The organism is Sulfitobacter dubius (assembly GCF_900113435.1).
Lineage (GTDB): Bacteria > Pseudomonadota > Alphaproteobacteria > Rhodobacterales > Rhodobacteraceae > Sulfitobacter > Sulfitobacter dubius.
In genome coordinates this window covers 287,320-512,100 of the sequence record NZ_FOPG01000003.1, presented here as the reverse complement: position 1 = coordinate 512,100, position 224,781 = coordinate 287,320, and the positions used below count along the sequence as shown (strand labels likewise).

Here is a 224,781-nt window from a genome sequence, read left to right as displayed (position 1 = left end):
ACCATAGCATGTGCGGGATTTCGCACCATCCGCGCTTTTCGTCCCCCCATAAATAGCGGGGCAGGCTGCACTAAGTCTCTGTTCCGGTTACAGCCAAACGAAAACCCCCGCAGCCGAGGCCATGGGGGTTCTGGTTTTAATCTATCAGTCAGGTTCAGTCGCGCGCCATAACCGTATCTTCCAGCGTGCGCAGTCCGGTGCGCGGTGCCTGCACCAGCACCGACATATTGCCCGGCTTATGCTCGTTGCGCATCATCTTCATATGCGCCTCTGGCAGATCGGCCCAGCTAAAGACCTCGGACATGCAGGGATCAAGACGGCGTTCCATCATCAGCTTGTTGGCGGCACTCGCCTGTTTCAGATGGGCAAAGTGGCTGCCCTGCAAACGCTTCTGGTGCATCCACATATAGCGCACATCGAAGGTCAGGTTGAAGCCGCTCGTCCCGGCACAGATCACCACCATGCCGCCCTTTTTGACAACGAAGGTAGAGACCGGGAAGGTCGCCTCACCGGGGTGTTCGAACACCATATCGACGTTCACGCCCTTGCCGGTGATGTCCCAGATTGCCTTGCCGAACTTGCGGGCCTCTTTGAACCACTCGTTATATTCCGGTGTGTTCACCGTGGGCAGTTGGCCCCAGCAGTTGAAGTCCTTGCGGTTCAACACGCCCTTGGCACCCAGATCCATCACGAACTGGCGTTTGCTCTCGTCCGAGATCACGCCGATCGCATTGGCGCCTGCGGTGTTGATAAGCTGGATCGCATAGGAGCCCAGACCGCCGCTCGCGCCCCAGACCAGCACGTTCTGGCCGGGCTTCAGGTCATGCGGCTCATGACCGAAGAGCATACGGTAGGCGGTGGCCAGCGTCAGCGTGTAGCAGGCACTCTCTTCCCATGTCAGGTGTTTGGGACGCGGCATAAGCTGCTGGCTCTGCACGCGGGTGAACTGCGCAAAGGAGCCGTCCGGCGTCTCATAGCCCCAGATCCGCTGGCTGGGCGAATACATTGGGTCGCCGCCGTTGCATTCCTCATCGTCGCCATCGTCCTGGTTGCAGTGGATCACCACCTCATCGCCGACCTTCCAGCGCGTGACCTTATCCCCCACCGCCCAGACGATGCCCGACGCATCAGAACCTGCGATGTGATAAGGCTCGCCGTGGCCGTCAAAGGGGCTGATCGGCACGCCGCGCGCGGCCCAGACACCGTTGTAGTTGATGCCCGCCGCCATGACCAAGACCAGCACGTCTTGACTGTCGAGCTCTGGCACATCGACCACTTCTTGCAGCATCGCGCTGTCCGGATCGCCATGCCGTTCGCGACGGATGGCCCAAGCATACATCTGTTTCGGAACGTGACCCATCGGGGGCATTTCGCCCACTTCATAAAGGTCTTTTTGCGGGGCGTCATAGTCGGCGTGTTTCGTATCCAGTGCCATGTGGGCCTCCTGCCGGTGATCGGTGTCTACAAGGTCTGTGCCGCACTGCAGAATCGCGGCGGCTCCCCTTTGGGATATGATCCACCGCGCAACATTGCAACCCCTGCAGCTCTACTTTTGTAATTTTATGACCCAGCGGTTGCAGCAATTTCCGCCGCAGGTGCAGCATCTTCGCTCGGAAAATGCGCAATAGAATTAGCGTAAAAGGCCAAAACAGGCTCCTGCCCCGGCACGATTTCCAACCCCTGTGCACCTTCAGAAATGATGCCACGTTTCATCAGCCGAGCCGTAGCGCGTGCCACGCGCTCGGCCAGAACCTCGGGCTTTGGCACGCGGTTGCGCTGCGGCATCTGCCCCAGCGTAGCGCCGACCTTCGACAGCAATTCCGCCTCGCTCATCGGGGCTTGCGCCTGCAACATGACCCGCGCGATCAGCGGCACCGTCAGCACGGGCATCGCCTGCGCGATCCGGTCCATCAACATCTCCGACAGTTCCGAGACCGGCACCTCCGCACCCGTACGCCGTAACGACAACGGATCACCAAAAGTCACCGCAGCGGTCCCGAACCGCGTGTCATGCCCCCGCATTCGCCGCCACATCTTGCGCAGGACAAAGCCCACAACCACCGTGATCCGCGCACCAAAGCGACGGTCTCCGCGCTGCCCGGCGGCGATCAGAACCCGGTCTTCCAGCACGCGGTCATAGTTAATCGCCACCGGCACAAAGATGATGTCGCGTTCGCCCTCTGGGTCAAAGCCTTCAACCACATAGGACAGCAACCCCACCTTCGGCGGCTGGAGCGCGCCGGTCAGGCTCAGCCCCCCTTCGGGATAAAACGCCTGCGTTACGCCGCCCGCCGTGGCCATCTGCACATAACGCGCCAACACCTTGCGATAGAGCGCCCCGCGCGAACGGCGTCGGATAAAGTAGGCCCCCATGGAGCGAATAAGCGTGCTAAGCGGCCAGACCCGCGCCCACTCCCCCACTGCATAGCTCAGCGCCGAGGACCGCGCGGCGAGGTAGGTCACCAGCATGTAATCCATGTTCGAGCGGTGGTTCATAACGAAAACCACCGTGGCGTCGCGCGGCAGAGAGGCAAAAGTCGTCTCGTTGCTCGCCGCTGTCTCGATCCGGTAGACTGCATTGGCCAAAAGCCGCGCCAGCCGGATGCCAAAGCTAAAGTACGCAAAGGTGGAAAAACGCGGCACGATCTCACGCGCATAATCGCGGGCTTTTTGAAAGCCGACGTTCTCGGGCACGCCATTGCTGCGAGCGTAATTAACGATCTCTTGGCTGACTTCAGGGTCATAGATCAGCCGCTGAATCATGTCATGCCGCCGCGCCAGTTTGAACGGCTCGATCGGTCGCGTTAGCCGTTTGTTGAGACGCGCCACCGCCCGTTCAAGCCGTCGGCGAAAGAACCAGCGCACCGAGGGCAGCAGAAAATGGCTCAGCGCCGTGACGGCTGCGAAAACCACAATAAGGATGAACAGCCAAAGGGGCAATTGCACGGTCTGCGTCATGGGTTAACCCTTACAGCGCGGGGCTGAGAGGACAATATTTATCTGTTTCCACCCGCACCGCAGCGGCACAGGTGATGCCGCAACGCAGCGAATTGACAGAGGCATATTATTTCGCCTATCAACACCCTAACGCAACTTTATTGCCATTAAGATTCAAGAGGCCACGATGACCCAATCGCAGAAAGACCGCCCCTGGCTCATTCGCACCTATGCGGGCCATTCCACCGCCGCCGCCTCCAACGCGCTTTATCGCTCCAACCTTGAGCGCGGGCAGACTGGCCTCTCGGTCGCTTTCGATCTGCCGACCCAGACCGGCTATGACAGCGACCATGTGCTCAGCCGCGGTGAGGTCGGCAAGGTAGGCGTGCCGGTGAACCACCTCGGCGACATGCGCGCGCTGTTCGACGGCATTCCGCTTGAGCAGATGAACACCTCCATGACGATTAACGCAACGGCCCCTTGGCTGCTGGCGCTTTATATCGCCGTGACCGAGGAACAGGGCGCGGATGTGACCGCGCTGCAGGGCACGGTGCAGAATGATCTGATCAAGGAATACCTCAGCCGCGGCACCTATATCTGCCCGCCTGCGCCATCGCTCAAGATGATCGCGGATGTGGCCGAATTCTGCTATACGAATGTGCCGAAATGGAACCCGATGAACGTCTGTTCCTACCACCTCCAAGAGGCCGGGGCGACGCCTGAACAGGAATTGGCCTTTGCGCTGGCCACTGCGACAGCCGTGTTGGATGCCCTAAAGCCCCGTGTCCCCGCGGAAGATTTCCCGCAATTGGTGGGCCGTATTTCCTTTTTCGTGAACGCAGGCATCCGCTTTGTCACCGAAATGTGCAAAATGCGTGCCTTCGTAGACCTTTGGGATGAAATCTGCCGTGAGCGTTATGGCGTGGATGACCCGAAATTCCGACGTTTCCGCTATGGGGTGCAGGTCAATTCACTGGGGCTGACCGAACAACAACCCGAGAATAACGTCTACCGTATTCTCATTGAAATGCTGGCTGTGACCCTGTCGAAAAAAGCCCGCGCCCGCGCTGTGCAATTGCCCGCATGGAACGAAGCGCTCGGTCTGCCCCGCCCATGGGACCAACAATGGTCAATGCGGATGCAGCAAATCATGGCCCATGAAACCGATCTTTTGGAATTCGACGATCTTTTCGACGGCAACCCGGCGGTCGACGCGAAGGTTGAATTGCTCAAACAAGGCGCGCGCGCGGAATTGGCGAACTTGGACGGAATGGGCGGTGCTATTTCCGCAATTGATTACATGAAGGGTCGTTTGGTCGAAAGTAACGCCGACCGTCTGCGCCGAATTGAAAGCGGCGAAACCGTGGTTGTCGGGGTCAACAAATGGCAACAAGGTGCGCCCTCTCCGCTGATGACGGGCGCGGGCGATATCATGCAATCCGATCCGGGGGCAGAAGCCGATCAGCTTTCTCGGCTAGAAGCATGGCGCGCGGCCCGCAATGACGATGCAGTGAAAAAGGCGCTGGCCGATCTGCGCCTCGCGGCCGAGAAGGGTGAAAACATCATGCCCGCCTCAATCGCTGCCGCAAAAGCTGGCGTAACCACCGGTGAATGGGCCGCTCAGATGCGCGCGATACATGGGGAATACCGTGGCCCCACAGGGGTTTCCGCAGGCCAATCGAACAAGACCGAAGGGTTGGATGATCTGCGTGACGCAGTAGATGCGGTAAGTGACCGTCTGGGCCGCAGGCTCAAGTTCCTCGTCGGCAAACCGGGGCTTGATGGCCACTCTAACGGGGCCGAACAGATCGCCGTTCGCGCCCGCGATTGCGGCATGGACATCAGCTATGAAGGCATCCGCCTGACCCCTGCCGAGATCGTCGAGGCCGCAAAAGCGGAAGACGCCCATGTTGTCGGCCTGTCGATCCTTTCGGGATCTCATGTGCCACTTGTCGAAGAACTTATGAAACGTATGGCAGAGGCCGGGTTGAACCATGTCCCGGTAATTGTCGGCGGTATTATTCCCGAAGCCGACGCAACCCGTCTGCGGGCCGCCGGGGTAGCGCAGGTATATACGCCTAAAGACTTCGAATTGAACGTGATTATGCATGATATCATTACGCTCGCCGACCCCGCTGCGGTAGCCGCCGAGTAGTTTGACACAAAATATATCGTGCAATTGGCGAATTAGCTCTATAATTGCCCTGACCAGCACAATCTGGAAAGGAAAAATCAGATATGGAAAAAGACCTGAAATCCATGAGCCGCAAGGATCTGGAGAAACTTCTGTCGGATGTCAAAAAGGCATTGCAGGCGGCGCAGTCGCGCGAACGCCGCGCCGCGCGCAAAGCGGCCCAAAAGGCTGCGGCGGAATATGGCTTTTCCCTCAATGACTTGGCCGAAGAAACACCCGCACCCAAGAAGGCTAAGAAACCACGCAAAGCGGCCACCGGCCCGAAATCAAAGCCCCAATTTGCCAATCCGGAAAATCCATCCCAAACCTGGACCGGCAAAGGCCGTCAGCCAAATTGGTTTCGCGCACAGGTAGAAAAAGGCAGCGATCCCGAAACAATGCGGCTTTAATCGACGTCCCGACGAATTTTAGGGCACCGCGCGAATTGGGTTTCGCCGGTGCCTTTTTTCGAGAATAACGCATTCGTGAATTATCTCGCCGGTGCCCCTGTCCCTCCAGTTACCGCCTTTACGTCATCCATCACTCCCCTTGTGAACCGCGCCGCCCACAGGCAAAATGCGCGAAACATCAGGAGATAGAAATGACCGTCCATATTGGCGCCAAAGTCGGCGATATTGCTGAAACCGTATTGATGCCCGGCGATCCTTACCGCGCGAAATGGGCGGCTGAGACTTTTCTCGAAGGGGCCGAATTGGTCAACGAAGTCCGCGGGATGCTGGGTTTCACCGGCACATGGCGCGGCAATCGCGTAACCATCCAAGGCTCCGGCATGGGCATGCCATCCCTGTCGATCTATGCCAATGAACTGATGACGGAATATGGCGCGCAGACTTTGATCCGCATCGGGTCTTGCGGCGGGATGCAAAGCCATGTTGGCATTCGTGACGTGATCATCGCCATGACCGCCAGCACCATCACCTCCCCTTCTTCCGGCATATTCCGTGAATTGAACTATGCGCCCTGCGCAGACTGGGGGCTCCTGCGCGCGGCCGTCACAGCTGCCGAGAAATTGGATACCAAGACCCATGTCGGTGGCATCTATTCTTCGGATATCTTTTATGCCGAACGCCCTGATCTGGACAAACAAATGGTCCGCCATGGTATTCTGGGCGTCGAGATGGAAGCGGCTGAACTTTACACGCTAGCCGCGCGGCACAAGCGCCGGGCGCTGGCCGTATTGACCGTAAGCGATCATTTGCAGACTGGTGAGGCTTTGCCTTCAGAGGACCGCGAAAAGAGCTTTGGCGATATGGTTGAGATTGCACTGGAAGCGGCATTTTCCTGAGGTGCGCGCCCGTTGAGAGTGCGGACGGTATTTGAAAAAGGATGAAGAGGCGCGGCAGGGGTCGCGCCTTTTGCTGTTGTTGTGGTGGGTATCAGGCGCGTGCGGAAATATGTAGAGCATGGCTTACAGGCGCGGTGTATCGAGCCCTTTGAGGCAGCGGTCCGGTGGGCCTTCGCTGCGGTAGGCTTCGGCCCCGCAGGCGACGCAGTGGTATTTGCGCAGGGCGCCCTTGTCCCCTGCCCGGTCTTCGCGCCAGCGGCAGTCGCGCGTGGGCGCGTTGCGACGGGCAAAGATCAGCACGATCACAAAGACGATAACGATGACGAAGGGTAGGATCATAAGATAACCAAAGGCCCGGCGCTTGGCCGGGCCCTGTTGTCTTTAGACAGTCCGTTCGACCATCAGTTTTTTGATATTGGCAATCGCCGCTGCCGGGTTCAGCCCCTTGGGGCAGGTCTTGGCGCAGTTCATGATCGTGTGGCAGCGGTAGAGCTTGAAGGGGTCTTCGAGGTCATCCAAGCGCTCGCCTGTCGCCTCGTCCCGGCTGTCGATGATCCAGCGGTAGGCATGCAGCAGCGCTGCCGGCCCGAGGTAGCGGTCGCCGTTCCACCAGTAGCTGGGGCAGGAAGTCGAGCAGCAGGCGCACATGATGCACTCATAAAGACCGTCGAGCTTGGCGCGGTCGTCGATCGATTGTTTCCACTCTTTACGCGGCTCAGGCGTCTCGGTTTCCAGCCAGGGTTGGATCGAAGCGTGCTGGGCGTAGAAGTGCGTCAGATCGGGGATCAGGTCTTTGACCACCGGCATATGCGGCAGCGGGTAGATTTTGACCACGCCGTTGATCTCTTCCATGCCGTAGGTGCAGGCCAGTGTGTTGATCCCGTCGATATTCATCGCGCAGGAGCCGCAGATGCCTTCGCGGCAGGAGCGGCGGAAGGTCAGCGTGGGGTCAATCTCGTTCTTGATCTTGATCAGCGCGTCGAGAATCATCGGCCCGCAATCGTCCATGTCGACGAAATAGGTGTCGAGCGCCGGGTTTTTGCCGTCGTCGGGGTTCCAGCGATAGATGTGGAACTCGCGCATGTTGGTCGCGCCCGAGGGCTTGGGCCATGTCTTGCCGCTGGTCATGCGGGAGTTTTTGGGAAGCGTCAGTTGAACCATTGTGCGTCTCCTAAAGCGTCATGCCAGCTGCAGGCGCGGCGGCCAGCAGGCAGGTGCGGGTCTCGGGGCGCGACAGGATCGTGCGCACGGTGCCCGTTGTTGTGTCGTCCACGCCGACCACGGTGGCGCGGGCCAATTCGCGCAGCTCCAGCGCGTCGGCATTGTCGATGATGCAATCGGTGAAGGGGGTGATTAGCTCTTTCGGCACCTGCGGGAAACGGGTGGCCAGAACTTCGGTCACCACACCTTTTGAGGTCTGGCGGGCGGTGTCATCCACCGCCTGCTGAACTTCAACACAGCCCGAAAGAGCTGCCAACGTGGCCGCGATGAGTGCTGTGCGAACCATCAATACACCCGTGCCTTGGGGGCGATCTTCTTCATGTCGATCCCGCCTTCGTCTTCTTTCGTCAGCGGGTCGAGGTGCACGGCGCGATAGGTGAGTTTCGCGTTATTGCCATCGAACCACGCCAGCGAGTGCTTGCGCCATTCGTCGTCGTTCCGATCCGGGTAGTCCTCATGCGCGTGTGCGCCCCGGCTCTCTTTGCGGGCAGCGGCGGCGGTGATCGTGGCGGTGGCGTTGGGCATCAGGTTGGTCAGCTCCAGCGTCTCCATCAGGTCAGAGTTCCACACGAGGCTGCGGTCGGTGACATGCAGGTCGTTCAGCTTGTCGGCGACTTCGATCATCTTCTCGCGGCCCTCTTCCAGCGTCTTATCGGTGCGGAAAACGGCGGCGTCGGCCTGCATGGTCTTCTGCATCTCGAGGCGCAGTTCGGCTGTCGGCGTGCCGCCCTTGGCATTGCGCAGACCGTCGAAGCGATCGAATGCCTTTTCCACCGATTTGAGGTTCGGCGCGGGCACCGGGCTGTCGGCGTCGACGATCTTGGCCGCGCGGATCGCGGCGGCGCGGCCAAAGACCACGAGGTCAATGAGCGAGTTGGAGCCGAGACGGTTCGCACCATGCACGGAGGCACAGCCCGCTTCGCCCACGGCCATCAGGCCGGGTGCGATGGCGTCGGGGTTGTCGGCGGTCGGGTTCAGCACTTCGCCCCAGTAGTTCGTGGGGATGCCGCCCATGTTGTAGTGCACCGTCGGCAGCACTGGGATCGGCTCTTTCGTAAGGTCCACACCGGCAAAGATACGCGCGGATTCCGAGATGCCCGGCAGGCGCAGATCCAGCGTTTCCGGTGGCAGGTGGTTCAGGTGCAGGTGGATGTGGTCTTTGTTTTCGCCCACACCGCGGCCTTCGCGGATTTCCATCGTCATGCAGCGCGAAACCACGTCACGCGAGGCAAGGTCTTTATAGGTCGGCGCATAGCGCTCCATGAAGCGCTCGCCCTCGGAGTTGGTCAGATAACCGCCTTCGCCGCGTGCGCCTTCGGTGATCAGGCAGCCCGCACCGTAGATGCCGGTGGGGTGGAACTGAACGAATTCCATGTCTTGCAGCGGCAGACCCGCGCGGGCCGCCATGCCGCCACCGTCGCCGGTGCAGGTATGCGCCGAGGTGGCCGAGAAATAGGCCCGACCATAGCCGCCCGTCGCCAGCACGACCATCTTGGCGCTGAACAGGTGCATAGTGCCGTCGTCGAGTTTCCAGCAGAGCACACCTTGGCAGACACCGTCGTCCGACATGATCAGGTCGATGGCAAAATACTCGATGAAGAATTCTGCGTTTTGCTTCAGCGACTGGCCGTAAAGCGTGTGCAGGATCGCGTGACCAGTCCGGTCGGCGGCGGCACAGGTGCGCTGCACGGGGGGGCCTTCGCCAAATTCGGTGGTGTGACCGCCAAAGGGACGCTGATAGATCTTGCCTTCTTCGGTGCGCGAGAAGGGCACGCCGTAATGCTCAAGCTCGTAAACCGCCTTGGGCGCTTCGCGGGCGAGGTATTCCATCGCATCAGTGTCGCCCAGCCAGTCCGAGCCTTTGACCGTGTCATACATATGCCACTGCCAGTTGTCCGGGCCCATGTTGGACAGTGACGCCGCAATGCCGCCCTGCGCCGCTACGGTGTGCGAACGGGTTGGAAAAACCTTGGAAATACAGGCCGTGCGCAGCCCCTGCTCCGCCATGCCCAAAGTCGCGCGCAGACCAGCACCGCCTGCCCCCACCACGACAACGTCATATTCGTGGGTTTCATATTCATATGCTGCCATTTAATCGGTCTCCCGTTTGGGCGTATTGTTTACAGGGCGAGCTTGGCGATGGCGAAAACGCCGACCGCTGCTGCGCCGTAGCTGATGATGGTCATCACGATGAGGGCGATCTTGTTGGCCAGCCCGTGGACATAGTCCTCGATCAGAACCTGCACGCCGTCATTGAAGTGTTTGAAGCCCACGATCAGCGTCAGGGCCGCCACGATGGCCGGGAAAGGCCGCGCGTAATAGGCAAGGATCTCTTCGTATGTCCCGCCAAGCGCGCTGCCGAAGGTAAAGACGAACAGCGGGATCAACACCAAAAGCGCCAGCGACGACACTTTCATCGCCCAGAAATGCGCGGTGCCGGTTTTCGCCGAGCCAAGGCCACGGGCGCGTTTGCGATCTGTCATGTATGCCATGGTGTCGCTCCTCAAACGATGATGATGGTCAGGATGGTCAGCACGACCGACCCGATCAGTGCCGCGATGCCTAGCTTTTCAGCGGTCGGCACGTCGAGCATGCGGCCCGTGTCCCAGATCAGGTGACGCACGCCAGCCAGCGTGTGATACCACAGACCCAAGAGCGACAGGGTGAACACCAGATCACCGAACCAGCTGGTCATGATCCCGTTCACGGTGTCGAAATACTCAACCGACGTCGCGGCGGCGAGGAACCACCACACGATCAACAGCGCGGTGATCAACATCGCGTTGCCGGTGATCCGGGTGAGAATCGACGTCATAGAGGTCAACTGTGGGCGGTAGATCGTCAAATGCGGGGAAAGCGGGCGGTTACCCCGGTTCACATCGGCCATGGCGCGGTCCTTTGTCCTGTGCTTTGTCCTGTGCTTTGCATCTTGATAGCGGTTTTTACAGGACTGTCACGGGGAACTGCGGGGAATCTGCGGGGTTTGGCCGGTGTTTCAGTGGAAAAATGACAGAGTGATGTGGTCATGCCCACTTTTGTGATCACAGCATATTATCGTGTGATCACAAATCCTGCACCCCCCGAACGAAAAAGCGCGCCCCGTGAGGGACGCGCTTTCCAATTGGTATGCTCTGGCGCTTACGCGAGGCTCTCGTCGATGCCTTTGCAGGCTTCAACCAAACCTTTGACCGCATTGACGGAGTTGTCGAACATCGCCTGCTCGTCTTTGTTCATCGAAATCTCGACGACGCGCTCGACACCGCCAGCACCGATCACGGTAGGCACGCCGACGTAGAAGCCATTCAAGCCGTAAGCACCATCGACATGCGCCGCTGCGGGCAGCACGCGCTTTTGGTCTTTCAGATAAGCTTCGGCCATCTCAATGGCGGAAGTGGCAGGCGCGTAGAAGGCCGAACCGGTCTTCAGCAGGCCAACGATCTCGGCACCGCCGTCACGGGTGCGCTGCACGATCGCGTCAAGTTTGTCCTGCGTGGTCCAGCCCATCTTGACCAGATCGGGCAGCGGGATGCCTGCAACGGTGGAGTAGCGCACCAGCGGCACCATTGTGTCGCCGTGGCCGCCCAGAACGAAGGCGGTTACGTCTTTCATCGACACGTTGAACTCGGTCGCGAGGAAGTGACGGAAACGCGCGCTATCAAGCACGCCTGCCATGCCGCAAACCTTGTTGTGTGGCAGACCGGAGAATTCACGCAGCGCCCAGACCATCGCGTCGAGCGGGTTGGTGATGCAGATCACGAAAGCGTCGGGCGCGTGTTTGGCAATGCCCTCGCCCACGGATTTCATAACCTTGAGGTTGATGCCCAGCAGGTCATCGCGGCTCATGCCCGGCTTGCGTGCAACACCGGCGGTGACGATGCAAACATCCGCGCCTGCGATGTCGGCGTAATCTTGGGTGCCCGACATAGTGGCGTCGAACTTGCCCGAAGGGCCCGACGACGCGATATCGAGAGCTTTGCCCTCGGGTGTGCCCTCGGCAATGTCAAAAAGGACGACATCGCCCAATTCCTTCAACGCTGCGAGATGGGCGAGAGTGCCGCCGATTTGCCCCGCGCCAATAAGCGCGATCTTGGGTCTGGCCATGGTCATGTCTCCGACAGAGGTTTCATTTGCGCCGGAGATACCGAAATGCACCGTCCCGTGCAAGTTGCAGCATTACGCAGCGGCTAAACACTGCCCTCACCACGAAAAAGGCCGCCCCGAAGGGCGGCCAATTGCTGAAACTTAGAGCGAAATATTATTCAGCTTCGTATTCGGGCTGCGATTCCAGACGCTCTTCGGTGCTGTCGATGTAGATACGCACATCGTCACCTTCGACGTTTTTCAGAACCTGCAGCTCATCAAATGTCACGGCCACTGGCTTTTCGCCCAGACCAAGGAAACCGCCTACGTTGATGACAACACGGTCAATCTGGCCGTCGTCGCCAAGCAGCAACGAGTCGATTTCGCCTACGGTTTCGTCATTGGCCCCATATACATAGGAGCCTTCAAGATCTTCAGCAGTCAACTGCTCGATCATGCCCGCTTCGGCGGCTTCATAACCTTCGCGCTCAACTTCTGGGCGCGGCAGCATGTCACGCTCAACGGTCTCGTCACCGGTGATTACGGTGGTATTGGCGTCAGCTTCGTTGACAGCTTCTTCTGTCTCGGCTTCGGCGTTTTCCATCATGGTGTCGGCTTCTTCCGCCATTTCCTCAGATTCGGCCTCTACTTCATTGGCCATTTCTTCGGTTTCGGCTTCAACGTTCTCGGCCGCGTTCTCAGCGTCCTGCGCCATTTCGTCGGTCTCGGCGTCTACTTCGTTGGCCATTTCCTCAGTTTCGGTTTCGGCACCGTCGACGACTGTGGCATTGTCGCCAGTTTCGGTCATCGCCTCGCCTTCCATGGCTTCACCTTCCATCGCTTCGCCTTCCATCATGGGGCGTTCGAATTCAGGGGCCTGCTCCAGCATCTCTTTCGAGGTGTTCACAACGAGGAAACGATCACCGTCTTCGTCGTTCAGGATGGTGATCTTATCCATGGAGATGGACACGTCGCGTTCACCCATACCAAGGAAGCCACCGATACCAAGAATAACGGCAGTCACGTCACCGTCTTTGGTCACGATGATGTCGTTGATCTCGCCAATGTCATCCCACTCTTGCTCTGCGTCGGCTGCGACAGGTGTCGCGGCATCGACTTCGGCTTCAGAGTTGTAAATCCGCATACCGATCAGGTCGGATGCAAGGAAGTCTGTCTGCTCAACGGCGACGTTGCCAAAGCCTTCGGAATGCGCGTCAGCAAAGGCTGCGCCGGACATGGTCAGTACGATGGCTGTGGTGCTCAAAAAACGTTTCATTGTAGTACTCCTTCCAATGAGCGAGTGTTGTTCGCTCTTCTGGAACCACAACCCGAATGGCCTCATCCAGTTCCACCGCTGCTTAAATAAATAGCGCCATCCGCCATGCCCGAAACACAAAAAAAGGCGGCCACTGGCCGCCCGCGTCTCACTTAACCGTCAGACGTATATTACGCATCCTCACCCTTGGCTGGTAACGCTTCGGCCAATTCCTCAAACCCCTGCCCCGATGCGACCAGACAAGTGATCCCGTTGGTGCCCGTTACCGTGATCGTCCAACTTCCCGTCTGACGAGAGGCAAAGACTTCGACCACTGCATTATCGCCGCCCAGCCCCATAGACTGCCGCGTTTCACCGAATCCATCGGCCAGCCGCAGCACAACGTGGTCGCGTGGGGCGCAATTGCCGCGCGTCTGCGCTTCTGTCGTGGTGGCAAGCACCAAGGCCGACGCGGCGGTCAGCGCAGCAAGGTGAAAGACTTTCATTAAACGTGTCATAGCATCTGCCTCTGCATCAAAAGGCGTGGCCCTTGGGACTGGCGATGCGCTGTATTTCACATCGGACCATGGGCGGCCTAGGTTGAAATGACTGCACCTGCTGTGGTGTGATGTTTCGACAGATGCGATGCAGACCAAATTGCGCCCTAGGCCTGAAGGAGTGGTTAACCCGCCGTCCGGAACAGCCGCGCAACAGTGTTCGCTGCGCCGCGGCATGTTTTGCCTTGAAGTTTTCGCACAAAAATGCCCCTCTGCACGCAACAATGTTAGGTGGCCGATGCGCCGCCCTGCCTAAGGAGCCATACATGACCGCCACAACCCGCCCGCTGCGTTCCGTCCTCTATATCCCCGGTTCCAAGCCTCGCGCGCTCGACAAAGCACGCGGTCTGGCCTGTGATGCGGTGATCTTCGACCTCGAAGATGCCGTTTCCCCTGATGAGAAAGTCGCCGCACGTGAAACATTGACTGAGGCGCTCGCTACAGGCGGATACGGCGCACGGATGCGGGTGGTGCGGATCAACGGGCTGGACACCGAATGGGGGGCGGACGACGCCCGTGCCGCCGCGGCGATGAAGCCCGATGCGATTCTGCTGCCTAAAGTCGGCTCCCCTGCCGATCTCGAAGCGCTGACCGAGATCGTCGGCGATGTGCCACTCTGGGCAATGATGGAAACCCCCGGCGCGATGCTCAACGCCGCCGCCATCGCCGGACACCGCCAGTTGCAGGCCATGGTCATGGGCACCAATGATCTGGCGAAAGACCTGCAAACCCGCTTCCGCCCCGACCGCCTGCCGCTGATCACCGGCCTCGGCCTCTGTCTGCTCGCAGCCAAGACGCATGGCGTGGCGATCATCGACGGGGTGTATAATGCGTTTAAGGATGACGACGGGCTGCGCGCCGAATGCGAACAGGGTCGCGACATGGGCTTTGACGGCAAAACGCTGATCCACCCCGCGCAGCTCGACATCGCCAATGCGGCCTTTACCCCTTCGGAGGAAGAAGCCGCCCTCGCCCGCCGCCAGATCGACGCCTATGAAGAGGCGCAGGCCGCCGGTCAGGGCGTGGCGGTCGTCGACGGAAAGATCGTGGAAAATCTCCATGTTGCCACCGCCCGCGAAACACTGGCAAAACTGGCGGCAATTGCAGCCATGAGCCCGGAGCCCTCGCCATGACAATTCTCATCCTCGGTCTGATCCTCTGGGTCGGTGCCCATCTCTTTAAACGTCTGATGCCTGCCAAACGGGCAGAACTCGACACCGCAGGCCGGGGCGCAGTCGCACTGGCGCTGGTCGTGGCACTTGCTCTAATCATCTGGGGCTATCGCGCGGCGGACTTCATCCCTGTCTGGAACCCGCCTGCGTTCCTTACCCATCTCAACAACCTCCTGATGGTGCTGGCCTTCTGGGTCTTCGGCTCAAGTGCAGCCAAAGGTGCCAAAGCCTGGCCCGCCTATAAAACCCGCCACCCGCAACTGCTCGCGGTGAAAATCTGGGCCACGGCACACCTACTGGTGAACGGTGATCTCGCCTCCATTCTGCTCTTTGGCACCATGCTGGGCTGGGCGGTCAGCGAAGTGATCCTCATCAACCGGGCCGAGCCGGGCTGGACACCCCCGCCCCACGCAGGCCGGGCCACCTATATCCGCCTGATCGTCATCTCTACGATCCTCTTCGTCCTTGTCGCCGGCATTCACACATGGCTCGGCGTTATCCCCTTCCCCAATTGATCCGGAGCCTCCCATGAAAGTTTACCGCTTCCTTTCCGAAGAAGACACGTCCGCCTTTTGCCATAAGGTCACCGATGCATTGAACAAAGGCTGGGAGCTTTACGGCTCCCCGACCCAGACATGGGACCACAAAGCCGGGGTCATGCGCTGCGGCCAAGCCGTGGTAAAGGACGCGCCCGGCACCTATTCGCCCGACACCAAACTAGGCGAACAGTGATGAGTAAAACCAATCGCGGCCGCTTTTTCGAAGATTATCAACTGGGCGAGGTGCTGCACCACGCAGTGCCCCGCACGGTTGGAGAGGGCGAACGCGCACTCTATCATGCGCTATATCCCGCGCGTCACGCGCTATATTCCGCGGACAGTTTTGCACAATCTTGCGGGCTTAAATCCAGCCCGCTTGACGATATGATCGCCTTTCACATCGTCTTCGGCAAAACAGTGCCGGATGTTTCGCTCAACGCGGTGGCCAACCTTGGCTATGCGCAAGGCCGCTGGCTAACGCCCGTCTGGCCTGGCGACACGCTGCGCGCCGAAAGCGAAGTCATCGGTCTCAAGCAAAACTCCAACGGGAAGACTGGTGTGGTCTGGGTCCGCACCACCGGGCTGAACCAACACAACGAGAAGGTCTTGGAATACGTCCGCTGGGTGATGGTGCGCAAAGGCGATCTGGACGCCGCCGCGCCCCAGACAACCGTGCCTGACCTGCCCGACGCCCTGACCGTCAACCAACTCAAGGTGCCGGAGGGGCTGATTTTCTCCGACTACGACTTCGCCCAAGCCGGAGAGCCGCACCGCTGGGGTGACTATGAACTGGGTGAAAAGATCGACCACGTGGACGGTGTGACGGTCGAAGAAGCCGAACACATGATCGCCACGCGCCTATGGCAGAACACCGCGAAAGTGCATTTCGAAACGTCCGCTCGGCCCGATGGGTCGCGGTTGATCTATGGCGGCCATGTTATCTCAATGGCGCGGGCGCTGTCGTTCAACGGGTTGGCCAATGCGCAGATGATCGTGGGGCTGAACGGTGGGGCCCATGCGAACCCCTGCCTATCGGGCGACACGATCCGCGCGTGGACCGAAGTCCTCGACAAAGCCGAGACAGCAGCCCCCGGCGTCGGCGCAATCCGACTGCGGCTGGTGGCCACCAAAGGGGGTGCCCCCTTTGAGTTACGCGATGAAGAGGGCAAATACCGCCCAGAGGTTCTTCTTGACCTCGATTATTGGGCGCTCATGCCGCGCTGAAATAGCGGCCCGACCAGACGGTCGGGCCACCTATCCCCCCTAATACAAGCAAAAATCAGCCGATTCGGACGGGCTGAGCAATTTTGTGATCACACGCATTTGACGTGTGATCACAAATGACATTTTTAGCTGGTCAAACCCGACTTTCTCCGAAAAAACCCTTACAGGAACGAGAGTCACCCCCATACTACGGGGCAACTGGAACAGAAACGGGACCGTTTTTCATGAACATCCACGAATATCAGGCGAAAGCCCTCCTGCGCAGCTATGGCGCCCCTGTCTCCGACGGCCGCGTCGTGCTCAAGGCCGAAGACGCCAAGACCGCCGCTGGTGAGATGGACGGCCCGCTTTGGGTGGTCAAAGCGCAGATCCACGCAGGTGGCCGCGGCAAAGGCAGCTTCAAAGAAGCCGGTGCTGGCGAAAAGGGCGGCGTGCGCCTGACCAAATCCGTGGAAGAAGCGGCAGAAGAAGCCAAAAAGATGCTGGGCAAGACGCTGGTCACGCACCAGACCGGCCCCGCAGGCAAGCAGGTCAACCGCATCTACATCGAAGACGGCTCCGACATTGAGCGCGAATTGTACCTCGCCCTGCTGGTGGATCGCCAGACCAGCCGCATCTCCTTTGTCTGCTCCACCGAAGGCGGCATGGACATCGAAGAAGTCGCCGACGCGACCCCTGAGAAAATCCTCAGCTTCTCCGTCGATCCGGCCACCGGCTACCAGCCCTACCACGGCCGCCGCGTTGCGTTTTCGCTGGGCCTCGAAGGCACGGCTGTCAAGCAGTGCGTCAAGCTGATGGGTCAGCTTTACCAAGCCTTCCTCGACAAAGACATGGAGATGCTGGAGATCAACCCACTGATCGTCATGCCCGGCAACGATCTGAAAGTGCTCGACGCGAAAGTCAGCTTTGACGGCAACGCCATGTACCGCCAGCCCGACGTCGCCAACCTGCGCGACGAGACCGAGGAAGACTCCAAGGAACTCGAAGCCTCCAAGTATGACCTGAACTACATCGCGCTCGACGGTGAGATCGGCTGCATGGTCAACGGCGCAGGCCTTGCGATGGCGACCATGGATATCATCAAGCTCTACGGTGCCGAGCCTGCCAACTTCCTCGACGTGGGCGGCGGTGCGACCAAGGAGAAGGTGACCGAAGCCTTCAAGATCATCACCTCCGATGAGAACGTCAAAGGCATCCTCGTGAACATCTTCGGTGGCATCATGCGCTGTGACGTCATCGCCGAAGGCGTTGTCGCCGCGGTGAAAGAAGTCGGTCTGAAAGTGCCGTTGGTTGTCCGCCTTGAGGGCACCAATGTCGAAGAAGGCAAAGCGATCATCAACAACTCCGGTCTTGATGTCATCGCCGCCGACGACCTGAAGGATGGCGCGCAGAAGATCGTGAAAGCGGTCAAAGGCTAAGCCCTTACTCGGCCATTCCCGCAAGCCCCCGCGCCTGCGGGAGTGGCCGATATCACCGTCCTTGCCGCCTCGCTGCGGCAGGGGCCGATGCGACGAAACAGCGCCGCGCCCACCCGATGATGCCCCGATGGAGCAATGAGGTCAGTATGGATCACTCTCCCAAATCCTCCCCCGTTCTGACGGGTATTGCGCTATTGGGGGCGGGCATTCTGATCCGGCAGTGGCAACCCGGCGCCCTGCGTCTGCCCGAACCGGTCAACCACCGGCGCCACGACCGCGGAATGCGCCGCGCCGCGCGGAAATCCCGCGACGGGTTGGCAATGATCCTGCCGTCGAACCTCACCGGCTCCATTGGCCGCAGCCTGATGATCATGGGCGCGGGTCTGCTGACCCTGCGGGTGCTGGACCTGCTGGTCGATCAAGATGAGCAGCTTTACTGATGCCCGCGCTTTCGCCCGCCCCCCTTATCCAACACGCGGCCAAGCGCGACCGTGCCCCGCAAAAGGTAGGCCTATGACACAGGCGCTTTCCTCCTCTCGTACCGGCTGGTGGATGATCCTCGCCCTGATCGTGGCCTTTGCCGCGCAGATGTTCGTCGTGAACGGCCTGCCTGCCGCCACCCAAACCACCCTGCTGGCCGAAGGCGGCTTTTACGAAAGCCTCTCCGTCGTGGGCTATATCCTCTGCATTCTCGCATTGGTCTGGACGCTGCGCGGCGCGGTGCTGCGGGTCTGGTATCTGCCGCTGGTGCTGGCGGTCATGGCCGCGCGCGAATTGGACCTCGACAAAAGCCTCTTCTCTCGCGGGCTCTTCAAAGCCCGGCAATATACCGGTGAGGGCGTTCCGCTGGCCGAACGGCTGATCGCCGCGCTGATCCTTGCGCTGATCGTCACCGCGATCCTGCTGATGCTTTGGCGTCACGCCCGTCCCTATCTCACGGCCCTGTTTCGCGGCCGCGCTTGGGCTGGGGCCGTCCTGCTCGGGATCGGCTTCACCGTCGCTTACAAACTGCTCGACGGCATCGCCCGCAAACTCGCCCCCTTGGGGATCGAAGTCAGCGCCGATGCCGAACGCACCGCCTTCGTCGTCGAGGAGATCGGGGAGCTTGGCATCCCGGTCATGTTCCTCGCCGCCATCCTGCTGTGGCCCGGCCCTTCGCTGACCACGGCGCATCCCACCAACCGGGCGCACCGCGTCTGACGCCCCCGGGGCCCGCCCCCGGGATTAAATATCACCGACCAAGGAAGAAATCATGGCCGTACTAGTCAACGAAAACACCAAAGTCATCTGTCAGGGTCTGACCGGCTCGCAGGGGACGTTCCACACCGAACAGGCCATCGCCTATGGCACCAAGATGGTTGGCGGCGTCACGCCCGGCAAAGGCGGTCAGACGCATCTCGACCTGCCCGTGTTCAACTCCGTGCACGAAGCCAAGCACGTGACCGAGGCGAACGCCTCCGTAATCTACGTGCCGCCCCCCTTCGCCGCAGACTCGATCCTTGAGGCGATCGACGCCGAGATGGAGCTGATCGTCTGCATCACCGAAGGCATCCCGGTTCTGGACATGGCCCGCGTCGCCCGCGCGCTCGAAGGGTCCAAGTCGCGCCTCATCGGCCCGAACTGCCCCGGCGTTATCACGCCTGACGCCTGCAAAATCGGCATCATGCCGGGCCACATCCACCGTCGCGGCTCGGTTGGCGTTGTATCGCGCTCGGGCACGCTTACCTATGAGGCGGTCAAGCAGACCACCGACATGGGCCTCGGCCAGTCCTCTGCCGTCGGCATCGGCGGCGACCCCATCAAAGGGACCGAGCATATCGACGTGCTGGAAATGTTCCTTGCCGACCCCGAAACACAGTCGATCATCATGATCGGCGAAATCGGCGGCTCCGCCGAAGAGGAAGCGGCACAGTTCCTCGCCGATGAGAAGAAGAAAGGCCGTTGGAAGCCCACCGCTGGCTTCATCGCAGGCCGCACGGCCCCTCCCGGCCGCCGCATGGGCCACGCAGGCGCGATTGTCGCTGGTGGCAAAGGCGACGCGGAGAGCAAGATCGAAGCGATGAAAGAAGCCGGTATCGTCGTGGCCGATAGCCCCGCGACACTGGGCGAAGCGGTCAAAGAAGCGATCGACAAGGGCTGATGCCCCTCCGGTCTTGCGGTGCCTTTTGGGGTGCCGCAAGACCCCACGACCCCTATGCCTACGGTCCCAACCCACACGAGGTACTCTCATGACCGACCAACCCGCCAACGAACAGTTCCACGCCTCTTCCTTTATGGAAGGCGAAAACGCAGAGTATCTTGAGGCGATGTACGCCCGCTATGCCAACGACCCCAACGCGGTCGACGACGCTTGGCAGGAATTTTTCGCGGCGATGGGCGATGACGCCGGGACTGCACAGGCAGAGGCCGCCGGCCCCTCTTGGGCGCGGCCCGATTGGCCCCCCGCCCCCGCAGGCGAAGTCATGGGCGCTCTGACCGGTGTTTGGCCCGAACCCGAAGAGGCGAAATCCGCTGGCGACAAGATCAAAGCCAAGGCCGCCGAGAAGGGTGTCGAAGTTTCCAACAATCAAATCCGCGGCGCGGTACTGGACAGTATCCGCGCGTTGATGCTGATCCGCGCCTACCGCATCCGGGGCCATCTGGCCGCCTCGCTTGACCCGCTTGGCATGCGCGACACGGGCAACCAACCCGAGCTTGACCCTAAATCCTACGGCTTCACCGATGCCGACATGGATCGTCCGATCTTTATCGACAATGTGCTGGGCCTCGAAGTGGCCACGATGAAGCAGATCGTCGACATCGTGCGCTCGACCTACTGTGGCACCTTCGCGCTGCAATACATGCATATCTCGGACCCAGAGCAGGCCGGTTGGCTGAAAGAGCGGATCGAGGGCTACGGCAAGGAAATCCAATTTACCAAGGAAGGCCGCAAGGCGATCCTGAGCAAGCTGGTCGAAGCCGAAGGTTTTGAGAAGTTCCTGCACGTCAAATACATGGGCACCAAGCGTTTCGGTCTTGATGGCGGCGAAAGCCTTGTCCCGGCGATGGAGCAGATCATCAAACGCGGCGGCCAGTTGGGCGTCAAAGATATAGTCATCGGCATGCCCCACCGGGGCCGCTTGTCGGTGCTCGCCAATGTGATGCAAAAACCCTACCGGGCGATCTTCAACGAGTTTCAGGGCGGCAGCTTCAAACCCGAAGATGTCGACGGCTCTGGCGATGTCAAATACCACCTCGGCGCGTCGTCGGACCGTGAGTTTGACGGCAATTCCGTCCACCTGTCACTCACCGCCAACCCCTCGCACCTCGAAGCAGTGAACCCCGTCGTACTGGGCAAGGTCCGCGCTAAGCAGGACCAACTGAACGACGAAGACCGGACCGCCGTGATGCCGATCCTGTTGCACGGCGACGCGGCCTTTGCGGGTCAAGGTGTTGTGGCCGAATGTTTCGCACTTTCGGGCCTCAAGGGTCACAAGACCGGCGGCACGATGCATATCGTGGTGAACAACCAGATCGGTTTCACCACCGCGCCGCATTTCTCGCGCTCCTCGCCCTACCCCACCGACAACGCGCTGGTGGTTGAGGCACCGATCTTCCACGTTAACGGCGATGATCCTGAAGCGGTCGTTCACGCTGCCCGCGTGGCCACCGAGTTCCGCCAGAAATTCCACAAAGACGTGGTCATCGACATCTTCTGCTACCGCCGCTTTGGTCACAACGAAGGCGACGAGCCGATGTTCACCAACCCGGTGATGTACAAGAGCATCAAGAAGCAAAAGACCACGCTCAGCCTCTATACCGAACGTTTGGTCAAAGACGGTCTGATCCCCGAGGGCGAGATCGAGGACATGAAATCTGCGTTCCAGAAACAGCTGGGCGAAGAGTTTGAGGCGGGCAAAGAATACCGCCCCAACAAGGCCGACTGGCTGGACGGCAAATGGTCCGGCATGGACAAAAAGAAAAAGTCCTACCAGCGCGGCAAGACGGCCATTGCACCCGAAACGATGGAACAGGTCGGCAAGGCGCTGACCACTGCACCCGATGGGTTCCCGCTGCACAAGACGATCGGTCGTCTGATGGAAGCCAAAAAGCAGATGTTCGACAGCGGCGAAGGTTTTGACTGGGCCACGGCCGAAGCTTTGGCCTTCGGCTCGCTTCAAACCGAGGGCTACAAAGTGCGCCTGTCAGGCCAAGACAGTACGCGCGGCACCTTCAGCCAGCGGCACTCGGCCTTTATCAATCAAGACAACGAAGACCGCTACTACCCGCTGAACCACATCCGCGAGGGTCAGGCCGAGTATGAAGTCATCGACTCCATGCTCAGCGAATATGCGGTGCTGGGGTTTGAGTATGGCTACAGCCTCGCCGAACCCAACGCGCTGACGCTCTGGGAAGCGCAGTTCGGTGACTTCGCCAACGGCGCGCAGATCATGTTCGACCAGTTCATCTCGTCAGGTGAAAGCAAATGGCTGCGCATGTCGGGCCTCGTCTGCCTGATGCCGCATGGCTATGAGGGTCAGGGGCCAGAGCACTCCTCTGCACGTCTGGAGCGTTTCCTGACCATGTGCGGCGGCGATAACTGGATCGTGGCGAACTGCACCACGCCCGCCAACTACTTCCACATCCTGCGCCGTCAGCTGCACCGCAGCTACCGCAAGCCGCTGATGTTGATGACCCCCAAGTCGCTGCTGCGCCACAAGTTGGCCGTCAGCAAGGCCGAGGATTTCACCACCGGCTCCAGCTTCCACCGGGTGCTCTGGGATGACGCCGAAAAGGGCAACTCAGACACCAAACTGGTGGCAGATGACAAGATCAAGCGCGTGGTGATGTGTTCGGGCAAGGTCTATTACGACCTGCTGGAAGAGCGCGACGCGCGTGGCATCGACGATGTCTACATCCTGCGGTTCGAGCAGTTCTACCCCTTCCCCGCGCAATCCGCGGTCCGAGAGTTGGAGCGCTTCAAACAGGCCGAGATGATCTGGTGCCAAGAAGAGCCTAAAAACCAAGGTGCCTGGTCCTTCATCGAGCCCAATATCGAATGGGTTCTGGGCCGCATCGACGCCAAACATGGCCGCGCCTCCTATGTGGGCCGCGCCACCGCCGCCTCGCCCGCCACGGGTCTGGCCAGCCAGCACAAAGCACAACAAGCCGCCCTCGTCGACGAGGCGCTGACCATCAAAGGAAACTAAGACCATGACAAGCGAAGTACGCGTACCCACGCTGGGCGAATCCGTCACCGAAGCCACCGTTGCCACATGGTTCAAGAAACCCGGCGATACCGTCGCGGTGGATGAAATGCTCTGCGAGCTGGAGACCGACAAGGTCACCGTCGAAGTGCCCAGCCCCGTAGCTGGCACCCTGAGCGAGATTGTTGCTCAAGAGGGTGACACCGTCGGCGTCGACGCCCTGCTGGCCAATGTCAGCGAAGGTGACAGCGGCAGCGATGCGGCCCCCAAAGCCAAAGAAGCCGCCAAAGATGACGAGGCTGCCTCTCAATCCGACCGTGGCGGCGATGCGCCCAAGTCGATCGACGCAGGCTCTGCCGATGTAGCCGCCCGCGAAGGCGAAACCACCGAGGTCAAAGTGCCAACACTGGGCGAGTCGGTTACCGAAGCGACCGTCAGCACTTGGTTCAAGAAAGTCGGCGACAAGGTCGAAGCCGACGAGATGCTCTGCGAGTTGGAAACCGACAAAGTCAGCGTCGAAGTGCCCTCGCCCGCCGCTGGCGTATTGGCCGAGATCCTCGCCGAAGAAGGTAGCACAGTTGAAGCCTCTGCCACGCTGGCCGTTCTGACCTCCGGTTCCGGTGCTGCCGCCCCGAAAGGCGAAGACGCCAAATCCGGCGCCGGTGCCGCGCCTGAGACCAAAACCGCAGATGGCAAAGACGTCGAAGACGCGCCTTCCGCCAAAAAGGCGATGGCCGAAGCGGGCATCAGCCGCGATCAGGTGACAGGCTCGGGCCGCGATGGCCGCGTGATGAAGGAAGACGTGGCCAAGGCCGTCGCCGCCGGCACCTCCGCCGCGCCGAAGGCCGAGGCGAAACCCGCAGCACCCCGCGCCGCTTCCGCCCCCGATGACGCCGCCCGCGAAGAGCGGGTCAAGATGACCCGTCTCAAGCAGACCATGGCGCGCCGCCTCAAGGAAGCGCAGAACACTGCCGCGATCCTGACCACCTTCAACGAGGTCGACATGACCGAGGTCATGGCGCTGCGAAACACCTACAAGGCTGATTTCGAAAAGAAACACGGCGTCCGCATGGGCTTCATGTCGTTCTTCACCAAGGCCTGCTGCCACGCGCTGAAGGAAATCCCCGAGGTCAACGCCGAGATCGACGGCACCGACATCATTTACAAGAACTACGTCCACATGGGTGTCGCCGCAGGCACGCCCACGGGTCTTGTGGTGCCGGTAATCAAAGACGCCGACGCGATGTCCTTTGCCGAGATCGAAAAGGCCGTGAACGCCATGGGCAAAAAGGCCCGTGACGGCAAGCTGACCATGGGCGACATGACCGGCGGCACTTTCACCATCTCCAACGGTGGCGTCTACGGCTCGCTGATGACCGCGCCGATCCTGAACCCGCCACAGTCCGGCATCCTCGGCATGGCGAAGATCCAGGACCGCCCGATGGCGATCAACGGCGAAGTCGTCATCCGTCCGATGATGTATATCTCGCTCAGCTACGACCACCGGATCATCGACGGCAAGGGCGCTGTCACCTTCCTCGTCCGCGTCAAAGAGATGCTCGAAGATCCCCGCCGCCTGTTGATGGATCTGTGATATGGTGGGCGGGGGGCAACCCCCGCCCTATCTACCTGTTGAACGATGGGGCGTTTCCCCGAAGTGAAAGGGCCAGATCATGACCGAAACCACCCTCCTCGCCGCCTATGGCCTTCTGGTCATGCTGACGATCCTGCTGCAAGTGCTGGGCGCAACCCGGCAGTTGTCGATGGGCTACCTGATGTCCTCCCGCGATGAGACGCGCACCACCACCGGCATGACCGCCCGTCTGGGCCGCGCGGTCGATAACTCCGTTGTGGCCATTGCGCTTTTTGCGCCCGCCGTGCTGCTGATCGAGATGCTGGGCCGCAATAACAGCGCCACCCTGCTGGCCGCGCAGGTCTTCCTGCTCGCACGCATCATCTACGTCATCGTCTACGCCCTTGGCGTGCCGACGATCCGCACACTGGCATGGCTCGCAGGCTACGCCGCCACCGCCGTTCTCTATTTCCACGCGCTTTGAAAGGCATTCCCATGCAGATGATCTGCCACTTCGACGTCACCGATTTCGCCGCTTGGAAAGACGCCTTTGACGCCGATGCCGAAGCACGGCGCAACGCGGGGCTGTCGGTCCTGCAAATCTGGAAACACGCCGACAGCAGCACCAAGGCTTCCGTTCTGCTTGATGCGAACGACCGCAAGAAGGCCGACGACTGGCTCGTCCGCTCCGACGCGCTCGGCAGCGACGACAAGGGCACCGTGACCGGCTCCACCGCCTATTTCGTGAAATCCGCATGAGCGCCGAGCTGACCGTTCTGGCCTTGGCGGCCCTGCTACAAGGGCTGCAATTCGTGCTCTACGCCGTGCCCGCCAACCGCGAGATCGGCCCCGGCTACACCATGTCGGCCCGCGACCGCGAGCCGAGCCGCGCACTGTCGGAACGTACCGCCCGTCTGGGCCGCGCATTGGACAACCACTTCGAAGGGCTGATCCTGTTCGGCATCGCCGTGGGCGTGGTTCAGATGTCGGCCCAGAACACCGCTTTCACCGCCGCCTGCGCTTGGGTCTATCTCATCGCCCGCGTGCTCTATGTTCCCGCCTACGCGCTCGGCCTGCGCCCGCACCGCTCACTCATCTGGGTCGTGGGCTTTGCCGCGACCATGCTGATGCTGCTGGCGGCCCTTATTTAACCCTTCCCCCCAACACCCGCAGGCAGCGGCGCTTGCACCTGAAACCCGCGCGCCCTACCTTGCCTGTAACACCCGACTGCTAAGGAGACCCCCCATGTCGAGCTATGATGTCATCGTGATCGGCTCCGGCCCCGGCGGCTATGTCGCCGCCATCCGTTGCGCGCAACTGGGCCTGAAAACCGCCTGTGTGGAGGGCCGCGAGACCCTCGGCGGCACCTGCCTCAACGTGGGCTGCATTCCCTCCAAGGCGCTGCTGCACGCCACGCATATGCTGCATGAGGCCGAGCATAATTTTGACGAGATGGGCCTCAAAGGCAAAGCACCTTCCGTTGATTGGAAGCAGATGCTGACCTACAAAGACAAGACCATCGAGACCAACACCAAGGGGATCGAATTCCTGTTCAAAAAGAACAAGATCGACTGGCTCAAAGGTTGGGGTTCGATCCCCGAGGCGGGCAAGGTCAAGGTCGGTGATGAGGTCCATGAGGCCAAAAACATCATCATCGCTTCCGGCTCCGAAGCGGCCTCCCTGCCGGGCGTCGAAGTCGACGAGAAAACCGTCGTCACCTCCACCGGCGCGCTGGAGCTGGGCAAGATCCCTAAAAAGATGGTCGTGATCGGCGCGGGCGTCATCGGGCTGGAACTGGGCAGCGTCTACGCGCGTCTGGGGACCGAGATCACCGTCGTTGAATTCCTTGATGCGATCACTCCGGGCATGGACCCCGAGGTGCAAAAGACCTTCCAGCGCATGCTGAAAAAACAAGGCATCAACTTCGTCATGGGCGCCGCCGTGCAGAAGACCGAAGTCGCCAAGGGCAAAGCCAAGGTCAGCTACAAGCTGCGCAAAGACGACAGTGAACATGAGATCGAAGCCGACACCGTCCTCGTCGCCACAGGCCGTAAGCCCGTTGTCAAAGGCATGGGTCTGGACGATCTTGGCATCAAGTTGACCGAGCGTGGTCAGATCGCCGTGAACGAACATTGGGAAACCTCCGTCAAAGGCGTCTACGCCATCGGCGACGTGATCGAAGGCCCAATGCTGGCGCACAAAGCCGAGGACGAGGGCATGGCCGCCGCCGAGGTGATCGCGGGCAAACATGGCCATGTGAATTACGGCGTGATCCCGGGCGTGATCTACACCCATCCCGAGGTCGCCTCCGTCGGCGAGACCGAAGCGACGCTTAAGGAAGCGGGCCGCGAGTACAAAGTCGGAAAGTTCTCCTTCATAGGCAACGCGCGGGCCAAGGCGGTCTTTGCCGGTGACGGTTTCGTCAAGCTGATCGCGGACAAGGAAACCGACCGCATCCTCGGCTGCCACATCATCGGCCCCGGCGCGGGCGATCTGATCCACGAGGTCTGCGTGGCGATGGAGTTCGGCGCCTCGGCACAGGATCTGGCGATGACCTGCCACGCACACCCGACCTACTCCGAAGCCGTGCGCGAAGCCGCACTGGCCTGCGGCGACGGACCGATCCACATGTAGGACAAGGGGGCGGACCAAAGGTCCGCCCTTTTTCGTTGCGCAGGGTGCGCGCGGCGAGCGCATCAGGCGTTAACACCCCTGCTCTACAACTTCCCCCGTCGCGACACACACGGAAGACGAGGCCCTTTGCGGGTCATGTCGATACGTAGAGACATGCAGGGTGACGCCTGCTCTTTCCACCTCCCCAAGGCGGCGCCGCCACTTTAACGGCTTCCCGATATAAAATAACGATAACCCGCGAAGCATTGGCTTCGGCGGTGGTTCTACCTGTGCTGGTAGATAACAAAGGGCAGCGGCTTAGAAGGCACAGATCATGCCGAAAGCACTAAGCCGTGACCGCAGGCCGCCATCCAGCTTCATGCAGCAAGGCGTTAGAACGGCTTTCAACTTCTTCTTCCAAACGCGCCATAAAGCTTCGCTTATCCAGCCCCGGCTCAATCGGCTCAAGAAACTCGACCACCGCCAAACCCGGTTTGCGGTACAGCCCCCGGCGTGGCCAGAAGTGGCCCGCGTTTGTCGCCACCGGCACACAGACTTGCCCCATCTGGTCATAAAGCACCGCCGTACCAACCTTGTAAGGTGCGCTGAGGCCCGGTGCCACGCGGGTGCCTTGGGAATAGATCACCAACTGCCCCGGCTCGACCCGACCGGCGTTCACGTCGGCCATCATCTTGGTGATCGCCTGCCCGCGTTTGCCACGGTTGACGGCAATCATACCCATCCGTTTGGCGTATTGGCCAATCACCGGAGTCCAAAGCACCTCACGTTTCATAATGAATTTCGCACGCGGCAATGCGTGAAAGATCATCAGGATGTCCAGAAACGATTGGTGTTTCGCAGCCACCAGAACCTCACCATCCGGCACCGTGCCACGCACCTCGCAGCGCAGGCCGATCAGCCAGCGGGCCGACCACATGGCCCAAGCAGCATAGGTCTTGCAGGCCCGATAGGCTCCGCGTTTCGAAAACATCGCCCAAGGCGCAAAGGCCAGCCCGAGCACCGGCATCGCCACGGTCACCTGCACGATATAGAGGATCGACCGGACCCATTGCAGCAGCTTCATGTCAGTTCCCTCAATGTACGCCGCGCGGCTGCCCCGGTTGCGGCAAAGGCCACCGCCCCGACCAAGATCGGCACCATAAGCGGCACCACCCAGTGCCAGCCGCGAAAGCCCAAGCCGGTCAAAAAGCCGCCCGCCTCGCCGGCATCGGGCAACAGAACGACCGCCACCATGCCCAGCACCGTGCCCGCCGCCGCGCCCAAAAGCGCGCGCAGGGTGAAACGGCGGATGAAGGCCCGCGCGATATAGTCATCCGTCGCCCCCACCAGCCGCAGCACCGCGATCACCTGCGCATTGGCGGCCAGCGCGGCCTGCGCGGCCAGCGTCACCATGGCCGCCACCGCCGCCCCGATCAGCAGGGTCGAAATCCAACCCAGCAGCCGCAACCGGCTTGCCGCCGCAACCAACGGCGCGCGCCAGCGGCTGTGGTCATCCAGCACCGCGCCCGGCACCTCGGCCGACAGGCGCAGACGCAGGCCCACCGGGTCCAGCCCCTCGCCTTCCTCGACCACTTCGATCAAGCGCGGCACCGGCAGGCTCTCCATCGCCAGTTCCGGGCCGAACCATGGCGCAAGCAGCTCTTCCTGCTCCGCATCCGTCAGCGCGCGGGCCGAGGCGACGCCCTTGGTCGTCTGCAACACCTTCAAGGCCGCCTCCGTTTGGGCGGCGCGTTGATCCAGCGGTGCCACGATGCGCACCGTGGCTGATTGCGCCAACTCTTGCCCCCAGACCTGCGCCAAGCGGCCCGAGGCGAGCGATAGCGCCAAAGCAAAGACCGCCAGAAAGGCCATTGCGCCCGCTGCGAAAAGCGTCAGTTGCGCGGTAAACCCCGAGGGCGGCACCACGCGGTCCGCTTGCCTGTCGCCTTTGAAAATCGCGCGCAGGGCGCCGATGTCGAACCGCTTCACAAATCCGCCCCCGCCAATTGAATGCGCCGGTTGGCGATGCGCAGCACGCGGGCCTGCACATGCGCCTTGGTGGCGCGGATCAGGCCCAGATCATGGGTGGCGATTAACACGGTCTTGCCCATGCGGTTCAACTCGATCAACAGCCGAAGCAACCGCTGAGACATCTCCCAGTCGATGTTCCCCGTCGGCTCATCCGCGAGGATCACATCCGGCGACATAATCACCGCGCGCGCCAGTGCTGCCCGCTGCCGCTCCCCGCCCGACAGCTCAGGCGGCAGGGCGTCGGCGCGGTTGGTGAGCCCGACCCATGACATCAACTCTTCCAGATCGGTGCCCTCTGTCTCGGCATGGCGGCCAGAGACATTTAGCGGCAGGGCGATATTCTCGGTCAACGGCAGATGATCGAGGAATTTCACGTCCTGATGCACAACGCCAACCCGGCGACGCATCAGCGCGATGTCGTCGCGGCCCAGTCCGCGCACATCGGTCCCGAAAATCCGCAGATGCCCCGCCGTGGGCAGCAAGGCCCCGTAGCAGAGCTTCATCAAGGTGGTCTTGCCCGCGCCTGAGGGGCCGGTGAGGAAATGAAACGATCCGGGGGCGAGTTTCAGCGTGATGTCGGACAGCAATTCGCCCCCGCCATAGCTGTAGGCCACATTTTCGAGCTCTATCACGCAACCACCTTAAAACACTTCGACCTGTTGTGCCTCAGCACCGAAAAGGATTCAATCCACCAGAACCCCAGCACCCTGTCCAGATATCACTTTTCCTACGTTATTCTAGGACATATGCTGTCCGTTACGATCCGAGAGCACCGAACGAACCCAGGAATGACCATGCGGCTGATCTGCCCCAACTGCGACGCGCAATACGAAGTCCCCGATGAGGTGATGCCGTTGGCAGGGCGTGACGTGCAATGTTCCAACTGCGGGCAGACGTGGTTTCAGCATCACCCCGACAATGCGCCGGAAGAAAATGACGCCGATTTTGGTGATCCAGATCTTGATGACGTGATGCATATGAAGCAAAGCGCGGCAGACGTAGATGACACGGACCGAAACACAGAGACGGCTGAGACCGCGCCGGATCTCCAGCCTTTTGGCGCTGAAGATTACCAGAACGACGGTTTCGATGAAGATGACTTCGAAGACGACAGTTTTGAAGAAGACAATTTTGAAGACCGCGGAGTTTTTAAACCGGTAACGCCAGAGGAGCGTCCCGCGTCCGTTGCCGCTGCCACCGCCGCACCCGTCCGACGCCCGCTTGATCCCGCCATCGCCGAAATCCTCAGGCAGGAAGCCGCGGCAGAGCAGGAAGCCCGCCGCAAGCGTCAGTCAGACCCGCTGGAAAGCCAACCAGACCTTGGCTTGGATGATGCGCCCCGCGCAGAACCCAAGAAAGTGTCCCATCCCGACACCGGCGAAGACGATCATATGCCCGAGGATAAGGACGCCCTCCGCGCCCATGAAGCCCGTCTGCGCATGGCCAAAATGCGTGGAGAGCCTGTTCCCGAAAGCGAGAATGACGCCTACGGCAGCGCCTCGCGCCGGGATCTGCTGCCCGATATCGAAGAGATCAACTCAACCCTGCGCCACGACCGCACGCAGGGCCAGCAGGCGGGGCCAACGCCCACCGCCGCGCTCGACCGCCCTGAAAGACCGCGCAAATCCGGGGGGTTCATGCGGGGCTTTACCATAATGATCGTCTTGGCGGCCATTTTGGCGGCAGTCTATGTCTATGCGCCGCAGATTGCGCAATCCTTGCCGCAGGCCGACCCTTACCTGTCGTCCTATGTGGCATGGATGGACGACGCACGCATTTGGCTGGACAGGCAGTTGCAGGTTCTGCTGGTCTGGCTCGACACCGTTGCGACCCAGTCGCAGGGCTGACCACCGACTAAAACCGATCCAACAGTCTGTTGAGGTAATCCCGTTCAACCTCGGGCCGCTCCGCCTCGCCCGAGCGGCGGCGGATTTCGTCCAGCAAACGCCGCGCGCGGCCCTGATCGTCGGGCCCCTGCGCCAACGGCGCGTCCGAGCTATTGGCCCCATTGCCGCCCTGCTCGCGCCCCAGCGGATCGCGCGCCTCGGCCCGGCGGTCGCCTTGACCGGGCTGGCCCTCGCCCTGTTCTCGTTCCATCGCCTCGCCAAGCGATCGCATCCCTTCGCGCAGCGCCTCCATGGCCTGTGCTTGATTGTCGATCGCCTCGGCAAACTCATCGCGGCGCAGGGCTTCTCCGGCGCGGTCCATCGCCTCTCCGGCGCGGTCTAGTGCATCACGCGCGGCATCCCCTTCGGCCGTGCCTTGCCCCGGCAGACGGCCTTCTTGACGGCGCAGCTCATCGCGCAGCGCTTGCTGTCGCCCGGCCAGCCCTTCCTCGGCTCCGTCTTCGCCGGATTGGCCGTCCTGCCCTTGCTGGCCCTCATGGCTCTGACCGCGGCCCTGACCGCCGTTGCGGCCCTCGTTGCCTTCATTCTCACCCGCGCCGGTGCCGGGGTTGAACTGCTCTTGCAGGTCGCGGAAGGCCTGATCGCTCAGCCCCTGTTGCTCGCGCAGCGTGTCCGAGAGCCCCTCCATCGCCTGCTCACCCGGTGAGTTGCCCCCCTCGCCGGGCTGGCCTTGGGTGACGCGCATGTTCTCCATCATCTCTTGCAACTGGCGCAGCGCCTCTGCGGCCTCGGCCATGCGGCCCTGCTCCATCAACTCTTGAATACGGTCCATCATCCGCTGCAGATCATCTTGCGTCATCTGCATGGACTCGCCTTGGGGCTGCTGGCCTTCGCCATCGCCCTCCTGCGCCTGTTGGCGCTGCAGTTGCTCCAGATACTCTTCGGTGGCGCGGCGGAGCTCTTCCATCAGCTCGGCAATCTCTGCCGACGAAGCACCATTCTTCATCGCCTCATTCAGCCGATCCTGCGCCCGGCGCATCCGCGCCAGCGCATCGGCCAACACGCCTTCTTCCAATTCAATCGCCAACGCCCATAGGTCTTCGGCCATCTCGGTCTGGACCTCTTCGTCCAGCCCATAACGCGCCCGGATTTCCAGACGGCGGATCATTTGCTTGAGCCGCAGAACCGTCACATCCGAACGCAGATCCTCCCCCGGCGCATAGGTCACAGCGCGAAGCACCTGCGCGATGCGTGGCGCATTGGCCCGCGACCACAAAAGATCGCGGCGCATCTCGATGACTGCTGCCGCCGCGGGATCGAAAAAGCGCCGCCCCGGCAGGGTCAACTGGCTCACCTCCGTCGCGGCTTGCTGTTCGGCGGCGTCGAGCACGGAAAGCTCTAAAGATACCGGCAGATTGGCCCAAGGGTGTTTCGAGAAATTCTCGATCAAGCTCTCTTCAAAATCGCGCCGGTCACCGGTGATCGGCATCGGCAGCGGCACGACGATCTCGGGCCGTGTGTCAGGGTCGATGGTCAACCCATAGCGGCGGTCGACGGAGGCCAGATCAAGGCTGATCCGCGCCTCGCCCGCTTCGACGCCGTAGTCATCCCGCGCGGCAAACGGCAGGCTCATTTCGCCCAAAGCAGTCACCTCGGGCGGGCCTTGTCGCTCGATCTGCGGGGCGGCGTCGGGGAGCATTGTAATCTGCCATGCCCGCGCGCCCGGACCCTCGATGCTGATCTCGCCGCTTTGGCGGAGGGTGAAATCCTGCGCGGGCTCAGAGGTCGCGCCCCCCTCGCGGCCCGATACGGTTTCTTGCACCGTCAACGCGCCCAACTCTCCGTAAAGGCGCAGGGTGATCAACGTGCCTGCAGGCAGCGACAGCGCCCCGGCCTCTAGATCATTCAAATAAAGCGTTGGCTTCCCAGTATGGCGCGGCGGTTCGGCCCAGCCTTCCCAAACGTGACCAGAGGCCAACGCACCGCCCGCCCCGCCGGGAGTAAGTTGCGTCACCTCACCCAGCCGCCAGACTGAACCAAAGACCAGCGCAACGACGAAAGCCAGCAGCGCCACATAGCGCAGCGCATAGGGATCGGCCTGCGCGACCCGCAGGTCACCCTTGACCGGCTGCGCCTGCGCGGCCCGCGCGGCCATACGTTTCTGATGGGCCTGCCAAACCGCCGCCGAGGCTGTATCGCCCGCGCCAATCGCCTGATCGTCCAATAGCGCTCGAATGGGCCGCCCCGGCAGGCTGGCATCCAGCCGCGCCAAGGCCTCGGCCTGTGAGGGAATACGAAAGCGCCGCAGCGCGAAAACCAATGTGCCGAGAAACCCAAGGCCCACAGCGGCCAGCACACCCCAAAGCAGATCACCGACCAGACTGTCCTGCGCCCCCATCATCAGCAGCGCCAGCACCGCCAGTACCAGCGTCAGCATCGGCCAAAGCGCCTGCACCAGCGCCTCGGCCCACATCCCCGCCCAAGTCAGCCGCAAGGGCCGCCGCAATGCGCGCAGCCCGTCTGTCTTGTCAGTGGATGTTTCCATGGGTCACGCTCCGGTGGCCCGGCGGCGGGATGCCGTCAGAGCCATTCAGGGATGGTATCGCGGTTTATCATTTCGTCAAAGCTTGGCCGTGGGCGGATAACCGCGAATTGATCGCCATTGACCAGCACCTCGGGGATCAGGGGCCGCGAATTATATTCGCTGCTCATCACCGCGCCGTAGGCTCCGGCAGAGCGGAAGGCCACCAGATCACCGGACCCGAGCACCGGCATCATTCGCTGCTTGGCGAAAGTATCACCGGATTCGCAGACCGGGCCGACGATATCCACCGGGCGCGGCTCTGCCCCAGGCGCGGGTTCGTTCAGCGGCACGATGTCATGCCACGCATCATACATCGCGGGACGTATCAGATCGTTCATCGCGGCATCAAGGATCAGGAAATCGCGGCCGTCGCCGGATTTGAAGTAGATCACTTCGCTCACCAGCACACCTGCGTTGCCCGCGATCAGGCGGCCCGGCTCGATCTCGACCTCGCAGCCCAGATGCCCCAGCGTGCGCTGCACCATCGCGCCGTAATCCGTTGGCAGTGGCGGGGCGGTGTTGGAGCGCTCATAGGGAATGCCCAGACCGCCGCCAAGGTCCAGCCGCCGGATGTTATGACCATCGGCGCGCAGCACTTCGGTCAGTTCCGCAACCTTGCCGTAAGCCTGCTCAAAGGGGGCGAGATCGGTGAGCTGGCTGCCGATATGCACGTCGATGCCGATGATCTCCAAGCCCGGCAACTTGGCCGCCATGGCATAAACATCGCGGGCGCGGGCGATGGGGATGCCGAACTTATTCTCGCTCTTGCCGGTGGCGATCTTGGCATGGGTTTTGGCGTCAACGTCCGGGTTCACGCGAATGGTGATCGGGGCCACTTTGCCCAATTCGCGCGCCACGACATCCAGCAGGATCATTTCCGGCTCGCTCTCGACGTTGAACTGACGGATACCGCCGGTTAGCGCCAATTCGATCTCTTCGCGGGTTTTGCCGACGCCGGAAAAGACGATCCTGTCGCCCGGCACGCCTGCCGCCTTGGCGCGGCGGTATTCCCCGCCCGAGACCACATCCATCCCCGCGCCTGCCTGCGCCAGTGTGCGCAGAACGGCTTGGTTGGAATTGGCCTTCATCGCGTAGCAGACCAGATGATCCATGCCCGAGAGCGCGTCGTCAAAGAGGTGGAAATGGCGTAGCAGCGTGGCGGTGGAATAGACATAGACCGGCGTACCGACCGCGGCAGCGATCTCGGCCAAGCTTACGTCTTCGGCATGCAACACACCGTCTTTATAGAGAAAATGATCCATCTGCGCTTGGCCCCATGTCGTCGCCGCTTATCTGATGGGCGCTGTCCGCAGGAAAAGATAGAGCGGCAGGCCACAGCTCACCCCAATACAGAACGTGGCGGGAATGGCAATCAAGCTGAGGAAATTCCGGCGCACGGCGACCTCGGCGATGATCCAGATGGTCAAAGTCACGGCAGCGATGGTCAGATCCCAGACCAGCCCGCTGGCGGCGGCATTGGCGTGCCATGCGTCCACCATGGCGCTCAGGCTCCAGCCTTCGGCGTTGAACCATGTGACGAAGTAATACATCGGATGAATCGTGCCCCAAACCGCGAGGGCAAGGTAGAGCATACGCAGCGGCGACATCTTAGAAACTCTTGACCACGCCGACGGTGGCGTAGCCCGACAGGCTGATTCCCGTTCCGGCAGGTGGCGGCGGCGTGTCTTGTCGTGCAGAAGAAGATGTACGCGGCGGAGTGCAACCGGCCAAGGCAAGCGCCCCAGCCAGCAATGCGACAGCGAAAAGCGGCCTCATGACCCCATACCAAGAGCCAGCGAGAACGGCCCGCGCCGCAGACCGACAGCGGTGCCGACCGAGACGCCCGAAGACGACATGGTAACGCTGCTGCTGGCCGTGGGCCGCACCGGTTCACCATCCGCGCCGCAGGCGGCAAGGATCAGCAGAGACAGGATCGCAAGGCTGCGTTTCACTTCAGGATTTCCTTCCAACGCTCGACTTGGGCACGCACCTGCGCAGGCGCGGTGCCGCCATAGGACATGCGCGAGTTTACCGAGTTATCGACGCCAAGCACATCAAAAATATCCTGCGTGATCTCGGCATGGACCGACTGCATCTGCTCTAGCGTGAGGTCGGGCAGATCGCAGCCCTGCGCCTCGGCCATAGCGACCAGCGTGCCGGTCACATGGTGCGCGTCGCGGAACGGTAGGTTCGGCACGCGCACCAGCCAATCAGCCAGATCGGTCGCGGTGGAGAAGCCCGAGCCTGCGGCAGCGGCGAGGTTCTCGCGCTCCGCAGTCATATCGCCCACCATCCCGGTCATCGCGGCGAGCGCCAACATCAGGTTGTCGGCAGCGTCAAAGACCTGTTCCTTGTCTTCCTGCATGTCCTTGGAATAGGCCAGCGGCAGCCCCTTCATCACGATCATCAGCGCGGTGTTGGCACCAAAGATGCGGCCCACCTTGGCGCGGATCAACTCGGCGGCATCCGGGTTCTTCTTCTGCGGCATGATGCTGGAGCCGGTCGAGAAGCGATCCGACAGCGCCACGAAGCGGAACTGCGCCGAGGACCATATCACCAGCTCCTCGGCAAAGCGCGACAGGTGCATGGCGCAGATGCTCGCGGCGCCCATGAACTCCAACGCGAAGTCGCGGTCGCTGACGGCGTCGAGGCTGTTGGCGGCGGGGCAGTCAAAACCGAGTGCCTCTGCCGTCATGTCCCGGTCAATCGGGAAGGAGGTGCCAGCCAGTGCGGCAGCGCCCAGCGGGCATTCGTTCATCCGTTTGCGCGCATCGCGAAAGCGCGACAGGTCACGGCCAAACATCTCGACATAGGCCATCATGTGATGGCCCCATGTGACGGGTTGTGCGGTTTGCAGATGGGTAAAACCGGGCATAACCCAATCCGCGCCCGCCTCGGCCTGAGACAAAAGCGCGCGGATCAGCGCTTGCAGACCCTCATCGGCGGCGTCCAACTGGTCGCGCACCCAGAGTTTGAAATCGGTGGCGACTTGATCATTCCTGCTGCGGCCCGTGTGCAAGCGACCTGCGGGCTCACCGATCAGGTCTTTCAACCGCGCCTCGACGTTCATGTGGATGTCTTCGAGCGCGGCGGAGAATTCAAACCGGCCTTCTTCGATCTCTGACAAGATCGTGAGAAGCCCTTCCCGTATCGCGTCAGCGTCGTTATCAGTCAGGATGCCCGTGGCTGCCAGCATGGCGGCATGGGCACGCGACCCGGCGATGTCTTGTGCGGCCATCCGTTTGTCGAACCCGATCGAGGCGTTGATCGCCTCCATGATCGCGTCCGGTCCGGCGGCGAAACGGCCACCCCACATTTTGTTCGAGGTCGTGTCGGTCATGTTGAATACCCTTGGAGGGACGTATGAAAAATCTCGTGCTCGGCTTCGTTTATACGCTGCTTGTCGCAGGTGCAAACCCCGCCCTTGCCGGAACGGCTGACATCGCGGGGCTGCGCGACGGGGACATGAAGAAACTTGTGATCCACGACGCGCCGCAAGCGGCCTCTGACGTGACTTTTGAGCGTGAGGACGATGGCGAGGCGATGTCGCTGGCAGATTATGAAGGCAAGATCGTGCTGGTGAACTTCTGGGCCACATGGTGCGCACCCTGCCGCAAGGAGATGCCGCAGTTGAACGCGCTGCAAAAGGAATTTGGCGGCGATGATTTTCAGGTGCTGACCATCGCCACGGGGCGCAACTCTGAAGAAGGGATCAAGCGTTTCTTTGAAGAGGCCGGCGTCGACAACCTGCCCCGTCACCAAGACCCCAAACAAAAGCTCGCCAGCCAGATGGGCGTTTTCGGCCTGCCGATCAGCGTGATCCTTGACCGTGAGGGACGCGAGATTGCCCGATTGCAGGGCGACGCGGAGTGGGACTCTGAGAGCGCGCGGGCGATCATCGCGGCGCTGATCAAAGAAGACGCAGAGAGCTAAAGTTCAGCCGCAAGGTCGGGCGTACGCGCCCGGCCCTCACGCCACATGCCGCAGGATCGCCGCCTCTGACGTGCTGAGATTGCGACGTGCGAAGCCACCGTAGCTGTGCGGATCAGCCTCCAACTGCGGATGCGCCGCAAGCAGACGCGCCCGGTCCTGCGCGCCAAGACTGGTGAGCGGGGCGGAGGCGGGATGAAAGCTCTCGGTTTCGACCCCATTGGCCCACATGACCTGATGTTCGGCCAGCAGCACATGGATATAGGTCACTTCGCGCAGGGAGATATCGCTGGCCACGCTGCGCCCGTTAATCAGGTCTTTGGCCGCGACCAGCACCTCGTCACAGTTGAATAGATCGCGGGCCTGCGGGCCTTGCAGCACGATCCGGTGGTCGGGCGAGACCAACAGCGGAGCGTCGGGCTGCGCGATCCCCAAGGCACCCGGGCGGAACCGCACGGGGCGCAGATGCGGCATGGCATGCAGACGCGCGCCGCTCATCCGGCGGCTGCCGATCCACTCCAGCGGCTGCGCGCCGTTGTCTTTGGTCTGGATCAGATCGCCCTCGCGCAGATCTTCGATCAGGGCGCTGCCCATGGGCGTGCGAATGCGGGTGCCGGGGGTAAAGCAGATGACACCGCCACTCTCGGCCTCCAAGAGCCTATCACGCTGCGGTTTTATGGTACTGTGCATCACCCAGAGCTCACAATCACGCGGCGGCAATTCATCGACAAACATCAACAGCGGCGTGCGACCTTGGCCTGCGTCAATCAACGTGACTGTGTAGGTCCGCGCGCCGTTGGTGACCATAAAGCTGTTGTCGAGCGGCGGCGCAGTATGGTCGTCACGCAAAGCTTTGGGCGGCGTCACGCCCCCCTCCTCCAGCGCCGCGCCGATCAGGCGCTGCACCTTGCGGGCCGCGCGTTTGCGCAGCTGCTCTGCCCCGTCCGCCATATCCAGCCGCAATACATCATTCGGCCCATCCACACGGAGAGTGTCCCCGCGCCACGCCCAGGCAGAGCCCAGTTCGAGCGACTGCACCGGTGCGGCCTCCAGACCGTCGATCTCTGTTTGCGACCAGCTGATGACAAACGTGCCTCGAAAGCCCGTTTTCATTGCTGCTCTGCCTGCCTCGTGTTTTTATTGACGCCAGCCTAACAAAGCCGCTGCCCTCGCGGAAGATGGCAAGAATGTGGCAGTGCAACCTGTTGCAATTTGATCTTCATGCGCCCAGACGGACGGCGGCGCCCAGAACGCTTGTAAATCGCCAGCGTCTTGGTAACGTTATTCAGCTCAAACAGCCGGAGGCACCGCATGTCGGAAGAAGTACCCCCCACCCCGTCGCGCCGGATCGTCTCTTCGCGGCATTTGGCCGAGGGCGACGGCTGGGAGGCCTCGGAACTCGAATACGGGATGATCATCGCCTATAACGCCTTCACGCGCTGGATGTCGCGCTGCATGGCGGCGGCGGGCAATGGGGATTTGACGCCTTTGGAAATCCTCGTGCTGCATAACGCCAACCACCGGGGCCGGGAAAAGCGGCTGACGGATATCTGTTTTCTGCTGAACATCGAAGACACGCATACGGTGAACTATGCGCTGCGCAAACTGGTGAAAGCGGAACTGCTGAGTGCCGAAAAACGCGGTAAGGAGGTGTTCTATCGCACCTCCCCCGCCGGGGCCGAGCTGTGTGAGGCCTATCGCGCAATCCGTCAGGCGTGCTTTCTCGACGGGTTGCCGCGCACCGATATCTCGGGCGAGGAGCTGCGCAAGATCGCGGCGCAGCTTCGGGCGATGTCAGGGCAATATGACCAAGCGAGCCGGGCTGCGGCATCGCTGTAGAGCATGGGCGCGAGGACTGCCCCCCGCGCCAGCTAAAGCTTAGATCAATGCGGCAATGGCACGCGCGGTGTCGTTCATGCGGTTCGAAAAACCCCATTCATTGTCATACCAGCTGACCACACGGATCATGCCGCCATCGGTCACCCGCGTCTGATCAGGCGCGAGGGTCGAGGAATGCGGATCGTGGTTGAAATCGGCCGACACCAGCGGCGCGGGCTCATAGGCCAGCACGCCCTTAAGCGCACCGTTGGCAGCCTCTTGCATCGCCGCGTTCACTGCCTCTGCCGTGGCGGGTTTCTTGGGCATGACGCACAGATCAACGAGCGAGACATTCGCCGTCGGCACCCGCACGGCAGAGCCTTCAAGAACCCCTTTAAGATGCGGGATTACCTCGGAAATCGCGGCAGCGGCACCGGTGGACGTTGGCACCATCGACAGGGCGGCGGCGCGGCCCCGATAGGGGTCGCGGTGCGGGCTGTCGTGGGTCGGCTGGTCGCCGGTATAGGCGTGGATCGTGGTCATATAGCCAGTCTCGATCCCGAAGGTGTCATCGAGGACTTTGGCCACCGGGGCGAGGCAGTTGGTGGTGCAAGAGGCGTTGGACACGATCACGTCTTCGGCGGTCAGCTCTTGGTGGTTCACGCCGTAAACCACGGTGCGGTCCACGCCCTTGCCGGGGGCCGAGATCAACACCCGCTTGCTGCCGTTTTCCAAGTGCTTCGCCGCCGCATCGCGCGTGGTGAAGAACCCGGTGCACTCATAGGCGACATCGACATCGCCCCACGGCAGTTTCGCCGGATCACGCTCTGCCGTCATGCGAATGGTCTGACCCGCCACATGCAGATTGCCGTCTTTCAACTCGGCATCCACGGTCAGGCGGCCATGGACGGAGTCGTATTTCAGCAAGTGCAGCAGGTTTTCGGCATCGGTCAGATCGTTGATGGCAACGACTTCGATCCCGTCAAAGCCGTTCTCGATCAGCGCGCGCAGCACGCAGCGTCCGATGCGGCCAAAGCCGTTGATGGCGATTTTTGTGGTCATGGTGAATCCTCCGGTGGCCCAATTTCGGGCAGATTGGCTCGGTTAGCGCTAACATAACAGCAGGTGCAGAGGAGTTCAATCGGCCATAGAAACGAAAACGGCGCCCGCTGGGGGCGCCGTCCTAGGTGTCAGTAAACGCTGGGTTTATGAATGTGCGCTATGGCGGCGGCGCACGCTGTCTGGCCGCCCGGGCAGGCTGAGCCGCGCGTCATTGCGGGACTGGCGTGAGATCACCCGCCCCTTGGCCACCACGCAAAGCCGGTCAGGCCGCAGGCGCAGCGCCTCAATCGGGTTGCCCGCGTCCAGCACCACCAGCGAGGCGGTCGCGCCCACCTTGAGGCCGTAATCCTGCAAGCCGAGGATCCGCGCGTTCACATTCGTCACCATGTCAAAGCAGCGGTGCATCTCCTCGGGCGAGGTCATTTGCGCCACATGCAGCCCCATGAAGGCCACGTCGAGCATGTCACCCGTGCCCATGGAATACCACGGGTCCATCACGCAGTCCTGCCCCCAGCCGACGTCGATGCCCATGGCTTGCATCTCTTTCACCCGGGTCAGGCCGCGGCGTTTCGGGTAGGTGTCGTGGCGGCCTTGGAGGGTGATGTTGATGAGAGGGTTTGGGATCGCGGCGACCTCTGCTTCGGCCATCAGCGGCAGCAGTTTCGAGACGTAGTAATTGTCCATCGAATGCATCGAGGTCAGATGCGAGCCGGCCACCCTGCCCTGCAGCCCGAGGCGTTGGGTCTCGTAGGCCAGCGTCTCGATGTGGCGCGAATGGGGGTCGTCGGTCTCATCACAATGCAGGTCAACCATCAGGCCGCGCTCGGCGGCGAGTTCGCAGAGTGCGGTGACGGAGCGGGCGCCATCGGCCATGGTGCGTTCGAAATGCGGGATGCCGCCCACGACATCGACACCCATGTCGAGGGCGCGGATGGTGTTTTCGTGCGCCGTGGGGTCGCGGTAGAGACCGTCTTGCGGGAAGGCGACGAATTGCAGGTCGATGTAATCCTTCACCGTTTCGCGCACGTCGAGCAGGGCTTCGACGCCCAAGAGGCGGTCATCGCAGGTGTCGACATGGCTACGGATGGCCAAGAGGCCGAGCGAGGCGGCCCAGTCGCAGTATTCCAGCGCTCGGGCTTTGACCTCGTCTTGGGTCATGACCTCTTTGAGTTCGCCCCAGAGGCCGATGCCTTCGAGCAGGGTTCCCGAAGCGTTGATCCGCGGGGTGCCGTAGCTGAGGGTGGCATCCATGTGGAAATGCGGATCGACGAAGGGCGGGCTGACGAGGTCGCCGCCGGCGTCGATGGTCTCGCGGGCTTCAGCGGTAGAGAGGTCTTCGATGGCGGTGATTTTGTCGGCCTTGATGCCGATGTCGGTGCTGCGGCCATCGGGGAGCGTGCCGCCTTTGATGATGAGGTCGAACATGGTTTGGTCCTTTTCAGTTGTGTCCCGCCCGGATGCAGGCCGGGCAGCCCCCGGCCGCCCCCATTTTGCCGGAGGCAAACCTGCGGTTTGACGGCGGGCGCTTCTCCCCCACTCGCGGCCGGGAGCAGCCCTTAGCGATCTGTAGCGAGCCTTTCAGCGCTCCCCCTTGTTGAACGGCACCATCAGCGCCGCTGGCACCTGTGCCCGGCGGGACATCACGACCAGCGCGAGGATCGACAGGATATAAGGCGCCATCAGGAAGATTTGGTAGGGGATGTCAGCGCCGAGCGGCGTTTGCTGCACGCGGATTTGCAGGGCGTCAAAGGCCGCGAACAGCACCGCGCCCAAGAGCGTCTTGCCCGGTTTCCATGAGCCAAAGACCACTAGCGCAATGCAGATCCAGCCGCGTCCGTTGACCATCTCAAAGAAGAAGGAGTTGAACGCGCTCATCGTCAGGAACGCCCCGCCCACGGCCATGAACCCGCTGCCGACCATCACTGCGCAGATGCGGATGGCGGAAACGCTGAGGCCCTGCGCCTCGACCGCTGCCGGGTCTTCGCCCGCCGCGCGCAGGGCAAGGCCCATGGGCGTGCGGTAAAGGACCAGCGTCACAGCGACGACCAGCACAAAGGCGAGATAGGTCAGCGGCGTTTGGTTAAACAGCGCGGGGCCGATCACGGGGATGTCGGAGAGGATCGTGATTTCAAGCGGTTGAAAGGCTTCGATCTTGGGGGGCGAAGTCACTTCAGGCAGCGCCAGACGGTAGCAGTAGTAGGTGAGCGAGGTCGCCAGAAGCGTGATGCCAAGACCGACGACATGCTGGCTGAGGCCAAAGGGCACCGTCAGCACCCCATGCACCAAGCCAAAGGCCATGCCCGAGAGCATCGCCACCGCCACGCCGAACCACAGCCCGCCGCCGAGGTAGACGGTCAGCCAGCCTGCGAAAGCGCCGACGACCATGATGCCTTCGATGCCGAGGTTCAGAACCCCTGCCCGCTCGCAAATGAGCTCGCCCAGAGCGGCAAAGATCAGCGGCGAGGCGATGCGAATGGCGGCGGTCCAAAAGCTCGCCTGAAGGAGAATGTCGAGAATATCCATCAATCGCGCCTCACCCGGAATTTGGTCAGCATAATCGCCAACACCATCGCCAGAAGCGCCAGCGCCAGCATGATGTCGGCAAGGTAGGTCGGCACGCCCGCCGCGCGGCTCATGCTGTCGGCCCCGACGAAAATACCCGCGACGAATAGCGCGGCGACTACCACGCCAAGCGGGTTCAGCAGCGCCAGCATGGCGACGATGATACCCGTGTAGCCAAAGCCCGGCGAGATATCCAAGGTGAGGTTACCCTTCAGCCCCGCCACCTCGGAAAAGCCCGCCAGCGCAGCGAGGCCACCCGACAGCAGCGCCGTCTTGATGAGCGTGGCGTTGACCGGGATGCCCGCGAACCGCGCTGCCGCGGGGTTCAGCCCCACCGCGCGCATCTCGTAACCCAGCGTGCTGCGGCGTTGGATCACCCAAACGACGAGGGCGGAGATCAGCGCGAGGCCAAAGCCCCAATGCAGGCGCAGCCCCTCGGCGATGCGGGGCAGACGCGCTTCCGCGATCAGTCGGGCGGACTTGGGCCAGCCGAGGCCCATCGGGTCTTTCAATGACCCTTCGAGCAGCATGGACACCCAGAGCAGGACGACAAAATTCAGAAGCAGCGTGGTCACCACCTCATCGACGCTAAAGCGGGTCTTGAGGAAGGTCGGCACCAGCAGCACCACGGCCCCGGCGAGCATGGCGGCGACGGCGATCGTCGGCAGCAGCGCGAAGGCGGGCCATGCCAGCGCGCCGGTGCCCAAGACCACGGTGAACACCGCGCCCATGTAAAGCTGCGCCTCGGCCCCGATGTTCCACAGCTTCGCGCGGAAGGCGACGGCGACAGCAAGGCCGGTGAAAATGAGCGGCGTGGCGCGGTTGAGCGTCTCCAGCGTGGCGAATTTTGAGCCGAAGGCACCTTTGACGATCAGGCCCAGCACCGAGAAAGGCTGCGCGCCTGCGATCATGGCCAGCAAAGACGCCACGACGACCGTGGCGAAAAGTGCCACCGCAGGCAGGCCCAGTGAGCGGGTCCATGTGGGGTTGGCAATGGGTTCAAGCCGCATGGGGGGCCTCCTCAAAACCGTCACCGGCCATCCAGACGCCAAGCTCGGCGGGGGTCATTGCGCCGCGCGCGAAGCCGGGCGAGAGGCGCCCTTCGGAGATCACGTGGATCACGTCCGACAGCGCTGTCACCTCGTCGAGGTCTTCGGAGATCAGCAGCACCGCCGCCCCCCGATCCCGGGCGGCGAGCAGTTGTTCGTGAACATAGGTCAGCGCCCCGATGTCGAGGCCGCGCACCGGCTGATTGGCCAGCACGACCGAAGGCGCGGTCTCAAGCACGCGCCCCAAGATCAGCTTTTGCATGTTGCCGCCCGAGAGCAGCCGGATGCGGGTTTCCGGACCGGGGCAGCGTACATCGTATCCCCTGATGATCTTGGCCGCGAAGTCGCGCGCGGCGCGCCAGTTCATCCAGCCATGGCGGGAGAAACCGGGGCGGGAGTAGAGTTCAAGCACCGCGTTTTCAGTGAGATCGAAGTCGGCGATAGTGCCGGTCTTGTGGCGGTCCTCGGGGATGCGGGCGATGCCCGCGCTGATGGCGGCATGGGGCGACCAGCCGCGCGGGGCGTCGCCTTTCACGTGAAACGTGCCCGACGCGGGGCGGATCAGCCCGCCGATCAGGTCGGCAAGCGCGGTTTGGCCGTTGCCGGAGACCCCGGCAAGGCCGGTGATCTGGCCCGCACGCAACTCAAGATCGACATTCTTTAGCCCGGGTGCTGAGCCGATGTCAGGGGAGGAGACGCCTGCCAGCGTGACCAGCGCGGCACCGGGATCGGCGCGGCGCACGACGGGGGCGGCGACCTCGGAGCCGACCATCATCTGCGCCATGGCGGCGCGGTCGGTCTCGGAGGTCTTGGCTTCGGCCACCAGCTTGCCATGGCGCAGCACCACGACGCGCGAGGAAATCGCCATAACCTCATGCAGTTTATGCGAGATAAAGATCACCGAGAGGCCAAGCGCCACGGCTTTGCGCATAGTGGCAAAAAGATCGTCGGTCTCTTGCGGGGTGAGAACGGCGGTGGGTTCGTCCAAAATCAGGATCCGCGCTTCGCGGAAAAGGGCTTTGAGGATCTCGACCCGCTGCCGCTCGCCCACGCTGAGGCTGCCGACCTGGGCGTCGGGGTCCACCCGCAGCCCGTAGTCCTCCATCAGCGTGACAATCCGCTGGCGCGCCTGCGCGCGGCCAAAACCGAGGCGCCAGATCGAGCGGGTGCCGAGCACGATATTCTCAAGCACGGTCATATTGTCGGCCAGCGTGAAATGCTGGTGCACCATGCCGACGCCCGCGGCCAGCGCGGCGCGCGGATTGCCAGCGGGCAAGCGCATGCCGAAGACTTCGACATGGCCTTCGTCAGGCGTGTAGTGGCCAAACAGGATATTCATCAGCGTGGTCTTGCCCGCGCCGTTTTCGCCCAGCAGGGCAATGACTTCGCCCTGCCGCAGATCAAAGCTGATCGCGCCATTGGCGGTGAGTTTGCCAAATCGTTTGGTAATGTTCTCGAGGCGCAGGACAACCTGCGCCTCGGGTCTTGGATCGGTCATTAAGAGGACTTCGGTTCTTCGTCGTTGATGTCGACGGTAAAGGAGCCATCCTTGATCGCCTGTTCGCGTTCCTTGACCAGATCAAGCGCCTCTTGCGGGACTTTGCCCTCGAAGGTGCCAAGCGGAGCCAGCGAAGACCCGCCCTCGGACATGAAGGAGTAGCGGCCATAGTCGTCGGCCATGAACTCGCCTGCTTTGACGGCGGCGATGGCGGCATCAAGGGTCGGCTCGAAGTGCCACAGAGCCGAGGCGACGACGGTTTCGGGGTACTCGGCTTGCGTGTCGATCACATTGCCGATGGCCAGAATGCCCTTTTCCTGCGCCGCGTCCGACACGCCGAACCGCTCGGCATAGAGCACGTCGGCCCCCTGTTCGACCATGGCGAAGGCGGTTTCCTTGGCCTTGGGCGGATCGAACCAAGAGCCGATGAAGCTGACTTGGAACTTGATATCGGGGTTCATTTCCGCGGCACCCGCCATGAAGGCATGCATCAGGCGGTTGACCTCAGGGATGGGGAAACCACCGACCATGCCGATGTTGCCGCTCTCGGTCATGGCACCGGCGATGATGCCCGACAGATACGCCGCATCTTGGATGTAGTTGTCGAAGACCGCAAAATTGGGCAGCGCATCATCTTGCTTGAAGCTGGAGCCCATGAGGAAAGCGACATCGGGGTAATCGGCAGCGACTTCGCGTGCTTCGGCTTCGGCACCAAAGACTTCGCCGACGATCAACTGGTTCCCGGCCTCGGCATATTCGCGCAACACCCGGGCGTAGTCGGTGTTGGAGACATTTTCGGTGAAGGTATATTCGATATCGCCGCGCGACTGTGCGGCTTCGGCCGCTTTGTGGATGCGGCTGACCCACTGCTGTTCGACCGGCACGGTATAGACGCCAGCGACTTTAAGCGGCTCGGCAGCCAGCGCGCCCTGTGGTAAAAGGCTGGCCCCGGCCAGCATGGCCGCCGTGCCCAATAGGAAGCGGCGTGTGAGATTGCGTTGTGTCATATTATATCCCCCGTTGGTTAGGTATTTTACCGTTTGATAAAATAATTTACCTGTCAAGCTTCTCCTGACCCTAGGTCAGCCCAAGCTTTTCCGAATACGCGCGGTGTGCTGATTATTGTGGCAGTCAGCAAGCGAAGCGGTAAATAGGGTCGACCCCAAGGATCGGATTCTACGATGAGCCATGTATTGCACCGTAACCTGCGCGCCACGCAACCTGTGATCGTACGCGGAGAGGGAAATTTCCTTATTGATGACAAGGGGAAGCGCTATCTGGATGCCTGCGGCGGCGCTGCGGTGTCGAGCCTTGGACATGACAATGCCGCCGTGCGCGCAGCTGTCGCCGCGCAGATGGACAAGCTCGCCTTTGCGCACACCGGCCTCTTCACCAACACCCCGGCAGAGGCTTTGGCCGACCATTTGATCGCCCGCGCACCTGAGGGCACCGGCGAAGGGCGGGTGATGTATCTGGGCAGCGGGTCCGAGGCGATGGAAGCGGCGCTGAAGCTCGCGCGGCAGTATCATCTGGAGCGGGGCGACAAAGCGCGGGCGAAGATCATCGCGCGCAAGCCCAGCTATCATGGCAACACACTGGGCGCGCTGGCGGTGGGCGGCCATGCCGGACGCCGCGCGCCCTTTGCGCCGATGCTGATGGATGTGGAGCATATCGACGCGGCCTATGCCTACCGCCTGCAACGCGAGGGCGAGAGCGAGACGGATTTCGCGCATCGTTTGGCGGATCAGTTGGAGACACGGATCGTTGAGTTGGGGCCGGAGACAGTCGCCGCCTTCGTGGCGGAGCCTGTGGTCGGTGCATCACTCGGCTCACAACCCGCGCCTGCGAGGTACTTCAAGCGGGTGCGTGAGATTTGTGACCGCCACGGCGTGCTGCTCATCGCCGACGAAGTGATGTGCGGCATGGGGCGGACGGGCAGCCTTTTTGCGTTGGAGCAGGAAGGTATCTGTGCCGATATCACCACCATGGCCAAGGGTCTCGGCGCAGGCTATCAGCCCATCGCGGCGGTGATGGCACGGGAAAGCGTGATTGACGCGATCATGGCGGGCAGCAGCAACCTGTGGAACGGGCATACTTACATGTCCCATGCCGTCGCCACGGCTGGCGCGTTGGCGGTGCTGCAAGAGGTCGAGAGCCGTGATCTGCTGGGGGCCGTGCGGGCGCGTGGGACGCAGTTGGAAACGGCGTTGCACCAGCGATTTGGCCAACACGCCCATGTCGGGGACATCCGCGGGCGCGGGCTGTTCTGGTCTATCGAACTGGTGGCCGATCGCGCCAGCAAGGCGCCCTTTGACGTCAGTCGCAACCTTGCGGGCAAAATCCAACGCGCGGCGATGGAGGCCGGGATGATCTGCTATCCGTCGCAGGGCTGTGCTGATGGTACTGCGGGAGATCATGTGTTGCTGGCCCCGGCCTTCACCTCCCCGCCCGAGGAAATCGATCTGATTGTCGATATGCTCGGCGCGGCGGTGGATCAGGCAATCGCGGAGGGCTGAGCCCTCCGCCCAGTTACCGGCCTTTGATCTGGATCGAGAAATTGCGCTGCGCCCCGGCGGGCGGGCGCGGGAAAGGGGCGGCCTGTCGAATGATGCTAAGCGCCGCTTGATCCAGAGCCGCCGACCCCGAACTGCGCGCCACCCGTGCGCCCGCCAATTGCCCGCCATTGCCCACCGAGAAGGCGATCACAGCGGTCCCGCGTGAGCGGACGCGCGGCTTGCCGACACGGGCGATGCGGCTCATGACTTTGCCGGGGTAATTGCTGACCGCTGCGTTGCCCGAAGGCGCTGCCGCCTGTTTGCGCGTACCTGCCTGAGAGGCATTGCCCGTGCGGCTGGTGGTCTGCGCGCCTTTGGTGTTGTCGCGCTTGGCATTTCCACGAGCGGTCTGCTTTGGTTTGGGTTTCGGCTGGGGCTTGGGTTTTGCCTTTTTGGCGGCTTCGGCGGCGCGCTCTGGGTCGCGGCGTTGCGGGCGCTGCGACAGGCGCGGCGCTTCTTCGTCAGGGGCTTCGGCGGTGACGGTTTCCGTCGGTGGCACCGGCGCCGTAGGTGTGAGGGTCGGTACCGCCTCTGTGGTTTCGGGCGGCGTTTCAACCGGGGTCAACGATGGCAAGACAGGCGTCTCGGCCGCGAGCGCTGCGGGCGGGGCAACGGGCATCGGCTCTGCGATTTGTGCCGTTTCCACAGGCTCGGCCCGGGGGCGCGCGGCTGCGGCTGTCGGGGCGGGCGGCGTCGGCGTGGGAGTGAGCGCCTCCGCGGTTTCGGGCGGCTCTGGCGTTGGGGTTGGAGTGATCTCTTCGGCAGGCTCCGCGTCGAGCGTGCCAACGGCCATGTCCTCAAACCGGGTGCCAAGTTGCGCCGACGCGGGCGCGCCGCCACCTGCGATCTTGGCGCTGTTGTCAGGCTGGGTGAGTTGCGACACGCCAACCACAAGTCCAGCGGCGACGCCGATGGACAACCCTTTGATAAGACCGGAACGGGGGATCATTACAGTGCCCTTTCGGTGACAAGCAGCACACGCTCTGCCCCGGCGGCGCGGAGCTCGCGGGTCAGTTCAACAAGACGGCGGGCAGGCAGAGCGCGGTCGGGCAAAAGGCGCACGGTATCGCGTTCTTCTTCGGGCAGCGCATCAATGAATTCCGTCACGCTGGCGCGGTCTTGACCTGCGAAGGTCATGCGGCCATCGGCATGGACCACCAGCGCATTGGGCGGGGCGCGGCCCTCAAGCTCGCGGGTTTCCACGAGGTTGAGGTCCGAATCCAGCGGCTGCGACAGGGTGCCTGCGACCATGAAGAAGACCAGCATCAGAAAGACGATGTTGATCAGCGCGATGGTCGGTTCGCGTTGCGGTTTGGCTTTGGCGATGGGACGCATGTTTACCCCTCCAGAACCGACACGCTGAGACCCGGCAGGGCACGCAACGCAATAAGTAGATCGGCCAGCGCCTGCGCCTCTACCGCCTCCCCAAGAGAGACGAGAAGCGGCGTGCCCTTCTCAGCCTCGGCCAAGGGGCTGGCGGTTAGCGCATCAAGGGCCAGCATGTCGCCATTCAAGCGCAGCCCTTCGGTGGTGAGCTGCAAAAAGAAGGGCTTCGCCCCCGTCTCGGCCCCGGCGCCGGATGTCGCTGCGGCCAATTCGATCTCGGCAAATTTTGAGAAGGTCGAGGTCAGCATAAAAAACAACAACAACAAAAAGATCACGTCGATCAGGGAGGTCATGGAAAGGCGGTTGCGCCTCCGGCGTGGCCTAGCCATGGGCTGGCCGGGGGGCGGCAACCCCAAAGGCTGCGGCGGCCTGCGTTGCGGCGGGTGCAGCATTTTGGCCGGGGTGCAGCACGGTCAGGATCGCCTTGTCAGCGATGACACGCTCGGTTTCCATCCGCTGTTCCAGCCAGCTAAGCACCAGCGCGGTCGGCATTGCGACGACGAGGCCCACGGCAGTGGTCAGAAGCGCAACCCAGATACCACCCGCGAGGATTGAGGGATCAACCTGCGACCCTGCGTCTTGCAAGGCGCGGAAGGCTTCGATCATGCCCAGAACCGTGCCGAAAAGACCCAAGAGCGGAGCAAGCTGCGCCACGGAATCCAGCAGGCGAAAGCCGCGCTCCAACTTGGCAAAGCGCAACTCGGCCTCGGCCTGAAGCCGCGACGCGCCCGCATCTGGAGAGGTCATGGCCAGCTCGATCACCGGGGCAAGGTAGCTTTTCGAGCGGCCAAGCGCGCTGCGCGCCGCCGTGGCATCGCCGCGTTCCCAGGCTTCCACCGCTTCAGAAAGTGCGCGGTGACGCCCGACAGCGGCTGCGCGAAATTGCCATGTTTTATAAAGGGCGACGGCAAGGGTCAGCACCGCGACGCCCATCAAGATCACCACCACCGGGCCACCGGTTTCGGCAATGCCCCGCAGCGGGGTCAGCAGATCGTTTAGTTGCTCCATCAGCCCAGCACCTCGATGTCGGTGCGGGTTGCCGGGGCCAATGCGCGTTCACAGGTGCCTGCCTCAATCCCCTCGCCCGCGCAGCTTTGTGCACCGTTGAACAGAATGCGGCCCAAGTTTTCGCAAGTCGTCTGTGGCACGACGAATTGGCGCACGCGGGGGCGGCCTACGGGCAGTGCGCCAAAATCGAATAGCGTCAGGCGATCCACGGTGCCTTCGCGGTCAAAAAGCACAGTCTCATAGACGGCTTTGTCAAGCGGTGTGGCAAGACCGTTGGTGATGAGGAACGTCAGCTTGCAGTTTGCATCCGTCGTATCGGCGGCGTTCAGCTCGACCTTCAGGTACGGTTCGGCGCTGGCCGGGATCACGTCAGGGGTTTCAGCAATGGCGCTGTGAGCAAAAGAGAGGGTCAGGGCCGCGAGGAACGCGGAACGAAAATGCGGCATGGGGTGGCTCCCAAAGGGGTTGTCGTTAATCACGGCGCGTTCGGAGGGCCTCTGCCGAGGGGCAGAATCGTCATGCCACCTGTCGCGCCAAGCGGAATTTCTGGTTGCTGCCTAACAAAACCGCGCGGCGGTGACAATCCTGACTTTATTACTCGGATAAGTATGTCACTACCCGCCGCCCCTCCGGAGCAGAGGAACAGTTGCGCCAGATTGGTGTTGGGCCGTTGAAATAACCGCGCATGCTACGCAGGCATTCGCGCAGAGAAGGAGGCCAGAATGACCGACGATACCCAAAAGATCGCAACCATCGACCCCAGCCATAATGTGGCGCTGTTCCTGCCGGACGCCAAGGCGCTGGAACAGGCAGCCTCGGCAGGTATGAAAACAGTGGTGAACTTTCGCGCCGCGCACGAGAAAGGCGGGCTGGACCCCGATGCAGAGGGTTTGGTCGCGGAAAAACTGGGCTTGAATTACCTGCACCACCCGGTCGCGCCGGAAGACCTGAGCCCTGAAACGGTGGATGAATTCCGCCGCGCCTTGGATGACCTGCCGCAACCTGTGTTTTTGCATTGCGCCTCGGGCAAGCGTGCGGGGGCGATGACATTAATGGCGCTTGCCGCGGATAAGGGCTGGGACGGTGATACGGCGCTTCAAGAAGGCAAGGCGCGCGGCATTGATTTAGCCGAAGATGGAATTGGCCAGTTCATCAAATCCTACGCGGATAGCAAAGCCTGAATGATGCGCCCGGTCCTACCGAGAAATTCTAATCCCTAGCGCAGTAGAGGCCGTGCAGCGTTTCTAAAACCGCCACGGCCTCCTGCCCCTTCACCCTGTAAAAGATCGTTTGCCCAGCGCGACGGCTGTCGACCAGACCGGCGTCTTTCAACTTTTTAAGTTGTTGTGACATGGTGGATTGCGACAGCCCGCAGGCGTCGGCCAGATCACCGACGGACCGCTCCCCTTCCAGCAGACGGCATAGGATTTGCAGCCGCGCCTCAGACGCAAGCATCGTCATAAGAGCCGCGGCGCTGGCAATATCGCCATCCAAAAAGTCGTCTGCGTTTTTCATATTAGCATCATTGAATATTACGAAGTGGTAATATATACTGAATCGCAGTTTGATACAAGCCAGCCGCCAGTTGTCGGCGCTCAAGGAGTTAAGACATGGAAACTGAATTTACGCCTTGGCTGTCGCTGGGCGGCGGCGCGCTGATCGGGGCCTCGGCGGTGCTGCTGATGGCAACGAATGGCCGTATCGCGGGCATCAGCGGGCTGACCTCACGGCTATTAGCGCGCAGCAGTGACGGCGAAGCGCGGGTCGTTTCATTCTTTTTCGTGCTGGGGCTTTTGCTCGCCGCACCGCTTTGGCTGATCGTCTCCGGCGGTTGGCCGCAACAATGGGTGCCGTCGAACCCGCTCTTGATGGCTCTGGCCGGGCTGTTGGTCGGATTTGGCGCGACCTATGGCAATGGCTGCACCTCGGGCCATGGGGTCTGCGGCATAAGCCGAGGGTCGGCGCGGTCGACCGTGGCGACGGTGACCTTTATGGCGACAGCTTTTATGACTGTGTTTGTCATGCGGCATGTGTTGGGAGCGTGAGATGAAACAGGTATTCGCCCTACTCTCCGGCCTCGTCTTTGGTATCGGCCTTATCGTCTCTGGCATGGCGGACCCCGCCAAGGTGCTGAACTTTCTTGATGTCTTTGGCACATGGGATCCCAGCCTCGCCTTTGTCATGGGCGGCGCCATCGCCGTGACCGCACCGGGCTTTGCATTGCTGTTCCGCAGCCGTCAGACCCCCTATTTCGACAGCACATTCCGCGTCCCCACCCGCAATGATCTTGAGCCGAAACTGCTGACCGGTGCTGCGATCTTTGGCGTGGGCTGGGGCTTGGGTGGCTTTTGCCCCGGCCCTGCGCTGACCGCCCTGCCCCTAGCGGCCAGCGGCACGTTGATCTTTGTGCCCTTCATGCTGGGTGGCATGTGGATCGCCCGCCACACCCCTGATTTGATGTCTAAAACTAAGGAAGGAACTGCCTGATGAGCGACCCTCTGAATTCCCCCGTTGTGCGCCATTCCCCCTCAACAGGTGCGGGCAGCCCCGATGTCTGGGGTATTTACGAGCCCGACACCGGCTCGATCCAATACATCTGCGCCGATCCGACGACCAAGAAGGCCGCGTTGATTGATGTGGTCTGGAACTTTGACCCGAAGAACTACAAGTTCACGTCCGAGAGCATGGATCAGGTCTTGGACCTTGTGAAAGAGCATGGCCTGCGCGTGGAATGGGTGCTTGATACGCATCCCCATGCGGACCACGTCATGGCCTCCGCCCATCTGAAAGAACGGACCGGCGCGCCCAATGCCATCGGTGCGCTGGTGCCTGAGATCGCCAAGATTTGGGCCGACCTTTACAACCTGCCGAACGCCTTTGACCCCGACCGCGACTTCGACCATCTGTTCGTAGAAGGCGAGACGTTTAAGATCGGTGAACTAGAGGCGAAAGTGATGTTGTCGCCCGGCCATACGCTGGGGTCGATTACTTACGTCTGTGGCGATGCGGCCTTTGTGCATGATACATTGATGCAGCCTGATGCGGGCACTTCCCGGTCGGACTTCCCCGGCGGCAAAACGGCGGAGCTTTGGGACTCGATCCAAGACATCCTCGCCCTGCCCGGCGACACGCGGCTTTATATCGGACATGACTACGGCACCGATGACCGCAAGGAACCGATGTGGGAAGCCACGGTTGATGAGCACAAGGCCAAGAACATTCACGTCAAAGATGGCACCAAGCGCGAGGACTATATCGAGCGCCGCCAGAAGCGGGACGCGACGCTTTCGCTGCCCAATCGGATCCTTGCGGCCTTGCAGATCAACCTGCGCGGCGGGCGTCTGCCCGATGCCGAGGAGGACGGCAACCACTACCTGAAACTGCCGGTGAACCGTTTCGACTAAACCAAACCGGGCGGCCCTTTCGGGGCGGCCCCTTCCCCTTAACGGATTGCCTGACATGACCCTGCGGCCCCTTGCGCACTATCTGCCGATCCTCGACTGGGGGCGGCGCTTTGACCGTGGCCAGTTCACCGGGGATATGGTGGCCGCGGTGATCGTCACCATCATGTTGATCCCGCAATCGCTGGCCTATGCTCTGCTGGCGGGGATGCCGCCTGAGGCGGGTATCTACGCCTCCATCGCGCCGATTGTGCTTTATGCGATTTTTGGCACCAGCCGCGCACTGGCGGTGGGGCCGGTGGCCGTGGTGTCACTGATGACTGCGGCAGCGGTGGGCAATATCGCCGAGGCTGGCACGGCGGGCTATGTCACGGCGGCGCTGACGCTGGCGTTTCTATCGGGGGCGATGCTGCTGGCGCTTGGGCTGTTCCGGCTGGGCTTTCTGGCGAATTTCCTGTCTCACCCGGTGATTGCAGGCTTCATTACCGCTTCGGGCATCCTGATTGCCGCTAGCCAATTGCGCCATATTCTGGGGATCGAAAGCGAAGGCCATACGCTGGTCGAGATCCTTGCCAGCCTTTGGGCGCATTTGGGGGAGGTTAACCCGATCACCCTGCTGCTGGGTGTGACCGCGACGGCATTTCTGTTCTGGGTCCGGGGCGGGTTGAAACCCTTGCTTTTGCGTATCGGGCTGGGGCCGCGCATGGCCGATATCGGTGCCAAGACGGGGCCGGTGCTGGCGATCGTCGGGACCACGCTGGCGGTCTGGGCCTTTGATCTGGGCAGTCGCGGCGTGGCCATCGTGGGCCAGGTGCCGCAAAGCCTGCCGCCGCTCACCTTGCCCTCCTTCTCGCCTGACTTGCTGTCACAGCTGTTCGTCCCCGCGCTGCTGATTTCGATCATCGGTTTCGTCGAAAGCATCAGCGTCGCCCAGACCCTAGCTGCCAAAAAGCGCCAGCGCATTGACCCGGATCAGGAGCTGATCGGGCTGGGCAGTGCGAACCTTGGGGCCGCCTTCACCGGGGGTTTTCCGGTCACCGGGGGCTTCTCCCGCTCTGTGGTGAATTTCGACGCGGGGGCCGAGACGCCCGCCGCGGGGGCCTTCACCGCCGTAGGGCTCGCGCTCGCGGCGCTGTTTCTGACGCCGCTGATCTATTTGCTGCCCAAGGCCACGCTCGCCGCCACCATCATCGTTGCGGTGCTGAGCCTCGTTGATTTCTCAATCCTCAAACGCGCTTGGGCCTTTAGCCACGCCGATTTCGCCGCCGTGAGCGTGACGATCCTGCTCACGCTGATTTTCGGCGTCGAAGCGGGCGTGAGCGCGGGGGTCATCACCTCAATCCTCGTGCATCTTTACAAGACCTCGCGCCCGCATATGGCCGTGGTGGGCCGGGTGCCGGGGACTGAGCATTTCCGCAATGTCTTGCGCCATGAGGTTGAGACCCAGCCGCATGTGCTGTCGCTGCGGGTGGATGAGAGCCTCTACTTCCCTAACGCACGCTACTTAGAGGACCAGCTTGCACGCCATGCCGCCGAAAAGCCCGAACTGACCGATGTGGTGCTGATGTTCCCGGCGGTGAATGAGATCGACCTGTCGGCACTGGAATCGCTTGAGGCGATCAACACACGGCTGCGGGATGCCGATATCCGGCTGCATCTGAGCGAGGTGAAAGGCCCGGTCATGGACAGGCTGAAGCGCAGCCACTTCTTGGACGACCTCACCGGCGAGGTCTTTCTAAGCCAGCACGAAGCCGTTTGCGCCTTGGCAGAGCAGCGGTAGAGGCCGTCGAAAATTCGGCGGAGCCTAGGGAACCGGCCTGCCCGTCGCGCGTTTGCCTGCCATGAACAAGATATTCGCGCGCGTCGCCGCCCTTTCCGCCTGCCTTTTTGCCACTGCTGCTTCCGCCGAACAGGTGGGGAATGTCGATGTGGACTGGCTGGGCAATGACATCATCGTCGAAGCCGTGGCCGACCCCAAGGTCAAGGGCGTGACCTGTCATCTGGCCTATTTCGAGCGCGGCTTGATTGACCGACTGCAAAAGGGCAACTGGTTCGAAGACCCATCGAACTCCTCAATCTCTTGCCGTCAGACCGGCCCGATTGAGATCGGCGATATCGAGCGGGACGATGAAGGCGAGAATGTATTCAGCGAGCGGCGTTCGATTATCTTTAAGACGCTGCGGGTAAAGCGGATTTTCGACGAAGAGAACAACACGCTGATCTACATCAGCCACAGCCAGCAGGTGCAGGACGGATCGGCCAAGATGTCAATGTCGACCGTGCCCCTGTTCCAGCCCGGACAATAAGCCCAAAGGGCCAAGTTTTCCTCGGCGAAGCCTTGCCATCAGGGCAATCCCGCCTTGTCGGGCGACCTGCCTGCGATATGCTGCGCAAAACGCAACAATGCAGCGACAGGCAGGATTTATGAGACATTCACGCAGAACATTCGCATTCGGCCTCGCCGCTCTGGGGCTGACCTCGGCCTGCTCCACGGGGGGCGGCGCGCTTGGCCCCGCAGCAGCGGCAGGGGTGCCGGACGATCTGCGCCCGGTGCCCAATGCAGGCTATGATGCTTGGGTCGCGGCGTTTAAGGGCCGTGCCTCGGCGCAAGGGATTTCCGCTAGCACCTTAGCCCAAGGGTTCCGCGGTACGGGCTACCTGCCCGGCGTCGTGAAACGGGACCGCAACCAAACAGAATTCAGCCGCAGCTTGGAAGATTACCTCGCCATCGCCGCCTCGGATGAGCGGGTCTCGAAAGGGCGCGCGGCCTTTGCGCGGCACCGCAGCACGCTGAGCGCGATCGAGAACCGCTACGGCGTGGCGGCAGAGATCGTCGCGGCGGTTTGGGGACTGGAGAGCTATTTCGGAGAGCGGCGCGGGAATGTGCCCGTCGTCTCGGCCACCTCGACATTGGCTTATGACGGGCGGCGTGGGGCGTTCTTTGAAAAGCAGCTGATCGCGGCGCTGAAGATCCTGCAAAACGGCGATATCACTGCCGACCGGCTGACCGGATCTTGGGCCGGGGCCATGGGGCATACGCAGTTCATCCCCACCTCTTACCAAGCCTTCGCGGTGGATTTCACCGGCGACGGGCGGCGCGACATCTGGTCGGAAGACCCCAGCGATGCACTGGCCTCGACCGCCGCCTATCTGTCGCGTAATGGCTGGACACGCGGCGTGAAATGGGGCGGCGAAGTGGGCAGCATCTCCGCCAGCGCGGGCTCGGTGATCCAACCGCAGGCAGGTGGGCCGCAGTTTGTCGTGACCAGCAATTTCCGGGCGCTGAAGCGCTACAACAACTCCGACAGCTACGCCATCGGCGTGGGCCATCTGGCCGACCGCATCGCCGGGGGCGGGCCGCTGCGCGGCAGTTTCCCACCCGATGCCAATGGGCTGACCAAGGACGACCGGATGGCGCTGCAACAGCGGCTGACGGCGCGGGGGTTTGACACCGATGGCACCGACGGGGTGATCGGGCCGAACAGCCGCAAGGCGATCAGCGCATATCAGGCCAGCGTGGGCCTGCCTGCGACGGGCGAGCCTTCGGTCGATCTGCTACGACGCCTGCAATAGGCGGTATCAGCCGGGGCTGATTCCAGCCCGGTCGAGCATCCCTGCCACCTCAGTAAATGAGGACTGCGGCGGGGTATGCTCGGCCTTGCGCTGGCTGAGGAACGTCTCGCACGGCCCGGCAAAGGCAATGGCGCGGTCCAATTCGGGATTGCTGCCGCTGCGGTAGGCCCCGATGCGGATCAATTCCTCCATATCCGCATGGGCTGCAAGCGCCTTATGAGCGGCAGTGAGCAGCGTATACTCCACATCACTGTGGCAATCCGGCAACGTTCGCGAGACGCTCGCCAGCAGGTCAATCGCTGGATAACGCCCCTTTTCGGCAATCTTTCGATCCAACACGATATGCCCGTCCGTGATCCCGCGCACAGCGTCGGCGATGGGGTCATTCATGTCATCACCATCCACCAAAACGGTGAAGATCGCGGTGATGTCGCCCTTGCCTACCGGCCCCGGCCCGGCACGCTCCAGCATCTGCGGAAGCTCGGAGAACACCGTCGGCGGGTAGCCCTTGGCAGTGGGCGGTTCGCGCGAGGCGAGGCCGATTTCGCGCTGTGCCATGGCAAAACGGGTGACGCTGTCCATCAAGAGCAGCACGTGCTGGCCCTGATCGCGAAAATGCTCGGCCACGGCCATAGCGGTCCAAGCGGCTTGGCGGCGGGTGAGCGGCGGCTCGTCCCCGGTGGCGACGACGAGAACCGCCTTCTCCATCCCCTCGGGGCCGAGGTCGGTTGAGATAAAATCCTGCACCTCGCGCCCGCGTTCGCCGACCAGCGCCATAACCACCACATCACACTCCGTATAGCGTGCCAGCATGGCCATCAGCGTCGATTTACCCACACCAGAGCCCGCAAAAATACCCAAGCGCTGACCTTGGCAAAGCGGGGTGAAGACATCGAGCGCGCGCACATGGGTCGCCAGTTTCGGGCCGATGCGTTTGCGGTCAAACGCACCCGGCGGGGCGGCGCGCAGCGGGCGGGGCTGGTTGCCTTCGGGCAGATGCCCCTTCCCGTCGAGCGGCGTGGCCGACGCGCTGATGACCCGCCCCTTCCAGCTCTCATCCGGGCGGATCACATCGCGGCCAATCGCGACCTCCACCCGGTCGCCCGCCGCCACCCCGCGCCACGAGCCGAAGGGGAGCAACTCGGTGCCATGGGTGCCCAGCCCCACGACCTCGGCATGGACCGGCCCGTCAGAGCCATGCACGATGCAGCGCTCACCGATGCCCAGCACCCGCTCCAGCCCCACGGCGGTCAGGGTAATGCCGGTGATCGCGCGCACTTCGCCGGTGATCTCGGCCTCGCCCGCCTCGCGGGCAAAGCTGGTCAGCTCGGAAAAGAGTGTCTGCATGGATAAATTTCCTCTAGGAGAGCAAGCTAATATTTACTATACAAGGATTAAACAGGCTATAGGCAAAAAAATGAACTTGTCTAATCTTTCTATTCTTGGACTCGCTTCGGACCGGATGCAGTGGCTTTCGGCCCGGCAAAAGGTCGTGTCTGAAAACGTCGCCAATGCGTCGACACCGAACTTCAAAGCACGTGATGTGTCGTCCTTTGAATCGATGCTGAGCGGAGAGCTGTCGCGCGATAATGGGCTGGTGACAACCCATGACAAACACTTCACTGGCGTGGCCCAAGGTACGCCCGGCGTGCGTGAGGTGACGGATCGCAGCGCCATTGGCACCACGCTGGACGGCAATACCGTGAACCTCGAAGAACAGGCCGTGAAGGCCGCCGAGATCGGCGATCACTACAGGTTGGCCGCACAGCTTTACCGCAAGAGCTATGACATGCTGACCATGGCCGTCACCGGGAACAGGTAAGGAAAACGCATGGATCCGCTTCAGTCTATCGCCAAAATCGCCGCCAGCGGGATGACCGCGCAGACCGCGCGTTTGCGGGTGATCTCGGAAAACGTGGCCAACGCCGATTCCACGGGCACCACGCCCGGCGCCGATCCGTTTCGGCGCAAGACCATCAGCTTTTCCGAGTTGATTGACCGCAATGGCGGCGGGTCATTGGTTGAGGTTGACCGCATTGGGCGCGACCAATCCCCGTTTCGGCGCGACTATGACCCGTCGCATCCGGCGGCGGATGACACCGGCTATGTCAATCGGCCCAATGTCGATCCCATCATTGAGATGGCCAACATGCGCGAAGCCTCGCGGAACTACGAGGCCAACATGAACATGTTCGAGTCCGGTCGCCGGATGCGCGGCCAGATGCTCGACCTGTTGAAGTGAGGTAACCTGAGATGAGCGATCCCGCCTCCCTGATCTCGACCGCCGCGGTTCGCGGTGCCTATCGCACCTCGCAATCGCTGACCGGCCAAAAGGGCGAAGCCATCGCCGAAGAGGCGGGCGCCAGCGCCAATAGTTTTACCAATATGGTGCAGCAAGCCTCTGAAAGCGCGCTGGAAACGGTGCGTGAGGGCGAAGCCGTGGCCCAAGCCGGGCTGCGCGGTGAGGCGGATACACAGCAGGTGGTCGAAGCCATGTTGGCGATGGAAAGCACCGTCAAAGTGGCCGTCTCCGTGCGCGACCGCTTTGTCGAAGCCTATCAGGAAATCTTGCGGATGCCGATCTAGGCCATGACCGAAACCCAGACCTATGACATCATCTCTGCTACCGTCTGGGCCGTGCTTTTGGCCTCGGGTCCGGTGTTGGGGGTGGCGCTGGCGATCGGTCTGGTAATCGCGTTCTTCCAAGCGCTCACGCAGATTCAGGAAATGACGCTGACCTTCGTGCCCAAGATCGTGATGATCTTTGTCACCCTGCTGGTCGCGACGCCGTTTATGTATGCCACGCTGAAGAACCTGTCGGACACCATCTTTGACCTCGTGCAGAACGGTGGGCTGTGAGGGTGTTTTGGCATATGGCCCGCGCGGCGCTGCTGGGGGCGGTGCTTGCGACCCCTGCCCTCGCCCAAGGCTGGGGGTCGTTCTATGAGCCATCGCAGAAAAACGCGGTGACCAAGACAGCCCGGACGCTGGCCGCCAAAGGCGGGCCCGAAGGGGTCTGCATCCGCGAAATTCTGGCGGCACAAACGCGGCATGGCATACCCGACAACCTGCTGCTGGCCATCGGCCTGCAAGAGGCGGGCACAAGGCGCAATGGGCATTTCACGGTCTGGCCCTATGCGGTCAACGCCGCGGGCGAAGGGCGGCTGTTTGACAGCCGCAATGCCGCGCTGGATTGGATCGCCGAGCGGCAGGCGAGTGGCATCCGCTCCATTGACGTGGGCTGTATGCAGATCAACATGCGCTGGCATCCGGATGCTTTTGACAGCGTGACCGAAGGTTTTGATCCGCGCGTGAACGTCGATTACGCCGCGCGGTTCCTCAAGCGGTTGCACCGGCGTACGGGCAGTTGGATGCAGGCCGCGGGGTCGTACCATTCGTTCGAGCCTGAGTACCGCGACACCTACCTTGACCGTCTGCAAAAGAACATCTCTGCCGCCAATGCGCGGCTGCCGGAGTTTCAGGCGCTGGCCAGTGCCAGCCCCGTTCCCGCGCGTCCGCGCAAGACGCCCCGCAGCACGTCGGGCAGTTATGATAGGTTGGCGGCCAAGGCCACTTGGGGCGCGCAGATTGGCGGCGCTGAAAACGCCCGCCGCTCGCTTTATTCCGCCCATGAGATGCAGCCCGTCCTGCCACAGTTCACCACCGTCCACGCGGAGGATGCGGGATGAGCACGAAACCCAACACCATCCTGCCGCAGCTGAGCATGTTCGGCGCAAACAAAGACGTCAGCTTTGCCGTTGGCATGTCGCTGGTGCTGGCGGTTCTGTTCCTGCCGCTGCCGCCGATCTTGCTGGACTTCGGGTTGGCGCTGTCACTGTCGCTGAGTGTGCTGATCTTTATGGTGGCGCTCTGGATCCCTTCGCCCTTGCAGTTCAACTCCTTCCCGACGCTGCTGCTGGTCACCACCATGTTGCGCCTGTCGCTCAACGTGGCCTCAACCCGGCTGATCCTTAGCGAAGGGCACGCGGGTCTGCACGCCGCGGGCGATGTGATCCAGGGCTTCTCCAAGTTCATCGTGGCGGGCAATTTCGTCATCGGTGTGGTGATCTTTGCCATCCTCGTGATCATCAACTTCGTCGTGATTACAAAGGGTTCGACCCGTATCGCCGAGGTTGCCGCGCGGTTCTCGCTGGATGCGATGCCGGGCAAGCAGATGGCGATTGATGCCGATATGGGTGCCGGACTGATTGACGAGGATGAGGCGCGGCGCCGCCGTAAGGAGCTTGAGGACGAAAGCGCGTTCTTCGGGGCCATGGACGGTGCGTCGAAATTCGTGCGCGGCGATGCGGTGGCGGGGCTGATCATCACGCTGATTAACGTGATCGGCGGCATCCTAATCGGCGTCGTGCAGCGCGGCATGGGTGTGGGCGATGCCTTTAACGTCTTTACCTCGCTGACCATCGGCGACGGGCTGGTGAGCCAAATTCCGGCGCTGGTGGTGTCGTTGGCGGCCGGTCTGATCGTGACCAAGGGCGGCACGCGCGGCGCGGCAAACGAGGCAGTCTTTGACCAGCTGTCGAACTTCCCTAAAGCGCTCTATATGGCGGCGATCCTGTTGTTCGGTATCGGCCTTCTGCCGGGCTTTCCGCTGCTGGTCTTTGCTCTTCTGGCTGCGGCCATGGTGGGCTTGGGCGTGGTGATCCAGCGCGGCGCGGCAGAGGCCGCGGTGGCCAAGGCGCAGGCTGATGCAGAGGCGCAGAAAAAGCAGGACATGCCGGAGGTTGATGCCAACCCCATGCACCTCGACGAGTTGCGGCTGGTGCTGGGCGAAGGGTTGGTGGCGCTGGCCAACCGTCCCGACGCGGTGCTGCCGAGCAAGATCAAATCACTGCGCAAGCATTTCGCCGAAGAGTTCGGTTTCCCCATGCCCTCGGTGCGGATCAAGGATGACGTGAGCCTGCCGATCAACAGCTACTCGTTCCAAATCCACGGCGTTGATGTGGCCAAGGGCGACATCCGCGCCAACCAGATGATGGTGATCAATCCCGAAGGCGCGCCGCTGCAACTGCCGGGTGAGGCCACGCGCGAACCGACGTTCGGGCTCGATGCGCTTTGGGTCGATAGCAAGGTCGCCGATCAGGCCGAGGCGCAGGGCTATACGGTGGTGGACCCTGAAAGTGTCATCACCACGCATCTGACTGAAGTGGTGAAAGAAAACATGTCCGAACTGCTCACCTACGGCTCGGCGAAAGAGGCGATTGAGGGGCTGGACCGGAACTATCAAAAGCTGGTTAACGACCTGCCCGTCCCCTCCCCCGCCATTCTGGTGCAGCAGGTCTTGCAGGAACTGCTGCTGGAGCGTGTGTCGATCCGCAACCTGCCGCTGATCGTCGAGGCGATGGCCGAAGCCACGCGCCAGACCAGCAAGCCCGCGCTGGTGCTAGAAAATGTGCGCCGCCGCCTGTCGAGCCAGATTTGCCAAGGGCTGGCCGATGGGCAGGGATTTGTGCCAGTTATCACCCTGTCGCCTTCATGGGAGGCCGAGTTCATCGAGGCGGTCAAAATGGTCGGTGATGACCGGACATTCGTCATGTCGCCCAAACGGGTGCAGGAATTTGTGCTGCAAGCCCGCCAACAGATCCAACGCTTCGCCTCTGAGGACAGTTGGCCCGCGCTGATGGTCAACCCCGAGGCGCGGTCCTATGTGCGCTCCATGTTAGAGCGGGTCAGCCCGATGACGCCGGTGATCTCCAACGCCGAAATCCACCGCAAGGTGTCACTGCGGACCGTCGCCACCATCGGGGGCTAGGGATGGACCTCTCCGCCCTTTTGACCGACGCGCTGATGGGTTATTTCGTCGTCTTCGCCCGCATCGGCAGCGCGCTTTTGTTCATGCCGGGTTTTGCGGAGACCTCGGTCCCGACGCGGCATCGGCTGTTCTTTGGTCTAATCCTGAGTGCTGCGCTTTATCCGGTGACAGGCCTTGGCCCGGTGGCCGAGGATCGCCCCGGTGCCCTGTTGTTGATCTTTGGCTCGGAAATCACCGTGGGGCTGTGGATCGGGCTGGTGGCGCGCACGCTGCTCTCGGCGCTGCAATTCGCGGGCTATCAGATGGCCTTGATGTCGGGGCTGGCCAACGCTTTGGCACCCAACATTGGGGCCTTTGAAGGGGCGACGAGCATGGCCGCGATGCTGCTGATCGGGGCGACGGCGCTGATCTTTGTCACCGACCTGCACCACCTGATCATCGAGTCGCTGCTTATGTCCTATCAGGTTTTTACCCCCGGCACCTTTATGCTCGCCGATCTGACCGATCAGTTTGCCCGCGCCACGCAGGTCAGCCTCTACCTTGGCCTGTCGATCGCCGCGCCCTTCTATGTGGCGGGGCTGGTGCTCAACGTCGGGATGGGGCTCGCCAACCGCATGATGGCGAGCCTCCAGGTGTTCTTTATCGCCCAGCCCTTGCTGATCGCCGCCGGGTTGGCCTTGATGGTGCTGGCGGTTCCGACCATGATGCGCGGGTTTCTTGAGCCATTCGCGGAATGGCTCACCACCTACGGGTTCTAGGCCATGTCGGAAGAGGACAAGAGCAGTAAGACCGAAGAGCCGACGGAGAAAAAGCTCCGCGACGCGCGCAAGAAAGGCGACGTGCCCCAATCGCGTGAGACCGGCACGGCGATGCTGGTTTTTGCCTTGCTGCTTATCCTGATTTTTGTGCTGCCCAGCTCGATCGGCGGCATTGTCGACGCACTGCAACGCCCGCTTTTGGGCGCAGGTGTGACCGCGATCGGCACCGGCGGCACCGGATTGGTTGAAGCCGGCGGTGTCCTTAAATCGCTGGGCTTTACGGTGGGGCTGGCAATGATGCCCGTAGTCGGAATTATGGTTTTGGCAGCGCTTTTCGGAGTGCTGATCCAAGGCGAGACGGTGGTTTCAGCCGAGCGGATCAAACCGAAGATATCGAAACTAAACCCCCTCTCGGGCTTCAAGCGCCTGTTCTCCGCCGATGCCCTTGTCGAATTCGCCAAGAACACCGCCAAGGTGCTGGTGATCGGCTTTATCACCGTCTGGGCCGTGCGGGATATTGCGCAGTCTCTGGGTCAGACGCAGGCCTTTGTGCCTGAGACTTTACTTGATGCCACTTTGCAGAAGGTGCGCTGGATTTTCCTTGTAACGACCACCTTCCTTGTCCCAATTGCCATTGCCGACATCATTTGGAAACGCGCGCAGTGGAAGAAGAAGCAGATGATGAGCCTCAAGGAAATCCGCGACGAGCATAAGGACAGCGAGGGCGATCCGCAGATCAAAGGCCGCCGGGCCGAATTGCGCCGCGCCCGCGCGCGCCAGCGCATCGCGCAGGCGATCCCGGGCGCCAGCGTGGTCCTGACCAACCCGACCCATTACGCCGTAGCGCTGAAATATGAACAGGGTGTCGATGACGTGCCCGTCTGCGTGGCCAAGGGTGCCGATGTGATGGCGCATCGCATCCGCGAACTGGCCAAGGACCACGACATCCCGATCATCGAAAACCGCCCGTTGGCCCGTGCGCTACATGCAGCGGTGGAAGTAGATGACCGTATCCCGATGGAGCATTGGCAAGCGGTGGCCGAGATCATCGGCTTTGTCATGGACATGCGCCGCAACGTCCGTCGCAAACCGCCTGCAGGGTCGTCGATCCGCGAGGATTAACCCCTGCCCGCTTAACGCAGGCGCAGCCCTTCGAGATTGCGGTCGGCGGGGAGTTTGGAGCGTTCCAGCAGGATTTTGGTGATCAAACGTGCGCGGACAAGGCTGAACGAGCCCATGATCTGCGCGGCGTCTCGTTCGGGCATAGCACCGATCACCTGCACGGCGGTCTCCACGTCGATTTCGTCCATGATGCCAGCCGCCACCTGTGGCTTCATGTTGCGGTAAAGCTCGACCAGTTTGGTCATGTCCTGATTGTTGGCCTCTTCGATCACCTTCAACTGCGCGCCGATCTCATCGCGCAGGCTGGCCAGCCGGGTCTGCTCGGCTTTGAGGCTTTGCTCGGCCAGCGCCAGCTTGGCTTCACGGTCGGCAATCGTATCGCGTTGGTCTTTCAACAGCGCACGCTCTTCGGCGATGGCCTCGGCGATCAGATGGCTCGGCTCGCACATGCCGCTTTCGCCCGGGGCGCTGGCGTCATAGCTGGGCGGCGCGGGTGCGGCGGCCAGCTCAATCGGAACCGGAGGGGTGTCGCCGGGCGTCTCGGCGATAGCCATCATCGGCATGAACTCAACCGTGAGCTTGAGCACGCCAGCGACGCCAAGGGCAAACAGCGCGATCTTTGGCAGGGAGATACGGCTCATTCCTTACGCTCCTTGGTGATGTCGAAAAAGGTGCGGACCAGTTCGGATTTGCCCTGCACCGCCGCCTGCCCGCGCACTTGGGAACGCCCCTTCAGGCGTGCGGCGCGCATCTCTGCCGGGCTTTGGCCTGCTGGAATAGGTTCAGCCGCAGCTTTGCGGTGCTGTGGGGCGTCACGCTGCACAGGCGGCTCGGCGCGTTGAACCTTGGTACTGAGGTCGCGCAGGTCTTCGACTGACCGGGCCGATTGATCGACGGCGCTAGAAAAAGCCCCGACCATTGGCTCCATCTCTTTCAGGGTCGCCATCAGGGCGCGAACCCGGCGGTCAAGGATAAAGGCATAGACCAGCGTGCCGACCAGCAGCACGATGATGAGGATATCAATCAAGGCCGGCATCATCGTCGCTGTCCTCCTGATTTTCCTTAGGGAGCAAAGATTGGATCACCCGCAGGGCCAGCGCGCCATTGCTGCGCTGGCCAAAGGCGGCCTGAAACATCGGTTGCGCGTTCACCATGCCAACCACGGGAGTATCGACCGTCATGCCCAGATCAATCACTTGACCGGGCTTCCATTCCAGCACCTCATGCAGCGGGATCGTCACCTCTTGGAGCACGCCGGTGATGGTGACCGTGGTGCTGGAAATCTGGCTGTTCATATCCTTGCGCGCGTTGCTGTCGGTGGGCGAACGCCCGCCAAGGAACGGCTGCGCCAGCTGCGCACTGACCTCATCAAGCGTGCCATAGGGCAGCACCAGCGCCATATGACCGCTGCGGTCTTCGAATTGCAGATGCATCCGGACCAGCACCGTCGCGGTGCGCGGGGCAGCCAGCATGACCGACCGGGGATTGGACTCCAACGATTGGATGTCGAATTGCACCGGGCTGACATCATGCAAGCAATGCGCCAGCCCTTTAAGCGACAGTTCCGCCAGCCTGCGGCCCAGTTTCTGCTCAATCGCGGTCAATCCACGCGGCTTCCATTCTTGGCTCGTGGCCCGACGCCCGCCCAGCATAATCTCTAGCACCGAAAACAGCAGATCCGGCTCAACCACGCAGGCAATCTGACTGCCCCAGCTTTCCGCATTGGCGATGGCGATGAGAGAGGGCGATTGGATGCTCTCCATCGCGTCCTCATAGGGCATATATTCTAGCGAGGTCAGTTCGATCTCGGGTGCGACGGTACAGTAGGATTTGAGGTCAGGCACCAGTGCCAGCAGCAGCCGGTCGATGATGATCTCAAGCGTGGGCAGGCGCTGGAAGCTCTCCCGCGCCTGACGGATCATCGTCTCTTCAAGGCTCAGCGCATCGGGGGAGGCCGCTGTCGTCATTGCACCACCATATCGGCAATCAGTATTTCATGCGGCGCGTCGGTGTGCCCCACTGCCCGCGCCCGGCGCAGCAGTTCGGTTTTCAGCATCGCCAGCCCATAGCTGCCAGTCAGATCGCTGACATGCAACTGGCGCAGGAAATCTTGGAAACTGTCGCGCAGGTAAATTTCGCGCGCAATCAAACGGTCCGCGCCTTCAACATTCTCATCATAGACCATCAGCATGTTGAGCTTGAGAAACCGGCTCGTCTGCCCGCCCTGCGGGCCGGTGTCGGTGACGTTCACGATGATCTCGGGGAACGGCATGACCGGCATCTTCACTTCGGTCTTGGGCTTGCCGCCGTGACCATCGTCAGCCGCCTCTTCGGCATGGCCGTTGTCAGCGAGCTCTTCTACGGTCTCATCCCCTCCCAGTCCGGCCATTTTCAACAGGCCCGAAGGGCCAATGGCCAGCGTCACCCCACCCACACCAGCAAGAAGGCAGAGCAAAACAACGGCAAGGATAGCAAAAGGCTTTTTCATTCTTCCACTCTTAATCGGATCCCGTGCGACGCGCCATATGCAAGAACAAATACATCCCCAATCAAGCTTTATTGCAACAGAAACCTGTTTATTTTTCGAATCGAGCAAGTATAAATCGATATACGCTTGCATAGTGACGACCGAGCGGGGAATGCTCGACCTATCCAACCGAGTGAGGGCCCGTGAATCAGATCGTTGAAAACCTTAAGGATTTAGGTCCAAAGCGGCTGGCACTTCTGGGCGGCATCGGCTTGGCGATCACCGCGGCTATTTTCATCGGCGCGCGGACCATCCTCGCCCCTACCTATGTCCCGGTTTACAGCCAACTTAGCCCCGGCACCGCGTCGCAGATGATGCAGACGCTGGAGCAAGCGGGGCTGACGGTCGACCTGTCGCGCAATGGCGATACGATTTCGGTTGCAGAGAATGACATCGCCCGCGCCCGTATGGCGCTGGCCGATGCGGGGCTGCCGGGCGAAGGCGTGCCGGGTTGGGAGATTTTCGACAACATGTCCGGCATGGGGATGAACTCCTTCATGCAAAAGGTGAACCGGCTACGTGCGCTGGAAGGCGAGCTGGCCCGGTCGATCCAAACCATCAGCGGCATCAAAGCCGCGCGGGTGCATCTGGTGCTGCCCGAACGCGCCGCTTTTTCGCGCAGCCGCGCCGAGGCCAGCGGCTCGGTCATCGTACGCTCGCAAGCCAACGCCAGCATGACCCGCAGCCAAGCGCAGGCGATCCAAGCACTGGTAGCCTCTGCCGTGGCGGATTTGGAAGCGCAGAACGTGACCGTCCTGTCGGCCTCGGGTGAGACGATCTTGGCCAAGGACGAAGGCGGCAGCTCTGACTTCTCACTCCAAGGTCAGCGCAGCATGATCGAAGAGCAACTGGCGCAGAAAGTTGAATCCATTCTCAACGCCCGCGTCGGGCCGGGCAATGCCCGCGTGCGCGTCAGCGTTGATCTGACGACCGAGCGTGAAGTGCGCGTTTCGCGTACCTTTGACCCTGCCCAGCAGGTCGCCCGATCCATCGAAACCCGCGTGCGCAACTCCAATGAAACCGATCCGGCGGCGGCCACGGTGGATGTGGCCAACAACATCCCCGATGAATTGCGCGACGATGCAGGCGGCGGCGCGGGGCAGTCCACCCGTTCCGAGAATGACGAAATCATCAACTATGAGATCGGCTCGGTTCAAAGCGAGATGGTGCGCGAGCCGGGCGATATCGAGCGTATCTCGGTCGCCGTTCTGGTGAACGGCAGCTATGGCACCCTGCCCGACGGCTCCGAAGGCTATATCGAGCGCAGCGAAGAAGAAATGCAGCGCCTGAGCCAATTGGTCAGCACCGCTATCGGCTTTGACCAGAACCGCGGCGATCAGGTGCAGGTCGAGAGCCTGCAATTCCTTGATTTCGATTCCGAGTTCAGCAGCCCCGCAGGCCGTGGCTTGGGCGCGGTGCTGGCCGATAACGCCATGACCATCCTGCGCTCGCTCTTTGCCTTGGCGCTGGTGGCGATCATCATGGTGCTGGGCGCGCGACCGCTGCGCATGGTGCTGGATGCCACCCTTCCTCAGCCCGCGCTGGCTGGCGCTGGCGCCGACGCGGGCCTGTTGGACGGTCCTGAGCGGGATAACGCGCCAAAAGCGTTGACCGGCGGCACCCAGAACGAGACCCCGCCAAACCGCCTGCCCACCCCGGCGGGCGTCCAGACCGGTGCGGTGCTTGGCCCAATGGACGAGATGCCCCGCGACATGGTGCATCTCGCCTCGGTCGAGGGCGCAGTCCAGCACAGCCAACTGCGCGCCGTAGCTGAATTGGCCGAAGACAACACCGATGACGCCCTGCGGGTTCTCGGACAATGGCTGTCAGAAGGGGATGATCTGTGATCACGACCCTCAAGCTGCAAAACTTCGACGAGGACGGCAAGAGCAAGCCGCAGGATCCGGCGCTGCCCACGCCCGAAGAGATCGAAGCGAAGATCAAGAAGGCCCACAAACAAGGCCATATCGAAGGCTATCTGGCCGGAGCCGACGCGGGCCGGGCTGAGATGCACCAGACAATGCAGGCCGAACACGCCGTCATGGCCGAGAAACTGGCGCAGGAACTGGCGCGGCTCTCGCAGGCCATGCAGGCCCATCAGGAAGCGCTGGTGGCGCAGATTGTGGGATTTACCCTGCAAACCTGCGAGATCGTCCTCCCCGAAGCAATCGAACGCCTGTCGACCGCGCGGGTGAAAAAGACCGTAATCCAATCGCTCAAGATGGCCATCGGATCGAGCCACATCAAAGTGCGCCTATCGCCCGCTACGCTGGAGCAGATCGGCCCCGAACTGCGCCAACGCGCGATCTATTACAAATGCGACAGCGTGCTGGACGTGCGCGCCGATCCCGACCTGCCCGATGGTGATGCCCGGATGGAATGGGACCACGGGAGTCTCGACTACGGCTTCAAAAAGATTTGCGACCGCCTGCTCGCCGAGCTGCGCGACACCCATGAGCGGGCGCTGAAAGCACAAAAGGAGAAGGACGAAAATGGATAAGCCTGACCTGCAATCGCCCAAAAACACCGCAGCCGACAAAGGGGCCAACGCGACACCCGAGGCCAGCCAGACGGATCAGCCGCTTGCCGATGCCTTTGGCAACACCGCCAGTGCGGGCAGCGATGACGCGGGGGTCTTCCCGCAACTCGACACAGAGGATTCGCGCAACGCCCTTGCCCCCCGCCCCGAGGCTGGTGGCGCTGGTATCAACGCCATGCTGAACGTCGGTCTTGATGTGCAGATTGTGCTGGGTCAAGCCCGCATGCCGATCTCGCGCCTGCTGGAATTGACCCGCGGCTCTATCGTGGAACTGAACCGCAAAATCGGTGCGCCGGTCGATCTGATGGTTTCTGACCGTCTGGTCGCACGCGGTGACCTTGTGAAAGTCGGCGAAGACCGGCTGGGCGTTTCGCTCACCCAGATCGTCAAGGATTATGTGCCTGACTGACCGCCCCTCTCTGCGCAGCTATGCGTTGGGCCGGATGGGCCTTGCCCTGCTGGTGCTTCTCGCCAGCAGCGGCATGGCTATGGCCCAAGACGGGGGCTTTTTGGGTACGCTGTCAGATGTGATCGGGGATTCCGCGCCGGGAAGTGATGAGAACGCCAATCTCTCGGGCCGGATCGTTCAGTTTATCGCGCTGATGACCGTGCTCAGCATTGCGCCGGGGCTTTTGGTCGTCATGACCAGCTTCACGCGCTTTGTAATCGTCCTGTCGATGCTGCGCTCGGCCCTCGGCCTGAACCAGACCCCGCCCAATATTGTGCTGACCTCGCTGGCTCTGTTCATGACCTTCTTTGTCATGCAGCCCGTTTTCGAGGACGCCTATGAGGCCGGGGTGCAACCGCTTTTAGAGAACGCCATCGCCGAAGAGCAGGCGTTGGAGCGGATCGCGGCCCCGTTCAAGAGTTTCATGTACGTCAACACCCGCCCCGAGGACTACGCGCTGTTTTTGCGCATCGCCCCGGCCAACGAAGAGGCCGAAGAGACCCCCATGCCCGAGACGGCTGAGGAAGCCACGTTCCGCCATCTTGTCCCTGCCTTCATGATCTCAGAACTACGCCGCGCCTTTACCATCGGCTTTCTCATCTACCTGCCCTTTGTCGCCATTGACCTTATCATCGCATCGGTCTTGATGAGTGCGGGCATGATGATGCTGCCGCCGGTGCTGATCTCTTTGCCGTTCAAGGTTATCTTCTTTGTGCTGATCGACGGTTGGTACATGCTGGCCGGATCGCTGATCGAAAGCTATGTGCCGCTTGCCGGTGGCTGACCTGCACTGAAAGGATTTATCCATGTCGACCAATGCCCTTTCCAAAACCCGCAGAAAGCCCATTACGGTGGAGGATCTGAACGGCCCCACCAAGGCCGCTATCACCTTTTTGTGCCTCGGAGAACAGACCGGTTCAGAACTCATGCAAAAACTCGGCACCGCCGAGATTGAGCGCATCACCAGCGCCATGAGCCGTCTTGGCCCAATCCCGGCAGAGGTGGTAGAACATGTGCTTAGAGAGTTCACCCAAAAAGTCGTCAGCGGTACCGGGTCGGTCGTGGGGTCACTGTCGACGGCAGAATCCATGCTGCGCAAATTCATGCCCGAAGAGCAGGTCACCAGCATCATGGCCGGGCTCAAGAACAGCGAGCGCGAAAGCGCCATGTGGCGCGGCTTTGGCGCGCTGGATGAGACGGTGATCGCCAATTATCTCAAGGGCGAGCATGACCAGACGGCGGCGGCGATCCTCAATAACGTCGAAACCTCTGTCGCGGCCAAAGTGCTGCCCCTGCTCGGCCCTGAGCGGATGCAGGACATCGCCGAGCGCATGATCGCGATGGAGGCCGTGCCGCTGCATATGATGCAGCAGATCGAAGAAACCTTGAAGCAAGACATCCTGTCGAATGCGATGCACACTAATTCGGTCGAGACGCATCAGCGCATGGCGGATCTGTTCAACCAATTGGATGTGCAGGCCTTCGAAGAGCTTTCCGGTGCATTGGACGCGCGTATTCCCGACGCTTTCCAAGCCATCAAACAGCGCATGTTCGTCTTTGACGATCTGTTCAAACTGCCGATGCAAGACTTGGCGCAGGTCATGCGCGGACTGGATGGGGCCACCCTACCGATGGCGATGCGCGGGGCCAAGAAAGAGCAGCGCGATCACCTGATGGAATGCCTGCCGCAACGCTCGCGTCAGATGCTGATGGACGAAATGGCCGCCACCGGCCCTGTCCGGGGCCGCGATGTGCGCGCCGCTCAAGCCGCCATGGTGGAATACGCCAAGAGCCTTGCCGACGAAGGCTTGATCGAACTGCCCTCGGCAGCCGATGACGACGAATTCATCGAATAAAGAGGATCAGCGGTAGGCGCTCGACGCGCTGTAGCCGCCGGTGATCGTTGGGATGTCGATGGTGATGGCCGTGAAGGTGCTGCCCTGACCGATAGAGACGGCCCCCTGCATCAACGAAAGCACCGTGCTGGACGCGGTTGAGACTCCCTCAACAGCGTCGTAAATCGCCGAGAAACGCGAGACGAGCTTGTCGACCTCTGCCGGGTCTTTCAGCTTTTCGATGTCGAATTTCTGCTCGAAGAGCGCGATCTGGCGGTCGAGATCAACTTGGATCGCTTCATCTGGAACACCAAGCGCACGGCGCATGAATGTGCCGAGGTCTTCGTCCTTCAGCACGTCGAGCCAAGTATTGATTTCAGAGGCTTTGGATTTGAACTCCAACGCGATCCGCGCGCCTTCGTTGTCCTCTCCGGCGGCATTCAGCACGAAGCGCTCTTTGAAACGGTCGATCATCTCTGCTTGCCAGTCGAGCTTATCAAGGTTCGCGCTGCTCCCCCCTCCGGGGGTGAAACCCAGAGTCAGATACATCTCGCGAATTTTGGGGTCGCTAAGGCGGTTCACCAGCGCGGAACTGTCGGTGATATCGCTTTCCAGCGTCTTGCGGATCATCGCCTTGCCAAAGATCTGATCTTCGAGGTCGAAGGCCCGCATGACGAAAGTATAGACTTCCGTATCGGCAATCAGTTCCTGCGGGGAAGAGATACTGCCGATACGTTCTTCAAAAGCGGCGATTTGCCGGGCGTTCAGGGCATTGCTGGCGGCAAGGTCGAGCTGTTTGTCGCGCGTTGCGTCAAACAGTTTGACCGCCACCTGCGTGCCCATGCCGCCCAGCGAAATCATGCGTGCGCGGCCTCCTGGCTAGAGGCGGGCGGCACCGGGCGAAGCTGCATGAGTTCCGTCTCGTATTTCAGGACCGCGCGCAATTCGCTCATGGCTTTGTAGAAATCGGCCATGGAGACGAAGTTCGCCGCTTCCATGATCCGGCTGCGCATCTCGGCGCCAAAGCAGCAGGCCAGATCGGCCAAACCCTGTTGGATCATCGGCATGATTTGATCGCGTGTATCGGGACGGATCAGCGCCGTTTGCACAAGGAAATAGACCTTAGAAACGGGCGTGGATTCCGCATCCGGCTTCAACAGATCGGACTCTCGCACGATGTCGGCGCGGTTTTCGACGGTCAGCGCTTGGCGACGGTCACCGTTGCGGATGACACAGCCATTCACGACAACGCGCTCACGGGGGCGGAGGGTCAATTTCAGCATCTCACACCTCCTGCATCTGCGGTGCGGCCTGCCCGGCCAAACCTGCGGCAATGTTGCCGTTGATCTCGACAAGACCGGCCAAACGGCCTTCGCCAGCCATCAGCGCGGTGCTGTGACGGTCCACCCAAAGCGCGATGGAAATGAGCGAGGCTTTCAGCCCGTCGGGCATCTTGTTTTCCGGCTCGGAAAGGTCAAAGCGCAGGGCCGACCAGAACCGTTGATTTTCGTAGATCGCGTCGCGCAGACCGGAGGCGAGGATGTTCAACCGCTCGCTTTTGTCTTCGGTCGCATCAAAGCCTTGGCCCTTGTCGGCAAGGTCATGTGTGACGCGGCTCAGGATGCGGCGCTCGATCTGCCGCGGGGTTTCGCTTTCGCGAATTGTTCGTTTGTATGCTGCCAGCCCCATAGGAATTCTTCCTTGTTTTTATAGTTTGCTGCCTGCCAACCGCAAATTCTGAGGCGGTTGGACCGGGGCCAAAGCGCTAGGCTTTGGCCCCGAGAACCCTATTCCTTAACGGAACAGGCTCAGGATGTTCTGCGGTGCCTGGTTGGCGATCGACAGGGACTGCGATGCCAGCTGCTGCTGAACCTGAAGTGCCTGAAGACGGGCGGCTTCTTCTTCCATGTTGGCGTCAACCATCGCGCCAACGCCGGAGTCGAGGTTGTCGGCCAGCTTGGTCAGGAACTCTTGCTGGCTTTCGATAGATTTCTCGCCAACACCTAAGGTCGTGGCGGCGGTGACCGAATCACTAAGCAGATCCTCCGCCGCTTTCAAAGTATTGCTAAGGTAAGTTTGCCTTTTTGTTTCATCATCCAATACGGCATCGTCTTTGTAGTTAGTAGCGAGATTGTCTGCAATTGCCTTAAAACTATCATGAATAGCCTTAAGACTAACGCCTTCAACGCTCATAGTCGTGGGCTCGAAGCCGTTGTCTACACGAGTAACGCCGGTTACAACTGTAAGCGACCGCGCAGGGGCCGCGGCTTTGGTGATTGTACCGTCTGCGGCGGTGACTGCTCCAACTGCTGTGGCTTCACCGCCACTGACCAAGTCGTCCCCGTTGAAGATTGCCTGCTTGATGGACGAGTCCATCCTTTTAACTATTTCATCTAGCTCCGTCTTTACTTGATCGATAACGTCATTGCCGCCGGTCTGTGCGAAGCCCACTCGTTCCACGAACTCTTGGGCCAAGTCTTTGACGCTATCTGCGCCCACTCTTGCTGTGGCGAGGGAGTTCTTTGTGAGCGTCAGGCTCTCATTGATCGCCTTAGTCATGCCGCTGTCGCCCTTCATAGTTTCGGAGATCGCGAAATAAGCCGCGTTATCTTTACCGGAGGAGACTTTGAGGCCAGTTGAAATACGGTCTTGGGTTTGGTTCAGGCTCGAGTTGACATTCCGCAGAGTTGCGAGAGCGTTCATTGCGGAGGTGTTTGTGTTGATCGAAGACATATTCTTATTCCAGACTATTCTAGTTCGTTATGTCGTCTTTCTGACAACTGCGGGGCGAACCCGCTTGATTACGTTTTTACGCGAAAAACTGGCAACATTGAGGCAATTCAGAAACTTTTGTCCACGCTTGCCATCAGTGTTGCGCGGTTGTCACGTTTAGCACCGCTTCGGCCGTAAATGCCTGCAATGCTGTGCTTTTCCCGAACTTGGGAAACCTGTGCGATCATGTCTGACGTGGCTTGGCGGGCCAATTTTAGGTGGTGATGATCGCGCGCAATCAGATCTTTCAGATCGCGCAATTTATCTTTGCTGACCGCCTCGGGATCGTGGCTGAGTTGATCTTCCAGCACGGCGGTGAGTCGGGCCTTTTCGCTGGCGAATTCGACCAGTTGATTGAACGCTCCACCCTCGACAGCGGCGATTTCGCGGCGCAGCAGATTGCCCAAGGCGTCAACGGCGGCGAGTGCTTTGCGCGGATCGCTCATCGGTTGGCCCCCGTTTGATAGCGCTGCATGGCGGTCTCAATTGTGCGGGCGATTCCGGTGCTGTTCTGCTCGGCGATGCTTTCGCCAATCGCGTTGGACAGAAAGCTGCGCCATGTCTCTTCGGCGTGGCCGCCGCCAAAGCTGCCGATGTCCACGGTCGAGAGCATCTCATCGACCATCTGGCCGAGGAACATCGCCTCGAACTCCTGCGCCTTTTTGGCGGTGACGGCATCGGCCTGCGGCGCTGCCGGTTTGGCCGCAGGGGTCGGCGCGGGGATTGGGAGAGATGCGAATTCCATGACCTGCCCCTAGATGATCTCAAGGTCGGCATGCAGAGCGCCCGCCGCCTTGATGGCTTGAAGGATTGAAATCGTCTCGGTCGCGCCGACGCCGATGGCGTTCAGCCCATCGACCAGCCGTTGCAAGCTGACCGACCCGTCGATGACGGCGAATTTCGCGTCTTTCTCTTCGACGCCGACCGAAGAATTCGGCACCACCACGGTGGTCCCGCCAATCGACAGCGATTCAGGTTGGCTGACGTTGAAATCATCGCGGACGGTGACGGTCAGCCCGCCTTGGCTGACCGCGACGCGGTCGATACGGACATTGGCGCCGATGACGATGGTGCCGGAGCGCGCGTCGATCACCACTTTGGCGACCTGATCCGGCTGAACCTGCAGCGGCTCGATCAGGGCCATGGTCTCCATCAACGATCCCTTGCCATAGGCGGATACGGTGATGGTGCGCGAATCGATGGCGGTGGCGACCGGCCCCATGGCTTGGTTAATCGCGGCTTCTACCCGCTGCGCGGTCACGAAATCTGCGTTGCGCAGCGCGAGTTTGATGCTGGTCATCTCGCTGAAATCAAAGTCGACCTCACGCTCGACGATGGCGCCGTTGTCGATCCGTGCGCCCGTGGGCACGCCTTCGACGATCGAGGCATTCAGCCCTTGGGCCGCGAAACCCGCCACGGCGATCGGGCCTTGGGCCACGGCGTAAATCTCACCATCGGCGGCGGTCAGCGGGGTTACGATCAGCGTGCCGCCGCGCAGGGAGGAGGCATCGCCCAAGGAGGAGACGACCACGTCGATGGTGCTACCGGCCCGCGCGAAGGGCGGCAGGGAGGCGGTTACCATGACGGCGGCGGTATTGGCCGTGCGCATCTGGTCCTCGGTCAAGTTGCCGATGCCGAGCCGCTCTAGCATGCCTTCGATGGCGCGTTCGGTGAAAGGCGCATTGCGCAGGCTGTCGCCCGTGCCGTTCAGCCCCACGACCAGACCGTAGCCGACCAATTGGTTCGACCGCACGCCTTCGACGGTAACGATATCCTTGATCCGCACCTGTGCAGCCGCCGGCGCGGCAAGCGCGAAGGTGAGGCCGATCAGCAGGAGTTTAAACAGGGCGTTCATGAGCTGCGGTTCCGGTTATAGGTAGTTCAAGAAAGACAGGCGGGAGAGCCGCGCGGTGACGGCAAAGCTGGAGTCGAGTTGGTTCTGCAATTGGGTCAGACGGGTGGCCGCATCATATTGATCGACGCCTTCGAGGTTCATCACCTCCCCATCCAGAAACAGCGCCCGGCTTTCTTGGGCCGAGATCGTATCGGCAAGTTGCGCGCGTTTCAGGCCAGTCTGGGTTTCCAGATCGGTCAGCCCTTCGAGCCCCGCGCCGATGGCGCTGCGGGCCTCGGTTAGCCACGCATCGCGGGCGGCCTCATCGGGAATATCGCTGGGGTTAAACGCGCTCAGCATGGCCAGACCGCGGATCAGATCGCGGATCGCCGGATCATTGGCCTGCGCACTTTGGGTCAGGGTCTGGGTCTCAGAGGTGCGTGAAGTCAGGGGCGGGTTGCCTGTGGGCGCACCGTTATAGAAGGTGTTCTCGAAATTATTGGCCGGATCGGCGGCGGTATCGCTAAAGGCCGCTTTGAGCCCGTCGATCGCCGTTTGCACATCTGCCAGCGTTGTGGGCACGCCGCCGATCACATTTGTCACTGCGTCAGCCGGGGAAACGCCGCTGTTGGGGTTCTGAACGTCCCATGCTTGCAGCGGGTTTGTGTCACTGCGGGTGCCGGACATCAGGAAACCGGAACTGTCGCTGACCGCCGCACGTTCCAACACCCGGTCAAGCGCCGTGCGCGCCGCCTGCGACAGATAGGTCGTCGAAAGCCCGCCCGCGCTGTCGGTGGTGAAGGCCTGCTCAAGCACATCCTGCCCCACGTCGCGCATCGCCCCGAGCGATGTTTCCACAGCGAGAAAACGGCGGTCCAAAAGCGCATTGGAGGTCAGGAAACCATCGTTGCGGGTGATCTGCATCCGAATGGCGATGGCATCGGCAGAGCGGTGGCCCAGATCGTCATAGGGGTTGGCCTTTAGCCCGGTCGTCACCTCTTTGGACACGTCCGAGATTTCAGCGGCGAGGCGGCTGGTCTGTTCGCGCTGGCGCAGGCTTTGCAGAGCGGTGGAAACGGTGCGGGAAATCTCGGTCATCTTATCCTCACACGCTGGCCAAAAGGGTATCGAGCATGTCACTCAGGCTGCTCAGCACTTGCGAATTGGCGCCGTATGCCTGCTCGATTTCCAAAAGCTTTTGCAGTTCGGTATCGACGTTGACGCCCTCAATACTGCTGCGATTGTCCTCAAAGGTGACAAGCCGCACACGCGCGGTTTCGGCTTGCGCGTCAGCCCCGACGCGCAGCACGTTCTGGTGGCTCACCATATCTGCGGCGAAATCGCCCAGACGCGCGGTGGTGCTGAGCCCTGTCGCGGCGTCAAAGGTCAAACCGGTCTCAAGAACATCCACAAAAGCGTTCAGTTGGGTCGTGTCGCCCGGCTCTCCTTGGGTGGCGGCCCCGGCGCCGTCGCGCAGACGCCAAAGCGCGCCGCCTTTATCGGGCTGCACGCTGCTGTTGATCGAAAGCCGCCCTGCAAGCCCGTCCAACTGTGCCGCATCAAATGCGCCGCCCGCATCCGTGAAAAGCCCCGGCTGCCCTGCCCCGAGAGAGGCATCGGCGGCCTCAAAGCTCTGCACCAGTCCGCGGGCGAATTCATCCAGTTGCAGCTTCATCTTGGGCAGATCATCCGCGATCAAACCGCTAAGACCCGCAAGACGGCCGCTATCGGACCCCCGCGCCGTGGCGCTTCGCGGAGTGATGTCGATTGTCCCGGCCATCAGCGCGCCGGTTTCGCGATTGGCAGATAGCTTAACGGCAGTGTCGCCATGCACCAGTTCTGTGCCACCCGTGGTGTGTAACGTCAGCGATCCGTCTGATTCCCAGCGGCTTTGAAAATCCATCTGGCTGCCCAAGGCATCTAGGCGGCGGTTCATCTCGTCCATCAACCCGGCTGTGCCAGTTCCATCGGTCCCGGCCAGACGCAGGCGTTCGTTCAACTGGGCGATATCGGCCAGCGCCCCATTCACTTCGGAGACACCCAGCACGAAATTGTCCCCGGCCTGTATGCGGCTGGCTTCAAGCGCAACGGCGGCCTGATTGATGCTGCTCACCAATGTTTCACTGCGCGACAGAAGGTCATTTTGCGCGGCGGGATCCGATGGGTTGTTCGCCAACAGGTCTAGCCCCGCCTGAAACTCAGCTAGCCGCGCGGCGGGAGAGACCTCATCGCCAGGCTCACCCAAGGTCAGCAGGTAACTGCCAAGCACCTCTGAGGTAACGGAGGCCGCACCTAACTGCGCCGAAGCGCCGCGTGACATCCCCGCCAAATTCTCATCCACCTGCCGTGCCACGCGCAGATCAACCGAATTATTCTCGGTCACCTGCACGGCTTCGCGCCGCGCATACCCTTCGGTCTGAGCGTTCGCGATATTGCCCGCAACAAGGTTGGCTCGACCTTCTGTCGTGCTTAGACCGCTGCGGGCGATGTTAAAGGCAGATGAGATGCTCATTCATGTACCGGATTAGCGCTTGATATTCAGCGTTTCACTCAGCATTTCGTCGCTGGTGGTGATGATCTTGGCGCTTGAGGAATAGGCCCGCTGGGTCTGGATTAGATCGGTCAGTTCCTGCGCGATATCCACGTTGGAGCCTTCCAATGCATTGCTGTTGATGCTGCCCAACCCGTTCAGCATCGGATTACCGAGGCTCACCGCACCGGAATCGCGGGTGGCGACATAGGCGTTACCATCGACCGACCGCATTTGATCAGGGTTGGCGACATTGGCGAGCGGCACTTGGAACAGCGCCCGACGCTGACCATTGTCAAAAACCCCAAAAAGGATACCGGAATCGCTCATCTCTGCCCGCTCTAGGCTGCCGGTTTCAGTCCCGTCATCGGTAAAGGCCGGGGGCGTATAGTCGCCCGAAAACTGGGTCATCCCGCCGATAGTTCCGGGCGCGCCAAAGTCGATTTCCAAATCCTGCGGCGTGCCGCCATTGGTGATCGACAGTGTAACAACGCCCGTCGCAGGGTCGATTGGCAGGCTGCCGGGGGTATAGCTTGCGGGGCTGCCCGCACCCGCGCCGCTATCGGTGAAGTTTACCGTCGCATCGCCATAGTTTGTGCCCGCTTCGTCGGTGATGCTGACCGTCCATTCGTTATCAACCGCACCCGGTGTCCACGACAGGGTCAACGCATCGCTACCGCCCAATTGGTTGACGTAGCGCAGCGTGGATTCAAAGGCCGTGCCAGTGGTGCCGGGACCGGTTTCCTGGGCGGGCAAATTCGCTGACACGCCCACGCGCGAACTGGGCGTACCCTGCACCTGATAGCTCGCGATATTAACGGTGCTCAGATCGTTGTAGCTGGTGCTGCTAACACTACCAGTGGCCCCTGCCGCATCGGTAGGAAAACCCGAAAGGAAATAGCCGGCAGAGTTGCGTAGGTTGCCGTTCTGATCCGGGGTGAAAGAGCCAGCGCGGGTCAAATAATAATTGGATTCAACAGGATCATTGGCATTACGCGACACGACAAAGAAGCCATCACCTTGCACCGCCAAATCAGTGGTGCTGCTGGTGCCCACGATATTGCCGTTGGTGGAGATGTTGGCCCGTACATCCGTCAACACACCCGCTTGGGTCGACCCGGTATTCTGGGTCACAAACTCCGAGAAGGTCCGTCGGTAGCCGACCGTATTGGCGTTGGCGATGTTGCTCGAGATGTTCTGGACGCGGGAGGAGTTGGCCTGCAACCCGCTGACCCCGATTTGAAGGGCGCTTGTAATGCTCATGACTTGATCCTGCTCGTTCTTGTTATTCTTGGCTTATACATGAGAAAGCCGATTCTTCATGGCCAACGCAAGAATAAAATTTGCATTTGATATTTATGTCACTGACTTTTCTTGACATCCGTCACTTTGGTCACGGCATCAAGGATACGGTCCGCGCTTTCCATGCTCAGCCGCATCACGTCTGATCCCAGCGGCCCCTTTTCCGTGGGGCGCGCGCCAAGCCCGGTGGCGATCTCAGCCCAACCGGGCAATTCGGCGAGCGATGGGAATGCGGTGGCGGCCCGTGCGACGGTCTCACTATCCCCCGCCTGATAGGCGGCGAGGGTCAGGCGCGTGGCGTCGGCAAAGGCGAACTGTTGGGGGTGCGTCTCCCACATCTCAAGGAACGCCAACCGGGCCGAGCCCCATTTCCCGGTCTCATAAAGGGCCACGGCCCGGCTGCGGCGCAAGTCCATGTCCTGCGCGCGCAGGCGCAGGGCGGCCAATTCATCCGAGCGCCCGGACTGCGCCAAAGCTTCCACCAGAAGCGCTTCGGCCTCGGCCCCCTGATCGTCGGCATAGCCGCTTAGTAAATCTACGGCCGCATCCGCCTGCCCGCCCGCCAAGAGCGCGCGCGCCTCGCCGCGTCGCAGGTCAGCCAGAAGGGCCGCGTTCGGAGCGTTCGTTCCAACCCCTTCCAAAGTCTCAGCCAACTCACGCAGGCTCCGGAATTCACGTGCGGCGAGGGCCGTCATGCCCGTGTCCAACAAGCGCTGTGGCACGGCTGCGGCATGACCCACAAAGCCAGAATCGAAACGCCAGCGCGCACTGATGCGAGCGTGCCCCTCTAGGAACGCGCCCAAGTCGATCTCACCCGCTGCCCCCGCTGCATAGAACGCGCCATAGATTTCGCGGGCGCGTAGCAGCAGCGGCTCGACCTCCGCCTCAGAGGCATCGCGCTGCAAATTATGCAACGCCCACAAGGCGGTATCCGTATCACCTTGCTCTGCGGCGATGTCCGCCAAAAGCGTCACACCTTCACGCGCTAGGGCATCACCGCTCCACATCCACCGCGCAGTCTTGAGCAGTGACAGCGCATCCTCCAGCGACAGGGCATCAGTTTCGCGCCCCATTCGAACCAAGGCCAGCCGCGCACGCTGCGCATAGGCGTCTCGGCCCTGTGCAGCTTGGACATAGCCTTCAAAGGCCATCAGGAAATCACCAGAAACCTCTGACGCACGGGCGAGCAGGAAGCGATAGGCGGGACCATCGCGCAACTCACCGTGTTTGGGAAACTGCGCGGCCAAAGCCTGCGCCACGTCCCACTCCTCCGCTGCTAAGGCTGCCTCTAGCAGGTCCGGCAAAACGGCAGCTTGGATGGCGGGCGATAGCGCGCCAAGGCTCTCGACCGTGCGTGGCATCAACCGCGCCGCCTCATCTATAGCCCCCAAGCGGGCGAAAGCCGCTGCCCGAAGCGCCTGCCCTTCGGCCCAACCCACGGACCACGACACCGCCTGCCCCAGATCGCCGCCCTCGCCCGCGTCATCCTCCAGCAAGGCCAGCGCGAGGGTCAATGTTCGGTGCCGCCGCGCGGTGTCATCGGTAAGGGTTTCGTGATCGAGCGCCGTCAGAAAGCCTGCCGCCTCGGGGCGCATCATCCATGCAAGGTGCAGTTCCGCAAGGTCCAGCAACACCGCTGCCCGCTTGGGGTCCTCCGGATCGGTTGCTGCCAGAAGTTGCATCATCAGCGCTTCACGGGCGGCAAGGAAATCCTCTTGTCCATGCTCCACCAAGGACAGAGGTGCAAAGATAGCACCTTCCTCCCCCGCCACAGGCGCGGCCAAGATCAAAGAGAGACCAAGGACAATGTTGTGCAGATGCTTCATTCTATGAATAGATGCACTTTATTCTTGTAAAGATCCATTCTTTATTTCACACTGACCTTCAATAAAGTCACGCCATCCTTGCCCAAACTGAGGCCCGCCATGACGGAAACCAGCCATATCAGCATGTCGCTGGCGACTTCTTTGCAGCGCCAACTCGATATCACCGCCAACAATATCGCCAACGCCAGCACCGCAGGCTACAAGGGCGAGCATGTGGTGTTCGAGGCGCTGCTGCAGGACAACACCGCGCTTGGCGACGATCAGGCGGCTTTCGTCAGCGATACGGGCTCTTACATCGACACCCGCCCCGGCGCGTTGTCACAGACCGGCAACCCGCTGGACGTGGCCCTGCATGGCGAGGGGTGGTTCAGCTATCAAACCGCCGACGGGCAACAAGCCTTTGGCCGCGATGGCAGCTTTGTCCTCGACCCGGAAGGCAATCTGACCCTGTTGTCGGGGGCCAAAGTGCTCGACGCGGGCGGTGCACCGATCCAACTGCCACCCGCAGGACTGGGCGACATCAACATTTCCGAAGATGGCACAATTTCGGGCAGCGAGACCGGCCCACTGGGCCGTATTGGCGTTTTTAATATCCCCGAAATCCAAAGCTACAAGCGCCTTGGCGGCGGCATGTTGGTCGCCCCCGAGGGCGCTGCCAATCCCGCCGTGGCTGAGACTGTGCAGGTGCGCCAAGGCACGCTGGAGCTGAGCAACGTCAACCCGGTGCGCGAGATGACGCGGCTGATCGACGTGCAGCGCGCCTATGAGCGCACCAATACCATGATGGGCAATGCGGACGACCTGCGCCGCGACTCGCTGAAACGGATCGCGCAGGCGGTCTGACCCCGACATCCGTGAAACGGAAGGAACGAGACAATGAAGGCACTTAGCATCGCCGCAACCGGCATGATGGCGCAGCAGACCAATGTCGATGTGATCTCGAACAACATCGCCAACGCGAACACCACCGGGTTCAAGGCCAGCCGCGCGGCCTTTCAGGATCTGATCTATCAATCCATGCAGCGCGAGGGCGCTGTCACCTCTGAGGCCGGATCGACCCGCCCCGTGGGCATCGACATCGGCATGGGCGTGCAGACCGCAGGCACCGTGCGGTTGAATACCCAAGGCGGCATGGTCGCCACCGAGAACCAGCTCAACGTCGCCATTGACGGGCGTGGCTATTTCTCGGTCACACTGCCCGATGGCGGCACCGCCTATACCCGCGACGGGTCGTTCCAGCTTTCCCCCGAGGGGGAGATCGTCACCATGCAGGGCTACCGCGTAGAGCCGGGCATGGTCGTGCCCGAAAACACCACAGCGGTTGAGATCAACGAACAGGGCGTCGTCATGGCCTATGTCGAAAACGATCCCGTGCCGGTGGAACTGGGCCAGTTCAGCCTGACCACTTTCGTCAACGAGCCGGGGATGCGCCCGGTCGGCAACAACTTCCTGCTGGCGACCGAAGCCTCGGGCGAAGCACAGGTGGTGAACCCCGGCGATCCGGGCGCGGGCATGATCCGTCAAGGCTATCTTGAGGCGTCCAACGTGAACGTCATCCAGCAGATCACCGATCTGATCTCGGCGCAGCGGGCCTATGAGATGAACTCTAAATCCATTGAGACCGCAGACCAGATGCTCTCGGCTGCGAACCAAATCCGCTAATGAAACGGCTCGCCGCCCTCTTCCTTGGCCTGTTGGTTCTGACGGGCCCTGCCCTGTCGGCCCCCATCGGCGTGTTGGTCGAGGAACGCGCGCGCACGGATTACGCCGACAGCCTGCCGCAAGACGGCGAGTTCGAGATCACCGTTAAGGACGCCCCCGCTGACGCCGTGTTGACGCTGGCAGAGTTCTGGATGGACCCGCGCAGCGGCAAGTTTCTGGCCAATGCGGTGCTTGAGACGGGCGAGGTGCAGCGCATCGGCGGCTATGCCCTTGTCACCATGCCGGTCCCCGTACCCCTCACGCGCCTGCTGCCCGATGACATCATCATGGAAGACGACCTGACCGTCATGCGCCTTCCCGTGGGCCGCATCGGCACCTATGTGATGACGGATATGGAAGAGGTCGTCGGCAAACAGGTGCGCCGCGTGCTGACGCCGGGCCGCCCGATCCAGATCCAGTCCATCATCCAGCCCTTGGTCATCAACCGGGGTGAGCGGGTGGATATCTATTTCAGCGACGGGCTTCTGGCCCTCTCCTCTCCGGGGCGCGCGCTTGATGACGCGCATGAGGGGCAGGAAATCCGTATCGTGAACCTTGTCAGCAACAAAACGGTCACCGGCATCGCCACCGGCGAAGGGACCGTGGAGATCATTCGATGACCACCGCTTTCGCGCGCCCCTCTGTCTTGATGTTAGGCGCGGCCCTTGCCCTGACCGCCTGCGATACCGCAGATCACTTCGACCGCGATCCGCAGCCTTCGCCGATCGTGGTGGATGGGCAAACCATCCCCGAGGTGGCCCGCGTGCAGGTGCCGATGCCCGCCGTCGCGATGGAGCCGCCACGCCGCGGCAGCGCAAAGGCCTCACTCTTTTCAGCCCGCAGCGAAGCGTTGTTTGCGGACCAGCGTGCCGATGATATCGGCGATATCGTCACGGTCGTGATCTCAATCGACGACCGCGCGCAATTGCGCAACTCCACCGACCGAGAGCGCGAGGGCGCAAGCTCCATCGGTTTCCCAACATTCTTTGGCTATGGCGCGAAAATTGCCGCAATTCTGCCCGGAATCAGCGCAGCCGACCTACCGAGTGGCGATGTCGTCGAGATCGGCTCGGCCTCCGAAGCGAGCGGCTCTGGCGCCATTTCGCGCAACGAACAGATCGAGCTTAAAGTGGCCGCCTTGGTCATCGATAAGCTGCCCAACGGCGCACTCGTGGTCGCGGGACGCCAAGAAATCATGGTGAATCAAGAGCTGCGTGAGCTGCGCATGGCCGGGATCGTGCGCCCTGCCGACATCCGTGACGACAACACCATTTCTTATGACAAGATCGCCGAGGCCCGCATCGCCTATGGCGGTCGCGGCACGCTTTCGCGCGCCCAAGAGCGGAGTTACGGCGAAGATGCGATGGATGTGATCCTGCCCTATTAATTCCTGACTTGGTCACAATCTGAGACCATTGCCGTCGCAATCGACCTTTAAACCTGAGGGCAACTCAGGAAAGGTCGAACATGAAAAAGGCAGCAATCGCATTCGTAGCGCTCCCCCTGCTTTGCTTGGGCGCAGGCTATGGCGCCGGTCTGGCCCTTGCCCCAGCCCCAGCCGAGGCGGCGGGAACGGAAGTTGATGACAAAGCCCCCCACGGCGCGGAAGAGGCGGTAAAGGACGCGGCCCAAGCATCTGAAACTGACGCCCATGGCGAAGAGGGTGAGAAATCCGCCAAGGGCGAAAACCAAGAACCGATGGACAGCTATGAACTGGCCAAGGACCGCACAGTGGTGCGCCTTGGGCAGATGACGATCCCGGTCGAGAAGACCAACAGCGTATCTTACGTCGTCGCGGATTTCGCGCTCAAGATGGGGTCGCTGGAACTGGCCGAACGTTACCGCCGCGTCGAAGATGCGACACGGATGCGCGATTCACTGCTTCAGGCGATGAACCTTGCCGCCGAAAGCGCGGTGCTGCGCGGTGTGGCAATCGACAGCGAAGCGCTGTCGCAGTTGCTGCGCGACCTGATCAGCAAAGAGCATCAGGGCGTTGATGATGTCATGTTCGTATCGCTTTATAAACAGGATGTGGCGCGGCTTTAACCTGCGCCGCGAGGCCGTTCAGAGAACCGAACGCACCACATAAGAAAGCACCTGTTCCCCGTTATCCAATTCCAGCTCCGGCCCCTGCCCGGTGAAGTTCACGCGCGTCACCTCGGCGCGGGTCAATGTCGTTGCCCCGACATCATTGCCACTTGCATCACTTGCCGTAATTTCAACCCGGAACGTATCGGGCGGCACCGGCAGGCCGACGGAATCAAGACGATCCCATTCAACGTCGATCACCTCGCCTTCGGCAGTTGAGGCGCCGGGCATCTCGCGGACAAGGGTGCCGTCTTCAGAATAGATGCGGATGGTCACATCCTCTGCGCCTGCATCCAACTGATAGCTCAGCGGAAAATCATCCTCGGTCATGCGCACTTGGGACGACGGCACCAGCACATCGCGCCCAATCAATTGCAGGTCAGACATTGCCCCGACGGTGGATAGCATGGTGCTGATCTGCTCAAGGCTCGCATTGGTGGCAATGCTTTGTTCAACCTGCGTCAACTGCGCCAACTGCGAGACGAACTGAGTTGAATCCACCGGGTTCAGGGGGTCTTGGTTCGAGATTTGCGCCGTCAGCAGGGTCAGAAAGCTGTTGTAGCTTTCTTGAAGCTCGGTGGCCGAGGTTGCCGCAGCGGAGGTGCCGCTGCTGGTCATGGTGCTTGCAATACTCGCGTCGATCATAGTCTCGCCTTTCAGGTGAGGATATCCAACTGCCCAGCTATCATGGACGGGGTCGGTGTCTGGGCCGACGGCTGGGCGTCGCTGCCCTGCGCGTCATCGGCTTCTGGCATATGCAGGGCAAGGTCCGGACCCGCGTTCTGGTCGCCATTGCGGCCCCGTTCGCCGAAGGTCTGGAAATCAAGATCGGCGCTCTCTGCGCTGATGCCGCGCGATTGCAGCGCATCAAGCAGTTGCTCGCGGTCTTGGCGTAACAGGTTCAGAACCGATGCAGTTTCGGTCGTCATGGCGATTTGCATACGACCGGTTTCGGTCCGAACGACCTCAATCTCGATCTCGCCCATCCCATAGGGTGACAGCGAGAAGCGCAGCTTGTTGTCGCCTGTATCTAGACTGCGGATCTGTTGGCTGACGTGCTGGCGCAACTGCTCTTCCGGCGCGGCGGCGGGGTTTGGTGCGGGCGCCGGCGTGGGTTGCGGCGGACTAAGGCGAAGCGCCTCTGGTTGAGGTGCCTGCGGCGCGGTCAAAGCGGCAACTTCACGCAAGGCGGCCTCGGCCGCGGGTGTATTCACGCCAGATTGGGCCGGTTTCGCTGTATCGACAGCGGCACTGAATTGATCGGCGGCAGCGATACGCGGATCTGCGATTTCTGCGGCCGCGTCGACGTTAGCTGCAACAGTCGCGTCAAGCCGCGTCATTTGCGGGCCGCTCATCCTTGACAGGTCGGCTGTTACCTGTTTCGTCGCTTCCCCGGCCATAAGAATGGACGGCGCCTGCTGTTCACGGGTCGCCCCCATCATCAAGCGGCCAACTGCCGGAACCACCGCAGACGCGACGCTAAGCTGGCTATTCGCCGTGGGAAGGCGCAATGCGCCAGCGATTTTTTCCTCAAGCGCAGCCTCTAGGGTGGGGTCGTCCAGTTTGGCAACCGCTTCCAACGCGCCAACCTCGTCTGTCGGGGCCTCTCCCAAAGCTTCGGCAAAAGCGGCGCGGGCGGCTTTGGGGGTGACGTGACTGTTGCCCTCTTGAAGTGCAGCAATCGTGTGATCCATCAGGGCGATCAACCCCTCAGCCGTCTCAAGGTCGGCCTCTTCAGGCAGCGCGTCGGTTGCGCCATCCACTTCGGGTGCGGTGGTCTTCGCATCTTTAGGCTGCGGCTGCGATGCCACCTCCTGCCCGGCCATACCCTGCATCAACGCCGCAAAGCCTTCGACAGCCTCCTTTTTTAAGGGCTGCCCGGAAACTACGGCACCGGAGGCCGCGGGTGCTGCCTGAAGCTGAGCTATCATCTGACGTCCTCCACCTTGGGATTCCGAAGACTCTCGAATTAAGATCAGGAGATCCGCACGTTCCCGCGCCGATCAGCAAACGAGCGACGCGCACTGCGGGTCTCGACAAGGGATTTCAGCCTAAGCGTCCACTGGTTTAGGGTCACGGGTCTCTCTGTCCCGGTCAGTTCCAACAGCGAAAGCTCTGCCCCATCGGCCTGATCGGCAGCAAAGAATGTGTGGCTGTCCACCGGACGGCCCCAGTACTGGCCCAAAACCGTGCTCAGCCCCATGCGGAAAGCCGCAGGTTCAAGCCCCAGCTTGAGCAGCTCATCTGCCTCTGCCGCGTGATAGTAAGACTGACCCAAAGCATGCAGAACGCTGTCTTCGTCCATCATGGGGAACAGTCCGCGCCCGATGATACCGATCAAGACTTCGCCCACCAGCGCACCGGCGGCTTGGGAGATATTGGTGAAATTATCGCTTTTGCGTATAACGACGAGCGAGCCGTAAGGCACATCAGCGTCAAGCTCTTCTGCCAGAATATCGCCAAGGCAAATACCTGGAATCGGTTCGATGCAATCTGGCATTGCCACCGGATGACCGGCCCAATCCTGCATTTCGAAAACCGAAGCCTGAACCGGGATCAACGCCCGGATCAGCATGTTAAAATGGCGGCCATCGGCCGATGAATCCATGTGGCAGGCACCCTTCCAGATGCCACCGATAAGTGAGTTTACCTGCATTTCCGCCTCGTTCAGGACATTCTGTCCATGGTTTTTCCAGGCTATTTTTAAAAGTTTTTTAGGTGCCTGATGCTCGTTTATTGCCTTAGGTCTAGATCGCAAGACCTTGACCGTCAACAATTTTACATGCCAGCGCCACATTTTCGGGAATCAGCGGCAGGGATGTCGCACTTTTTCAGGCAGTCGATTTCGGCACAAAACCGCCTAATTTTTAATAAAATAAGGGCCTATTCGGCTTGGTACACCAGACGAATTGAGATGCGACGATTTTCTGGCGCCAGCGGGTCGATTGTGTTGATTGGCTGCGTGTCTGCCACGCCAGAGACCCGCATGAACCGCGCCCCGTTGATGCCCGCGGCCATCAAGGTGCGGCGCGTGGCGTTTGCACGATCTGCGGACAGCTCCCAGTTCGTGTAGCCATTGTTCGCACCAAATGCGGCGGCGTCAGTATGGCCGATGATCTCAACAGGCTGGTTCTGCTCTGCGATCACATCGCCAATCGCCAATAGCAGCTCGCGGGTCTTTGGGGTGACATCCGCACTGCCCCGGGTAAAGAGCGACCGCTCGTCTTGATCCAGCACCTGCACCGTCAACGCACCGTTCGATTTCTCCAGCCGAACATTGCGCGCCAAGTCGCTGAGCGCACCGTCTGAGGTGATCCGTTCGGCGATATCCTCGGCCATTCGGTCAATCTCAGACTTACGGCGCTCGGCCTCTTCGACAGCGGCGAGCGTGGCAGGATCAGCGGCTGCCGCAGGCTCTGGCGCATCTGCATATTCCACGACTACCTCTGCCGGCTTGTCGCGCAGGCGGCTGTCAAAGACCATCATCGGGTTGTCACGGCCAAAGGTAGGTTTTTGCACGTTGCCAGTATTGTCGACCGCGCCCGTCATCACGCCTGCGGCCATCAGCGGGCGCAAATCAGCCGCCGCATCCGAGGATGATCCGCCGTCAGAGACCGTTGGCGTAAAGTAATTTGCCAGACCGCGCAGTTTCTCCTCGTCCGAAGCAGCGAGGATCCACAAAAGCAAAAAGAACGCCATCATCGCGGTCATAAAATCCGCGTAGGCCACCTTCCAACCGCCACCGTGGTGGGCGTGACCGCCCTCCGCTTCGTAGCGCTTGATGATGATCAATTCGTTCTTTTTGTCAGCCATTACAGGGCCTCCCGACTACACAAGATCGGGCCGATAGCCAGATCAGGAAAGCTCTGCGTTGTTGTCCGACTTGTCGCGGCTGTATTTGCCCAGGCCGGCGCGTTTGGCGTATTCGGCTTTGCGTTTGGAATAGCTCGGCGCGACCAGCGGTGTGTCCGCCGCCAGATTGAACATCACGCGGTATTCCGCTTCGGTAAGGCCGTGTTCGGCACCGAGGTGACGCTTAAGCATTTTGAAACCTTTGCCGCAGCACAGACAAAAGATTGTGTCGTCGGTCATCGGCTGCTCGCCGGGTGCGGCGGCCATGCCCTGCGCTTTGGGCGCGACGGGGGCAACGGCGGCGGGGATATTGGCCAAAGCGGTCGCAGCACTGTCGGCAGGGGTGGCGCGCAAACGTTCGACCAATGTTAGAATGTCGTCAATCGTCACATCGCTGCGCGTGGCGAAACCGGAAACGATCGTCGCAATGGCGGTATCGCTTAGGTTCTGCTTGGGGGGCACATTAGGCATGGAGCAACTTCCTTGTTAAGTTAATCTTGCCTTCTGCAAGGTTCGCGAAACACCTAGCAAGGGCTTCGCAAGTGGTGCAGCAAAGATAAATTACTCTCCGCCGTTTATTCTTATCACGATTCGAATTGTATTTGGAACCCGCCCAAGCATTGACAAGCATTTTTTCGCCATATTGTGAAAAATGCATCACGGTTCCATCTGCGCGACTGTTCTGAAAATCGCGCTCTTCGGGGCCGGATCAGAGGCAACATCATTGCCTGTGGTCTGGGCGATGATCGTACTGAACAGCCCGGTAAAACCCAGACCCGCCACCGCGATCAGCGGGATATGGATGGACTTCCACAGGCTCTTGCGCGGCGCGGGCGGTTGCGGGGTAAGTGTCGCCGGGTCCAGCAGTTCGGGCTCGGGCACTTCGGGCACGTCAATCGGGGCACCAAACTCAACAAAAATGCCACGCGGCATTACCGCGACCTTCACTTCGCGCCGCTCACAGCTGTCGCTAAAGCCAGCGGGGAAGAGTTCGGCAGGAATGTCGATAACCATGTTATCCTTGGGGCACCACTCTGCTGCGAGCGTATCGCGCGGGATATAGACCGATGCAAAATCATCACGGAACGCGATGTCGCGCACCAAGGTCGGCACCATTGGCAAGGGTTTGTCAGGAGTGGCCGCGATTCGCATCCGGCCGCCTGCCAGCCACATCTCAAGACTGACGTAGAAACACGCCCCCGGCTGCGCTTCGGCAGAGGGGACATACCCCTCCGGAGGGCCGGAGCGCGGCTTGCGGCGCTTGCGTGTCCCGATGGGAAAGATCTTATTCGTGCTTACCCGCTGGAACTGATCCAACTCCGGGCGCTGGCGCATCAACTCATCAAAATCCAACCCCTCTTCGCGGGCGAAGTTGTAGTTTATCAGATAATCCGCAGCGGTTTCTTCAAGTGTCTTGCTTTCTTGAATCGCTTTTAACAGCGCGTTTTCTTCGGAAAACAATAACCTACGGCAAGGATGGCCCTCAACCTCGGGGCTGACGGCAAAGCTGCCCACGGGCCGGTCAAGGATATCTGAAACCCGGTCAAAAACTGCATGCTCTTCATCATTATGAAAGACCACGAACTCGCAAAGACCGGTGGCATCCATACAAAGCAACAGCCGCATTTCAGCGGGCCAGCCCTGCACAAGAACCGAAAGCTCGGAAGGATCGACGAAATAGGCAAAGGCATCGGGCTCTTGCTGAGCGTCGACATCTTCCTTCAACTCTTCTTTGACCGAAAAACCACTATTCATCATAGAAACCCAAGTTCTTTCCTAGATAATACTTGTATAGACGTTATCGCTCAAGGATAAAGTAAGAATAGTTTCTTTTTGGAGGCGTGTGCAGCAATGACACTCTTGCTTGGTCTTGTAATGGTCTTTGGTTTGGTCTTTGGCGGCTTCATGCTGTCGGGGGGCAATATGGACATCGTTCTGCATGCCCTGCCCTACGAGGGAATGATGATCGGCGGCGCTTCACTTGGTGCTTTTGTAATTGCCAACTCATTTTCGGTGGTAAAGTCGTCGCTGGGCGGGGTTCTGCGGGTCATTAAAGGGCCGCGCTGGAAGGCGGCGGATTACAATGATCTGCTGGCGCTGATGTTCGAACTGGCGCGCCTTTATAAGACCAAGGGCATCGTTGCGATGGACGAGCATATCGAAAATCCCGAAGCGAGCCCGATCTTCCAGCGTTATCCAAAGCTGACGAAAGACCACTTCGTCACCGACCTTATCGCCGACAGCTTCCGCATGATGTCGATGCAGTTCGATGACCGCTTCCAGATGGAAGACGTGATGAACCGAAAGATCAAAAAGCACCACCATGAATCGCTGGTTTCTGCCAGCGCGATCCAAAGCATGGCCGACGGCTTGCCCGCCATCGGCATTGTTGCAGCGGTTCTGGGCGTGATCAAAACCATGTCCTCAATCGACAAACCGCCAGAGATCCTTGGCGCGATGATCGGGGGCGCCTTGGTCGGCACGTTCCTTGGGGTTTTCCTTGCCTATTGCATGGTACAGCCCATTGCTGGCCGTCTAGAGCAGATCGAAGAAGAAGACAGCGCGATGTATACTGTGATCCGTGATGTGATCGTCGCCATCGTTGCTGGCCACCCGCCCAGCATCTGTATTGAACTGGGCCGCGGCAACATTCCCACCACGAAGCAGCCGAATTTCTCTGCCGTGGAGGCCTCGCAGCGCGAATTGCCTGCCGTATGATGGCCCGCCTGCCCCTGTTCGCGTTTATGGCACTGCTGGCCGGGCCAGCGCTGGCCGCCGGTGCCGCCAAGGATAAGGGCGAGGAGAAGGTCGACCAAGAAGCCGAAGCCGCTGAGGCGAAGTTCCCCAACTCTATGCGCAGCCACGGAGTAATCGGCCACGTCGCCCCGATGGAGGGGCTACCGCTCCTTGATCCCGAAATACTGGAACGGATGCGCGAACGGTTAATCGTTCTATCTCAGGGCGTGCGCCAGTGAAGCCTCGGCGCGGTGATGGGCTTGCTGTGCTCTCACGCCTAAAGCGTTTTGAGATGGAGAATGTGGCGCTGGAAATGGTCGAGGTGAACCGCGCCCTCAGCCAAATCGAGAACGAACGCCATACCCTCATGGAGCAACTTAACGACCGGGGCGATCCCGATGCCGTGGAATCCACGCGGGTCGTCTCGGCCTTTATCCGTAACGTGTCAGAGACGATTCATCGCAAAGAGGCCGAAGCCGAGCGGTTACGCGCGGATAGTGCGGGCATCCACGACCGGTTGAACGATCTTTTCGCCGAGGCCAAGCGCATAGACCTGATCCGCACTCGCCGCACCGAAACCCGCAAACTGGCGCTGGAACAAGCCGAAACTGCCGCTCAAGCCGAAGGCTTCCTATCGATCTGGCTGGAAGATCAACGGTAGTAACGACACCTCCCGGCGTACGGGAGGTTTTTCGATAAATTCCCCTAATTGGCGAATATCGGCCTAGAAAACGCCGCAATTGCATTTCATTAACATCGCATTCAGTTTGTCGCCGTTACGGCGGCATCGGAGAAATTTATTTAATCTATACAGGAGCCTATCTATCGCTGATGCCCCTACACACACCACAACGATTGTTCACGCTAAGCCGCAGAAGAGCGTCGTCGCGGCGTTCTTCCTCACGTTTCTTTTTGGCCCTCTTGGATTGCCCTATGCCACCGTCGCCGGCGGTGTCGTTATGATTATTCTGGCCATTCTCATCGGCGCTGTCACCTTGGGGTTTGGCGCGTTGATCACTTGGCCGCTGTCGATCATCTGGGGCGTCATCGCCGCGATGATGTCGAAACGCACACCGTCTATGCCCGCCTAAACGCTCCCCGGGGTTGCATCACTGACCCCGTTTTCCCCCAACCCGTTTTTTCCCGAAAGGAACTGCAATGAAAAGTAGAGGTTTTCTAGCCGCCGCGGCGATTGGTGCTGCATCGGTCAGCCCCGCGCCATCCTATGCGCAATCATTTCACGTCACCCTTACCGAAGTTCAGGCGCTGTTCCAAAGCCGCGACCTTGGCGCGCGGCGCATGGTGCAAGAAAGTCTGAAGCATGCGGGCTATTACAATGGCGCGATTGATGGCGCATGGGGGCCGGGAACCGCAGCCGCCTTTCGCGCGCTCATGGCCTCCGACCGCTATCAGCGTCATGCCCCGACATGGACATTCGCACCTGAGGTGCAGGTCAGCGAAACGATGTTCTTCCTGACCTCAGACGCTTACATGTAAACCGCTGAACCTTGCCGAGGCGCCCTTGCGGGCCTCGGCCTTACACCACGTCCTGAACCGCCAATTCGGCCATACGCAGAACCGCCTCGCGATTTGCCGCCACGGCGATGAAGCGTGCGTTGTGACTGAACTTGGCGCCACTCACACCGCTTGCTGCCTCAAGATCGGCATCCGTCAGCCCAGCCCAAGCTTCGGGAAGGTCGGCGCGGGCCTCAAAACTGTCGCCACTTTTTCGGATCGTCGTCAGCGCCCAATCTTCGCCACGCGGATGCACGACAAACAATAGATGATCCGCCCCGGCCTTTTCCACTGCCGAGCGGAAGGGCATCCCGCTGGGCAGTTCCAGCACACGGCCAGTGCCTGCCGCTTCAATCGCCTGCATCACCATCGCCTCGGCGCGCCGCTTGGCGGCTTTGCCCTTGATCGCCGCCTCTACAAAGGCGCGCGCGACCGGAAGTGCCGCCATAAAGGCGCGATCGTCGGCATTCTCGCCCCGTTCGTCAAAGACAGGTTTCAGCGTTTCCAGCAGCACCGGCAACGTCATCCCAGCGAGAGGCCCTGCCACCGAAGGCTCCAACGCGCCGTTATCAATCAGATCAACGGGCAGGACAAACCCCTGATCGAAACTGCGGTGAATATCATCTACATCCGCTTCAGGCACATCAAAGCTGCGCAGATAATCGCGGCCATAGTGCTGCCAGATCAACCCGAAAGAGCTGAAAGGCTGGTCATCTTCGCGCAACGGGCCGGGGCGCTGGTGGTGGTCAAAGATCAGTGCGTCGGCGTCATAGTCGCGGCCCACATCATAGATGATCCGCCCCGCGCCGGGGGTGATCCAATCCGCATCACGGCTGCGCAGCAGCGTTGCCTCAGGGTAAAGCCGGGTAAGAATGACAGTGGACAAAAGCTCATCCGCGTGAAAGCCCCCAGAGTGGGTGACGAGATGGGTAATAGTCATGGGGACAGGCTCCGCTAAGGCTGGAAAAAGAGGTATCGGGATCATCGCGTTCGCCCCCATACTGCGGGGCGCAGCATAAGTGCAAGCGGCGGGTCTTAGCGCGAAAGCGCCACCAGCGTGGCTGAAACGGGATCAAGGATAAACGCACCCACCTGCGCACGGGTTTGGGTCAGACCATCGCGTTGCTCTGGGATCAACTGCACGAGAGACGCAAAGCGGTTGTGATGGGTGCCATCCACCGCCCCGATGCCCGAAATATCGACCAGCTGAACGCCGTTTTTCTTGGCCAAAGCCTGAACCGCAGGGGTGCTGGCATTGGTCCGACCAACCCTAGGCCGCGCCCCGGCAAGCCCCGCAGAAATGCGCAGCGCCCGGTCATCGGGGGCAACCAGAATCGCCATAGGTGGCTCAAGCGGGCCGATAACCTCAATCTGTTTGCGGAACACATCCACGTCGATATCCGGCGCGGCAAGAACCACGTCGCTTAACCTTTCGATCACGGCATCTTTGCCCGAAAGCCGTAACTGGCGCAGGGTTTCTGCCACCAGCCATCCCCCCATACTATGGCCAAAAAGCGTGATCTTTCCCACATCAGGATCAGCGGCAAGGGTGCTGAGCACCGCGGCAAGCTCATCGCGCGAATAGGCCGCCGCGTCTTTGTCAGCGACATAGCCCACCACCGTCCCCGCCGAGGGCCAAGCAAAGAGGATCGGTTGTTCGGGCAAATCACCATCTACGGCCACCTGCGCGAGGCGAAAGAGAGATTCCGGGAAGGTTTGGTTGTATCCGTGGACAAAAACCATCACGTCTTGCCGCCCCCCCGCTCCGCGCTGGATCTCAAGCGCAGACAAAGGCTCGCGGGCTGTCACTGCAAAACTGCGGCTGGGGTCTGGCTCCTCCTCTGGCCATTCGATCCGGCTTGCCTCATGGCTCGGCGGAATGGCAATGGTGAAACGCTCAAAGTTCATCTGATGTGCGCGGGCGTCTGTGTAATCGCCCGTCTCTGTTTCGCGGCCACGGGTAGAGGCGACTGTGATCGCAACGCTCTTTCCCGTGGGCTGGGCGGCAGACACGACGGTCAGCGTCTCTCCACCCGGGCGCGGTGCGCAGGCCGATAGGGCGATGAACATCACCGCGCAGAGGGCACGCATGCCGATGCCACCAAGATTTTGACTTTGAGTATTGCGCATCCCTGCCCCCATCTTTCGCCGCCGTTCTAGCCTATTCTTCCAGCGAAATCATAGGCAAAAGGCCGTGACGAGGCTGGCATCAGACCTGACCAGTTGCACCCGAGACATCCGGCAGCGCCATATCCCCGCCCTCCGCCGCTGCCAGCAGGCTGCGGCCCGTCTCCAAAACGCCATCGCGGATGTCATTGGCGATGGCAGCACTCAGCGCATCGCCATCACGCGCGGTCAGCGCCGCCAGCACCTCTTTGTGACGATCGATCTGATAGTACTCCGCAACTTCGGTGATCACCTGGCGCTGAAAAGGGCCAAGCTGCAGCCAGATACTCTCGATCATCGGCAGCGACGATTGCGCGGGGTTTACGGTATAGAGAATGCGGTGAAACGCTTGGTTCAGCAGCGTTAACTGGTCTGAATCCCGCTCGGCCACGAAACGGTCCATGCTGCCGTCAATCTCGGTCAGTTTGCCGATCACGATGTCCGAAATGTAAGGCAAAGCGCGCAGGGCAGCGTGGGTTTCAACGGCGATCCGAAGGGCTACCAATTCTTCGAACCGGTCGAGCGTCATCAACGGCACGGTCAGGCGGCGGTTGTCCTTGATCTGAATTGCGTGCTCCGAACTCAGCCGCCGCACCGCTTCGCGCACCGGGGTCGGGCTCAGGTGCAACCGCTCTGCAATGCCGCGCATGGTCAGCGACGTGCCCGGCGTGATCGCCCCAAGCATGATCGCGTTGCGCAGCCGCGCGTAAACATATTCCTGCGTCGTCGCCCCCGATATCTCGGGGATTTCGGGAATATTCAGCGCGTCGTTTTCCGTCTCGATCATCTTGCCGCCTTCGGTCTTTCAGGGGCGACCATAAGGTAGAGGGCAATTGACAGACAAGCGAATATTGATATTACGTTCTAACAAATGGTATCACATTTTTTGATTTCGATATCGGAAGGAATCCCATGTCTCAGAGCAAAGCCGAAGCGTGGCTGGCGCAACACCCAGAGATCGAATCGATCTTTGCCTGTGTCTGCGACCTTAACGGAACCATGCGCGGCAAGCGGGTGCCGGCGGATCAGGTTTCCAAGGTTGTCGAAGGCGGGTTGCGCATGCCCCTGTCCATCGTCGGCATGGATATCTGGGGCGAAGATGTCGAAAATAGCGAACTGGTGTTTGAGACTGGGGATTCCGACGGGCTGTGCGATTTCACGGGACGGCCCCTCATGCCCATCACATGGACTTCGCGCCCGACCGCGCTGGCGATGCTGTGGATGCGTCAGGAAAACGGCACCCCCTTCCCCGGCGATCCGCGCCGCGCGCTGGCCGAAGTTGCGGCCAAGTTCAAGGTACGTGGTCTCACCCCCGTGGTTGCGACCGAGTTGGAGTTCTACCTCGTTGATCCGTCCGAGGATCACCCGCAGGCGCCCTGCTCTCCGGTGACCGGCAAGCGGCTGGATTCCGACGGCGCATTGTCGCTGGACGAGTTGCAGCACTTCGATGAGTTCCTGAACGAGGTCTATGACGCCTGCGAATTGCAGGGCATCCCGGCGGATGCGGCGATCTCGGAAAACGGGGCGGGGCAGTTCGAGATCAACATGCGCCATGTGGACGATCCGCTGCGCGCGGCTGATGACGCGGTGCTGTTCAAACGTCTGGTGCGCGGCATCGCCCGCAAACATGGCTTTGCCGCAACTTTCATGGCCAAACCCTATGGCGATCTGGCGGGCAGCGGCTTTCACGTGCATTTCTCGCTGGTCGATGAAAACGGCGTCAACGTCTTCGACAATGGCGGGGATGAGGGCACGGCCCTGATGCTCAACGCCGTGGCCGGTCTGCTGGCAACGATGCAGCAAAACACGCTGACCTTCGCGCCGCATGAAAACTCCTATCGCCGCTTGCTGCCGGGCGCCCATGCGCCGACCAATGTCGCCTGGGGCTATGAGAACCGCACCGCCGCGATCCGCATCCCCGGCGGAGACGCCAAGGCCCGCCGTATCGAGCATCGCGTCGCTGGGGCCGATGCGAACCCCTATCTGGTGCTGACCAGCATCTTGGGCGGCGCGCTTTTGGGGATCGAGCAAGACATGCAGCCCGTCGCCCCGATCACCGGCGACGCCTATACGATGAAGCTCGACAACCTGCCGCTCGACTGGGCCACGGCGATTGATGCCTTCCGAAAAGGGCCGGATGTGCCCGGCATCTTCTCCGCCCGGTTGCAGACCATGATGGTCGAATGCAAGACCCAAGAGCTGCGCAAATTCGCGCGGCAAGTGACCCATTTCGAATATGACACCTATCTGGAGATCGTCTGATGTCTCGTCCCCCCTACGCCGGTGACGGCAGCCATACGTCAAGCTACTATGCGGCCTCGGCCAATCCGTCGCCCGAACGTCCCGAACTCAAGGGCGATCATGAGATCGACGTCTGTATCGTCGGCGCGGGCTATAGCGGTCTGTCGACCGGCCTGCATTTGGCCGAAAAGGGCTACAAAGTCGCCATCATCGAAGGCGCGCGCGTGGGCTGGGGGGCCTCGGGGCGCAACGGCGGTCAGATCGTCAACGGGCTCAACGCCAGCCTGCAAACGATCAAGCGCCGCTATGGTCAGGACACGGCGACTTTCGTGGCCGGGTTGGTGCAAGAAGGCGGCGAGATCATCCGCGATCGGGTCCACACCTATGACATCAAATGCGATCTCAAGGGAAAGAACATCTTCACCGGCCTCACGGCCGCGCATATGCGCGAGTTGGAGGAGCGGCAGAAGCTCTGGCAGAGCTACGGCATCGACAATCAAGAGATGCTGGACAAGGATCAACTGCGCGCCCACATCAATTCCGACCTCTATGAAGGCGGGCTGATCGACCATTCGGGCGGCCATATGCACCCCTTGAACCTCGCCCTCGGCGAAGCGGCAGCGTTTGAGAAGAACGGCGGCACGATCTATGAGATGTCCCCCGTCACGGATGTGGATCACACCGCCCCACGCCCCGTGGTCAGAACCGCCAAGGGCACAATGACCTGCAAGACGCTGGTTCTCTGCGGCAACGCCTATCTGGGCCATGTGGTACCCACCCTGACCCCGCGCGTGATGCCCGTCTCGACCCAAGTCATGGCCACCGAACCACTCAGCGAGGCGCAGGCTCACGCGCTGCTGCCCACTGATGCCTGCGTCGAAGATATCCGCTATATCCTCGATTATTACCGTCTGTCGGGCGACAAACGCATGCTTTTCGGGGGTGGCACCGTCTATGGCGGCGCCGATCCGCGCGACATCAAGGCCAAGCTCAAACGCAACATGGACAAAGTCTTCCCCCAACTCAAAGACGTAAAGATCGACTATGCCTGGAGCGGCAACTTCGCCCTGTCCTTCAGCCGCGTGCCGCAGATGGGCCGGATCGGCGACAACACCTATTTCGCGCACGGCTACAGCGGCCATGGCGTGACCGGCTCGCATACCTTCGGGCGCATCCTTTCGGAAGCGATCGACGGCGATCTGACCCGGTTTGATGTATTCGCCAATGTGCCGTGGTTCCCCTTCCCCGGCGGGCGCATGTTGCGCGTGCCCTATTCGGTGATGGGTTCATGGTGGTACGGGCTGCGCGACCGTTTGGGGGTTTGAAACCTTTTGACAGGGCTGACGGTTTCTTCACAATGACCGGGCGCATCGCCCGCCGTGACAGGAAGGACCCCCATGCCCGATCAAAAGCCCGTCTCTACAATCGTCTTCGACGTGAACGAGACCCTGCTCGACATCACCACGCTGGAGCCACTGTTCGCGCGGGTGTTCGGCGACGCCTCGGTCCTGCGCGAATGGTTTGCCGAGCTGATCCTCTATTCGCAGACCATGACCCTCTCGAGCCGATATGCCCCCTTCGGTGCGCTGGCGGGGGGTGTCTTGCGGATGGTCGGCGCGAACAAGGACGTGACGATCAGTGATGATGACGTGACCGAGTTAAAATCGCTCATCGGCTCCATGCCCGCCCATCCGGATGTCGCCCCCGCCCTGCGCAGGCTGCGCGAGGCAGGTTTCCGGCTGGTCACGCTGACCAACTCGCCCCCCTCCCCCGCGCCCACGCCGTTAGAGAAAGCTGGCATCGCTGATTTCTTCGACCGCAGCTTTAGCGTTGATGAGGTGGCAAAGTTCAAACCCCATCCGGCGACCTACCAGATGGTGGCCGATGCGTTGGACCTACAAACCGATGACCTTTGCATGGTGGCCTGCCATCTGTGGGACGCCATCGGCGCGCAGGCGGCGGGCTGTCAGGGGGCCTTTCTGACCCGCCCCAACAACAACCTGATTAAGGCCGAAAACGTGCCGCAGCCGCACTACCTCTCGGACGATCTGGTGGACTTGGTCAAGCAGATCATCGCCGCGAACGGGGGCTGAGCCTCAGCCGCCCATGCGCCGCGCCAGCCGCGTTTCAAGCTGCACCATGGCGTCATAGATCAGCACCGCAAACAGCCCCACCGCCAGCCCGCCTTGTACCACGAAGGCGGTGTTATTCGTCAGCAGTCCCGCGATGATCACCTCACCCAAGGTCCGCGCCGCCACGGTCGAGCCGATGGTCGCCGTGCCAAGCGCGATAACGACCGACAGCCGGATGCCCGTCAGCGTCACCGGCAGGGCCAGCGGCAGCTCCACCCGCCACAGTCGTTGCCAACGGCTCAGCCCGATGCCGCGCGCGGCCTCCATCGTTGCGGGCGGCAGATTGGTCAGCCCCGTCACCGCGTTCTCGAAAATCGGCAGAAGCCCATAAAGAAAGAGCGCCACCAGCGTTGGCCCTGCGCCAAAGCCCAAGGCGGGCACGGCCAGCGCCAGAACCGCGACGGGCGGAAAGGTCTGCCCCATGTTAGTGATGGTGCGCGACAGCGGGCGGAACGCCGCGCCCGCAGGCCGGGTCACAAGGATCGCCAGCGTCACCGCCACCACCGTCGCCGCAGCCGAGGCCATGGCCACCAGCGCCAGATGGCTCAGCGACAGCGACAAGAGCGAGGCGCGCGTATAGATCACCGGACCATTTGCCGGGGCCAAGGGCGCAAGCAGCGGCGTGAACCACTCAGGCCGCAGGACCAAGGCCAGCAAGGCCGCCACCAACAGGGGCCGCAGGATCCACCCGATTTTCATGCGTGCTGTCCGGCCCGCGCGCGGATCGCATCCAGCGTCACGCGCCCCAATGGCACGCCATCTTCTGCGACCGGCACCGCCCCGCGCCCGGACCACAGACAGGCCGAGAGCGCGTCGCGTAGGCTGGCGTCAGCTGACAGCGCTTCGCCCTCGGCTGTGCCTTCTTCGACCAACTCAGCCACGGGGATCAGAGAGAGCAGGCGCAGGGGCCGCTCCACATCGCCGACCATATCCGCCACGAAATCCGTTGCGGGTGCGGCGATGATCTCGGCAGGCGTGCCGTGTTGCACCAGATGCCCACCGTCCATGACCGCCACCCGGTCGCCGAGCCGGATCGCCTCTTCCATGTCGTGGGTCACCAGCATGATGGTCGAGCCCAGCCGCTGCTGGATGTGCCGCAGGTCTTCTTGCGCGCGGGTGCGGATGATCGGGTCCAGCGCGCCAAAGGGTTCATCCATCAACAAAAGGTCGGGCCGCGAGGCCAAGGCCCGCGCCACGCCGACCCGCTGCTGCTGCCCGCCCGAAAGCTCCGCCGGATAGCGGTCGCGGAATTGCGCGGGGTCCATCGAGAATAGCGCCAGCAGTTCATCCACCCGCGCTGCGATCTTGTCGCGGGGCCAGCCCAGCAGTTGCGGCACCGCGCCAATGTTGCGCCCCACGGTGTGATGCGGGAATAGCCCGTGCCCTTGGATGGCATAGCCGATGCGCCGCCGCAGGATATGCGGCTTGACCGACAGGGTGGAGTCGCCGTTGATCCGCACCTCGCCCGAGGTCGGCTCCTCCAGCCGGTTGATCATCCGCAAAAGCGTCGTTTTCCCTGAGCCGGAGGTGCCGACGATCACCGTGATCGTGCCCGTCTCCACCGTCATCGACACGGAATCCACCGCGCGAATGTCGCCATAGGTCTTGGTGATGCGGTCGATCTCGATCATGCGCTGTCCTTTGGGGTCTTGCGGGTCAGTTCGACCAGGATGTCCATCACGATGGCCGCCGTCAGGGCCAGCACCACGGTCGGCAGGGCCCCCAGCAGGATCAGGTCGGTCGCGGTCTGGTTCAGCCCTTGGAAGACGAACGTGCCAAAGCCGCCGCCGCCGATCAGGCCGGCGATGACCGCCAGCCCGATGTTCTGCACCAATACGATGCGCAGCCCGGTCAGGATGATCGGAAGGCCCAGCGGGAACTCTACCCGCAACAGACGCTGAAGGGGCGTCATCCCCATGCCCCGCGCGGCCTCAAGCGCCGCAGGCGGGGCGGATGCGAGCCCCGCCACCGTGTTGCCGACCACGGGCAGCAACGAATAGAGCACCAGCGCGAGAAAGGCGGGCGCAAAGCCGATGCCCGCAATGCCAAGCGCCCGCGCGCCGGGCAAGTTTGCCCCAACCCAGCCGAGGATCGGGATCATTAAACCGAACATGGCAAGCGAAGGGATAGTTTGCAGAAAGCTCAGCACCGGCAAGGTGGCACCGCGCAGACTGGCAAGGCGGTGGCACAGCACCCCAAGCGGAAAGCCGATCACCGCCGCGGCGGCGAGAGAGCCAAAGGCCAGCCCGAGGTGGCGCAGGAACTCCCGGCCAAAGGCATCCGCCCGGCTGGCGAATTCCCGCATCACCGACAGATCAGACAGCACTCCCGACCACAGGATCGCGCCCAGCACCGCGAGCACCGCCGCCAAAACACCGCCGCGCATCAGCGGCCCCGGTGCCATCGCGGCAAGTGCATCCGCCATGAGCAACATGAAGACGACCAGCAGGCACCAAAAGCTCACCGAGGGCGAAACACGGGCATAGTCACCGGCCTCGGCCAGCAAACCGGACGCCCCTTGGGTCAGCAGCCACAGCAGACCGCCGACGCCCAAAGCCGCTCCTGCAATACGCAGGCTGTTCCGTCCTGCGGGGAGCCCCATGATCAGACCCGCAGCAATCGCGGCGAGCCCCGGCAGCACAACGGGCAAAGAGGCCACGCCCCATGCCATCACCCCTTCACCCGCCACAATCCGATTGGCGGCGAGGGTCATGAAAGGCACGCAAAGCGCCGCCGCGCCCAATACGGCGAACAAAAGCCCCGGCGCGGAAATCCCTACGCCGGGGCTGGTCAATGTCCGAGTGGCGGAGATCAGTCCAGCACCCCGGTCTCGGTCAGATAAGCGCGGGCTACTTCCTCAGCAGGCTCCCCGCCGACCTGAATGCGACCGTTCAGCTTCTGCAGCGTTGCCATGTCGAGCCCGGCGAAGATCGGGTTCAGTACCTCGGCGATCTGGGGGTATTCCTCCAGAACCTCGGCGCGGACGATGGGGGCGGGTTCATAGACCGGCTGCACGCCCTTGTCGTCTTCCATCACGACCAGACCCGTGGCCCCCACGCCGCCATCGGTGCCGTAAACCATCGCCGCGTTCACGCCCGATGTGCCACGCGCCGCCGCCTGAATGGTCGCCGCCGTGTCGCCGCCCGACAGGATCACGGTCTGGTCTTGGGTCAGCTCAAAGCCGTAGGTCTCCTGCATCGCGGGCAGCACGGCAGGGGAAGACACGAACTCGGTCGAAGCGGCGAGCTTGACCTCACCGCCCTCGGCCACCCATGCGCCGAAATCGGACATGGTGGTGAGGTTGTTTTCCTCGGCAACCGGGCCGGTCACGGCGATGGCCCATGTGTTGTTGGCCGGGGCGGAATCGAGCCAAGTGACGTTATTCTCACTGCCATCCAATTCCTTGGCGCGGGCATGGGCCTTGGCCGCGTCTTTCCAGACGTCGCTTTCCGCTTCGTTAAAGAAGAAGGCCGCGTTGCCGGTGTATTCGGGGTAAATGTCGATCTGGTCCGACAGGATCGCTTCGCGTACGACCTGCGTGCCACCCAGTTGCAGACGCCGCTCAACCGGCAGGCCTGCATCTTCGAGCGCCAGTGCGATGACGTTGCCCAACAGGCCGCCTTCGGTGTCGATCTTCGACGAAACGGTGATTTCCGCCGAGGCGGCAGAGGCAAGCGCGGCGGCAAGACCAGCAGCGGCAGCGGTAGAGAGAATGCGGGTACCCATCGGAAGATGACTCCTTGACAGCAATGAACAAACACAGCGAAGCGCCATTTGAAAACGGTATGGTAGCGGGCATGTCACCGAAACCAAGGAGAAAATCCGGTGCTGCTCTCATTTTTTCGCTAGGTGGCGCTCACGAAAAAGGGCGCCCCCGGCATGACCAGAGGCGCCCTTTTTCTCATTATCGCTTTACTTAGGCGGCCTTCGCTGCCTCGGCTTCGCGTGCGGCACTGCGCTTGAAGAAAATAAAGTACAGCACCGGTGCCGCGATCAGCGTCAGGACCGAAGCAAATGCCAATCCACCCATGATCGTTGCCGCCATTGACTGGAAAAACGCATCCGACAAAAGCGGCAGCATCCCCAGAATGGTTGTGGCCGCAGCCAAGAACACCGGGCGCAAACGCGAAGTCGACGCAAGCACGATGGCCTCTTTCAAATCCATCGTCGGATCAGCGGCACGGGTAAGGTCGATCTCTTCCACCAACACGATGCCGTTCTTGATCAACATCCCCGACAGCGACAACAGCCCCAAAAGCGCGGTGAAGGTGAAGGGCAGCCCCGTCCCGAGTAGCGCAAGGCTGACCCCGTTGACCGCCATCGGCACCAAGAGCCAGATAATGATCGGCTGTTTCAGCGCGTTGAACAGCAGGACCGAGATCAGCACCATGATGATAAGACTGAACGGCAACTGCTTGCCCAAAGCGGCCTGCGCTTCGCCCGCACTTTCCAATTCACCGCCCCACTCCATCGCATAGCCTTCGGGGATCTCCATCGCTTCAATGGTTTCCTGCACCTCGGCTTGGACCTGCGCTGCTGTCACACCCCGTGGAATATCGGCCCCCACGGTGATGACATCAGCCCGGTCGCGGCGGTAAAGCAGTGTGTCCTGCGGTTCGAACCTGAAACCGTCGATCACCTGCTCCATCGGGATCAGCGCATTGGTGTTTTGCTCATAAAGAACATGGTCCGTCAGCGCCAAATCAGCGTCCCGTGGGGCGCGGATCACGATGGGAATCTGACGATCCCGCTCGCGGAAGGTCCCACCGCTGGTGCCTTCGGTGGCAAACTGCAACGTCTCCGTGATCTCAGTCCTTGAGATACCCGCATCCTGCGCGCGCTCTTCGGCATAGATTGGTCGCAGCACCAATTCACGCTCGCGCCAATCCTGACGCGGGGTGATGATATTGTCCGACGCCGCCTGCATCCGCGACATGGCTTCATCGGCCAGATCACGCAGCACATCAGGATTCCGGCCCGAGAAACGCACCTCGATCGGTGCGCCGCCCCCTGGCCCAAAGGCCAGACGTTTGGCCCGGAACTCTCCTTGGGGAAGGGCATCGACCGCGAATTCTTCGAGCGCGTTCATCTCGTCTTGGATCACCTCAAGATCGGAGACACGAACGATGAGATGGCCATAGCTGGGGTTGGGGTCTTCGGCCTGATAGGTCAGCATGAAACGCGCCGCCCCCTGCCCCGCGTAGGATGTCACGTTCTCAACGTTCTCACGCTCCGCCAGCCAATCTTCAAGCACGGCCAGATCATTAGACGTCTGGTGGATCGAAGAGCCTTGCGGCAATTTGTAGTGCACAAAGTAAAGCGGCGTGTTGCTGTCAGGGAAGAACTGCTGCTTGATCTGCCCAAAAAGGGCATAGCAAACGACCGTGCCCGCGATCAGTCCAGCAACCACCAGCCAACGCAGTTTGAGCGACGCGCGCAGCACGGCGGCATAACCTCTAAAGATCGCCCCGTCATAGCCGCCCGCACCACCTTCGGCCCCGCGTTTAAAGAAGTAGTGCCCCAAAAGCGGGGTCGCGGTGATGGCCAGCACCCAAGACAACAACAGCGAAATGCCGATCACAGCAAAGAGCGAAAATAGAAATTCACCCGTCGCATCAGGGCTTAGCCCGATCCCGGCAAAAGCCATGATCCCGATGACCGTGGCTCCCAAAAGCGGGATCTGCGTTTTGCTTGCCGCCTCGGTCGCCGCTTCGCGAGAGCTTTTGCCCTGCTGCATAGAGATCTGCATCCCTTCGGCCACAACGATGGCGTTGTCGACCAGCATCCCCATCGCGATGATCAACGCCCCGAGGGAAATACGCTCCATCTCAATCGCGCCAAGCGCCATGAAAAAGAGCGTGCCCACCACCGTCAGCAACAAGGTAGAGCCCACAACAACCGCCGCACGCCAGCCCATGAAGACGGCCAGCACCGCAACCACGATGGCAACGGACATGGCAAGGTTCACCAGAAAGGCGTTCGACGCTTCTTCGACCACCGTATGCTGACGGTAAATGGATTCAATCGAGATGCCCAAGGGCAGCGTTTCGCGCAGTTGCGCAAGCTTGTCGTCTACCCGTTTGCCGATGTCGACGATATTATCGGTCGCGATGCCGGCAACACCGACGGTAAAGGCGTCTTGCCGGTTGTGTCGGATCACAAGCTCAGGGTCGGCTTCGCGGGTGCGGTAGATATTGGTCACATCGGCAAGGTTAATCACCTGACCACCAACCCCTACAGACAGCGCGGCGATCTCAGACACGCTGTCAGACCCTTCGGGCCGCTGGATCAGCGTGCGTCCCTCGTCGCCCTGAATGACACCCCCGTCGACAATTTCATTGGCGCTGGAAACCGCACCGACAATCGCCGTGGGTGGAATGCCGAGCGTGGTGCTGAGCGCAAGCTGCGGCTCGACATAGATCACCTCATTCGGCACGCCTGACAGCGCCACATCTGACACGCCCTCCACCAGCAGCAGTTCACGCCGCAGGTAGCTGGACAGCTCATTCACCTCTGCGTCAGAGTAACCATCGGCCGTGACGGCATAGTAGATCCCGTAAACGTCACCGAAGCCGTCGTTCACATAGGGCTGAGACGCCCCACTTGGCATGGGGGCCTCATTCACGCGGTTGCGCAACTTGGTCCAGATTTCCGGCAGTTCGGACCCGTCGAACGTGTCCTGCATATTGACCGTGATCCATGACAGACCGGGCTGGTTCATGGATTCGATGTCCTTAATCTCGGACATCTTTTGGATCTGTGATTCTAGCGGCTCGGTGACCTCAAGCGCCACCTCTTCGGCAGAGGCGCCGGGGTATTGCGTCACGACCACAGCGGTCTTGATGGTGAATGCCGGGTCTTCGAGACGGCCAAGGGTCGCGAAACCCCAGATGCCGCCCAAAAGACAGATCAGCATGATGATCCACGTATAGATCGGGCGGTTGATGGACAGGCGTGCGATATCCATGCGCTCAGTCTCCGAAGCCGACAAAGCGGCGCACTGCGGCCCCGTCTTCAAGCTGGCTTGCGCCGCTCACGACGATCTCTTGCCCGTCAGAAAGGCCCGAATTGACCGTGACATCGCCCCGAACAGTCGGGGTAATTTCAACCTCGGTGCGGGTGACCGTCCCCTCCCGTGCGCCGGTGGGATCGAACACCATGACATAGGTGCCGCGATCATTACCCACGACGATAGCGGAATCAGGGACAATGATGCTTTGCCCGCCGATGTTCAGCGTGGCGCGCACCTCGACCGAGGCACCGGGCAGCGGCACAAAATCTTCGGGCAACTCTGCCCCGAGGGTGATGCTATAGGTCTGCCCGATATCCGCGGTTTCAGCGTTATACTCGCGGATCGCCATCGGGTAGCTTTCCGAATTGGCCGGGAATTTTGCCACGAACCGCACGTTAGGATCACGCCCCGCGCGCAGGAACAAGGTTTCAGGCACGTCGATCTCGACCCGCAGTTCTGACATGTCATGCAGGCGCACCACTGGTGTACCAGAGCCGACGGTGGAGTAGTTGGGCACCAAGCGCGACGCCACAATCGCATCGAATGGCGCGTGCAAAGTGGCGTTTTCAAGGTCGCGTTCTGCATTGCGTACGGCGATGTCGTTCACCGTCACGGCAGTTTCGGCGTCTTGAAGGTTAACCTCCGCAACCGACGACCCGGCCAATTTCTGATAGCGTTCCATCGTGCGGCGGGCCTGCGCGTCATTGGCCTGCGCCTGCTCTAACGCCAGTTCAAACGGCTCTAGGTCCATCCGCGCCACGACCGAGTCTTTGCTGACCGTGGTCCCCTCTTCGACGGGAAACTGCTCGATCTGTCCGCCGACCTGAAAGGCAAGGTCCACGGTTTCACGTGCAACCACCTTGCCAAAAAACACGCGCTCCATCTCGGCGTTGCTGACCTTGACCGTTTCCAGCTTTACCACCGGCATTTCGGCCGCGGCGGCCATTGGGCCAGCCACTGCCGCAGCTAGGGTCAGCGCAAACCCCAACAGTCGCCCCGCGCCTGCGACGCGTATCGTCTCATTAAGCCAGTTGGCCATGGTCAGTCTTCCTTATGTGTAGCATCCGGCACAGGCCCGAGGGCGGCGGTCAGACATAGTTGTTTGAGGGTGCGCAACTGCGCGAGAAAATGTGCACGGTCCTGCGCATGCATACCTGCGGCCTTGGCGGCGCGTTGAAGGCAATCGGCAAGGGCCTCGACGGTCATACCTGCGCGGTTGATTGCGCCTTCATGGGGCATGAGCACCTCGGCAATAACAGCGCGGAACCGACCAGCAGAGCATTGCAGCGCCTCTTGGCTGACCGCATTTGCCCCATCAATAAAATCTTGGGCGTTGGGCATCGCCTGCATCGTGTCAAAACCCCGCACCACCATCCGGTCAAAGATCAGATCAATCTGAGCGGCCAGATCGGGGGCCTGAGGCAACTCTTCGGCGATCTCTTCAAGCGCAAGCTCGGTATAGCGCCCGATGAGCCCTCGCAGGATGTCGTCCTTGTTGCGAAAACGGTTGTAGAGGGTCTGACGCGAGACGCCCGCCTCTTCGCACAGATCCCCCATGCTGGTACGCTTGACCCCATAGCGCGAAAAGACATGCAGCGCAGCGTCAAGCACGGTCTTTTCAAGTTCGGTCATGGGGAATCCTAAGCTTTGGCTAAGCCGCAATTGGACATTTGAACCAAATATGTCAACATGTAAAAAATGACTCACAAAGCCCAAGTGGATCACGAATGCGTTTTTGCACAGATTCCGCGTTCAGAGTGCAGAAATGAGGCTCCCTAGATAGAGTGTTAGCGGCAGCGTGAAAAAGCTCAGCAGCGTCTGCGTGGTGATGATCGCCGCCATCAATGGCGCATCTCCCCGCATTTCACGCGCCAGCGTATAGCTGGCCACCCCGGTTGGCAGAGCCGCAAAGATCAGGGCAATTTGCAGCGTCAGCGGCGCGGGGTTCAACACCAGCGCCGCCAGCAGCACGGCCAGCGGGTTCACCAGATGTTTGCCCACAATCGACAGCCCGATGACCGAGACAGACCCCGACAGCCCGCGCAGCCGCAGATTGGCCCCCACACAAAGCAGCATGATCGGCAGAGCCGCGTCGCCCAGAATACGCGCGCTTTCGTGCAAGACGGGCACTTCGTGCAGACCCGCGAAGTTGAAAAGCACACCCGCAAGGATGCCAAGGATCAGCGGGTTCTTGACCAAGCCTTTGAGGATAGATTTACCGCCTCCGCCCAACTGACGGGTCATCAGTGTCACCACCGTCACATTCACCACCGGCACCAGCAGCGCCGAACCGAGCACGGCGATCTGTAGGCCTGCCGTGCCAAATACCGCCTCGGCAATCGCAAGGCCAATGAAGGTGTTGAACCGCGCGCTGCCCTGCATCAGCGAACTGCCCTGCGGCGCGGTATAGGCCCGCCCGAACAGCCACCCACAAAGGATCGCCGCAAAGAACCCGGCATAGAGCAGCAGGGCATAGTCCCCGAGGCCCCCGCTGAGGTCTGCCGCCGAGATCTTGGCAAAGAACAGCGCGGGCATCAGCACCCAATAGACCAGCCGGTCATTTAGGTTCCAAAATTTGGTTGAGGGGATGCCGCCCCGCCGCAGGCCATAGCCCATTAGTATCAGCGCAAAGACCGGCGCGATGGCCAGAAAGATAGTGAACATATTAACCGCCCGGAAGGATCGCGCGGACCCTAGGCGGCGCTTGGCCCGGATGCAACAGGGGCAGTCGCCTCAATTGAGGGCACCCCGGCCCCGAAGGGCCGGGGCATGGGTTAATCGCTGCCGCGCACGGCGATTTGGGCGTCTGCAGCGGGGCGGAACTTCAGCTGGATGACAAAGATCAACGCCGCAATCGCGATGCCGATCAGGTCGGTCACCAAACCGCCCGCGATCATGCACAGCGCCGCAAGGACCAGACCCAACCGGATGAACCACGCGGCCAAGCTGCCCGCGAACCAGCCCTGCATGCCCGAGGACAGCAGATAGACGCCAAAGATCGCTGTAACACCGGCGCGGATCACCTCGAACCACGTGCCGTCCATCAGGATCGCTCCGTTGTAGAAGAACATGAAGGGCACGATGAAGGCCGAGATGCCGATCTTGAAGGACGCCACCGAAGTCTCCATCGGGTTGGCGCCCGAAATCCCCGCCGCCGCGTAACTGGCCAGCGCCACGGGGGGCGTGATGGCCGAGACCACGGCGAAGTAGAAGACAAAGAAGTGTGCCGTTAGCAGCGGAATGCCCAGTTGCACCAGCCCCGGTGCCACGACCGAGGCCGCCACCGCATAGGCCGCCGTGGTGGGCATGCCCATGCCGAGCAGAATGGCGATACACATGGCAAAGAACAGGGCGAGGAATTGGCTTGCCTCCGCCAGACCCAGCAGCACCGAAGAGAAGCGCGCACCGACACCGGTCAGGCTAATGACACCCACGATGATGCCCGCACAAGCACAGACCGCGATGATCTGGATCGACATGATCCCGGCAAGGTCAAAGGCTTTGACAATGCTGCGTAGCCCCATGCGGAAAGGCGTGAACCAAGAGACAACCGCCGCCGCCGCTGTCGCCAGCGTGCCTGCACGGATGATCGAATAGCCCATGAACAGCGCATAGATCAGGATGATGATCGGGATGAACAGGAACACCCGGCGCATCATGTCCTTGAGCTTGGGCAGCTCTTCAGAACGCATCCCGCGCATGCCCAGCTTTGCCGCTTCGAAATCCACCATGAAGTAGATCGACACGAAGTAGAGCACCGCCGGGATGATCGCCGCCACGGCGATGTCGGTGTAAGGAATGCCCGTGATCTCGGCCATGATGAAGGCACCTGCGCCCATGATCGGCGGCATGATCTGCCCCCCGGTCGAGGCGGCGGCTTCGACAGCGCCTGCGGTACGGGCCGGGTAGCCGACCTTTTTCATCAGCGGAATGGTCAGTGACCCTGTCGCCACCACATTGCCCGCCGAGGTGCCGTTGATCATGCCCATGAGGCCCGAGGCAAAGATCGCAACCTTTGCAGGCCCCCCGCGCGAACGTCCCGCAGCGGCAAAGGCGAAGTTGACGAAATAGTCGCCCACTTTTGAGGCCTGAAGGAAGGCCGCGAAGATGATGAACAGGATGATATAGGTCGAAGAGACCGCCGTGGTCGGCCCCAAGATGCCCGCATCGGTGTAGACTTGGCTAAAGAACCGCGTCCACTGGATGTTGGGCGCATTCAGGAAGCCCGGCAGCATGTCCCCCACAAAAACGTAGATCAGGAAGATGCCCGAGATCACGATCAGCGCAAGCCCCGCAACCCGGCGCGTCAGCTCCATGATCAACGCGGTGCCTGCGACAGCGGCGATGGAGATGCCGATGGGCGCAAAGGGCGTGCCCGTCGAGTTGCGCATCAAGGTGCTGTACATGGTGATCAGATAGATCGCCACGGCGATCCCACAGACCGACAGCAACAGATCCGCAGGGGAGACTTGCCCCCGCTCACGGCCCCGAAGCCAGCCGACAACGATACCAATGGCCGTCGCCGCCACCAGCGGCAGACCGTAGTGATAGATTTCAAGGTTCTTGAACTCGGGGCTCATGCCATTCCACTGCACCCCGGAGTTGATCTGACTGGCGATGCCCCATGCGGTCCAGATGGCATAAAGCGCGGGGATCATCGCAGCCCATGCCACGAAATCCAGCGGATGACGGCCCTGCCCCGTGCCCTCATCGACAAATCCGCGGGCGGAATAGAGCGTGAAACCAAGGATCAGCGCGCCCGCTATGTGCACGATGCGGAAGTTCCATGTCTCCATCGGGAAGGTCGGCAACAATGGGATGCGGATGCCGGTAAGCTCACCAATCGACATGCCGTTCAACGCGGCCATGTGAAAGAACGCATAGATGGCCGACATGGCCGCGACGACCAGATAGGTGCGCCCGGTGAATATGCGACGGTTGCTCTCTACGGGTTCGTCATCAACCCCTTCAGCGACAATCGGGCCTTGAGGGTCGGCGCTATGCTGGTCTGTCATGGAAGCTCCCTTTCCCGACAATCATGCGGGATGATGGCAAGATGCCGCCCCGATTAGGGACGGCATGCAAGTTTGTCTAGGCGTTAGCTTAGTTGCCGTAGATCATGTCGTCAGGAATGTCGGCATTCGCGTTCTCTTTGAACCACGCCGCCGCACCGGGGTGCCATTTCAGGACTTTGTTTTTGTCCCAGTTCTCAGGCAGGGTCGACGCCGCCGCTTTGTGGATGCCGGTCATACGCTCGTTGTCGGACATGACCACATCGACAGCCGCTTTCACGAAGGATTCCGGCAGATCGCAGTTGGCGATAGAGAAGTTCCACATGGAGACCGACCGCGCGTCCGCTTCCAGCGTGGTGTAGGTGCTGGCTTTGATCGCGAACTCGGATACCGGGAATTCTTCAAGCAGTTTGGCCTGCTCTTCCTCGGTGAACTCGATGATGTTCACATCGGTCTGAACTTCCAACTGGCTGACCGCTGGCACAGGTACACCGGCGGCAAAAGCGATCACGTCCAGCAGACCATCCTGCAACTGACCACCCAGATCGGTCCAACCGCCGTTGCGGCGCTCATATTCCACGCCCAGCGTGTCCATCATGCGCGGGAAATAAGTGTCAGAGGTGGAGCCCGCCGGACCAAAGCCGATCTTGGCCCCTGCTGGGATGTCAGCCACGGTTTCGATCCCCGAAGACGCCAGAGCGGTCACCGAGAAAGGTGTCTGGTACATCGGGAACATCGCGCAGGCTTGGGTCATTTCCAGACCGGGTGCGATGGGGTTGGTCCCTGCCAGAGATTCCGCCGCCGGGCCCATCGTGGTCATGCCGAAGGCCGCTTCGCCGGTGTGGACCAGCGCCATGTTCTGCATCGGGCCACCGGTGACTTCGCCGCCGCCTGTCAGACCCAGTTCTTTGGCCACGAGGTTCGCCCAGCCGGAGCCATAGGCGAAGTAAGTGCCACCTTGGCTGGCGGTGCCGACGGTAAAGCTGCTTGGCCAACCGGTTTTATCAACGTCCTGTGCGACGGCGGCGCCTGCCAGAATGGTGCTGGCGGCGAGGATTGCGGTGAATTTCATGTCTCTCTCCCTTGATTAACCTTACCGAACGTAAGCTTTTGATGCCCCGCTCGGCTGCTGTGTTCAGCTTGCCGCGCTAGTTAAATGTACTCCAACCCTCAGTGGCAAGACCGAAAATGCCACAGCTGCCCAGTTCGGGACCAAAGAAGCATTCTGCTGAAGGAATAGGTCAAAATGTCCTGAACTTGGCGCTGCCCCAAGATTGCGGGCGGTTTGCACGGCCCTAAACGCCGACGCCCATGCACGAAAAAGGGCGAGCGCCTCACGCCGCCCGCCCTTCTGCTTTAACACGCGGCCCTATTGCTCAGGATCGCGGGATTGGTCATCGCATTACACCGCAGCCAACTCCTGCTCCAACTGCCGGGTCGGGGCGCCGGGAACCGGGGCGAGCGGTGCCAGAATTCGGTACAGCACAGGCGTCAGAAAAAGCGTGAAGACAGTGGCGAAGCCAAGGCCGCCCACGATGACCCAGCCGACGGCAATGCGCGCTTCGGCCCCGGCCCCTGTGGCTGCGATCAGAGGCACCCCACCCAACACGGTCGAAACCATGGTCATCATCACAGGCCGCAAACGCAGGCGCATGGCGCTGCGGATCGCGGCATCAACCGTGGCCCCCGCTTCGCGCAATTGGTTTGCGAATTCCACGATCAAGATGCCGTTCTTGGCCATGATGCCGACTAAAAGCACCAAACCGATCTGGCTATAGTAGTTCAGACTGCCGCCCGTCACGGCGATTGCCACCACCGCAGCACCCAGCCCGAACGGCACGGCCAGCATGATAACGGCAGCAGAGATCAGGCTTTCGAACTGTGCCGACAGCACCAAGAGCACGATGACAAACGCAATGCCGAAGACCATATAGATGCCGTTCTCAGCCGTCTCTAGGCTGGCCGCTTCGCCGGTGAACACAAGGGTCACGCCTTCATCCAAGACATCGCGCGCCAGTTCCTCTAGCGCCGCTGCCGCCTCGCCCATGTCCACCCCGCTGGGCAGGGCCGCTTGGACCGCCACAGCGCGGTTGCCTTCCTCACGGCTGACCCGCGACAGGCCCGCCACCTGCTCAAACTGCGCCACGCTCGACAGGGGCAGAAAACTGCCCGTATCACCGCGCAGGGACACGGTGTTGAGGTCGGCAGGATCATTAATCGGGCGGCCACCCGGCTCGACCTGTACCGTGATCTCTTCGCCGTTCAGAAACACCTCTGCGGCCTCTACCCCGGCGGTCATGGCGCTGATCGTGGCGTCGATCTCAGAAGGGGTCAGCCCATATTCCCGCGCCAGATCGGCATCAATTGTCACCTCAATCTCAGGGACATAGGCCTCTTCGCTAAGCTGCGCGCTTGAAAACAGCGCGGGCTGCGCCTGCATGGCTGCGACCAGCTTTTCAGCTTGCGCGGTCAGCAGCGCAGGGTTCGTCCCCGTCACCGCCGCCGTGAGGCCCGAGCCCCCGCCCCGAATACCAAGGCTGTTGGGCGAGCGTGCAAAGACGGTGAGGCCGGTGATCGCCTGAAACTCGCGGTTTAGTTCGGCCATGATCTCTTCTTGCGAGCGGTCCCGTTCTGCCCAATCGGCAAGCTTCACGATAACAAAGGCCGATGTCCCCCCGCCAAGCCCGACGATGGATTGTACCGCCGCGACCTCACCGCTTTCGACATAGGGGGCCACCATGCTTTCGATTTGCTGCACCTGCTGATCGGTAAAGCTGGATGACACGCCCGATGGCGCACGGGCCCGAACCATGAAGGCTGCCCGGTCTTCGGTCGGGGTCAACGCACTGTTGAGCGAGCCATAGAGAGAGATTGAAAAGACCCCAAAGCACAGCGCCAGCGCAACGACCAAGATCGGCAACGCAAGCGCGCGGTCCACCAGCCAAAGCAAGCCGCGACCCAGCAGGCTGGCATCGCCCTCAGAGCCCTCCGTCACGGGTTCCCCAGTGCGGCCCGGGTCCAAAAAGGCGGCCAGCATAGGGACCAGCGTCAACGCCACGAAAGACGAGATCGTCACGCAGAAAGCCAGCACAAAGCCGAACTCAAGGAAAATGCCCCCCGCCTGCCCCGGCAGGAACGAGATCGGGATAAAGACCGCTGCCAATGTGGCCGTGGTCGAGATGACGGCGAAGAAGACCTCGTTCGCCCCCTCGGCTGCCGCCGCATACCGACCTAACCCTTCTTGCCGTTTACGCACAACGTTTTCGACCACGACAATGGCGTCATCAACGACCATGCCGGTGGCCAAGACCAAGGCCAACAGCGTGATTGTGTTAACCGAAAACCCCGCCATCCAGATCGCAGCCAATGTCCCGATCAGCGCGACCGGAATGGTCAGCGCCGGGATTAGCACTGCACGCCACGAACGCAGGAATGCGTAGAGCACCAGTACCACGATCACCACGGCCAGCAGGATTGAACTTACAACCTCGTCCAGCGCCTGTTCGACATAGATGCCGTCATCGGCCGTCGTGATCATCTGCACCCCATCGGGCATATCCAGCTGCAAATCAGCCAAGGCGGCAGCAACGTCTTGGCTGATGGTCAGCGTATTTGCGACCGACTGGCGATAGACATTGATCGCCACAGCAGCTTGTTCATTCACCCGCGAGAAAACCGTACGGTCCACGGCAGTCAACTGCACCAATGCCACGTCGCTCAACCGGGTATTCCTGTCGATCCGCAGGCTGGCGATGTCTTCGACTAACACATCTTCTGAGGCGAGTTTCAGGGTCAGTTTCTGATCTGCACTTTCCAAAGTGCCGAGGGCCGCGCTGTTATCAAGCTGTGCCAATGCGGTGGAGACATCCTCAACCGTAAGCCCCCGCCCCGTCAGCGCGGTCATGTTCAACCGCACGAGATACTCATACTCCTGCGTGCCCGCGACCTCGACCGTGGCGATCCCGTCAATGCCACCCAATTCGGTCGCAACGCGGTCTTCGGCCAGCCGAGACAGGTCTTCAAGGCTGGCCGTGCCATAAAGGGCAACACGAATGATCGGATCGGCGTCTGCATCGTTCTTGCTAACCTCCGGCTCCAGATCATCAGGTAGTTGCCGGCTAAGCCCCGCCACGATCTCGCGCGCCTCATTCGAGGCTGTGTTGATATCCACGGATGACGACAGTTCCAGCGTGATCCGCGAACTGCCAAAGCTGGACTGGGAGGAAATTGCTTCGACCCCCTCCAGTGCGCTTAACGCATCCTCAAGCACCTCCGTGACTTCGGTATCGACCGTCTCAGGCGCGGCATTTTCATAAGTAGTGCGCACCGACAAAACGGGTTGATCGACGTTGGGCATCTCACGAATATCGACGCCAAGATACGCAGCGGCACCTGCGATGATGATCAGCAGGTTCAAAACAACCGCCAAGACAGGCCGCTTGACGAACAGACTGGAAAAGCCTGCTTTGGGCGCGGGATTACTCATTTACAGAAGGCTCCTGCACGCTGGGCCGAGGCGCTCTGCGCTTTTTGGTTTCCGCTTGGGCCAATTGCAACGTCTGGACCTGCCCACCTTCGCGCAACTTTTGCACCCCTTCGACGACGATCTGATCGCCCTCAGCCAACGTGCCATCGACCCAGACGCGATCATCCAAACGATGCCGGATGGTAACGGGCACGCGGCGTACAGTGCCCTGCTCGGCCACGAAAACAGACGCGCCCTCGCGGCTCCACGCGATCGAAAGGGCCGGGATCGCGGGCATCGCCTCTTGCTCTTCTACCAATACCACATTGGCGATCATCCCATGGCGCAGCCCGGTGACATCGCCCTGAAGCTGCGCCTCGACGTCAATAAGCCGCGTGACTGGATCAATTTCAGTATCAATCGCGGTGATCTGCGCTTTAAACACCTGCCCGATACGCGCGGGCAGCAGCACATCCACCGACAGGCCCGGCTCCAGCACGGCAACGGCCCGTTCGGGCAAGGAAAAGCCCACCTTTAGCTGCTCGGGCACACTTACGGTGGTGATCTGCGCGTTCGCGTTCAGATAGTCACCCAACCGCGCGTCAATCAGGCCGACCACCCCATCAATGGGTGATCGGATTATGCGGCGATCAAGCGCCAATTCGGCGCGGTCGACTGCCACCTGCGCGAGGTCGGTCGCCGTCTGCGCCTCTTGGACCTGTACCGAGGTGACGGCCACAGACCCTGTCGCGCTTAGCCGTTCCACCCGTTCCAGCGCATTTTCCGCCTCAGCTAGCGATGCCTTCGCGCTGTTAAGATCAAGCTTTTGGGTTCGTTGCTCTAGCCGTAGCAGCGGCGCATCTGCGGTCACCCGGTCGCCCGGTGCAACCAGCAGTTCTTCGACTTGGCCGCTGGCCTCTGCCACCACCGCGACGCGTGCGGTGGATTCGATCGTGCCGACGGCCTGATATTCCAACACATAGGGGCTAAGTTCGACGGATTGCATGGTCACTGTGGCGGCGCGATTGCCACCCGGTCGCCCACCGCCCGGTCGGCCTCCACCCGGAGCCGCACCTGCGCCGCTCTCTTCCGCCGCGACCGCACCTTCGGACGGCATCAGCCGCTCCCCAAAGAGCCAATAGGTCACAGCAGCCACGGCCATTAAGCCGAGCAATAACTCCGCAATTCGCTTCATCGCAATTTCTTCCCGGTTAGCCGACTTGAAGCTGATACGCAGGGCTGGGAAGTTTCCGTCGCTGAAAAATGCAGATATTTTACTTTTCTTATCTTGAGCCGAAACAGATTAGCCCCGCCGCAAGAAACTTGCAGCGGGGCTTTTGATTTGGTGCTGAGGAAGAGCCAAACAGCCTCAGACTTCGATAACCACTTTGCCCAGAGCCTTGCCGCTTTGAAGGCGCGCATAGGCGTCGCCAACCTCGGCCAGCGTGAATGTCGCGTCATCCAGCAATGGCTTCACCGTGCCTGCGTCCACCAATTTGGCAAGCTTGCCAAGGATGTCGCCATGCACCTCGCGGTTCACGTCATGCAGCATCGGCAACAGCATAAAGACGATATGCAGCGATAACCCGTTAAAATGCGCAGGCGAAAGATCAATCTCAGACAAGGCGACGGTTGTAACGACATGACCGTTCAACGCAGTGGCGGCGAAAGAGTTGGTCAAATTCGCCCCGCCCACCGTGTCAAACACCGCGTCAAATCCTTTGCCATGGGTGTGGTTGGCGACGTAATCTTCGATCTTTTCATCCATGAAATCGATGGGCCATGCGCCATAACCGCCGATCACCGAAAGCTGGTCATCCCCGGTGCCGGTTGCGGAAACATCCGCCCCCAAATGCCGCGCCAGTTGCACGGCCAGATGGCCAACACCGCCCGCGCCACCTTGCACGAGAACCTTCTGATCTGCCGAGACACCGGCGCGCTGCAACCCTTCCCAAGCGGTGATGCCAACTAATGGCAGAGCGGCGGCCTCCCGCATCGACAGAGTTTTTGGTTTGTGGGCGATCAAACGCGCATCGGCCCGCATGAATTCGGCCAGCGCACCTTGCAGATCGGCCAAGCCGCCCGCGCAGCCATAAACTTCGTCACCGACGGCGAAACCTGTGACGCCTTCACCGACCTCTTCGATCACACCAGCAAAATCCATGCCTAGAACGGCAGGTAGATCGGGCGACAACGGTAGGTCTTTGCCTGCCCCTTTGATCATCGTGTCGATGGTATTCACGCTTGTCGCCTTGACGCGCAGCACCACATGGCCGGGGGTGACCAAGGGACGTGGCAGTTCGGCTTCGACAAATGGCGCATCGGCACCGTAGCTTGTTAGGGTCATGGACTTCATGGGGGTCTCTCCCGTTAAGTATTGCGTTGAGAACGATATAGACCAGCCTTCAGCCCCAGATAATTAGGCCAATTGTGAGTTCAGTTTCTTTACATTGAATATAATGCCGACCGCGATAATGTAGCAAAGGCCGTTAACCGCTTTGAGGATACGATCCCTATGGACACCGACAACCTGCGCCTTTTTGTTTTGGCCGCTGAATTGCTCAACATCTCTGCTGCCGGTCGCGCCTTAGGCATTGCGCCCGCCGTGGCCAGCGCACGGCTTGCCAAACTAGAGCAAGAGTTGGGGGTCGAGCTTTTGCGGCGCACCACGCGGAAGGTCTCACTCTCGCTTGATGGGTCGGATTTCCTGCCCTACGCGCGGGAAATTCTGGCACAGTCCGATGCCGCGCGGGCCATTCTTGGCGGTACAAAAGCAGGGCCGAAAGGCATTTTGCGTTTCGCGGCCCCCAGTAGCTTTGCCCAGCGTCATATCATGCCGCTTTTGCCGAAATTTCACGAGACCTACCCCGAGCTGACATTAGATCTGCGCCTGTCCGACACCCGGTTTGACGCCATCGAAGGTAGCTTTGACCTTGCCCTGCGCAGCGCGCCTTTGGCCGACAGCAGCCTGCGGGGCCGCAAGTTGGCCGATGACACCCGCGTTCTTTGTACGGCGCCGTCTTATGTGGAAACCCACGGGATGCCCAAAACCCCTGCCGAACTGCAAAACCACCATTTCATCGCATGGAGCGACCTTGAGCCGCGCCCTTTAATCGGACCGGGCGGCGAGGCTGCTACGTTGAATCCCAGCGACATGATCTGTCGTGCCATTTTGGATGATGGGGATGCGCAGCGCGAGGCGACGATCGCGGGGGCCGGAATATCCATTAATTCACTGTGGAGCGTGTCGGAGGAGCTCGCATCGGGACGGTTGGTCCGGCTTCTTCCGGGCTGGCGGATGAATGACCATTCGGTGCTTTGGCTGGTCTACCCGCGCTCTAATGTGCTGACCCCGAAAACACGGTTTTTCATCGATTTTCTGATCGCAAACCTAGGCAACCGGCCCGATTGGCGTGACCATGCAGGCAGCGCCGCGCCCGCTTAGAAACTATGCCAAACCCCAAGCTTCATCTTGGTCACGGACTCGGTGAATTCATGCGAAAGGCCGAACTCTAGAAAACTGTTCTCAGAAACTTTGACCACATGCGAGGGCACGAAAGCCAACGTTTCATCGCCATCAGAGGGGGCCGCGAACTCCAGCTTGAAAATCGACAGGTTTCCATTGGCGTGGTTGATGCCAAAGGTGCTGTCGATTTTGCCCAGACTGCCGCCGTCTTCATACAGCGCATATGTGCTTTCGACCCCAAGCCAACCGTTGCCCCACGCCCCCTCAACCGGGCGCCCCCAAGAGAAGCCGGGCCGTAACGTTGCGACCGCGCTGCTGTCGCGTTCAGCCCAGCCAAGCCCCAGTTCGACGGCAAAGACATCATCGCCGTCCGTCAGTTCCACAGGATAGCGCAGAAAGGCGATGGCGTTGACTTGCCCGGCATCTTGGCTTTTGCCGATGTCCAAGCCGAAAGTCAGTTTTTCGTTCAAGCCATATTCATAATAAAATGAGCCGAAATCGCCGAAATCGGGGCCATCGACGGTCGATTCATATGAAAGGGTCATAAAGCTTTTGTCTTCGCCCCGCGGCCAAGCAGCAGATGCCACCTCATTCCCCGCCAGAGCCAGTGCCACGAACGCCGCAGAAAACACAACACCCGCGCTTACGCGCGCGTTGGATGCAGAAGGCATATTTACTGTTCTAGGCATAATAAATCCCGCGTTTTCAGGGCCGCTTGGGGCTGGGCGATCAGTGTTAGGCGATAGACCGTAGATATTCTGCCAGCTTGAGCGGCTTGAACGGTTTATGCAGGATATGGTCCGCGCCGAGTGCGCGAAACGTCTTCTCAGATTCATGCGATGTCTTGGCCGTGCACATAACGATTTTGGTATCATCCAAATCAGCGTTGGCCCGTGCACAGCGCAACACCTCCATCCCGTCGGGGGGCGGCATCATGACATCCAGCATGATCACGTCAAACGCTTGGGTTTCCATCGTTGCAATCGCGTCAAATCCCGTGGCCGCGAATGTAGGCTCGATGTCATCTTCGGTCATCAGCGCAAACTCAATGAGTTCACGGATGTCATCCTCATCATCGACAAATAGAACTCTCATACGGGCGTTCCTTTTGTAGGTGCGGCGTCATCGTCGCGGGGCAAACGCACAAAGAATGTGGTGCCGGGATTTTCATCCCCGTCTTCGGCGGACCGCGTTTGAAAGCTGATATCGCCCCCTTGTCGCACCACCAACTCCCGCGTGATGGCCAGCCCAAGCCCTGTTCCACTCGCTTGGTTGTCGCGGGAATGGACGGGGTCCGCAAACCTTTTAAACATACGATCATGCGCGGACCTAGGAATACCCGGGCCGGAGTCGCAGACATAGAACGTGACCGCGTTTTCGTCCAGATCAGCACCAATCTTCACTGTCCCGCCGCGCGGCGTATATTTAACCGCATTGGAAATCAGGTTCGAAAACACCTGCTGCATTCGAACCGTGTCAACTTGGACATAAACGGCATCGGATGCGTTAGGACCACCATGGATGCCAAGCTGAACATCGCGGTTCACCCCATAGCCCGTATTGGCTGCAATCGCCTCTGACAGCACTTCCGACACTGAAACCCGCTCTTTTTGTATGCTTAGCTGTTGTTGGTCGATCGCCTGAAGCGTCAGGATGTCACTGACCAACACCAGCAAACGATCCGCATTGCGGGTCGCCATCGACAACAGCTTGCCCGCATTCGCAGGCATCGCCTCGCCAAACCGTTCGTGCAGAATCTCAAGCGATCCGGCCAACGACGTAAGCGGCGTGCGCAATTCATGGTTGACCGAGGTCACAAAGGCCGTTCGCGCCGCCACGAGACGTTCCTCGGCCGAGATATCTTGAAGCACGTTATAGGCGATGTAATCTCCGTGCAGATGCATCTTCATCACTCGGCATTGCACCGCCACGCTTTCATTCTCGGCGTTGCGGACATGAATGCGGTGTATCGCCACCTCTTCGTCCATCTGCGAGAAAGGCGGGATCATGCTGCGCAGCTGTTCAACAGCTTTGATATTCGAAGAAACCCCCATGAGTTCCCGCGCCTTGCGGTTGGAGCGGTGCAGCTTGTTGTTATCGTTGTAAACGATAATCCCATCTCCGACGTTCTCAAAAATAGCGTCAAATTCGCTCTGAGCGACGCGAATTCGCTCACGGTCGCGCTCAGAGTTGCGCAGCGCTTGCGCTAATTTTGTCGATTGAGCACGGGCGCGGATCGCTGCGTTGATGACTGTCAGAAACAAAATTGTTGCAAGGCCAGTAAAGACCAAGGTGCGCTGCCAGAAGCTGCTTAAAACCGCCTCTTTGCTGCGGGTCACGTCAATGTAAAGGTCAAGGGCAGGGATTTCCTTGCGTGCGCTAAACACAGGCGTATCGGGATCACGCTGCGCCCGGCCCGATGAAAAGGCACGTTCTCCATTGGCGGTGACAACCTCGACAAACATGTCTTCCTGAACCCCATCAGCCGCAAGAAGTTCCGCGTAATAGTCCTCACCCAGCGAAGAGGCCAATACCCCCCGCACTTTTCCGTCGATGCCAATCAAGGGCCATGCAATGGGCGTTATGCGACGTTCGGTTGCGCGTGATTGAATAGGCACTCCGACGGTATAGTCATCAACGCCAAGCCCAACCGCAGTCTGAAAATAAGCGCGATCCCCAAGGTACTGGCCCAGCAATGGTTCGACTGTGGCCCAAAGCACAACACCATCAGCGCCAATCAGAACGAGCGCATCAACCTGTTGAATTTCCTCTACGGCTGAATTCATCAGCGCGCCATATTGGGCTTCAAACTGGTCAGGATCATCCAGCATCGCCGTCGACAGTTCATCGATCAGCCCCCACATCCGCACATTCGCAACCGACAGGGTGGCATCAACGGCCTGCTCATAGAGCTCCGCAAAATGCTCAAGCTCCACTTCCGCGCGGGTGGTCGCACGGTTGTAGTCAGACCACGTCAGAAACGCGAGCCCGATGAAATACAGTACAACGACCGTAGAGATCAGACCCCAGAAAAGAGTTTGTGCACTCGAAGACGTTTCCGCCTCGTCTTTGTTTGCGAGCTCAGTGCTGACCATTCTCTTGTAGGTGTCCTATGTCGGTGGAGGCGAAAGAGATCATTCCCGGCGCGCCCGTTTTTCCCGCACTCTCTACGCCTTGAATTCCCTGCGCAAGCGAGGAGGCCACGGCCGCATCAGAGGGCGGAACAATGCAGGCACTGACGGTCAATCGACGGGATGTCCAGCCTTCTTTGACGGTGGCCGACGCCGCTGCCACTTGTTTGATAAACTGTTGCGCGCGCTGCTCAAGCTGGGCACGATCTGAGTGAAGCGTGCCCAAGACAAAAAGATCGTCTTCCCAATGGGCTAGACTGTCCTGCGCGGGAATATCGACTTTGCCGAACAGCCCTGCCACAAGACGCTGAAGCTCTTTTCGTTGCACCCGCGCCGCGTCAGATTGGTCACGGTCACCGTCGATCCGGAAAACAATCAAACCAAGTTCTTTTTGCATGGCCGGTGACAGCGCCATAAGATTGGCCTGAAACCCCGCTTTGCTGCCCAACATGCTTGGCACAGTGGCCTCAAAGTTTGCTTGTGCAGAACGGCGACGGGCACCGCGTGTTTCATCAGATCGGCGGCGGTCCAGCTCGGATTTCAGGCGCAGACAGCTGCGCATGCGGGCCTGAAGCTCAATCCTGTTGAAAGGTTTGGTGACATAGTCATTGGCCCCCGCAAGAAAGGCCTCAGAAAGCGATCCCATATCTGTCCGGCTGGTCAGCATAATGATCGGCACGTCGCTCCATTTTTCCAAAGCACGGATACGGGCGCATAACTCGATACCGTCGATATCGGGCATCATAATGTCCATGAGGATCAGATCGGCAGTCGCCTCACCGCGTTCAATAGCGCTGAGCGCGACACGCGGGTCAACGAAGCTAACGACGTCCTCAAACCCAAGCTCTGCGAGGGTCGCGCTGATAAAGTCCTGCGCAATGTCAGAGTCGTCAACTGCGATAATTCGTTGGCTCATACTATTAGTTCCACTCGTTACTTCTTTCGAAAACCCGCCACTGGCTGTTTTCAAAAACCTCCCCATATCCCGGCAGCTTAGATTGCTTTAGCTGCGGGAATCTACGCAGAATTCTGTCTGCTGTGGCCTGCCCCTCTGCCTGCCGCGGTACCACGATGTACCTTGTCCGCGGCACGCCCCCTTCTAGCGCCCAGTCGTAAGATGGTTGCCCAGCGATCACCAGTTGGTCAACGCTACCAAACCCGATGACGATTTCGGGACTTTTTTCAACGTCTACCATAATTTCTGACTTGTCGCGCAAGAATGAAATGACCTCTCGGTCCGGTCTCGACGCTGCGTTCTCAATTCCGACCATCGCTCTAGCCCAATTGCGGGTTTCGTCATGGGCAACGTAGCGCGTGACCAGCACGGATGAGACCAGCGAGAAAGACAACAGAGCAATAGCAATTGGCTCACGCAGGGACAGGTTCGGCCAGAAACGGATCGCCGCGACCAGAACGCCCAGCATGGGCGCAATCGCCATCGCCGGATCCCCCTCGACATGGAAGAATGTATTGAGGGTATACCCCCCAAGTACCGCGCCCACGGCAGCCAGCAACGGCATAAACAGCCTTGGCATCAGGATGTTGCGCAATATCGCAACCAGTGCCGCAGGACAAAGCCCCAGCAGCACGATCATATGTTGCGACGAAGTAAGCGGCACCACCGTCTCTGACAAAAGTGGAACAAGGCGGCTGTCGAAGATCAGACTGACAAACATCAATGACCCCACAGCCGCAGCCACAGGGTAGAACATCGCGACAAGATAGCCCGTCGACGAGGCGGCAATCATGCTGGGCCGCGCTGCCACGATCATGAAGGGCATCGCCCCAAGGCACAGCATCAGGCCGAAACTATCCGACAAGGCGACAACCAGCAGCCCCACTGCCACTTTCATCATGTCGGGCGCATTGCCGGTCAGGCGCAGATTGACGATCCCTCGCGCAAAAAGCCATGTGCCCAAGATGCAGAACATCATCTCTGGCCCATCGGCTAATGCACGCAGAAAGAATGGATTAAGTGCCAAAAGCAGTACTAAAACGGCCGAGGTAAAGCCCGAGAACCGCCCCGTATCCCGCAGGTTCAGAAACCACAAAACCAAAAGCCCCGCACCCACCAAAGCGGATAGGACAAAAGGCACAGGCACCTGCGTACCCGTCAAAAGCGCCTGCCCCAAAAGGGAAAGCGCATAGGGCACAGGAGGATAGAAGGCATCGGTCGCCTTGAACTGCGCCGGGCCTTCGATTTGTATGATGGACTTGGCCCAAAGGTCCGTCACGTCCATCGAGATAAAACCATTTGCCTCGGTCCAGCCGAGACTGAGCAGCAGCACCAGTGTCAGCGCGACAAAGCCAACGGACCAAGAGGCGGCGCGGATCACTGCGTGGCCTCCGTCGCTTCGGCACTGGCTTCGGCGACCTCATTGGCCGTGTGTTTTGACAGGCCGTGCTGCGTTTTTTCCCAGTAGAACGGGTTGAAGATCAGTTGCGACAGCGCCTTGTAGGAGGCCACAGTCATCAGCACCCAATACCCCACGACGGTGATCCCCCAAGGCGCCAGATCGGTCCACCTGCGCCTGAAGGGCGCGACCATGGTGAGGTAGATCAACAGCCCGTTGCCCGCCAAGAGGTTCACCAGCGAAAGATACAGCACCGGTAGCGGGAAATAGGGAGAGATGACTTCGGTCCCGAAAATCAGCCAAATGGCAAAGATCGACCAGAACACCGGATTCAGGAGGCCCGACAGCACCGTGCCGCCGATGAAGAAGATAAAGCCAAAGACCCCTGCGGTGCCGACTGACTGCCACAGATGGATCGGCCTGCGGCTGTGGACGAGGAAGGTCTGCATATAGCCTTTGATCCAGCGCGAGCGTTGGCGCACCCAGTTCGGGATCGAGACATTGGCCTCTTCAAAGGTCGTGGAATCGATGACGCCGACGCGGTAGCCCTTTTGCGTCAGACGAATGCCCAGATCGGCATCCTCGGTCACGTTGAAGGGATCCCATGCGTTCAACTCGCGCAGCACGTCCATGCGGAAGTGGTTCGAGGTGCCGCCCAGCGGAATAGGCACGCCCAAACGCTCCAGCCCCGGCAGCATCAGGTCGAACCACAGCGAATAATCCAGCGTGAACATCCGCGTCAGCCAGTTTTCCCGCGCGTTGTAATAGTTCAACCGGCACTGAATACAGGCGGTATTGGGCGCGGATTGGTTGAAGGCGGCGATGACCTTTTTCAACTGATCCGGTTCGGGCTTATCCTCAGCGTCGAAGATCACGAGGAAATCACCCTGTGCATAGCGCAGCGCAAAGTTGCAGGCCTTTGGCTTGGTCTGCGGATGGGAGGCCGGAACGCGAATGATCTCAAACACGCCTTCGAGGTCCAGCTTGCGCGCCGCGTCGATCGTTTCGTGATCGCCCTCCTCCAGCACGATCTTGATGTCGAGCTTGGCCAGCGGGTAGTCGAGGTTGCGCAGCGCTTGGGCAAGGATCGGCAGCACCTCGGGCTCGCGGAACATCGGCACCAGCACGGTATAGATGGGCAGGTCTTCGTCGCGCAGCAACGACGCCTCAGCTGCGATGGCCCGCGATGAAGTCTCTTGCGCAGCACCGCCCAGCCAAACCAACAGCGCTTTGAACAGGAAGTTGCCCGTGTAGAAGATCGTCAAAAAGACGTTCAGCACGATCAGCGTCGCCACGGGCGCAAAGGCCAGCCCCAGCAACAGTGCCGAGACCAAGAGGTAAATCACCAAGATTTGCGGCGGGGTCACGACATTCTGCGCCGACATATCCGGGTCCAGCTCTGCCAAGGCAAAGACCGCTTCGTGGGAATGTTTCTCGCGGAAGGCGCGTTGTAACTGCCATGACACATCGAAATGCGAGGCCACGACGATGGTCACACCGGTGCCGTAAACCTCACGGATGTGCAGCACCGTGCGCGGGCCGGGGCGTGAGGTGGCGACCGTCAGCGTGCCATCCTCTGCCCGGCCAATCGGCACCGTCATATATTGGTTCATCACCACCGGATCATACTGACGGATCAGATCATCATCGGCCCGGTCTTCGATCAGATCGACCAGCGTCAGCCCGTGGTAAAAGGCAATCTCGCGGTAGAGGTCATGCGCCGTCAGCCATCGCCGCGACAGAAGAACCTTAACCAATGAGACATTCCAGTCTTCGGCCAGATCCTCTGCTGCGTCGAGTTGTTCAACCGTCAGCGCGCCACGGTCAAGCAGCAGCGAACCAATGGCTTCGCTTTCGGCATCCAACGCCATGGTGACTTACGTCTCGTCCCGGCCGCGTCTTGCACGGTAGACACGCTGGAATACGATCAGCACAAGCAGCGTCACCAGCACCCAAATACCCCCAACGATCCAAGGGCGATACTTGGCCAGCATCTGCGCAAAGCTGGTGCGGTCAGGATAGACGACGTCAACCAGTGGGCTGCGGTCGGTGGCAGTGGCAAGGATCACCCCCTGCTGCCCGATCAGGGCCAGATCGCCCCGGTCCAGCACCATGGGCATCTGCGGTGTAAGCTCTGGCGCGGGGCCGTTGCCCGGGCGCAGCCACAGGCCGCGCGTCTCACCGCGGGTAACGATCTGCACCACGCCAAGGCGCGACAGGTCTTCACCTGAATAGATCAGGTTGTCTTGAGTATCGCGAACCTCGATCCGGCCTTGATCAAAGGTAATAAGCGGCTCCCCATCGCCGGGGTTTTGGTCAGAGATCACGAAGAACGGGTCATTCGTTTCCAGCGCGTCGACCGAAGGACGCGGCAAAATGGACGCGCGGTCTGGGATGACGCTGCCAGCAACACCTGCGAGCCATGGCAAGACCTGCTCGAAATCAAGCGACAGCTCAGGGTCAAGCACGACCTGAACGCCATCGCCAAACTCTTGCCTGAGCGAGAAAAAATCGCGGTCCTGTGGCTCTGCATCGGAAAGCACCAGCGTGCTGCCGGGGAGGATCTGCGCCGGGTAGCCCTGAGGTTTGAACCGGCATTCGCCGCCCGTGGGCTGACGCTGGATCGACACGCGCAGCAAGTTATCGCGGCCCAAAAGCCCTTTGGGAACCGAAAAGCTCAACTGCTCTGGCTGGCCACTGCCAAGCGGGCGGTTGCCCAAAAGTGAATCGTTGAGGAAGACCGACGCCGTGGCCCCCCGCCCTTCGGGGTCGAGTGCGGCAGCGATTTGCAGGCTTACACCGGAAACGGCCTTTCCAACCGGCAGGTCAGAGGATTGGAACGGGATCAAGAAATCTTCGGTCGACACCACCGCACGGGGGTTTAGATCGGCGTTCAACCCGGCAAGCGGCAGACGATTGTCAAACAGGACCGGTCCCTCGACCACCTCTACCACCGTTGCATCGCTGTTCGACAGGGCCGACCATTCCGAAACCATTTGCCACAGCCCCACCTGCGGATCACTGCCACGCAGGTTCAGCACGGGCATGCCCGACTGGCTGTCGACAGTCATCTCGCTGGCCGCCCCCGAAGAGGTCACGTCAAGCTGGATAACCCCTTCAGACCATGTGCCTGCGGCATTGGCCTCTGCCGGGCCGAAACGCAAGCGCCCTGCTTCAGCGTCAAAAAGCGCGGCGGCGCGGGTCGCTGCGGCCAAGGCCGCCAAAGAGTCGCTGCCGTTGATGGCAAGGCGCGTATCTGCTGGGCGCAGGCCTGCAAAGGCTGTCGAAGTGTCGACCGCCGCTTGATCCAGTTGCAACGTGACAGACGACGACGCGGCGATCTCAAGAAAATCGCCCGAGGCGCGTTCATCAACACAGACACGATCACTGAACGCGCCAGAATAGGAAAGGCCAACCGCGATGAAGCCACCTGATACATCTTCGGGGCGCAGTGGTACCGGCACGCTAAGACGCCCTGCCCCATCCGGCAAAGCTTGGGATGACACCGGTCGGCCGCCGACAGAAACCTGCAAATAGCGATCCACCTCGGCGGTTGAGGCGTGATTAAGCTCCAGCTCCAAAGTGCCCGAATTCAAGGCCCCCGCTTCGGGTAGCGGGATAAAGATGGTCGCATTTCCCGACAATTGGCGGAACGAAAGACCGTTCTGAAACCCAAGCTCCGTCAGATCGAATTCGCGCGAAATCAGTCCCTCTTGGGCCTGAGGTGCCGTTACGCTTGCCCCCTCATCAGTAGCAGTCGTCTGGGCGTGTACGTGAAACGGCAGCAGGGCCGCCAATAGACCGATTGCGGGATACTTCATGGGGGAGGCTTTCTTATATCTTTACAACGACGTCATTGGCATCGGCTAAGGCGGTTTCAATTATACGAACCTCATCTGCTGACAAGGTAGAACCATTATTATCAGCGTCTTCCGCTACGTGCAGCCCCTTGCGTAGGCAATCTTCAATTTCGGTGTATTCGAGCATCGCTGCGTTTCCAGCCAGATCATGCAGCATACGATGAATTTTGCGCACTTTCCTCTCTGATGGGTCAGCATCTTCCGCTTCGCGCAGCGTGTCGGAAATGGCTTGCGTTCGCGCTGGCAGCCCTTCGATAAAGCGCTTTCGTGTCGTCGCAACGCGTTGTTCATATGTCTCAGATGGTGCCACAGACTGTCCTTTTTGCTTGCCCGAAAAGGAACAAAAATAGCCAACCTAATTTAAATGTCAGAAAGCTGTCAAAATTGTGGCACAACACAGCATTTCTTACGATTTTCACAGAAAACGAAGGGAATTCTCCCGATCCAATTTAGGCGGACCCTGCGCTGCCGCAGGTCACAAAAGATGTTTGAACAGACCAAAAAGGTCACGCTGGGACGAGATGTTAAGTTTGCGGTATAGGTTGCGGCGATGCACCTTGCAGGTCTCGGTCGCGATTTCCAACGTCTTGGCGGCAGAACCGTTGGAGTGCCCCTGCAAAACCAGCCCCGCAATCTGCGCCTCGCGGGCGGTCAGGGCAAATTGCAGCACGTCCTTGGCGTAGTTTCGGATCAAATCAGCCAAAGGCGGGCGGGCGACAACCAGCCCGTCCTGCGCCGCCGGGGAGATTTTGTTGCAATGCTGCGTCAACAACTCCAGCAACAGCGGGGCATACTTGCGCAAATACCGTAACTCTGCCCGGCGAAACGGCCCTTGGGCATCGCGGCGGCTCATAGATAGATGCGCCACCCCACCCCGCGCCACCGGGGCCAGCAGCCCAACCTCATCACACAGCCCCGACCCCCGATAATATTGCAGGTAATACTCACTGGAGAAGAACCTGTCCGGCGCGACCTCCGACAGACGAAAGACGCCACCGTCCTCAACACGGTCCCGATACTGAAAAAACGGGTCAAAGGCATAGGTGCTTTCCAGATACTCAGCCAGGGCCGTGGGGCGCAGGCGGCCGGGCTCGATCCAATGGTCCAACAAGCTGGGCGGCTGACCGGGATCAAAGCGCATCATCAGAAAGGTGCCAAAGGCCACCCGCGCGCGAAACAGCGCTTGATAGACGTCAAAAAAGGCCGGGGTGCCGACCGCCTGCATGGCGTCGCGGAGCAAGGAAACCTCGCTTATTGTCAGATTATCGCTCAAAAAATACTCACATTTCGGGTAATATGGTCAAATTTACTACCCCAGTGGGGGTATATATTGTCACGCCCATTGCCGCAATCATGCGGGTATGCGCTTGTTTGATCAAATATCGCAGGCCGAACTGACAGGGGGTTCAATGACCAAGGCAATCACCGCACAATCACTGCGCAAGGTATATCCCGGCAATCCGCCGGTAGAAGCATTGGCAAGTATTGACGTTGAGATTCAGGACAATGAATTTTTCACGCTGCTAGGGCCATCGGGCTGTGGAAAAACGACTCTGCTGAGGCTGATCGCGGGGTTTGAGCATCCGACCTCAGGCAAGCTGGACATGTTTGGGGAAAGCTTGCTTGACGCGCCCCCTTACAAACGCCCGATCAATACTGTCTTTCAAAACTACGCGCTTTTCCCGCATATGACCGTGGCGGAAAACATCGCTTTTGGGCTGCAAATGCTTGGCACCCCCAAAGCATCTGTCAATGCGACAGTGGGCGAGATGATGGAACTGGTGCAGATGTCTCATCTCGCCGACCGTCAGACCGGGCAAATCTCTGGCGGGCAACAACAGCGTGTGGCGCTGGCCCGCGCCTTGGCTCCCCGCCCAAAAATCCTATTGCTGGATGAACCGCTCAGCGCGCTGGATTTTAAGCTGCGCAAACAGATGCAGTTAGAGTTGAAGCGCCTGCAGACTGAAACCGGCATCACCTTTATCTTTGTGACCCATGACCAAGAAGAAGCACTGACCATGTCAGACCGGATCGCGGTCATGTCGAACGGTGCCATTCGTCAGATTGGCCGCCCCCGCGAGATTTATGATCGCCCCGCTGATCGTTTCGTCGCTGATTTCATTGGTGATACGAATTTCCTACCGGCCGAGGTGATCTCCAACAGCGGCGAGGTGACGCGCCTGCGTCTCTCCTCGGGACAAGAGGTTGATGCACATGCGCGCGATGGAGCCCAAGGCAAGGTCACGCTGGCCCTGCGACCAGAGCACGCCGAGTTGACCGACGATGGCGCGGGGTTGCTTGCCGGGACGTTGCGCGAAGTTGTCTATTTTGGGACCGATACGCATTTCCATGTCACCCTCGACGATGGCAGCGATTTTGTCCTGCGGCGCCAAAATTCCCCCGCCGATGGCAATGATTTTGCAACCGGTGATCGGGTCGGGCTGACCTTCCCCGCCGGGGCCGCCCAAGTGTTGAGGGATTAAGCCATGGCAGAGCTATCCAACACCGTCTCGCAACGCGCTGCACGCAACCGCTGGCTGCTGCTGACCCCGGCGCTGATCATCCTGATCTTTGCCGCCAGTGGCCCACTGCTCATTACGCTGTTCTATTCCTTCCTCACCCCCGGCGACTACGGCGGCGTGGAGTGGAAATTTTCGACCGACGCATGGTTTGGCGTCTTGATGCAGCGCGACATCTTTGATGACACGCTCGGCTGGTCGGATGCCCATCTCAGCATTCTGTGGCGGTCGGTCAAGCTGTCCGTCCTGACCACAATCGCCTGTCTCTTCTTTGGCTTTCCGACGGCCTATTTCATCGCGACACGGCCCAAGAAACAGCGCGAATTCTGGATGCTGCTGATCATCATCCCGTTCTGGACAAACTTGCTGATCCGCACCTTTGCCATTCTGGAGTTGATCCGCAACGAGGGCACAATCAACAGCATTCTGATCGCACTTGGCATCATTGATGAGCCGATCCAGATGCTGTTTACCGAGTTTTCGATCATCCTCGGCATGGTCTATGTCTATCTGCCGCTGATGGTGCTGCCGATCTATGCCGCGCTTGAGCGGTTGGACTTCCGGTTGGTCGAGGCAGGGTATGACCTTTATGCCACCCGGTTCAACGTGTTGCGCCGGGTGATCCTGCCGCTGGTCAAACCGGGGGTGATCGCGGGGTCGATCCTTGTGCTGGTGCCGTCGCTGGGTGCCTATGTGACACCGCGCGTCATGGGCGGCGGCAACCAGTTGATGCTGGGCAATCTGATTGAATTGCAGTTCGGACAGGGACGCAACTGGCCTTTGGGCGCTGCGCTGTCGATCACCCTGCTGGCGATCGTGATGGTGGCCCTTCTGGCCTATGTCCGCGCCGCGGGGAATGAGGAGGTGAAACATGGCTAAACGCGGTTTTGACATTCGCAAGCTCAGGGGTTTTTCCGGCATCGCCATGACCTGCTTCGTCATGCTTTACATGCCCATCGTGCTCTTGGTGGTCTATTCCTTCAACGCAGGCACTTCCGTCGCGATTTGGGAGGGGTTCTCTTGGCGCTGGTATGTCTCGGCTTGGGACAATGAGATGGTGCAAGAGGCGACGGTGCGCAGCTTGATTATCGCGCTGTCTGCTGCCGCCATCGCGACGACGGCCGCGGTTCTTGCGGCACTCGCCACCACCCGCAACCGCAAATTCCGTGGGCAAACCGCGATCTTTGCGCTGATCCACCAACCTCTCATGGTGCCCGAGATTGTGACAGCCGTGGCGCTGCTGATCTTCTTTGCCACGATCAAGGTCGCCACCGGCTACACCGGTCTGATGTATCTGATTATCGCGCATTCGGCCTTTTGCATCCCTTTCGCCTACCTGCCGATCCGCGCACGGTTACAGGGGATGGACCTCAGCCTCGAGCAAGCCGCAGCCGATCTTTACGCCACACCCTTTCAAGTCTTTCGCCGGGTGACACTACCGCAACTTTGGCCGGGCATCCTTGCCGGGGCGATGCTGGCATTCGTCATCAGCCTTGATGATGTGGTGATAACCGAGTTTGTTAAATCCGCCGGGCAGGATACGCTGCCAACTTACATGCTGGGCCAATTACGGCGGGTGGTGACGCCAGAGATCAACGCGATTTCGACCGTATTGTTGATGATCTCTGTCTTGATGGTGATCGCCTATACCCTGCTCAGCAGAACCAAAAAATAATCAACCAAAGGGAGCTTAAGATGAAAAAGACACTGACAGCGATCGGCCTTATCCTTGCCGGGCCAGCCGTGGCCGAAGGGGAGCTGAACCTCTACAACTGGGGCAATTACACCAGCCCGGAAATGATCGAGAAGTTCGAGAAAGAGACCGGCATCAAGGTCACCATCACCGACTATGATAGCAACGATACCGCACTGGCCAAGATCAAAGCGGGCGGTCATGGCTTTGACATTGTCGTGCCGTCGGGGACCTACGTGCCGATCTTCATCGGTGAAGGGCTGCTGATGGAAAGCAAACCCAACGAGATGGAGAACTTCAAAAACATGGACCCGCAGTGGGTTGATGTCGAATTCGATCCGGGCCGCAATTACACCGTGCCGTGGCAGTGGGGCACCGTTGGTGTGACAGTCAATACCGCAGTCTATAGCGGCGACATCAACACCGCCGCCGTGATCTTTGACCCGCCAGAAGAGTTGAAAGGCAAGATCAACGTGGTGCCGGAAATGAACGACGTGATGGGCATGGCGATCCACTATGCGGGCGGCGATCAATGCACCGCCGACAAAGAGGTCTTGAAAGAGGTCCGCGACATCCTGCGCGCGGCCAAGCCGAACTGGCTGTCGATGGACTATGGCAACATCGAGAAATACGCCAAGGGTGACCTCGCCGCCGGGGTGAACTGGAACGGCGCGTCCTTCCGGGCACGCAACCAGAACGAAGACATCGCCTTTGGTTACCCGCAAGAAGGCTACCCCGTCTGGATGGACAATGCGGCAATCCTTGCCGATGCGACCAATGTGGAAGAGGCGAAAACCTTCCTCAATTTCGTGATGGACCCGGAAAACGCTGCGATGCTGTCTGAGTTCGCGCGCTATGCGAACGGCATCAAAGGCTCGGAAGAGTTCATGCCCGAAGACATGAAAAACGCGCCCGAGGTTGTGGTTCCGGAGGAGCTGAAGGGTGCTGCCTACGTCGCCAAGGTCTGCCCACCCGAGGCGCAAAAGCTCTACACCGCGATCTGGACTGACCTTCAGAAGTAATCGCGTCACACGGGTGCAGGCGGTCTTCGGTCCGCCTGCACCTCCACGGCCCCATTCAAGACAAAGGAACCTCCCCCATGCCGGCAGATATCGTCATCCACAACGGGGCTTTGATGACCTTCGATGACGCCCAACCCCAAGCTGAGGCGCTCGCGATTTCAGGCGGTAAGATCACCCATGTCGGCACTGACGCCGAGGTGATGGCCCAGATTGGAGCCGAAACCCGCGTCATCGATGCGCAGGGCGGCACCGTGTTGCCGGGATTTATCGACAGCCATGTGCATCTCTTTGGTGGCTCGGTCGAGCTGGAATACCTCAACCTTTATGGCGTCAAAGGCTTGGACGAGATGCGCCGCCTGATCCTACCTTATGCCAAGGCCAATCCCGATGACAAACTGCTATTCTGCGTGATGGCAGACTACGGCATTCTTGGCACCGGCAGCACGCTGACGCGGCAGGGTCTGGACACCATCTTGCCCGACCGCCCCCTTGCCATGTTCGCGCCCGACCATCACACCGTCTGGGCCAATACCACCGCGCTCAAGGCCGCAGGGCTGCTTGAAGGGGGCGAGGTCGATGCGGGCTCAGAGATCGTGATGGGCGCGGATGGACTGGCAAGCGGTGAGCTGCTGGAACCCGGTGCCTATAGTCCGGTCCTTGCCCTCACCCGCCACGGTGGGCGCGATATGCTGGGGCTGACCAGCGGCAAAGACCCGGTGCCGCCCGCGACCGCACAGCAACGCGAGATGGACAAAGATGTCATCGCCCGTGGCCTTGCTCATTGCGCCGCGCAAGGCATCACCGGTCTGCACCTGATGGACGGCAACCGCTACCAGCTTGAACTGCTGTCCGAGCTTGAAGCCGAAGGGCGTTTGATCTGCCGCTGCACCGTGCCCTTTCACCTTAAAGGCACCGACCCCGTTGAGCGGATCGGCCACGAAGCCCCCGCCATGCGCGCCGATTACCAAGGTGACAAACTGCGCTGCATCCATGTAAAAATGTTCATCGACGGCGTGATCGAAAGCGGCACCGCGCTGATGCTACGCCCCTACCCCGGCGATCTGGGTGCAGGTGGCAATACTGGCGATGAGGTCTTTACCCAAGAACATTTTGTCGCGGCCTGCGCGGAGGCCGATCGGCTTGGCTTTCAAATTGCGGTCCATGCGATCGGTGACGCTGCCGTACGGCGCACCATTGATGCCTTTGAGGCCGCACAAAAGGCCAATGGCACACGCGACAGCCGCCACCGGATTGAGCATATCGAAGTGATGCATCTCGACGACCTGCCCCGCCTATCTGAGTTGGGCATCGTCGCTTCGCTGCAGCCCGGTCACGCGCCGCGTGGCCATATCTTCCCGCCAGAGGGTGTCACCAACTACCTGCACCCCGATCAGATCCCCGGCGCATATGCGTGGCAATCCATCCGAGAAAGCGGCGCAAAGGTCGTCTTTTCAACCGATTGGCCGGTGATACCCGTGGATGTCATGCGCAGCATCAAAGCCGCGATTGCGCCACTGGACCTCGGCGCAGACTGGGCCGACCAGAGCCAGCGCCTGACAGACACGCTCGCGAGCTATACCCGCGACAATGCTTGGGTTGAGTTTGCTGAAGACAGGCGCGGCAGGCTTAAACCCGGCATGGACGCCGATGTGGCCGTGCTGAGCCATGATCTGACGCAACTGGCACCCAAAAACATTACCGAAGCCGAAGCCCGTGCCACCATCATGGGTGGTGAGCTGACGTTTCAAAGATAAATGTAGGGGGAGCCGAGGTTCAGAAATCTGGATTAGAGCATCTGAAACAGGCCAAGCTCTCACCCTTCTCGTCACTGGCTGAGAGGGGGCAGACGGGCGCGAGGTGTCGCGCCCGTCCGAAGTTTAGCTGTCTTTTGCCGCGAGGATCGCATCTGGGGTGATCGGCAAATGCCGAACCCGCGCGCCCGTCGCGTTGAAGATCGCATTGGCGATGGCAGGCGCAATGACCGTGGTGCCCGGCTCGCCAAGACCCACAGGCACTTCCGTGCTTTCCACGAACGCGACTTCAACGTCTGGCACATCGACCATCCGCAGCGGGGTGTAAGACCCGAGGTTAAGGTCGATAACCTTGCCATCTTCGATCCGCGTGCCCTCATGCAGGGCCATGGACAGGCCCCAAAGTGCCGCGCCTTCGCATTGCGCGCGCGCCCCGTCGGGGTCGACAACCGTACCACAATCGAACGCCAGCCACATCTTCTCGACAGCGACCTCACCCGTTTCGGCATCCACCGCCAGTTTGACCGCGGCTGCGGTCCAAGTTGGCATGGTCCGCGACTGGCCAAAGGTGGTGGCGATCCCAATTGCCGTGCCCTCGGGGAGGTCGGTTTTGCCATAGCCCGACATCTCTGCCACGCGCTGCAAGACAGCCGCCTGACGCGACGCACCGCCCACCGCATTGGGCGCAGAGCCCGCGTTGATGCCTTCGGCCTTCAGGTGATCCAGACGGAACTGCAACGGATCGGCGCCGATCTTATGCGCGGCTTCATCCATGAAGCTTTCCACGGCAAAGTTGGTCCAGCCCGGCCCGACCGAGCGCAGCCAACCGGGGCGGAAGGTCGCGTTTGCCAAATCGTTCGAGATGGCCCGCACGCGGTGCGCGCCGACCGTATACCAGTGATCGGCCCCGTCGATTGCAAAGGGATCGTAAGGCTCTTCGTTGACACCTTTGGGCATGAAGCCCGGTGTCATCACCTGCGTTGGCCAACCGGCGGCGGCGTGGTGTTCCATGCCTGTGACGGCTTTGGCATCGTCAAACGCCATGCGCAGTTTTTGCACCGAAGGCGAGCGGATGCTGTCGAACTGGGCGTCTTCCTCGCGGGAGAAGACCAGCTTGACGGGCTTGCCGACAGCCTTTGAGGCCAGCGCGGCCGGCACGATATAATCACCATTCAAACGACGGCCAAAGCCCCCGCCCAGCATATAGCTGCGCATCACGATCTTGTCGGCAGGTACCTCAAGCGCCGTGGACAGCGTAGGCAGGATCAGCGATTGCCACTGGTTGCCCGCATGCGTTTCCCAGATGCCATCGGCGTTCTGGAAGACGGTCGCGTTCACCGGCTCCATCTGGAAGTGCAGCACGGATTGGGTGGTGTACTCGGCCTCCAGCGTCTCTGTGGCGGCGTCAAACACGGCGCTGGTCTCGGGCTGCTCGGTGTGCAGGATCGACCCGGCGTCGCTTGCGATCAACTCGCGCGAGCGGGCTTGGATGTCATCCTCTGACACATCTGCCGTCTCGCCTGCGGTCCAATCGACGCTGATCTCATAGGTGGCCATCCGCGCGGCGTGGAGCGTTTTGCCCAACACCACAACCCAGCCCGGCACGGTGCCCGACGGGTCATCCAGCACCACGGTTTCAAGATAGCCTTTGACCTCTTTCGCGGCGCTGTCATCGACTGAATTAACCTTGGAGCCATAGCGCGTCGGCGGCAGCATCGGCACGCCGTAGACCATGCCGTCGACCTTGGCATCCAGACCATAGATCGCCTGGCCGGTGGTTTTCGTGTCCAGATCAAGCGGATGCACATCCTGACCCACGAGCCGCAGATCGGCATGGGGTTTCAGCGGCAGGGCTGCCAATTCATCTTCGGTAAAGCTCCGGTCGAGCCCTTCGGCCACCAGATCGCCATAGCTGATGCTTTGCGTGCCATCGGTCACGGCCCCGTCGCGCGCGGTCAGGCCAGAGGCGTCAACGCCCCACTTGGCCGCCGCCGCTTCGATCAGCGCGGTGCGTCCGGCGGCACCCGCTTGACGATAAACCGGCCAGCTTTGCCAGATCGACCAGCTGCCGCCGGTGACCATCAGGCCCCATTTCTCAGCCGTGTCGACATGGGTGATATGCACATTTTCCCAAGCGACTTCCAGCTCATCGGCCAAAATGCGGGCGATGGCGGTGCCGACGTGCTGGCCCATCTCGGCGCGGATGATGTTGACGTTGACCTGACCTTCGGCGTCGATCCAGTACCACATCGACGGCTCAAAGGGCTGGCCATTGGGCGCGATCGGCGTGCCATCGGGCACGGCAGGGTTCATCGCGGCATTCGACGCCTGCGGGAAGCCAAAGGCAACGCCAGCGGCGGTCATCGACACCAGAAACCCGCGGCGGGTCATCTGCGGTTGCGCGTCGGAGCCTTTCAGGCGGGACATCAGATTAGCCATTGTCGGAGCCTCCCATTGCGGTGGCGGCGTCGCGCACGGCTTGGCGGATACGGGGATAGGTCATGCAACGGCAAAGGTTGCCGGTCATCACCGCGTCGATGTCTTCGTCACTGGGGTTGGGCATGTCTTGCAACAGCGACGCGGCCTGCATGATCTGACCCGACTGGCAGTAGCCGCATTGCGGTACGCGCAGGTTGCGCCATGCTTCTTGAACCGGGTGCTTGCCCTCTTCGTCCAGCCCTTCAATCGTGGTGACCGACAGGCCCTCTACATCCGCCAGATAGGTGATGCAGGACCGTGTGGCTGTGCCGTCGATATGCACGGTACATGCGCCGCAGGCCCCGATGCCGCAGCCAAACTTGGTGCCGGTGAGGCCGATCTCATCGCGGATCGCCCACAGTAGGGGCATGTCCGGGTCTGCGTCGACAGAGATCTGCCGCCCGTTCAATTCGAATTTTATCATGAAGTGGTTGTCCCTTGGGGTATGCATTGCCTGAGGGGAGCGCGCGTATAGCTGCCCTGACGTGAGGAGCTGTACATAGGTCTAATGCAGCGCAGGCACAGCGCCAGATTGACGTCATCACGGAATTGTCAGAACGAAGGCGCGCGCGTGTGGCCTCAGACGTGCTGCCCGCCGTTCACCTCAATCTCGGTCCCAGAGACGTAAGAGCTTTCCTCGCTGCACAGGAAATAGATCGCCCGGGCGACCTCATCGGGCTGACCAAGGCGGCGCAGGGGAATGGTCTGCACAATTTTATCGGTGCCTTCGCTGAGGATTGCCGTGTCCACCTCGCCCGGTGCAATGGCGTTGACCCTGACGCCGAGCGGGCCGAAATCATGAGCCATCTCGCGCGTCAATGCGGCGAGCGCCGCCTTTGAGGTCGCATAGGCTGCCCCGGCAAAGGGATGCACCCGCGACCCGGCGATGGAGGTCACATTCACCACCGATCCGCGCCCGGCGGACAGTTCATCCTGAAGCCCCCGCGCCAGCACCACGGAGGCAAAGAAGTTCACATGAAACACCTGCCCCCAGGTCCGCAAATCGGTGTCGAGCGTGCTGAGCCGCCCGCCATCTTCACCCTTTGGCGAAATACCTGCATTGTTGACCAGCGCATGTAAGGGGTTGCCGTTCAGCAGCCGCTTGACCTGCGCGACGGCCTCTATCGTCTGGTTCGGATCGCTCAGATCGACCTGCACATGATCCTGCGCCCCACCGGGCCAAGGGCATTCGGGCGAGAACGCCTGTCGGGAACAGCCGATCACCCGCCAGCCCTTGCCCGCGAAAGCCTTGGCCGTGGCATGGCCGATGCCCCGGCTTGCCCCGGTGAGAAGCAGCGTCTTTTGGTCGTGAACCGCAGTATCCATCGCTTGATCCATATCTGGCGCAACGCCTGAAATAGCGCCCTAATCGGCAGCCGCCAGAGCGCGTTCGTAGTCCTGCCCCGGAATAGCGTCGAGCAGGCTGCGCGTATAGGCGGTATCGGGGTCGTGCAGCACTTTGCCAACCGGCCCCGCTTCGACGATCTGGCCCTTTTGCATGACGATGATCCGATCACAAATCCGCGCCGCGACGCGCAGGTCGTGAGTGATGAACAGCATCGACAGGTTCAGACGTGTTTTCAACTCGGCCAACAGATCAAGCACCTGCGCCTGAATGGACACGTCGAGCGCCGAGACGGCCTCATCCGCGATAATGATCGACGGCTCCAGCGCCAGCGCGCGGGCAATGCCGATCCGCTGCCGCTGCCCGCCGGAGAACTCGTGCGGGAACCGTTTCATCGCGCTTTCGTCCAGCCCGACGAGTTCGAGCAATTCGCGTGCCTTGGCCTTTGCCTCTTTATCCGGCGTGCCATAGGCGATCAGCCCTTCGGTCAGGATACGCGACACGCGCGCCCGGGGGTTGAGTGACGAAAACGGGTCTTGAAAGATCATCTGCAACTTGCGCCGCTGTGCCCGCAGTTCCGCGCCAGACATATGGGCGATATCCACGCCATCCATCAGCACCCTGCCCCCGTCGGGATCAAGCAGACGCACCAGACAACGCCCAACGGTGGATTTGCCCGACCCGGATTCTCCGACAATGCCAATCGTTTCGCCCGCGTAGAGCTCAAAGCTCACGTCCTGCACGGCCTTCACCACACGGCGCTTACCAAAGAGCGTGCCAGAGCCGGTTGAAAAGGTTTTTTGCAGCCCTTCAACCTTCAAGAGCGGCGCGCGCTCGACCTGCTCGGGCGCATCGGTCTGGGTCAGCCGGGGTATCGCGTCGATCAGGGCGCGGGTATAGGGGTGCTGGGGCTTCAACAGCACCTCCTGCGCCGGGCCAGCCTCCACGATCTCACCCTTTTTCATGACGATGACTCGGTCGGCGATATCGGCCACCACGCCAAAGTCATGGGTGATAAAGATTACCGCCATGCCGCGCTTGCGGCGCAGGTCTTCAATCAGCGTGAGGATCTGCGCTTGGGTGGTCACATCAAGCGCCGTCGTCGGCTCATCCGCGATGAGGATGTCGGGCTCGAGCGCCAAGGCCATCGCGATCATGACCCTTTGTCGCTGCCCACCCGACAGCTGGAAAGGATAGGCCCGGATTGCCGCTTGGGGGTCGGGAATGCCCACCTCCTCCAGCAGTTTCAACGCCCGCGCGCGCCGTTCCGAACCGTTGAGGGCGCCATGCGCTTCGAACACCTCGGCGATTTGCGCGCCGATCCGCATCAGCGGGTTCAACGCGCTGAGGGGTTCCTGAAAGATCATCGAAATACGGCTGCCGCGCAGCTTCAACATCTCTTTTTCAGACAGCCCAAGGATCGATTGCCCGTCAAAGGTGATGCTGCCCTTGTCGGGCAAAACCCCCTGCGGCAACAGCCCCATCACCGCATTGGCCGACATGGATTTGCCCGACCCGCTTTCGCCCACGATGCAGAGGATCTCCCCCGGGGCGAGGTCAAAGTTGATGTCCTTCGCGGCATAGAGCCGATCCGCCCCCATGGGCAGAGCGATAGACAGGTCACGGATGCTAAGCAGGGTCATTCGGATTTCCTCGTCAATCGCGGGTTAAGCGCGTCGTTCAGACCTTCGCCGATCAGGTTCAGCGCCAGCACGGTCAGCAGGATCGCCATGCCCGGCAGGAAGGACAGCCACCATGCGGTGCGGATCACGGTGCGCGCGGCCCCAATCATATAGCCCCAAGACATGATGTTCGGATCACCCAGCCCCAGAAAGGACAGCGAGCTTTCCAGCAAGATCGCCTGCGCCACCATGAGCGAAGCCAGCACGATGATCGGCGGCAGTGCGTTGGGCAGGATGTGGCGGGTGATGATCTGAAGGTTGCCGAGGCCCGACAGGCTCGCCGCCTCGACAAACTCGCGGGTTCTGAGCGACAGCACTTCGCCGCGCACCAGACGCGCCACGGGGGGCCATGACACGATCGAAATCGCGATGATCACAAAGGTCAGGCTGGGCTGAAAGATCGCCAAGAGCACGATCGCCAGTGCAAAGCTGGGGATGGTCTGAAAGAACTCGGTAAAGCGCATCAGCGCGTCGTCGATCCGTCCCGCAAAATACCCAGCGGCTGCACCCACCGGCACGCCAATCGCCAGCGCCACGATGGTTGAGACCAAGCCGACCAGCAGGCTCACATAAGCGCCATGGGCAAGCCCCGCCAGCACATTACGGCCAAGCGCGTCGGTGCCCAGAAGCAGCCCGTCTTGAGTGAAAGGCGGCAGGAAAGGACGCTGCACCATTTTCCACGGGCTTTGTGGGAAGAGGATGGGCGCAAGGATGGCGGCGGCGATGACGAAGGTCAGGATGACCAGGCCAATGACCGCGCCCCGGTTATAGCTGAAACGTTTCCAAAAGCTCATCATGTTGTCAGCCTTATCCGCGGATCAACAATGACATAGATGACATCCGTGATCAGGTTGAACAGCAGCACCATGGCCGCCGAGATGTAAAAGACCCCGAGGATCACGTTGTAGTCCCGCTGGTTGATCGCCTCGAACATCAGCCGCCCGATGCCGGGCCATGCGAAAACGGTCTCGGTCAGGATCGCCCCGCCAAAGATCTGCCCCGCCTGAAGCCCCGCAAGCGTGATGACCGGCAACAGCGCGTTGCGCAGGATATGCCGCCGCTGGATCACGCCTCGGGTCAGCCCTTTGGCACGGGCCGTTTTGACGAAATCGAGCCGCGAGACTTCAAGCATCGAAGCCCGCGTCATGCGCATATAAATCGCCGTGAAGAACAGGCCCAAGGTACTGGCCGGAAGGACAAGGTGTTTCGCCACGTCAAGCACATGGGCCATACCGGTATAGCCCGCCCCGATGGTCGAATACCCAAAACCCGGCAACCATTCGAGCCAGACCGAGAACACCAGCGTCGCCATCAGCGCCACCCAGAACAACGGTGTCGCGTAAAACAGCAGCGCGAAGGTGGAGATCAGCGTGTCACCCCACCGCCCCTGCCGGGCAGAGGCCGCGACGCCGGCGGTTACGCCCAGCACCAACGACAGCACGAAGGCCACGCCGGTCAGCAAAAGCGTCGCTGGCAGGCGGTCGCCAATCATCTCGGCCACCGGCATCTGCTGGCGAAAGGAATAGCCCAGATCAAGCTGCACCGCGCCTTTGATATAGAGCCACAGCTGCATGTAGAGCGGCTGGTCCAGCCCGAAACGCGCCCGCAGGTCTGCAAGGAATTTCTCATCCGCCGCCCCGGCTTCGCCCGCCATGACCGCCGCAGGGTCACCCGGTGCCGCATGGATCAGCAGGAAATTGAAGACAAGGATCGCCAGCAGGATAAACACTGCCTTGATCAACCTGCCCAATATGAAACGTATCACGCTATCCGCCCCGTTCTTGTTCTAAGATTTGTGCGGGCCACCTAAGCAGCCCGAACCTTGCGCATAGGTACGTCGTTTACTTATCCAGCCACACGTCGCGGAAACCGTCGTTCACACCAAAGGCGGTGTTAACGGGGTTCTTCACGTCACAGCGGTAGATCGTGGGGAAGCCCAGTTCCAAGAGCCAGATGTTCGGCACATCTTCGACGATCTGATCTTGGATCTCCTTATAGGCGGCCTTGCGCTCTTCGGGGCTGGCCATCAGTGCCGCTTCGGCGAACAGCTTGTCCGTTTCGGCATTTTGATAGTTTGCCACGTTGTTCCAAGGCGAACCGGGAGCGGCATTGTCGCCCATATAGGTCCGCGAAACGCCAAGTGCGGGATCACCGTATTGGTAGAGGTAGGTAAAGGCGAGATCATAGTCGCGATCTGCGACCTTCTGGTTCCAACCCGCCACGTCCGACGGCACGATCTCGGTCGTAATGCCGATCTCGCTCAGGTTCTGTTTGACCGCCTCCGCCCAGCGCTGCCACGTCTCACCGTAAGGCAGACCCAAGATGCGGATGGTTTCGCCGTCATAGCTGCTTTCTTCCAGCAGTGCTTTGGCCTTTTCCGGATCATAGGAGATATCCGGTGTCTCGCCGTCATAAAAGCGGGTGGAGGACGACAGCGGCCCGGTCGAAACCTTGCCCAGACCATTCCAAAGCGCGTCCTTGGCGAATTGACGGTCGACGCCATGCATGATCGCCTTGCGCACTTTCACATCATCAAGCGGCTTGTTGTCGTTGTTCACCCACATCCAAGACAGCGGGCCGAAGTATTCCCAGCCCTTGTCGGTGATGCAGGTGTTGTCCATCGCCTGAATACGCGCCACGTCGAAGTTCTCGACCGAGCCGCCGGGCAGCACGTCGACCTTGCCGGTCTCATAGGCCACGGCGCGCGACGCCGCGTCGGGGATCACGTGGTAATAGACTTCGTCGACGTAGGGTTTGCCCTCCATGTAGTAGTCTTCGTTCTTCACCAGATGGATGAAGCTGCCCTTTTCCCATTTGTCGAACTTGAAAGGACCGGTGCCGATGGGCGTGTTGTTCGCCTCATTGTTTGCGAAATCCGTGCCCTCGTAGATGTGCTTTGGGATCATCGGCGCGGTGCCCGGCTCAAAGATGCCGATGAAGGGGCCGAAGGGCTGCTTCAAGTTGAAGACAACCGTGTATTGATCCGGCGTCTCGATGCTTTCGACATGCTCCATATAGGTGCGCATCCGCGAGTGGCTCTCGCGCAGGAACTTATCCATGGAGAATTCAACATCCGCCGAGGTGAAGGGCTCTCCGTCATGGAACACCACACCTTCGCGCAGCTTGAAGGTATAGGTCTTGCCGTCCTCCGAAATCTCCCATGATTCAGCCAACTGACCCTCGGGCTTGAGGTCGAAATCATAGCGCAGCAGGCTTTCGTAGATATCGCCACCGACCATCTGTGTCGGGCCGTTCTGCACAAGGCCGATCATCAGGCTGGGCGGTTCGGGCTGGATCACGACGTTCAGCGTGCCGCCGGATTTCGGCTCGCCATCCTGCGCGGCCAGTGGTCCGGCCAGTGCCAGCGCCAGAACGGCTGCGGTTAATTTGGTAGTGTTAAGCATTTCAATCCCCATTGGTTGTGTTGAATCTTGGCCCTTTGAAAGCGTCCGATCTGACGTCGGCTTCTTGCAGTCATTTGGGACAAGGCCGCGCGGTGCGCAGGACTTGGAAAACTCATTCACCTATGGTGAACGATTCGATGTATCTGATGATCCCCTCCTTTGCGTCATCTATGTCGGCGCGCATTTCCGCAGTAGCAGCCGCAGGGTCGCGATTCTCACAGGCTGCAATAATTGCCTGATGATGTCGAACCAGCCCCAGCTTCTCGCGCCCGTAGTATCCGGCAATCAGCGGCCCCATACGCAGCCATAGCCCGCTGAGAATGGCCAGAAGGATCGGCATCTCCGCCGCTTCGACCAGCGCGAAATGGAACTCTTGATTATACTTCACCGCCTGCGGCCAGCGCCCCGCTACCGCTGCGGCCTCGTTCCGCTCCACGATCTTTTTCAAGCGGCGGATTTCCTTGGGGCCGACCATCTCAGCGGCGCGACCGGCGGCAAAGCCCTCCAGCTCGCGCCGGATGCTCGCGATTTCGAGATACTGCGCCTCTGTCAGTACCGGCACGCGCACATCGCGCACGCTGCGCTGGACCAAAGCCTCATCCCGCAAGAGCCGCTGCACCGCGTCGCGCACCGGGGTCGAGCTGGTGCCCAACCGCTCCGCCAAGCCGCGAATGGTGACCTTTTCATTCGGGCGAAGCCTGCCTTCCACCAAGTCCTGACAGACCCGATCATAAATCGCATCGCCCAATGAAACTTGATTGATCTCGGCCATCGCGCCCTCATACTTACTGGCCGACTTGCTGCCAGTTTTGATGCATGATGCATCATTTCTATTGAGCCTGCAAATTAAAACTGCAATGCTCCGCCGCAACGACATCAGACCACAGGGAATGTGATGAAAGTCTTTTTCGACGAACGCCAGCTTGGCCATGCGCCGACACATTACTTTCGGCGCGGCGCGGCCATGCCGCATCAAGAACAGCCACAACGTGCTGAAATTCTACGCGATATGCTAATCGGCGAAGGGTTTGAGATCAGCAAACCCCAAGACCACGGGCTTGCCCCCATTAAAGCCGTACATAACCCTGACTACGTCGATTTCCTGCCCGATGCCCATGCCCGTTTCGTCGAAAGCGCGGGGCCGGATGCGCTGGCCATCCCCACCATGCACCCCGGCGTGCGGCGCGGGAAAGAGCCCAAGGACATTCACGGTCAATTGGGCTGGTGGATGACCGACACCTCGACCCCGCTGACCGAAGGGTCATGGGACGCGGCCTATTGGTCGGCCCAAACCGCCGTCCAAGCCGCCGAGACCGTGGCAGCCGGTGCCCGCGCCGCCTATGCGCTCTGCCGTCCGCCCGGCCACCACGCGATGCGCGATTGCTCGAACGGGTTTTGCTTTTTCAACAACGCCTGCATCGCGGCGGAGCATCTCACCCAGACCTACAAGAAGGTCGCGCTGATCGACATCGACGTGCATACTGGCAATGGCTCGCTCGACATCCTTTATGAACGCGGTGACATCTTCTTTTGCTCGCTGCATCCCGATCCGGCCACCTACCCCACTTTCTACCTCGGCCATGCGGATGAAACGGGCGAAGGCAGCGGGGCGGGCAAATCGTTGAACCTGCTGCTGGAACAGGGCGCGAGCCAAGATGAGGTGCTGGCCCTGCTCGACAAGGGCATCGCCGCGATCCGTGATTTCGGGGCCGAGGCGCTGGTCGTCTCGCTGGGGTTTGACATGGCCGCCGACGATCCGCTGGCCGCCGTAAACGTCTACCCCGATGGCTTTGCCGAAATGGCGCGACGTTTGGCAGCGCAGAACCTTCCCACGGCATTGATTCAAGAGGGCGGCTACCTTGGGCCTTCCCTTGCCGATAACGCAAAATCATTTCTCACGACATTCCGCGAGGCCACAGCATGAGCAAGACACCCAAAGAAATGAACGGCGCTGAAAGCGTTGTGCGCAGCCTGCATGCCGGCGGGGTGGAGGTCTGTTTCGCCAACCCCGGTACCTCCGAGATGCAATTCGTCGACGCGCTGGACCGCACCAAACTGATGCGCTGCGTCTTGGGCCTGTTCGAAGGCGTGGTGACCGGTGCCGCCGATGGCTATGCGCGCATGGCGGGCAAACCGGCGGTGACCCTGCTGCACCTCGCGCCCGGCTTTGCCAACGCCGCCGCCAACCTGCACAACGCCCGCAAGGCGCGGGTGCCGATGGTCAACCTTGTGGGCGATCACGCGCTGCGGCACCAGAAATACGACGCGCCCCTCTCGGCAGATGTCGAAGGCGCCTGTGCGCCCTTCAGCGATTGGGTCCGCTCAGGCCGCGATGCGGGTAGCTTTGCGGCGGATGCGATGACCGCCCTCGCCGTGGCGCAGAGCAAGCCCGGCAAGGTCGCCACACTGATCGCCCCTGCGGACATCGGCTGGGACGCGGGCGGCAAAATGGCCGAGGTCGTGGCCCCCGCCGCCCCTGCCCCGTTGGATGAACGCGCGTTAGATGCCGCGATCAAGGCTTTGGAGAGCGGTGAGAAAACCGTTCTACTCGTCGGCAGCGCGGTGTTGGAAAACCAAGAGGCGATGGCCCTGCTGCACGGCATTGCAGACAAGACTGGGGCCGACATCCTCGCGCCCACCTCGAACCGCCGGATGGAGCGTGGGCAGGGCCGCTTTGCGATCAACAAAGTCCCCTACCCGATCAACGCAGCCCTTGAATGCCTTGCCCCCTACAGCCGCGCGATCCTCATCGAGACGCCGCCCCCCGTCGCCTTCTTTGCCTATCCCGGCAAACCGAGCCTGCTGCTGCCGGTCGATTGCCACACCGTCACATTGGCGGCGGTTGATGGTAACGGAACTGAGGCCATCGCCGCACTGGCGGATCGGATCGGCGCGAAACCCGCCACGCCTCCCCAGCACGACAGGCCCGCCGCACCGCAGGCAGGCGGTATCAGCTTGCAAAACCTCGGCGCGGCCTTGGCGAACGCATTGCCCGAAGATGCGATTGTGGTCGATGAGGCGGTATCCTCTGGCGGGGCCACCTTCCCCGCAGGCGACAGTGCCGCGCCGAACACTTGGCTCGCGCTGACTGGCGGGTCGATCGGCATCGGCATCCCCCTCTCCGCCGGAGCGGCCATCGCCTGCCCCGACCGTCCGGTCATCACGCTGCAAGCGGATGGCTCGGCCATGTACACCATCCAAGGACTCTGGACCCAAGCGCGCGAGAACTCCAACGTCACCACGATCATCCTCGCCAATCAGTCCTATGAGATCCTCAAGGGCGAATTGCACAACGTCGGTGCCCAGCCCGGCCCCGATGCGCTGAGCATGTTGAACCTCGACCGCCCGCAATTGGATTTCGTCGCGATGGCCAAGGGCATGGGCGTGCCGGGCAAACGGGTCGAAGACATCGCCGACTTGATGCGCACCATCGAAGAGGCTGCGAAAGAGCCCGGCCCCTTCCTCATCGAAGCGATGCTGTAACCCACCGAAAGGACACGACATGACCCTCGACCCTGATCTGAAATCCCGCATCCTTCAGGCTGTCGAAGATGGCTTCGCTGAGCAAGTGAGCTTTACCCAACAACTCGTGCAGACCCCTTCGCTGCGCGGCCATGAACATGCGATCCAAGACCTGCTGTTTCGCAACCTGCAAAGCCGTGGCTATGCGATGGACCGTTTCAAGATGGACCGCGCTGCGATTGAGGCGCACCCCGGCGGCTCGAAATACTCCGACGATCACTCTGACGCGCCCATCGTCGTGGGCATCCACCGCCCGCGCGATGAGCGGGGTCGCTCGCTGATCCTGCAATCGCATCTCGACGTGGTGCCCGAAGGGTTGCACGACATGTGGGATGATCCGCCCTACTCGGCCAAGATCGACGGCGATTGGATGTATGGCCGGGGCGCGGGCGATATGAAGGCGGGTGCTGCGGCGAATATCTTTGCGCTCGACGCGCTGCGCCGTATCGGGTTGCAACCAGCGGCGACCGTCTATGTGCAATCCGTGGTCGAGGAGGAATCCACCGGCAACGGCGCGCTCCAGACCTTCCTACAAGGCTACACCGCTGATGCGGTCTTCATCCCCGAACCCGAAGAGGAAATGCTGGTCCGCGCCAACACAGGCGTCATTTGGTTTCAGGTGCAGGTGCGCGGCGTACCCGTCCATGTGCGCGAAATGGGCGAAGGGGCCAATGCGATCGACGCGGCCACCCGCGTGATGACCGCCCTGCGCGAGATGGAGGAGGACTGGAACGCCGAGAAAAACGACCACCCGCATTTCGAAGACGAAGCCCATCCCATTAACCTCAACATCGGCAAGATCGAAGGCGGCGATTGGGCGTCTTCGGTGCCGTCATGGTGCAACATCGATTGCCGCGTTTCCATCTATCCGGGCCGCAACGCCGAAGACGCCGCGCGGGAAATTACCGAACGGGTAAAGGCCTTTGCCCAGAGTGATAACTTCCTGTCCAACAACCCGCCCAAAGTGGTCTTTAACGGCTTTCACGCCGAAGGCTATGTGCTGGAGCCGGGCAGCGAGGCTGAAGCCGTGCTGGAACGCGCCCACGAAGACGCCATCGGCGCGCCGCTGCAATCCTTTATGACGGCGGGCTATCTCGATACGCGGATCTATGCGCTTTATAATCAGATCCCTGCGCTCTGCTACGGGCCGAAATCGTGCAACATTCACGGGATCAACGAATCCGTCAGCCTGAGTTCGGTGAAAAAAATTACCCAAGCCATGGCGCTTTTCATCGCCGAATGGTGCGGGACCGAGGACATCACCCCATGACCGAGGCCGGGATCACGCCTCAGGGCGGCCTGCCCCCCTTTCTCAGCGGCGTGCTGGCCGAAGAGGCTGGGGCCCAGACCGACCTGCTGGCACAAGACCCGCCCGCCTTTGACGCGGCCCGCGCGGCAGAGGTCGCGCTGCGCTGCTATGGAATCTCCGGTCAGATCGAACCGCTTGCTGCGGAGAAAGACGCAAATTTCTTGATCACCCTGACGACGGGCGAAAAGGCACTGCTAAAGATCACCAACGCCGCCGAAGACCGCGCGGTGACCGACATGCAGACTGCCGCACTGATGCATCTGGCCGCCGCTGATCCCGACCTCCCCGTGCAGCGTATCTGCGCCAGCCTTAGTGGCAAGGCCGCCGAAGTGGCCACCGCCGCCGACGGCCATTCGCATGTCGTGCGTTTGATGACCTTCCTTGGCGGCACCGTCCTCAGCAATGCCACGCCGCGCCCCGGCCTTCACCGCGCTTTGGGGGATTTTCACGCGCGGGTGGCACTGGGGCTGCGCGGTTTTTTCCATCCGGCGGGGGGACATTTTCTGCAGTGGGACATCAAACAGGCAGGCCATCTGCGTCCGCTGCTGGCGGATGTACAAGACGCCGCCCTGCGCGCCCAACTGGGGCGCACTCTCGATCACTTCGATGCGGAGATTGCTCCCCAGCTTCCACATCTGCGGGCGCAGGTCGTTCATAACGACTTCAATCCGCACAATATTCTGGTCGATGGGCCAGAGGCCCGGCACCCCGTCGGGCTGATTGATTTCGGTGACATGGTGCATACGCCGCTGGCCTGCGATCTGGCGGTGGCCTGTTCCTATCAGCTCGGCCAAGGCGCGGACCCGCTGCAAGATGTTTGCGAGATGGTCACGGGCTTTGCCAAACGCCTGCCGCTGGAGGCTGAGGAAATCGCGCTTCTGCCCAGTCTGATCCGCCTGCGCCACGCCACCACCTTGGCCATCGGCGCCTCTCGCGCGCGGCGCTATCCCGAGAATGCCGCCTATATCCTGCGCAACGCCGCCGCCTCGCAACGCGGGCTGGCCGCGCTCGACCATGTGGGCGACGCCGCCGCGATCAAAGCCCTGCACCATGCTGCGGGAACGGAGTGACCGATGACCATGATCAACGCCTATGACAGCGCCCAAGCCGAGGCCCTCAGCCCCGCCGACCGCGCCCTGATCGACCGCCGCGCCAAGGCGCTCGGTCCCGCCTACCGGCTGTTTTACGACCAACCGCTGCACATTGAGCGCAGCAAAGGCGTCTGGCTGTGGGACAAGGACGGACGCAAATACCTTGATGCCTATAACAACGTCGCATCGGTCGGCCATTGCCACCCCCGCGTGGTCGAGGCGATCACCCAGCAGTTGGGTGTGCTGAACACCCACACCCGCTATCTGCATGAAAACGTTGTCACTTACGCCGAACGGCTGCTCGCCACCATGCCCGACGCACTCGGTCATGTCATGTTCACCTGCACCGGGTCCGAGGCGAATGACATCGCCCTGCGCATCGCCCGCAGCTATACCCGGCGCGAGGGAGTCATCGTCACCCGCCTTGCCTATCACGGGCTGACCGAAGCGGTGGCCGAACTCTCCCCCTCTCTGGGCGATTTCACCCCGCGCAGCCCGCGCATCCGGCTGATCGACGCGCCCGACACGCTGCGCATCCCTGAGGCGCAGCAGGGCGCCAAACTCGCCGCCGATCTGGGCCAAGCGATTGCCGAGATGCGCGCCGATGGGATCGAACCTGCGGCTTTCATCGTCGATACGATCTTTTCCAGCGATGGGCTTCACCCCGATCCGGCGGGGTTCCTGCAACCGGCGGTCGATCTGATCCGCGCCGAGGGCGGGCTCTTCATCGCTGACGAAGTGCAGCCCGGCTTTGCCCGCACTGGCGATGCCTTCTGGGGGTTCGAGCGCCACAGGCTGGTGCCTGACATGGTCACGATGGGCAAGCCGATGGGCAATGGTTTCCCCCTTTCCGGCACCGCGATGCGGCCAGAGCTGGTGCAAGAATTTGGCGAAAAGGCACGCTATTTTAACACCTTTGGCGGCAACCCCGTGGCCGCCGCCGCAGGCATGGCCGTGCTCGACGTGATCGCGGATGAGGGGTTGCAGGACAATGCCACAGCCGTTGGCGGCTACCTCAAGAGCGGCTTGCAGGACATCGCAACCCGCTACCCCGAGATCGGCCATGTGCGCGGCGCGGGGTTGTTTCTGGCGGTCGAATGCGTCACTGCGCGCGAGACCAACGCGCCCGATGCCGCCCGCGCCAAATTCGTGGTCAACCACCTGCGCCTAAACGGCGTGCTTATCAGCGCCACCGGGCCGGGGGCCAATGTTCTGAAAATCCGCCCCCCTCTTGTCTTGCAGCAGGCCGAGGCCACCCTGTTCCTCGAGGCGACCGAAGCCGCCTTCGCCGCCGCGCGGGCCGAGGGAAATTAACCCCGCGGCCCTACTGCGCCTCGCGCAAAGACCGCTCCCGCGCGCGGGCCTCGGTCAGCCATTCCGGATCCATCTGCGGCACCGAGGTCAGCAACCGTTTGGTATAGGCCTGCTTTGGGTCGCCAAAGATCTCATCACGCCCGCCCTGCTCCACGATCTGGCCATTCTTGAGCACGATCACCTTATGGGCAATCGCCTCTACCGTGGCCAAGTCATGAGTGATGAACATGAAGGTCAGATCCAGCTCGGTCTGCAAACGCACCAGCAGCCGCAATATCCCCTCGGCCACCAGTTGGTCGAGCGCACTGGTCACCTCGTCGCAGATGATGAATTCAGGCTCGGCGGCCAGCGCGCGGGCGATACCAACGCGCTGTTTCTGTCCGCCGGACAATTCGCTGGGTTTGCGGTCAAGGAAAGCGCGGTCGAGGTCGACCAAATCCATCAACTCCTCCACCCGCGCCCGAAGCTCTTGCCCCTTGCGGCCCGTGAACTTGCGCACCGGGCGCGTCAATATCTCGCGGATATTGTGGCGCGGGTTCAACGAGGTATCCGCCGATTGATAGATCATCTGGATATTGCGCAGCGTCGCGGGGTCGCGCTTTGCCAGCCGTGGCTCCAGCGGGGCGTCGTTCCAGAAAAACTGCCCCAAGGCGGGGGGCAGCAGCCCCGCGATCACTCGCGCGAGGGTGGATTTACCTGACCCGCTTTCCCCCACCACCGCCGTGGTCTGGCCGCGCGGAAAGGTGAAGTTGAGATTATCCAGCACGGTCATCGGCCCATAGGCCGCCGAGACCCCCTCGCAGCGGATCAGCGCCTGAGCCTCCCCCGCCTCAGCGTCGGGACGGCGAAACGACCGCACGGCCCAGAGCGAGCGGGTATAGTCCTCTTGCGGGGCGTCGAGCATGGTCTTGGTCGGCGCGGTCTCGACCGCCTCACCGTCTTTCATCACGCAGATGCGGTCGGCCATCTGGCTCACTACGGCAAGGTCATGCGTAATGTAGATCGCCGCCGTGTCATATTGCTCGACAATATCGCGGATGGCGCCCAGCACTTCGATCTGGGTGGTCACGTCTAGGGCGGTCGTCGGCTCGTCAAAAATGATCAGATCGGGGCGACAGGCCATGGCCATGGCTGTCATCGTCCGCTGCAACTGGCCGCCCGACACTTGGTGCGGGTAGCGAAAGCCGATCTCTTCGGGGTTGGGCAATTGCATCTGACGGTAGAGCGCGACGGCGTCCTCCTCTGCCGTCGCGCGGCCCGAGACACCGTGCAGGCGGGGCGCTTCGGTATATTGGTCGATCAGCGTCTTGGCGGGGTTAAAGCTTGCCGCGGCGGACTGGGCGACATAGGCGATGCGCTTGCCGTGCAACCGGCGCAATTGTCCGCGCCCCATGCCGATCAACTCGGCCCCGTCGAATTCGACGCTGCCCCCGGCAAAGCGCACCCCGTCGCGGACATAGCCCATCGCCGCCAGCCCGGCGGAGCTTTTGCCCGCCCCGCTTTCGCCGACAAGGCCCAGCACTTCACCCCGGTCCAGTTCCAGATCGAGCCCTTTGAGGATCACATTGGGCCGCGCGCGGCTGCCTGCCTCAAGCCGGAGACCGCGAATGTTCAGAAGATTTCCCATAAGCTTGGCCCCTGGTCGGTTAACTTTTCAGACCGCTGGCGCGGTGCAGCATCCAATCGACGATCAGGTTGATCGCAACGGTCAACAAGGCGATGGCCGCCGCCGGGATCAGCGGGGTGATATCGCCAAAGCTGATCAAGGTGGCGTTCTCTTTCACCATCGATCCCCAATCCGCTGTGGGGGGCTGAATCCCGATGCCGAGAAAGGACAGCGCCGCGATAAAGAGAAACACAAAGCAAAAGCGCACGCCGAATTCAGCGATCAGCGTGGACCAGATGTTGGGCAATATCTCGCGCCGCAGCAGCCACGGCGTGCGCTCTCCGCGCAGCTTGGCAGCCTCGACGAAATCAAGACCGACGACATTCATCGCCGCCGCGCGCGACAGGCGGTAGACCGGCGCCACATAGATCACCGCGATCACCCCGACCATATTGGGGATCGAGGGGCCGACAATGGCCAAGAGCATCAGCGCCAAGATCAGCGGCGGCACGGCCATCAGCACATCGACCAAGCGTGACAGGACTTCGTCCAGCCAGCCGCCTTTAAGCGCGGCCAGCATCCCCAGCGTCGACCCGACCGAAAAGGAAATAGCCGTGGTCAGCAGCGCCAGCCCGACCGTATTGCGCGCGCCAAAGATCATGCGCGACAGCATATCGCGGCCCAGATTGTCGGTGCCCAGCGGATGCGCGGCACTCCATGGCAGATAGGCATCGCCCACCACCTGCGTCTCGCCGTAGGGCGCAACGAACGGCGCGAATATCCCCGTAAAGGCGACGATGGCCAGCACCACCATCCCAAAGATCGCCGAGGGGGGCGCGGATTTCAGCAAAGATTTCATCGTTATCTCCCGTGCCGCAGACGCGGGTTCGACATGATCGAGATGATGTCGGCAAGAACATTCAGCGTGATGTAAACAGCGGCAAAGAACAGCCCCACCGCCTGCACCACCGGGAAATCCCGGCTTGAGACCGCATCCACCAGCAACTGCCCAAGACCGGGGTAGGAAAAGACGACCTCTACCACCACCACGCCGACCACCAGATAGGCAAGGTTCAGCGCCACGACGTTGATGATCGGCGCCAATGCATTGGGCAGCGCGTGCTGCACGATGATGCGCCAGCGCGGCACACCCTTAAGGCGGGCCATCTCAATATAGGGCGAGGCCAGCACGTTGATGATGGCCGCCCGCGTCATCCGCATCATATGCGCCACGACCACCAGAATAAGCGTCAGCGCGGGCAGAAAGCTGCGATAAAGCGCGTCCCAGAGCCCTGTGGCGCTGTCGATCCGTGCCAGCGTCGGGAAGACACCCGCCTTGATCGACAGGAATAGGATCAGGACATAGCCCACGAAAAACTCGGGCATAGAGATCGCGGAAAGCGCGGTCAGGTTGACGCCACGGTCAAACAGCGTGTTGCGCCACAGCGCCGCCAGAAGGCCGAGGATCACCGCCAGCGGGGCGGCGATGACGGCGGCATAGGTGGCCAGAAACATGGTATTGGCAAGCCGCGGGCCCAAAAGCTCGGATACTTCGCGCCCCGACGCGAGCGAAGTGCCAAAGTCACCGCGCAGCACACCACCCAACCAATCGAGATAGCGGAGATGCGCGGGCTGATCGAGGCCCAGTTCGGCGCGGAATGCCGCAAGGGTCGATTCAGTCGCCGATTGGCCAAGAATCTGCTGCGCCAGATCACCGGGCAAGAGTTCGATGCCGACAAACATTAGGGCGGAGACCACAAACAGGGTCAGGATGCCGAGGGACACTCGACCGATAACAAGCTTCTGAAGCCTGGACATGCTAAGGTTTTCTCCGGCCCGGATCGGGCCATTTGGAACAGAAACGGACGGCCCGTCGGGGCCGTCCGTATGCAGTGATAGTTTACGCCATCCACCAGCGTTCGATGAAGCGCTGGCTGTCGAGATCCCACATCTCGGACACTTCCTCAGGCATCTGAACGCTTTCGTTCATGGCCGAGACATATTGACCAAAGGCCGGGATCAGCGCGCCGCCCTGTTCTTTCACGATCTTCTGCATCTCGCCGTACATCTCGGCGCGGCGGGTCTGGTCCAACTCAGGCCGCGCTTGCAAGAGCAGTTCGTTGAAACGCTCATTGTCCCATTTGGTCTCGTTCCACTCCGCATCGGCGGCATAGCCGGTCGAGAACATCAGGTCAGGCGTCGGACGGCCACCCCAATAGGAGCAGCAGAAGGGCTTTTGCAGCCAGACGTTCGACCAATAGCCGTCATCCGGCTCGCGCTTCACGTCGATGTTCAAGCCAGCAGGCCGCGCGCTTTCGGCAAAAAGAACCGAGGCATCCACCGCCCCACTAAAGGCCGCATCCGAGGTGGACAGTGTCACATCAAGGCTTTCAAGCCCCGCCTGTTTCAGATGGTATTTCGCCCGCTCCGGATCATAGGTGATCTGCTCAAGGTCATCGTTGTAATAGGGCATCGAGCGCGAGATCGGTTGGTCGTTGCCCACGGTGCCATAGCCACGCAGAACCTTTTCGATCATGTCTTCGCGGTTGATACCGTACTTCAGCGCCATCCGCACGTTCATGTCGTCAAACGGGGCCGTGTTGGTCTGCATCGGCATGATGTAATGCAGCGTGCCGTCTTGGGTGTGGATCTTCACGTTGGGCGCGCGGCCCAGCAGGTTGATCGTCTTGAGGTCGGGCCGGTCGATCAGATCAACCTCGCCGGTCATCAGCGCGTTCATCCGGGCCGCCGGGTCGCCGACTTTCAGGATCACGACCTTGTCGAAATGCGCGCGGCCCTCTTTCCAGTAGTCATCGCGGCGCGTCAGTTCGACCCGCACGCCCGGCTCGAAAACGTCGATCACATAGCCGCCGGTGCCGATGCGGCTGTTGGGGTCGATCGTGCCATCGCCGGTGTCTTGGCGAATGCCGAGGTGGTAATCATTGAAGATAAACGGGAAATCCGCATTGCCGGCGGCCAGTTCAAAAACCACAACCTTGTCGCCATCGGCGCGGATGTCGGTGATCTGCTCTAGCAACGGTTTGATACCGGATTTGGACTCTGGCCCCATGTGGTGACGGATCGAGGCGATCACGTCATTCGCCTTCGCCGTTTTGCCGTCCGAGAATTGCGCGTTGTCGCGCAGGCGGAAGGTCCATGTGGCCGCGTCGCTGCTGGCCTCAAAGCTCTCAGCCAAGTCGGGCTGGGCGGTGCCGTCGGGGGCGATTTCCGTCAGAGTGTTAAAGACCGCATAGCCGCTGGCGAACATGAAGTCGTTGTTGAAGGTCGCGGGATCAAGGCTGTCGGAGGTCGACCCTTGGGTAAAGCCAACCCGCAGCGTGCCGCCCTTTTTAGGCTGCGCCTGCGCGAAAGCACCGCGCGGTAGAAGCAGGCCGGCACCGACAGCAGCGGTTCCGGCAAGAAAGCCGCGGCGGTTTGGTCCGCCGTTGGGTTTTGTAAAGTTGGTCATCGTATCCCCCTTAAGTTGTTTTCTTTGGTCAAACGCTCTGTCTGAGCGCCCGGAATATTATTGCGGTCGCACGGCGATCCATCTCGCCTTCGCGCCTGGATAGGCGTAACATCTCGGCCCGCCATCGCAGTCTAAACGCGACGGCTGCAAACAGCAGCGCGCATTTGTCCGCCAAGTGATCATTCACGGTCGTTCGCCCCGCTCACATGATCTTGGACATAGGCATAGCCCGTTCTTTGACCGGGGTATAGGTGCCTGAACGTAGAGAGGCCAACTTACGCTACGGCGACTGATGTTTATAGCATAATATCAAAACGTTGATTGTCTTGAAAAGATGACCTCCCTGCCTATGGTCACGCGTCCTTACCGTCAAATCGCGCAACGCACAGCACTCTTGGCGCTGCGGGCTGCGAGCGCCCGACAGGATCATCTTTCAGACATGGCTTCTAAACAACTTTTTCGAAAAACTTCGGGTAGCGCAGCAAACGGAAGCAAGAAATCAGATCCGCTGTCCCCCCTCCCCTCGGTCAATCCGATGAGGAACGGAAATAGGGCCCGATGCCATCGGAGTACTGCGAGATACTTACCCCAACAGAATGATCCGCTCTGCCCTGAAACACTCGACAGCTAGGGCGGCATTCGCGGATAGTGGACAGCTTGAGCTTTCGGTTTTTTGATGACGTAGGCAACGTCTATGCGTAGAGGTCAGTTTGTTGCTGCCTGCTGAACCGATCATGGGCATAAGCCAGATCGAGATTGCCACCTTATCGAAATAGAACATGAATGATAACGCCCCCTCTGCAACTGTCACCTTGCCAGGCCTTGGTTGGGCACCCTTCTATGAAGAGCAACTTACTCCCGAAGACGAAGAGTATGATGCCCTGCGCATCAGTTCTGTGCACCGGTCCCGAATGAAAGGTGAATCCACCCATGGCCCGGTCAGGATCAGCCTGCCAGCACAAATCAACACATCGCATTTTGCGGTTGGTGACTGGGTTCTAGCGCAGCCACAGAGTCACCTCCTTGTTCGGCGGCTTGAACGGCGGTCTTTGCTTGAGCGTCAGACGGTCGGCGCACGCAATCCGCAACTGATCGCCGCAAATGTGGATACGGTCTTTGTCGTCACCTCGTGCAACGATGATTTTAATCCAGCGCGGCTGGAACGTTATCTGGCGCTTGCCAACGAGGCGGGCACGAGGGCGGTGATCGTCTTGACGAAGGCCGATCAAGTGGCTGATCCGGCACCCTATGAGGCACAGGCCGCAGCCCTTCAACGCGAACTTGAGGTCGTCACCATTAACGCACGCTCATTGGATGCCGTAGCGGCACTGGCTCCGTGGTGTGGCACTGGGCAGACAGTCGCGCTCATCGGGTCATCCGGGGTTGGGAAATCGACGCTACTCAACACGCTTGCGCGTAAATCTGATGAGGCAAAACAGGCCACGGGCGCGATCCGGGAAGATGATGCCAAAGGTCGGCACACGACCACCGCGCGATCGCTGCACCGGATCGCAGGTGGCGGGTGGGTCATTGATACCCCCGGTATGCGCACCCTTCATGTAAGCGATGTGTCCTCCGGGCTTGAGGCGCTTTTTGCAGAGATTACCGAACTTGCACCTAACTGCCGATTTCGCGATTGCACACATCTGCATGAACCCGGCTGCGCGGTTCAGGCGGCGGTTGCTGCGGGGACGTTGGACGCGGCGCGTTTAGAACGCTGGCGCAAACTGCATGAAGAAAATCAACAGAACACACCTACCGTGACCGGTGCGCGGGGAAACAAGAAATCCGGCCCGCGCGGAAAGTTTCGCTGACTGCGGTCTGATTTCGGCGGTACGCTCCGCGCCATACACCGCAGCCGAATGCCGCCGCCCTATGTGGGTGCTGCGGCGATCAAACTGCGTTCCACTCTCGCAAACTCCCAAGCCAACATCCCTATGCCACCCACATGGATGGAGAGTTGAAGATGAGCAATGTTCGGCAGCTACGCGAAAAGACCCCTGACAGCGAAAAGATGACAATCAATCTTGGCTATGTGGATTAACGGCTGCCAACGATCTGGTCCAACGCACGCTGGCGCAGCATGGTCTTGCCGGGCAGGCTGCGCCTATGGAGGGTGCAAGCGTAGCGGCTATGCAGAGATGCTGTCGAAACTCGGGGCCTCAGGTCCAACGCTCCGCACCCCGCAGGCGGACGTCCCCAAGGGGGCTGCCTTTCGTCTGATACATACACCTGCTCGGCAGGCAGTCGGGCCTTTCTAATGCCAGTCTAACGGGCGGTTCTCTTGCCGTTTATCCGCCCTCATGTTCAGGCACTTTTGTAAGCATCGTGCCGTCGTGCTGGTGTTGAATGATGTTGTCCACAGCAAGTTGCCCCATCGCCAATCGGGTCTCCACCGTCGCGCTGCCGACATGGGGCAGCAACACTGTGTTCGACAGGTTTTTCAATGCTTGTGGAATGGCAGGCTCAGTCTCAAAAACATCCAAACCGGCCCAGCCCAACTTACCCGTCTCCAAGGCCTCGATAAGGGCCGCTTCATTCACAACTGAACCGCGACTGACGTTCACCAAGGTGCCTTGAGGACCCAAAGCCGCGAGGACATCGGCATTCACGATGCCTTTGGTTCCTGCGCCACCGGGGGTTACACATATCAGGACATCACAATCCGCAGCCATTTCCACCACATCACGATAATACGTGTAGGCCACGTCTTTTTCGTTGCGTGAGTGGTAGACGATAGTTGGGTTCCACGGGGCGAGTTTGTCAGCGATCGCCTGCCCGATCCGCCCCAATCCTAGGATACCGATGGTCTGATTGTCAGGGGAACGCGTCAGTGGCGCTGCCCCCAAAGCCTCCCAATCTCCCGAACGCGCCCATGCATCATCGCGCAAGGCCTCTCGGTAACACATCAACATCAGCATGACGGCGGTCGTCGCCACGTCTGAATTCAGGACATTGGGTGTGTGCGATACCATAACGCCTTGCGCGATCGCAGCATCGATGTTGATGGCGTCGTATCCCACGCCATAATTGCTGATCGCCTTGAGATTAGGCAACGTCTCCATCGTTGCACGTGGGATACCAACGCTACCACTGGTGAGAACATGCGTGATCTTTTCCGCTGGATAGTCATCAGCCTTATGAATGGTAAATACCTGCGCAAGCTGTTTGCGCATATCGTCTGTAACGTTCGTGAGCAGAAGAAGATCAGACATAATGTTCCTTACGATTTTGGGACTTAGCTATCGCCATTCAAATGCAGCCCACTGTCGAGCGACAACACAGATCCGGTCATCAGCCGCGCACCGGTAGACAGCCAGAACACATCTGCGGCTACATCTTCAGGCTGCCCGACCATCTGCAAAGGTGCCCGCGCCTCTTGCAACTCGACCCGCGCGTCAAATACCTGCTTGTCCATGCGTTCGACAAATCCGCCAGCAATCAACGCCGGACAAACGGCATTTACCCTAACCTTGGGTGCCAACACCCGTGCCAAGGACATGGTCAATGTGTTGGTTGCCCCTTTTGATGCTGCATAGGCAATCGAGGATCCAGTGCCCCAAATCGCACCGTAGGACGAGACGATGACCACGCTACCGCCCTCCCCCGCTTTGAGCGCTTCCGCACAGGCCCGCACGATCTGAAATGGACCCGCTGTATTCACCGCTGCGGTCTTCATGAAATCATCCATGGTCAGCGCATCGAGGTCACCATGCGGAACCAACCGTGTCGTCCCAGCCGAGGAGACGAGGGCGTCGATTCGGCCAAAGGTCTTCGTGGCAAGTGCAGCCAGTTCTCTGCAATCATCGTCTTTGGTAACGTCCGATTGCAACGAGATTGCTTGAACGTTCCCTCCTATGGCCTCTTCCGCCAAGGCATCAGCGGCGGCTTTCTCACTGTCGAGAAGGTAGCTGAGGACGACGTTCCAACCGTTCTGCATGAAGTACTGAGAGCAGGCCCGTCCAATCCCCGAAGCGCCACCCGTGATCACAACTGTTTTCGTCATTTTGGCTCTCCTTCGTCGGAATGGGCAATCGCGTCTTCATAGAGACAGACCAAGGCAGAGAGGTCGGCCTCTGGCGACACGGAAAGATGTTCGCCTGCCCGGTCATATACGGCACGCGCTGCGTCGGTCAGCGGTACGTCAGCGCCTTTTTCCGCCGCCAATGATTGTGCGAGCCCCACATCCTTGCGCATCAACTCGATTGCGCCCAGCCGAGGCGTAAAAGTTCGAGTTGCCATACGAGGGCCGAAAATACGCAAAGGAGCAGAATCCGCGAAACCACCCGCCAGTGCTGGGGCAAGAGCGGCAACGTCTACGCCCGCCTTACGGGCGAAGGCTGTCGTTTCAGCGATGGCGATGACATTTGCGGCGACGATCATTTGGTTGCAGATTTTTGTTATTTGCCCGCTACCTGACGCGCCCATATGTGTCACCCGCGCCGAAACTGCGTCCAACAGAGGCCCAAGCGCGTTGATACCCTCTGCCGTTCCGCCAGCGAAAACGATCAACTCGCCCTTTTGCGCGGCCTCGACACCGCCGCTCACCGGGGCGTCGACCCACGCGACACCCAACTTGGCTGCGCGCTCGGCAAAGGTTCGCGATGCATCTGCCGCGCCGGTTGAGAAGTCGGCAACCGCGCGCGCTTTGATCGTAGGGGCTGAAAACAGACCATCGGCCCCAAAGGCGATGGTTTCCACAACATCATGGGAAGAAACGCAAATCCCGATAATATCTGCCTTCTCCATAACCTCAGCGGGCGACGCGGCGGCGATTGCGCCTCTCGCGGCCAATGTAGCCAGCGGGGTCGGAGATCTATTCCAAGCGACAACATCGTGACCCGCTGCCAAAAGGCACTGGGCCATCGGCAGCCCCATGTCACCCAACCCTACAAAGCCGATCTTCATCCAATCGGATCCTTCTCCCACACGACATTGCCACTATGGGTGACTGCCCCTTTGTCGGCAGGCCCAACTGTGGCTGCGTATTTCTCAAGCAATCCGCCTTTGGCAATTGTTGGACGCTCAACGCGCTCCTTTCGGCGTTGGGCAAGGGTTTCATCATCCACCTGCATGGCAAGGGTGCAAACCCCCGCGTTCGCATCGATGTCGATGATGTCTCCGTCTTTTAGCAGCCCCACGGGGCCATCGCTTGCCGCCTCTGGGCAGACATAGCCGATGCACATCCCGCGGGTCGCCCCAGAGAAGCGGCCGTCAGTGATCAATGCGACTTTTTCACCGTTGCCCTGCCCATAAATCAACGCGGTAATGCCCAGCATCTCGCGCATACCCGGCCCACCGCGCGGCCCTTCGTTACGGATCACGATCACGTCGCCTTCGGCGTAATCCAGCGTTCGGATCGCTTTCAAACAGTCCTCTTCACATTCGAATACCCGCGCCGGGCCGCTGTGGACGAGCTTTTTCAGACCTGCAACCTTCAGCAATGCACCATCCGGCGCCAGATTCCCCTTAAGCACAACAACCCCGCCAGTCGGTGCAATGGCTTTTGCGGTGGGACGAACGACTTCGCCATCAGGCTTTGGGGTTTCGCAAAGCTCTTCGGCGATGGTCTTGCCCGTGATCGACAGGCAGTCACCATGCAAAAACCCGCCATCCAACAGAGATTTAAAGATCGCAGGCGCGCCACCGGCATAGAATACGTCCCGCGCCAGAAAGCGACCGCCCGGCTTAAGGTCCGCGATCAGCGGCGTGCGGGCAAATACCTCGGCAACATCATCAAGGTGAAACGCAATGCCCGCCTCATGCGCGATCGCCGGGATATGCAGCGCGGCGTTGGTTGACCCGCCTGTCGCCGCAACCACGGCGCAGGCGTTCTCAAGCGATTTGCGGGTGACCAGATCCCGCGGCAAAGGCGCGTCGCCCTTCACCGCCTGCATCAACACTTTGCCCGCACGGCGGGCCAGCGGCGCACGCGCGGCATAGACCGCAGGGACCATCGACGAGCCCATCAGTGCAAAGCCCAATATTTCTGAAACCATACCCATCGTATTCGCCGTAAACTGCCCCGCGCATGCGCCTGAGGTGGGCAGACAACTGCGGGTCATCTGATCCAGTTCTTCTTCGGTCGCCTCGCCTGCCAGAACTTTGCCAATCGTCTCATAGGTATCGACGATATTGACATCTTTGCCGCCTATTTGACCGGGCAGTGACGACCCGCCATACAAAAACAACGACGGCACATTGCAGCGCGTCATTCCCATCATCAGGCCCGGCATGTTCTTATCACAGCCGCCAATGCCAAAAATGCCGTCCCACTGGTGGCCGCGCACCGTTGCCTCAACACTGTCGGCGATCAGGTCGCGCGAGATGAGCGAGAACCGCATGCCGGAATGCGCTACGCTAAGGCCATCCGACACCGAGACCACGGGACACTCATGCGGCGTGCCCCCCGCTGCGAACACACCGGTCTTCGCGTGCTGTGCCTGATCGCGCAAACTGGTGTTGCACGGGCTCATATCGCCACCGGTATGGATCACCGCTACATGCGGGTTCGAGATATCCTCATCGTCCAGACCAAGCGCATAGAGAAAGCTGCGTGTGGTGCTGCGGATGATGCCATCACGGATGGTTTCTGAGCGAAAGCGCGGCGTTTTCATGAACGGTGTCCTAGGAAATTAGAGTGTTTGGAAGAGATGGCGGAGCGATCAACTCGTCAAAAGCGCAGGCAGCCATGTGGCCAAATCGCTCCACCAAAGGACCACAGCGAGAATGATGATCTGGATGACGACAAAGGGAATGATGCCGCGATAGATATCTCCGGTGGTCACCTCTTTGGGGGCGACAGCGCGCAGATAGAACAGTGCAAATCCGAACGGCGGTGTCAGGAACGATGTCTGCAAGTTCAGCCCCATTACAACGGCAATCCAGACCGGATGAAACAATACCGACCCATCTGCCCCACTGAAGGAGAAAAGCACTGGCGCCATAATAGGGGTGACGACGAAAACGATCTCTAGGAAATCGAGGAAGAACCCCAACAGGAACATGATCAACAGCATGCTGCCCAATGCAATCCACGGCCCGCCGGGGAGACCTGTGAAGAACTCATTTACCGTTTCCTCACCACCAAGACCGCGGAACACGAGGTTGAAGACCTGCGCGCCGATATAGATGGCAAAAACCATGACCGACATATGCAACGAGGCGCGCAGAATAGACGTGAGGACAGACGGCTCATCCGCTGTTTTCGACAGCCAGATCCGCCAAAGGCTTACAGCACTGCCCCAAGTGAAGGCGATCAAGCCAAGAGAGACAATAGCGATGTTGATCTTATCACCTGAGGTGATCGTAGATTTTGCGAGGCGCAGATCAAAGTTCAACACGAAGTAGACAACGATGATCGCGCCGATAACGGCCACCAACTGCGGCAGCGAAGATCGATCCGACAGGCGTTGCCCCGCCAGCAGGATCGCACCAATAGATCCGATTGAGGCAGCCTCGGTCGGGGTGGCGACACCGAAAAGGATGGAGCCCAACACAGCAACGATCAGCAAAAGCGGCGGGGCCAGCAGCAGCAAGACAGGACCAAGCGATACCTTTTCCCCCTCGGCCACCACACTTGGCGCGCGGTGCGGAGCGAAAAGAGCCACGCAAAGGATATAGAGCACATAAGCACCGACAAGGATCAGCCCGGGCAAAAGGGCACCCGCAAAAATATCGCCGACCGAAACCGGATCGGGTGCCCAATCCCCGGCATTGCGGCGCGCGGTGATATAGGCGTTCGACAGCACATCGCCGAGAATGATCAAAACCAGCGATGGGGGAATGATCTGCCCTAGGGTGCCAGATGCAGCGATGATGCCTGTTGATAGGCGTTTGTCGTAATTGGCTTTCAGCATGGTAGGCAGTGAAATCAGGCCCATCGTGACGACCGTCGCGCCCACGATACCGGTGGAGGCCGCCAGCAACATCCCGACAATAGCGACAGAGATACCTAGGCCACCGGGCAAGCGACCAAAGATTTTGGCCATTGAGCTCAGCAAATCTGCGGCGACGCCGCTACGCTCCAATGTCACGCCCATGAACACAAATAGTGGAACCGCGACGAGGACTTCGTTTGTTTCGTCCATCAGCCCGAAGATGCGGCCAAACAAGGCCCGAAGGAATGAAAGGTCGCCCCCTGCAAAAAAGCCAACCTGAAAAACAGCGCCCAGCACTGAAAAGAGCAAACCAACACCGGCCAGCGTAAAGGCGACCGGGAAACCGCGAAGGAGCAAGACAATCGCCACCGGGAACATCAACAGGTCAAGATGTGCTATCAATCCGCTCACAGTTCATCACTCACTTCATAAATCGGGTCGCTTGAGCGCCCTGTCAGACGCAAGAATGCTTTGATCATCGTCGAGAGGGCTTGCGCGGAAACGAGCACGCAGAAAACGAGCGATAACGCTTTGAGAACATAGCGGAACGGAATGCCATTCGGTTCGAGCGACCCTTCCTTGACCGCCCAAGCGCCGACAACGTTGGGCAGCGCAGACCAGCCAATCACCAAGCAAAGCGGCAACACGAACAGCAGGCTGCCAAAAAATTCGGTTAGATCCTGCACACGTGGGCTGGCTTTGTCATACAGAATATCAACGCGGACGTTCTTGTTCCAAAGCATCGCATATGCGGTGCCCAGCAGAATGGTCATACCATGCAGGTAGACCACCCCCTCCTGAAACCACACTGCGGGAATGCCAAACAGCGTCGACGTCGAGAAAACGTAGCGGGCGATGACGACGGCAAACTGCAAGATCACCATCAACAAAATGCCCCAGCAAATCACGCGCCCGGTAAGGTCGTTCACCGCATCAATCGCGGCGGCAATCTGTTTCATGAGGTTGTCCTTTACGCCACGAAGGCGGGCCGCAATTGCGCCCCGCCGATGCGTTTCTAAAGATTAGATGCCCCAGGCGCGGGCACGGTCAGCGTACATCTGACCTTCCAGAAGCTTGCCGCAGAACACGGCCTGCTTGAGGTACTCGACATAAGGCCCGTGAATCTTTTCGGACATCTCATCACCGTCTGGGTAGGCTTCCATCACCTCGACCGAAGCCTTACCCAATGCGTCAACGACGTCATCGGGGAATACTGACGGTGTCACGCCTTCTGCGATCAACTGCTGCAAGGCGACGACGTTGTTATAGGCGAAGGCCGAAGTCGTTTCATCCGCGACAGCAGAAATGACCGATTCAACAATGACCTTTTGCGCGGGTGTGAATTCTTCCCACACGTCCTTACGCACGATACATTCCAGACCCGCGCCCGTTTCGTGTGGGGCTGGCATATAATAATGCGGGGCGACCTTAGCCAATCCCAGAGCCTTGTCGTTCCAAGGCCCAACAAACTCCGCCCCATCGACGACGCCGGATTGCAAAGCGGGAAAAATTTCGCCTGTGGGCAAATTCACCGAGGACACCCCGATCTTTTGCATGATCGCACCCCCCAATCCAGCGATGCGCATCTTCAAGCCCTGCATGTCATCCAGCGAATTGATCGGCTTTTTGAACCACCCACCGGCCTGCGCCATTGAGCTACCCGCCCAGAATGGTTTGAGGTTGAACGGCCCATAGGCCTCATCCCACAGTTCCTGTCCGCCACCATAGCGGATCCAGCCTGCAAGTTCACCCGCAGAAAGGCCGTAGGGCATATTGGTATAATACATTGACGCTTTGATCTTGCCGGCAGCGAAATAGGGCGACGTATGACCCATCTCTGCGGCACCGGTAGATACTGCATCGTTCACGCCGTAAGGGGGCACCAATTCGCCGCCGCCAAAATATTCAACCGTCAGCGCGCCGTCCGTAGCGGCGGTAACCTGCTTGGCGATATTCTCAGCAGCATGTCCAAGCCCGGGAAACCCGCGTGGGAATGTCCCAACCAGCTTTAGGACACGCTTGTTCTGCGCCACAGCTGGCGCGGCAAGTGTTAAGGCGGCAGCGCCAAATGCGGCACCAGACAATACTGTTCTGCGTTTCATTGGTGATCATCCTCCCTGATGTGAACAAGGGAGATACGGTCGCGCACCAACCTCGTCGCACGCACCATAGGTCGAACTGATTTAGTTCCGCAATACGGAATATTTTTAATTTTGAGTTTCACTTTCTGCAACAGTTGAGGCAAACATAGCCTTCTCTGCTGCGGCCCTTTCGCAGCTTTCGTTAGGTGAGGCCTTCGCATGGTAACGTTGAAACAGTTGGAAGCGCTGTATTGGATCGGCCGTTTAGGAAGCTTTGAGGCCGCCGCACGGCACTTGCAGACATCGCAGTCAACCATCACCCGGCGCATCCAAGACTTCGAACAGGTGACCGGAGCCGCCTTGTTTGATCGAACTACCCGTGTTCCAACCCTATCCCGCCGGGGCCAAGAAGCCTGCCTGCAGGCCGCAGGCATTCTGGAAAGCACCGATCAGTTGGTGGCTGGTCTGTCCTCGCCCGAGATGATCGCGCGCCGTGTCTCTATTGGCGTCACCGAACTCTCCTCCTTCAGCTGGATCCCCGACTTTATGCGTAGGGTTCACGCCACTTTTCCAAGGCTCGAACTAGACCTTCGGGTGGGGTCCGCCTTTAAGTTGCGCCAGATGCTTGTCGAGAACGAGCTTGATCTCGTGGTGGTTCCTTCCGCGCTTTACCCGCCGGGCTTTACCCTTGAAACGGTTGGCTCCTTAACGACATCGTTTTGCGCGGCACGGGGGGAATTCCCGCAAGACACCCCCCTGAACTCAGACCTCCTGACCGGAACGCCCCTGATCGCGCAGGAAAACACCCTTTTTGATCAGGTCGTAGCGCGCAGCCCCCGCGCAGAAGGCACTGACCTAGGTGGTGTCATCGTCGCGGACGGCCTGCTGGCAATGATCGCCTTAGTAACTTCGAATTATGGTATTTCCGTACTGCCTGATTTCATACTTGATACGGCCCCATTCTCTGCGGCAGTCAGTCGCATTTCGCCAGATCTGAAGCCCGACCCGCTGGCCTATGTGGTCGCGTACTCAGAAAGCACCCGCAGCCCGGCCGTGTTGGCCCTGATTGAACTAATTCAAGAGACGTGCCGGTTTGACCAATTCTTTGCCGGAATCGCACCGGGCGAGCCGCAGGGTCTTGGGTCATCGCCAATAGAACAGGGTGATAGTGAATTGGGTGACGCACCAAAACAGCTCTAGGCATCGCCGGTCGTTCTCGGCTTCTGTCGATATAGCAGGTTAGAAATTTACACTTCGCGGATGAAAGCTTAAGCCTGAGAAACTGCCTGAAGGGCCATGTCCTCCACACTTTAACAAAGGCGTCCCATGGCCAGCAAAGCGAAGCTCCACCCCCGAAATCGGCACTTAGAAGGTTATGATTTCAAGCGTTTGGTCGCACAGACACCTGAGCTTGAGCCCTTCATAATCAATAGTCCTGTTGGTCGGCCGACGATAAATTTTCAGAACCCGATGGCTGTTCGGACGCTCAATCAGGCGTTGCTAAGGACGCATTATAGTATCAAATTTTGGGATATCCCCGCCGGCTATCTTTGCCCTCCAATACCAGGCCGCGTGGACTACATCCACCATCTCGCAGACTTGCTTACCGACGGAGATGAAAACGTGGTCCTGCCGCAGGGGCGGCATATCAGGGTGTTGGACATCGGCACCGGCGCAAGCTTGGTGTACCCCCTAACGGGCCAGAGCGAGTATGGTTGGCACTTTACTGGCGTCGATGTAGACGCAGGCGCGATCAAATCGGCACGCCAAATTTGCGAATCTAACGGGTTGGACATCGACCTTAGGCTACAGACGAACCCCGAGAATATCTTTCGCGGTGTGATCCAGCCCGACGATGCTTTTCATGTCACCATGTGCAACCCACCGTTCCACGGGTCTAAAGAACAAGCCAAGAAGGGGACTCAACGCAAGTGGGCAGGCCTTGGCAAAGGGCGCTCGGCAAAACTCAATTTCGGTGGTCGCGATGCTGAACTTTGGTACCCGGGTGGCGAGATAAAGTTTATCGCCCGCATGGTTAATGAGAGCACGGAGTTCGCCAAACAGTGTCTTTGGTTTACCACATTGGTATCAAAGAAAGACAACCTCCAGCCGCTCCATCGAATTCTAGGAAAAGCCAAAGTCGCTGAATACAAAGTCGTCGAAATGGCACAGGGGCAAAAAACAAGTCGCTTTATCGCTTGGACCTACATCAAGAAGAAGCAACGCACCTGACCTGCCCCCCCCGCTGATCCCTCATTCATAACGAGAGTATGCGGGTTTGGTTTTGAGAGTTTGAGGTTCCGGATTGAGCAAGCGCGGTAGCCACGGACCCCGTCCATTCACAAATGCAAGAACTGCTCCACGTGATCCCGCTCCTTATGAAAAGCAGGTGAATCGCCTTTCCAGACGATCTCCCCTTTTTCGATGACGAAATAGCGATCAGAAATCCGAGAGAGCTCGTCGAGGTTTTTATCAATCAATAAAATCGACAGGCCGTCCTTTTTCAACCTGCCCAACATTGACCAGATCTCCTCGCGGATAAGCGGTGCCAAACCTTCGGTTGCTTCGTCAAGAATAAGCAGTTTAGGATTGGTCATCAACGCGCGCCCGATGGCCAGCATCTGCTGTTCCCCACCTGACAATTGAAACCCAAGGTTATTCACCCGCTGGCTCAAGCGGGGAAAGGCATCATAAACGCGCTCTTGCGTCCAACCATCAGCAATGGGACGGGCGGTGGCACGCAGGTTCTCGGCTACCGTGAGGGAAGGAAAAATGTGGCGCCCCTCAGGCACCAGCCCCACACCCGCTTGCGCGATCTGGTAGGGGGCAGCGCCGATCATGTCTTTTTGCGCAATGGTGATCTGCCCCTTAAAAGGTTTGAGCAAGCCCATCAGGCAGCGAATGGTTGTAGTTTTTCCCATGCCATTGCGCCCCATAAGGGTGCTGACCTGACCTTCGGTGATGTCCAGATCGACGCCCGACAGGATCTGCGTATTGCCGTATCCTGCATGCAGATTCTCAATATTAACCAGCGTGTTCATTTCCCGGCTTCTCCCAAATAGGCCGCGCGCGCGACGGGATCGGCGCGCACTTCATCAGGTGTGCCTTGGGCCACAATACTGCCATCAACCAACACCGAAACCGTATCGGCCAACTGAAAAATCGCATCCATATCATGCTCCACCATAAGCATCGGAAGCGATCCGCGCAGGCTGGCCAAGAGGGCAACCAATGCGACACCTTCTGCCCGGCCAAGCCCGGCCATTGGTTCATCTAGCAGCAGAAACTTCGGCTTTCCCGCAAGCGCAATTGCCAGCTCCAGTAGACGCAACTCCCCATGCGACAGATCCATCGCCGGGATGTTGGCGCGGTGTTCAAGCCCGACACGCTGCAAGGTGGCAAGGGCAAATTCGTTGAGTGCAGTTTCGCGCGCGGCATTGCGGAAAAACCGCAAGCTCGATCCCGATTTGGCCTGCGCAGCAATGGCGGTGTTTTCCAACGCAGTAAAGCTGGGCAAAACTGTTGTGATCTGGAACGTGCGACCCAGCCCGGCTTGTACCCGCCGCGAAACGGACATGTGCGAAATCTCTTGGCCATCCATCAAGATATTGCCGGAATCCGAGCGTAACCCCCCCGAGATCTGGTGGATCAGCGTCGTCTTTCCCGCGCCGTTTGGACCGATCAGTGCATGACACTGACCAGTACCAATGCTGATTGAAATGTCTCGGCTGACCGTCAGTGCACCAAAGCTTTTGTTCAGGTTGCGTATTTCCAAACTGCTCATGCTGCGCGCCCCTTTGCGTCTTTAGACACAAACAAGTCAGCGATACCGCCTTTTGCAAATAGCACCATGAGCACCAAAACAGGGCCATAGATTAGCCGCCATTCATGGACAAACGAGCCGAGCACTTCTTCGATAATCACGATAAAAAACGCGCCAAGGATCGCGCCATTGCGGCTGCCCAGCCCACCCAGAACCACGACCACAATCAAATCCCCCGAACGCTGCCATGTGGCAAGTGCAGGGCTAACAAATTCGGCGTGCTGCACCAGCAATAGGCCTGAGACACCGGCAATCATGGCGGCAATCAGATAGGCAATAAGGCGATAGCGGGTCACGGCATATCCCATCACCTCCGCTCGTTCAGGATTGTCCCGCGCCGCGCGCAGCACCCGGCCAAACCGCGAGCGGCTGATCTGGAAAACGCCCCACCACGTTGCAAAAAGCGTCCCGAGAACGAGAAAATAAAGCCCGCTACCACTTTGCACAATATCGCTGCCAAACAGGGTCGCCAGCGACCACAGGGTAAGACCGTCATCACCGCCATAGGCCGCAAGGGAGGTCAGCGTAAAATAGGTCATTTGCCCGAACGCGAGTGTGATCATCAGGAAATAAACCCCGCTGGTGCGCAGCGCGAGGCTGCCCGTAACCAAGGCAACAAAACCCGTCACAGCAAGCGTAATGACCAGCAGCAAAAGGATATTCTCAATTCCATTTTCCAGCCCGATCGCCGTCGCATAGGCACCAACACCAACAAAGGCCGCATGCCCCAAGCTGACCATTCCGCCATGCCCGATCAGCAGATCAAGCGAGATGGCGGCAATGGCAAGCAGCATCGCTTTGATGATTAATCCGATCAGATACTCTGACCCGAACAAAGGCAGCAAGAAGGGCATCAACAGCAGCAGACCAAATAGGATCGCCGCAAAAACCAGTGAACGATCCATCATGCGACCCCTTTGGCAGGCAACAGCCCCTTTGGACGGAACACGAGGATCGCAGCCATCAGGATGTAGATCAGCATCGACGCCAAGGCTGGCCCGATCTGGTTGGCAAATGACGGTGAAAACAAGGTTGAGAGGATTTCGGTCGCAAAACTGCGCCCGAGTGTGTCGATCAACCCGACGAGTAGCGCAGCAATGAATGCGCCGCCGATTGACCCGATCCCGCCGATGATGATGACAACAAATGTCACGATGAGAATATTGTCGCCCATGCCCGGCTCGATCGCAAATATCGGCGCGGCGATGACGCCTGCGAAGCCGGCCAGCATGGCGCCCACCCCAAACACGATCATAAACAGACGCTGGATGTTCACCCCAAGCGCGGAAACCATTTCAGCCGAGGTAGCCCCGGCGCGGATCAACATGCCGATGCGCGTGTAACTGATGGTAAAATAAAGCACTGCCGCCACAGCAAGCCCCGCAATGATGGTGGCAAAGCGGTAGACCGGATAGCGCAGCGTTTCTGTCAACTGAATGGAACCCGCCAGAAATTCAGGCGGCGCGACAGACAAGGTGGCCGGCCCAAAAACAACCTTGGCCAACTCGTTAAGAAAAATGATGATGCCGAATGTTGCCAGCACCTGATCTAGGTGGCTGCGAGTGTAGAGGTGCCGGAAGACAAAAAATTCTAGTAATAGGCCAAATATCAACGCGGTGCCGAGCGACAAGAACACTGCAACAATAAAGCTGCCAGTCAATTGCACATAGGCATAGACCAGATATGCGCCGACCATATATTGCACCCCATGGGCCAGATTGATGAAACCCATCACGCCGAACACAAGCGTCAGCCCCGCTGCAATTAAAAACAACAGCATGCCGTATTGAAGGCCGTTCAGGCACAGAATTAGAAACAGTGTCGTAGACATCAAAATGTGCCTTTTAGATTAGAGAGAAAATGCCTGGCCCATATGGCCAGGCACCCTTTTGAGTTATCAAAAGTTACATTTTGCAGTCTTGGTGGAAGCTATCGGGGTAATCTTCGGCGATAGTGCGCACAAATGAGGTTTGGTAATTGCCATCCTCCCGTTTGATCACGTTCAACATGTGAAAATCCTGAACCGGATAGTGGTTATTGTTGAACGAAAAATCGCCGCGCAGGGAGGTGAAATCAGCCTCTTTGAGGGCTGCGCGCACCGCATCTTTATCGCTCAGGTCGCCGCCGGTTTTGGCAACGGCACTGTCGATAAGGCTGGCTGCATCGTAGGCCTGCATCGCGTAAGAGCCTGGCACATAGCCGTATTTCGCTTCAAACGCAGAAACAAAGGCGGTGTTTGCGTCATTGGCCAGATCCGGTGCCCATGAACCTGCCGCAAGGAACCCAACAGCCGCATCTTTTTGCCCCGGCAATGTTGTTTCATCTGTGGTGAAAACGGACATGAACTTTGTATTTTCAGACAGGCCCGCATTGGCGAACTGATTGACCAAACGCACACCCATGCCACCGGGCATAAAGGTAAAGACTGCATCAGCGTCCGAAGTGGAAATCCGCGCCAGTTCAGCCGAGAAATCTTGATGCCCCAGCGGCGTGAAAACCTCGTCGGTGACTGTGCCTTTAAAGGTTTGTTTGAAACCTTCGATGTTGTCTCGGCCCGCCTGATAGTTGGGAACCATGGTAAAGACACTCTCGAACCCTTCTTCATTGGCGATCATGCCGCTGATTTCTGCGTTCTGATTGTTCTGATAAGAGGTCACAAAGAAATAGGGGTTACAATTGCGCCCCGCAAAGGTCGACGGGCCCGCATTTGGGCTGACCAAGAACGTCTCTGATTGCACAACAGGCTTGAAAATCGCCTGAAGCATGTTCGAAAACACGGTACCGACGACAAAATCGACCTCATCGCGTTCAACAAGTGAGGTGGCTTTGAGCAGAGCCACATCTGGCTTGAGTTCATCGTCTTCGACGATCAGTTCGATTTTCTGGCCGCCCAACATGCCGTCTTTTTCGTCCAGCGCAAGCTGGAACCCATCAACGATCTGCTGCCCGAGCGCTGCGGGAGGGCCGGAAAGTGTTACGACCATCCCAATTTTAATGTCTTCGGCAAGGGCCATCGACCCTAGCGCCGTGCTCATCGCAAGACTCGTTGTCAGATATTTAAGATGTTTCTTCATGTTCGTTTCTCCCTGGTTTGCCCCTTGTTATTTTGCGGAGCTTAGTTGTTCCGGCTTTATGCGAGCCAGTCGTACATCCTTATCGCGTTTTTTCAGCCACCATTCCCTGGCTGTTGAGCAGAGAAGCCTGCCATTGTTGCATAGCCTTTGACGATGCTCTCTCTGTCGGCAACACTCAAGATATCATTGATGTTATCAAAACCTGCAGGCTTGAGTCGCTCAACTTCATCAATCACCCGCTCCGGGCCTCCGATGCGGTTTGTTCTCACAATTTCGGCGGTCTTGGGCAAACGTTCCAACTCATAGCGGTACAAAGCTTCGCGCGGGTGTTCGGCTTTTGCCAGTTGATCCGCCAGACAGCGCGCATCCAAAATCGCCTGCGCGGCACCATTTGATCCAACCGGATACATCGGATGCGCGGCATCCCCGAGCAGGGTCACGCGCCCATGCGTCCAACGCGGCAACGGATCGCGGTCCGCCATTGGATATTCAAAAATTGAACCGCTTGCTCGCACAAGCGCCTCAACGTCCATTCCCGGCACGTGAAAGCGCTTTGCATAGGGCAGCACCTTTGCCAACGGTGCCATTTTCGACCAACTTTCAGGCGGCGGTGGGGAAACACTTGCATCTGCCATGCGGATGTTCACCACCCAGTTCATCAGCTGACGGCCATCCTTGGCTGGTGCGATCGGATAGAGAACAAGTTTACCCCCCAGCCCGCCAGCAATCGCCATTGTCTCCCCGTCCTCCCAAACCGGCCATTCAGCGGCGCCGCGCCACATGACCACCCCCGCCCAGCTGGGAGGGCCTTCGCTTGGGTAAAATTGGCGGCGTCCCACACTGTGAATGCCGTCTGCACAGATAAGCACTTCGCCACGCAACGTGCGCGAAGAACACCCGTCATGCGCATCTGTGAAATGCGCGCTGACACCTGCATCATCTTGCACGAAACCAGCCAGACGCAGCCCTGTTTGTACCGCCTCCGGCCCCATACGTTCGATCACCGCATCGAGCAGCAGTTTTTGCAACCGCCCGCGATGGATCGAAAACTGGGGGTGCTCATGACCTGCATGTATGCCGCGCAATTCGCGCCACACTTCTTGGCCCGTTCGGGTAAGATAACGCAGCTCGCGCGTGCGCAGCCCCACCTCGTCCAGCCGTGACAACAGACCAAGCTCGGTAAGCTCGGCGATTGAATGAGGCAAGGTGTTGATGCCAACACCCACTTCGCGCACCTGTGTGGCCTGCTCGATCACCTGTGATTTGATGCCGCGCTGGTGCAACATCAGCGCGGCGGTCAGCCCGCCAATGCCAGCGCCTGCAATCAGTATAGTCATGCGCTATCTCCCTCCTCGTCGGGGGGCGGCAGGAAATCAATCGCATGGGCCGCTGACACCGCAACAACATCCGCTGGATTGGCGTCAGGGCCCAAATTGTTCAATGCCCAGAACAGATCATAAAGCCGTAAGGACGGGGTCACCCAGAACAATGTTTTGACCGCACTAGGCGTCTTGTTGAAGATGCCATGCGGAATACCGCGCGGGAGTTTTACAAGGTCACCCGGCTCGGCGATCATTTCCAAGCCATCAAGCAGGATATCAAATTTACCCTCAAGAATATAAAGGAATTCATCCTGTTCGGGGTGGATGTGAGGCGGCACAAATGTCCCCGGCGGCAATGTTGCATGCCATGAAAAACAATCCTCCGTCAGTTGCTTGGGAACGTAAATCTGCCCAAGGATATTCCATCGAATAGCATCCATACTGTCTTGGGATTTAACAATGCCAGCTTCCATTTCTGTCATGTGTCGGTTCCTTTAAGTTTTGCGCTGCCTAGGAAAGCGTCAGTAATTGGCGTGTTTCGCAGTTTGAGGCCCTCAAGAACTGTGAAGTGATTATGCGAGCCCTCTATGTGATGCCGCGCTGCGACGCCCAGACCTTGCCACATCATGGGCAATAGACTGGTTTGCCGGATGAATTCAGGCCGCTCGCCCCCGCCCACCCAGCAGGTCAACGTACCCGCGCAAACGGGATCACGCAGCACGGCACTTTCGGCGCGCGCCTCCTGTGCATCAAGTTTCAGCGTCTCATTCATCTTCGTGTGCATCAAAGGGCGCAAATCATGGAGCCCGCTGATCGACAACGTATGCTTAATGCGCGCCTGCACTTCCGGCTCGAGGGGGCAGTCATCGCACAGCATCCGCGTCGCCAGATGCCCGCCCGCTGAATGCCCGGCCAGATGGATCGGCCCGTCCACGCGCGCGGCAGCCACGGTAATCGCCCGGCCAATTTCGCGGGTGATCTGCGCAATTCGGGCCTGCGGGGTTAATGTATAGCTAGGGATGCACACGGCCCACCCCGCAGCTCGCATTCCTTCCGCAAAGTCCGTCCAGTGAGATTTATTCAAGCGCATCCAAAATCCGCCATGCACAAAAACTGCAAGACCTTTCGGAGCGCCGTCGGGCCAGACGATATCAAGCTTCTGACGTGGCTCATCGCCGTAAGGGATGTCTTCCTCTAGCCGCCGATCCGACAATTCCGCGCGATAACTTGCGGCGCGGTTTGCCCAAAAATCCGGCAACAAATGAGAATTTTCCACATATGCCATATTGGCAAAAGCATCATCCCAATCCATTGACTGCATTGTTTAACCCTGCTCTGGCGCATCAGGAGGCGGCAGGAAATCGACCTCATACAGCGCCGAAATCCGCACCAGTTCCGCAGGATCAGTGACACCGTCCAACTCAATAAAAAGCTCGTAAAGCTTACGGGAGGGGGCCACCCCAAAGATGCAGTTGGCAGGCTTGCCAGAACGGTTGAATATGCCATGCGCTTCGCCGCGGGGCATTTTTATCGTGTCGCCCGGCCCGGCTTTATGCAGCTCCGGCCCAAACTCAATTTCAAGGTCACCCTCAAGCACATAGATCCATTCATCTTGATGGGGATGGATGTGTGGCGGCACAAAACTGTCGGCAGGAAGCGCGGCATGCCAAACAAATGTCTCCTCGCTATAGAGCTTTGGAACATAGGTTTGCCCTACGACATTCCAGCTATGATCGTTCAATCCACGATTGGCTTTGGTGACAGCGTTTTTCATCTTGATACCCCGTTTTGGTGAAACTTTTTACAGACACTGCACCAGAAGGTGCCAAACCGGTTATCCAGAAAACGAACGTAAGTTTGCGCCGGATGCTTTAAGCTTGAAATAACCATGGTTCTCTCTAGCCTGCATCTAAGGAGTATAATCGATCATCATGTCACTGCACCGCCAGTCATACTTTTCAAACCATCCTGTCTTGCGCACGCGCGATCTTGACGAGGCGCGCTTTAAAGTGTCGCAAAGGTTCTGCGATCACCGGTTGGATGTGAGCAATCGCAATTCACAGCTTTCAGTGACCCACAACGCAGTGCGCGGGCAGCATTTATCGGTGAATTATCTATCTTACGGAGCCGAGGTCACCGTTGATCCGGGCGAATTGGGCTCTTTCTATTTGTTCCAGATGCCATTGTCGGGCAAAGCCAGCGTCGCGCACCGGGGCGACGAGATGACTGCGCATGTCGGCGTGGGGACGATTTTGAACCCTGACCGCTCTGCGCTTTTGCGGTGGGGGGAAAGCTGTCAAAAGCTCTTGTTCCAGATCGATAGTGCACATCTTGAGACCGTTGCCCGCAATCTCACAGGGGCACCGCCTCCCGGCCCGATTCGCTTTGATATGAAGGTCGATTTCACACGACCCAACGGTAAAAAACTGCAACGCGCCTTTGCCGCATGCGCGGCTGCGATTGAAAACGGCGGGCTGTTTCAGCGCCCCCTTTCGGGCATGGACCTGCAGGTTGAGCACGATTTGGTTTATGCGTTACTGACACTCCAACGGAGCAATATTTCTCATATAATTGCCCGATCCGACGGCGGCACCAGACCCCGCGACATCCGCCATGCGCTCGAGTTCATGCATGCCAACCTAGCCGAACAGATCACAGTGCTTGATATCGCAGCCGCTGCCGAAGTGAATGTCCGTACGCTGCAAAAATCGTTTCTGCGGGTTTTCCAAAAGACACCGATGCAGGTCTTGCGCGACACCCGATTGGACGCGGCGCATTACCTGCTCCATGCCCGGCGTGACGTGCCCAGCGTTTCCGAAGCCGCCTATTCTTGCGGCTTCTCGCACATGGGTCGCTTTGCATCCTACTACCGCACTCGATTTGGCCACACGCCTTGTAAGCGCATGTGAACTGGGACGCGCAGTCAGTGACCGCTGGGAGGGAAACACAGCGCATTCCCTAGCCCTGTCCGCCGTCAAGGTTTTGGGGACCAATGGCGGCCGACACTAAGAGAGAGTTCGGCTCATCTGATTGGTTTGACTATGCGGGGCGTTGTCTGTGATGCAAGCGCCGCGTTTCGAGCGTCTTACGTTTAATCCTTTCCCCAAGTTTAGAACGGCTTTGTCGCACCATCGAAACTCTGTCGCCTTGCCGCTCCCTATGCGCCGCTTGCAGACCACAAACCGAATTGCATGAAACTAAATACCTGCAAGCAAGCGAATTTGATTTAGAACGGAAAGTCTGCACCAAACCACGATGCGGTCGACAGGATCGATGCATTTGACCTATGTAACTGAGTACACGGATTAGAGCAGCGCGCAGTTTGTATCAGGGCTTTGCGACCGGCGACACCAACGGAACTTTCAACCGCACGACCAACCCCCGATCCTGCGGCAACAGCTCGACGTCACCACCGTGACGGCGCAGGACATCCTGAACGATGGCAAGCCCAAGCCCGCTGCCCTCCCCTTCGCTCAATTGACCGAACCGTTGAAACGCGGCCTGCGTGCTGTCTTTGGGGATGCCGATGCCGTCATCTTGTACGGTCAGCACCGCATACCCCGTCTCGGCCACGGTGCTCACGCGGATCGCGGAGAGGCCTGGACCCCCATGGGACAGCGCGTTTTCAACTAGATTGGTGATCGCCTCACCCAGCAGCACGCTATCACCATTCACCGGTAACGGGGCAGGATATGGCTCGAAGCCAAAGCCAATGTCCCGCGACAGGACCGTCGGGGCAAAGTCACTGCAGACTTCGGCAGCGACAGCGTTGAGCTCTAGCGCGTCGAATGTTGGTGCCTCGTCGTAACGCAACCGTTCAAGAGACAACAACTGATTGGCGAGCCGCGCCGATTTACGTGCGGCGGCAATCAATTCGCGTTCGCGCAGGCGACGCTCTTGCGGGTCGCTGACATCCGGCAAAACCTCGGCCAATGACAAAAGTGCGGAGGCGGGGTTGCGCAGCTGATGCGCGGCGTTGGAGATAAAGACCTGATGGTCCTCAATGCTCTGGCGCACCTGCCCGAAAAGCCGGTTCAATGTGGCGACAATACCAAAGACTTCAGCCGGGACCGGGCGGCGGATATCGCGCAGGTCATCGGGGGATCGGTGTTGGATCGCATCTTGCAAATCGTTCAAGGGGCGCAGGCCGATCTTCACCCCGAACCAGACCACCAAAGCAAGGGCCGCCATCAGACTGGCGATTAACGCCGCCGCGCGGCGCGCCAAGGCGGCGGCGAAAGCATTGCGATCACTGTCCCTTTGCCAGACCGTGACAATCGTATCGTCCGTCAGGTTGCCGATGGTCGTGCTCTCTCGCATCCGCAAAACCCGCACAGGCTCGCCCCGATACTCAGCCATCGTGTAGTTCAGCATCTCCTCGCCCGTTCGGCCGCCGGAAACGGGCGGATAGGCATAGCCGGTGATGTAAATGCCCCCGGGACCCGTGACGTGGTAAAAAAGCTCACCGCCCCCGGCATCCGAGACGAAATCCCGCGTGCTGGGCGAAAGCGCATCCCCACCAGAAATCGCCACATCGCGTGAGATCGCCAAAGCTGCGGCCAGCAGGCTACGGTCAAACAGGGTTTCAGAGGTGCGCTGCGCCACTTCGAAGCGCCAAAACCCCAGAACGATCGAAAGCAGCAGCAGCGGCGGCAGGATCAACATGAAAAGCCGAGAGCGCAGCGACATCGAGGTCATGCGCTGTCGACTTCAAGCATATAGCCCAGCCCACGGGCGGCTTTGATGCGGATGCCGAAAGGCTCCAACCGTTTGCGAAGACGCGACACATGCGGCTCGATGGCGCTGTCTTCCTGCTCGGCCCCGGTGCCGTAGACATGGGTGATCAACTGGGATTTCGACACGATGCGGCCACGCCGTTCCAGCAGGCATTCCAAGGTCGCCAGTTCTTTACGAGGGAACGCCAAGGGCTGTTCGTCCTTCAACAACTGGCGGTTGGTTCGGTCAAAGACCAAGGGGCCGAGCGCGTCGCGGGAGGCGAACTCAAGGTTCTTGCGCCGCGCCATGGCCCGCAATCGCGCCTCCAACTCATCCATCTCGAAGGGCTTGGTCAGATAATCATCGGCCCCGGCATCCAGCCCGGCCACCCGCTCTGAAGTCTCCGCCCGCGCGGTCAGCAGGATCACTGGGGTGCCATCGCCGCGGCGGCGCAGACGGCTCAGAACTTCCAGCCCGTCACAACCGGGCAAGTTACAGTCCAGCACGATCAGGTCAGCCCCCTCATGTCGCAAGAAAATGTCAGCATCTTCCCCGTCATGCAGCAGGTCCACCGCATGGCCCCGATCGCGCAAGCGATGGGCAATTCCCTGTGCCAGAGCCTCATTGTCTTCGATGACTGCAATGCGCATGATTAAAACTTAATCCTGATGCGCAAGTTTCGCGCAAGGTTGGAAAGGCAGTGTGCCCGTGTTGGAGGAGGGATTCGTTCCCTGAAACAAATACGAATTACGGCAGGCGTGAAAGTCTGACCGATACAGAATGTCTACGGGAGGACACCAATGACTATCAAGTATTTCGCCGCAACCGCTGCATCCGCCGCCTGCCTCGCCGCCCCGGCGCTGGCCGAGGTCGACTTTGCAGGCAAGACAATCGAGTGGGTCATCCCCTTCTCGGAAACGGGGGGATCGGCTAAATGGGCCAACTTCTTTGCGCCGCTCCTGTCCGAGGAACTTCCGGGCAACCCCACCGTCGTGGTCAAATTCATGCCGGGCGCGGGTTCAACCAAAGGTGCCAACTGGTTCCAAGAGCAAGAGCATGACGAGGGCACGGTTCTTTTCGGCACCTCCGGCTCGACCCAGTTCCCCTATTTGCTCGACGATCCGCGTGTGCGCTATGAGTACAGCGACTGGAAGCCTGTCATGGCATCGGGCACCGGGGGCGTCGCCTATCTGAACCCCTCGGACGGCGAAAAATTCGACGGCACCGCCAATAACCTTAAAGACGTCAACTTCATCTACGGTTCGCAGGGGGCCACGCGCCTTGACCTCGTGCCGCTGCTGGCATGGGAGATGCTGGGCATGAATGTCGAGCCGGTCTTTGGCATCAAGGGCCGTGGCGATGGCCGTCTTATGTTTGAACGCGGCGAGGCCACGATCGACTACCAGACCTCGTCGAGCTACCTCGGTGCCTCTGCCGATCTGGTCGAAAAGGGTCAAGCCGTGCCGATGATGACATGGGGCGCGCTGGACGAAGGCGGCAACATCGTTCGCGACCCCACCTTCCCCGACATCCTGACCTTTAAGGAAGTCTGCGAAGCCACTGAAGGCTGCGCCACCGAAGGTGAGGCTTGGGACGCGTGGAAAGCCTTCTTTATCGCAGGTTTTCCGGTGCAAAAGATCGCCTTTCTGCCCGCAGGGACGCCCGATGACGTGATCGAGACCTACACGGCAGCCTTCGACGCGGTGCGCAACCGCGAAGATTTCGCCCAAATCGCCGAGAAACGCGTCGGGAAATACCCCGTCTTCGTAGGTGAAGGCGCAGCCAAGGCAACACAGCGCGGCACGACCGTCTCTGCAGAGGCGAAAGCCTTCGTAACGAACTGGCTGCAAGAAGCCTATGGCGTTTCGCTGAAGTAAGCGGAACCCTCTCGGCCCCGGGCGCGCCCCGGGGCCACCCCCTCCCTTTAATCTAACATTTCGAGGTCGGTGCGATGGATCTGTTCGCAACCGCTCTGCCTGCGCTTGGCCAGGCATGGGCTCTAATTTTGCAACCTATAGTACTGGGATATCTGGTGTTGGGCGTCGTCATGGGCCTGGCTGTCGGCGTCTTTCCCGGCCTCGGTGGGATCGCGGGATTGTCTCTGCTCTTGCCCTTCATGTTCGGCATGGACCCGGTGCTGGGTCTGGCGCTGATGATTGGCATGGTCGCCGTGGTGCCAACCTCTGACACCTTTGCCTCGGTCCTGATGGGCATCCCCGGGTCTTCGGCCAGCCAAGCCACGGTGCTCGATGGCTTTCCGATGGCCAAGAAAGGCCAAGCCGCGCGGGCGCTATCTGCGGCCTTTACCTCTTCGCTTTTCGGCGGGCTGGTCGGCGCGGCTTTCCTGACGTTGTTCATCGTTGTTGCGCGTCCCATCGTGCTGTCCTTCGGCCTGCCCGAGATGCTGATGATCTCGATCCTCGGCCTGTCGATGGTCGCGGTGTTGGCCGGGCGCGTGGCGCTCAAAGGTCTGGCGGCCGCGGGCCTCGGCCTGCTCATCGGCACCATCGGTGAGGCTGATGCGGGCGGCTCCCTGCGGATGGCGACCTATGACATCCCCTACCTCACGGACGGCTTGAAACTGGTGATCGTGGGCCTTGGCATCTTTGCCGTACCAGAAATCGTTTCGCTTCTGCGCCAAGACCGGGCGATTTCCAAAGAAGCCAAACTCGGCGCGGGCTGGGGCGAAGGCGTGCGTGACTGGGTTGCCAACAAATGGCTGTCGGTGCGCTGCTCGTTGATCGGCGTGGTCGTGGGCGTTATCCCCGGGCTTGGTGGCTCGGTCGTGGACTGGATTGCCTATGGGCACGCGGTTCAAACGACGAAAGACAAATCGAACTTCGGCAAGGGCGAAGTGCGTGGCGTGATCGGGCCGGAAAGCTCGAACAACGCGAAAGAGGGCGGCGGCTTGGTCCCTACCCTGCTGTTCGGCATTCCCGGCTCTGGCTCCATGGCGATCTTCATCGGGGCTATCGCCTTGCTGGGTTCCGGCGAGATCGAAGTCGGCCCCTCGATGCTGCGCGACAACCTCGACATCACCTATTCGATTGTCTGGCTGCTGGCGCTGGCCAATGTCGTCGGCACGCTGCTGTGCATCGCGGCCTCGGGCGGAATCGCCAAGCTGACCACGATCCGCTTCACCTACCTCGCGCCTTTCCTCTTTATGCTGATCTCCTTCGCGGCGTTCCAGTCCGGGCAGAACTTCGAAGACATCCTCGCGCTCTTCCTGATCGGGCTGATCGGCATCTTCCTGCGCCGCTTTGACTGGTCGCGCCCGGCTTTCCTCATCGGTTTCGTGCTGTCCAACCCGGTCGAGAAATTCTCGAACCAAGCGTTTCAGATCGCGTCTTTCCGGTTCCGCAAATCCTTTGAGGAAGGCATGGATTATATCTTCTCCCCTATCGTCATCGTGCTGCTGATCATCACCGTGGTCTCGGTCGTGCTGGGCCTGCGCCAGGCCAAGTCGATCATGGCCGAAGGCGATGTGCAGTCCGGCTCAAAACGCGCGCCGCTGGTCTTTTTGCTGATCATCATGGGCTACGTGGTGGCCGCGCTGATCAATGCCTCGCTGATCCCTGACTACAACATGACCGACAAGATCGTGCCACTGGTTGTGGGGGGCATCGCCTTGGCCGCACTGCTGATCTTGCTGGTGCAGATGATCCTGCGCCCCGAACGCGATCCGATCTTTGCCGACAAGGAAGTCTCGGGCGAGGACGCGGATGCGCCCTATGGCCTCTGGAGCACGCTGGCGTGGTTCGTGGGGCTGATCGTCGCCACATACTTCGTCGGCTTCATCCTCGCGCTCTTGGGTTTTTTGATCAGCTTCCTGCGGGTTCGTGCACAGGCGCATTGGCCGAAAACCCTGATCCTGACGGCCTGCGGCATCGCGCTGATGTGCGTCATGGCCGGTGCGCTCAACCGTGATTTCCCGCCGGGTCTGCTGCAAGGCGCAGTCGATCTGCCCTGGCCGCTGAACTGAGGAGTTTAGAGATGACACAGACAGCTATCCCCTATCTCTTCATGCGCGGCGGCACCTCGCGGGGGCCATACTTCAACCGCGCGGATCTGCCCCAAGACCGCGAAACCCTCGCCGAAGTGCTGCTCGCTGTGGTGGGCTCCGGCCATCCGCTCAACATCGATGGCATCGGCGGCGGCGCGGCGGTCACCACCAAGGTCGCAATGCTATCGCCTTCAGACGACAGTTGGGCCGATGTGGACTATTTCTTCGCCCAAGTCTCGGTCGAGGATCGGCTGGTCGACTTCAAACCGACCTGTGGAAACATCCTGTCGGGTGTTGGCCCTGCGGCGGTGGAATTGGGCCTCGTCCAGCCCACCGGCGATGTAACGGATGTCAAAATCCACGCCGTCAACACCGGGGCCAAGGTGCTCTCCAAAGTTCTGACCCCCGGCGGCGTGCTCACCTATGACGGCGACACCGAGATCGCGGGCGTGCCCGGCACCGGAGCGGCCGTGGCGCTGAACTTCATGGGCGTCGTCGGCTCTTCGACCGGGGCGTTTTTGCCCACGGGCAAGATCCGAGATACCTTTGACGGGATCGAAGTCACCTGCATGGATGTGGCCATGCCGATGGTCATCGCCCGCGCGGCGGACTTTGGCCTGACGGGGTATGAAAGCGTCGCCGAACTCGACGCGAACAAAGGTTTCTTCGCGCGGATGGAGGCAATTCGCCTTCAGGCCGGGGCCGCTATGGGCATGGGAGACGTGTCGAAATCCGTCACGCCCAAGTTCGGCTTGCTGGCCCCTGCCCGCGAGGGCGGCACCATCGCGACACGCTATTTCATGCCGTGGAACACGCACCCCTCCATGGCGGTGACCGGGGCGCAATGCCTCGCGTCCTGCGCGCTCACGCCCGGCAGTGTGGCCGATGGCCTGTTGGAACGCCCCATTCAAAGCCCCGCCGACGTTGTGCTCGAACATGCCTCTGGCACGATTGACGTGCTGGTGGATTACGACACGTCCGACGGCTTCGCGCTGAACTCTGCCGGTCTGCTGCGGACGGCGCGCAAGCTGGCGGATGGCTGCGTCTTTGTCCCCTCACGCATTTGGGAGGGTCGCTGACATGCCCGTGATGAACCTTCTTGTTGCCTTCAACGGGTCCGACGCCTCCGTCGCCGCGCTGCGCTATGCCGCTTCCCTCGCCAAACAGCGCGGCGCGCATGTCACGGCGATCCTTGCCCATACCGCGCATGAGGTGATCGACCGCCGCTCGCGCTGGATCCCCGAAGAGGCCCGCGCCCTGTTGGAGGCAGCCAATAGCGAAATCTTGGCTGAGGTCACCCGCCGGTTCAAAGAACTCCGCCCCGCCCTCGGTCTGGGCGACGCGCTGGATTTCCGCGAGGAGACCGGCCGCGTCGACATACTGCTTTCCGAAGGCGCGCGGTACTACGACATGCTGATCGTCGGTGCCCGTACCGAGAGTGATGACGCCCATGTGACCCACCACCCGGACCGCATCGCCTTGCAATCTGGGCGTCCTGTGATCGTGGTGCCCGCGGGCTATGACGCAGGCGCGCAGCACAGCCACGCGGCGCTGGCATGGGACGGCGGGCGCGCCGCCGCGCGGGCGCTGTCGGACAGCTTGCGCTTGCTTGAGGCCGATGGCCGGGTCAGCGTGTTGACGGTGGGCAAACGCACCGCTTGGCCGATCGCCGATCTGATGACCCATCTGGACCGCCACGGCGTCGAAGCGGTGCATGAGGACTTTCCGACAACCCATCCGGTGTCACAGACTCTGCTGTCCTATTGCGAGCGCCATGACCCCTCGCTTCTGGTGCTGGGTGCCTATGAGCACTCCAAATTCCGCGAAGATTTCCTTGGTGGCGTGACCGCCGAAGTGCTGGAAAAGATCAAAATCCCCGTTTTGTTGTCCCATTGAGAAGCGAATGATGACCAATTACGAGAAAATCCACACCGCCCGCCGTGATCTTGAGAAACTGCGTGCCGAGTTGATCGCCAGCATCGGCACGCAGAAGGACCGCGACCCCGATCTGCTGATCCTGCATGAGCGGGTCAGCAAAGCGATCAACGCGCTGTCCGCATAGGTGCCCGGGATGAAGGTTCATATCCTCGACGACTGGTTCGACACCCTGCGCGGGTTGCCTTGCTTTGACCTGCTGGCGGGGCATGATGTCACCGTCTGGACGGACCATCAGCCTGACGAGGCGATCTTGGCCGACCGTTTACAGGATGCTGATTGCGTGGTGCTCTTTCGCGAGCGGACCAAGGTGACGCGGGGGTTGCTGGAGCGCTTGCCGAACCTGCGCCTGATCTCGCAACGCGGCGCCTATCCGCATGTGGATGTCGCGGCCTGCACCGATCAGGGCGTGCTGCTGTGTTCCAACAAAGGCGCGGATGGGGCCAACCATGCGGCGGCGGAACTGACCTTTGCGCTGATCCTCGCGGCCATGCGGCAACTCCCGCAGCAGATGGCAAGCGCCAAGGCGGGCAACTGGCAGATGGGCGTCGGCCGCAGCCTGCGCGGGCGGCGGCTGGGGCTTTATGGCTATGGGCGTATTGGACGTGTGGTGGCGGACTATGCCCGCGCCTTCGGGATGGAGGTCATCTGGTGGAGTTCCGAGGCCGGACGCGCGCGGGCGAAAGCCGATGGTGAGACCGTTGCCGAGAGCCGAGCGGCGTTCTTCGGGTCCTGCGACGTGGTGTCTCTGCATCTGCGGCTGACACCTGAGACTCGCGGCAGTGTCACCGCGGAAGATCTCAGCGCCATGTCGCCCCGCGCGGTACTGGTGAACACCTCGCGCGCCGGGCTGATTGCCGAAAACGCGCTGCTGCAAGCGCTTAACACCGGACATCTGGGCGCGGCGGCGGCGGATGTCTTTGATACTGAGCCGCTAACGGATCCCAACCACCCGCTGCTTTCACACCCCAAGCTGATCGCCACCCCGCATATCGGCTTTGTCACCGAAGACGAATTCGAAAAGCAATTCGCGGATATCTTCGAACAGGTGAACGCCTATGCGGCAGGCGCACCGATCCATATGATCAACCCTTCCGTCTACGCGCCATAAGGCCCGCCACCAGCGGCGCGCCGACGATCACCAACACGATGCGGGTCAGGTGGTGCGTGATGACAAAGCCCAGATCGGCCCCGGTAACGATGGCCAGCACCGTCATCTCGGCCTGCCCGCCCGGCGCGAAGGCAAGGAACGCCTCGACCGGATCGCCCAATCCGGCCCAGGTGACGAGGCCGGTGAAACCTGCGGCCAAGACGGCGAGCACCAGCACATAGGCGACGCCCGCCAGCACCACCCACGTCAGCTCGCCCCATGTCACGCCCAGAAAATGCACGCCGATCCCGCAGCCGATGAAGAACTGCGCGGTAAGGATGGCCTCGGCGGGCGGGCGGCTGTGGATCAGGCCAGCCAGTGACAGGAGGGCGGTCACGATCATCGGGCCAAGGATGGACGCGCCAAACAGGCCGATTCGCTCTCCCCCCTTCCAGCCGATCAGGGCTGCGGCGGCCATCAAGGCCATCTCCCTCACCGGCAGTTCTGTTACCGGCGCGCCGATGGGATTGGTCAACCCGGCCCCGTAAGCCAGCGTCAGGAAAGCGGGCGCGAGGGTGACGATGATCAGCACCCGCGTCGCATGGATTAGCGACAGCGCCCGTGGATCGCCGCCCGCTTCGGTGCCAAAGATCACCATGTCCTGCAGGCCGCCCGGCATCGCGGCGTAATAGGCCGTCGGCGCGTCGAACCCCCAAACATGCCGAAAGAACGGGACGCCGATAATCCCGATCAGCGCGATAAAGACCGGGACCAGCGACACCGACATCGCCATTTGTGGAAGCTGGTGAAACAGGTCCGGCGTGATCGAGGCGCCGACCGCCACCCCAAGGATCGTGCGCGCTGCGACCGAGACCTGACCGAAGCCGTTGATCGGCAGGTTCGATAGCGCCGCGATGAGACAGGCTGCCATTGGCCCGAACAGGAATGGCAGCGGTAGGTCGACCCACCAGAAGGCCAAAGTACCACCCCCGGCAAGGATTAGGGTCAGTGAGCGGCTTTGGGTCGATTGGGAAATGCGCATGGGTGTCCACCTACTCATTCTTCCGGGCTTGACCCCTATTGGATACGATTGTATCCAATTGTATGCAATAGCGAACCTAGGGGCGTTTCCATGAGCGAAGAAGACCGCACACCGCAGGGCAACTCTGCCTACAATCAGTTGATGGATGAACTTCGCGCCGGTCGGCTGAACCCCGGCGATAGGCTGCGTGAGACCGAATTGGCCGACCGCCTGGGCGTCTCCCGCACCCCCGTGCGCGAAGCGATCCGTCAGTTAGAGGCCGACGGCGTCGTTGCCCACATTCCCCGCCAAGGGGCAAGCATCCGCACGCTGGACTACGCCGAGGTGATGGAACTCTACGAGATGCGCGCCGTGTTGGAGGGCACCGCCGCGCGGCTGGCCGCCCGCGCCGCCTCGGACATCGAGATTGAAGAGTTGCAAGACATGAACCAGCAGCTTGCCACCCTGGGCAATGTGCCCGAAGCCTTCACCCTCAACCGCCAGTTCCACGCCGCCCTTCTGGACGCCGCGAAGAACCGTTTTCTGACCCGGTCGATTCATACGCTGCAAAAGACGCTGATGATCCTCGGCCCGACGACGCTCACCGATCCTGACCGTGCCGAGAAAGCGGTGGAGGAACATTTTGGCGTTCTGGATGCGATCAAGGCCCGTGATGCCGCCCTCGCCGAAGCGGCGATGCGCGCGCATATCGAAGCGGCCCAACGGGTCCGGGTTCGCGCCCTGCGCGCGCAGCCCACGCGCGATGAGACCTATGACGGAGACCTGCTGTGACTGAAACCTACGATATCGTCGTGATCGGCGGCGGCAATGCGGCGCTTTGTGCCGCGATCACCGCCGCCGAAAACGGCGCCCGCGTGCTGATCCTTGAGACCGCGCCAATACCCTACCGGGGCGGCAATTCGCGCCACACCCGCAACTTCCGCTGCATGCACCATGGCCCTTTGGGCCCATTGGTCGAAAGCTACACCGAAGAGGAATACCTCGCCGATCTGATGAAGGTGACAGGTGGCAAGACGGATGAGCATCTCGCACGCCTCGCCATCCGCTCTTCCGAGGAATGCCTGCCTTGGATGGAAGAACATGGTGTGCGGTTTCAGCCCTCGCTGTCGGGCACCCTGTCACTTGCCCGCACCAACGCCTTCTTTCGCGGCGGTGGCAAGAGCCTCGTGAACGCCTATTACCGCACCGCCGAAGGGCTGGGCGTGGATGTGCTCTATGAAGCTGCCGTCACTCATCTGGAGTTGGACGGCGACCGGGTGACGCGGGTGGACTATACCCACGAGGGGGCCGCCAAGAGCCTCTCGCCCAAATCCGTCGTCGTGGCCTCTGGTGGCTTTCAGGCCGACACCGACTGGCTGGCGCGGGCATGGGGGCCAGCGGCAAAGAATTTCCTGATCCGCGGCACGCCCTATAACCGCGGCGTGGTTCTGGCCGACCTTCTGGATCAAGGCATCGCACAGGTTGGCGATCCGACCCAATGTCACGCCGTCGCCATTGACGGGCGGGCACCGAAATTCGATGGCGGGATCGTCACACGGCTGGATTGCGTGCCCTTCTCCATCGTCGTCAACAAGGACGCACAGCGGTTCTATGATGAGGGCGAGGATGTCTGGCCCAAACGCTACGCCATTTGGGGCCGACTGGTGGCCGCCCAGCCCGATCAGGTCGGCTATGTCATCATCGACGCGAAATCGCTGAACCTGTTCATGCCTTCGGTCTTCCCCCCGATCAAAGCCGACACGCTGGCGGAACTGGCGGATAAGATGGGCCTGCCCGGTGATGCGCTGGCGCAGACCGTGGCCGAATTCAACGAAGCCTGCGGCGATCAAAGCGGCTTTCACCCCACCGAGCTTGATGGCGTGGCGACCTCCGGCCTCACCCCACCCAAGACCAATTGGGCGCGACCGATCACCGAGCCGCCGTTCTACGGCTATTCGCTGCGCACTGGCGTTACCTTTACCTATCTCGGGCTGAAGGTGGATGAAAACGCGCAATGCTCCATCGACGACCGCCTTGTCAGCAATCTCTGGGCGGCGGGCGAAACCATGGCCGGGTCGATCCTGGGCCAAGGGTATCTCGCCGGTTTCGGCATGACCATCGGCACCGTTTTCGGACGTATCGCAGGCAAGGAGGCCGCAGCCCATGCAAATTGATCTACTCCAAGAGGCCCGCCGTCAGGCCGAAATCTGCAACGCCTGCCGCTATTGCGAGGGGTACTGTTCAGTGTTCCCTGCCCTGCAAGCCGAACGCGCCTTTTCTGACGGGGATCTGACGCAACTGGCGAACCTCTGTCACAACTGCCGGGGCTGCTATTATGCCTGCCAATACACCGCCCCGCATGAGTTTGAACTGAACCTGCCGCAAGCTTTGGCCGATGTGCGCCAAGACAGTTGGGAAGAGTTCGCCTTTCCACGTGCCGCCGGGAAAGCCTTCCAGAAAAACGGCCTCGCCATCGTGCTCGCCACTGTCTTGGGCTTTGCATTGCTGTTCTGGGCTGCCCGTGCGCTGGCCGCTGCAGGAGGCGAAGGCTTCTATGCGGTGCTATCCCACAATGCGATGGTGGCGATCTTTCTGCCCGCCTTTCTTTTTCCGCTGTTCAGTATCGCCATCGGGCTGCGACGCTACTGGCAAACCGTGGGCGGCGCCCCGGTGCGCCTGTCGCATCTGCGCGGGGCCATCGCCTCTGTCGCGAACATGCGCAACCTCAAGGGCGGCCACGGCGACGGCTGCAACTTTGAAGACGAAGACCGCTTCACGCACGCCCGCCGCTATGCGCATCAGGCAATCATGTATGGCTTTCTACTGTGTTTCGCTTCGACCAGCGTGGGAACCCTGATGCACTATCTGCTGGATATGCCCGCCCCTTATGGGCTGTTTTCGGCACCAAAGATTCTTGGGCTCTCGGGTGGCATTCTATTGGTATTGGGCTGTAGCAAGATGGTCTGGCTGAAGTTGCGCTCGGACAAATCACTCGGCGCGACTAATGCCTTTGGCGGCGAAATAGCCTTTACCGGATTGCTGGGGTTTGTCGGGCTATCAGGGCTGCTGCTCTATGCGGCAGGGGGCACCGGCTGGATGCCGGGGCTTTTGGTCATCCACCTTGGCGCGGTGCTTGCATTTTTCCTGCTCACGCCTTTCACCAAGATGGCCCATGGGTTCTACCGAATGGCCGCACTGGTCAGGGATGCGCAGCGGCACGAGACGGTCTGACGCTGTGCTCCAGCAACGCTTTCAGATCGCCCCGGCCGCGCCGACAGACGGCGCGACCGGGAGGCGCTCATTCACCGAGCCGATGCTCTTCCCGTCATGCATGAGTTTGAAAGCCTGATCGATCTCTTCCAGCCCCATGGTGTGGGTGATGAAATCATTCAGCTTGAATTCGCCGTTCCTATAGCGCTCGACATAGTCAGGCAGCTCGGAGCGAGCCCGTGACCAACTGGAACGGACGCGTCGAGATTTCCTGCCCCGCCCCAGCAGATGCGGCCCTCAGAGGGATGGCTGACCGGATCAGGGCGCATTGGGGCCATCAATGGCTCTGGGCAGATGACCATTTCCAACACGCTCTCCTCACTGGCGCGATCGCGAGCCGGGTGCGAACGCATGGCGACGACGCCTCTCCCGTTCATCTACTCGCTCATGGTGCGCCGCACGATATACCTCTATTGCTGGCTACTGCCCTTCGCACTTATCGAGGCGACGAGCTGGTTCGCCCCGGTCTTCGCGGCGGTGGTCGCCTGTGTATTCTTTGGCCTGCAAGCCGTCACCAACGAATTGGCACATCCGTTTCGCCACGTCCAGAACGGCCTGTCCCTCGACGCGATGTGTCGTGTGATCAAGATTTCAGCCTGTGAAGCCTTGGGCCAAGAGGCGCCCGCGATGAGAACCTCGGAAAACTATGTGCTGACTTGAGCCGCTGGAATGCGGCTTTCGGCGGGGCTTCGTTCAGCGAAAGGCTCATTTGGCCGCACCATGAGGGAATCTAAGGCGACGTGGCAGATGCCCCCTTCATGCGGAACCAAATGGCCCAATAGGCACCGTCCTATTGATGGAGCTCTTTTGCCAAAAACCGAACGAACAGAAGCGTGAGGTTCTCGCGCCGCGAGGTGTCTGGCCAGACGGCAAAAATTCCCAACGGTTTCAGCCGCCAATCGGGGAACAGGCGGCTCAATTTGCCCTCCGCCTCCCCCCGGGCGGCGAGATGCTCGGGCAGAACCGTGGCGCCAAGGTTCTTGCAGGCGAAATGGTAGAGGGCATCCACGCTGTCCACTTCCAGCCGGGCTTGGCCCAGAACTTTCGCCTCTTCCCCACCGGGGCCGCTAAGGCGGGTATAGTCTGAGCGATGTCGGTAGCGCACCCAGTCCCAGTCTTCCAGATCGCAAGGATGTTCGGGGGCCGGGCGCGTTGCGGCATAGTCGCTGCCGACCACCAAGGCGCGCGCGCTTTCACCCAGCTTGCGCGACATCATCGCACTGTCGTCGAGCCAGCCCGCGCGGATATTCACATCGAAGCTACCGCCGCTTCAGGACAACTCGGTCAGGAAATCGCCCGCAAACTCATTGAGCGAACAGATCACGCCTCGGTCATCGGCCTCGCCCGAAGACCGCATCGGCCAGCACCGCAATGTGATCGAGGCGGCCAAGGCCGCTGGCGTTCGCAAGATCGTCTACACCAGCATTCAGGGCCCCGAAGATGGGACCGCTTCTCGTCGGTTGTGCAGAGCAACCGCCAGACCGAGGCCGAGATCGCCAACAGCGCGGGAGACGGTAAATGCGGGTACACGACCCGCTCCGAACTAGCCCATGCCTATGCCGCTTTTCTGACGCGGGACGAATTGAACGGCCAAATCTCTGATTTGAATGGCGCGCCGATCACTTCCGTGATTTCCGGATGATCCAGGCATTCGAAAAGGGCACCCGACCCCACGGTGCCGGTCGCGCCAAAGATGAGAATACGTTTGGTCATGCGTTGTCCGCCGATACGCTGACCGGCATGCTGCCGTTCCGTATTGCGCAGCTTAGCTGAGAAGATCTGTGCCCTGCTGGGGCACTCCTTACACTCCAGCCCGGTCGCCAGTGATCACGTTGATGCTTCTGCCATCGACAGCTGCTGCCTGTAATCCTGAAGTCGGGCGTTGGCGTTGCTGTCAATGAGGATAAGAACCGTGAACAAGGCGATAGCAGTGATCAGGCTCGCGCGCCAATAGGGCCCGTCGAGGAAGGGGATCGCCAAGGCGCAGAGGGCAATGATCGCCGGGAACAGGCGAAAGGCCAGGATGCGATAGTCGTTCAGCACCTTGTCGGTGCGGGCAAGCTCGGCGGTCAGGAACGCGGTGGCATCACTGGCATAAGTCGCAGGCACCGCTGCCAGACGGCTCTGCCCCAGCAAGCCCAAGCCGACGCCCAGAATCAGCAGCAACACACCCGCCACCAGCATCGGGACAAGTAAGGCGCGGGAGAAATCGGTGCCGCCCCACTGCCGGAACCCCAGGCCGGCGAGCAGGAAGGCCAGCCCGAAGGCGGCGAAGACCGCGCCGGAGTGCATTTCGAACCGTGCCCAGTCGCTGGCGGCTTTCACGATGTCCATGGGATGACCTTTCGATCAGAGGGTTGAAGGCGAGGGGTCCGGTGATCCCGGAGACGCCCCGAACTGTCGATGGGCTCAGAGCGTCCAGGTAAATCCGGTGTCCTGCTCGGACCGCTCCCAGAGCCGGGCCATGACCGCTTTGTCGTAGGCATGCGCGTTCAGCGTGCCCTTGCCCACCGGGCCGACGAACTCGCGGGTGCCGGTCGGGCCATAGAGCGCGCGCTGCTCGGTCAGCGCCTCTTCGGTAGCGCACATGACCTCCGGATAGGCCCCCTGTTCGGCGGTCTGGACCATCGGCGTCTTGGTCATCAGCCACCAGATGGCGCGCATGGTCCGGCTGCCGCTGGTCGAGATCAACGAGGTCGCCGACGAGCCGGGGTGGCAGACATAGACTTCGACGTTGCGGCCGGCGGCCTCTGCCCGGTCCTGAAGCTCGTAGGCAAACATCATCTGCGCCAGCTTGCTCTGCGAATAGGCGGTGTTCGCGCCGTAGCCCGCGTTCCAGTTCATGTCGTCGAAGCGGATGGTCTTCAGCCCCATGTTGTAGCCGAGGCTGGCAACGACAACGATCCGCCCCTGCGACTGCTCGATGCAGTCGAACAGCATCCCGCAGAGCGTGAAGTGGCCGTAGTGGTTGGTGCCCAACTGGCTCTCGAAACCGTCGGGGGTCAACTGGCGGGTCGGCACCTGCGCGATGGCGGCGTTGCAGATCAGCGCATCGATGCGCGGGGTGGTCTTCAGAACCTCTTCGGCGGCCTTGCGGACCGAGGCCTGTTCGGCCAGGTCCATGCGGACAAAGCGCACGGGCGCGGCGGTGCCGAACTCCTGCTTCAGTTCGCTAACGGCAGCGGTGGATTTCTCGGCGCTGCGGTTCAGCATCACCACTTCCGCGCCCTTGCCGAGCAGGATGCGCGCGGCCTGAAAGCCCGCGCCGGCATTGGCGCCGGTGATGACATAGGTCTTGCCGGCAAGGGTGCCGAGGCGTTCGGGCGTCCAGCCCTTTGGTCCGAAGGTCGTGTCAGCCATCTGTATGATCCTTGGTATGCGTCTATGGAGGGGCGCGCCCGGACATGATCTGGGCGCCATATTTTGGCTTCAGTCGTGAAGCTGGCTGAACAGCGTGTCTCCGCGCCGCCAGACCGGCAGGTAGCCGGGGTATTCGGGCTTGAGCGCGCTGACGTCGTCGAGCTGCGCCATCTCTGCATCGCTCAAGCTGATGTCGGCGGCTTTCAGGTTGTCGACCAACTGCGCCTCCTTGCGGGCGCCGACGATTACGCTGGTGACGCCGGGCTTGTGCAGCAGCCAAGCCAGGGCGATCTGCGCCACCGAGGCATCCTTTTCCTCGGCGATCTGCGCCAGCGTCTCGACAATGTCGAACCCCTGCTCCTTGGCAACCGGCGGGAAATCAAAGGTGGCGCGGCGGCCGGAGCCTTCTGCCTCGCGGGTGTATTTGCCGCTCAGGAAACCGCTGGCCAGCGGGCTCCAGATAAAGGTGCCGAGACCGAGGTCGCGCACGGCGGGGAGGATCTCGCGCTCAAGCTCGCGGCCGACGAGGCTGTAGTAGGACTGCGCCGAGACGAAGCGCTCGGTGCCCAGAAGCCGCGCCACGCCGTCCGCCTTGGCAATCTGCCAACCGGCGAAGTTCGACAGACCGATGTAGCGCACCTTGCCCTGCCGCACGAGGTCATCGAGCGCGCGCAGCGTCTCTTCCAGCGGCGTGGTGATGTCGAAGTTATGCACCTGGTGGAGGTCGATGTAATCGGTGCCCAGCCGTTTCAGGCTGCCCTCGACCTCACGCATGATGGCCAGCCGGCTGGTACCCAGATCGTTCGGGCCGGTGGACATAGTGTTGTAGAGCTTGGTGGCGATGAGGGTGTCCTGACGGCGCGCCCCAAGCGCCACGCCAAGCATCTCTTCCGAGACGCCCGAGCTGTAGACATTGGCGGTGTCGAAGATGTTAACGCCCGCCTCGATGGCCAGATCGACCATGCGTGTTGCCAGCTCCTGACCGGTGGCGCCCACCAGATCGGCATAGCTGCCGTCTTCGTTGTCGAAGGTCATGGTGCCCAGCGTCAGTTCGGAAACATAGAGACCGGAATGTCCAAGCTGCTTGTATTTCATCGTGATGTCCTTTCGCGCCGCGGCGCTTGCGTTTGTAAACTGCGATGTTTACTTAGTGAGGAGGACGCATTTGGTAAACCACCGTGTTTACATTTTTTCGGCCGAACAGGGTATATCCGATGAAACTGACTGAAAAGAAACGAAAAGATATCCTGGACGCCGCAATCCAAGAGTTCCGCGAACAGGGGTTTCCGGCGGCGCGGGTGAATAGAATCGCCGAATTGGCCGAGGTTTCGAAGCGCACGCTCTACAAACATTTCGAGAGCAAGGAGGTGCTGTTCCAAGCTATCACTGACATCCTGCTCGAGCAGATCGCCGCCACGCCGAAGCTGCGCTACGACCCTCAGGCCCCACTGCGAGAACAGCTGACCGCGGCGGCGCGGGACTACATAGGCCACCTCTCGGGCGCAGAATACATGGGCCTCAACCGGCTGGTGATGTCAGAGCTGTTGCGCGATCAGGATCTCGCCCAGGCCTTTTTTGCCAAAGCCGCGATGCAGGACGGCCCGATACAGGCGCTGATCGCCGAAGCCATGCAGGCCGGCGCGCTGCGGCGGGCCGAACCGGGCTTTGCCGCCGGGCAGCTCCTGTCGATGATCAAGCATTTCCTGATGTGGCCGGAGTTCCTTTTGGGCGAAAAGGCCGATGTCGACGCAGAGGCGGTGATCGCCGATTGCCTGGACATGTTCCTCGCGCATTACGGCGAGAAAGACTGAGGGGTAGATGTGCAGCTGCCTCCGCTTCCCCTCTATTGCATCTATCGGCGCAGTTCCGACGTATCCACCTACAAGGCGATCGCCGATCTTGCGCGGGCCAGTGCGGAGCGTCATCAACAGCAGACCTGATGTCGCTTGAGATGGCCTGACCGGAAAAACCTATCACGCCGCCCGAATAATCCCGTTTTCCGTTGGACCCATCTCGGCAAGGGTGCCCCAACAACAGTTGACAGAGCTTGAACGCACCTCGACGGAGACCGCCTCCGCGTCGAAGATGGAAAGATAGTGGAGCATCGTGATACTCTCTCAGAAATCCCCGCAGACATGCCCCATGATAACGACAGATTCAGAAAGGAAGACCATGCGTGATCCAGAGACCGACAAGGCCAACGTCATCGCTTTCTACGAAATGATGTTCAATGATTGCCGCCCCGCAGACGCCATCGCGCGCTACGCCGGAGCGCATTACATTCAGCACAATCCCCATGTGGCGGACGGCAAGGCGGCCTTCGTTGCCTATTTCGAGCGGATGGCACGCGAACATCCGGGCAAACATGTCGAGGTCAAGCGGTCATTCGTGGACGGCGATCATGTGATCCTGCATTGCCATCAGCTATGGCCCAACGGCCCCGATTATGCAGGCATGGACATTTTCCGTCTCGATAAGGAAGGGAAGATCGTCGAGCATTGGGACGTGCTTCAGGAAATGCCTGTGCATAGTAAGAACGACAATGGCATGTTTTGAAGCAATGGATGCCGTTCGAGCACGGTGCAGCAACTAACGGTCAGGAGATGTACCTAAGGTCAAAGCTATTCGAAATTTGTCGATGCAGGCTTGGGAGTGAGCTTTGTGACCAGTCGCATCGATAGCGCGATCAACGCTGACATGCGTATTGTCGATCTCGAAGGCCCGGCTCCCTATTTGTCCCTCGCACTGGCGTGGTGCCGCGATGACCCATCACCTCTCCTTCAGACTGTGCGCGCGCTGGCCCTGAAGGAGATCGTCATATGACAGCCGCCTTTAAGGTTCTACTTTGTCAGGCCACTCACGGCTGTATTGCACACCAAGAAAGAAATTGCGTAGTTCAGGAAACGATTTCCAACACCAACGCCGCAAGAAACAGGCCAAGGCCAAAAACCGAATGGCCGAAAACGCTTTTCAACCGGGCAACATTCGGAGAAGGCGCCCGCGACGCTGCGATACCCAGCCCCATGCCCGGCATCATGATAAAATACGGCAAGACAAGCAAAGCAATAGAAAGGCTCATGGGCTGCGCAAGCTGGGGATCAGCAAACCAATCCGCGCCCCAGATCAAAGCCAAGAGTAGTCCATAGCCGATGCCGATGGCGTAGTGGAACGACCAGCCCAGTATGTTTTCGCCAGGGATCGGTTTGGCGTCTTTCAAACTGCGCTGAATGAATTGCCCATTGGGCATATGACCCATCCAGCGCCCGACCATGCGCCAATTCGTGGCCGTGTATCCTAAAAACCGAGCCATAAGGGCCATAACCGCGTCGAAAATCAACGTGCCGCCGATCCCTACAAGGGTCGCTGTTATGAGAGTTTGTAAATTAGGCATGTTGAGTTTGTCCTTTTGGTTTGCATTCTTTTGCTAATCTCAGAGGCCTTTCGGCGCGGCACTTACAAACGTCGCGCCGCTTGCCAGACCAATGGCGCAAGCACGACGGCGATGAAGGGAAACATCAAGAGATTGATAAGATGCCATCCCGACGCCTGCATCAACGCGCCGGAAAAGAACGAAAGCGCCGCGACTGTGCCGAAAACGGCGAAATCATTCAGCCCTTGGGCACGCCCGCGCTCGGCCTCTGTATGCGCAGCGGCCACCATCGCAGTGGCCCCGATGAAGCCAAAGTTCCATCCAATCCCAAGAAGGATGAGAGAAATGAAGAAATGCCTCAGATCCAGACCGGTCAACGCAACAGCACCTGAAATGCCGATGATGATCAGGCCAGCGGCGGTGACCTTTTCCTTGCCGAACCGGGCGATCAGCTTGCCCGTCACAAGGCTTGGCGCGAACATCGCCAGCACATGCCACTGAATACCCCACGCCGCGTGGTCAATCGAATGCCCGCATCCGACCATCGCCAGCGGTGCGGCCGTCATGACGAATGACATAAGCCCGTAAGACACCACGCCAGCGGCGACCCCAAGCATGTATTTCGGCGAAGCCAGAAGTTGGAACACTGTGCGCCCCCCATCATCGGACAGCGTTTCGGCTGTGGCTGCAGGTTGGCGTCCCCTTAACCGGGTCAGAACAAAAAACGCGATGAGCGCCAGCGCCGCTTGGCTCAGGAAACTGCCCGCAAAGGGCACGCCCGGCACAGCGTCGCGCGTGGCAATGACCAGTTGCGGGCCGATAATGGCAGCGACCAGGCCGCCGACCATGACCCATGAAATGGCCCGCCCCCTGTCTGCTCCTTCGCGCCCGTCGGCAGCTGCGAAACGGTAGGACTGTACATAGGACGCATAGAGCCCCGCCAGAAACGTTCCCAAACAGAAGAATGTGAACGCCCCAAAGGATATCGCACCAGCGGCGACCAATCCCGAGAACACGCCGATCATCGCGCCCAGAAGATAACCGCTGCGACGCCCGTATTGTCGCATGATCCAAGCGGCAGGCACCGTTCCAAGGGCAAGCCCAAGATTATAGATGCTGACCGGAAGGGTCGCCAAAGCAGGGTCAGTTGCAAGGTCCTGACCAACCAATCCCCCCAGCGAGATTACAATCGGTCCGCTGGCAGCCCCCAAAGATTGGGCGAGGATCAGCACCGTAAGGTTGCGCCGGAACCCGGCGGCTTCAGTCGTGCGTAATGTCCGAGTCATCATATGTTATCCGTATGGCCACCATGCCCGTTGGATTGGCTTGGCGCGGCGTGTTTTCATTCTTCTATTGAATGCCCAAACCCATGCGGGCGGGTGGTGATCAGGTCTGCATGGGATCGTGCAGCGCCAGTGTGCTGGCCGCATGTTCGGCCGCCTCTAATGCGCCCTCAAGAAAGCCTCCGAATTCCGGTGCGGTCTCGGTCGACGCAAATATCATCCCGCGTGCTGAAAGGGCACACAGGTTGGTCGGCAAACCATAGCGGGGGTGGCTTCGGACCGGCTGCCGATCCTGTAGCCGCGCGATGTGGGGAATGGTCGCCCAGTCTTGCAAAACAAGGTGCATCGGGTTGGCCATTTCCGGTCCGAACATCGTCGTCAGCTGCGTCACCGCAAGGCGCATCATCTCATCTTTGTGCTGGGCACGCGCATCCGCAGGAACCCCGACAAAACCGAAGAGCGCATAGGGACCGCCCTGCCTTGGCGAAGCATCGTGAATTTCGACCATCGGCCCCTGCTGGCTCATGGCGTCGCCGGACAGCCCGGCATGTCGCCAATGAGGCTGATCGTAAACCGCAACGATCTTGGCCTGACCGGCCATCCAGGTCGGCGTGTCTTGCAATGCCTGCATTTGGCCCGCATCCAGTGCGGGCTCAAAGGAAACGGTATCGGCGATCACCCGGGGCGGCATGGCCATTGCGATCCTGTTGGCCGTGATGATCTGTGCGCTGCCGTTTTGATCAACCTCCGCCGTGATGATGCCCGCCGAGTGATCGACCGACGTCAGCCGCGTGCTGGTCATGATCTTCACCGGATCCAACCCTTTGGCCAAAGCATGCACCACAGAGCCGATCCCACCGGCCAAGCGGTACGACCCCTCCATAGAGGCATAGCCGCGCCCGCGCTGCACGGTGCCATTTTGCTCTTGATAGACCAAGTCACCCGTCGAGAACTGCTCGAACACAGGGATCTGAAAGCGTTCCGCGAGGGCCGCCATGCGCGGCTGGCCCGGCCAGAACCACGCAGGCCCGAGGTCGAACGCGCCGCCTGAAAGCTCTTTGGTCAGGATGCGCCCGCCAAGGCGGTCCTGCGCTTCAACCAGCAAGAAATCGCGGCCTTGGTGGGCCAGATGGTCGGCAAGCGCAAGACCCGACAAACCACCGCCCACAATCAGAACATCGGTCTGCATCAGAATGCCTCTCCCATCGGCCTGAAGTCCAGCTCATGCGTCCAGGTGGACCGTGGTTGATCCGCCAGCGCCAGATAGGTGCGGGCAATATCCTCCGGTTTCATCATCCTTGCAGGGTTCATACTGTGCAAGGCGCGGCTGGCATCCGTGTCGACAATTCCGTCAAGAACCACATGCACAACGTGGATACCCTGCGGCCCATATTCACGCGCCAGCGATTGGGTCAACGCCCGCAACCCTGCCTTAGCCGAGGCAAAGGCCGCAAAATTCTTGCCGCCGCGCAGGCTCGCTGTTGCGCCGGAGACGATGAAGGTGCCACCGCCGCCTTCCACCATCGCAGGCAACACGCTTCGGCCCAGATTGACCGCCGAAAGCACCATCGCACGCCATGTCGCCTCAAAATCTGCAGTCGTGGTATCTTCAAACCCTGCGATCACCAGCTTCGCGGCGTTGTGAACCACCAGTTTTGGTGCCCCATGGGTTTGGATCAGGTCCGAAACGGTTTGGGCTGTTTGATCAGGGTCGGACAGATCGACGGTAAGTGTCGTGCCCGCCGTCCTATTGGAAACCGAGCGGTTGAGGCCGATGGAACTATAGCCGTTCTGAGCAAAGGCGCGCACCAAGCTCTGCCCAAGACCGGCACCCGCCCCGCCAATGATTGCAAGTGGATCTGACATCTTATCCCCCGACATTCGGGGCTGTTGGCGTTTCCGAAAGATGGCCGGATTTGACCCAAACCCGCGCCCCATCAGGCCCGGAAACAGCGTTCAGCGGCGTGTGGGGCGGTAGGCGCAGCCAGGAATTGACCCTGAAGACCTTATCCCCTTCGATAAAGCTTCCTTCGACCACAAGGGCTTCGAACCCGTTGTGGCCGGCCTGCGTCACTGCCACGTTGGGCTCCCAAAGCTCAATCCGCACCCGTTCGTGCGCATCCGCGAACAGCGGAATTTCTGAAACACCCACACGCACCGGCTGCGGGGTCTGGGTGGTGGTGTCTATGGTGATCTGCTGACGGTCATCCATGTCGAACTGCCACAGCTTGACGAAGATCGTCGCCCCCGCAGCCGAGCTTGGCGTGTGCGCAGAGGTCGGCGGGTTGCGCACGTAGGTGCCGACCGGAAAGTCACCGTGTTCATCCTGAAACACGCCCTCAAGCACCAGAAACTCTTCGCCGCCGGTATGGGTGTGCGCCGAAAACGCGCTGCCCGGCGCATAGCGGACGATGGTCGTCGCCCGCGCGACCTCATCCCCGATCCGGTCCAGCATCCGCCGGTCCACGCCCTTCATCGGGGATGCAACCCACGGCTCCCTGTCCGAATGTACAACAGCACGTTCATCAAAATTTGCGTTCAGGTCCATGGTACATCCTTCCGGTTCAGCGCGCAGCGGCGCCACATAGCTACCTATCAGTTGATAGGCATTCAGTTAGATATTGCCCTCCCCCCTGTCAACACCTATCTACCACATGATAGACAGGAGCTTTGCATGCCGCAGACAATGAAAGACAAAATCCTTGATGCCGCTGAAAAGCGTGTCCGTGGTGCGGGTTTCTCGGCGATGAGCTTTCGCGACCTGGCAAGCGATGTCGGCATCAAAAGCGCAAGCGTTCACTATCACTTCCCGACCAAACCCGATCTGGGCGAAGCTTTGGTGGATCGCTACACCAGCCAGTTCAAAGAACAACTTGAACAGATCGACACGACCGGCTTGCAAACGGCGTTGGACAGCTACGTTGCGCTTTACTCTCAGGCGCTGGTCTTGGACGAAACCATCTGTCTTTGCGCAATTATGGGAGCAGAAGCGATCGGGCTGCCCAAGAATGTTAACCAGAAAACAAAAGCTTTCTTCAAAATGAACAGGCTGTGGCTGCTTGACCTGTTCCAACGCCATAGCGTTCAAAACCCCGAAGACACGTCCTGCCTCATCGTCGCGGCGCTGGAGGGTGGCATGATCGTTGCTTCATCCTCCGACGATCGTGCGATGTTCGACCAGATCGCCAAGGCCGCGATCCGAAGTATCGCCAAGATTTGACGTCGATATGGAGCGCTCTCGGCTGCCATTAGCTGCCTTTGCGCATCGACAAACTCGATCGCCGCACTGAACGTCCACTTTTTCGAGTTTACGCGATTAGGGTCAGGACCCATTGATTTCCGCGTGGTGGCGTGATTAACGGTTTGAAAATCGAGCGGTGAACATGTCTGACCTTTTCTGGCTAACAGAGGCGCAGATGGCACGCTTTGAACCCTTCCTCCCGACGTCCCACGGCAAACCACGTGTCGATGACCGGCGTGTATTGAGCGGGATTATCTTTACCAATCGCAATGGGTTACGTTGGCGCGATGCGCCCACAGCCTATGGCTCGCACAAGACGCTGTACAATCGCTGGAAGCGGTGGAGCGATAAGGGCATCTTCGCCCGGATGATGGCCGGCCTGGCTGCCGAGCACGGCGAACAGAAGACTGTGATGATCGACGCCACTTACCTGAAGGCCCACCGAACAGCGACCAGCATGGGCGTCAAAAAGAGGGGCGCGGACGCCTGATTGGCCGCACAAAGGGCGGCATGAACACAAAGCTGCATGCCATCTGCGACAGCGAAGGCCGGCCCCTGAACCTGTTTGTCACGGCCGGGCAGGTTAGCGACTACATCGGAGCACGGGCATTGTTGGGCAGCCTGCCGGATGTCGACTGGTTGCTCGGGGCCCGCGGGTATGACGCCGAATGGTTCAGAGAAGCATTGAAAGACAAAGGGATACGCGCCTGCATTCCCGGTAGAAAACAACGCAAGAAGACTGTGAAGTACGACAAGCGCCCATACAAGCGACGCAACAGGATCGAGATCATGTTCGGCAGGCTCAAGGATTGGCGACGTGTGGCGACCCGATACGACCGCTGCCCGAAGGTCTTCCTCTCAGCCATCGCATTCGCGGCAACCGTAATCTATTGGCTATGAGTCCTGATCCTAGATTGGTCGGTCTGGCTTTGCGGCGATATATCCGAATAGCTGTGGTGGACGAAAAACTGAAAAATTGTTTTTGCTTGCCAAAACCCCGCCCCATATCCCTTCTGAGAGGCGGGGCCCTCTATTTAGCCCATAAGGGGGCCTGAAACGCAAAAATCGGGCGTTTCCGCCCGATTGACTTATTTTGCTTGCGAAATGGACATTTCAGCCCGGCCGCTGGCTATTTATTGGTGGTCAGAACAACAAAAGAGGGAAAAACAGGAGAAGGCTTCTCAAGCTCCCAATAAACCCTGATTCTAAGATTCGAAAATTAATTTCTTTTCAATCACTTAAGATTCAGACACCCACGTGTAAAAACTAATAGTCTGCTCAAGAAAGGAAAAGCTTGCGCAGAATATTTTATTCTTATTATCAATTACTTAGAACGTGGCTCATTCACGTGATACTCTCATTTTCGGTTTTCTTGTGGGCGTCAGATATTGATCTCTCCCGTGTTTGGCGTCTTAGGGTTGCGGAAACCCATGGCGACCCAGGCCCCGAAGAGCTTGGCGAAGAAGCCAAGGCTCTGCTTCTTTGCGTTGGGAATGTCGTCTGGCAGCGTGGCACCCTCCGGGAGATCGGAGGCCATGGTGCGCATCGTGGGCTCAGGCTTTGTGCCAGGCGGCCAGAGTCCACTGTAGAGACTCAGCCAGTGTCCGCCTTTAAACTCCAGATAGACAGGCGTGTTGCAACAAGTGGCGATCACCCGCGTGCTGGGGGCCTCGGGCGACAGGCGGAACCCGGCCAGGTTGGCGGCTCCCGTAAGGAAACGCACGCGATCCTTGCGATACATGACAAAGGGCGTCGTGCCGTAATCGGTCAACGTCGGGGGTGCGCCCTCAAGACCCTGCATCCTCCCCGCCGCCTCGCGGCAGGAGTTGCAGCAGCATTCGACGCTTGCAATGGGCCTCCCCTCGACTTCGAGGTGGGTCTGGCCACAGGCACATCCGATCTGTGTTGCCTCACCCATGCGTTGGCTCCTTCTCGGCAGCAGCTTCGAGGGCGGCAATGTCGATCTTCTCCATCTGCATCATCGCCTCGCTCACGCGGCTCACCGCGCCCGGATCTTCACTGGCCAGCAGGCCCGGCATTCGCTTCGGCACGATCTGCCAAGACACGCCGAAGCGGTCCACGATCCAACCACACCGTCCTGCTTTACCGCCTTTCGCGGTCAGCGTGGCCCAGAGCCGGTCCGTCTCATCTTGATCCTCTGTCAGCACAGAGATAGATGCGGCGGGCGTCAGCTTGTGATGCGGCCCGGCGGTCAAGATCATCATGGGCGCACCTGCCAGCGTGAACTCGACAATCATCGGGTCGTCCGGTTGGCCGTTTTCGCGCACGGCCTCAATTTTGCTGTTTGGTATAAACGTTACGTATTCCTGCGCGGCAGCATGTCCGCCCTTCTCAAACCAGAAGCAGGTCCGCACTTTCGAGGCATGTTCCATCCAAAATTCCTCCATTGCTCTCGTGGTTGGGGGGTTAAGCTTTCAAGCCGGGCGGCCACATCAACATTCAGCCGCGCTTGCTTTCGACGTAGGTAGTGAAATTGTTTAAGATCGCCTGCCAACCGTCGCGCTGCATCTCGATCGGGTTCTGCGCCTCGGCGTCGAAGGTGGTCACGACATGGGTGTTTCCGCCGCTTCCGGTAAATGTTGTGCGGGACTTACGGCCGTCGTCAAGAACCAGCACGAGTGACTTATGCGGCTCGATCTCTTCGTAAGTGCCCTCGAAGTCGAAACCCATGCTTCCGTCCTTCGCCTCCATACGGGCGACCTGCTTGCCACCGGGGCGCAGAGCCACTTCGGCGCGCGGGCAGCACCAATCATCGTTTGCGAAATTCCACTGCATTATGTCGTCCGGGGTGGTGTAGGCGCTCCACACCTCTTCAACGGAGGCGGCAACTGTCGTTTCCACGGTGATTTGCTGGTTGGTCATGTTGATCTCTCCTTGTAGCTGGCTTCAGATGTATCTGGTTCCACCCCGAACAGGCCGCGCACATAGCGAATGAGGTGATCAACGCTTTCACGGGCGAGGTCCGGGTCTCCGGTGGCCTTAGCGAGGATGAACCCACCCTGAAGGACCGCCTGAGTGTGGCGGGCAAGGCTCTCGGCAGTCCAGTCAGCGGCGATGTTACGCTGCTTGCACGCCGCTTTGATGTCGGCCTCCAGCGTGGCGGCATGGCCGAAGATGCTGGCGGCGCAGGCATCCCGGATCGCGGGCGCGCTATCATGCACCTCCTGTGTCATGGTGCCGACAAGGCAGGTGTATTCAAACGTCTCGCCGCCGATGATCCCTTTGCGGAAATCGAGATAGGCCAGAACCCGGTCCAGCGGATCGTCCGGCTCATGGTATGGCGCGCTGGCAAAGAGTGCGCTGGTTGTCTCGGCCCAGAAATTTGCTGCCGCCACGCCAAGCGCGTCCTTCGTCTTGAAGTGATGGAAGAACGCGCCCTTAGTGACACCGGCCGACTGGCAGAGATCATCGACTGAGGTCGCGGCGAACCCCTTGCGCCGGATCACGTCGCGTGCGGCTTTTAGAAGGCGCGTGCGCGCATCGCCGCGCTCGGGGGATTGTTTGGTTGGTCTTGGCATACTCTACACATACCATACAGTTGGTATGTAATCAACAATTTCAAGAACGGCGTGCTGCGGTGACGCCAGAAGTCGCGGCCTGCGCACTTGAAACATGATATTAGGCATTGGCCGAAGCAGACTGTTCAACTATCGCGGCGAAGGGCAGCAAGGCCCCGCAGAGCGGACCAACACGGTTTGCGGATACCCCAAAACCTTACCAGGAACGCGATTTTACAACCGCATGACGGAAAATGCAGCCCTTTTGCTAGGGAAGTCCGAAAAGTCTCAGTCAAAGCTTACCACATGGAAACTAAGACGAAACGTCCGCCGGCTGAAAGCCGACGGACTGCCTATCTCGAGAGATAGATCAGCTTAAAGCGTGCCGTCACGCTCCAGCTTTTTGCGTGCAACTTTACGAGCGCGTCGTATTGCTTCGGCCTGACGACGCACCTTCTTTTCGGAAGGCTTTTCAAAATGTTGCTTAAGTTTCATTTCCCGGAATACACCTTCCCCCTGAAGCTTCTTCTTCAGAACACGAAGGGCCTGATCGACGTTGTTATCGCGAACACTAACTTGCATGGAATTCTCGTTATAGTAGCCAGACAGATTCACACTGGACTACCAAACCAACTTTTTTACCAGCTTTTTCATTCCCCCAGCAGCCTTAGAATGGGCTACAACCGGGAACGCGAACTCAAGCAGCCAAATGACTGCTAGCTCAACTAAGAATGCGTCAGACGGCTGCGACACCCATCGCCCTGAGTGGAAAGAGCCAGACAAGTAGGTGGGCATCTAGAGAGGGCCCGCCCGCAACTCCTATCGACATGCCCTCCCCTTCCTTTCAAACAACATAGGCGCCTTAGACCGAGTAGCGTTTCTCCAAATCATCAAACAGATCCTTCCGGACCAACCGCTGACGTTCGAGGAAACTTGCCACCGGACCACTTTCATCCATCTTGCCTTGTTCCTTGAGCTGCCCAAGTGCCGTCTGCATACCAAAAACTGCAGATTGCAGGGCCACATTGGCGTATAAGACAAGAGAGAAGCCCATCTCGCCAAGATCGTCGGCGTGCAAGATTGGTGTTTTTCCACCGACGACCAAGTTCACCAACTGTGGGGTGCCCTTTAGAGCAGCCGGAATACCCCTCAGCTCGTCCTCCGACTGAGGTGCCTCAACAAAAGTAATGTCAGCGCCTTCTTCGATAAATGCGGCGGCACGGTCCAATGCTTCTGAATAGCCGTCGGTGGCGCGAGCGTCGGTTCGGGCAACAATCAGTGTATTCTCATCTTGGCGTGCATCGACAGCTGCACGAATTCGAACGCGCGCTTCTTCAAGCGGCACCACTTCCTTGCCGGAAAAATGTCCACAACGTTTGGGGGATTTTTGGTCCTCGAGCTGCACGGCACTGGCGCCAGCTCGCTCAAGCGTTCGAATGGTATGGCGCACATTAAGTGCATTTCCAAAACCGTTGTCAGCATCAACAACGATCGGGAGCTCAGTGGCATCGCGAATAGTTGAGGTATGTTGAGCGATATCGGCTAAACCCACGAAACCCAAATCTGGCATACCTAGGTATGTATTGGTCAACCCCGCCCCCGACAAATAGACAGCTTCAAAGCCTTGGTCTTCGATAATTCTCGCAGCGAGCGCATTGGCCGCACCAGGCATTAAAACGGGTTTGCCCGTCAGGATACGTTGCTTAAAAGCGCGATTAATCTCATGGTTCATCATTGTCGTGTCTCACTTCTTCAAGTCTACTGATCAGGATTTCAGAGTGCGCCGACTGGGGCATAAACCTTCCCGTCCATCAGCCGCCGCTGGGTCCGCAGGATGCGGGCGGAACTTATAGCGTTCGCATCAATGTCTTTCGTGGCACCGACGGTAACCACTCCGCTTGGCGTGCCAATTCGCAGATTGAGCGGATCGAAACCGTCTGAAGCACATACAAATGGGACCGACCCCTGAAGCACGGCAGCGCAAGCAAGGGCCAGTGCCCCGGTAACAGGAACAGCCCGGTGGGCTTGACCCGCTGAAATCATGCGGATCTGTAGGTCATGCGATTGCGCTGACTGGAAGCTACCTGAAAGATCGTTGTAGTCCTCATTGGGACCCAACATAGCCACCTTGGGCGTTGCGATACGGTGCGCAGCCGCTGCAAGATCCTCAGTTAGCCCCATAGCAACGGATGCTTGCTGACGTATCTCTTCCAGGCGCGCCATCAGTATCATGTCAGCATCAATTTTCATGGGGTGGGCACTGGCGCTGCCGTTGACGTCGGCTGCCGCGACGAAGACCGTTGGAACGGCCGCATCAATCATCGTCACATTGACCTTTCGTTGGTCTGCCAATGTGAAGCAATCCATTACGCGATTGCTAGGCAACGTTCCGCGGCCGAATGTATTAGTTGGGTCTAGGAAGTCCAGAACCACTGGCGCCCCAGTCCCAAATACACCAGGGATCTCCAAGGTGCCCTCCACCTCTGAAAGCCCTTCCTTCACCGGAAAATTCGACACAATAATCTTACCCGAATTTGTATTGTGAATTCGAACGCAGGCCCCTCCATCACGCGGACCACTGACAAGTCCCTCATCGTAAGCAAATGGCCCCATCGCCGAACTCATATTTCCACAGTTTCCGGTAAAATCCACGGTATCATTGGCTACGCCCACTTGGGCAAATGTATAATCTATATCCGCATCTTCCCGAGTAGGTGGGCCAACGATACAAATCTTACTTAACGAAGAAATGCCCCCTCCCATCCCGTTGAGCTGGCGCATATGGGGATCTGGACTGCCGAGTATTGCAGCAAACAACTCGGGCCATTCTGCTTCCTCGTCGGGCAAATCGTCGCGCTTCAGCACGATGGCCTTAGATGTGCCTCCACGAATAAAGGCAGCGGGTATGCGGCGCTGGCTCATTCCGCGTCCTCCTCAGTTTCTGAAAGCTGCGCTTCAAGGGCAGCCCAACTGTTTAAAATATGGCGTCGCATTAACAGTCTTGCGACCTCCGGATCACCATCTGAAATAGCTGCGGCGATGCGCTTATGTTCGCGCAAGGCTTTGGCTCCTCGCCCAACCACATTGCGGTGCTTCATGCGCAGAAGTGCCAGTTGCGGATAAAGCTCCCTAGTGAGATAACGCAAAATAATGGGGTTGCCGGCCATCTGCGCTGTGACCATGTGAAAATCCTTGTCACCGGAACCCTGTAAATAAGCCCCTTCGGGGTGCGAGGCGATGTCCTCTGCATGCTGCTCCAACAGCATTCGAAAGGTTTGAGCGGAAGCCTGATCCGCCCTGCTTGCTGCCAACCCAGCAGCTTCTCCCTCAAGAGCTACACGCATCTCATAAAGAGCACGCGCATCTTCCCGGCTGATCAGCCGAACCCGCGCCCCACTATTTGGCACGATCGTCACAATGCCGCATTCGCTAAGGAGACTGAGCGCTGCTCGAACCGGCCCCCTACTGACTTCAAAGCGTTCGGCAAGACTGACCTCACCCAACCGCTCCCCCGGCCCCAACCGTCCCGACAAGATGTCGTCACGTATTGCATCGGCAAGCCGGTCAGATACTTGGCCTTTTGATTCGGTCCCTTTTGTCAACAATTCAGACATTAAGCACTCCACACTATCATCGCCGAAAATGATCTAGTTTTTCGTATACGCCATATTTAACTGGGTATTGTCAACTCATATCACCGTATTGACAGAGCGGTAGGCAGAACGTTACATCACAACGATCCGTCACATTGAACTACAATTTGGCGGTTTAGGATTTTTAGGGAGGACTATCTAGATGAAGAGACGCACCTTTACCGCTGCCGCACTCAGCCTTTCGCTCGCAGCAACAGCAATTCCAATTACCGCCTTCGCTCAAGACGCCTGGCCGCCGAAAAAAATCAACTTTGTAGTCGCACTTGGACCCGGTGGCTCCGCCGACCGCACTGCGCGCGCGCTGGCTCAACGCCTACAGGAAGAGCTCGGGACATCTATTAGTGTCATCAACCAAGAAGGGGGTGGCGGCCATGTCGGCCACACATATTTTAACCAGATGCCAGCGGATGGAAGCTACTTCCTTGCCACATCGATCCACCCATATATTTCCAACGCGATCCTTCGCTTTGATGCGGACTATTCGCTAGACGATTTCGCCTTTATCAATGGGCAATGGAACGATTATGACCTCTTTGCAGTCAACGCAGAAACGCCATATGAAACTCTTGCTGACTTCATGGCAGCGGCCAAAGAAAACCCGGGCAAGCTAAGGGTCTCGGTAGTTCCGGGCTCTACAGGAGCTATCAACCTTGAACTAGCGCTGGAAGCATTCGGGCTGGACAAGAATGCAGTGAGCATTGTTACTTACCAGTCGGGCGGCGCAGCCAGAACGGCGGTCGCCGGAGGTCAAGTGGATATGACAGTCCTTGCGGCGGATGGCACCCTTTCAATTCAAGAGCTTGTGCGCCCCTTGGCGCTGGCGTCAGACACCACAGACGAAAATTGGGACACTCCAACTTTGAACACTGTGCTGGCAGAGTCAGGGCTTCAAGACGTCCCGGTTCTAGCGGGCTCAATGCGTGGACTTGCTGCTCATGCTGAGTTCAAAACCCAGAACCCCGAAGCGTTCCAGAAAATGGTCACTGCATATAAAACCGTTCTAGAAGACGAGGATTTTGTAGCAAGCCTTAAGGCTCAGGAAATTGGGACCGAGTGGCTGGGTCCAGACCGCACAACAGAAATCATCGAGTCAAACTTCGATGTTCTCAAACGCTTCACAGCGGATGAGTAATACAGATTCTAGGTAACCGATTTCGTGGGGGCTTTATCGCCCCCGCGTTCATTTACCCTCGGTTTCGGAAGGAAAGAGATATGCTAGGGAAGTTTCCGGCAACCCACGCTGCACTGCTTGGATTTATTTTCGCGGTTTCTGCCTTTATAACGTGGAGCGCAGTTTCTGCCTCCTCATCTCTGAACAACCTTGTCGTCGTCGCACCCGTGGCGGCCGTGATTGCTTTGCTCCTAGTAGTGCTGGTCGCAAAGGCAATCAGAGAAGCGAATGCTTCTTCCGAAACCTCCCAGCAAAGCGGTTTATGGGGCGATCTTTTACTGCTTTCCGGCTTCGCTTTGTTCTGTTTTGCGCTAACAAAGCTGGGTTTCGACGTCGCCACTTTTCTCTTCGTTTGGGGTGGCATCGCATTAAGCGGCGAAAAAAGCCTTTGGAAGCCGCCACTGTTTTCGGCGCTCTTTACCATCTTCTTAGTCAAGGGGTTTGGCTCATTGTTTCCTTATCCAATGCTGACGATGGTGCTTTGATATGATCGATCAACTCGCATTTTCGCAGGCTTTAGACCTGCTGTTTACCGATTTCGCTCCATGGATGTGGGTCATTCCAGGATTGCTGATTGGACTGATCTTCGGCTCGATTCCGGGGCTCCAGATTTCCATGGCAATGGCAGTTTTCTTGCCCATCACCTTTGGCATGGATTTTCTACAAGCTATGCTATTTCTCACCGCGATTTTTACAGGCGGCGCCTATGGAGGCGGTGTGACCGCAATCCTGATGAACATTCCGGGTTCGTCGTCTTCAATCGCTACGGCATTTGATGGCTACCCAATGGCCCGTCAAGGAAAGCACAATGAAGCGCTCGGCTTGGGGCTGGCTGCATCTGTCGTAGGGGCTTTTATAGGCTATGTCCTTTTATTGTTACTCATAGACCCACTTGCTGCATTCGTTTTAAAGATTGGGCCAATAGAAATGGTTGTCGTGGTGCTTTGGGGGCTGACCCTTATCGCCACCCTCAACGATAGCAGCCTACCCAAAGGCCTTATCGCGGGTTTTCTTGGCCTAATTCTCAGCCAGATTGGCATGTCCACAACGGGTATCATGCGCACGACAGTGGGTAACCCACATCTACTTGACGGAATTCCGGTTGTTCCCGCAATGATCGGCATCTTTGCAGCATCCGAGTTGCTGCGCTTACGCAGCGGCTCCTATCTTGTGCAAGACAAGACCCAACGTGATATCTCCATCAAGAAGATTCTTAAGGGTGGCGCCGAGACATTCCGTCATCCAGGTGTGCTGATACGCGGAAGCTTGATCGGGGCGCTAATTGGAGCGATTCCCGGTGTTGGGTCATCTGTGGCAAATCTTGTCTCCTATGGAGAAGCGCGACGCACATCGAAAACTCCCGAGGCTTTTGGCAAGGGTGCGCCTGATGGCGTCATCGCCGCAGAATCCGCTAATAGTAGCTCTGAAGGCGGCTCTATGACCGCTCTCTTGGCCCTCGGGATCCCCGGGGGAGCTGCCACCGCAGTGTTGCTCGCTGCGTTTTCGTTTCATAACATCATCGGCGGGCCGTCTTTCATTCGGAACCAAACCGAGATCGTTTATTCGATTATTTTGGGCAATATTGGACAGGTTGTCCTGCTCGCGGTAATCGGACTCCTTATGCTGCGCGTGCTGGGAATGGTCGTGCGCGTGCCTCTTTCTTATTTGGTGCCGAGCGTTCTAGCTATGTGCGCATGGGGCGGTTACGGGATCACTGGCACAATTGCTGGTCCCTTGACCGTAGCGGCGTTCGCCGGGCTTGGATGGCTCATGCGCTGTAATGACTATCCTGTGGCGGCAGCCGTCATAGGACTTCTACTCGGACGCATGATGGAGGGTGAACTTGTTAGAACCTTACAGATATCGGGCGGGGAGCCCTTCCGATACCTGCTGGAGCGGCCAATTGCCTTGATCCTCTTTATCATCATGCTGCTCGTGTTGGGTGGCGCGCCGCTACTCAAAGCATTGGGTAAGCGTAAGAAGAACGCCACATGAGCCCAACCATATTGAGCTCCGCCCTCCAACGCGGCGTGGCTACAATGCTACTTGGTGCAGTCGGTGGACTTGCCTTCCTGTGGCTTAATTTGCCATTGCCGTGGGTATTAGGAAGCATTGCGGCTTCAACGCTTGCCACCCAGGTTTCGCCGTTTCATCCAAAGCTACCGGCATCATGGCGCAGCTACGCTATGGTTGCAATTGGCACGATGCTTGGCACTGGCTTCACGCCGGACGTAGTTGCGCGATCAAGCACGTGGGCGATCAGCTTGGCATTTATGTCCGTGCTCTCAATAGTTTTCTGTCTCTTAGCCTATGTGGTCTTCCGGCGATGGGGGGACATGGACCGCAATACCGCTCTTTTCGCCGCGATGCCCGGCGGACTGTCGGTCGTCTCAATGCTCGCAGAAAGCTACAAGGTCGAAGTCAACCGAGTAGTCTTGTGCCATAGCGCAAGAATTATCGCCTTGCTGGTGGCGGCTCCCATCGCAATCAAGCTAATTTCCGGAATTGATCTTTCAGAAGCTAACCAGTCGCCTTTTGCCGGTGCTGAAGCACTTGACCCGCTAAAGCACGGCCTCCTCGTTGGCATTGCAGTGGCTAGCTGGGCGGTAGCCAAGAGAGCAGGCTTTCCTTCGGCGATGCTTCTCGTCCCTTTGATTAGTTCCGCCGTATTGCATGCGACTGGTATTCTGACAGTGCATGTCCCTCCCGTCTTCTCGATCTTTGCACAAATCGTCATCGGAGCAGGTGTTGGCGCGCGCTTTGTTGGCTATCCTCTTAAACAAATTTTGAAAGACGGCTGGTTAGCTGCGTTAGTCGGTGTGGCCCTTGCTACTGGCTCGCTTGCCGCGGCGGTCATGATTGCCCCCTTCGCTAGCGCGGCTACGCCTGCATTGTTTCTTTCCTACCTCCCTGGCGGCGCACCTGAGTTAGGCGTTGTGGCATTGGCACTAATGATTGATCCTGCCATGGTGGCAGCACACCACGTCTTACGTGTATTTTTGATCGTCGCGTTCCTGCCCGCAGCCGCGCGATGGATATCCGAATAGAACGCGGGCGGTTCAACTAAGGTCATACTACCGTTTGAGACTAGGAAATTCGGCAAGATAAACCCGCTTCACAAACAGAAACCCAATTTCTCTCCACAGTATCCCTCGGCCATGTGCTATAAATTTCCCCAACTATGGTCTCGTAGTAAGGTCTTGGCGCCGTGAGGCCTTATTTAGGGAAGATCAAAGGAGGTTCGAAGTGCGAAGCATAGTATTCCATAGAAATGCCGGTTCGCTACCGTCTAACGTTCGCACGATATCGCGGGATGACCGCATAAGAACAAGCGGCCCGGGCCTCCGGGTCTTTCAGAAAATCGCAGATCGACTTGGCTTAAGTGTGGCGGAACGTATCGTCATACTAGGCGACCCGAGCAGGTCCACCTATTATAGATGGTTGATGAAAGCGAACCACCGTCGGCCCATCGCCCTATCCCTTGATACACTTTTACGCATTTCAGCGAAAATCGGAATCTACAGAGCTCTTACCTTCTTGTTTGAGGACGAGGCGCAAGGAATGCTTTGGTTAAAAGGCATCCACAAAAGTCCTCATTTTGCCGGGAACTCGCCTCTGAGAAGCATGCTGGAGGGCGGGCTCAACGGCCTCATGTCTGTGCGCCGCTACCTTGATGCATGGTGCAGCGGCAATTTGGATTCCGGCACGCACGGCGATATTTTCGAACCTGTCGCTGAACGTGATCTCATTTTCATTTGAGACGACTCTCTCTAATCCTCAGTCAAAGAATGCCGAAGAAAGAACTAAACCAGTCGGCTTTTGTAGTAGCCTATCCCAAATCGTGCGAGCAAAGCGCCATTTTTGGAACCCATCGGACGGATCGCCACCGCGGAGGTTCACAATCGTTTTCTATAATCCGTGCTGTCCCAAAACATCCCGTTTACAGGTTTCAAATTGCCTGTCTCGCCGTACTTTCTCAGCTGCATCCTTAGGTCTGGTCGGTGGCAGGTAATACTGAACACAATTTGAATGGGCTTGAAATTCAATCTGCTCAAGGGCGCATGTCGTCACATCATTGGAGGGCATTGGCAGGCTGCTGGTCGCGCATTCCTTACGGTAATAGGCCAATCTTTCTTCGGCGGTAGATTGCCAGAGAAACCAAGCTGGACCCCCGATGCGATCGGGGTCTGGCGTGCTGCTGCCCCCGCAATAACCGGTCGGGTTAAGGCAAAGGAGGCGTTCGCTATTGGAGCAGGAGGCCATTGCGCCGCCCAACCCGACGATACCTACGGCCAGCCATATGACCTTTCTCATTACTATCGCTCCCTTATCGCCCTCTCCCCCCCCATTGGAAAGGGCAGGCTGCCCTCCCCCCGTCAAGCACCGGCTGCCAGCGTTGTTGTAGGGAACGGGTTGGAACTGTAGTATACTCCCAATCTCCATAGGAGGATATTGAGATGATGAAGTATGCTGCCGCCATAATAGTTTTACTATCTTACACTCCACTTTCAGCGCAACAATTGGATATGGACTTCCTAATTGAGGAAGATGAACAGGCCGCGGGATGCCTCGGCGCCAGTGTGGAAGGTCTTGATCCGAACAGAGATGGCTTTCTGGCTGTTCGCACAGTTCCGGGGACAAATTACCGTAAGATCGACGAACTGCATAACGGCGACGGTGTTCGCCCATGTGTTCGAAACGGCAATTGGTGGGGCGTGTATTATGGCAATCCCCGCCGCAATGGCTGGGTCCATGGCAACTGGTTGGGAAGATGGGTCGGGTAACCTGCTGTCCGAGGTCGTTGAAACTTCCGCTGACAGATATGGAGATGAGCCGAGGTGCGGTCATTGTCCCACCGATCACCGCATCCTGCGGCATGGTGATACCATCCTTCGGCCTCTCTGCCTTCGCCCCCTTCGGAGAAATGCAAAAACTGATACCGCGCACGACCTTCCCAAAGCGCTTTTGCGACGTTTCGCCCTCATCCAGCGTGAGCCGCAGTTCGGACATCAGTGCCACCTCAATATCCGCGACCCCCGGCAAGCGCTCCACTGCGCCGCGCACCTTGGCGGCGCAGGCAGCGCAATCCGTGCCTGTGACGCTCTACTCTTGCTGTGCCCTACTGCTGCCTGCCATCTCCGCCCCCATTCTGGTTTTCCGGCAAACAAGCACATAAGACCTACAGCTACCGTAGCTCCAAGTGCGCTTTGAAGTTTTCCTTATCCCAGCCAAACATCCAAAAATAACATGATGACCAGCCCGACCGCTAAGCCCAATGTCGCTTTGTTCTGATGTCCATTACGATGGGTCTCCGGAATAATCTCGTGGCTGATGACGAACAGCATGGCACCGGCGGCAAATGCCAGGCCCCAAGGCAGCAAAGGCTCTGACAGTGCAACAACGCCCGCGCCAAGCAACCCGCCGACCGGCTCGACCAGTCCCGTAAGTGCGGCAATTCCCCATGCGCGGCCCTTCGCATAGCCTTCACCCAAAAGCGCGACTGCGACGGCCAGTCCTTCGGGCGCGTTTTGTAGGCCGATGCCAAGCGCCAGTGGCAGACCTCCCTCCAAACCGTGTGCGCCAAATCCAACGCCCACTGCCAATCCCTCGGGAAAATTGTGAATCGTGATCGAATGTCTTATCGCCCTCGACAAAGGCAAGCGGCGCACCGGCATCTGCCCCATGCGGGACGGCCCGGTAAAAGCAGGAGCGGTAGCCTACATGGCAGGACGCGCCTGAGCCGTTGACGGCGACGCGCAGCCAGAGCGCATCCTGATCGTCGTCGATCCGCGCTTCGACCAGCTTCTGAACCAGTCCGGAGGTCGCGCCCTTGTGCCATAGGACCTGCCGCGCCCGGCTGAAGTAATGTGCCTCTCCGGTCTGGATGGTCAGGCGGAAAGCCTCGGCGTTCATCCAGCCCAGCATCAGGACCACTCCCGTAGCGGCATCGGTGGTGATGCAGGGCATCAAGCCATCAGGGCCGAACTTGGGCGCAAGATCAGTGCTTTCCTCAATCTGCTCCACGGAACTGCGAGCTTCAAAATTCAATGCGAGCATCTTGGTCCTTTCAGGTCTCTTGCGTGAAGCTATGTTATATCATAACAGGATGTGGCGAAAAGCAGATTTTTGACGGAAAGGGGACCCGATGACATTCGAGGATACACGCGTTCCGGTCACCTTGTTGACGGGGTTTCTGGGCTCGGGAAAGACGACACTGCTGAACCACTTGATACGCGATCCCGAAGCCGGTCGGGTCGCCGTCATCATGAACGAGTTTGGCGATGTCGGTCTGGATCACGACCTGATCGAGGAGATGACCGAGGAAACCATCCTACTGCAGTCGGGCTGCCTGTGCTGCGCTGTTCTGGGCGATTTGGTCGAAACCTTCGACAGCCTGATGGACAAGCGCGACGAAGGGCTCGTCAAATTTGATCGCGTCGTGATCGAAACCAGCGGTATCGCCGATCCGGGGCCGATCGTGCATACCATGGTGACCGACTACAACATCGCCGAGGCCTTCCGGCTCGATGGCGTCGTGACACTGGCGGATGCGGCGACTGGGATGAAGACGCTCGACCGGCAGTTCGAGGCGGTGCATCAGGTGACCATCGCCGACCTGCTGATCCTGTCCAAGACCGATCTTGTCGACCCATTTGATCTTTCCCGGTTTGAGAAGCGGTTGAGCAAGCTCAACGCCACGGCGCGCCATGTCCGTGCCGATCACGGCAAGGTGCCGGTGGGCACGCTCTTTGGTCTGACCGCGATGCGCGCGGATGTGACCTCTTCGGATGTCGACAACTGGCTGGGGCTGGCAGCGACGCAGACCGAGAGGGCGACCAAGCCCGATCCGCTTGCTGGCCTCTCGGGGATGGCTGTCAAACCTGCCGCACCTGCGACTTTCAACCCATCTACCCCGGCTCGGCACCGGGGGCACGACCACGGGATCTGCTCGGCCTCCATCAAGGTGCCCCACCCCATCCCCGCCGAGGTCTTCGATACCTGGTTGGATACGCTCATGATGCTCCGCGGCCCCGATATTCTGCGCATGAAGGGCATTCTGCACGTCGAGGGCCTGCCATATCCCTTTGTGTTTCACGGTGTGCAGCACATTTTTGATACCCCGGTGCCGATGAAGTCCTGGGCCAGCAGGGACACCACCAGCCGCGTCGTGGTCATCGCGCGCAATGTCGATGAGGCGGAGCTGGCAGAAAGCCTCGAGGCGCTTCTGATGCGCCCGGAGGATTGGACGCCAAGCGAAACCTCGCCGGGCGGCATGATGGCCGACAGCACCGAGCTTCAAGATTGATCCACCGCGGCCGCGCTGCATGCGTCGATGGCCAATGCCAGAGTAGACTGCGGCCGCGCCCCTCCGAAAGAAAGGCCCTCCATGATCCATATCCGCTTGCCTGACGGTGCGACCCGCGCGCTTGATCCCAAAAGCACGCTGCAGGTGGATTTCAACCTGCCCGAACGTTTCGGCACGACCTATGTGGCCGCTTCGGGCGACCGCTTAGCGCCGGTCATGCTGCACCGCGCGCTCTTTGGCTCTCTGGAGCGATTAACCGGCATCCTGATCGAACACCACGCCGGCCATCTGCCGCTTTGGCTGGCACCGGTGCAAGCGGTCGTTGCGACGGTCACCGGGGCCGCAGACGGTTGGGCGCGAGAAGTCACGGCGGCGTTGCAAGCCGCAGGCCTACGGGTGGAGAGCGACCTGCGCAACGAAAAGATCGGCTATAAGGTCCGCGAACATGCGCTGCAGAAAATCCCCCTGCAGATCGCGCTCGGAGCGCGCGAGGCGGAAGCCAGCAGCGTGACCATGCGTCGCCACGGCAGCGACAAAACCGAGACCATTACGCTCGACGAAGCCGTACTGGCGCTGGTCTCCGAAAGCCAGCGCCCCGGCACCGCAGATTGACAGACAGGACAGAAGGACACCCCATGCAAATCACCCAAGACGAAATCTATCAGGCGCTGAAGACCTGGGGCGAGGGCAAGATCGCCATCTCCAATGCGTTCGAGGAAAGCGGGATCGAGGCGGCGCGCAAGGTCGCCTCGGCCAATATCGACAGCTACTACGGTTTTGACCTCGGCCCGGTTCTGTTCAAACCAACCATGGCCAGCGGTGCCCAGACCTTCCGCACGACCAAGGCCGGAGCTCTTGCCTATTTCTGCGGCCATTCCGAGGAATACCCGCTCGACAACGGCTTCGCGATCATGGGCTGGGTCGCCTCCGACAGCATCACCTCGGCCAGCTTTATTCAAGGCGATGTCGCGATGTGGATGGGCTGGGTCTCGCTCACCAACAAGGACGGCTCCGTCACTACGGTCGACAAGAGCTTCGGCTACAAGAAGGACGCGGCCGGCACCCTGCGCATCGTCCTGCACCATTCCTCTTTTCCCTATCAACCGTCGGAGGCAGCAACATGATCGTCGACACCATCGCACCACTGCAACGCTGCACCACCCCCGCAGGCCTGTCATCTATCCGTGACCCCGGCACCGCCGCGGCGGTCTGGGAGCGCGCGCCGCTGCCGGGTTTCCAGGCCTGGATCGACGCCCTGCCGCCCAGCCAGCTGCCCCGCGCGCGCGTCATTCTGCGGCCCGAGGCGGTCTGCGACGCGCTGATCGAGATCGCGGATTTTCATCAGATGCCGAAGGGCGCCGAGCGCAACATGCTGATCGAAGACGCCTCGGCTCTGGCGTTAATCTTCGGCAATCTGATGCGCTGCGACCATGTGCAGCTGCGTCTCGACGTTGTCGACACCAATGCCTGCAGCAAGTTCCACATCGACACGGTAACCGCGCGGCTGGTCTGCACCTACCGCGGGACCGGCACGCAATACGGCCTTTCCGAGAGAGGCAAGGAGCCCGCCGAGATCCTCACGGTGCCGACAGGCTCTCCGATCCTTCTGCGCGGAACACGCTGGCCGGAAAGCCCGCCGGTGGGCCTGCTGCACCGCTCACCTCCAATTGCGGAGACCGGCGAGACGCGCCTGCTGCTGGTGCTCGACCCGGTCACCGACCCCGAGCAGGATGACGACGCGATCTATATCCACTGATCGCGGCGGTCCGTCTGTGATGGTGGCTATGCCGCGACTTCAGGCCACGTCCCTCACCATCCTCAGCGGACGCTGCAAACCGGCTTGCAGTCAGCGTTCCGCATATATAATGTAATGTTATAACATATCACTTGATCAACGGAGACTCCCATGCCAGCCAGCGATAAACGCCTGCCTGTCACCGTCCTGTCCGGCTTTCTCGGTGCCGGGAAGACCACGCTTCTCAACGACGTTCTCAACAATCGCGAAGGGCGCCGCGTCGCGGTGATCGTCAACGACATGTCCGAGGTCAACATCGACGCCGATCTCGTGCGCGACGGCGGTGCCGACCTGAGCCAGACCGAGGAAAAACTCGTAGAGATGACCAACGGCTGCATCTGCTGCACCCTGCGCGACGACCTGCTGGTTGAGGTGCGTCGCCTCGCCGAAGAGGGACGTTTCGACTACCTACTGATCGAAAGCACCGGCATCTCCGAGCCGCTGCCCGTGGCCGCGACCTTCGATTTCCGCGACGAAAACGGCAAGAGCCTATCGGACGCCGCGCGTCTTGATACGATGGTCACCGTGGTCGATACGGTGAACCTGCTGAACGATTATTCCAGCCATGACTTCCTGCGGGACCGCGGCGAGAGCCTCGGCGACGCGGACGACCGCACGCTGGTCGATCTGCTGGTCGACCAGATCGAATTTGCCGATGTTGTGGTGCTCAACAAGGTCTCCGACGCCGGGCCTGAGAAGCTCGACGCCGCACGCAAGATCATCACCTCGCTGAATCCCGATGCGCAGATCATCGAAACCGACCAGAGCAAGGTTCCGGCCGATCGCATCATGGGCACAGGGCTGTTCGACTTCGACAAGGCGCATCTGCACCCGATGTGGGCCAAAGAACTTTATGGCTTTGCTGATCACGTGCCGGAAACCGAGGAATACGGCGTGTCCTCCTTCGTCTACCGCGCGCGGCGCCCGTTCCACCCACAAAAAATCCATGATGTCCTCACCGGTGATCTGCCGGGCGTCATCCGTGCGAAGGGTCATTTCTGGATTGCGACACGTCCAGACTGGCTGGCGGAATTCTCGCTCGCTGGCGCGCTTAGCAACGTCAAGCCAATGGGCAACTGGTGGGCTACGGTGCCGCGCGAACGCTGGCCCGATCACCCGCAGGCCCGCGCCTATCTCGCGGAGCACTGGCAAGAGCCTTACGGCGACCGCCGGCAGGAGTTGGTGTTCATCGGCGCAGGCATGGACAAGACGGCGATTACGGCCGCCTTCGATGCCGCCCTTGTCGGCGACGAGAGCAACTTCGTCCCCCACCAATGGGAAAACCTGCCCGACCCCTTCCCCGGCTGGCGCCGCGCCCCTGAGGCTGCTTGACGACATCGGCGGAATAATCAGGGCCGGGAGCGTATCCCGGCCCTACGGCGAGGCGTCACTCAGATACGCCTTGCCAGCGCCGACAGCGCAAAGAGGATCGCCACCAGGCAGACGATTGTGGGCCCGGTGGGCGTATCCAGCCAATAGGACGCTTTTGTCCCGCCAATGACTGATCCACCAGCGATGACCATCGCAAGACCAGCCATTACCTCCGGCGTGCGACTGAAGGCGCGTGCAGTGGCAGCGGGGATGATGAGCATCGCGGTGATCAGAAGCGCACCCACGACCTTGATCGCCACTGCCACCGTGATCGCCAGCGCCAGCGTCAAGACAAGCTGCTCGCGCCGGGGATCGACCCCTTCGGCCCGGGCGAGGTCCGGGTTTAGCGTCGTGGTAAGCAGACCGGACCAACGCCACGCGATTAGGCCCATCACACGCGCCGCGCCCGCCCAGATCACCGCGAGGTCCTCGGATGCTACAACATAACCAGGAGTTCACTATGTCCTTATAATTTATCCTCGGAACCGTTTCCGCCTGAGGTCTCGCCCGCGCCGCGTCGGCCGACGCGCCTTCGGTCGCCACAGACATTCCGCCCGTCCAACGCTGCGGAGACCTGCAGGTGGACTTATCGCCCTCCCGGCCACGCCCATCGCCTCTGTCTTCGCCGTTTGGAACCCGCCGCTTCCCGTCCGCAAAGCCGTCTGGGCGTGTTAGTGACATAGGTCGACCCGGAGACGGAAAAGAAGTCGTGGTTCTCGACCGAGCCTTGCGAAATTGCCGCCATGATTGCCGGGTTTACTCGGCAGGCCTCGGCTACTTCCACATAAGCTTGGGGTAATATCTCGGTTGCAGCGAATGTCCGGTTTCCGCCCTTCGTGCCGATAAGACAGGGGCTGGCCATGATGCCAGGCTGAACGTCTGCTTTCGCGGAAGGCGCGGGTCGCTCTCGCGGATGCAGCGATGGTCCGTTCCCCGCAATGCTTACGAGCGTCTGCTTAAGGGACGGAGGGTGCGCATCGAACGGCAGGATTGTCCCGCTTATCAGACCTCAAGCCTGCTCCAAAAAACCTCGACTGTGAACGTTCAATATGGGTGTGTTTTTGGCGCTACCAGATAGTATCTATATGCCGCCCATCACTATGTTGACAGACTCCGACCCCACCAGCTGTCGTGAGACTACTTGAGTCAGCATATTGCAGTCACAGGATAGAGTTGATCCTCAATTGCCAAGCAATTTTGCAACGAAGTCTCCAGTACATGATGGTCCCCATCCGTGAACAAGCAGTTCGGCTGGTTGGTGAGGGAACAATTGCGATCAAGCAGGGCGAGAAGCGCGTCGATCCTAAGTCGTTCAGTGGGATATACCGCATCGCCATCGCCTAGAAGCCGGATTAGTCTTGCGCCAAGCCGCGCCACCAAACGGCCTGTAGTCTGTTCTTTGGGTGGTGGCGGTTCACGTCCGGGGCGCCGTCGTTCCACCAGACCGGCCCACGTTCGCCCAATGCCACCTTGGCCTCATGCACCTTTCCTTGAGCAGTTTTCACGTCTTCATTTGTCTTTGCATTCTTCACAGCCAAGCGTGCTTGCATGAGTTCTTTTACAAGCGCCGCCCGTTCCGCTTCGGGGAGGGTGAGATTGGTACAATGCGAAAGACGGTTCTTGAAAATCGAAAATTTTTGGGGGATTACCTTTGTGGAATTGAATGACATACTAGCATTCCAACTATTTTCAGATGCAGGTTAAAAGATGGCGAAGATGACCAAGGATAAATTGCGCTCGC

At 60.1% G+C, this 224,781-nt stretch carries 226 protein-coding genes and 5 pseudogenes (1 of these 231 only partly in view); 98 read left to right on the top strand and 133 right to left on the bottom strand.

The window, feature by feature from the left end:
• Nucleotides 1-154: 154 nt before the first annotated feature.
• Both ccrA and BM229_RS14940 read right to left on the bottom strand, forming a co-directional pair.
• Entirely contained in the window at nt 155-1,435 is a 1,281-nt protein-coding gene (gene ccrA / locus BM229_RS14945) for a crotonyl-CoA carboxylase/reductase (RefSeq protein WP_093928428.1), read from the bottom strand.
• Between the two features lie 125 nt (nt 1,436-1,560).
• On the bottom strand, nt 1,561-2,958 hold the full coding sequence (locus BM229_RS14940) for a 1-acyl-sn-glycerol-3-phosphate acyltransferase (protein ID WP_093928427.1): 1,398 nt from the start codon (nt 2,956-2,958) through the stop codon (nt 1,561-1,563).
• A gap of 166 nt (nt 2,959-3,124) precedes the next feature.
• Between BM229_RS14940 and BM229_RS14935 the strand changes: the two genes are divergently transcribed.
• From BM229_RS14935 to deoD, 3 genes are all read left to right on the top strand, one after another.
• On the top strand, nt 3,125-5,092 hold the full coding sequence (locus tag BM229_RS14935) for a protein meaA (protein ID WP_093928426.1): 1,968 nt from the start codon (nt 3,125-3,127) through the stop codon (nt 5,090-5,092).
• 83 nt (nt 5,093-5,175) lie between these two features.
• Nucleotides 5,176-5,520, top strand: a complete 345-nt coding sequence (locus BM229_RS14930) for an H-NS histone family protein (protein ID WP_093928425.1) — start codon at nt 5,176-5,178, stop codon at nt 5,518-5,520.
• 191 nt (nt 5,521-5,711) lie between these two features.
• Nucleotides 5,712-6,416, top strand: coding sequence for a purine-nucleoside phosphorylase (gene deoD / locus BM229_RS14925; protein ID WP_093928424.1), 705 nt, complete (start codon nt 5,712-5,714; stop codon nt 6,414-6,416).
• Between the two features lie 123 nt (nt 6,417-6,539).
• Here deoD and BM229_RS14920 read toward each other — a convergent pair whose 3' ends face one another.
• The 9 genes from BM229_RS14920 to BM229_RS14880 form a co-directional block, all read right to left on the bottom strand.
• Nucleotides 6,540-6,755, bottom strand: a complete 216-nt coding sequence (locus BM229_RS14920) for a hypothetical protein (RefSeq protein ID WP_067261889.1) — start codon at nt 6,753-6,755, stop codon at nt 6,540-6,542.
• A gap of 42 nt (nt 6,756-6,797) precedes the next feature.
• A complete protein-coding gene (locus BM229_RS14915) occupies nt 6,798-7,577 on the bottom strand; it encodes a succinate dehydrogenase iron-sulfur subunit (protein ID WP_093928423.1) in 780 nt (259 codons plus the stop codon).
• Between the two features lie 10 nt (nt 7,578-7,587).
• Nucleotides 7,588-7,923 (bottom strand): hypothetical protein, encoded by a 336-nt coding sequence (locus tag BM229_RS14910; protein ID WP_208604092.1) that lies wholly within the window; start codon nt 7,921-7,923, stop codon nt 7,588-7,590.
• Nucleotides 7,923-9,728, bottom strand: coding sequence for a succinate dehydrogenase flavoprotein subunit (sdhA, locus tag BM229_RS14905; protein ID WP_093928422.1), 1,806 nt, complete (start codon nt 9,726-9,728; stop codon nt 7,923-7,925). Before sdhA ends, BM229_RS14910 begins: the two co-directional genes overlap by 1 nt.
• Before the next feature lie 29 nt (nt 9,729-9,757).
• On the bottom strand, nt 9,758-10,129 hold the full coding sequence (gene sdhD / locus BM229_RS14900; protein WP_067940260.1) for a succinate dehydrogenase, hydrophobic membrane anchor protein: 372 nt from the start codon (nt 10,127-10,129) through the stop codon (nt 9,758-9,760).
• Nucleotides 10,130-10,140: 11 nt separating this feature from the next.
• A complete protein-coding gene (gene sdhC, locus BM229_RS14895; RefSeq protein WP_093928421.1) occupies nt 10,141-10,524 on the bottom strand; it encodes a succinate dehydrogenase, cytochrome b556 subunit in 384 nt (127 codons plus the stop codon).
• Nucleotides 10,525-10,775: 251 nt separating this feature from the next.
• Entirely contained in the window at nt 10,776-11,738 is a 963-nt protein-coding gene (gene mdh, locus BM229_RS14890) for a malate dehydrogenase (protein ID WP_067261933.1), read from the bottom strand.
• 154 nt (nt 11,739-11,892) lie between these two features.
• Nucleotides 11,893-12,993, bottom strand: coding sequence for a PRC-barrel domain-containing protein (locus BM229_RS14885; RefSeq protein WP_093928420.1), 1,101 nt, complete (start codon nt 12,991-12,993; stop codon nt 11,893-11,895).
• Between the two features lie 170 nt (nt 12,994-13,163).
• On the bottom strand, nt 13,164-13,490 hold the full coding sequence (locus BM229_RS14880) for a hypothetical protein (RefSeq protein ID WP_093928419.1): 327 nt from the start codon (nt 13,488-13,490) through the stop codon (nt 13,164-13,166).
• 305 nt (nt 13,491-13,795) lie between these two features.
• Between BM229_RS14880 and BM229_RS14875 the strand changes: the two genes are divergently transcribed.
• The 14 genes from BM229_RS14875 (at nt 13,796) to lpdA (ending at nt 27,275) form a co-directional block, all read left to right on the top strand.
• Nucleotides 13,796-14,662, top strand: coding sequence for an HpcH/HpaI aldolase/citrate lyase family protein (locus tag BM229_RS14875; protein ID WP_093928418.1), 867 nt, complete (start codon nt 13,796-13,798; stop codon nt 14,660-14,662).
• Complete coding sequence (locus BM229_RS14870; RefSeq protein WP_093928417.1) at nt 14,659-15,216, top strand: NnrU family protein; 558 nt, start codon at nt 14,659-14,661, stop codon at nt 15,214-15,216. Before BM229_RS14875 ends, BM229_RS14870 begins: the two co-directional genes overlap by 4 nt.
• Before the next feature lie 13 nt (nt 15,217-15,229).
• Nucleotides 15,230-15,433: a DUF1737 domain-containing protein gene (locus BM229_RS14865; RefSeq protein ID WP_067261906.1), complete on the top strand. Its 204-nt coding sequence runs from the start codon at nt 15,230-15,232 to the stop codon at nt 15,431-15,433.
• Complete coding sequence (locus tag BM229_RS14860; RefSeq protein WP_093928416.1) at nt 15,433-16,464, top strand: MaoC family dehydratase; 1,032 nt, start codon at nt 15,433-15,435, stop codon at nt 16,462-16,464. The genes BM229_RS14865 and BM229_RS14860 overlap by 1 nt, the downstream gene beginning before the upstream one ends.
• Nucleotides 16,465-16,688: 224 nt before the next feature.
• Nucleotides 16,689-17,882 (top strand): ADP-forming succinate--CoA ligase subunit beta, encoded by a 1,194-nt coding sequence (gene sucC / locus BM229_RS14855; RefSeq protein WP_093928415.1) that lies wholly within the window; start codon nt 16,689-16,691, stop codon nt 17,880-17,882.
• A 146-nt stretch (nt 17,883-18,028) separates the two neighbouring features.
• Nucleotides 18,029-18,322, top strand: coding sequence for a hypothetical protein (locus tag BM229_RS14850; protein WP_093928414.1), 294 nt, complete (start codon nt 18,029-18,031; stop codon nt 18,320-18,322).
• A gap of 73 nt (nt 18,323-18,395) precedes the next feature.
• On the top strand, nt 18,396-19,082 hold the full coding sequence (locus BM229_RS14845) for a hypothetical protein (protein ID WP_093928413.1): 687 nt from the start codon (nt 18,396-18,398) through the stop codon (nt 19,080-19,082).
• 52 nt (nt 19,083-19,134) lie between these two features.
• Complete coding sequence (gene sucD, locus BM229_RS14840; RefSeq protein ID WP_067630488.1) at nt 19,135-20,022, top strand: succinate--CoA ligase subunit alpha; 888 nt, start codon at nt 19,135-19,137, stop codon at nt 20,020-20,022.
• An 88-nt stretch (nt 20,023-20,110) separates the two neighbouring features.
• On the top strand, nt 20,111-23,071 hold the full coding sequence (locus tag BM229_RS14835; RefSeq protein ID WP_093928412.1) for a 2-oxoglutarate dehydrogenase E1 component: 2,961 nt from the start codon (nt 20,111-20,113) through the stop codon (nt 23,069-23,071).
• A gap of 4 nt (nt 23,072-23,075) precedes the next feature.
• A complete protein-coding gene (gene odhB / locus BM229_RS14830; protein ID WP_093928411.1) occupies nt 23,076-24,662 on the top strand; it encodes a 2-oxoglutarate dehydrogenase complex dihydrolipoyllysine-residue succinyltransferase in 1,587 nt (528 codons plus the stop codon).
• A gap of 79 nt (nt 24,663-24,741) precedes the next feature.
• Nucleotides 24,742-25,125 (top strand): MAPEG family protein, encoded by a 384-nt coding sequence (locus BM229_RS14825; RefSeq protein ID WP_208604091.1) that lies wholly within the window; start codon nt 24,742-24,744, stop codon nt 25,123-25,125.
• A gap of 11 nt (nt 25,126-25,136) precedes the next feature.
• A complete protein-coding gene (locus BM229_RS14820) occupies nt 25,137-25,400 on the top strand; it encodes a hypothetical protein (protein ID WP_093928409.1) in 264 nt (87 codons plus the stop codon).
• Nucleotides 25,397-25,792, top strand: coding sequence for an MAPEG family protein (locus tag BM229_RS14815; RefSeq protein WP_093928408.1), 396 nt, complete (start codon nt 25,397-25,399; stop codon nt 25,790-25,792). The genes BM229_RS14820 and BM229_RS14815 overlap by 4 nt, the downstream gene beginning before the upstream one ends.
• A 94-nt stretch (nt 25,793-25,886) precedes the next feature.
• Nucleotides 25,887-27,275 (top strand): dihydrolipoyl dehydrogenase, encoded by a 1,389-nt coding sequence (gene lpdA / locus BM229_RS14810; RefSeq protein ID WP_093928407.1) that lies wholly within the window; start codon nt 25,887-25,889, stop codon nt 27,273-27,275.
• 325 nt (nt 27,276-27,600) lie between these two features.
• Here the strand turns inward: lpdA and BM229_RS14805 are convergent, their stop codons facing one another.
• From BM229_RS14805 to BM229_RS14795, 3 genes are read right to left on the bottom strand one after another with little or no spacing between them, the layout of a single operon-like run.
• Nucleotides 27,601-28,338: a lysophospholipid acyltransferase family protein gene (locus tag BM229_RS14805; RefSeq protein ID WP_093928406.1), complete on the bottom strand. Its 738-nt coding sequence runs from the start codon at nt 28,336-28,338 to the stop codon at nt 27,601-27,603.
• Nucleotides 28,335-29,243 carry a cell division protein FtsX gene (locus BM229_RS14800; RefSeq protein WP_243261194.1) on the bottom strand — a complete coding sequence of 303 codons (909 nt, stop codon included), beginning with the start codon at nt 29,241-29,243 and terminating at the stop codon, nt 28,335-28,337. The genes BM229_RS14805 and BM229_RS14800 overlap by 4 nt, the downstream gene beginning before the upstream one ends.
• The gene (locus BM229_RS14795) at nt 29,240-29,917 is read right to left on the bottom strand and encodes a cell division ATP-binding protein FtsE (protein ID WP_093928405.1); all 678 of its coding nucleotides are present in this window, start codon (nt 29,915-29,917) and stop codon (nt 29,240-29,242) included. The genes BM229_RS14800 and BM229_RS14795 overlap by 4 nt, the downstream gene beginning before the upstream one ends.
• Nucleotides 29,918-30,079: 162 nt before the next feature.
• Here BM229_RS14795 and BM229_RS14790 point away from each other — a divergent pair, with 162 nt between their 5' ends.
• Nucleotides 30,080-31,132 carry a zinc-ribbon domain-containing protein gene (locus tag BM229_RS14790; protein ID WP_093928404.1) on the top strand — a complete coding sequence of 351 codons (1,053 nt, stop codon included), beginning with the start codon at nt 30,080-30,082 and terminating at the stop codon, nt 31,130-31,132.
• A gap of 7 nt (nt 31,133-31,139) precedes the next feature.
• Here BM229_RS14790 and BM229_RS14785 read toward each other — a convergent pair whose 3' ends face one another.
• The 5 genes from BM229_RS14785 to argH form a co-directional block, all read right to left on the bottom strand.
• Nucleotides 31,140-33,677, bottom strand: a complete 2,538-nt coding sequence (locus BM229_RS14785; protein ID WP_093928403.1) for a DUF4175 domain-containing protein — start codon at nt 33,675-33,677, stop codon at nt 31,140-31,142.
• A gap of 35 nt (nt 33,678-33,712) precedes the next feature.
• A complete protein-coding gene (gene lysA / locus BM229_RS14780; RefSeq protein ID WP_093928402.1) occupies nt 33,713-34,978 on the bottom strand; it encodes a diaminopimelate decarboxylase in 1,266 nt (421 codons plus the stop codon).
• Nucleotides 34,979-35,005: 27 nt separating this feature from the next.
• Nucleotides 35,006-35,323, bottom strand: a complete 318-nt coding sequence (locus BM229_RS14775; RefSeq protein ID WP_093928401.1) for a DUF2834 domain-containing protein — start codon at nt 35,321-35,323, stop codon at nt 35,006-35,008.
• Nucleotides 35,324-35,488: 165 nt separating this feature from the next.
• Entirely contained in the window at nt 35,489-35,668 is a 180-nt protein-coding gene (locus BM229_RS14770; RefSeq protein WP_093928400.1) for a hypothetical protein, read from the bottom strand.
• A complete protein-coding gene (argH, locus tag BM229_RS14765) occupies nt 35,665-37,056 on the bottom strand; it encodes an argininosuccinate lyase (RefSeq protein ID WP_093928399.1) in 1,392 nt (463 codons plus the stop codon). Before argH ends, BM229_RS14770 begins: the two co-directional genes overlap by 4 nt.
• A 23-nt stretch (nt 37,057-37,079) precedes the next feature.
• Between argH and BM229_RS14760 the strand changes: the two genes are divergently transcribed.
• Nucleotides 37,080-37,649 (top strand): TlpA family protein disulfide reductase, encoded by a 570-nt coding sequence (locus tag BM229_RS14760; protein ID WP_093928398.1) that lies wholly within the window; start codon nt 37,080-37,082, stop codon nt 37,647-37,649.
• A gap of 36 nt (nt 37,650-37,685) precedes the next feature.
• On the opposite strand, the gene BM229_RS14755 is transcribed toward BM229_RS14760, so the two are convergent.
• Nucleotides 37,686-38,759 (bottom strand): Hint domain-containing protein, encoded by a 1,074-nt coding sequence (locus BM229_RS14755; RefSeq protein ID WP_093928397.1) that lies wholly within the window; start codon nt 38,757-38,759, stop codon nt 37,686-37,688.
• A 198-nt stretch (nt 38,760-38,957) separates the two neighbouring features.
• Here BM229_RS14755 and BM229_RS14750 point away from each other — a divergent pair, with 198 nt between their 5' ends.
• A complete protein-coding gene (locus BM229_RS14750) occupies nt 38,958-39,485 on the top strand; it encodes a winged helix DNA-binding protein (protein WP_067262160.1) in 528 nt (175 codons plus the stop codon).
• 39 nt (nt 39,486-39,524) lie between these two features.
• Here BM229_RS14750 and gap read toward each other — a convergent pair whose 3' ends face one another.
• The 6 genes from gap to BM229_RS14720 all read right to left on the bottom strand — a co-directional run bounded on the left by gap (nt 39,525) and on the right by BM229_RS14720 (nt 46,642).
• Nucleotides 39,525-40,526 carry a type I glyceraldehyde-3-phosphate dehydrogenase gene (gene gap / locus BM229_RS14745; protein WP_093928396.1) on the bottom strand — a complete coding sequence of 334 codons (1,002 nt, stop codon included), beginning with the start codon at nt 40,524-40,526 and terminating at the stop codon, nt 39,525-39,527.
• Between the two features lie 144 nt (nt 40,527-40,670).
• Nucleotides 40,671-41,951: an amidohydrolase family protein gene (locus BM229_RS14740; RefSeq protein ID WP_093928395.1), complete on the bottom strand. Its 1,281-nt coding sequence runs from the start codon at nt 41,949-41,951 to the stop codon at nt 40,671-40,673.
• A gap of 153 nt (nt 41,952-42,104) precedes the next feature.
• Nucleotides 42,105-43,049: an ABC transporter permease gene (locus BM229_RS14735; RefSeq protein ID WP_093928394.1), complete on the bottom strand. Its 945-nt coding sequence runs from the start codon at nt 43,047-43,049 to the stop codon at nt 42,105-42,107.
• The gene (locus BM229_RS14730; protein ID WP_093928393.1) at nt 43,049-44,098 is read right to left on the bottom strand and encodes an ABC transporter permease; all 1,050 of its coding nucleotides are present in this window, start codon (nt 44,096-44,098) and stop codon (nt 43,049-43,051) included. Before BM229_RS14730 ends, BM229_RS14735 begins: the two co-directional genes overlap by 1 nt.
• Nucleotides 44,088-45,635: an ABC transporter ATP-binding protein gene (locus tag BM229_RS14725; RefSeq protein ID WP_093928392.1), complete on the bottom strand. Its 1,548-nt coding sequence runs from the start codon at nt 45,633-45,635 to the stop codon at nt 44,088-44,090. The genes BM229_RS14730 and BM229_RS14725 overlap by 11 nt, the downstream gene beginning before the upstream one ends.
• The gene (locus BM229_RS14720) at nt 45,635-46,642 is read right to left on the bottom strand and encodes a BMP family protein (protein ID WP_093928391.1); all 1,008 of its coding nucleotides are present in this window, start codon (nt 46,640-46,642) and stop codon (nt 45,635-45,637) included. Before BM229_RS14720 ends, BM229_RS14725 begins: the two co-directional genes overlap by 1 nt.
• Nucleotides 46,643-46,816: 174 nt before the next feature.
• Between BM229_RS14720 and BM229_RS14715 the strand changes: the two genes are divergently transcribed.
• A complete protein-coding gene (locus BM229_RS14715) occupies nt 46,817-48,151 on the top strand; it encodes an aspartate aminotransferase family protein (protein ID WP_093928390.1) in 1,335 nt (444 codons plus the stop codon).
• Between the two features lie 13 nt (nt 48,152-48,164).
• Here BM229_RS14715 and tolA read toward each other — a convergent pair whose 3' ends face one another.
• The 5 genes from tolA to BM229_RS14690 are packed head-to-tail and all read right to left on the bottom strand — an operon-like array spanning nt 48,165 to nt 51,030.
• Complete coding sequence (gene tolA, locus BM229_RS14710) at nt 48,165-49,139, bottom strand: cell envelope integrity protein TolA (protein ID WP_093928389.1); 975 nt, start codon at nt 49,137-49,139, stop codon at nt 48,165-48,167.
• Nucleotides 49,139-49,525: an ExbD/TolR family protein gene (locus tag BM229_RS14705; RefSeq protein ID WP_093928388.1), complete on the bottom strand. Its 387-nt coding sequence runs from the start codon at nt 49,523-49,525 to the stop codon at nt 49,139-49,141. Before BM229_RS14705 ends, tolA begins: the two co-directional genes overlap by 1 nt.
• A gap of 2 nt (nt 49,526-49,527) precedes the next feature.
• The gene (locus BM229_RS14700) at nt 49,528-49,905 is read right to left on the bottom strand and encodes a biopolymer transporter ExbD (RefSeq protein WP_093928387.1); all 378 of its coding nucleotides are present in this window, start codon (nt 49,903-49,905) and stop codon (nt 49,528-49,530) included.
• Nucleotides 49,898-50,584: a MotA/TolQ/ExbB proton channel family protein gene (locus tag BM229_RS14695; protein WP_093928386.1), complete on the bottom strand. Its 687-nt coding sequence runs from the start codon at nt 50,582-50,584 to the stop codon at nt 49,898-49,900. Before BM229_RS14695 ends, BM229_RS14700 begins: the two co-directional genes overlap by 8 nt.
• Nucleotides 50,584-51,030, bottom strand: a complete 447-nt coding sequence (locus BM229_RS14690) for a hypothetical protein (protein WP_244152215.1) — start codon at nt 51,028-51,030, stop codon at nt 50,584-50,586. Before BM229_RS14690 ends, BM229_RS14695 begins: the two co-directional genes overlap by 1 nt.
• 276 nt (nt 51,031-51,306) lie before the next feature.
• Between BM229_RS14690 and BM229_RS14685 the strand changes: the two genes are divergently transcribed.
• Nucleotides 51,307-51,765: a protein tyrosine phosphatase family protein gene (locus BM229_RS14685; RefSeq protein ID WP_093928385.1), complete on the top strand. Its 459-nt coding sequence runs from the start codon at nt 51,307-51,309 to the stop codon at nt 51,763-51,765.
• A gap of 28 nt (nt 51,766-51,793) precedes the next feature.
• Here the strand turns inward: BM229_RS14685 and BM229_RS14680 are convergent, their stop codons facing one another.
• Entirely contained in the window at nt 51,794-52,099 is a 306-nt protein-coding gene (locus tag BM229_RS14680; protein ID WP_093928384.1) for an ArsR/SmtB family transcription factor, read from the bottom strand.
• Between the two features lie 95 nt (nt 52,100-52,194).
• Here BM229_RS14680 and BM229_RS14675 point away from each other — a divergent pair, with 95 nt between their 5' ends.
• From BM229_RS14675 to BM229_RS14650, 6 genes are all read left to right on the top strand, one after another.
• The gene (locus tag BM229_RS14675; protein WP_093928383.1) at nt 52,195-52,629 is read left to right on the top strand and encodes a YeeE/YedE family protein; all 435 of its coding nucleotides are present in this window, start codon (nt 52,195-52,197) and stop codon (nt 52,627-52,629) included.
• 1 nt (nt 52,630) lies between these two features.
• The gene (locus BM229_RS14670; protein WP_093928382.1) at nt 52,631-53,071 is read left to right on the top strand and encodes a YeeE/YedE family protein; all 441 of its coding nucleotides are present in this window, start codon (nt 52,631-52,633) and stop codon (nt 53,069-53,071) included.
• Nucleotides 53,071-53,988: an MBL fold metallo-hydrolase gene (locus BM229_RS14665; protein ID WP_093928381.1), complete on the top strand. Its 918-nt coding sequence runs from the start codon at nt 53,071-53,073 to the stop codon at nt 53,986-53,988. The genes BM229_RS14670 and BM229_RS14665 overlap by 1 nt, the downstream gene beginning before the upstream one ends.
• 55 nt (nt 53,989-54,043) lie before the next feature.
• The gene (locus tag BM229_RS14660; protein WP_093928380.1) at nt 54,044-55,765 is read left to right on the top strand and encodes a SulP family inorganic anion transporter; all 1,722 of its coding nucleotides are present in this window, start codon (nt 54,044-54,046) and stop codon (nt 55,763-55,765) included.
• Between the two features lie 61 nt (nt 55,766-55,826).
• Nucleotides 55,827-56,291 carry a CreA family protein gene (locus tag BM229_RS14655; protein ID WP_093928379.1) on the top strand — a complete coding sequence of 155 codons (465 nt, stop codon included), beginning with the start codon at nt 55,827-55,829 and terminating at the stop codon, nt 56,289-56,291.
• Between the two features lie 118 nt (nt 56,292-56,409).
• Nucleotides 56,410-57,558 carry a lytic murein transglycosylase gene (locus tag BM229_RS14650; protein WP_093928378.1) on the top strand — a complete coding sequence of 383 codons (1,149 nt, stop codon included), beginning with the start codon at nt 56,410-56,412 and terminating at the stop codon, nt 57,556-57,558.
• A 6-nt stretch (nt 57,559-57,564) separates the two neighbouring features.
• On the opposite strand, the gene BM229_RS14645 is transcribed toward BM229_RS14650, so the two are convergent.
• Entirely contained in the window at nt 57,565-58,905 is a 1,341-nt protein-coding gene (locus tag BM229_RS14645; RefSeq protein WP_093928377.1) for a FliI/YscN family ATPase, read from the bottom strand.
• A 70-nt stretch (nt 58,906-58,975) separates the two neighbouring features.
• Between BM229_RS14645 and flgB the strand changes: the two genes are divergently transcribed.
• Genes flgB through flhB form a run of 8 tightly spaced genes read left to right on the top strand, consistent with a single transcriptional unit; the run spans nt 58,976 to nt 65,208 of the window.
• Nucleotides 58,976-59,380: a flagellar basal body rod protein FlgB gene (flgB, locus tag BM229_RS14640; protein WP_093928376.1), complete on the top strand. Its 405-nt coding sequence runs from the start codon at nt 58,976-58,978 to the stop codon at nt 59,378-59,380.
• Between the two features lie 9 nt (nt 59,381-59,389).
• Nucleotides 59,390-59,800 carry a flagellar basal body rod protein FlgC gene (gene flgC, locus BM229_RS14635; RefSeq protein WP_067630405.1) on the top strand — a complete coding sequence of 137 codons (411 nt, stop codon included), beginning with the start codon at nt 59,390-59,392 and terminating at the stop codon, nt 59,798-59,800.
• Between the two features lie 11 nt (nt 59,801-59,811).
• Complete coding sequence (fliE, locus tag BM229_RS14630; protein ID WP_093928375.1) at nt 59,812-60,144, top strand: flagellar hook-basal body complex protein FliE; 333 nt, start codon at nt 59,812-59,814, stop codon at nt 60,142-60,144.
• Nucleotides 60,145-60,147: 3 nt separating this feature from the next.
• The gene (gene fliQ, locus BM229_RS14625) at nt 60,148-60,417 is read left to right on the top strand and encodes a flagellar biosynthesis protein FliQ (RefSeq protein ID WP_093928374.1); all 270 of its coding nucleotides are present in this window, start codon (nt 60,148-60,150) and stop codon (nt 60,415-60,417) included.
• 2 nt (nt 60,418-60,419) lie between these two features.
• Nucleotides 60,420-61,247, top strand: a complete 828-nt coding sequence (locus tag BM229_RS14620) for a lytic transglycosylase domain-containing protein (RefSeq protein ID WP_244152213.1) — start codon at nt 60,420-60,422, stop codon at nt 61,245-61,247.
• Nucleotides 61,244-63,328, top strand: a complete 2,085-nt coding sequence (gene flhA, locus BM229_RS14615) for a flagellar biosynthesis protein FlhA (RefSeq protein WP_093928372.1) — start codon at nt 61,244-61,246, stop codon at nt 63,326-63,328. The genes BM229_RS14620 and flhA overlap by 4 nt, the downstream gene beginning before the upstream one ends.
• A 2-nt stretch (nt 63,329-63,330) precedes the next feature.
• Nucleotides 63,331-64,086: a flagellar biosynthetic protein FliR gene (locus BM229_RS14610; RefSeq protein ID WP_093928371.1), complete on the top strand. Its 756-nt coding sequence runs from the start codon at nt 63,331-63,333 to the stop codon at nt 64,084-64,086.
• A 3-nt stretch (nt 64,087-64,089) separates the two neighbouring features.
• A complete protein-coding gene (flhB, locus tag BM229_RS14605; protein WP_093928370.1) occupies nt 64,090-65,208 on the top strand; it encodes a flagellar biosynthesis protein FlhB in 1,119 nt (372 codons plus the stop codon).
• 11 nt (nt 65,209-65,219) lie between these two features.
• On the opposite strand, the gene BM229_RS14600 is transcribed toward flhB, so the two are convergent.
• The 4 genes from BM229_RS14600 to BM229_RS18095 are packed head-to-tail and all read right to left on the bottom strand — an operon-like array spanning nt 65,220 to nt 67,696.
• A complete protein-coding gene (locus BM229_RS14600; protein WP_093928369.1) occupies nt 65,220-65,849 on the bottom strand; it encodes a MotE family protein in 630 nt (209 codons plus the stop codon).
• Nucleotides 65,846-66,247: a hypothetical protein gene (locus BM229_RS14595; protein WP_093928368.1), complete on the bottom strand. Its 402-nt coding sequence runs from the start codon at nt 66,245-66,247 to the stop codon at nt 65,846-65,848. The genes BM229_RS14600 and BM229_RS14595 overlap by 4 nt, the downstream gene beginning before the upstream one ends.
• Complete coding sequence (locus BM229_RS14590; protein WP_093928367.1) at nt 66,228-67,175, bottom strand: flagellar motor switch protein FliM; 948 nt, start codon at nt 67,173-67,175, stop codon at nt 66,228-66,230. The genes BM229_RS14595 and BM229_RS14590 overlap by 20 nt, the downstream gene beginning before the upstream one ends.
• Nucleotides 67,172-67,696 (bottom strand): flagellar basal body-associated FliL family protein, encoded by a 525-nt coding sequence (locus BM229_RS18095; protein WP_167360266.1) that lies wholly within the window; start codon nt 67,694-67,696, stop codon nt 67,172-67,174. Before BM229_RS18095 ends, BM229_RS14590 begins: the two co-directional genes overlap by 4 nt.
• Before the next feature lie 182 nt (nt 67,697-67,878).
• Here BM229_RS18095 and fliF point away from each other — a divergent pair, with 182 nt between their 5' ends.
• Genes fliF through BM229_RS14560 form a run of 5 tightly spaced genes read left to right on the top strand, consistent with a single transcriptional unit; the run spans nt 67,879 to nt 72,578 of the window.
• Nucleotides 67,879-69,582 carry a flagellar basal-body MS-ring/collar protein FliF gene (fliF, locus tag BM229_RS14580; protein WP_093928366.1) on the top strand — a complete coding sequence of 568 codons (1,704 nt, stop codon included), beginning with the start codon at nt 67,879-67,881 and terminating at the stop codon, nt 69,580-69,582.
• Complete coding sequence (locus BM229_RS14575) at nt 69,579-70,235, top strand: FliH/SctL family protein (protein ID WP_093928365.1); 657 nt, start codon at nt 69,579-69,581, stop codon at nt 70,233-70,235. Before fliF ends, BM229_RS14575 begins: the two co-directional genes overlap by 4 nt.
• Entirely contained in the window at nt 70,228-70,683 is a 456-nt protein-coding gene (locus tag BM229_RS14570; RefSeq protein WP_093928364.1) for a FliM/FliN family flagellar motor switch protein, read from the top strand. The genes BM229_RS14575 and BM229_RS14570 overlap by 8 nt, the downstream gene beginning before the upstream one ends.
• Entirely contained in the window at nt 70,670-71,506 is an 837-nt protein-coding gene (fliP, locus tag BM229_RS14565; RefSeq protein ID WP_093928363.1) for a flagellar type III secretion system pore protein FliP, read from the top strand. The genes BM229_RS14570 and fliP overlap by 14 nt, the downstream gene beginning before the upstream one ends.
• Before the next feature lie 22 nt (nt 71,507-71,528).
• A complete protein-coding gene (locus tag BM229_RS14560) occupies nt 71,529-72,578 on the top strand; it encodes a flagellar motor switch protein FliG (RefSeq protein WP_093928362.1) in 1,050 nt (349 codons plus the stop codon).
• Nucleotides 72,579-72,584: 6 nt separating this feature from the next.
• Here BM229_RS14560 and BM229_RS14555 read toward each other — a convergent pair whose 3' ends face one another.
• The 11 genes from BM229_RS14555 to BM229_RS18275 all read right to left on the bottom strand — a co-directional run bounded on the left by BM229_RS14555 (nt 72,585) and on the right by BM229_RS18275 (nt 82,821).
• On the bottom strand, nt 72,585-73,418 hold the full coding sequence (locus tag BM229_RS14555) for a DUF1217 domain-containing protein (protein ID WP_093928361.1): 834 nt from the start codon (nt 73,416-73,418) through the stop codon (nt 72,585-72,587).
• A complete protein-coding gene (locus tag BM229_RS14550) occupies nt 73,415-73,840 on the bottom strand; it encodes a flagellar biosynthesis repressor FlbT (protein WP_093928360.1) in 426 nt (141 codons plus the stop codon). Before BM229_RS14550 ends, BM229_RS14555 begins: the two co-directional genes overlap by 4 nt.
• Before the next feature lies 1 nt (nt 73,841).
• Nucleotides 73,842-74,246 carry a flagellar biosynthesis regulator FlaF gene (gene flaF, locus BM229_RS14545; RefSeq protein ID WP_093928359.1) on the bottom strand — a complete coding sequence of 135 codons (405 nt, stop codon included), beginning with the start codon at nt 74,244-74,246 and terminating at the stop codon, nt 73,842-73,844.
• Nucleotides 74,247-74,351: 105 nt separating this feature from the next.
• Nucleotides 74,352-75,290 (bottom strand): flagellin N-terminal helical domain-containing protein, encoded by a 939-nt coding sequence (locus tag BM229_RS14540; RefSeq protein WP_093928358.1) that lies wholly within the window; start codon nt 75,288-75,290, stop codon nt 74,352-74,354.
• A 107-nt stretch (nt 75,291-75,397) separates the two neighbouring features.
• Nucleotides 75,398-75,775: a hypothetical protein gene (locus tag BM229_RS14535; RefSeq protein WP_093928357.1), complete on the bottom strand. Its 378-nt coding sequence runs from the start codon at nt 75,773-75,775 to the stop codon at nt 75,398-75,400.
• Nucleotides 75,772-76,074, bottom strand: a complete 303-nt coding sequence (locus BM229_RS14530; protein WP_093928356.1) for a rod-binding protein — start codon at nt 76,072-76,074, stop codon at nt 75,772-75,774. The genes BM229_RS14535 and BM229_RS14530 overlap by 4 nt, the downstream gene beginning before the upstream one ends.
• A gap of 9 nt (nt 76,075-76,083) precedes the next feature.
• Nucleotides 76,084-77,184 carry a flagellar basal body P-ring protein FlgI gene (locus BM229_RS14525; protein ID WP_093928355.1) on the bottom strand — a complete coding sequence of 367 codons (1,101 nt, stop codon included), beginning with the start codon at nt 77,182-77,184 and terminating at the stop codon, nt 76,084-76,086.
• A gap of 15 nt (nt 77,185-77,199) precedes the next feature.
• On the bottom strand, nt 77,200-78,261 hold the full coding sequence (locus tag BM229_RS14520; RefSeq protein WP_093928354.1) for a flagellin: 1,062 nt from the start codon (nt 78,259-78,261) through the stop codon (nt 77,200-77,202).
• Between the two features lie 7 nt (nt 78,262-78,268).
• Complete coding sequence (gene flgK / locus BM229_RS14515; RefSeq protein WP_093928353.1) at nt 78,269-79,675, bottom strand: flagellar hook-associated protein FlgK; 1,407 nt, start codon at nt 79,673-79,675, stop codon at nt 78,269-78,271.
• Between the two features lie 12 nt (nt 79,676-79,687).
• The gene (locus tag BM229_RS14510; RefSeq protein WP_093928352.1) at nt 79,688-80,956 is read right to left on the bottom strand and encodes a flagellar hook protein FlgE; all 1,269 of its coding nucleotides are present in this window, start codon (nt 80,954-80,956) and stop codon (nt 79,688-79,690) included.
• 98 nt (nt 80,957-81,054) lie between these two features.
• A complete protein-coding gene (locus tag BM229_RS18275; RefSeq protein WP_093928351.1) occupies nt 81,055-82,821 on the bottom strand; it encodes a hypothetical protein in 1,767 nt (588 codons plus the stop codon).
• A gap of 99 nt (nt 82,822-82,920) precedes the next feature.
• Between BM229_RS18275 and flgF the strand changes: the two genes are divergently transcribed.
• The 5 genes from flgF (at nt 82,921) to BM229_RS14480 (ending at nt 86,568) form a co-directional block, all read left to right on the top strand.
• The gene (gene flgF / locus BM229_RS14500) at nt 82,921-83,664 is read left to right on the top strand and encodes a flagellar basal-body rod protein FlgF (protein ID WP_093928350.1); all 744 of its coding nucleotides are present in this window, start codon (nt 82,921-82,923) and stop codon (nt 83,662-83,664) included.
• Nucleotides 83,665-83,697: 33 nt separating this feature from the next.
• Complete coding sequence (flgG, locus tag BM229_RS14495) at nt 83,698-84,483, top strand: flagellar basal-body rod protein FlgG (protein ID WP_067938908.1); 786 nt, start codon at nt 83,698-83,700, stop codon at nt 84,481-84,483.
• On the top strand, nt 84,483-85,142 hold the full coding sequence (gene flgA, locus BM229_RS14490; protein WP_093928349.1) for a flagellar basal body P-ring formation chaperone FlgA: 660 nt from the start codon (nt 84,483-84,485) through the stop codon (nt 85,140-85,142). Before flgG ends, flgA begins: the two co-directional genes overlap by 1 nt.
• Nucleotides 85,139-85,909 (top strand): flagellar basal body L-ring protein FlgH, encoded by a 771-nt coding sequence (locus BM229_RS14485; RefSeq protein WP_093928348.1) that lies wholly within the window; start codon nt 85,139-85,141, stop codon nt 85,907-85,909. The genes flgA and BM229_RS14485 overlap by 4 nt, the downstream gene beginning before the upstream one ends.
• Before the next feature lie 80 nt (nt 85,910-85,989).
• Nucleotides 85,990-86,568, top strand: a complete 579-nt coding sequence (locus BM229_RS14480) for a hypothetical protein (RefSeq protein WP_093928347.1) — start codon at nt 85,990-85,992, stop codon at nt 86,566-86,568.
• Between the two features lie 18 nt (nt 86,569-86,586).
• Here the strand turns inward: BM229_RS14480 and BM229_RS14475 are convergent, their stop codons facing one another.
• From BM229_RS14475 to BM229_RS14450, 6 genes are all read right to left on the bottom strand, one after another.
• Nucleotides 86,587-87,255: a flagellar hook assembly protein FlgD gene (locus BM229_RS14475; protein ID WP_093928346.1), complete on the bottom strand. Its 669-nt coding sequence runs from the start codon at nt 87,253-87,255 to the stop codon at nt 86,587-86,589.
• Between the two features lie 11 nt (nt 87,256-87,266).
• Nucleotides 87,267-88,541, bottom strand: coding sequence for a flagellar hook-length control protein FliK (locus tag BM229_RS14470; protein ID WP_093928345.1), 1,275 nt, complete (start codon nt 88,539-88,541; stop codon nt 87,267-87,269).
• Nucleotides 88,542-88,585: 44 nt separating this feature from the next.
• Entirely contained in the window at nt 88,586-89,218 is a 633-nt protein-coding gene (locus tag BM229_RS14465) for a hypothetical protein (protein WP_093928344.1), read from the bottom strand.
• Nucleotides 89,219-89,493: 275 nt separating this feature from the next.
• Complete coding sequence (locus BM229_RS14460) at nt 89,494-90,423, bottom strand: flagellar motor protein MotB (protein ID WP_093928343.1); 930 nt, start codon at nt 90,421-90,423, stop codon at nt 89,494-89,496.
• A 42-nt stretch (nt 90,424-90,465) separates the two neighbouring features.
• Nucleotides 90,466-90,933 carry a Ros/MucR family transcriptional regulator gene (locus BM229_RS14455; RefSeq protein ID WP_093928342.1) on the bottom strand — a complete coding sequence of 156 codons (468 nt, stop codon included), beginning with the start codon at nt 90,931-90,933 and terminating at the stop codon, nt 90,466-90,468.
• A gap of 186 nt (nt 90,934-91,119) precedes the next feature.
• Nucleotides 91,120-92,220: a hypothetical protein gene (locus tag BM229_RS14450; RefSeq protein ID WP_093928341.1), complete on the bottom strand. Its 1,101-nt coding sequence runs from the start codon at nt 92,218-92,220 to the stop codon at nt 91,120-91,122.
• A 93-nt stretch (nt 92,221-92,313) separates the two neighbouring features.
• Here BM229_RS14450 and motA point away from each other — a divergent pair, with 93 nt between their 5' ends.
• The 5 genes from motA (at nt 92,314) to BM229_RS18270 (ending at nt 94,695) form a co-directional block, all read left to right on the top strand.
• On the top strand, nt 92,314-93,180 hold the full coding sequence (gene motA / locus BM229_RS14445; RefSeq protein WP_093928340.1) for a flagellar motor stator protein MotA: 867 nt from the start codon (nt 92,314-92,316) through the stop codon (nt 93,178-93,180).
• A complete protein-coding gene (locus BM229_RS14440) occupies nt 93,180-93,437 on the top strand; it encodes a hypothetical protein (RefSeq protein WP_139226294.1) in 258 nt (85 codons plus the stop codon). Before motA ends, BM229_RS14440 begins: the two co-directional genes overlap by 1 nt.
• A complete protein-coding gene (locus BM229_RS14435; RefSeq protein WP_139226293.1) occupies nt 93,434-93,859 on the top strand; it encodes a hypothetical protein in 426 nt (141 codons plus the stop codon). The genes BM229_RS14440 and BM229_RS14435 overlap by 4 nt, the downstream gene beginning before the upstream one ends.
• Before the next feature lie 298 nt (nt 93,860-94,157).
• A complete protein-coding gene (locus BM229_RS18450; RefSeq protein WP_276326648.1) occupies nt 94,158-94,289 on the top strand; it encodes a hypothetical protein in 132 nt (43 codons plus the stop codon).
• Nucleotides 94,290-94,356: 67 nt separating this feature from the next.
• Nucleotides 94,357-94,695 carry a peptidoglycan-binding domain-containing protein gene (locus BM229_RS18270; RefSeq protein WP_093928337.1) on the top strand — a complete coding sequence of 113 codons (339 nt, stop codon included), beginning with the start codon at nt 94,357-94,359 and terminating at the stop codon, nt 94,693-94,695.
• A 40-nt stretch (nt 94,696-94,735) separates the two neighbouring features.
• On the opposite strand, the gene BM229_RS14420 is transcribed toward BM229_RS18270, so the two are convergent.
• The 3 genes from BM229_RS14420 to BM229_RS14410 form a co-directional block, all read right to left on the bottom strand.
• Nucleotides 94,736-95,653, bottom strand: coding sequence for an MYG1 family protein (locus BM229_RS14420; protein WP_093928336.1), 918 nt, complete (start codon nt 95,651-95,653; stop codon nt 94,736-94,738).
• Nucleotides 95,654-95,748: 95 nt separating this feature from the next.
• The gene (locus BM229_RS14415; protein ID WP_167360265.1) at nt 95,749-96,843 is read right to left on the bottom strand and encodes an alpha/beta hydrolase; all 1,095 of its coding nucleotides are present in this window, start codon (nt 96,841-96,843) and stop codon (nt 95,749-95,751) included.
• A 79-nt stretch (nt 96,844-96,922) separates the two neighbouring features.
• Nucleotides 96,923-97,666: a GntR family transcriptional regulator gene (locus BM229_RS14410; protein WP_093928334.1), complete on the bottom strand. Its 744-nt coding sequence runs from the start codon at nt 97,664-97,666 to the stop codon at nt 96,923-96,925.
• 125 nt (nt 97,667-97,791) lie between these two features.
• Between BM229_RS14410 and BM229_RS14405 the strand changes: the two genes are divergently transcribed.
• The 3 genes from BM229_RS14405 to BM229_RS14395 all read left to right on the top strand — a co-directional run bounded on the left by BM229_RS14405 (nt 97,792) and on the right by BM229_RS14395 (nt 101,213).
• Nucleotides 97,792-99,141: a glutamine synthetase family protein gene (locus BM229_RS14405; protein ID WP_093928333.1), complete on the top strand. Its 1,350-nt coding sequence runs from the start codon at nt 97,792-97,794 to the stop codon at nt 99,139-99,141.
• The gene (locus tag BM229_RS14400; RefSeq protein ID WP_093928332.1) at nt 99,141-100,445 is read left to right on the top strand and encodes an NAD(P)/FAD-dependent oxidoreductase; all 1,305 of its coding nucleotides are present in this window, start codon (nt 99,141-99,143) and stop codon (nt 100,443-100,445) included. Before BM229_RS14405 ends, BM229_RS14400 begins: the two co-directional genes overlap by 1 nt.
• Nucleotides 100,446-100,517: 72 nt before the next feature.
• A complete protein-coding gene (locus tag BM229_RS14395; protein WP_093928331.1) occupies nt 100,518-101,213 on the top strand; it encodes a haloacid dehalogenase type II in 696 nt (231 codons plus the stop codon).
• 3 nt (nt 101,214-101,216) lie between these two features.
• On the opposite strand, the gene BM229_RS14390 is transcribed toward BM229_RS14395, so the two are convergent.
• The 13 genes from BM229_RS14390 to BM229_RS14330 all read right to left on the bottom strand — a co-directional run bounded on the left by BM229_RS14390 (nt 101,217) and on the right by BM229_RS14330 (nt 120,097).
• Complete coding sequence (locus BM229_RS14390) at nt 101,217-101,951, bottom strand: ABC transporter permease (protein WP_093928330.1); 735 nt, start codon at nt 101,949-101,951, stop codon at nt 101,217-101,219.
• On the bottom strand, nt 101,948-102,883 hold the full coding sequence (locus BM229_RS14385) for an ABC transporter ATP-binding protein (protein ID WP_093928329.1): 936 nt from the start codon (nt 102,881-102,883) through the stop codon (nt 101,948-101,950). The genes BM229_RS14390 and BM229_RS14385 overlap by 4 nt, the downstream gene beginning before the upstream one ends.
• A complete protein-coding gene (locus BM229_RS14380; protein ID WP_093928328.1) occupies nt 102,880-104,046 on the bottom strand; it encodes an ABC transporter permease in 1,167 nt (388 codons plus the stop codon). Before BM229_RS14380 ends, BM229_RS14385 begins: the two co-directional genes overlap by 4 nt.
• Before the next feature lie 17 nt (nt 104,047-104,063).
• Nucleotides 104,064-104,978 carry a glycine betaine ABC transporter substrate-binding protein OsmF gene (gene osmF, locus BM229_RS14375; RefSeq protein ID WP_093928327.1) on the bottom strand — a complete coding sequence of 305 codons (915 nt, stop codon included), beginning with the start codon at nt 104,976-104,978 and terminating at the stop codon, nt 104,064-104,066.
• Between the two features lie 190 nt (nt 104,979-105,168).
• On the bottom strand, nt 105,169-108,219 hold the full coding sequence (locus tag BM229_RS14370) for an efflux RND transporter permease subunit (protein WP_093928326.1): 3,051 nt from the start codon (nt 108,217-108,219) through the stop codon (nt 105,169-105,171).
• A 4-nt stretch (nt 108,220-108,223) separates the two neighbouring features.
• Nucleotides 108,224-109,303: an efflux RND transporter periplasmic adaptor subunit gene (locus BM229_RS14365; RefSeq protein ID WP_093928325.1), complete on the bottom strand. Its 1,080-nt coding sequence runs from the start codon at nt 109,301-109,303 to the stop codon at nt 108,224-108,226.
• A gap of 2 nt (nt 109,304-109,305) precedes the next feature.
• Nucleotides 109,306-109,896: a TetR/AcrR family transcriptional regulator gene (locus BM229_RS14360; RefSeq protein ID WP_093928324.1), complete on the bottom strand. Its 591-nt coding sequence runs from the start codon at nt 109,894-109,896 to the stop codon at nt 109,306-109,308.
• Nucleotides 109,897-110,016: 120 nt separating this feature from the next.
• Entirely contained in the window at nt 110,017-110,928 is a 912-nt protein-coding gene (locus BM229_RS14355; protein ID WP_093928323.1) for an AEC family transporter, read from the bottom strand.
• A gap of 110 nt (nt 110,929-111,038) precedes the next feature.
• Nucleotides 111,039-113,279 (bottom strand): TRAP transporter permease, encoded by a 2,241-nt coding sequence (locus tag BM229_RS14350; protein WP_093928322.1) that lies wholly within the window; start codon nt 113,277-113,279, stop codon nt 111,039-111,041.
• 88 nt (nt 113,280-113,367) lie between these two features.
• Nucleotides 113,368-114,348, bottom strand: coding sequence for a TAXI family TRAP transporter solute-binding subunit (locus tag BM229_RS14345; RefSeq protein WP_093928321.1), 981 nt, complete (start codon nt 114,346-114,348; stop codon nt 113,368-113,370).
• Between the two features lie 330 nt (nt 114,349-114,678).
• Nucleotides 114,679-117,762 carry an efflux RND transporter permease subunit gene (locus tag BM229_RS14340; protein WP_093928320.1) on the bottom strand — a complete coding sequence of 1,028 codons (3,084 nt, stop codon included), beginning with the start codon at nt 117,760-117,762 and terminating at the stop codon, nt 114,679-114,681.
• Nucleotides 117,755-118,903 carry an efflux RND transporter periplasmic adaptor subunit gene (locus tag BM229_RS14335; RefSeq protein WP_167360264.1) on the bottom strand — a complete coding sequence of 383 codons (1,149 nt, stop codon included), beginning with the start codon at nt 118,901-118,903 and terminating at the stop codon, nt 117,755-117,757. The genes BM229_RS14340 and BM229_RS14335 overlap by 8 nt, the downstream gene beginning before the upstream one ends.
• Nucleotides 118,904-119,110: 207 nt before the next feature.
• Complete coding sequence (locus tag BM229_RS14330; protein WP_093928318.1) at nt 119,111-120,097, bottom strand: zinc-dependent alcohol dehydrogenase family protein; 987 nt, start codon at nt 120,095-120,097, stop codon at nt 119,111-119,113.
• 159 nt (nt 120,098-120,256) lie between these two features.
• Between BM229_RS14330 and BM229_RS14325 the strand changes: the two genes are divergently transcribed.
• Nucleotides 120,257-121,186 (top strand): LysR family transcriptional regulator, encoded by a 930-nt coding sequence (locus BM229_RS14325; protein ID WP_093928317.1) that lies wholly within the window; start codon nt 120,257-120,259, stop codon nt 121,184-121,186.
• Here BM229_RS14325 and BM229_RS14320 read toward each other — a convergent pair.
• The 9 genes from BM229_RS14320 to BM229_RS14280 form a co-directional block, all read right to left on the bottom strand.
• Nucleotides 121,183-121,878, bottom strand: a complete 696-nt coding sequence (locus BM229_RS14320) for a hypothetical protein (protein WP_244152211.1) — start codon at nt 121,876-121,878, stop codon at nt 121,183-121,185. The genes BM229_RS14325 and BM229_RS14320 overlap by 4 nt on opposite strands.
• Nucleotides 121,879-121,942: 64 nt before the next feature.
• Nucleotides 121,943-122,302 carry a response regulator transcription factor gene (locus tag BM229_RS14315; protein WP_093928316.1) on the bottom strand — a complete coding sequence of 120 codons (360 nt, stop codon included), beginning with the start codon at nt 122,300-122,302 and terminating at the stop codon, nt 121,943-121,945.
• Nucleotides 122,299-124,302, bottom strand: a complete 2,004-nt coding sequence (locus BM229_RS14310; protein WP_093928315.1) for an ATP-binding protein — start codon at nt 124,300-124,302, stop codon at nt 122,299-122,301. The genes BM229_RS14315 and BM229_RS14310 overlap by 4 nt, the downstream gene beginning before the upstream one ends.
• Entirely contained in the window at nt 124,289-125,254 is a 966-nt protein-coding gene (locus tag BM229_RS14305; protein WP_093928314.1) for a response regulator, read from the bottom strand. Before BM229_RS14305 ends, BM229_RS14310 begins: the two co-directional genes overlap by 14 nt.
• A 4-nt stretch (nt 125,255-125,258) precedes the next feature.
• Nucleotides 125,259-126,674: a hypothetical protein gene (locus BM229_RS14300; protein ID WP_093928313.1), complete on the bottom strand. Its 1,416-nt coding sequence runs from the start codon at nt 126,672-126,674 to the stop codon at nt 125,259-125,261.
• Nucleotides 126,671-128,563 carry a glycosyltransferase family 2 protein gene (locus BM229_RS14295; RefSeq protein WP_093928312.1) on the bottom strand — a complete coding sequence of 631 codons (1,893 nt, stop codon included), beginning with the start codon at nt 128,561-128,563 and terminating at the stop codon, nt 126,671-126,673. The genes BM229_RS14300 and BM229_RS14295 overlap by 4 nt, the downstream gene beginning before the upstream one ends.
• A gap of 6 nt (nt 128,564-128,569) precedes the next feature.
• Nucleotides 128,570-130,513, bottom strand: coding sequence for a cellulose biosynthesis cyclic di-GMP-binding regulatory protein BcsB (locus tag BM229_RS14290; protein WP_093928311.1), 1,944 nt, complete (start codon nt 130,511-130,513; stop codon nt 128,570-128,572).
• 13 nt (nt 130,514-130,526) lie between these two features.
• Nucleotides 130,527-130,862: an Hpt domain-containing protein gene (locus BM229_RS14285; protein WP_093928310.1), complete on the bottom strand. Its 336-nt coding sequence runs from the start codon at nt 130,860-130,862 to the stop codon at nt 130,527-130,529.
• Nucleotides 130,863-131,027: 165 nt separating this feature from the next.
• On the bottom strand, nt 131,028-131,792 hold the full coding sequence (locus tag BM229_RS14280; RefSeq protein ID WP_244152210.1) for a helix-turn-helix transcriptional regulator: 765 nt from the start codon (nt 131,790-131,792) through the stop codon (nt 131,028-131,030).
• Nucleotides 131,793-131,961: 169 nt separating this feature from the next.
• Here BM229_RS14280 and BM229_RS14275 point away from each other — a divergent pair, with 169 nt between their 5' ends.
• The 5 genes from BM229_RS14275 (at nt 131,962) to BM229_RS14255 (ending at nt 137,540) form a co-directional block, all read left to right on the top strand.
• Nucleotides 131,962-133,035: an ABC transporter ATP-binding protein gene (locus BM229_RS14275; protein WP_093928308.1), complete on the top strand. Its 1,074-nt coding sequence runs from the start codon at nt 131,962-131,964 to the stop codon at nt 133,033-133,035.
• 3 nt (nt 133,036-133,038) lie between these two features.
• Nucleotides 133,039-133,950, top strand: a complete 912-nt coding sequence (locus tag BM229_RS14270; RefSeq protein ID WP_093928307.1) for an ABC transporter permease — start codon at nt 133,039-133,041, stop codon at nt 133,948-133,950.
• Nucleotides 133,943-134,746 (top strand): ABC transporter permease, encoded by an 804-nt coding sequence (locus BM229_RS14265; RefSeq protein WP_093928306.1) that lies wholly within the window; start codon nt 133,943-133,945, stop codon nt 134,744-134,746. Before BM229_RS14270 ends, BM229_RS14265 begins: the two co-directional genes overlap by 8 nt.
• 20 nt (nt 134,747-134,766) lie before the next feature.
• On the top strand, nt 134,767-135,786 hold the full coding sequence (locus tag BM229_RS14260) for an ABC transporter substrate-binding protein (protein ID WP_093928305.1): 1,020 nt from the start codon (nt 134,767-134,769) through the stop codon (nt 135,784-135,786).
• 77 nt (nt 135,787-135,863) lie between these two features.
• Nucleotides 135,864-137,540, top strand: a complete 1,677-nt coding sequence (locus BM229_RS14255; protein WP_093928304.1) for an amidohydrolase — start codon at nt 135,864-135,866, stop codon at nt 137,538-137,540.
• A 123-nt stretch (nt 137,541-137,663) separates the two neighbouring features.
• On the opposite strand, the gene BM229_RS14250 is transcribed toward BM229_RS14255, so the two are convergent.
• From BM229_RS14250 to BM229_RS14215, 8 genes are all read right to left on the bottom strand, one after another.
• The gene (locus BM229_RS14250; RefSeq protein WP_208604090.1) at nt 137,664-139,976 is read right to left on the bottom strand and encodes a xanthine dehydrogenase family protein molybdopterin-binding subunit; all 2,313 of its coding nucleotides are present in this window, start codon (nt 139,974-139,976) and stop codon (nt 137,664-137,666) included.
• Nucleotides 139,969-140,439: a (2Fe-2S)-binding protein gene (locus BM229_RS14245; protein WP_093928302.1), complete on the bottom strand. Its 471-nt coding sequence runs from the start codon at nt 140,437-140,439 to the stop codon at nt 139,969-139,971. Before BM229_RS14245 ends, BM229_RS14250 begins: the two co-directional genes overlap by 8 nt.
• A gap of 155 nt (nt 140,440-140,594) precedes the next feature.
• Nucleotides 140,595-141,353, bottom strand: coding sequence for an SDR family NAD(P)-dependent oxidoreductase (locus BM229_RS14240; RefSeq protein ID WP_093928301.1), 759 nt, complete (start codon nt 141,351-141,353; stop codon nt 140,595-140,597).
• A gap of 27 nt (nt 141,354-141,380) precedes the next feature.
• Complete coding sequence (locus tag BM229_RS14235) at nt 141,381-143,003, bottom strand: ABC transporter ATP-binding protein (protein WP_093928300.1); 1,623 nt, start codon at nt 143,001-143,003, stop codon at nt 141,381-141,383.
• Nucleotides 143,000-143,839 (bottom strand): ABC transporter permease, encoded by an 840-nt coding sequence (locus BM229_RS14230; protein WP_093928299.1) that lies wholly within the window; start codon nt 143,837-143,839, stop codon nt 143,000-143,002. Before BM229_RS14230 ends, BM229_RS14235 begins: the two co-directional genes overlap by 4 nt.
• Complete coding sequence (locus BM229_RS14225) at nt 143,836-144,807, bottom strand: ABC transporter permease (RefSeq protein WP_093928298.1); 972 nt, start codon at nt 144,805-144,807, stop codon at nt 143,836-143,838. The genes BM229_RS14230 and BM229_RS14225 overlap by 4 nt, the downstream gene beginning before the upstream one ends.
• Nucleotides 144,808-144,883: 76 nt before the next feature.
• Complete coding sequence (locus tag BM229_RS14220) at nt 144,884-146,458, bottom strand: ABC transporter substrate-binding protein (protein WP_093928297.1); 1,575 nt, start codon at nt 146,456-146,458, stop codon at nt 144,884-144,886.
• A 100-nt stretch (nt 146,459-146,558) separates the two neighbouring features.
• Entirely contained in the window at nt 146,559-147,377 is an 819-nt protein-coding gene (locus BM229_RS14215) for a GntR family transcriptional regulator (protein WP_093928622.1), read from the bottom strand.
• Between BM229_RS14215 and BM229_RS14210 the strand changes: the two genes are divergently transcribed.
• The 5 genes from BM229_RS14210 to BM229_RS14190 are packed head-to-tail and all read left to right on the top strand — an operon-like array spanning nt 147,342 to nt 153,682.
• Entirely contained in the window at nt 147,342-148,370 is a 1,029-nt protein-coding gene (locus tag BM229_RS14210; protein WP_093928296.1) for a histone deacetylase family protein, read from the top strand. The genes BM229_RS14215 and BM229_RS14210 overlap by 36 nt on opposite strands.
• Entirely contained in the window at nt 148,367-149,929 is a 1,563-nt protein-coding gene (locus BM229_RS14205; RefSeq protein WP_093928295.1) for an acetolactate synthase large subunit, read from the top strand. The genes BM229_RS14210 and BM229_RS14205 overlap by 4 nt, the downstream gene beginning before the upstream one ends.
• Nucleotides 149,930-149,948: 19 nt before the next feature.
• Nucleotides 149,949-151,238 carry an ArgE/DapE family deacylase gene (locus BM229_RS14200; protein WP_093928294.1) on the top strand — a complete coding sequence of 430 codons (1,290 nt, stop codon included), beginning with the start codon at nt 149,949-149,951 and terminating at the stop codon, nt 151,236-151,238.
• Nucleotides 151,235-152,347, top strand: a complete 1,113-nt coding sequence (locus tag BM229_RS14195) for a phosphotransferase (protein WP_093928293.1) — start codon at nt 151,235-151,237, stop codon at nt 152,345-152,347. The genes BM229_RS14200 and BM229_RS14195 overlap by 4 nt, the downstream gene beginning before the upstream one ends.
• A gap of 3 nt (nt 152,348-152,350) precedes the next feature.
• Entirely contained in the window at nt 152,351-153,682 is a 1,332-nt protein-coding gene (locus tag BM229_RS14190) for an aspartate aminotransferase family protein (RefSeq protein WP_093928292.1), read from the top strand.
• Nucleotides 153,683-153,692: 10 nt separating this feature from the next.
• Here BM229_RS14190 and BM229_RS14185 read toward each other — a convergent pair whose 3' ends face one another.
• The 4 genes from BM229_RS14185 to BM229_RS14170 all read right to left on the bottom strand — a co-directional run bounded on the left by BM229_RS14185 (nt 153,693) and on the right by BM229_RS14170 (nt 158,757).
• Nucleotides 153,693-155,309 (bottom strand): ABC transporter ATP-binding protein, encoded by a 1,617-nt coding sequence (locus tag BM229_RS14185; protein ID WP_093928291.1) that lies wholly within the window; start codon nt 155,307-155,309, stop codon nt 153,693-153,695.
• 19 nt (nt 155,310-155,328) lie between these two features.
• The gene (locus tag BM229_RS14180; RefSeq protein ID WP_167360263.1) at nt 155,329-156,147 is read right to left on the bottom strand and encodes an ABC transporter permease; all 819 of its coding nucleotides are present in this window, start codon (nt 156,145-156,147) and stop codon (nt 155,329-155,331) included.
• Between the two features lie 2 nt (nt 156,148-156,149).
• Nucleotides 156,150-157,106, bottom strand: a complete 957-nt coding sequence (locus BM229_RS14175; protein WP_093928290.1) for an ABC transporter permease — start codon at nt 157,104-157,106, stop codon at nt 156,150-156,152.
• Between the two features lie 82 nt (nt 157,107-157,188).
• Nucleotides 157,189-158,757, bottom strand: coding sequence for an ABC transporter substrate-binding protein (locus tag BM229_RS14170; RefSeq protein ID WP_093928289.1), 1,569 nt, complete (start codon nt 158,755-158,757; stop codon nt 157,189-157,191).
• 779 nt (nt 158,758-159,536) lie between these two features.
• On the opposite strand from BM229_RS14170, the gene rsgA reads away from it, so the two are divergent.
• Entirely contained in the window at nt 159,537-160,571 is a 1,035-nt protein-coding gene (gene rsgA, locus BM229_RS14165) for a ribosome small subunit-dependent GTPase A (RefSeq protein WP_093928288.1), read from the top strand.
• A 477-nt stretch (nt 160,572-161,048) separates the two neighbouring features.
• Here rsgA and BM229_RS14155 read toward each other — a convergent pair whose 3' ends face one another.
• The 7 genes from BM229_RS14155 to BM229_RS14125 form a co-directional block, all read right to left on the bottom strand.
• Entirely contained in the window at nt 161,049-161,972 is a 924-nt protein-coding gene (locus BM229_RS14155) for a 2-hydroxyacid dehydrogenase (RefSeq protein WP_093928287.1), read from the bottom strand.
• Between the two features lie 23 nt (nt 161,973-161,995).
• On the bottom strand, nt 161,996-162,763 hold the full coding sequence (locus tag BM229_RS14150) for an SDR family NAD(P)-dependent oxidoreductase (RefSeq protein ID WP_093928286.1): 768 nt from the start codon (nt 162,761-162,763) through the stop codon (nt 161,996-161,998).
• Nucleotides 162,760-163,665 carry an NAD(P)-dependent oxidoreductase gene (locus BM229_RS14145; RefSeq protein WP_093928285.1) on the bottom strand — a complete coding sequence of 302 codons (906 nt, stop codon included), beginning with the start codon at nt 163,663-163,665 and terminating at the stop codon, nt 162,760-162,762. Before BM229_RS14145 ends, BM229_RS14150 begins: the two co-directional genes overlap by 4 nt.
• Nucleotides 163,662-165,374, bottom strand: coding sequence for a dihydroxy-acid dehydratase (ilvD, locus tag BM229_RS14140; RefSeq protein ID WP_093928284.1), 1,713 nt, complete (start codon nt 165,372-165,374; stop codon nt 163,662-163,664). The genes BM229_RS14145 and ilvD overlap by 4 nt, the downstream gene beginning before the upstream one ends.
• Before the next feature lie 48 nt (nt 165,375-165,422).
• Nucleotides 165,423-167,048 (bottom strand): TRAP transporter large permease, encoded by a 1,626-nt coding sequence (locus BM229_RS14135; protein WP_244152208.1) that lies wholly within the window; start codon nt 167,046-167,048, stop codon nt 165,423-165,425.
• Nucleotides 167,045-167,596, bottom strand: coding sequence for a TRAP transporter small permease subunit (locus BM229_RS14130; protein WP_093928282.1), 552 nt, complete (start codon nt 167,594-167,596; stop codon nt 167,045-167,047). The genes BM229_RS14135 and BM229_RS14130 overlap by 4 nt, the downstream gene beginning before the upstream one ends.
• 63 nt (nt 167,597-167,659) lie before the next feature.
• A complete protein-coding gene (locus BM229_RS14125) occupies nt 167,660-168,739 on the bottom strand; it encodes a TRAP transporter substrate-binding protein (RefSeq protein ID WP_093928281.1) in 1,080 nt (359 codons plus the stop codon).
• A gap of 198 nt (nt 168,740-168,937) precedes the next feature.
• Between BM229_RS14125 and BM229_RS14120 the strand changes: the two genes are divergently transcribed.
• On the top strand, nt 168,938-169,918 hold the full coding sequence (locus BM229_RS14120; RefSeq protein WP_093928280.1) for a LysR family transcriptional regulator: 981 nt from the start codon (nt 168,938-168,940) through the stop codon (nt 169,916-169,918).
• A 126-nt stretch (nt 169,919-170,044) separates the two neighbouring features.
• A complete protein-coding gene (rlmF, locus tag BM229_RS14115) occupies nt 170,045-170,950 on the top strand; it encodes a 23S rRNA (adenine(1618)-N(6))-methyltransferase RlmF (RefSeq protein WP_093928279.1) in 906 nt (301 codons plus the stop codon).
• A 107-nt stretch (nt 170,951-171,057) separates the two neighbouring features.
• On the opposite strand, the gene BM229_RS14110 is transcribed toward rlmF, so the two are convergent.
• The 9 genes from BM229_RS14110 to BM229_RS14070 all read right to left on the bottom strand — a co-directional run bounded on the left by BM229_RS14110 (nt 171,058) and on the right by BM229_RS14070 (nt 178,711).
• Nucleotides 171,058-171,759, bottom strand: coding sequence for an ABC transporter ATP-binding protein (locus BM229_RS14110; protein ID WP_093928278.1), 702 nt, complete (start codon nt 171,757-171,759; stop codon nt 171,058-171,060).
• Nucleotides 171,756-172,502, bottom strand: a complete 747-nt coding sequence (locus BM229_RS14105; protein ID WP_093928277.1) for an ABC transporter ATP-binding protein — start codon at nt 172,500-172,502, stop codon at nt 171,756-171,758. Before BM229_RS14105 ends, BM229_RS14110 begins: the two co-directional genes overlap by 4 nt.
• Nucleotides 172,499-173,446, bottom strand: coding sequence for a branched-chain amino acid ABC transporter permease (locus BM229_RS14100; protein ID WP_244152206.1), 948 nt, complete (start codon nt 173,444-173,446; stop codon nt 172,499-172,501). Before BM229_RS14100 ends, BM229_RS14105 begins: the two co-directional genes overlap by 4 nt.
• A complete protein-coding gene (locus BM229_RS14095) occupies nt 173,446-174,372 on the bottom strand; it encodes a branched-chain amino acid ABC transporter permease (protein WP_093928276.1) in 927 nt (308 codons plus the stop codon). The genes BM229_RS14100 and BM229_RS14095 overlap by 1 nt, the downstream gene beginning before the upstream one ends.
• 73 nt (nt 174,373-174,445) lie before the next feature.
• Nucleotides 174,446-175,615 (bottom strand): ABC transporter substrate-binding protein, encoded by a 1,170-nt coding sequence (locus BM229_RS14090; protein ID WP_093928275.1) that lies wholly within the window; start codon nt 175,613-175,615, stop codon nt 174,446-174,448.
• 92 nt (nt 175,616-175,707) lie between these two features.
• Nucleotides 175,708-176,952: a flavin-dependent oxidoreductase gene (locus BM229_RS14085; RefSeq protein WP_093928274.1), complete on the bottom strand. Its 1,245-nt coding sequence runs from the start codon at nt 176,950-176,952 to the stop codon at nt 175,708-175,710.
• Nucleotides 176,949-177,419, bottom strand: coding sequence for a cupin domain-containing protein (locus tag BM229_RS14080; protein ID WP_093928273.1), 471 nt, complete (start codon nt 177,417-177,419; stop codon nt 176,949-176,951). The genes BM229_RS14085 and BM229_RS14080 overlap by 4 nt, the downstream gene beginning before the upstream one ends.
• Nucleotides 177,416-178,249, bottom strand: coding sequence for an alpha/beta hydrolase (locus BM229_RS14075; protein ID WP_244152205.1), 834 nt, complete (start codon nt 178,247-178,249; stop codon nt 177,416-177,418). Before BM229_RS14075 ends, BM229_RS14080 begins: the two co-directional genes overlap by 4 nt.
• A 12-nt stretch (nt 178,250-178,261) precedes the next feature.
• Nucleotides 178,262-178,711, bottom strand: a complete 450-nt coding sequence (locus BM229_RS14070) for a cupin domain-containing protein (RefSeq protein ID WP_093928271.1) — start codon at nt 178,709-178,711, stop codon at nt 178,262-178,264.
• Between the two features lie 235 nt (nt 178,712-178,946).
• On the opposite strand from BM229_RS14070, the gene BM229_RS14065 reads away from it, so the two are divergent.
• Entirely contained in the window at nt 178,947-179,846 is a 900-nt protein-coding gene (locus tag BM229_RS14065; protein WP_244152203.1) for an AraC family transcriptional regulator, read from the top strand.
• A 418-nt stretch (nt 179,847-180,264) separates the two neighbouring features.
• On the opposite strand, the gene BM229_RS14060 is transcribed toward BM229_RS14065, so the two are convergent.
• Together BM229_RS14060 and BM229_RS14055 are read right to left on the bottom strand one after the other, a co-directional pair.
• Nucleotides 180,265-181,635, bottom strand: coding sequence for a sensor histidine kinase (locus tag BM229_RS14060; RefSeq protein WP_093928269.1), 1,371 nt, complete (start codon nt 181,633-181,635; stop codon nt 180,265-180,267).
• A complete protein-coding gene (locus BM229_RS14055) occupies nt 181,632-182,303 on the bottom strand; it encodes a response regulator transcription factor (RefSeq protein ID WP_093928268.1) in 672 nt (223 codons plus the stop codon). The genes BM229_RS14060 and BM229_RS14055 overlap by 4 nt, the downstream gene beginning before the upstream one ends.
• A 150-nt stretch (nt 182,304-182,453) precedes the next feature.
• Between BM229_RS14055 and BM229_RS14050 the strand changes: the two genes are divergently transcribed.
• From BM229_RS14050 to BM229_RS14030, 6 genes are all read left to right on the top strand, one after another.
• Nucleotides 182,454-183,530 (top strand): type 2 periplasmic-binding domain-containing protein, encoded by a 1,077-nt coding sequence (locus tag BM229_RS14050; RefSeq protein ID WP_093928267.1) that lies wholly within the window; start codon nt 182,454-182,456, stop codon nt 183,528-183,530.
• 74 nt (nt 183,531-183,604) lie between these two features.
• Entirely contained in the window at nt 183,605-185,635 is a 2,031-nt protein-coding gene (locus BM229_RS14045; RefSeq protein WP_093928266.1) for a tripartite tricarboxylate transporter permease, read from the top strand.
• An 11-nt stretch (nt 185,636-185,646) separates the two neighbouring features.
• On the top strand, nt 185,647-186,735 hold the full coding sequence (locus BM229_RS14040; RefSeq protein WP_093928265.1) for a 4-oxalomesaconate tautomerase: 1,089 nt from the start codon (nt 185,647-185,649) through the stop codon (nt 186,733-186,735).
• A 10-nt stretch (nt 186,736-186,745) separates the two neighbouring features.
• Nucleotides 186,746-187,552 carry a universal stress protein gene (locus BM229_RS14035; protein WP_244152201.1) on the top strand — a complete coding sequence of 269 codons (807 nt, stop codon included), beginning with the start codon at nt 186,746-186,748 and terminating at the stop codon, nt 187,550-187,552.
• Between the two features lie 10 nt (nt 187,553-187,562).
• A complete protein-coding gene (locus BM229_RS18265) occupies nt 187,563-187,718 on the top strand; it encodes a hypothetical protein (protein ID WP_167360250.1) in 156 nt (51 codons plus the stop codon).
• Between the two features lie 9 nt (nt 187,719-187,727).
• Entirely contained in the window at nt 187,728-188,702 is a 975-nt protein-coding gene (locus BM229_RS14030) for a D-2-hydroxyacid dehydrogenase family protein (RefSeq protein WP_093928263.1), read from the top strand.
• Here the strand turns inward: BM229_RS14030 and BM229_RS14025 are convergent.
• The gene (locus BM229_RS14025; protein WP_093928262.1) at nt 188,677-189,723 is read right to left on the bottom strand and encodes an AbrB family transcriptional regulator; all 1,047 of its coding nucleotides are present in this window, start codon (nt 189,721-189,723) and stop codon (nt 188,677-188,679) included. The two genes, BM229_RS14030 and BM229_RS14025, sit on opposite strands and share 26 nt — an antisense overlap.
• Before the next feature lie 90 nt (nt 189,724-189,813).
• Here BM229_RS14025 and BM229_RS14020 point away from each other — a divergent pair, with 90 nt between their 5' ends.
• The 4 genes from BM229_RS14020 (at nt 189,814) to BM229_RS14000 (ending at nt 193,632) form a co-directional block, all read left to right on the top strand.
• Entirely contained in the window at nt 189,814-190,494 is a 681-nt protein-coding gene (locus tag BM229_RS14020; RefSeq protein WP_093928261.1) for a GntR family transcriptional regulator, read from the top strand.
• Nucleotides 190,491-191,876 carry an FAD-dependent tricarballylate dehydrogenase TcuA gene (gene tcuA, locus BM229_RS14015; RefSeq protein ID WP_093928260.1) on the top strand — a complete coding sequence of 462 codons (1,386 nt, stop codon included), beginning with the start codon at nt 190,491-190,493 and terminating at the stop codon, nt 191,874-191,876. Before BM229_RS14020 ends, tcuA begins: the two co-directional genes overlap by 4 nt.
• Nucleotides 191,866-192,933, top strand: coding sequence for a tricarballylate utilization 4Fe-4S protein TcuB (gene tcuB, locus BM229_RS14010; protein ID WP_093928259.1), 1,068 nt, complete (start codon nt 191,866-191,868; stop codon nt 192,931-192,933). Before tcuA ends, tcuB begins: the two co-directional genes overlap by 11 nt.
• Nucleotides 192,934-193,200: 267 nt before the next feature.
• A complete protein-coding gene (locus BM229_RS14000; RefSeq protein ID WP_338117469.1) occupies nt 193,201-193,632 on the top strand; it encodes a bestrophin family protein in 432 nt (143 codons plus the stop codon).
• 130 nt (nt 193,633-193,762) lie between these two features.
• Here the strand turns inward: BM229_RS14000 and BM229_RS13995 are convergent, their stop codons facing one another.
• Nucleotides 193,763-194,224 carry a LysR substrate-binding domain-containing protein gene (locus BM229_RS13995; protein WP_244152199.1) on the bottom strand — a complete coding sequence of 154 codons (462 nt, stop codon included), beginning with the start codon at nt 194,222-194,224 and terminating at the stop codon, nt 193,763-193,765.
• Between the two features lie 210 nt (nt 194,225-194,434).
• On the opposite strand from BM229_RS13995, the gene BM229_RS18410 reads away from it, so the two are divergent.
• Nucleotides 194,435-194,614, top strand: a complete 180-nt coding sequence (locus BM229_RS18410) for a hypothetical protein (protein WP_244152198.1) — start codon at nt 194,435-194,437, stop codon at nt 194,612-194,614.
• The gene (locus BM229_RS18445) at nt 194,611-194,745 is read left to right on the top strand and encodes a hypothetical protein (RefSeq protein WP_276326646.1); all 135 of its coding nucleotides are present in this window, start codon (nt 194,611-194,613) and stop codon (nt 194,743-194,745) included. Before BM229_RS18410 ends, BM229_RS18445 begins: the two co-directional genes overlap by 4 nt.
• A gap of 54 nt (nt 194,746-194,799) precedes the next feature.
• Here the strand turns inward: BM229_RS18445 and BM229_RS13985 are convergent, their stop codons facing one another.
• From BM229_RS13985 to BM229_RS13975, 3 genes are all read right to left on the bottom strand, one after another.
• Entirely contained in the window at nt 194,800-195,306 is a 507-nt protein-coding gene (locus BM229_RS13985) for a hypothetical protein (RefSeq protein ID WP_093928258.1), read from the bottom strand.
• Nucleotides 195,307-195,381: 75 nt separating this feature from the next.
• The gene (locus BM229_RS13980) at nt 195,382-196,332 is read right to left on the bottom strand and encodes an SDR family oxidoreductase (protein WP_093928257.1); all 951 of its coding nucleotides are present in this window, start codon (nt 196,330-196,332) and stop codon (nt 195,382-195,384) included.
• Between the two features lie 69 nt (nt 196,333-196,401).
• Nucleotides 196,402-197,427 carry an aldo/keto reductase gene (locus BM229_RS13975; protein ID WP_093928256.1) on the bottom strand — a complete coding sequence of 342 codons (1,026 nt, stop codon included), beginning with the start codon at nt 197,425-197,427 and terminating at the stop codon, nt 196,402-196,404.
• Nucleotides 197,428-197,546: 119 nt separating this feature from the next.
• Here BM229_RS13975 and BM229_RS13970 point away from each other — a divergent pair, with 119 nt between their 5' ends.
• Entirely contained in the window at nt 197,547-198,143 is a 597-nt protein-coding gene (locus BM229_RS13970) for a TetR/AcrR family transcriptional regulator (protein WP_093928255.1), read from the top strand.
• A 361-nt stretch (nt 198,144-198,504) separates the two neighbouring features.
• Complete coding sequence (locus tag BM229_RS13965; RefSeq protein ID WP_093928254.1) at nt 198,505-198,888, top strand: nuclear transport factor 2 family protein; 384 nt, start codon at nt 198,505-198,507, stop codon at nt 198,886-198,888.
• A 340-nt stretch (nt 198,889-199,228) separates the two neighbouring features.
• Here BM229_RS13965 and BM229_RS13960 read toward each other — a convergent pair whose 3' ends face one another.
• From BM229_RS13960 to BM229_RS13940, 5 genes are all read right to left on the bottom strand, one after another.
• Nucleotides 199,229-199,723: a DUF2938 family protein gene (locus BM229_RS13960; protein ID WP_093928253.1), complete on the bottom strand. Its 495-nt coding sequence runs from the start codon at nt 199,721-199,723 to the stop codon at nt 199,229-199,231.
• Nucleotides 199,724-199,785: 62 nt separating this feature from the next.
• Nucleotides 199,786-200,988 (bottom strand): MFS transporter, encoded by a 1,203-nt coding sequence (locus BM229_RS13955; protein WP_476755913.1) that lies wholly within the window; start codon nt 200,986-200,988, stop codon nt 199,786-199,788.
• Between the two features lie 100 nt (nt 200,989-201,088).
• Nucleotides 201,089-202,174, bottom strand: a complete 1,086-nt coding sequence (locus BM229_RS13950) for a flavin monoamine oxidase family protein (protein WP_093928251.1) — start codon at nt 202,172-202,174, stop codon at nt 201,089-201,091.
• Nucleotides 202,174-202,851, bottom strand: coding sequence for an SDR family NAD(P)-dependent oxidoreductase (locus BM229_RS13945; RefSeq protein WP_093928250.1), 678 nt, complete (start codon nt 202,849-202,851; stop codon nt 202,174-202,176). The genes BM229_RS13950 and BM229_RS13945 overlap by 1 nt, the downstream gene beginning before the upstream one ends.
• Nucleotide 202,852: 1 nt before the next feature.
• A complete protein-coding gene (locus tag BM229_RS13940) occupies nt 202,853-203,533 on the bottom strand; it encodes a cupin domain-containing protein (protein ID WP_093928249.1) in 681 nt (226 codons plus the stop codon).
• On the opposite strand from BM229_RS13940, the gene BM229_RS13935 reads away from it, so the two are divergent.
• Both BM229_RS13935 and BM229_RS13930 read left to right on the top strand, forming a co-directional pair.
• A complete protein-coding gene (locus tag BM229_RS13935) occupies nt 203,492-204,205 on the top strand; it encodes a TetR/AcrR family transcriptional regulator (RefSeq protein WP_244152196.1) in 714 nt (237 codons plus the stop codon). The genes BM229_RS13940 and BM229_RS13935 overlap by 42 nt on opposite strands.
• A 163-nt stretch (nt 204,206-204,368) precedes the next feature.
• A protein-coding gene (locus BM229_RS13930) for an IS5 family transposase (RefSeq protein ID WP_093928247.1) occupies nt 204,369-205,126 on the top strand; the annotation gives its coding sequence in 2 pieces (ribosomal slippage) (nt 204,369-204,699 and nt 204,699-205,126; 759 coding nt in all).
• A 481-nt stretch (nt 205,127-205,607) separates the two neighbouring features.
• Here the strand turns inward: BM229_RS13930 and BM229_RS13925 are convergent.
• The 8 genes from BM229_RS13925 to BM229_RS13890 form a co-directional block, all read right to left on the bottom strand.
• Nucleotides 205,608-206,144, bottom strand: coding sequence for a GFA family protein (locus BM229_RS13925; protein WP_093928246.1), 537 nt, complete (start codon nt 206,142-206,144; stop codon nt 205,608-205,610).
• Nucleotides 206,137-206,634, bottom strand: coding sequence for a VOC family protein (locus BM229_RS13920; RefSeq protein ID WP_244152195.1), 498 nt, complete (start codon nt 206,632-206,634; stop codon nt 206,137-206,139). The genes BM229_RS13925 and BM229_RS13920 overlap by 8 nt, the downstream gene beginning before the upstream one ends.
• Before the next feature lie 52 nt (nt 206,635-206,686).
• Complete coding sequence (locus BM229_RS13915) at nt 206,687-207,109, bottom strand: SRPBCC family protein (protein WP_093928244.1); 423 nt, start codon at nt 207,107-207,109, stop codon at nt 206,687-206,689.
• Nucleotides 207,106-207,765, bottom strand: coding sequence for a TetR/AcrR family transcriptional regulator (locus BM229_RS13910; RefSeq protein WP_093928243.1), 660 nt, complete (start codon nt 207,763-207,765; stop codon nt 207,106-207,108). Before BM229_RS13910 ends, BM229_RS13915 begins: the two co-directional genes overlap by 4 nt.
• 354 nt (nt 207,766-208,119) lie before the next feature.
• Nucleotides 208,120-208,326: a 30S ribosomal protein S21 gene (gene rpsU / locus BM229_RS13905; RefSeq protein WP_067940202.1), complete on the bottom strand. Its 207-nt coding sequence runs from the start codon at nt 208,324-208,326 to the stop codon at nt 208,120-208,122.
• 280 nt (nt 208,327-208,606) lie between these two features.
• Complete coding sequence (locus tag BM229_RS13900) at nt 208,607-209,479, bottom strand: isocitrate lyase/PEP mutase family protein (protein WP_093928242.1); 873 nt, start codon at nt 209,477-209,479, stop codon at nt 208,607-208,609.
• 38 nt (nt 209,480-209,517) lie between these two features.
• Nucleotides 209,518-210,666, bottom strand: coding sequence for a PrpF domain-containing protein (locus tag BM229_RS13895; protein ID WP_093928241.1), 1,149 nt, complete (start codon nt 210,664-210,666; stop codon nt 209,518-209,520).
• The gene (locus BM229_RS13890) at nt 210,663-211,358 is read right to left on the bottom strand and encodes a GntR family transcriptional regulator (RefSeq protein WP_093928240.1); all 696 of its coding nucleotides are present in this window, start codon (nt 211,356-211,358) and stop codon (nt 210,663-210,665) included. The genes BM229_RS13895 and BM229_RS13890 overlap by 4 nt, the downstream gene beginning before the upstream one ends.
• Before the next feature lie 181 nt (nt 211,359-211,539).
• Between BM229_RS13890 and BM229_RS13885 the strand changes: the two genes are divergently transcribed.
• From BM229_RS13885 to BM229_RS18260, 6 genes are all read left to right on the top strand, one after another.
• Nucleotides 211,540-212,529 carry a tripartite tricarboxylate transporter substrate binding protein gene (locus BM229_RS13885; protein WP_208604089.1) on the top strand — a complete coding sequence of 330 codons (990 nt, stop codon included), beginning with the start codon at nt 211,540-211,542 and terminating at the stop codon, nt 212,527-212,529.
• A gap of 80 nt (nt 212,530-212,609) precedes the next feature.
• Nucleotides 212,610-213,053 carry a tripartite tricarboxylate transporter TctB family protein gene (locus BM229_RS13880; protein WP_093928239.1) on the top strand — a complete coding sequence of 148 codons (444 nt, stop codon included), beginning with the start codon at nt 212,610-212,612 and terminating at the stop codon, nt 213,051-213,053.
• A 1-nt stretch (nt 213,054) separates the two neighbouring features.
• Nucleotides 213,055-214,563: a tripartite tricarboxylate transporter permease gene (locus BM229_RS13875; protein ID WP_093928238.1), complete on the top strand. Its 1,509-nt coding sequence runs from the start codon at nt 213,055-213,057 to the stop codon at nt 214,561-214,563.
• A 44-nt stretch (nt 214,564-214,607) separates the two neighbouring features.
• On the top strand, nt 214,608-215,615 hold the full coding sequence (locus tag BM229_RS13870) for an AbrB family transcriptional regulator (RefSeq protein WP_244152193.1): 1,008 nt from the start codon (nt 214,608-214,610) through the stop codon (nt 215,613-215,615).
• A 397-nt stretch (nt 215,616-216,012) separates the two neighbouring features.
• On the top strand, nt 216,013-216,327 hold the full coding sequence (locus BM229_RS18080) for an antitoxin Xre/MbcA/ParS toxin-binding domain-containing protein (protein WP_139226292.1): 315 nt from the start codon (nt 216,013-216,015) through the stop codon (nt 216,325-216,327).
• Nucleotides 216,328-217,025: 698 nt separating this feature from the next.
• The gene (locus BM229_RS18260; protein ID WP_167360249.1) at nt 217,026-217,352 is read left to right on the top strand and encodes an SH3 domain-containing protein; all 327 of its coding nucleotides are present in this window, start codon (nt 217,026-217,028) and stop codon (nt 217,350-217,352) included.
• Nucleotides 217,353-217,560: 208 nt separating this feature from the next.
• On the opposite strand, the pseudogene BM229_RS18440 reads toward BM229_RS18260, so the two are convergent.
• From BM229_RS18440 to BM229_RS18480, 3 pseudogenes are all read right to left on the bottom strand, one after another.
• Nucleotides 217,561-217,656 (bottom strand): annotated as a pseudogene (locus BM229_RS18440) (heavy-metal-associated domain-containing protein); the annotation flags it as partial.
• Nucleotides 217,657-217,787: 131 nt separating this feature from the next.
• Nucleotides 217,788-218,201 (bottom strand): annotated as a pseudogene (locus BM229_RS13855) (ZIP family metal transporter); the annotation flags it as partial.
• 112 nt (nt 218,202-218,313) lie between these two features.
• A pseudogene (locus BM229_RS18480) lies at nt 218,314-218,535 on the bottom strand (phosphoribosyl-AMP cyclohydrolase); the annotation flags it as partial.
• Between the two features lie 178 nt (nt 218,536-218,713).
• Here BM229_RS18480 and BM229_RS13845 point away from each other — a divergent pair.
• The 5 genes from BM229_RS13845 to zigA all read left to right on the top strand — a co-directional run bounded on the left by BM229_RS13845 (nt 218,714) and on the right by zigA (nt 223,001).
• Nucleotides 218,714-219,874 (top strand): CobW family GTP-binding protein, encoded by a 1,161-nt coding sequence (locus BM229_RS13845; protein ID WP_093928234.1) that lies wholly within the window; start codon nt 218,714-218,716, stop codon nt 219,872-219,874.
• 81 nt (nt 219,875-219,955) lie between these two features.
• Complete coding sequence (locus tag BM229_RS13840) at nt 219,956-220,486, top strand: His/Gly/Thr/Pro-type tRNA ligase C-terminal domain-containing protein (protein WP_244152192.1); 531 nt, start codon at nt 219,956-219,958, stop codon at nt 220,484-220,486.
• 23 nt (nt 220,487-220,509) lie between these two features.
• Entirely contained in the window at nt 220,510-220,998 is a 489-nt protein-coding gene (locus tag BM229_RS13835) for a phosphoribosyl-AMP cyclohydrolase (protein ID WP_093928232.1), read from the top strand.
• Complete coding sequence (locus BM229_RS13830; protein WP_093928231.1) at nt 220,995-221,630, top strand: DUF1826 domain-containing protein; 636 nt, start codon at nt 220,995-220,997, stop codon at nt 221,628-221,630. The genes BM229_RS13835 and BM229_RS13830 overlap by 4 nt, the downstream gene beginning before the upstream one ends.
• A gap of 150 nt (nt 221,631-221,780) precedes the next feature.
• Complete coding sequence (zigA, locus tag BM229_RS13825) at nt 221,781-223,001, top strand: zinc metallochaperone GTPase ZigA (protein WP_093928230.1); 1,221 nt, start codon at nt 221,781-221,783, stop codon at nt 222,999-223,001.
• Nucleotides 223,002-223,060: 59 nt separating this feature from the next.
• On the opposite strand, the pseudogene BM229_RS13820 reads toward zigA, so the two are convergent.
• Nucleotides 223,061-223,480, bottom strand: a pseudogene (locus BM229_RS13820) (metal ABC transporter permease); the annotation flags it as partial.
• 146 nt (nt 223,481-223,626) lie between these two features.
• Nucleotides 223,627-223,812, bottom strand: a pseudogene (locus BM229_RS18395) (hypothetical protein); the annotation flags it as partial.
• Nucleotides 223,813-224,258: 446 nt separating this feature from the next.
• On the opposite strand from BM229_RS18395, the gene BM229_RS13810 reads away from it, so the two are divergent.
• Nucleotides 224,259-224,384, top strand: coding sequence for a DUF3253 domain-containing protein (locus BM229_RS13810; protein WP_139226290.1), 126 nt, complete (start codon nt 224,259-224,261; stop codon nt 224,382-224,384).
• A gap of 8 nt (nt 224,385-224,392) precedes the next feature.
• Here the strand turns inward: BM229_RS13810 and BM229_RS18390 are convergent, their stop codons facing one another.
• Nucleotides 224,393-224,590, bottom strand: a complete 198-nt coding sequence (locus BM229_RS18390; RefSeq protein WP_244152191.1) for a hypothetical protein — start codon at nt 224,588-224,590, stop codon at nt 224,393-224,395.
• 157 nt (nt 224,591-224,747) lie between these two features.
• Here BM229_RS18390 and BM229_RS13800 point away from each other — a divergent pair, with 157 nt between their 5' ends.
• Nucleotides 224,748-224,781, top strand: the 5' end (the start) of a protein-coding gene (locus tag BM229_RS13800) for an IlvD/Edd family dehydratase (RefSeq protein ID WP_208604087.1). The gene runs 1,763 nt beyond the window's last position; 34 of the gene's 1,797 nt are visible here — the first part of the coding sequence; it begins with the start codon at nt 224,748-224,750; the stop codon falls past the right edge of the window.

Bases quoted from the DNA above. Each gene is read 5' to 3' on its own strand.
- BM229_RS13810 (WP_139226290.1), top strand. From the start codon at position 224,259: ATGATGGTCCCCATCCGTGAACAAGCAGTTCGGCTGGTTGGTGAGGGA.
- BM229_RS18275 (WP_093928351.1), bottom strand. From the start codon at position 82,821: ATGAAGCATCTGCACAACATTGTCCTTGGTCTCTCTTTGATCTTGGCC.
- BM229_RS14030 (WP_093928263.1), top strand. From the start codon at position 187,728: ATGAAGGTTCATATCCTCGACGACTGGTTCGACACCCTGCGCGGGTTG.
- BM229_RS14555 (WP_093928361.1), bottom strand. From the start codon at position 73,418: ATGATTTCGCTGGGCGGCATGGGCACGCAGGTGGCGGTCAAACTGTTT.
- BM229_RS14270 (WP_093928307.1), top strand. From the start codon at position 133,039: ATGGCAGAGCTATCCAACACCGTCTCGCAACGCGCTGCACGCAACCGC.
- BM229_RS14195 (WP_093928293.1), top strand. From the start codon at position 151,235: ATGACCGAGGCCGGGATCACGCCTCAGGGCGGCCTGCCCCCCTTTCTC.
- BM229_RS14525 (WP_093928355.1), bottom strand. From the start codon at position 77,184: ATGAACGCCCTGTTTAAACTCCTGCTGATCGGCCTCACCTTCGCGCTT.
- BM229_RS14670 (WP_093928382.1), top strand. From the start codon at position 52,631: ATGAAACAGGTATTCGCCCTACTCTCCGGCCTCGTCTTTGGTATCGGC.
- BM229_RS13885 (WP_208604089.1), top strand. From the start codon at position 211,540: ATGAAGAGACGCACCTTTACCGCTGCCGCACTCAGCCTTTCGCTCGCA.
- BM229_RS14400 (WP_093928332.1), top strand. From the start codon at position 99,141: ATGTCTCGTCCCCCCTACGCCGGTGACGGCAGCCATACGTCAAGCTAC.
- BM229_RS13955 (WP_476755913.1), bottom strand. From the start codon at position 200,988: ATGACTCGGACATTACGCACGACTGAAGCCGCCGGGTTCCGGCGCAAC.
- BM229_RS14510 (WP_093928352.1), bottom strand. From the start codon at position 80,956: ATGAGCATTACAAGCGCCCTTCAAATCGGGGTCAGCGGGTTGCAGGCC.
- BM229_RS14560 (WP_093928362.1), top strand. From the start codon at position 71,529: ATGTCGACCAATGCCCTTTCCAAAACCCGCAGAAAGCCCATTACGGTG.
- BM229_RS14275 (WP_093928308.1), top strand. From the start codon at position 131,962: ATGACCAAGGCAATCACCGCACAATCACTGCGCAAGGTATATCCCGGC.
- BM229_RS14695 (WP_093928386.1), bottom strand. From the start codon at position 50,584: ATGGAGCAACTAAACGATCTGCTGACCCCGCTGCGGGGCATTGCCGAA.
- flgC (WP_067630405.1), top strand. From the start codon at position 59,390: ATGGATCCGCTTCAGTCTATCGCCAAAATCGCCGCCAGCGGGATGACC.
- fliQ (WP_093928374.1), top strand. From the start codon at position 60,148: ATGACCGAAACCCAGACCTATGACATCATCTCTGCTACCGTCTGGGCC.
- flaF (WP_093928359.1), bottom strand. From the start codon at position 74,246: ATGGGGCTGGCAGCATACAAACGAACAATTCGCGAAAGCGAAACCCCG.
- BM229_RS14730 (WP_093928393.1), bottom strand. From the start codon at position 44,098: ATGCGGCTTGAACCCATTGCCAACCCCACATGGACCCGCTCACTGGGC.
- BM229_RS14910 (WP_208604092.1), bottom strand. From the start codon at position 7,923: ATGGTTCGCACAGCACTCATCGCGGCCACGTTGGCAGCTCTTTCGGGC.
- BM229_RS14295 (WP_093928312.1), bottom strand. From the start codon at position 128,563: ATGGCGTTGGATGCCGAAAGCGAAGCCATTGGTTCGCTGCTGCTTGAC.
- BM229_RS14265 (WP_093928306.1), top strand. From the start codon at position 133,943: ATGGCTAAACGCGGTTTTGACATTCGCAAGCTCAGGGGTTTTTCCGGC.
- BM229_RS14155 (WP_093928287.1), bottom strand. From the start codon at position 161,972: ATGTCTGATCTTCTTCTGCTCACGAACGTTACAGACGATATGCGCAAA.
- BM229_RS14570 (WP_093928364.1), top strand. From the start codon at position 70,228: ATGGATAAGCCTGACCTGCAATCGCCCAAAAACACCGCAGCCGACAAA.
- BM229_RS14655 (WP_093928379.1), top strand. From the start codon at position 55,827: ATGAACAAGATATTCGCGCGCGTCGCCGCCCTTTCCGCCTGCCTTTTT.
- fliE (WP_093928375.1), top strand. From the start codon at position 59,812: ATGAGCGATCCCGCCTCCCTGATCTCGACCGCCGCGGTTCGCGGTGCC.
- BM229_RS14130 (WP_093928282.1), bottom strand. From the start codon at position 167,596: ATGAAACAGATTGCCGCCGCGATTGATGCGGTGAACGACCTTACCGGG.
- BM229_RS14105 (WP_093928277.1), bottom strand. From the start codon at position 172,502: ATGAGCAGTTTGGAAATACGCAACCTGAACAAAAGCTTTGGTGCACTG.
- argH (WP_093928399.1), bottom strand. From the start codon at position 37,056: ATGACCGACACGACCTCGAACAAAATGTGGGGTGGCCGTTTCGCCGCC.
- BM229_RS18270 (WP_093928337.1), top strand. From the start codon at position 94,357: ATGAAAAGTAGAGGTTTTCTAGCCGCCGCGGCGATTGGTGCTGCATCG.
- BM229_RS14465 (WP_093928344.1), bottom strand. From the start codon at position 89,218: ATGGATTCATCGGCCGATGGCCGCCATTTTAACATGCTGATCCGGGCG.
- BM229_RS14740 (WP_093928395.1), bottom strand. From the start codon at position 41,951: ATGTTCGACCTCATCATCAAAGGCGGCACGCTCCCCGATGGCCGCAGC.
- BM229_RS14590 (WP_093928367.1), bottom strand. From the start codon at position 67,175: ATGACGACAGCGGCCTCCCCCGATGCGCTGAGCCTTGAAGAGACGATG.
- BM229_RS14215 (WP_093928622.1), bottom strand. From the start codon at position 147,377: ATGGCCAAGCTGGCGTTCGTCGAAAAAGACTTTCATCACATTCCCTGT.
- BM229_RS14320 (WP_244152211.1), bottom strand. From the start codon at position 121,878: ATGCCTTCTGCATCCAACGCGCGCGTAAGCGCGGGTGTTGTGTTTTCT.
- BM229_RS14085 (WP_093928274.1), bottom strand. From the start codon at position 176,952: ATGACTATACTGATTGCAGGCGCTGGCATTGGCGGGCTGACCGCCGCG.
- BM229_RS14020 (WP_093928261.1), top strand. From the start codon at position 189,814: ATGAGCGAAGAAGACCGCACACCGCAGGGCAACTCTGCCTACAATCAG.
- flgF (WP_093928350.1), top strand. From the start codon at position 82,921: ATGACGGAAACCAGCCATATCAGCATGTCGCTGGCGACTTCTTTGCAG.
- BM229_RS14110 (WP_093928278.1), bottom strand. From the start codon at position 171,759: ATGAACACGCTGGTTAATATTGAGAATCTGCATGCAGGATACGGCAAT.
- BM229_RS14685 (WP_093928385.1), top strand. From the start codon at position 51,307: ATGACCGACGATACCCAAAAGATCGCAACCATCGACCCCAGCCATAAT.
- BM229_RS14000 (WP_338117469.1), top strand. From the start codon at position 193,201: ATGCGGCCCTCAGAGGGATGGCTGACCGGATCAGGGCGCATTGGGGCC.
- BM229_RS18095 (WP_167360266.1), bottom strand. From the start codon at position 67,696: ATGAAAAAGCCTTTTGCTATCCTTGCCGTTGTTTTGCTCTGCCTTCTT.
- BM229_RS14600 (WP_093928369.1), bottom strand. From the start codon at position 65,849: ATGAGCCGTATCTCCCTGCCAAAGATCGCGCTGTTTGCCCTTGGCGTC.
- BM229_RS18265 (WP_167360250.1), top strand. From the start codon at position 187,563: ATGACCAATTACGAGAAAATCCACACCGCCCGCCGTGATCTTGAGAAA.
- BM229_RS14690 (WP_244152215.1), bottom strand. From the start codon at position 51,030: ATGCCGCATTTTCGTTCCGCGTTCCTCGCGGCCCTGACCCTCTCTTTT.
- BM229_RS13835 (WP_093928232.1), top strand. From the start codon at position 220,510: ATGCAAATCACCCAAGACGAAATCTATCAGGCGCTGAAGACCTGGGGC.
- BM229_RS14090 (WP_093928275.1), bottom strand. From the start codon at position 175,615: ATGAAGAAACATCTTAAATATCTGACAACGAGTCTTGCGATGAGCACG.
- BM229_RS13920 (WP_244152195.1), bottom strand. From the start codon at position 206,634: ATGGAGGAATTTTGGATGGAACATGCCTCGAAAGTGCGGACCTGCTTC.
- BM229_RS18445 (WP_276326646.1), top strand. From the start codon at position 194,611: ATGATCCAGGCATTCGAAAAGGGCACCCGACCCCACGGTGCCGGTCGC.
- BM229_RS13935 (WP_244152196.1), top strand. From the start codon at position 203,492: ATGTACAACAGCACGTTCATCAAAATTTGCGTTCAGGTCCATGGTACA.
- BM229_RS13970 (WP_093928255.1), top strand. From the start codon at position 197,547: ATGAAACTGACTGAAAAGAAACGAAAAGATATCCTGGACGCCGCAATC.
- flgK (WP_093928353.1), bottom strand. From the start codon at position 79,675: ATGAGCATCTCATCTGCCTTTAACATCGCCCGCAGCGGTCTAAGCACG.
- BM229_RS14070 (WP_093928271.1), bottom strand. From the start codon at position 178,711: ATGAAAAACGCTGTCACCAAAGCCAATCGTGGATTGAACGATCATAGC.
- BM229_RS14420 (WP_093928336.1), bottom strand. From the start codon at position 95,653: ATGACTATTACCCATCTCGTCACCCACTCTGGGGGCTTTCACGCGGAT.
- BM229_RS14850 (WP_093928414.1), top strand. From the start codon at position 18,029: ATGGATCACTCTCCCAAATCCTCCCCCGTTCTGACGGGTATTGCGCTA.
- BM229_RS14410 (WP_093928334.1), bottom strand. From the start codon at position 97,666: ATGATCGAGACGGAAAACGACGCGCTGAATATTCCCGAAATCCCCGAG.
- BM229_RS14520 (WP_093928354.1), bottom strand. From the start codon at position 78,261: ATGACCGAGATTTCCCGCACCGTTTCCACCGCTCTGCAAAGCCTGCGC.
- BM229_RS14315 (WP_093928316.1), bottom strand. From the start codon at position 122,302: ATGAGAGTTCTATTTGTCGATGATGAGGATGACATCCGTGAACTCATT.
- BM229_RS18080 (WP_139226292.1), top strand. From the start codon at position 216,013: ATGAAAGCGAACCACCGTCGGCCCATCGCCCTATCCCTTGATACACTT.
- BM229_RS13925 (WP_093928246.1), bottom strand. From the start codon at position 206,144: ATGGGTGAGGCAACACAGATCGGATGTGCCTGTGGCCAGACCCACCTC.
- BM229_RS14205 (WP_093928295.1), top strand. From the start codon at position 148,367: ATGAGCAAGACACCCAAAGAAATGAACGGCGCTGAAAGCGTTGTGCGC.
- BM229_RS14255 (WP_093928304.1), top strand. From the start codon at position 135,864: ATGCCGGCAGATATCGTCATCCACAACGGGGCTTTGATGACCTTCGAT.
- BM229_RS14475 (WP_093928346.1), bottom strand. From the start codon at position 87,255: ATGATCGACGCGAGTATTGCAAGCACCATGACCAGCAGCGGCACCTCC.
- flgG (WP_067938908.1), top strand. From the start codon at position 83,698: ATGAAGGCACTTAGCATCGCCGCAACCGGCATGATGGCGCAGCAGACC.
- BM229_RS14930 (WP_093928425.1), top strand. From the start codon at position 5,176: ATGGAAAAAGACCTGAAATCCATGAGCCGCAAGGATCTGGAGAAACTT.
- BM229_RS14480 (WP_093928347.1), top strand. From the start codon at position 85,990: ATGAAAAAGGCAGCAATCGCATTCGTAGCGCTCCCCCTGCTTTGCTTG.
- BM229_RS14535 (WP_093928357.1), bottom strand. From the start codon at position 75,775: ATGAGCGATCCGCGCAAAGCACTCGCCGCCGTTGACGCCTTGGGCAAT.
- flhB (WP_093928370.1), top strand. From the start codon at position 64,090: ATGTCGGAAGAGGACAAGAGCAGTAAGACCGAAGAGCCGACGGAGAAA.
- BM229_RS18450 (WP_276326648.1), top strand. From the start codon at position 94,158: ATGATTATTCTGGCCATTCTCATCGGCGCTGTCACCTTGGGGTTTGGC.
- BM229_RS14650 (WP_093928378.1), top strand. From the start codon at position 56,410: ATGAGACATTCACGCAGAACATTCGCATTCGGCCTCGCCGCTCTGGGG.
- BM229_RS13880 (WP_093928239.1), top strand. From the start codon at position 212,610: ATGCTAGGGAAGTTTCCGGCAACCCACGCTGCACTGCTTGGATTTATT.
- BM229_RS14345 (WP_093928321.1), bottom strand. From the start codon at position 114,348: ATGAAATTCACCGCAATCCTCGCCGCCAGCACCATTCTGGCAGGCGCC.
- BM229_RS13960 (WP_093928253.1), bottom strand. From the start codon at position 199,723: ATGCCTAATTTACAAACTCTCATAACAGCGACCCTTGTAGGGATCGGC.
- BM229_RS14775 (WP_093928401.1), bottom strand. From the start codon at position 35,323: ATGTCGCCGCTGCGTATGCTCTACCTTGCCCTCGCGGTTTGGGGCACG.
- BM229_RS14350 (WP_093928322.1), bottom strand. From the start codon at position 113,279: ATGACAGACCAGCATAGCGCCGACCCTCAAGGCCCGATTGTCGCTGAA.
- BM229_RS14415 (WP_167360265.1), bottom strand. From the start codon at position 96,843: ATGCGCAATACTCAAAGTCAAAATCTTGGTGGCATCGGCATGCGTGCC.
- BM229_RS14290 (WP_093928311.1), bottom strand. From the start codon at position 130,513: ATGAAGTATCCCGCAATCGGTCTATTGGCGGCCCTGCTGCCGTTTCAC.
- BM229_RS18390 (WP_244152191.1), bottom strand. From the start codon at position 224,590: ATGCAAGCACGCTTGGCTGTGAAGAATGCAAAGACAAATGAAGACGTG.
- BM229_RS13965 (WP_093928254.1), top strand. From the start codon at position 198,505: ATGCGTGATCCAGAGACCGACAAGGCCAACGTCATCGCTTTCTACGAA.
- BM229_RS14250 (WP_208604090.1), bottom strand. From the start codon at position 139,976: ATGGCTAATCTGATGTCCCGCCTGAAAGGCTCCGACGCGCAACCGCAG.
- BM229_RS14550 (WP_093928360.1), bottom strand. From the start codon at position 73,840: ATGCTGAAATTGACCCTCCGCCCCCGTGAGCGCGTTGTCGTGAATGGC.
- fliP (WP_093928363.1), top strand. From the start codon at position 70,670: ATGTGCCTGACTGACCGCCCCTCTCTGCGCAGCTATGCGTTGGGCCGG.
- motA (WP_093928340.1), top strand. From the start codon at position 92,314: ATGACACTCTTGCTTGGTCTTGTAATGGTCTTTGGTTTGGTCTTTGGC.
- BM229_RS14825 (WP_208604091.1), top strand. From the start codon at position 24,742: ATGACCGAAACCACCCTCCTCGCCGCCTATGGCCTTCTGGTCATGCTG.
- BM229_RS14815 (WP_093928408.1), top strand. From the start codon at position 25,397: ATGAGCGCCGAGCTGACCGTTCTGGCCTTGGCGGCCCTGCTACAAGGG.
- BM229_RS14700 (WP_093928387.1), bottom strand. From the start codon at position 49,905: ATGGCTAGGCCACGCCGGAGGCGCAACCGCCTTTCCATGACCTCCCTG.
- BM229_RS14460 (WP_093928343.1), bottom strand. From the start codon at position 90,423: ATGGCTGACAAAAAGAACGAATTGATCATCATCAAGCGCTACGAAGCG.
- BM229_RS14595 (WP_093928368.1), bottom strand. From the start codon at position 66,247: ATGATGCCGGCCTTGATTGATATCCTCATCATCGTGCTGCTGGTCGGC.
- BM229_RS14610 (WP_093928371.1), top strand. From the start codon at position 63,331: ATGGACCTCTCCGCCCTTTTGACCGACGCGCTGATGGGTTATTTCGTC.
- BM229_RS14530 (WP_093928356.1), bottom strand. From the start codon at position 76,074: ATGGAATTCGCATCTCTCCCAATCCCCGCGCCGACCCCTGCGGCCAAA.
- flgB (WP_093928376.1), top strand. From the start codon at position 58,976: ATGAACTTGTCTAATCTTTCTATTCTTGGACTCGCTTCGGACCGGATG.
- BM229_RS13845 (WP_093928234.1), top strand. From the start codon at position 218,714: ATGACATTCGAGGATACACGCGTTCCGGTCACCTTGTTGACGGGGTTT.
- BM229_RS14885 (WP_093928420.1), bottom strand. From the start codon at position 12,993: ATGAAACGTTTTTTGAGCACCACAGCCATCGTACTGACCATGTCCGGC.
- BM229_RS14305 (WP_093928314.1), bottom strand. From the start codon at position 125,254: ATGAGCCAACGAATTATCGCAGTTGACGACTCTGACATTGCGCAGGAC.
- BM229_RS14055 (WP_093928268.1), bottom strand. From the start codon at position 182,303: ATGCGCATTGCAGTCATCGAAGACAATGAGGCTCTGGCACAGGGAATT.
- BM229_RS14355 (WP_093928323.1), bottom strand. From the start codon at position 110,928: ATGTTCACTATCTTTCTGGCCATCGCGCCGGTCTTTGCGCTGATACTA.
- sucD (WP_067630488.1), top strand. From the start codon at position 19,135: ATGGCCGTACTAGTCAACGAAAACACCAAAGTCATCTGTCAGGGTCTG.
- BM229_RS14875 (WP_093928418.1), top strand. From the start codon at position 13,796: ATGACCGCCACAACCCGCCCGCTGCGTTCCGTCCTCTATATCCCCGGT.
- BM229_RS13875 (WP_093928238.1), top strand. From the start codon at position 213,055: ATGATCGATCAACTCGCATTTTCGCAGGCTTTAGACCTGCTGTTTACC.
- lpdA (WP_093928407.1), top strand. From the start codon at position 25,887: ATGTCGAGCTATGATGTCATCGTGATCGGCTCCGGCCCCGGCGGCTAT.
- BM229_RS14755 (WP_093928397.1), bottom strand. From the start codon at position 38,759: ATGAAAACGGGCTTTCGAGGCACGTTTGTCATCAGCTGGTCGCAAACA.
- BM229_RS14335 (WP_167360264.1), bottom strand. From the start codon at position 118,903: ATGGCCGTGGCTGCTGTGACCTATTGGCTCTTTGGGGAGCGGCTGATG.
- BM229_RS14330 (WP_093928318.1), bottom strand. From the start codon at position 120,097: ATGAAGTCCATGACCCTAACAAGCTACGGTGCCGATGCGCCATTTGTC.
- BM229_RS14080 (WP_093928273.1), bottom strand. From the start codon at position 177,419: ATGACAGAAATGGAAGCTGGCATTGTTAAATCCCAAGACAGTATGGAT.
- BM229_RS14760 (WP_093928398.1), top strand. From the start codon at position 37,080: ATGAAAAATCTCGTGCTCGGCTTCGTTTATACGCTGCTTGTCGCAGGT.
- BM229_RS14915 (WP_093928423.1), bottom strand. From the start codon at position 7,577: ATGGTTCAACTGACGCTTCCCAAAAACTCCCGCATGACCAGCGGCAAG.
- BM229_RS14540 (WP_093928358.1), bottom strand. From the start codon at position 75,290: ATGTCTTCGATCAACACAAACACCTCCGCAATGAACGCTCTCGCAACT.
- zigA (WP_093928230.1), top strand. From the start codon at position 221,781: ATGCCAGCCAGCGATAAACGCCTGCCTGTCACCGTCCTGTCCGGCTTT.
- BM229_RS14805 (WP_093928406.1), bottom strand. From the start codon at position 28,338: ATGAAGCTGCTGCAATGGGTCCGGTCGATCCTCTATATCGTGCAGGTG.
- osmF (WP_093928327.1), bottom strand. From the start codon at position 104,978: ATGGGTACCCGCATTCTCTCTACCGCTGCCGCTGCTGGTCTTGCCGCC.
- BM229_RS14045 (WP_093928266.1), top strand. From the start codon at position 183,605: ATGGATCTGTTCGCAACCGCTCTGCCTGCGCTTGGCCAGGCATGGGCT.
- BM229_RS14180 (WP_167360263.1), bottom strand. From the start codon at position 156,147: ATGAAATCTTTGCTGAAATCCGCGCCCCCCTCGGCGATCTTTGGGATG.
- BM229_RS14485 (WP_093928348.1), top strand. From the start codon at position 85,139: ATGACCACCGCTTTCGCGCGCCCCTCTGTCTTGATGTTAGGCGCGGCC.
- rpsU (WP_067940202.1), bottom strand. From the start codon at position 208,326: ATGCAAGTTAGTGTTCGCGATAACAACGTCGATCAGGCCCTTCGTGTT.
- BM229_RS14865 (WP_067261906.1), top strand. From the start codon at position 15,230: ATGAAAGTTTACCGCTTCCTTTCCGAAGAAGACACGTCCGCCTTTTGC.
- sucC (WP_093928415.1), top strand. From the start codon at position 16,689: ATGAACATCCACGAATATCAGGCGAAAGCCCTCCTGCGCAGCTATGGC.
- BM229_RS14750 (WP_067262160.1), top strand. From the start codon at position 38,958: ATGTCGGAAGAAGTACCCCCCACCCCGTCGCGCCGGATCGTCTCTTCG.
- sdhA (WP_093928422.1), bottom strand. From the start codon at position 9,728: ATGGCAGCATATGAATATGAAACCCACGAATATGACGTTGTCGTGGTG.
- BM229_RS14735 (WP_093928394.1), bottom strand. From the start codon at position 43,049: ATGGATATTCTCGACATTCTCCTTCAGGCGAGCTTTTGGACCGCCGCC.
- BM229_RS14405 (WP_093928333.1), top strand. From the start codon at position 97,792: ATGTCTCAGAGCAAAGCCGAAGCGTGGCTGGCGCAACACCCAGAGATC.
- BM229_RS14940 (WP_093928427.1), bottom strand. From the start codon at position 2,958: ATGACGCAGACCGTGCAATTGCCCCTTTGGCTGTTCATCCTTATTGTG.
- rlmF (WP_093928279.1), top strand. From the start codon at position 170,045: ATGGCCAGCAAAGCGAAGCTCCACCCCCGAAATCGGCACTTAGAAGGT.
- BM229_RS14725 (WP_093928392.1), bottom strand. From the start codon at position 45,635: ATGACCGATCCAAGACCCGAGGCGCAGGTTGTCCTGCGCCTCGAGAAC.
- BM229_RS14100 (WP_244152206.1), bottom strand. From the start codon at position 173,446: ATGGATCGTTCACTGGTTTTTGCGGCGATCCTATTTGGTCTGCTGCTG.
- lysA (WP_093928402.1), bottom strand. From the start codon at position 34,978: ATGGATCATTTTCTCTATAAAGACGGTGTGTTGCATGCCGAAGACGTA.
- BM229_RS14935 (WP_093928426.1), top strand. From the start codon at position 3,125: ATGACCCAATCGCAGAAAGACCGCCCCTGGCTCATTCGCACCTATGCG.
- sdhD (WP_067940260.1), bottom strand. From the start codon at position 10,129: ATGGCATACATGACAGATCGCAAACGCGCCCGTGGCCTTGGCTCGGCG.
- BM229_RS14665 (WP_093928381.1), top strand. From the start codon at position 53,071: ATGAGCGACCCTCTGAATTCCCCCGTTGTGCGCCATTCCCCCTCAACA.
- BM229_RS14705 (WP_093928388.1), bottom strand. From the start codon at position 49,525: ATGCGTCCCATCGCCAAAGCCAAACCGCAACGCGAACCGACCATCGCG.
- BM229_RS14820 (WP_093928409.1), top strand. From the start codon at position 25,137: ATGCAGATGATCTGCCACTTCGACGTCACCGATTTCGCCGCTTGGAAA.
- BM229_RS14185 (WP_093928291.1), bottom strand. From the start codon at position 155,309: ATGGGAAATCTTCTGAACATTCGCGGTCTCCGGCTTGAGGCAGGCAGC.
- BM229_RS14025 (WP_093928262.1), bottom strand. From the start codon at position 189,723: ATGCGCATTTCCCAATCGACCCAAAGCCGCTCACTGACCCTAATCCTT.
- BM229_RS14095 (WP_093928276.1), bottom strand. From the start codon at position 174,372: ATGTCTACGACACTGTTTCTAATTCTGTGCCTGAACGGCCTTCAATAC.
- BM229_RS14060 (WP_093928269.1), bottom strand. From the start codon at position 181,635: ATGACCTCGATGTCGCTGCGCTCTCGGCTTTTCATGTTGATCCTGCCG.
- tolA (WP_093928389.1), bottom strand. From the start codon at position 49,139: ATGATCCCCCGTTCCGGTCTTATCAAAGGGTTGTCCATCGGCGTCGCC.
- BM229_RS14870 (WP_093928417.1), top strand. From the start codon at position 14,659: ATGACAATTCTCATCCTCGGTCTGATCCTCTGGGTCGGTGCCCATCTC.
- BM229_RS14040 (WP_093928265.1), top strand. From the start codon at position 185,647: ATGACACAGACAGCTATCCCCTATCTCTTCATGCGCGGCGGCACCTCG.
- BM229_RS14145 (WP_093928285.1), bottom strand. From the start codon at position 163,665: ATGAAGATCGGCTTTGTAGGGTTGGGTGACATGGGGCTGCCGATGGCC.
- BM229_RS14340 (WP_093928320.1), bottom strand. From the start codon at position 117,762: ATGAGTAATCCCGCGCCCAAAGCAGGCTTTTCCAGTCTGTTCGTCAAG.
- BM229_RS14860 (WP_093928416.1), top strand. From the start codon at position 15,433: ATGAGTAAAACCAATCGCGGCCGCTTTTTCGAAGATTATCAACTGGGC.
- BM229_RS14310 (WP_093928315.1), bottom strand. From the start codon at position 124,302: ATGGTCAGCACTGAGCTCGCAAACAAAGACGAGGCGGAAACGTCTTCG.
- BM229_RS14175 (WP_093928290.1), bottom strand. From the start codon at position 157,106: ATGTCCAGGCTTCAGAAGCTTGTTATCGGTCGAGTGTCCCTCGGCATC.
- BM229_RS14050 (WP_093928267.1), top strand. From the start codon at position 182,454: ATGACTATCAAGTATTTCGCCGCAACCGCTGCATCCGCCGCCTGCCTC.
- BM229_RS14210 (WP_093928296.1), top strand. From the start codon at position 147,342: ATGAAAGTCTTTTTCGACGAACGCCAGCTTGGCCATGCGCCGACACAT.
- BM229_RS14245 (WP_093928302.1), bottom strand. From the start codon at position 140,439: ATGATAAAATTCGAATTGAACGGGCGGCAGATCTCTGTCGACGCAGAC.
- tcuB (WP_093928259.1), top strand. From the start codon at position 191,866: ATGCAAATTGATCTACTCCAAGAGGCCCGCCGTCAGGCCGAAATCTGC.
- BM229_RS14370 (WP_093928326.1), bottom strand. From the start codon at position 108,219: ATGGATATCGCACGCCTGTCCATCAACCGCCCGATCTATACGTGGATC.
- odhB (WP_093928411.1), top strand. From the start codon at position 23,076: ATGACAAGCGAAGTACGCGTACCCACGCTGGGCGAATCCGTCACCGAA.
- BM229_RS14645 (WP_093928377.1), bottom strand. From the start codon at position 58,905: ATGCAGACACTCTTTTCCGAGCTGACCAGCTTTGCCCGCGAGGCGGGC.
- flhA (WP_093928372.1), top strand. From the start codon at position 61,244: ATGAGCACGAAACCCAACACCATCCTGCCGCAGCTGAGCATGTTCGGC.
- BM229_RS14190 (WP_093928292.1), top strand. From the start codon at position 152,351: ATGACCATGATCAACGCCTATGACAGCGCCCAAGCCGAGGCCCTCAGC.
- BM229_RS13975 (WP_093928256.1), bottom strand. From the start codon at position 197,427: ATGAAATACAAGCAGCTTGGACATTCCGGTCTCTATGTTTCCGAACTG.
- BM229_RS14125 (WP_093928281.1), bottom strand. From the start codon at position 168,739: ATGAAACGCAGAACAGTATTGTCTGGTGCCGCATTTGGCGCTGCCGCC.
- BM229_RS14240 (WP_093928301.1), bottom strand. From the start codon at position 141,353: ATGGATCAAGCGATGGATACTGCGGTTCACGACCAAAAGACGCTGCTT.
- BM229_RS13940 (WP_093928249.1), bottom strand. From the start codon at position 203,533: ATGGACCTGAACGCAAATTTTGATGAACGTGCTGTTGTACATTCGGAC.
- BM229_RS14470 (WP_093928345.1), bottom strand. From the start codon at position 88,541: ATGATAGCTCAGCTTCAGGCAGCACCCGCGGCCTCCGGTGCCGTAGTT.
- BM229_RS14150 (WP_093928286.1), bottom strand. From the start codon at position 162,763: ATGACGAAAACAGTTGTGATCACGGGTGGCGCTTCGGGGATTGGACGG.
- BM229_RS14325 (WP_093928317.1), top strand. From the start codon at position 120,257: ATGGACACCGACAACCTGCGCCTTTTTGTTTTGGCCGCTGAATTGCTC.
- ccrA (WP_093928428.1), bottom strand. From the start codon at position 1,435: ATGGCACTGGATACGAAACACGCCGACTATGACGCCCCGCAAAAAGAC.
- BM229_RS13840 (WP_244152192.1), top strand. From the start codon at position 219,956: ATGATCCATATCCGCTTGCCTGACGGTGCGACCCGCGCGCTTGATCCC.
- BM229_RS14075 (WP_244152205.1), bottom strand. From the start codon at position 178,249: ATGGATTGGGATGATGCTTTTGCCAATATGGCATATGTGGAAAATTCT.
- BM229_RS14230 (WP_093928299.1), bottom strand. From the start codon at position 143,839: ATGATGAGCTTTTGGAAACGTTTCAGCTATAACCGGGGCGCGGTCATT.
- BM229_RS13900 (WP_093928242.1), bottom strand. From the start codon at position 209,479: ATGATGAACCATGAGATTAATCGCGCTTTTAAGCAACGTATCCTGACG.
- BM229_RS18260 (WP_167360249.1), top strand. From the start codon at position 217,026: ATGATGAAGTATGCTGCCGCCATAATAGTTTTACTATCTTACACTCCA.
- BM229_RS14220 (WP_093928297.1), bottom strand. From the start codon at position 146,458: ATGGGGATTGAAATGCTTAACACTACCAAATTAACCGCAGCCGTTCTG.
- BM229_RS14675 (WP_093928383.1), top strand. From the start codon at position 52,195: ATGGAAACTGAATTTACGCCTTGGCTGTCGCTGGGCGGCGGCGCGCTG.
- BM229_RS14880 (WP_093928419.1), bottom strand. From the start codon at position 13,490: ATGACACGTTTAATGAAAGTCTTTCACCTTGCTGCGCTGACCGCCGCG.
- BM229_RS14715 (WP_093928390.1), top strand. From the start codon at position 46,817: ATGAGCCATGTATTGCACCGTAACCTGCGCGCCACGCAACCTGTGATC.
- BM229_RS14680 (WP_093928384.1), bottom strand. From the start codon at position 52,099: ATGAAAAACGCAGACGACTTTTTGGATGGCGATATTGCCAGCGCCGCG.
- BM229_RS14835 (WP_093928412.1), top strand. From the start codon at position 20,111: ATGACCGACCAACCCGCCAACGAACAGTTCCACGCCTCTTCCTTTATG.
- BM229_RS14455 (WP_093928342.1), bottom strand. From the start codon at position 90,933: ATGCCTAATGTGCCCCCCAAGCAGAACCTAAGCGATACCGCCATTGCG.
- BM229_RS14260 (WP_093928305.1), top strand. From the start codon at position 134,767: ATGAAAAAGACACTGACAGCGATCGGCCTTATCCTTGCCGGGCCAGCC.
- deoD (WP_093928424.1), top strand. From the start codon at position 5,712: ATGACCGTCCATATTGGCGCCAAAGTCGGCGATATTGCTGAAACCGTA.
- flgA (WP_093928349.1), top strand. From the start codon at position 84,483: ATGAAACGGCTCGCCGCCCTCTTCCTTGGCCTGTTGGTTCTGACGGGC.
- sdhC (WP_093928421.1), bottom strand. From the start codon at position 10,524: ATGGCCGATGTGAACCGGGGTAACCGCCCGCTTTCCCCGCATTTGACG.
- ilvD (WP_093928284.1), bottom strand. From the start codon at position 165,374: ATGAAAACGCCGCGCTTTCGCTCAGAAACCATCCGTGATGGCATCATC.
- BM229_RS14450 (WP_093928341.1), bottom strand. From the start codon at position 92,220: ATGATGAATAGTGGTTTTTCGGTCAAAGAAGAGTTGAAGGAAGATGTC.
- BM229_RS14785 (WP_093928403.1), bottom strand. From the start codon at position 33,677: ATGGAAACATCCACTGACAAGACAGACGGGCTGCGCGCATTGCGGCGG.
- BM229_RS14845 (WP_093928413.1), top strand. From the start codon at position 18,396: ATGACACAGGCGCTTTCCTCCTCTCGTACCGGCTGGTGGATGATCCTC.
- BM229_RS13950 (WP_093928251.1), bottom strand. From the start codon at position 202,174: ATGCAGACCGATGTTCTGATTGTGGGCGGTGGTTTGTCGGGTCTTGCG.
- BM229_RS14235 (WP_093928300.1), bottom strand. From the start codon at position 143,003: ATGACCCTGCTTAGCATCCGTGACCTGTCTATCGCTCTGCCCATGGGG.
- BM229_RS14365 (WP_093928325.1), bottom strand. From the start codon at position 109,303: ATGGCCAACTGGCTTAATGAGACGATACGCGTCGCAGGCGCGGGGCGA.
- BM229_RS13890 (WP_093928240.1), bottom strand. From the start codon at position 211,358: ATGTCTGAATTGTTGACAAAAGGGACCGAATCAAAAGGCCAAGTATCT.
- BM229_RS13915 (WP_093928244.1), bottom strand. From the start codon at position 207,109: ATGACCAACCAGCAAATCACCGTGGAAACGACAGTTGCCGCCTCCGTT.
- BM229_RS13980 (WP_093928257.1), bottom strand. From the start codon at position 196,332: ATGGCTGACACGACCTTCGGACCAAAGGGCTGGACGCCCGAACGCCTC.
- BM229_RS14720 (WP_093928391.1), bottom strand. From the start codon at position 46,642: ATGACACAACGCAATCTCACACGCCGCTTCCTATTGGGCACGGCGGCC.
- gap (WP_093928396.1), bottom strand. From the start codon at position 40,526: ATGACCACAAAAATCGCCATCAACGGCTTTGGCCGCATCGGACGCTGC.
- BM229_RS13830 (WP_093928231.1), top strand. From the start codon at position 220,995: ATGATCGTCGACACCATCGCACCACTGCAACGCTGCACCACCCCCGCA.
- BM229_RS13985 (WP_093928258.1), bottom strand. From the start codon at position 195,306: ATGGACATCGTGAAAGCCGCCAGCGACTGGGCACGGTTCGAAATGCAC.
- BM229_RS14385 (WP_093928329.1), bottom strand. From the start codon at position 102,883: ATGATCGAGATCGACCGCATCACCAAGACCTATGGCGACATTCGCGCG.
- BM229_RS14790 (WP_093928404.1), top strand. From the start codon at position 30,080: ATGCGGCTGATCTGCCCCAACTGCGACGCGCAATACGAAGTCCCCGAT.
- BM229_RS14200 (WP_093928294.1), top strand. From the start codon at position 149,949: ATGACCCTCGACCCTGATCTGAAATCCCGCATCCTTCAGGCTGTCGAA.
- BM229_RS14035 (WP_244152201.1), top strand. From the start codon at position 186,746: ATGAACCTTCTTGTTGCCTTCAACGGGTCCGACGCCTCCGTCGCCGCG.
- BM229_RS14120 (WP_093928280.1), top strand. From the start codon at position 168,938: ATGGTAACGTTGAAACAGTTGGAAGCGCTGTATTGGATCGGCCGTTTA.
- rsgA (WP_093928288.1), top strand. From the start codon at position 159,537: ATGAATGATAACGCCCCCTCTGCAACTGTCACCTTGCCAGGCCTTGGT.
- BM229_RS14920 (WP_067261889.1), bottom strand. From the start codon at position 6,755: ATGATCCTACCCTTCGTCATCGTTATCGTCTTTGTGATCGTGCTGATC.
- BM229_RS14395 (WP_093928331.1), top strand. From the start codon at position 100,518: ATGCCCGATCAAAAGCCCGTCTCTACAATCGTCTTCGACGTGAACGAG.
- BM229_RS13870 (WP_244152193.1), top strand. From the start codon at position 214,608: ATGCTACTTGGTGCAGTCGGTGGACTTGCCTTCCTGTGGCTTAATTTG.
- BM229_RS14660 (WP_093928380.1), top strand. From the start codon at position 54,044: ATGACCCTGCGGCCCCTTGCGCACTATCTGCCGATCCTCGACTGGGGG.
- BM229_RS14170 (WP_093928289.1), bottom strand. From the start codon at position 158,757: ATGACCAACTTTACAAAACCCAACGGCGGACCAAACCGCCGCGGCTTT.
- BM229_RS13945 (WP_093928250.1), bottom strand. From the start codon at position 202,851: ATGTCAGATCCACTTGCAATCATTGGCGGGGCGGGTGCCGGTCTTGGG.
- mdh (WP_067261933.1), bottom strand. From the start codon at position 11,738: ATGGCCAGACCCAAGATCGCGCTTATTGGCGCGGGGCAAATCGGCGGC.
- BM229_RS14440 (WP_139226294.1), top strand. From the start codon at position 93,180: ATGGCCCGCCTGCCCCTGTTCGCGTTTATGGCACTGCTGGCCGGGCCA.
- BM229_RS14390 (WP_093928330.1), bottom strand. From the start codon at position 101,951: ATGAAAATCGGGTGGATCCTGCGGCCCCTGTTGGTGGCGGCCTTGCTG.
- BM229_RS13895 (WP_093928241.1), bottom strand. From the start codon at position 210,666: ATGAGCCAGCGCCGCATACCCGCTGCCTTTATTCGTGGAGGCACATCT.
- BM229_RS13910 (WP_093928243.1), bottom strand. From the start codon at position 207,765: ATGCCAAGACCAACCAAACAATCCCCCGAGCGCGGCGATGCGCGCACG.
- BM229_RS14360 (WP_093928324.1), bottom strand. From the start codon at position 109,896: ATGACCGAACTTGAAAAGACCGTGCTTGACGCTGCGCTGCATGTCTTT.